Here is a 223,483-nt window from a genome sequence, read left to right on the forward strand (position 1 = left end):
GTGCACAGGGCGTCGGGTGCTCCCCGCAGCGAAATAAAGGAGGAGCGAAGCGGGGGACATTCGCGGAGGGGAGTACCCGGCGGCCTGTGCACGCGCCCCGAACAAGAGGCGCCCAAGCCCCCCCCCCCAAGAACAGCGTCAGGCCTTGCGAGGCTTCACGCGCGAGGCGGCTTCCTTGGCCAGCACGCGGGCCGTGTCGGTGTCGGCCGCGTGCACCAGCGCCACGCCCATGCGGCGCTTGGCGAAGCTCTCGGGCTTGCCGAACAGGCGCACGTCGCTGCCGGGCACCTGCAGGGCCTCGGCCACGCCGTCGAAGGCGATGCCGGTGGCGTCCACGCCGCCGTAGATCACGGCGCTGGCGCCCGGGCTCTTGAGCGAAGTGTCGACCGGCAGGCCGAGGATGGCGCGCGCATGCAGCTCGAACTCGTTCTGCCACTGGGTGGCCATGGTGACCATTCCGGTGTCGTGCGGACGGGGGCTGACCTCGCTGAACCAGACTTCGTCGCCTTTCACGAACAGCTCCACGCCGAACAGGCCCTGCCCGCCGAGGTCGGCCGTGACGGCCTGCGCGATCTGCTGCGCCTTCTGCAGCGCGGCGGGCGCCATGGGGTGCGGCTGCCAGCTTTCCACGTAGTCACCACTCACCTGCACGTGGCCGATGGGGTCGCAGAACTTGGTTTCCACGGCGCCTGCGGCATCTCTGGCGCGCACGGTCAGCAGCGTGATCTCGTAGTCGAAGTCGATGAAGCCCTCGACGATCACGCGGCCGTGGCTCACGCGGCCGCCGGCCATGGCGTAGTCCCAGGCCTTCTGCACGCCGGCGGGGCCGTCGATCTTGCTCTGGCCCTTGCCGGAGCTGCTCATCACGGGCTTGACGATGCACGGATACCCGATGCCCCCGTCGATGGCCGCCTGCAGCTCGGCCAGCGAGTCGCAGAACTTGTAGGGGCTGGTGGGCACGCCCAGCGTCTCGGCGGCCAGGCGGCGGATGCCTTCGCGGTCCATGGTCAGGCGGGCGGCGCGCGCGGTGGGAATCACGCGCACCACGCCCGCGTCTTCGAGCTGCTGGAGCATCGGCGTGGCGATGGCCTCGATCTCGGGCACCACCAGCGTGGGCTTCTCGGCCTCGATCAGCGCCTTGAGCTGCGCGGGGTCGCTCATGGTGATGGTGCGCGCGTGGTGGGCCACCTGCTGGCCGGGCGCGTTCTCATAGCGGTCGACCGCGATGGTCTCGACGCCGAGGCGCTGCAGGGCGATCAGCACCTCCTTGCCGAGTTCGCCGGAGCCGAGAAGCATCACGCGGGTTGCCGAGGGGGAAAGGGGAGTGCCGAGGGTGGTCATGGTCGGAGGTCGAAAGAGCGGGGGAAGAGCGAAAAAAGCAACCGCCGCACTGTAAGCCACCCACGAAGCCCGGGTGTCACACGCGGCAACGGCCCGGCCTGGGGGCTGATTCACAATCGATGGTTTCGCCGTGGCGCCCGCCCCGTGCATCCCCTTTTTTTGTTTCCTCAAGGAGTTCTCTCATGGCTATCCAGACTGTCGGCATCATCGGCGCCGGAACGATGGGCAACGGCATCGCGCAGGCCTGCGCGGTGGCCGGCGTGAACGTGGTGATGGTCGATATCGCCCAGGCGGCGGTCGACAAGGGCCTGGCCACGGTGTCGGGCAGCCTCGACCGCCTGATCAAGAAAGAGAAGCTCACCGCCGAGCAAAAGACCGCCGCGCTGGCGCTCATCAAGGGCTCGACCAACTACGACGACCTGAAGAGCGCGCAGCTGGTCATCGAGGCGGCCACCGAGAACCACGCGCTCAAGCTCAAGATCCTCAAGCAGGTCGACGACATGCTGGCACCCGAGGTGATCATCGCCTCGAACACCTCGTCGATCTCGATCACCCAGCTCGCGGCCGCCACCTCGCGCCCCGACCGCTTCATCGGCATGCACTTCTTCAACCCGGTGCCGATGATGGCGCTGGTGGAGCTGATCCGCGGCTACCTCACGAGCGACGCCACGCACGACGCGGTGAAGGCACTGGCCGAGCGCCTGGGCAAGTCGCCCATCACCGTGAAAAACGCGCCGGGCTTCGTGGTCAACCGCATCCTGGTGCCGATGATCAACGAGGCCTTCTTCGTGCTGGCCGAAGGCATCGCCACGGCGGAAGACATCGACGCCGGCATGAAGCTGGGGTGCAATCAGCCGATCGGGCCGCTGGCGCTGGCCGACATGATCGGCCTGGACGTGTGCCTGGCGGTGATGGAGGTGTACCTCGAGCAGTTCGGCGACTCCAAGTACCGCCCCTGCCCGCTGCTGAAGGAAATGGTCGCCGCGGGCCAGCTCGGCCGCAAGACCGGTCGCGGCGTGTACACCTACTGAGCTGCAGAGCCATAACAACAACACGGAGACAAGACCGATGACTGCGACCCCCACCACCCCGCCAGCCGAGGGCTGCATCGACACCGAGGTGCTCGGCCACGTGCTGCTGATCGGCATCAACCGCCCTGCCAAGCGCAACGGCTGGACGCCGCCGATGTTCAGGCAGCTCGCCGAGGCCTACACCCGGCTCGGCGACGACCCCAACCTGCGCGTGGGCGTGCTGCATGCCTTCGGCGACCACTTCACGGCAGGCCTCGACCTGCCGGCGGTGGCCGAGTACATGAAGCGTGGCGAGAAGGCGGTCCCGCAGGGCCTGGTCGAGCCGCACGACTTCGGGCTCGAAGGCTACCGCCGCCGCACCAAGCCGATGGTGGCTGCCGTGAAGGGCATCTGCTTCACGGTCGGCATCGAGCTGATGCTGGGCGCCGACATCGTGGTGGCGGCCGACGACTGCCGCTTCTCGCAGATGGAAGTGCAGCGCGGCATCATGGCCACGGGCGGCGCCACGCTGCGTATGGCCGAGCGCGCCGGCCTGGGCAACGCGATGCTGCACCTGCTCACGGCCGACGAGTTCGACAGCGCCGAGGCCTATCGCCTCAACTTCGTGCAGAAGGTGGTGCCGGCCGGCCAGGAGCTCGACGCGGCGCTAGCCATTGCGCAGCGCATCGCCGCCCAGGCGCCGCTGGCGGTGGTGGCCACGCGGCTCAACGTGCTGAAGGCCATCGAGCACGGGCCGCTGGCCGCGGTGTCGGAGTTCATCGAGACGCAGAAGCGCCTGTCGAACAGCGAGGACGCCGCCGAGGGCGTGCGCTCTTTCGTCGAACGCCGGCCGGCGCGCTTCAGCGGCCGTTGATCACCTTCACCGACCTCACCATGTCCCTTTTCATTCGCACGACGCTTGCCGCCGCCCTGCTCGCAGTGAACACCACCTCCGCCCAGACACCCGCGCCCGCCGCGCTGCCCGACCCCGCGGCCACCTCGGTCGACGCGCTGGGCTGGATGAAAGGCTTCCCGCCCGCGCCCGACAAGCTCATCACCTTCGACAACCCGGCCGGTGGCGTGTTTCCGCGCACGCGCTGGAGCTTCTCGCACGTGCGCGAGACCGTGCCCACGGCCAACGTGTGGCGCGGCAGCGGCGCGGCGAGCCCGCTGCCGGCGGCCACGCCGCGCTTCGACATCGAGGCGGTCACTTTCAAGCCCCTGGGCAGCGACCAGACGCTCAACTTCGCCCAGATGATCGCCGGCACCTACACCGACGGCATCCTCGTGATGCACCGCGGCAAGGTGGTCTACGAGAAGTACTTCGGCGCGCTCGCGCCCGAGCGCCCGCACATCGCGATGTCGGTCACCAAGTCCTTCGTGGGCACGCTGGCGGCCATCCTCGCGGACGAAGGCAAGCTCGACCCGGCCGCGCCCGTCACCAAGTACCTCCCCGAACTCAAGGACACGGCGTACGGCGACGCCACCGTGCGCCAGGTGATGGACATGACCGTCGGCGTGCACTACTCCGAGAACTACGCCGACCCGAAGGCCGAGATCTGGGACTACGCCCGTGCCGGCGGCATGCTCACGCAGGGCCAGAACTACGCCGGCCCCAAGTCGTTCTACGAATTCCTCGTCACGCTGAAGAAGGAAAGCGAGCACGGCGATGCCTTCGCCTACAAGACGGTCAACGCCGAGGTGCTCGCCTGGATCCTTCGCCGCGCCAGCAACCAGTCACTGGCCGACCTGCTGAGCGAGAAGATCTGGCGGCGCATCGGCGCCGAGCAGGACGCGTACTTCATGGTCGACCGCATCGGCACCGAGTCGGGCGGCGGCGGCCTCAACACCGTGCTGCGCGACCTGGCCCGCTTCGGCGAGACCATGCGCAACGGCGGGCGCGCCTCCAACGGGCAGCAGGCCATTCCGAAGGCGGTGGTGGAAGACATCCAGCGCGGCGGCGACCCGGCGAAGTTCGTGAAGGCCGGCTATCCGCTGCTCAAGGGCTGGTCGTACCGCGACATGTGGTGGGTGTCGCACAACCCGCACGGCGCGTACATGGCGCGCGGCATCCACGGCCAGAGCATCTACGTGGACCCGAAGGCCGAGATGGTGATCGTGCGCTACGCGGCGCACCCGGTGGCCGCCAACGGCGGGAACGATCCGCTGACCCTGCCCGCGTTCCAGGCGATGAGCGAAGCGCTGATGCGCCCCTGAGCCGGCTTCTTTCTTCCTATGCGGCGGCCCGCTCGCGGGCAATCACGAGCAGCCCGTCCATGATCAGGCTCTCGACCAGCTCGAAGTGCCCGTTCATCACGGGCGCCATCTTCCAGCCCGCGCCGCCGGTCATGTAGCAGGCCGGGTCGGCGCCGCAATGCGAGCGCACGTGCTGCACCATGCGCTCGACCGCGCCGGCGATGGCGTAGGTGCCGCCGCTGGTCAGCGCATCGCTGGTGTTGGTGGGGAATTCGCGCACCTCGCCGGTCGGCACGTGCAGCCCGGCCGTGCCCGACTCCAGCGCGCGCAGCATGATGCCGTGGCCCGGCAGGATCAGGCCGCCGAGGAACCTGCCGTCCGCGTCGATCGCCTCGACGGTCACTGCCGTGCCGATCATCACCACCACCATCGGCCGCGGCGGCTGCCCCGGCCTTGCGGCCAGCATGCGGTGGCGCGCGCCGATCATCGCCACGAAGCGGTCGGCGCCCAGGCGCGTCGGATGGTCGTAGCCGTTCACGATGCCGGCCTCGCCCGCGCTGGACATCACCCAGCGCGGCGCGCAGTCGAAACGCTCGACGATCTGTTCCTCGGCACGCCGGCGCACCGCGTCCCCGGCCACCACGCAGCCCAGCATGGAACCGGGCGCCGGCAGGTCGGCCCAGGGGCCGTCGGCCAGCCGTTCGATGTGGTCGAGGAATTCGGCGCCGTGCGCCTGCAACTCGGCGCCGGGGCGGGCCGAGTCGTAGAGCGCCCATTTGAGGCGGGTGTTGCCGATGTCGATGGCGAGGAAGGGGGATGGCATGCGCGGGATTATTGCGACTTTGCTGTTATTCCTGCTCGCGGGCCTCGCACACGCGGCATGGGACTACGCGGGCGAACCCCGCCGCGCCGCTAAATTGACGGGTCCATCCACCAACCACGGCACAAGGAGAACACCATGGGTTTGCTCAGTTTCATCAAGGAGGCGGGTGAAAAACTGTTCGGCGGCTCGTCGGCCAACGCCGCCACGCCCGACGCCAACCAGGCCGCCGCTGCGGCCATCAAGACCTACATCGAAACGCAGAACCTGGGCCTTACCGGGCTCGAGGTGACCTACGCGGCGAGCAGCGGCGTGGTCACCCTCGCGGGCCAGGCGCCTTCGCAGGAGGCCAGCGAAAAAGCCTCGCTGGCCGCGGGCAACGTGGCGAACGTGACGAGCGTCGAGAACAACCTCGTCGCCCCGGCCGCGCCACCCGCGCAGTACCACGACGTGGTCAGAGGCGACACGCTCTCGGCCATCTCGAAGAAATACTACGGCGATGCGAACAAGTACAACGCGATCTTCGAGGCGAACAAGCCGATGCTGAGCAATCCGGACAAGATTTATCCGGGGCAGAAGCTGCGCATTCCACCGCTCTGAAGCGACGCTCGAAGCGGACAGTCTCTAGGGGCCCGCCGAGAAATCGGTGGGCCTTTTTGCTTCTTTCGGGGGGCGTGCGAATGACACCGGGTACTCCCCTCCGCGAATGTCCCCCGCCTTCGGCTCCTCCTTTATTTCGCTGCGGGGAGCACCCGGTGCCATTCGCCTCACGCCGATGGGGTGCCTTGCGCAGCGAAATAAAGGAGGAGCCCGAAGGGCGGGGGACATTCGCGGAGCAAGGTACCCCGTCGGCGTGATCGTGCCCGGAACGACTCAGTTCTGCTTCCAAGGCAGCCCGTGCTTGCGCCAGCCGCCGATGAGCCCACGATGCCCCTGCTCGTCCGGATTCCCCTCGAAGCCTTCGAGGATGTTGTAAGCCTCCGCGCCCAGTTCGGTCGCGCGCTTGGCGGCCGCGATGGAGCGCACGCCGCTGCGGCATAGCAGCACCAGCTTCTTCCTGCCTTCGACGGCGGCGCGGATGCCGTCGTCGAAGGCGGGGTTCATCGCCATGCCCGGCCACTGCTTCCAGGCCAGCGGCACGGCGCCGGGCACGTAGCCGACCCATTCACGCTCGGCGTCGGTGCGCACGTCGACCAGCACGGCCTCGCCGCTGGCCATCCATTGCGCGGCCTGCTCGGGCGTCACGTCGCCGGCATAGCCCTTTTTCTCTATGGACTCGGTCATTTCCTTGCTTCCTTTTTTGCGATGCGGTTTTCAATCACCGGAATTCTTCACCAGTTCGTGAAAACCCTGTTTGTCGCGCTTTCTTGCGCGCCAAAGATGCGGCTTGGGCCTGCCGAACATAGCGACAAGACTGCGGGCAGGGTTTCTTCGTCATCAGAACTTGTTTGGAGAGAGACAACATGACAGACAGCAAATCACCCCGCCGCCGCAGCCTTCTCAAGGGTGCGGCCGTGGCCGCAGGCGCCATGTCGGCGCCGATGGTCAGCATGGCCCAGACCACTTCCCTGCGCTTCCAGAGCACCTGGCCGGCCAAGGACATCTTCCACGAGTACGCCAACGACTTCGCCAAGAAGGTCAATGACATGGCCGGCGGGCGCCTCAAGATCGAGGTGCTGCCCTCGGGCGCCGTGGTGCCCGCGTTCCAGCTGCTCGAAGCGGTGAACAAGGGCACGCTCGACGGCGGCCACGGCGTGGTGGCCTACCACTACGGCAAGAATTCGGCGCTCGCGCTGTGGGGATCGGGCCCGGGCTTCGGCATGGACGCCAACACCGTGCTGGCCTGGCACAACTACGGCGGCGGCAAGGCCCTGCTCGACGAGATCTACAAGAGCCTGAACATGGAAGTGGTGTCGTACCTCTACGGCCCGATGCCCACGCAGCCGCTGGGCTGGTTCAAGAAGCCGGTGGCCAAGGTGGAAGACATGAAGGGCCTGAAGTTCCGCACCGTCGGGCTGGCGGTCGACATGTTCACCGAGATGGGCACGGCGGTGAACCCGTTGCCCGGCAGCGAGATCGTGCCCGCGCTGGACCGCGGGCTGATCGATGCGGCCGAGTTCAACAACGCGTCGAGCGACCGCGTGCTCGGCTTCCCGGATGTGGTGAAGAACTGCATGCTGCAGAGCTTCCACCAGTCGGGCGAGCAGTTCGAGGTGCTGTTCAACAAGGGCAAGTACAGCGCACTGTCGCAGGAGCTGCGCTCGATCATCGACTACGCGGTGCAGGCCGCGAGCGCCGACATGAGCTGGAAGGCCGTGCAGCGCAACTCGCAGGACTATGCCGACATGAAGAAGGCCGGCATCAAGTTCTACAAGACGCCCGACGCGGTGCTGCGCGCGCAGCTTGCTGCGTGGGACAAGACGGTGGAGAAGAAGTCCGGAGAAAACCCGCTGTTCAAGAAGGTGCTGGAGTCGCAGCGCACATTCGCCGAGCGCGCGCTGCAGTGGCAGAACGACTACAGCGTCGATTTCAAGATGGCCTACAACCACTACTTCGGCAAGAAGAAGAGCTGACCCCCAGGCTTCGCGCACTTCGTGTCGCTTCTCCTTCCCCCTTCCAGGGGGCAACACCGGTGGCCCGGCAAAGCCGGTTCCACGGTGTTCCACGAATGGGCCTCTTTCATGCTCTTGCTGTCATGACCATCCAACGCTTCCTCCACGCCGTCGACCGGTTCAGCATGGTCGTGGGCAAGACCTTCTCGTGGCTCATCGTGGCGCTGATGCTGCTGGTGTGCGGCGAAGTGTTCAAGCGCTATGCGCTCAACGCGCCCACCGCCTGGATCTTCGACGCCAACAACATGCTCTACGGCACGCTCTTCATGATGGGCGGCGCCTACACGCTCTCGCAGGCGGGCCACGTGCGCGGCGACTTCCTCTACGGCAGCATGAAGCCGCGCACGCAGGCCGCGCTCGACCTCGTGCTGTTCGTGCTGTTCTTCCTGCCCGGCGTGGTGGCGCTCACCTGGTCGGGCTGGACCTATTTCGGCGAATCGCTGGCGATGCGCGAGCAGACTTTCAACGCCGACCCGATTCCGGTCTATCCGTTCAAGTTCGTGATCCCCGTGGCCGGCGCGGTGCTGCTGCTGCAGGGCATCGCGGAAATGGTGCGCTGCGTGCTGTGCCTGAAGACCGGCGCATGGACGCCGCGCCTGAAAGACGCGGAAGAGATGGACGTGGTCGGCCAGCAGCTCGCGGGCAGCACCTATGTCGACGAGGCCGCCAAGCGCGAGGTGATCGACAAGGCCAAGGCCATCGAACAGGCCGCGCAGCAGCGCAAGAGCGATTCGACGGGAGGCAGCGTATGAGCCCCCGCCCGGCCGCTCCAAAGAGGGCTCTCACCGCAGCGCGTCGCGCGGAGGTTACGGAATGAGCGAACCCGCACTCGGCCTTTCGATGCTCGGCCTGATCGTGGTCGTGATCATGCTGGGCTTCCCCACGGCATTCACGCTGATGGGGCTGGGCATGTTCTTCGGCTTCATCGCTTTCTACGATCCCGCCTCGCACTGGCTGGACAACAAGGTCTTCGACCTGATGGTGCAGCGCGCCTTCGGCGCCATGACCAACGAGACGCTGCTGTCTATTCCGCTGTTCGTGCTGATGGGCTACGTGATGGAGCGCGGCGCGCTGGTCGACAAGATGTTCCACAGCGTGCAGCTCGCGTTCCGCCGCGTGCCGGGCTCGCTGGCCGTGACCACGCTGATCGTCTGCACCTTCTGGGGCATCGCGAGCGGGCTGGTCGGCGCGGTGGTGGTGCTGATGGGCGTGATCGCGATGCGGCCGATGCTCAATGCGGGCTACGACACGCGGCTGGCGGCCGGCGTGATCACCGCGGGCGGCACGCTCGGCATTCTCATTCCGCCCTCGGTGATGATCATCGTGTACGCGGCTGTGGCCGGGCAGTCGGTGGTGAAGCTCTATGCGGCCGCGATGTTCCCGGGTTTCTTCCTCGCGTTTCTCTACCTGCTCTACGTGATCGGCTGGGCCATGCTGCAGCCGAAGGTAGCGCCGAAGCTGCCGCCCGACCGGCAGCGCGCACCGGTCACGCCGTGGGTCGCGCACATCGCGGCCAGTTATTCGCCGCGCATGCTGCCGGCGCTGTTCGCGGCCGTGGTATCGCCCGCGCGTGCCATGCACGGCGCGGCGCAGGGCGTGCGCATCACGTGGTGGCTGCTGCTGCGCAGCCTGCTGAATGCGCTGGTGCCGCTGGCGCTCGCGGCCGCAACGCTGGGCGCGGTCTGGTGGTACGTGACGATCTACTCGCAGAAGGACGACAACACGCCGGTCGCGCAGCAGCAGGCGACGCAGAAGACCGCGGCGGCGCACCCCGAGGCTGCGTCAGCGTCTTCCTCCGGCACCGGGCTCGCCGAGCCGCCGACGTCCGATGAACCGAAGGAGTCCGCATCGGAAGGCGGCCTGCAGGAGCCCCCTGGCGGTGTCGAGGAACCACCCGGCAGCGAAGCCGCTTCGGCCCCACCGGCTGCGGAGGGCGGCCTGCAGCAGCTCGGCGAGGCCGTCGATGCGCCAAAGATCGCCGCGGTGCCCGAGGCCTTCTACACAGGCTTCCTGCTCGCCAGCCTCTTCACGATCGCGCTGCTCGCGTGGTACTACTGGCGCATGGACGCGGAGCAGTTCGAGATCCTGCGCATGCTGGTGTCGTCGGTGATGCCGCTGGCCACGCTCACGCTGGTGGTGCTGGGCGTGATTTTGTTCGGCATCACGACCGCCACCGAGTCCGCGGCGGTCGGTGCGGCCGGCGCCTTCCTGATGGCGTGGCAAGCCGGCACGCTGGACTTCAAGAAGACCAAGGAGGCGGTGTTCCTCACGCTCAAGACCACGTCGATGGTCTGCTGGCTGTTCGTGGGCTCGGCGCTGTTCTCGGCGGTGTTCGCGCTGCTGGGCGGCCAGCGCATCATCGAGGAATGGGTGCTGGGCATGAACCTCAGCCCGCTGCAGTTCCTGCTGCTGTCGCAGGCGATCATCTTCGTGCTGGGCTGGCCGCTGGAATGGACCGAGATCATCGTGATCTTCGTGCCCATCTTCCTGCCGCTGCTCGCGCACTTCCAGATCGATCCGCTGCTGTTCGGCGTGCTGGTGTTCGTGAACCTGCAGGCGGCTTTCCTTTCGCCGCCGGTGGCGATGTCGGCCTTCTACCTGAAGGGAGTTTCGCCCTCGCACGTGACGCTCAACCAGATCTTCGCGGGGATGATGCCGTACATGCTGATCGTCATCCTGTGCATGGTGTTCATGTACATCTGGCCGGGGCTGACGCTGTGGCTGCCGCAGTATCTGTACGGCTGATGGCGCTCAGGCTGCGCCTGAAGCCGGGCGCAGCGCGCGGCGGAGCTCGATCAGTTCGAACAGGTCCATGCCCAGCAGCATGGCGCCCACGAAGACCACGGCCTTGAACTCGCCCGTGCCGAGCGAGACCAGCGCGGGGCCGGGACAGAAGCCCGCCACGCCCCAGCCAACGCCGAACAGCAGGCTGCCGCCGACGAGGCGGCGATCGATACGTCGCGCGGTGGGCAGCATGATCGGCGCGCCGAGCAGCGACAGCTTGCGCCGGCGCGCGAACAGGAAGGCGACGGCGCTCACCGCCACCGCCCCGCCCATCACGAATGCGAGCGAGGGGTCCCAGGCGCCGGCAAGGTCGAGAAAACCGAGCACCTTGGCCGGATTGGCCATGCCGGAGACGATGAGGCCGAGCCCGAAGACCAGGCCGACGAGCAGGGAGGCGATGACGGTCGGCATGAGGGCGAATCGCTCCTTCGTCACAGGTTCAACAGATGATGCGCCACGAACACCGTGGCGAATCCGGCGGCCATGAAAACCCCGGTGGCGGCCAGCGAACGCGGCGACAGCCGCGCCACGCCGCACACGCCGTGGCCGCTGGTGCAACCCGCGCCGTAGCGCGTGCCCACGCCCACCAGCAGGCCGGCCAGCACGAGCGCGCCGTGGCCGGCATCGATCCGCGCAGCAGGCAGCACGGCGAACAGCCCGTAGGCGGCGGGCGCAGCGACCAGCCCGAGCACGAAGGCCGCGCGCCAGGCCGCATCGCCTTTCACGGGTCGCAGCAAGCCGCCCAGCACGCCGCTGATGCCCGCGATGCGCCCGTTGAGCAGCACGAACATCGCCGCGGCGATGCCGATGAGAACGCCGCCGGCCAGCGCGGTCCATGGCGTGAAATGGAGCCAGTCGATGGCGGGCATCTTCAGCTTTCCTTCGGGCAGTAGAGGCGGTAGAGCACCGCGAGGATGTCGAGCAGGGCGGCGTCGGCCACGCTGTAGTGGATGTTCTTTCCCTCGCGGCGGGTGCTGACCACGCCTTCCGCGCGCAGCACCGAGAGTTGCTGTGACAAGGTGGGCTGGCGGATGCCCAGCGCGCTTTCGAGGTCGCTCACGCACATCTCGCCCTGCGAGAGCTGGCACAGCAGCAGCAGCCGGTCTTCGTTGGCCAGCAGCTTGAGCACCCCGACCGCCTGGCGGGCACCGCCGCGCAGCACTTCGGGATCGATGACGAGGGTGGAAGCCTTCATGGAGGGCAATTTCAGTTAGTTCGCCAATATTATATCAATTCATATAATATCAGCAGCTTGACTGAAGGAGTGCCCATGACGACGACCGCAGCGCCCCGCCGCACCACCACCCAGGCATTCTTCGATCCCGTGACGGGCACGGTGTCCTACGTGATCTGGGATCACGCCACGAAGCACGCCGCGATCATCGATCCGGTGCTGGCGTACGACTTCAAGTCCGGCCACACCAGCACCGCCCCCGCCGACCGCCTGCTGACCTATGTGCGCGCGCAGGCGCTGCAGGTCGACTGGATCCTTGAGACCCACGCGCATGCCGACCACCTCTCGGGCGCGCGCCATGTGCAGTCGCAGGCCGGCGGGCGCATCGCCATCGGCGAGCACATCCGCACGGTGCAGGCCACCTTTCGCACGCTCTACAACCTGGAGCGCGACTTCCTGCCCGACGGCAGCCAGTTCGACCATCTCTTCAAGGACGGCGAGTCCTTCCGCATCGGCGACGCCGAGGCGGTCGCGCTCCTGGTGCCCGGCCACACGCCAGCCGACATGGCGTACCTCGTGGACGGCACGGTCTTCGTCGGCGACACGCTCTTCATGCCCGACCTGGGCAGCGCGCGCGCCGATTTTCCGGGCGGCGATGCGCGCCAGCTCTACCGCTCGATGCACCGGCTGCTCGCCCTGCCGCCCGAGACGACCATCTATGTCTGCCACGACTATCCGCCCGCCACGCGCGAGCCCCGCTGGCAGAGCAGCGTCGCGGAACAGCGCGCCCACAACATCCACGTGCGCGACGGCATCGGCGAAGAAGAATTCGTGCGCATGCGCACCGCGCGCGACGCCACGCTCGACGTGCCGACGCTGATCCTGCCGTCGATGCAGGTCAACGTGCGCGCCGGGCGATTTCCGCCGCCCGACGACAACGGGGTGGCCTACCTGCGCATTCCGCTGAACGCCCTTCCGGTCCGTCGAGGCGCCGCCGCCCCGGAGTGAAGGCTCAGCGCCGCCGCTCCACGTACGGCCGCGCCTGCAGCAGCACGATGCGGTCGCCCATGGTGGCCCACTCGATGTCCTGGTCCGCCGCATTGAAGGTGCGCTTCACGGCTGCGCCCACGTTCGCCAGCCGCACCACCAGTTCATCGGTCAGCACGCTGCGCCCGGCTTCCACCGGCACTTCCTTCACCCCGCCGTCCTTGTCGAGCTGCAGCGACGTTTCTTCGGCCGAACGGCTCAACACCTGGATGGCCTTCGACCAGCTCGAATACATCACCTGCTCCGCCACCCGCTGCCCCTCGACCACGCGAATGCCGATGCCGCGCTTGGCCGAGATGTAGGTGACGTGCGGATGCCCCGCGTCGAACGGGTCGCGCGTGATCATCACGCCGGCGTTGGTCGAGTCGATGGCGGTCTGCACGAACACCCCCATCAGCACCGATTCGGCGCCGAAGCCTGCGGCGCTGCGTGCCTCCCAGGCCTCGGGGTTGAAGACCGAGGCCCAGACCTTCTTCACCGCGACCTCGAGCGCATCGCCGGTCTTGACGTTGGGCACCGTGGTGTAGAGCCCCGCGCCGCTGAAGCCGGGCAGGTCTTCGGAGTTGGACGAGCTGCGCACGAACACGCCGCCGCCGCCCAGTTGCGACTGCCACGCGGCGCGCCATGCGGCGGCGGTGGCGGCATCGACAGGCCATTGCACGATCTCTTCGCGCAGCTGCGCCAGCGCCTTCTGCCGGGCCTTCGGATCGCTCGCGAAGCCCGGCTGCTGCTGCATGCGCGCGATGCGTTCGGCCAGGCCGTTGGCGCGCATGAAGCGGTCGTAGTGCGCAAACGGAATGCAGAAGCCGTCGGGCACCGACGTGCCCGGAATGTGCGCGGCCAGCATGGCGCCGAGGTTCGCGGCCTTGGTGCCGCATTGCGCGTTGTTGCGCGCGCGCAGCGAGGCCAACGGCAACAGACGGGTTTCGTGCAGGTCGGGCCTGATGGCGCGCGCGCTACCGGGCGTCGCGCCGGTGGCGGCGGTGCGCACGGTGCGCGGCGGCAGGGCGGCGATCTCTTCGGGCGCGAGGCGGCGCACCTGGTAGCCCGAGGCCGCCACCTTCAGCGCCACCCACTGGCCCGCGTGCGCCTTCAGCACCGTGGCGGCATCGCGCACGTAGGCGTTCGGAATTCCCCAGCCCTTGGCCAGCAGGTTGACGTGCGACAGCGCGGTCGACGGCCGCTCGGTCAGCACGCCGGCCACCGGCGGCAGGCTGATCGGCACCTGCCGCAGCACGGCGATATCGTCGGGCAACAGCGCGTTGATGCCCGATTCGTCGTCCACGATGCGCACGCGGCCGGTGGCGGTGCCGAGGTTCATCGGCAGAAAAGGCTGCTCGCGGATCAGCGCCTCCTGGCTCACGAAGTCGATGCCGACTTCCTTCGCCACGCGCTCGTGCAGCGTGGAGTTGGTCTTGAACTTCACGGGCGCGAAGAAGCTGGCCTTGACCTGCGCATCGGCCTGCCGCAGCAGCGGCACAGTGAGCCGGTCGCCCTCCCAGAACTCGTAGGTGAAGGTGCCGATGTTCTGTTGCCAGCTCAGCGTGCCGAACAGGAAGCGGCGGTCGGGCACGAGGTAGTTGCGGTCGATCTCGCGCTTGATCGTGTTCGGCACGAGCCGGGTGTCGCGCAGGAAGCGCACGTGCAGCTGGTAGCGCGGCGTGTCGATGTAGTACGTGCGCGCCGGCTTCGCCTGCCGGTCGATGGCGAACAGCACGTGCGCGAGCTGCATCGGCGTGCCGGCGTCGTAGACGCGCGCCAGCTGGTCGAAGTCGCCCTGGCTGCGCAGCGCAGGCAAAGACGAGGGTACCGCCGGGCGTGGCGCGAGCTGCGCGGCCGGGCCTTCGGGCAGCGGCTGGTTCTGCTGCTGGTAGTAGGAGGGCTTGCGCGCCAGCTGGGCCGCGGCGGGCATGGCCGCCAGAACCATGGCGAGCGCTGCGCACAGCGCGATCAAGCTATCGGTTTCGGAGCGCATGGCGCCCGTGGGGCGTGCGCGATCCTGGTTTTTCATGGAGATTTCTTCCTTACAGCCGGTTTCCGAATGCACGCGCGCTTCACCAAGCAGCGGGTTGGCGATGACAGCGGCAGCGGATTCTCGCGCGTTACAAATTCAGCGCTTTCGCATCGTCCCAACGACTGGGGAGAACACGCCATGAACCCATCCGCCATTTCCATGCATTCCGCCACGCTGCGCCGCTGGCTGCTCGGCCTGGCCATGCTGTGCGTCGGCCTCGCGGCCAGCGCCCAGCAGGACCCGCCGGGCCGCGTGGCCCGTCTCAACTTCCACCAAGGCACCATCAGCTTCGCGCCGGCCGGCGACGACAGCTGGTACGACGCGCAGCCCAACCGCCCCATCACCACCGGCGACCGCCTCTGGACCGACCGCAACGCCCGCGCCGAGGTGTACATCGGCTCGGCAGCCCTGCGGCTCGACGGGCAGACGCACGTGGAGTTCTCCGAACTCGACGACGACACGGCGCGCATCACCTCGAACCAGGGCAACCTGCAGCTGCGCGTGCGCGACGAGCTGGCAGGCCAGCGCGTCGAGATCGACACCGGCAACCTCGCCGTGGTGATCGACGCGCCGGGCGAATACCGCATCGCCTCCGATCCGGCCGCCGGCACCACCTGGGTGGCCGTGGCCTCGGGCCGCGCCACGCTCTACGGCGAGAACGGCCAATCGCAGTCGCTGGGCGCGCGCCAGCAGCTCACCGTGTCGGGCCGCGACCTCTCCGCCGTGGGCGGTGCGCCGTCGCAGGCTGGCGGCTTCGACGCCTGGGTGGCCGAGCGCAACCGCCTCGAGGACCAGTCGGTCTCGGCGCGCTATGTGTCGCGCGAGGTGGTCGGCTACCAGCAACTCGACAACTACGGCGACTGGCAGAACGACGCCACGTACGGCGACGTCTGGTTCCCGCGCAACGTCGATGCCGACTGGGCGCCGTACCGCGACGGCCAGTGGGTCAACGTCGCGCCGTGGGGCCTGACCTGGGTCGATGCCGCGCCGTGGGGCTTCGCGCCCTTCCACTACGGCCGCTGGGCGCGCGTGGGTCCGCGCTGGGGCTGGGTGCCGGGGCGCACGAGCGGCCGGCCGGTGTATTCGCCGGCACTGGTCGGCTTCGTGGGCGGCGGCGGCGCAAACGCGGGCGTCCAGATCGGCAACGGCCGCAGCGGCGTGGGCTGGTTCCCGCTGGCCCCGGGCGAGCAATGGCGCCCCGGCTACCACGCGAGCCAGCGCTATGTGGACCAGGTGAACCGCATGGCCATCTACAACCGGACAGGCGGGCCGCGCAACGACTTCTATGCCAACCAGCAGATGCCGGGCGCCGTGACCGTGCTGCCCGCCGACCGCTTCGGCCGCGGCCCCTTCGGCCGGCGCGACCTCGTGCGGCTGCCGGACGACCGCTTTGCGCGCGTGCCGGTGGCCCCCACGCCGGGCGTCGCGATCAACGGCTTCGGCGGCGGCTTCGGCCGGCCCGCCGCAGTGGTCCCGCCGGCTGCGGCGCTGATGGCGCGGCAGCAGCAGATCCAGCTCCAGCAGGCGCAGCAACAGCAATTGATGCAGCAGCGCGCGGCACAGGCCACGCAGCAGCAACAACATCAGCAGCAGTCGGAATGGCAGCGCCAGCAGGACTGGCGTCAACAACAGGATGGGCGAGCGCAACAGGATTGGCGCCAGCGCGGCGAGCAGGAGCGTTGGCAACAACAACAGCAACAACAACAGGCGCTGCGCCAGCAGCAGGAAATGCAGCAGCGCGCGGCGCAGGCGCAAGCCCAGCAGCAGCAACAGCAACAGCAGCTTCAACAACAGCAGTTGCAGCAACAGCGCGCGGCCCAGCAACAGCAGCAGCAGCTTCGCCAGCAACAGGAAATGCAATTGCGTGCCGCGCAGGCGCAGCAGCAGGCGCAAGCCCAGCTGCAGGCCCAGCAGAACGCGATGCGCCAGGCACAGGAGGCCCAGTTGCGCGCGATCCAGCAGCAGCGCGGCATCGCGCCAGCACCGCAGCAGCCGCAGCCGCCAGGCCAGCAGCGCAGCGACGATCCGCGCAGGCTCTGGACCTCGCCCGACTCGCGCTGAACGCCAGCCGCCGCGCAAGTCCCGCCGGAAGCGCTTCCTTCGGCCCGCCGCTACAGTCGGCGGCCAAGGAGCCTTTCATGCCCACATTCGACTTCGATCTCTTCGTCATCGGCGGCGGCAGCGGCGGCGTTCGCGCCGCGCGCATGGCGGCGCAGACGGGCGCCCGCGTCGGGCTGGCCGAGGCCGCCGAACTCGGCGGCACCTGCGTCAACGTGGGCTGCATCCCGAAAAAGCTCTACAGCTATGCGGCCGGCTACGCCGAATCGTTCGAAGAAGCCGCGGGCTACGGATGGAAGCTGCCCCAGGCGCCGCAGTTCGACTGGGCGCACCTGAAGTCGCAACGCGCCAGGGAGATCACGCGGCTCAACGGCATCTATGCCTCGCTGCTGAAGAACTCGGGCGTCACGCTCATCGCCGGCTGGGCGCAGCTGGCCGACGCCCATACGGTGGAAGTCGACGGCAAGCGCCACACCGCGCGGCACCTGCTGGTGGCCACCGGCGGCACGCCCTACGTGCCCGACATTCCGGGCCGCGAACACGTCGTGAGCTCCGACGCGATGTTCGACCTCGACCCCTTCCCCAAGCGCCTGCTGGTGGTGGGCGGCGGCTACATCGCGTGCGAGTTCGCATCGATCTTCAACGGCCTCGGCGCTCAGGTCACGCAGTTGCACCGCCGCGCGCACCTGCTCACCGGCTTCGACGACGACGTGCGGCAGTTTCTTGCGAACGAGATGGGCAAGGCCGGCGTCGACGTGCGGCTGAACTGCGAAGCCGCATCGGTCACGCGCGGGCCGCACGGGCTTGCCGTCACGCTGGCGCGCGGCCAGCAGATCGAGGCCGACACGGTGCTCTTCGCCACCGGTCGCGTGCCCAACACGCAGGGGCTCGGTCTCGAGGCGGCGGGCGTGAAGCTCGACGAGCGCGGCGCCATCGCGGTCGATGCGCACTACCGCAGCTCGGTGCCGTCGATCCATGCGGTGGGCGATGTATCGACGCGCGTGCAACTCACGCCGGTGGCGCTGGCCGAGGCGATGGTGGTGGTCGACGAACTCTTCGGCAAGGGCAAGCGCCGGCTCGACTACGAGTTCATTCCCACGGCCGTGTTCACGCACCCGAACATCGGCACCTGCGGCTACACCGAACTCGAAGCGCGCGCGAAGTTCGGCGAGGTCGCGGTGTTCTCGAGCGAGTTCAAATCGCTGCGCCACACGCTGTCGGGCCGCAGCGAGCGCACGTTCATGAAGCTGGTGGTCGAGAAGGCCACCGACCGCGTCGTCGGCCTGCACATGGTGGGCGCGGACGCGGGCGAAGTCGTGCAGGGCTTCGCGGTGGCGATGCGCGCCGGCGCGACGAAGGCGCTGTTCGACAGCACCATCGGCATACACCCGACCGCGGCCGAAGAGTTCGTGACGATGCGCGAGCCCATGCCAGGCTAGCGCTGCTTGCCTTCGAGCAGCTTCACCATCACGAACAGCACGCGGTTCGCCGGCGTGGGCACGCCGAGCGCCTCGCCGCGACGCACGACCAGGCCGTTGAGGTGGTCGATCTCGCTGAGCTTGCCGCGCGCGAGATCCTGCGCGGTGGACGAGTACTGCGAGGGCATGGTCTGCGCGATGCCGCGCACGGCGGCGTCGGTGTCGCCGGGCACCACGACGCCCTCGGCTTTTGCGACAGCGAGGCATTCGGCCACCACGTCGCGGATCACCTCGGCCACGCCCGTGCCTTTCACGAGCACGCCGTACGGCAGCTGCGTGACGGCCGACAGCGCGTTGTAGGCACAGTTGAGGATCAGCTTGGCCCACAGCGAGCCGCGCACGTTGTCGGAGATCTGCGTGGGCACGCCTGCGGCGGCCAGATGCCGAGCAACCTGTTCGCTCATGCGCGAGGGCGCAATCACCAGCTCGCCGCGCCCGTGGTGCTTCACGTGGCCCGGCCCCGCCATCTCTGTCGCCACGTAGACCACGGCCGCCGCCACCTCGTTCGACGGCAGCACCGGGCGCACGCGCTCGTCGTTGTCGACGCCGTTCTGCAATGTGAGCACCAGCGCGCCGGGAGAGAGGTGCGGCTTGATCTGCGCGGCGGCCGATTCGCTGTCGGTGGACTTCACGCAGAACAGAACGAGGTCGGCGCCGTGCACCGCGCTGGCTTCGGTGCTGGCTGCCACCTTCACGAATTCGTCGAAGGCCTTGGTCTCCAGCCGAAGCCCGCTGGCGTTGACGGCCTCCACATGCGAAGGCCGCCCGATCAGCACCACCTCGTGTCCGGCGCGCGCCAGCATGGCGCCGTAGTAGCACCCGACTGCGCCGGCGCCCATGATTGCGACTTTCATTGCATCACCCTTCGCGGTTGTTCCTGTGAGCCGCCGAGGTTAATGGTTCGGTGCCGGGCGCGGCCGACCGGCCGGCCATGCCCGCGCTGAAGGCCGTACCTTGGACAGGAACGCCGCGGCACGTGTGCTGTCATCATCGGACAGATGCATGTCGACACATCTTTCCCCCGCTCCCCCTCGGCCGCCAGCGGCACCGCACAGGCCACGCCAGTGGAGAGCCTGCGCGTGTGCGTGGTGGGCACGGGCTACGTGGGCCTGGTGTCGGGCGCCTGCCTCGCGACCTTCGGCCACACGGTGTGCTGCGTCGACACCGACGCCGCGCGCCTCGCGCAACTCGCGGCCGGCCAGGCGCCGTTCCACGAACCCGGACTGCAGGCATTGCTCGCCCAGGGGCTGGAGCGCCTGCGCTTTTCGCCACACGCCGCCGAAGCCGCCGCCGACGCCGAGGTGGTGATCGTGGCGGTCGGCACGCCGCTCGCGCACGACGGCGTGGGCACCGACCTGTCGCAATTGCTCGCGGCCGTGCAGGCGGTGGCCCCCGCCCTGCCGGCCTCGGCGGTGCTGGTGCTCAAATCGACCTCCCCCGTGGGCACGGGCGATGCCGTGGCCACCCTGCTGCGCGAGCTGCGCCCGGAGGCGGACATCGCGGTCGCCTGCAACCCCGAGTTTCTGCGCGAGGGCCATGCCATCTCGGACTTCTGCCACCCCGACCGCATCGTCTTCGGCACCGACAGCGCGCATGCCGAGGCGGTGCTGCGCCGGCTTCACGCGGCGCAGTTGCAAGCCGGCGTGCCGGTGGTGGCCACCACGCGGCGCACAGCCGAACTCGTCAAGTACGCGGCGAATGCCTTCCTGGCGACCAAGCTGGCATTCATCAACGAGATCGCCGACCTCTGCGAGTGCCTGGACACCCAGGTGGAAGACGTGGCGCTCGGCATCGGGCTCGACCCGCGCATCGGCGCGCAGTACCTGCGGCCCGGCCCGGGCTACGGCGGCTCCTGCCTGCCCAAGGACCTCGTCGCGCTGGCGGGCACCGCACGCGCGCACGGCATGCCGCTGGCCATCGTGGAAGCCGTGGCCCAGCTCAACGAGGACCGCAAGGTGCGCATGCAGCGCAAAATCACCGAGGCCTGCGGCGGCGACGTGCGGAGCCGTGCGATCGCGTTGCTGGGCGCGGCCTTCAAGCCCGACACCGACGACGTTCGTGCCTCGCCGGCGCTCTCGCTGGCCGCCGCGCTGCTGGCCGCGGGCGCGACGGTGCGGCTGTCGGACCCGAAGGCGCTCGAACGCGCGCGCACCGTGCTGCCCGGCGCGGCGTTCTTCGCCGACCCCGTCGAATGCGCCGCGGGCTGCGACGCCGTGGTGATCGCGACCGAGTGGCCCGTCTACGCCCAGCTCGACCTGCACCGGCTGCGCGCCGGCATGCGCGGGGCGGTGCTGATCGACCTGCGCAACCTCCATGCGCCCGCCGCCGCCCGCGCCGCGGGCTTCACCTATGTCGGACTGGGCCGCGGCAAGGGCGGCCTCGGCGAAACGGCCACCTTGACGCGTACCCCATGAACCCCGCTGCCGAACAACCCCGCACCTGCGTCTACACCATCCTCGTGGGCGACTACGAACCCCTGAACGAGCAGCCGGTGGCGGCGCGCTCGTCGCTGCCCTTCCTGTGCCTGACGGACGACCCGGCACTGACCAGCGACACCTGGCAGGTGGTGCAGGTGCCCACCGTGTTCGGCATGGACCCGGTGCGCAGCCAGCGCATGCTGAAGATCTGCCCGCACGAGGTGGAGGCGCTGCGCGGCTTCGACCGTTCGCTCTACGTGGACAACTCGGTGATCCTGCGCGAGACGCCCGAAGAGGTGATCGCGCGCCACCCGCACGGCTCGGGCATGGGGTTGCCGCTGCACAGCTACCGCGACAGCGTGCTGGACGAGTTCATCGAGGTGGCGCGACTGGGCCTGGACGATTCCGGGCGCATCTTCGAGCAGCTCAACCACTACCTGGGCGAAGACGATCCCGCGCTGGCCGAGCCGCCGCACTGGACGGCCATTCTGCTGCGCGACCACCGCCATCCGAAGGTGCGCGACGCGATGTCGCGCTGGCTGGCGCACGTGCTGCGCTATTCGCGGCGCGACCAGCTCTCGTTCAATACGGCGGTGCGCGCGGCGGGGTTCGCGCCCGACGCCTGGCCGCTCGACAACCGGCAGTCGTGGTTTCACACCTGGCCGCACACTGCACAGCGCCGGCATCTGGGCGGCATGCGCCATCCGGTCAATTCGGCCATGCCCTGGCAGGCAAGGCTGCGCGAACTGCAGGGCCAGCTCGAGACGGCGCGCACGGAAACCGACAGGCTGCGTGCCGACCTGCAGGGCGCGGGCGCGCACGCGGCCGACCTGGCGCACCGCCTCCAGTCGGCCGAGGCGGCAGCCGTCGCCCGCGACACGCAGGAACGGCAGCAGGCCGAGGTACATGCCGCCGTGGCAGCCCGATGGCAGGAAGAGAGCAGCGCCCTGAAGGCCGAATTGGCCGGTGCGCGGCACCGCGCCGAGCAGTTGCAGCGCGAGGCCGAAACGGCGCACGGCGGCACCGCTGCCGTATTGGCCGCCGTACGCGCGAGCACCAGCTGGCGCGTGACGGCGCCACTGCGCCGCCTGAAGCGTTGGCTGAGGTGAAACCGGCGCGGCCGCATTGCACAATGCCGCCATGCCCTACATGCCCACCTTCGTCGCTCCCGCCCGCTTCACCGACGCCGCCGCCGCACTCGAACAGGTCAAGACCATCTACCAGGGCGGCCTGGCCCACCTGCGCGAATCGATGCTGCGCTTCGTTGCCGGCGAGGCGCTGCCGGGCCGGGCGCGGGCCTGCTATCCCTTCGTGCGGGTGCATACGCACACCGTCTCGCGCCACACGCCGCCAGCCAACGCCGGCCTGAGCTACGGCTTCGTCGCCGGGCCCGGCCGCTACGAGACGACGCTGACGCGGCCCGACCTGTTCTCGCGCTACTACCTCGACCAGTTCCGCCTGCTGCTGGAGAACCACCAGGTCGAGCTCGAGGTGGGCACCAGCACGCAGCCCATTCCGATCCACTTCTCCTTTGCCGAGAACGATCACATCGAAGGCACCATGAGCGCCGAGCGCCGCGCCCTGATGCGCGACGTGTTCGACCTGCCCGACCTGGGTGTGATGGACGACGGCATCGCCAACGGCACCTACGAGGCGCGCGACGGCGAGGCCCAGCCGCTGTCGTTGTTCACGGCCGCGCGCGTGGACTACTCGCTGCACCGGCTGCGCCACTACACGGGCACCGCGCCCGAGTGGTTCCAGAACTTCGTCCTGTTCACCAACTATCAGTTCTACATCGACGAGTTCGTGCGCCTGGGCCACGAGGCGATGGCCGACGAGAACAGCGAGTACGTCGCCTTCATCGAGCCCGGCAACGTGGTCACGCGCCGGCGCGGGCTGCCGGCCGGTTCGAGCACCACCTACGGCCACCTGCTCGACGGCAGCCAGGGCACCGCGCCGCCGCGGCTGCCGCAGATGCCGGCCTACCACCTGGTGCGCGAGGACTGCAGCGGCACCACCATGGTCAACATCGGCGTCGGCCCGGCCAATGCCAAGACCATTACCGACCACATCGCGGTGCTGCGCCCGCATGCCTGGATGATGCTGGGCCACTGCGCCGGCCTGCGCAACACACAGCAGCTCGGCGACTACGTGCTGGCCCACGCCTACGTGCGCGAAGACCACGTGCTCGACGAGGAGCTGCCGCAGTGGGTGCCGATTCCGGCGCTGTCGGAAATCCAGCTCGCGCTGGAAAAAGCCGTGGCCGACGTCACGCGCTACGAAGGCCCCGACCTCAAGAAGATCATGCGCACCGGCACCGTGGCCAGTACCGACAACCGCAACTGGGAGCTGCTGCCCGGCAACCAGCCGCAGCGCCGCTTCAGCCAGAGCCGCGCGGTGGCGCTCGACATGGAAAGCGCGACCATCGCGGCCAATGGCTTCCGCTTTCGCGTGCCCTACGGCACCCTGCTGTGCGTGAGCGACAAGCCGCTGCACGGCGAGATCAAGCTGCCCGGCATGGCCAACCACTTCTATCGCGAACGCGTGGAGCAGCACTTGCGCATCGGCATGCGGGCCATCGACATCCTGCGCGCGGAGGGATCGACACGGCTGCACAGCCGCAAGCTGCGCAGCTTCGACGAGGTGGCGTTCCAGTAAGCAAGTAAGAAGAACGGCTCCAGGAGGGCTGCCCCGAGCCTCGGGGCCTCAGGGTTTGTCCTGCCCGCTGCCGTACGGGATTGCCGAGTTTCGCGGACATCATCCGGTGTACCCCACAGACAACCGGAAAAAAGATGCCCCAGTCGCCTTCCGTTCCCCTCTCCCGCCGCAGCTTCTCGGCATGGATCGCGGCCTCGGCCGCAGCAGTCGGCGGGGGGCAGGCCGCCCTCTGGCCGCGCGCCGCGCACGCCGCCGACGCGCCCGTGAGCAGCAGGCTGCGCATCGTGATTCCCGCCAATGAAGGCGGTGGCTGGGACCAGACCGGCCGCGCGCTCGGCGCCGCGATGCTGGCGTCCGGCGCGGTCGGCAGCGTGGTGTACGAGAACATCGGCGGCAAGGGCGGCACCATCGGCCTGGCGAAGTACGCCGAGAAATACGATGCGGACCCCGACACGATCCTGATGAGCGGCATGGTCATGGTCGGTGCGGTGGCGCTGCAGAAGCCCGCCGTCACCATGGCCCACGTGGCGCCCATCGCCCGCCTCACCAGCGACTACGAGGTGGTGGCGGTGAAGGCCGATTCGCCCATCAAGACACCCAAGGACCTGATCGCGCAGCTGCGCGCCGATGCGGCCAACACCGTCATCGCAGGCGGCTCGGCCGGCGGCGTGGACCACATGTACGCCGGCATGCTGGCGCGCGTGGCCGACGCCTCGCAGACGCTGGTCTACCAGCCGCACCCCGGCGGCGCGGAGGTGGTCGAGGCGCTGGCCAGCGGCAAGGCCGCGGCGGGCATCTCGGGCTACAGCGAATTCAGCGAAGGGCTGGCCAGCGGCAAGCTGCGCGCCATCGGCGTGTCGTCGAAGCGGCCGTTCCAGGGCATCGCGTCGGTGCGCGAGCAAGGCGTGGACGCCGATCTCGCCAACTGGCGCGGCGTGCTCACCGGCCGCAAGGTGCCGCCCTATCGCAAGGCGGCTCTGCTCGCCGTGGTACGGCGCGCCACCGCCACCGATCTGTGGCAAAAAACCATCAAGCAGAACAACTGGGACCCCTTCTGGCTGGAGGGCAAGGATTTCGAGAATTTCCTCGAAACCGACACGGCGATGGCCGGCCCGCTGATCTATCTGCTCAAGCTGAAAGCCTGAAGGGCAACGGTTGCCGCTCAATTCCAAGGGTTTTCCCTAGATGTAAAACCTCAGAAGGCTGCTCGTTTTTCGGACATCATCCAGTTACTTCTACAGACAACTGGAAACAAAATGCCGCAACCCGTGCCAGCCGGCCTTTCTCGCCGCAGCCTCGCTGCATGGATGGCATCAGCCGCCGTTGCGGGCGTGGTGCCCGAAGCGTTCTGGCCCCGGTTGGCTGGCGCGGCCGAACCGCAGCTGATCCCCAAGCTGCGCATCGTCATTCCCGCCAACGAAGGCGGCGGCTGGGACCAGACCGGCCGTGCGCTCGGTGCCGCGATGCTGGCGTCCGGCGCGGTGGGCGACGTCATTTACGAGAACATCGGCGGCAAGGGCGGCACCATCGGCCTGGCGAAGTACGTCGAAAAATACGACGCCGATCCCGACACCCTGCTGGTGAGCGGCATGGTCATGGTCGGTGCGGTCGCACTGCAGAAGCCTGCCGTCACGATGGCGCAGGTCGCCCCCGTGGCACGGCTCACCAGCGACTACGAGGTGGTGGCGGTGAAGGCCGACTCGCCCATCAAGACACCCAAGGACCTGATCGCGCAACTGCGCGCCGATGCCGCCAAGACGGTCATCGCCGGCGGCTCGGCCGGCGGCGTGGACCACATGTACGCCGGCATGCTGGCGCGCGTGGCCGGCAACGCAGCCGCACTGGTCTACCAGCCTTACCCCGGCGGGGCACAGGTGGTCGAAGCGCTCGAATCGGGCAAGGCGGCCGCCGGCATCTCGGGCTACAGCGAGTTCAGCGACGGCTTGGCCAGCGGCAAGCTGCGCGCCATCGGCGTATCGGCCAAGCGTTCGTTCCTGGGCATTCCGGCGGTGCGCGAACAGGGCGTGGACGCCGACCTCGCCAACTGGCGCGGCGTGCTCACCGGCAAGAAGGTCCCGGCCGAACGCCGCGCCGTGCTGCTCGAAGCCGCGCGCCGCGCCACCCAGGCCGACCTCTGGCAAAAGACCATCAAGCGCAACAACTGGGACGCGTACTGGATGGCGGGCAAGGACTTCGAGAGCTTCCTCGACCTCGATACGGCGATGGCCGGCCCGCTGATCTATCTGCTCAAGCTCAAAGCCTGATCGCCCGGCGCTTCAAGAAAAAAGCTCCGGCATCTCCCGCTGCGCCTTCGGCGTCAGCGTGAGCGCCCGCCCGTCCAGCTCCTGCCGTACCCATCCCCGGCGCAGCGAGAGCTGCAGCCACGCGGCACCCAACGCGCCGCCCAGGTGCGGCCGGCGCTCGCTCCAGTCCAGGCAGGCGCAGGCAAAGCGCCGGCGCGAGCGGCGCACCACATCGACCTCGACGCCCAGGCTCTCCAGCGCGATCGCGCCTTCGGAGGTGAGCTCGTACGAGCCGCTCTGCAGGCCGCTGAGCCAGCCCTGGGCATGCAGCCGGTCGTGCAGCGCGACGCCCGCCGTGCCCGCCATGTGGTCGTAGCAGGTGCGCGCGCTGCGCAGACGGCTCGGCGTGCTCGGCTCGAACCCGGGCGTGCGCGGCGTGCCGGCCACCACCATCAGGCTTTCGAGCGCGGCGGCGACGTCGTCGCTGGCGAGGCGGAAGTAGCGGTGCTTGCCCTGCACCAGCAGATCGACGAGGCGTTCGTCCTTCAGGCGCGCGAGGTGCGCGCTGGCGGTCGACGCGGCCACCTCGGCGACGGTGGCGAGCTCGGTGGCGGTGCGCGCGTGGCCGTCCATCAGGCAGCTGAGCATGCGGGCGCGCGCCGGTTCGGCGATGGCGCCGGCCAGGCGGGCCAGCTGGAAGTCGGCGGAGGAGGAAAGGGTGTCCATGCGCGCATCGTAGAACGGCGCTGCATCCGACACTTCGTTCGTGGGCGAAGTGTGATGGCGGCTTCGATCGCACACTGCGGCCATGAACGAAAACAACCGCCCCGTCGATATCGACATGCCCGCCGATCCGGTCTCGGCCGCCACGCATGCCGATCCGTATCCCTGCTACGCCGCCCTGCGCGACGGCCCGCCGCTCGCGTGGAACGAGAAGCTGCGCCTCTGGGTCGCGAGCCGCGCGGATGTCGTCGAGCAGGTGCTGCTCGCGCATGGCGCGCTGCGCGTGCGGCCAGCCGCCGAGCCGGTGCCGCGTGCCATCGTGGGCAGCCCGGCCGGCGAAGTGTTCGGACATCTGGTGCGCATGAACGACGGCGTGGCGCACCAGGCGCACCGGCCTGCGCTGCAACGAGCGCTGGCCGGTCTCGACCTGAACGCCGTGCATGTGGCCGCCTTGCGGGTGGCACAGCGCGTGCCCGGGCAGCAGCCGCTGTCCGACACGCTGTTCTCGATGCCCGTGCAGGCCGTCGCGCACCTGCTGGGTTTTGCCGACGATGCACTGGCGCAGGTGGACCGGTGGATGCGCGACTTCGTGGCCTGCCTGTCGCCGCTGTCCACGCCCGAGCAGTTGGAGCGTGCTAGCGCCGCAGCGGGCGAATTGATGGCGCGCTTTGAAATGCTGGCAGCGGTCGCACCGCCGCGGCACGGCACGCTGCTCGCGGCCGTGCTCGCCGAGAGCGCGGGCGATGCGCGCGTGTCGCGCTCGCTGCTTGCGAACCTCGCCGGCCTGCTAACGCAGACCTGCGACGCCACGGCGGGCCTGGTCGGCAACAGCCTGATCGCGCTGATGCGCGAGCCTTCGCTGCTGCGCCCGCTGTCCGGCACGCGCAACGGCCTGCAGGCCATCGTCGAGGAGACCGCGCGCCACGACCCGTCGGTGCACAACACGCGGCGCTTTGCCGCCGAAGCCGTCACCATCGCCGGCACCCCGCTGGCAGCCGGCGATGCGGTGCTGGTGCTGCTGGCCTCGGCCAACCGCGACCCGGCGCTTAACCCCGACCCCGATCGCTTCATGCCCGTGCGCGCCCGCCGCCGCATGCTCGGCTTCGGCCACGGCATGCACGCGTGTCCGGGGCAGGCGCTGGCCTGCACGCTGGCGGCAGCCAGCCTCGAAGCCTTGTTGCCGCGCCATGCAGCCGACTTCGACGCGCAGCGCCTGCGCGGCTGGAGCTACCGGCCGTCGGTCAACGGGCGCATCCCCGTGTTCCACTGACCCGTGCCCGCCAGGTGGGGCGACAGTTGCGCATCGCCCCAGCGCAGCGGCAACGCCGCCGGGCGCCGCAGGGCGTGCGTGACCCGAAAGCGCATCAGCCGCTCCGCACCTTCGAACGCGGCCACCTCGGGCCCTTCCGACACGATCTCTGCCGTGGCTGCCACGTGCAGCAGGTCGCCGCTGTCGAAGTCGACGAACAACAGCCCCGCGCGCGGATGCGCCGCCAGGTTGCCGAGCGTGTTGAAGAAGCGGTTGCCGTTGAAGTCCGGCACGGTGAGCACGCTGTCGCCGTCGATGCGCACGAAGCCCGGACGGCCACCGCGGTGCGACACGTCGACGCCGTGCGAACTTGCATCGGCCTCGTCGCCCGCCGCCACCTCGTTCGGATAGGCGGTGGCAATGAACAGCGTATCGGCGCTGCCGATCAGGCGATGCGCCGCCAGATCGAGCTTGTCGAGCCACTGCCCCTGCGGCGCCGCATTGCCGCGCGGCGATGCGAACACCGGCTCGCGCGCCTGAATGTAGCGCGGGCAGTTGCCGAAGCTCTGCTGCACCGCGACCATGAAGCCCGCGCCATCGAGCGCCTCGACAGTGCCGTTCAGGCGGTTGCGCCGCCGCGTGTGCGGCTGGATGCCGAGCAGGCCCAGCGTGGCGCCCTGCTTCAGCTGCCCGGCGAGCGGATCGCCCGCCGCCGGCAGCGCATCGACGCGCAGGTGAGTGGCATCGGGCGAATGCACAAAACCGGCGGGCGCCGCGAGCACGCTGGCCCACGGCTGCAGTTCCGCGTCGAGACTGCCGACCACGAGGAACGGCAGCAGCCCGAAGAATTCGCGGTGCTGATCGGGCATGTGGTCGCGAATGACGCGCGGGCCCGCGGCCTCCATCTGCTCGCGCGAGCCTGCCAGGGCCTGCATCGCGCGCTCGCCCGCATGGAACGGCGCGGCGATCATGCAACCGCCCCGAGCCCGATGGGCGTGCGCACCATCGGCACGAAACCCGGCAAAGCTTCCACCCGTTCGAGCCAGCCGCGCACGTTCGGATAGGCGTCGAGCGACACGCTGCCTTCGGGCGCATGCGCCACGTAGGCGTAGTTCGCGATATCGGCGAGCGTCGCATCGGGGCCGGCGAGGAAGGGTTGCTGCTGCAAATGAATTTCCATCACCGAGAGCAGCGTATGCGAACGCGCGACGGTCTCCGCCGGGTCGGTGTCACGGCCGAACAGCGCAATGACCCGCGCCGCCGCCGGGCCGTAGGCCAGCGGGCCGGCCGCCACCGAGAACCAGCGCTGCACGCGCGCCGCACCGACGGGGTCGCGCGGCATCCAGCGCGCGGGGTCCGGCGCATAGCGTTCGTTGAGGTAGACGAGGATGGCGTTGGAATCGGCCAGCGCGAGTTCGCCGTCCTCGATCACCGGCACCTGGCCGAAAGGGTTGCGCGCCAGGAATTCGGGCGCGCGGTTCTCGCGCTTGCGCATGTCGAGCTCGATGTTCTCGAATGGAAGGCCGAGCATCGCGAGGAACAGGCGCACGCGGTGCACGTGGCCCGAGATGGCGGAACCGTAGAGCTTGATGGGCTGGGCGGGGCGGACGGCGGTCATGGGGGGACTCCTTGTTTGAGGATGGCGGGGCGTTGCCTGGATTGTTCTCTCTTGCATCAGACGAATGAATAGCCAATTCGGTATTTGACTGCTGCGTTTTCCGGTTTAATCGCGCCATGGATCGTTTCAAGGCCATGCAGACCTTCGTTCAGATTGCCGACCAGGGCAGCCTGACCCGCGCCGCCGAGGCGCTCGGCAGCTCACTGCCCGCGGTGGTGCGTTCGCTCGCCGCGCTGGAGGCTCACCTGGGCGTGCGCCTGTTCCACCGCACCACGCGCCGGCTGTCGCTCACCGAGGAGGGCCGCCACTACCTGTCGAGTACACGCGAAGTGCTGCTCGCGGCCGACGCCGCCGACCTCGCGCTGAAGGCCGAGGCGCGCGAGCCGGCTGGCCAGCTCACCATCACCGCGCCGGTGCTCTTCGGCCACATGTACGTGGCGCCCGCCATCGTGCGCTTCATGCAGCGCCACGAAAAGGTGCGCTGCAGCGTGCGCCTGTATGACCGCACCGTGAACCTGCTCGAGGAGGGTATCGACGTGGGCATCCGCATCAGCCCGCTGGAAGACTCGTCGCTGGTAGCGCAGACGCTCGGCACCATCCGCCGCGTGGTGGCCGCGAGCCCCGAGTACCTCGCGCAGCACGGCACGCCGCGGCATCCGCGCGACCTGAACGGTGCGCCCTGCGTGCGCGGCCGCGTCGACGCGCCGGCGCAGTGGCTGTTTCGCGACGGCGGCAAGACGATCAGCGTGACGCCGAACAATCGCCTGGAGTTCAACCACCTGGCACCGGCGATCGAGTCGTGCGCGGCGGGCATGGGCTTCGGCACCTTCTTCTCGTACCAGGTGATGCCGCATGTGGCGCAGGGCCGGCTGAAGCTGGTGCTCGAAGACTTCGAGCCGCCGCCGCGGCCGGTGAGCGTGATCTATCCGAACGCGCGGCTGCTGCCCACGCGCACGCGGGCATTCATCGAGTGGATGAAGATGGAGTTCAGCGGCCTCAGGCTCTGAGCCCGGGCGGTGTCAAGCGGCACGCCCCAGCCAGCCGTCGTCGAGCGACTCGCGGCTGTCGTGCAGGCAGAGCTCGCTGTCCTGCTTCAGCAGCGGCCAGCTTTCGCGTTCCAGCTGGCTTGCCAGTGCCGTCACCCGGGCCTTGAACCCGGCCAGCGGCTCGCGGCTGCGCAGCGTCACGAAGCGCATGCCGGTCTCGCCCATGAGGCTGTTGCGCGACAGCCGCGCGCCATGCGTCTCGCACAGATGCTGCAGCGCGGATGCGTCGTGCAGCTGCAGCTTGCCGCGCCACTCGAAATACTGGTCGGGCTGGCTCAGGCGCTCCCAGCCCTGGACCGGCGCCTCGATCTTCACGCGCCGCACCGCCATGCCCGCGCGCGCAAGCCACTGCCCCAGGGCCATGGCCTCGGCCTTCGCTTCTTCGAGCGTGCCGCGAAGCCAGCCGGTGGCGATGGGCTGCTGCTTCTGCTCCCCGCGGGCGAGGTCGATCAGCATCGGCTTGAGCCCGACCTGCTCGCACACCACGACGAAGGCCGCCATTTGCGCTTCTTGCAATGCGCCGCACGTCAGGTGCAGCTTCAGCATGCGCTTCATGGCACGGCCACCGGCTCGGGCAGCGGCCGGCCGTCGCAGAGCGCGGCGGCGTCGCTCGCCATGCCGCGCACCGCCTCTTCGAGGCCGAGGTTCAGCACCGACATGAACTCGCCGTTGGCGCTGGTCCAGTTGGTGCGCGTGCCCATGCCGTGGTACTGGCGCGCGACGGTCTCGCCGCCGGGCAGGCGGTAGCTCACCTTGAGCACGACGTGCGAAACCAGGTTCAGGCCCGCGGACCACGCATGGGCGAGGCGCAGCGCGACGTCGGCCGCGACCTGCCTGGCACCACCGCCGCTTGCGGGCGGCGCACCCGGCACCGCCTGGAATCCGTAGCGGCCCAGCGACTGCAGCGCGCCGCGCGTCCATGCCGTGGCGTCGCCGCTGCGCAGCGACTGCACGGACCGGGGCGTGGCGTGCACCGTCGGCATCATCACCGTGAGGTTGCCGGCGTTGGCCTTGTTGCTGCGCGCGTCCTCGATCGCGGGCAGGTACAGCGTGCAGTTGCGCGCGAGCCGCAGCGACGCGGCCGGCACGCCGTTGGGCCGCTCGGCCGGCTCAAGCGCCGGCTCGAAGACCATGGAGAGCGGCTCGCTCTCGGTGAGGGCGTGCGAGAGGGTGGGCAGGGCGCAGAGCGCGGCGAATGCAGCAGCGGCGAGTTGTTCGTGGCACAGCCTCATGGTGCGGCGCTCCTGACCGAATACATGGCGCCGCCCTGGTCGCGGAAGAGCACGCGCCCCGGCTGCTCGTCGAAGCCCTGGCCGGCCAGCGTCACCCATGAGCCGTTGACGTTGAAGCGCGCGGTCTTCACGCCGCCGGAGCGGGCGCCGGCAATGTCCAGCGCCACCGCATGCAGGGTCTGCGCCATCGACTCGCGCATCACGCCGCGCAGCAGCTGTCCGTCGTTCGCCGTGAGCCGGCGCAGCACGGCGGCGCGCGCCGTGCCGCCGATGGGCGTCTGGAAGATGGCCGCGGCGCGGTAGCTGGGCTCGCTGCGGCCGTCCTGCCACAGCAGGGCCGAGGTTCGCGTGGTGAAGGCGCCCAGGCCGGGCTCCAGCGCGTACTGCAGCAGAAGCACCATGTAGGCGGGACCGGTCTTCGTGGCGGCGATGCGAGCCTCCTGCTCGGCCTTGGGCGGCATGGCCGCGAGCACCTGCGACGAGCGGATCTTCAGCGGAAACGAACCCGGCTCGGCCAGCATCGTTCCGAGCGCCTTGCCGGCCTCCACGCGGTAGTCGTAGTCGAGCAGCGGGCCGACGATGGCCTGCACCTCGGCGCTCATGTCCTTCTGGCGGGATTGCTGCACCGACGAATCGATCAGCGCGCCGATCAGCCCGCCGCCCGTGGCCGCGCTCACGCCGGGGGCCTGCGCGGAGAACATGAAGCTCTCCTGCGCAACGACGACGCGCACGTCGACTTCCTGGACCTTGTGGCGGTCCGCGGCCGCCAGCGGCCGATGAAAAGGTGCGCAGGCGCTGAACAGCATCAGCATCGGCAACACCAGCCAGAAACGCAGCATCTTTGGGCCTCCCCCCCGCACAAACGCCATTCTTGCCGTCGATTGTGCCGCCACCGGCGCGCGGTCCGACCCGGGTTATCGAGGGTCCGCCGGAGGCCCCCGCCATGTACATGTAGTGGCCCCGAACACGGGCGGGTTGTCCATCGATCGAAGCGATGGGGCGGCCGCGGCACGGCTGCGTCAGAATGGCCGCGTGCCACCGACCACTTCCTCCGCCACCCCGCCCCTCTTTCGCGCCAGTCACCTGCACAAGCGCTATGGCGGCACCACCGTTGTCGACGACCTCTCGTTCGAGATCGCGCCCGGCGAATGCCTCGGCGTGATCGGCCCGAACGGCGCCGGCAAGACCACCACCATCCGCATGTGCCTGGGCCTCACCGCGCCGGATGGCGGCGACATCTCCGCGCTCGGGCTGCAGATGCCGCGCGACGCGCTGGCCATCAAGGCGCAGCTCGGCGTGGTCACGCAGTTCGACACGCTCGACCCCGACTTCAGCTGCGCCGAGAACCTCGTCGTGTACGGCCGCTACTTCGGCTTCGGCAAGGCGCAGGTGCGCGCACGCGTGCCGCAGCTGCTGGAGTTCGCGGCGCTGTCGCACAAGGCCGATGCGAAGCCGGGCGAACTGTCGGGCGGCATGCGGCGGCGGCTGTCGCTGGCGCGCGCGCTGGTCAACGACCCCCGGCTGCTGCTGCTCGACGAGCCGACCACCGGGCTCGATCCGCAGGCGCGGCACCTGATGTGGGAGCGGCTGCAGGTCTTGCTGCAGCAGGGCAAGTCGATCCTGCTGACCACGCACTTCATGGACGAGGCCGAGCGTTTGTGCTCGCGCCTGCTGGTGCTCGACCACGGCCGCAAGATCGCCGAAGGCCGGCCGCGCGACCTGATCGCCGAGCACCTGGAACCCGACGTGGTCGAGGTGTACGGCAACGGCGCGCTGTCGCTGGCCGACGCACCCGAGCTGAAGGCGATGGCTGCGCGCGTGGAGGTCAGCGGGGAGACGGTTTTCTTCTACACGCAGGACGCGCGGCGGCTGCTCGATGCGCTGACGCGGCACAGCGGGCTGCGCACTTTTCATCGGCCCGCGAACCTGGAGGACCTGTTCCTCAAACTCACCGGCCGGCAGATTCGAGAGGACGGCTGAGAATGCGGCACACCCCCAGGCTTGCCCACTTCGTGTGGCCTCCTACCCCCTCGCCGGGGGCAATACCAGCGGCCCGGCAAAGCCGGTTCCGCGGTATTCCTGAAATGGAGAGGAAATCATGAACAACACTACGACCGCTGCGCCGCCGCCTGCGCCTTCGGTGTGGCGCGCGCCCGAACTCTCGCTGCGCTGGTGGCCCGTGTTCCTGCGCAACCTGCTGGTGTGGCGCAAACTCGCCATTCCGAGCCTGATCGGCAACATCGCCGAGCCGCTGATCTGGCTCGTGGCCTTCGGCTACGGCATGGGCGCGCTGGTGGGGCAGGTGTCGGTCGACGGCGTGAAGGTGCCGTACATCCTGTTCCTGGCGAGCGGCTCGATCTGCATGAGCGCGATGAACGCGGCGAGCTTCGAGGCCCTGTACTCGGCGTTCTCGCGCATGCATGTGCAGAAGACCTGGGACGGCATCATGAACGCGCCGGTCGGTCTCGACGACATCGTGCTGGCGGAGATGCTGTGGGCGGCATTCAAGTCGATCTTCACGGTCACGGCGATCCTGTTCGTGATGCTCGGGCTGGGCATCAGCCACAGCCCGAAGCTCGTCGTCGCGTGGATGGTGCTGGTCGGCGCCGGCATCACCTTCTCGTCGATCGCGCTGATCTTCAATGCGCTGGCGAAGGGCTACGACTTCTTCACGTACTACTTCACGTTGTTCATGACGCCGATGATGTTCCTGAGCGGCGTGTTCTTTCCGCTGGAGCAGCTGCCTTCCGCCGTGAGGGCCGTGGCGGCGTGGCTGCCATTGACCAATGCGGTGGCGCTGGTACGGCCCCTCTTCATGGACCAGTGGCCGACCGGCTGGTGGGTACACGCGGCGGTGCTGGCCGTCTATGCGGTGGTGGCGTTCTGGATTGCGCTGGCGTTGACGCGCAAGCGGTTCAGGGGCTGAGCAGCCCTGTTGCAGCCAGGAACAGGTACCAACACTTCCGAATTACATTGCACACAATTCAATTGCTCGCTACAATTCGACCCATGCGCTCCACCCCGGCCTCCACCGACGAAATGCTCAAGCTGGACAACCAGCTGTGTTTTGCCGTGTATTCCGCTTCGCTGGCCATGACCCGGCTCTACAAGCCGGTGCTGGAAAAGCTGCAGCTCACCTACCCCCAGTACCTCGTGATGCTCGCCCTGTGGGAGCAGGACGGCCCCACGGTCTCCGCGCTCGGGGATCGCCTGTCTCTCGACTCCGGCACGCTCACGCCGCTGCTCAAACGCCTCGAGGCCAACGGCTACGTGGCCCGCGTGCGCGACGCGGCCGATGAGCGCCGCGTGCACATCACGCTGACATCCGCCGGCCGCAAGCTCAAGGGCCGCGCGGCCGGCGTGCCCGAGTGCCTGATGGCGGCGGCCCAGTGCTCGGTGCCCGAACTGGTTTCCCTCACCCAGCAGATCCAGACGCTGCGCGACCGCATCAAGAAGGCAGCCTGACGCAGCGCAACATTTCTCCCCGCTTCGATCGGTCTTCGGAAACGGACGAAGCTTTCTCGCCACTCTCCTCCACTCCATCATCAAAGGAATCACCATGACCACCAAGCTCGACAAAGTGCTCTACACCGCAGAAGCCCACACGGTCGGCGGCCGCGACGGCGCAGGCAAATCCAGCGACGGCGCCATCGACGTCAAGCTGAGCTCGCCCGGTTCCGGCAAGCCCGGCACCAACCCCGAGCAGCTGTTCGCGGTCGGCTACGCCGCCTGCTTCATCGGCGCGATGAAGGCCGTGGGCCCGAAGATCGGCGTGAAGGTGCCCGAGGACGTCGCCATCGACTCCAGCGTTTCGCTTGGCCCGACGAACGGCGGCGCCGCCTACGGCATCGCCGTGAAGCTCGCGATCACGCTGCCCGGCCTGGATGCAGACGCCAAGCAGAAGCTGGTTGACGCCGCTCACCAGGTGTGCCCGTATTCGAACGCCACGCGCGGCAACATCGACGTCGAATTGACGATCGCCTGACCGCTTGTTGCACACGCGAAAAAGCGACCTCGCCACGAGCCGGGTCGCTTTTTTCATGCCCGCCGATGTCTCACGGGTGACGCCGAAACGTGCCGCGCGGTAGCGCCTTTCATCGAGCTTGGCTAACGTCGGGAGCACCAACCAATTGCCGGAGCTTCGCCCATGAGCACCACCAGCCTTCTCATCCGCAAAGACCAGCTCGCCACCACGCGCCTGCACACCGCCAGCGACGAGCCGCTCGCCGACGGCCAGGTGCGCGTGCGCATCGACAGCTTTGCGCTCACTTCCAACAACATCACCTACGCCGCCTTCGGCGAAGCGATGAGCTACTGGCAGTTCTTTCCGTCCGAGGACGAAGGCTGGGGCAGTATTCCGGTGTGGGGCTTTGCGAGCGTGGTGCAGTCGCTGCACCCCGGCGTGGCGGTGGGCGAGCGGCTCTACGGCTACTGGCCGATGGCCTCGAGCGCGGTGCTGAGCCCCGACCGGCTGTCGGTCGCGCGCTTCACCGACGCCGCCCCGCACCGCGCCGAGCTGCCCGCGGTCTACAACCAGTATTTCCGCTGCAACGCCGACCCGCTCTACACCACCGACACCGAAGACCTGCAGGCGCTGCTGCGCCCGCTGTTCATCACCTCGTGGCTGATCGACGACTTCATGGCCGACAACGACTTCTTCGGCGCCAGCACCATGCTGCTGTCGAGCGCATCGAGCAAGACGGCCTACGGCACGGCCTTTCAGCTGCACCAGCGCAAAGGCATCGAGGTGATCGGCCTGACCTCGCCAGCCAACGTCGCTTTCTGCGAAAGCCTGGGCTGCTACCACCGCGTGGTGACCTACGACGCGCTCGACGGCATCGCGGCGGACACGCCTTGCGTGTACGTCGACTTCGCCGGCAACGGCGGGTTGCGCAACGCCATCCACGAGCGCTTCACGAATCTGAAGTACAGCTGCTCGATCGGCGGCACGCACGTGGAGCAACTCGCTTCCAAGGGCACGGGCAAGGACCTGCCGGGCCCGCGTGCCACGCTGTTCTTCGCGCCGGCGCAGATCAAGAAGCGCACCACCGAATGGGGCGCGGACGAATTCGGCCGGCGCATGGTGGCGGCCTGGCACAACTTCCTCGCCACGGTGACCGACGTCAACAACCCCTGGCTGCACGCCGAGCACCACCACGGCGGCGAGGCCGTGCAGGCCGCCTACGCGCAGGTGCTGACCGGCAAGGGCGACCCGCGCACCGGGCATATCCTTTCGCTTTACAAGCAACCGGGCGGGCTGTAACAGCCTCGGGGGTCCGTGTGGCGACAATCGCTGCATGACCCCTTCCCCCGCAGCGCCCGCCAACACCCATCCCTACGAGAGCCTCACGCCCGACGTGGTGCTCGACGCGCTCGCGACGCTCGGCCTGCACGGCGACGGCCGGCTCACCGGCCTGAACTCCTATGAAAACCGGGTCTACCAGGTCTACCTGGAAGATCGCTCGGCGGTCGTGGTCAAGTTCTACCGACCCGGTCGCTGGAGCGAGGCGGAGATCCTCGAAGAGCACGGCTTCTCGCTCGAACTGGCCGCGGCAGAAGTGCCCGCGGTGGCGCCGCTGGAATTCGACGGCCGCACCCTGCACCACCACGCCGGCTTCGCGTTCAGCGTGAGCCCCTACCGCGGCGGCCGCGCGCCCGAGCTCGACGACTTCGAAGTGCTCGAATGGGTCGGCCGCTTCCTCGCGCGCATCCACACGGTGGGCAGCGCCAAGCCTTTCGAGGCCCGCCCCGCGCTGGACCTGCAGACCTTTGGTCTCGATTCGCGCGACTGGCTGCTCGAGAACGACAAGATCCCGCTCGACGTGCAGCGCGACTGGGAAACGGCCTGCAACGCGGCGCTGGACATGGTCCGCGCAACCGCTCTCGCACTGCAGCCGCCGGCCTCCGATTTCACGCCCCGCAAGCTGCGCCTGCACGGCGACGTGCACCCCGGCAACATCCTTTGGACGCCCACCGACCGCCCCGGCGGCGGCCCGCACTTCGTCGACCTCGACGACGCGCGCACGGGCTTCGCGGTGCAGGACCTGTGGATGCTGCTGTCGGGCGACCGCGCACAGCGCACCTCGCAGCTGTCGGGCCTGCTCGACGGCTACGAGCAGTTCCGCGAATTCGACCGGCGCGAGCTGGCGCTGATCGAGCCGCTGCGCACGCTGCGGCTCATTCACTACAGCGCATGGCTGGCACGGCGCTGGGAAGACCCGATCTTTCCGATCAACTTCCCGTGGTTCGGCTCCAGCGACTACTGGAAGGGGCAGATCCTCGTGCTCGAAGACCAGTGCGAGCAGATGGCGGAAGAGCCGCTCTACGCCTGACTTTCCACGGCGGCGGCCGAAAGGCTGTCCGCCACGCCCTGCAGCAGCCGCTCGACCAGCACGTTGTTCGGCCCGGCGCGCCAGATGCCATAAGCCTCCGACTGCGCCACCACCCGGTCGAGCGGCCTGAACACCGCGCCGCGCAGGGCCGAATGCCGCATCGCCTGCGGTACCAGCGCCACGCCCATCCCTTGCGACACCAGCGAGACCACGGCCAGCCAGTGGCGCACCTCGTGCCGCACCTCGGGCAGGAAGCCCGCATCGGCACAGATCGACAGGATGCGCTCGTGGTAGTCGGGCGAGGCCTCGCGCGAGAACAGCACGAAGGGCTGCTCGCGCAGGTCCTCCGGCGCCAGCACGCGCTTGCGGGCCAGCGCATGCCCGGCCGGCAGGCAGGCCACGAAGGGCTCGGACAGCAGCAGCCGGTGCTGCAATTCGGGCGGCACGCGCCGCGTGTGGGCAAAGCCGAGGTCGAGCCGGTCGTTCAGTAGCTCGGTGATCTGCACGCCGGAGTTGAGTTCGCTCAGCGTGATGCGCACCGCCGGGTGCTTCGCCTGGAAGGCACGCAGCGCCTGCGGCAAGCCCCGGTACAGCATCGCGCCGACAAAGCCGATGCGCAGCCGACCCGCCGAGCCCAGCGCCACATCGCGCGCTTCGATGGCGGCCTCTTCCGCCTGCAGCAGCACGCGCCGCGCCGAGAGGCGCAGCGCTTCCCCCGCGGGCGTGAGCCGCACTTCCTTGCTGTTGCGCTCGAACAGCCGCGCGCCCACGTTGTCCTCCAGCTGCCGGATCGCCACCGACAGCGGCGGCTGCGAGATCGACAGGCGCCGCGCCGCGCGCCCGAAGTGCAGCTCTTCGGCGAGCACGGAGAAGTAGCGCAGGTGCCGCAGTTCCATGGATAGTCAGATCGAATCGAACAAGACCAAATCGATATTAGACACGGATCGTCGCGGCTTCAACAATGCGGCAAAACCAAGGAGACAAAGCGCATGTCCGCAGAGCACGCCCATCCGATTCCCGATCGCCACGGCCAGAACCTGTTCACCACCGACGCCGAGCTGCACGCCCTGCTCGCGCTCTACCTGCCCGACGACCTGCGGCGCCACATGCAGCCGCACTTCGAGCGCCTGGGCGGCCTCGCGGGCGGCCTGCTCGACGAGCTGGCCGGCACCGCCGACCGCAACCCGCCCACGCTGAAGCAGCGCACGCGCACCGGTCTCGACGAGCAGAAGGTCGTCAAGCACCCTGCCTACGTTGAGATGGAACGCCTCGCACTCGCCGAATTCGGCCTGGCCGCCATCTCGCACCGCGACGACACGCTGGGCTGGAAGGGCAAGATGCCGCCGCTCGTGAAATACGTCCTGACCTACCTGTTCGTGCAGGCCGAGTTCGGCCTGTGCTGCCCGGTGTCGATGACCGATTCGCTCACGCGCACGCTGAAGAAGTTCGGCAAGCCGGAGCTGGTCGCCAAGTACCTGCCGCGCCTGACCTCGCTCGACTTCGACGAACTGGCCCAGGGCGCGATGTTCATGACCGAACAGGCCGCCGGCTCCGACATCGCCGCCACCGCCACCATGGCGCACGCCGAGGCCGATGGCAGCTGGCGCCTTACCGGCGACAAGTGGTTCTGCTCCAACCCCGACGCCGGCTTCGCGATGGTGCTCGCACGCGCCGACGATGGCGCGGCGGGCATGAAGGGCGTGTCGCTGTTCCTGCTGCCGCGCCGGCTCGACGACGGCAGCCTCAACCACTACCGCATCATCCGCTTGAAGGACAAGCTGGGCACGCGCTCGATGGCCAGCGGCGAGATCCGCCTCGAAGGCGCGGTCGCGTACCTCGTGGGCGAAGCGGGCCGCGGCTTCGTGCAGATGGCCGACATGGTCAACAACTCGCGCCTGTCGAACGGCGTGCGGGCCGCCGGCCTGATGCGCCGCGCCGTGGCCGAAGCCGAGTTCATCGCCTCGGAGCGCCGCGCCTTCGGCCGCACGCTCGACCAGATGCCGCTGATGCAGCGCCAGCTCGACAAGCTGCGCCTGCCCGCCGAGCAGGCGCGCACGATGGTGTGCCAGACCGCGCTGGCGCTGGCCCGCTCCGATGCCGGCGAACCCGATGCCTATGCGCTGCTGCGCATCCTCACGCCGCTCATCAAGTTCCGCGCCTGCCGCGATGCGCGGAAGGTCACGGGCGACGCGATGGAAGTGCGCGGCGGCTGCGGCTACATCGAGGAGTGGAGCGACGCGCGCCTCGTGCGCGACGCGCACCTGGGCTCGATCTGGGAAGGCACGAGCAACATCGTGGCGCTCGACGTGATCCGCGCGGTGAAGCGCGAAGGCTCGCTGCCGGTGCTGCGCGCGCATTGCGAAATGCTGCTCGACGATGCGGCGCTGCCCCCCGCTTTCGCGAAGGCGCTGGGCGATGCGCTGGAGCGCGCCGCCGCGCTGTCCGAAACCGCCGCGCGCGAAGGCGGCGACGTGCTCGCGCGCCAGGCCGCCTCGGCGCTCTACCACTGCACCAGCGCCATCGCGATGGCCTGGGAGGCCTCGCGCAGCGGCTCCGCGCCGCGCCTGCGCTGGTCGCAGCTGGTGCTGCTGCACCGCGTGTTGCCGCGCGATCCGCTCTCGCCCGATGCCATGCCTGCGGACTGGAACGGCGCCGCGGTGCGCCCTGCGAAAGCGCTCGCTTGAGCCTCTTTGTCAATTTACAAAAAAATCGGAGACATCCCTTGAAACGCCTCACCTTCCTGCTGGTCGCCTGCGCCACGTTCATGACGGCAATGCCGGCCGTTCACGCGGCCGACGCCTTTCCCGCCAAGCCGCTGATGCTGGTCGTCCCCTTCCCGCCCGGCGGCCCTACCGACGCCATGGCGCGCACGCTCGCCGCCGAGATGAAGGACCGTCTCGGCCAGCCCATGATCGTGGAGAACCGTGCGGGCGCCGGCGGCAACATCGGCGCCGAGTACGTGGCGCGCGCCGAGGCCGACGGCCACACGCTGCTGTTCGGCACTTCGGGCCCGCTGGCCATCAACGCGAGCCTGTACCGCAAGATCAACTACGACCCGGTGAAGAGCTTTGCGCCGGTGATCCAGATCGGCTACCTGCCCAACATCCTCGTGGTGAACCCCGCGCTGCCGGTGAAGAACGTGCCCGAGCTCGTGGCCTACGCCAAGGCCAACCCCGGCAAGCTCAGCTATGCCTCGTCGGGCAACGGCGCGTCGTCGCACCTTGCGGGCGTGCTGTTCAACTCGGTGGCCGGCACCGACCTGCAGCACATTCCCTACAAGGGCACGGGCCCGGCGCTCAACGACCTGCTGGGCAACCAGGTCAGCATGACCTTCACCGACATCCTCACGGCGCTGCCCTACGTCAAGGCCGGCAAGCTGCGCGCGCTGGGCGTGGCCACCGTCGCACGGTCGCAGGCGCTGCCCGACGTGCCGACGATTTCGGAGCAGGGTTACAAGGGCTACGACGTGAGCGTGTTCTTCGGCATCGTCGCGCCGGCCGGTACGCCCGCCGATCGCGTGACCAAGCTCAACCACGCCTTCGCCGAGGTGCTGAACTCGCCCAAGGTGAAGCAGATGTTCGCTGCCCAGGGCCTCGAGGTGCCTGCCGATACCTCGCCGCAGAAGCTCGGGCAGTTCATCGGTGCCGAGTCGGTGAAGTGGAAGGACGTGGTGAAGAAGTCGGGGGCGCAGTTGGACTGAATTGATGGTTGTTGTTCAGGGGGGCGATCCCGCCGACGCGGTGACCTTTTTCGCGAATGCCCCCCGCTTCGCTCCTCCTTTATTTCGCGAAAAAGCCCCCCGCATCGGCGTGATCGTTCAGAGCACCGGTTGATCAGCGATACCACCAGCAGCGTGCCCCGTGCACAGGGCGTCGGGTGCTCCCCGCAGCGAAATAAAGGAGGAGCGAAGCGGGGGACATTCGCGCAGGGGAGTACCCGGCGGCCTGTGCCAAATGACGCAACCTCAAGGCGCCCTCGCAGGCATCCGAGTCCTCGACATCTCCCGCATCCTCGGCGGCCCCTATTGCGGCCAGATCCTCGGCGACCACGGCGCCGACGTGCTCAAGGTCGAGCCACCGCAGGGCGACGACACGCGCACCTGGGGCCCGCCGTTCAAGGAAGGCGTGGCTTCGTACTACCACGGCCTGAACCGCAACAAGCGCGTGCAGCACCTCGACTTCTCGACCGAGGAAGGCCGCGACGCACTGATCGCTTTGGTGGCCGAGGCCGACGTGCTGATCGAGAACTTCAAGACCGGCACCATGGAGCGCTGGGGCATCGGCTACGAAGAACTGTCGAAACGCTTCCCGCGCCTCGTGTGGTGCCGCGTGTCCGGCTTCGGCGCCGACGGCCCGCTCGGCGCGCTGCCCGGCTACGACGCCGCCGTGCAGGCCATGACCGGCATCATGAGCATCAACGGCGAGGCCGACGGCGGTCCGCTGCGCGTGGGCCTGCCCGTGGTCGACATGGTGACAGGACTCAACGCCGTCATCGGCGTGCTGCTCGCGCTGCAGGAGCGCAACCGCAGCGGACGCGGACAGTTCGTGGAGGCGGCGCTTTACGACAGCGGCCTCTCGCTGCTGCACCCGCATGCGGCCAACTGGTTCATGGACGGCACCGCGCCGCGCCGCACGGGCAACGCGCATCCCAACATCTATCCGTACGACGCACTGGCCACGGGCACCGACCCCGTGTTCGTCGCGGTCGGCAACGACCGGCAGTTCGCGATCCTGTGCCGCTGCATCGGCCTGCCCGGCCTGGCGGACGATCCGCTCTACCGCACGGCCGGCGCGCGCTCGGTGCATCGCGATGGGCTCAAGCAGCAGCTCGAAGCGGCGATGGCGGCGTTCGACGGCCGCGCGCTCGTCGAGCAGCTGATGGCCGCCGGCGTGCCCGCCGCGCCGGTGCTGCCGGTCGATGCCGCGCTCCAGCACCCGCACACGCTGCACCGCGAGATGGTGGTCGAGATGCCCGGCGGCTACCGCGGCATCGGCGCGCCGGTCAAGCTGAGCCGCACGCCGGCAAGCTACCGGCATGCGCCGCTCACGCCGGGCAATGCCTTCCTGCCCCTGGACGAATCAGCGCAACAGTGAAGATCGCCCGCGGCCCATGCCGCAGTACGCAATGCCCGCAACCTGGGCAGGCCCGCGGCACCCGGCACTGGTGGCGGGAGCAGTTGTGCGATAAAAGCGGGATGCAAGTCTTCAAGTCAATGTCCGGACAGGAAAATTCGATGATGCCCGATGAAGTTGCCGCGCGATGCGCGCTGGTCCTGGAGACCAACAACCTGCGCGGCGGACCCGATGCCGAAGCCAGGGCGGGCACCAGCCTGCAGCGCCTGGTCGCCCTGCTGGCGAAGCAGAAGCTGCCGCTCGGCGCGCTCGCTCAGGTGGTCATCACGCACGACGGGCTGAGCCCCGCCACCTGCGAGGCCGTGAGCGCGCTCGCGGGCCGCCGGGTCGACTTCGTGCGCATCGACGCGAGCACCGGTTACTACGACGCCAAGAACGCCGGCTTCGCGGCCACCGATGCGCAGCGCTGCACGCACGTGGTGTTCGCCGATGCCGACTGCCTGCCCGACGACGACTGGCTGCTGCAGGTGCTGCTGCCGTTCACCAAGGCCGATGCCCCCGCCGTGGTGGCCGGCCGCACCAGCTACGCCGCGAACGTGGTGGGCACCGCCCTCACGACCATCGACTTCATGTACTTTCCCAATGCCGGCCACGCAGGCGCCACGAGCAACTTCTACGCGAACAACGTGGCCTTCCGCCGCGACGTGTTCGAAGAGCACAGCTACCAGGCGCTCGACGGCGTATACCGCGCGCACTGCCAGGTGCTGGGCATGCGGCTGAAGGCGGCGGGCGTGCCCATCCACTACGCCGCGCAGGCCCATACCGAACACCGCCTGCCCGACACGCGCGCCGAGGCGCTCAAGCTGCGCTGGATGCGCGGGCAGGACACGTACTCGCTCACGCCGCACCTGCTGCGCAGCTATGTGTCGCCGCGCTGGCAGTGGCTCGCGAAGAGCGGGCCGATCGGTCCGCTGTGCGTGCTGTTCACGCGGCTGGGTTTCAGCATGAAGGCGTTGAACCATCAAGACCTGCCGCCGCTGCGCGGACTGCGCTGGCTGGCGGGCGTGGCACTCATCCTGGGCTTCTCGGCCGTCGACATGCTGGGCGCGTTCGCGCGCGGCATCGGCTGGCACACCACCGGCCGCACCAACGCCGACGCGCAGGCACTTTCGTATCACCGGCCCTGATCGCCGCTGCCCAGAAGAACAACAACCAAAGACCATGCACATCCTCTCTTCGCTTTCCGTTCGCCGCGCGACGCTGGGCCTCGCGCTCGCGGGCGCCTTCACCCTGGCCAGCGCCGCCGACTTCACCGGCCGCGGCGTCTTCAACTTCGGGTCCGAAGCCGGCTGCCCCTTCGCCGCGCTCGCGGGCGCCGGCAACGACTGCAACCGCCTCGCCCTCGACGACGCCGACACCCACGCCGCGCTCGACCTCGCGGCGCACACCATCCGCTTCGCCAGCACCCGCAGCTACCCCGAGAAGACCATCGTGGGCGACGTGCTGCTGCAGGGCTCGGGCCGCGCGCGCGACGGCCAGCGCGTGCCGCTGACCTTCCACGCGCTGCTGAGCCGATCGGGCAGCGAATGGTCGGTGAGCAGCCATGCCCACTCGCCGGTGAGTGGCGAGTTCGACGACATCCGCATCGACCCGTACAAGGTGACGGTGAACGAGCCCGGCACCGAGCGCGTGATGCTCACCGCCGAGCAGATCGTCGAGGCGCTCGCCAAGCCCTCGCTGACCGCGCGCCTGGCCAACGTGCTGGTGCAGGTCGATGACAACCGTGCCGATGGCGCAAAGGATGCCGACATCACCATCGGCCTCGGTCTGGGCAAGGCCTCGAAGTCGGTGGCGCGCGCACGCTTTCGCGCACCGGGCGCCAAGGGGCGCGAGCTGGCCGAGGCCATACAGCAGGGCAACTGGACACTGGAACTGCAGGCCCTGAGCGGCCAGATTCCGCGCCAGGTGGTGCAGCGCGACCTGTTCCTGTATGGGCTCGAATCGCAGTCGCTGCTGCAGCCGCTGCTGCAGCGCGGCTTCCACAAGAACGAGAAGCTGGTGCTCGGCGCCACCAACGGCAAGGGCTACGTGCGCTACGACGGCCAGCAGCGCGAGTTCGCGGGCGCCGACGCCGCCGCGCGCGCCTTCCTGCAGGACAGCTTCATCGGGCTGGTGCTGGGCTGGCAGCAACAGCAGCAGCCCGCGAAGGCCAGGGCCAATGGCCGCTGACCCGGTCGGCACCGCAGCCGGCTTCGACTGCCTCGCCCCGCCTTCGTTGCGCGGCTGGCCCGCCCTGCAGGCGCGCCTCGTGCACCACGTCAAGCGCGCCGCGCTGCGCCAGCTGCACGCGAGCAACGCGGGCGAGATGCTGCTGCTGCGCTTCTACCTCGTGGGCGAGGAATCGTCCGAGCAGGCGCTGCAGCGCGAACTGCGCATCGCCCCGCCCGACTGGCTGGTGCGCCAGCTCGACCAGCACCTGGCCGACGAGCAATTGCACGCGCGGCTGTTCGCCGAAGCCATCGTCGAGCGCGGCGGCAGCGCGCAGGCCGCCGCATCGCCCGAAGAGGCGCCGCAGCCCGACTGGTTCAGCCGCCGCAAGCTCGCGCGCTGGCAGGCGCTCATTCGCCGCCACGCGCCGCACTTCGCGCACGGCGGGCTGGTGCCGGCCTATGCCATCGGCCTCGCGGCCGAGCAGATGGCCTCGCGCATCCTGCAGCGCCATTGCGCGCTGATCGGCAAGCAGCATGCGCTGCACCCGCTGCTGTCGCGCGTGCTGGCCGATGAGGACCGCCACATCCGCCTGTGCAGCCACACGCTGCAGCGCTGCGTGGCGCCGCATGAGCAGGCGCGGCTCGTGCAGCTGATGCGCGAGGTGCGCGACACCGAGCGCGGCTTCGGCATCACCGGCGCGGCCGGCATGTGGCTCGCCGGCGTGGCGCTGCGGCTGCGCCCCGGCGCGCCGCGGCCCGTCCAGCACCACGCCTGAGCGATGCCGCCGCGCATCCTCTACCTCGCGACCGCGGACGCGCGCGGCCACCTGATGCGCGCGCAGCTGCTCACGCACGCGCTGCGCGCAGCCGGCGCGCAGGTGCAGGTGCTCACCACGTCCGACGAAGGCGTGCGCTTCCTCGCCGGCTTCGGCATCGACGCGATCGTGCTCTCGTACCACTACGCGGTGCAGTTCGACGCGCAGCAGAACATGCTGCGCCACGAGACCGACCGCAACGTGGCGCACTACATGTTCCGGCCCGAACGCATGCTGCGCGACGTGTGGCGGCTGCGCGCGCATTTCCGCGATGCCGACCTGGTGGTGAACGACTCGTTCCACCCCGCGCTGCTGCTGATGGGCTGGCTGCCGTTCTGGCGGCGCAAGGTGGTGCACGTGTACGGCGCCAGCCTGCGGCGCGCGCTCGAAACCAATTTCAAGGGCCGCATGCCGGGCGCCATCGCGAAGCTGTTCGGCGGCATCGTGGCGTGGCAGATCGACCGCAGCCTCGCGCGCATCGAGCACGACTTCGCGTACGGCGAGCCGCAGCACGACGGGCGTGGCCGCCACCGGCTGGCCACGCCGGTCGCGGTGGTGGACGCCGTGGACCGGAGCGATGCCGCGCAGCATGCCGCCGCCGTGTACCTCAACCCGCATTTCAGGGAGCCGGCATTGGCCGACGGCCTCGAACAGGGCCTCGCCGACGCGGGCCTGCCCGCGCACTTCGTCGGCGAAGGCTACGCCCATCGGCCGCACTGGCATGCGCGCGACGAGCGCTGGATCGAGGCGGCCGCGCACAGCGCCTTCATCGTCTCCGCACCGGGCATGGCGGCGCTGTCCATCGCGGCGGTCTACTGCAGGCCGATCCTGCTGCTGCTGACCGACCAACCCGAGCAGGCGATCAACGCGGGCCGCGCGGCGCAACTCGGCCTGGCGCACCGCGTGGTGGTGTGGCGCGGCGATGCGCCGAAGTTCGCGCGGGCCGTGGCTGCTGCGGCCGGCGAGCTGCGCGCCGCGTCGGAGGACGCCTCGCACGCGACCGCGGGCCGCCAGGCCGCCATCGACCGGCTGCAGCATTGGGTCGCGCTGCTGTCGCGCCTGTCGGCCGCGCCGGCTAGCCGGTGACCCCGCGCGCCGAATCGACCAGCGCGCGGAACGCACGCGTCATCGCGCGCACCGGGGACATCTCGGACCATCGTGCCGGCCTGGCCTGCGGCGGTGCCGAGATCACGCCCCGGCCCATGCGCAGCGACACCTGCAGCTTCCTGAGCGTGAAGGCCGGTCGCACTGTGCCCCGGCGCACGCTGCCGCCGGGCCCGGTGCCGGCGACGACGAATTGCAGCACCAGGCACTTGCGCCCCGCTGCCGCTTCGACCTCGAACACCAGGCTGCGCCGCCGTGCGCCCGTGACGCGCTGGCCGGGCAGCACCACGCCGTCGAGCATCGCGTGGACGCCGGTGGCCTTGGCGTTGCTGCGGTAGTCGATGCGCACCTCGACGCGGTGCGGCTGCGGGTGCGACAGCGCGGGCAGCGGCACGACGAGGCAGGCCAGTTCGCCCTCGCTGCGCGCGCCCTCGCCATCGAAGCCCGACCAGCCGTGGCTCAGCCAGCTCATCGCCGGGCTGCCGGGGTGGAACAGATAGGGGCGGCCCGGCTGCAGCTCGGCCACTTCGGGCAGGCCGTGGGCCTGGTCGTCGAGACCCCAGCGCAGCAGGAAGGCGCGGTCGATCGCCGCCGCCGGCCAGGCCGGGAAGAGCTTCGGCGCGGCGTCGCCGTTGACGCCGCTCACGCCGCAGGCCGCGGCCATGAAGTCCATCGACCCCAGCGCGGCGCCCACCGGCATCCAGTCCGAGCAGGCTGCGGGCAGCAATGCGGCCGCGTTGCGGTCGGCACAGATCAGTGCGTGGGCGGGCTTGCGGAAGTAGCGCGCCTCGGTCAGCACACTCGACGACAGGCTGGCGGCGAAGTGCACGTTGGCCGCCGACAGCAGCGCGTAGGTGTTCCCCTGCGTCCACGCCACGTTGGGAATGGCGCGCGCGATGGGCGCCAGGTCGTGCAGCGCAGGTTCGTAAGGGTGCGGCTTGATGACCAGCAGGTCCACGCCGTTCGCCAGCTCGCGCAGCGGCGCGATCACGCTGGCCGGATGCATGGTGCGCCCGCCGCTGACCAATGACAGGTCGACCAGGCTCTGGCCGAAGAACAGCCCCACGCGCAGGCATGGATCGAACAGCGAATCCGCGCCGTGGCGCGCGAAGCGGCCCTTGAGCGCGCTCGCGTGGTTCCAGAACAGCTCTTCGTCCACGCGGCGTGCCAGCAGCGCGGCTTCGATGGCCGGGTCGTTGGTGCGCGTGCAGAAGTGCAGGTGCTCGGTGAAGCGGCGCGGATCGATCTCGATGTCGAGGTAGCTGGCACCGCTGCCGTCGATGCAGTGCTGCAGCGCGGGCGTGAGGCCCCAGCCGATCACGAGGCAGCCGGGCTCGAGCATCGGCAGGCCTCCGCGCCCGGCCAGCGGCAGCAGGTCGGCGATGCAGGCGCGCGCCCAGCCGGACGGGGTGCAGGGCAGTTCCAGCCCCTCCATGAGGCGCGCGACGTCGATGCCGCCGCCCTCGGACAGCGGTGCGATCTCCCGCACCGGCAGGCCCAGCCGGCCCAGTGCGGTGTCGAAAAAGCCCCGCAGGAAGCGCCGGTTGGCCGCGTGGTGCTGAAGCCCATTGGCGGGAGAGCGGAAGAAGTCGTCCGCAAGAATGACTTGATGGAACCGGCGAGTGGTCATGGGCCTCGGGAGGAGCGGCCTGCCCTTTTGCAAGCCGTCTCGCCGACCTTTTCTGTGCGATGCGCCAATCTAGGCAGCGACTCTTAGCGCGGCGTGAGAAAGGCGCCGCGCCTGCGCAAAGCTGGCGTAAAGGGCAGGCCCTGCGGGCTTCAGTCCAGCGACAGGTTGAGATCGCGGATCAACGGATGCCAGCGCGCCGACTCTCCCTGCAGCAGCGCCGCGAACTGCGCGGGTGCGTCGCCCACGGGCTCGGCGCCGAACTCGGCGAGCTTGCGCTGCACGGCGGGGTTGTGAATGGCGCTGGCCACCGATCGCTGCAGCCGCGCCACGATCTCCTCCGGCGTGTTGGCGGGCACCACCAGCCCCATGAGCGCGGCCGCCTCCACCTGCGGCATGCCAAGCTCGGCGAAGGTCGGCACGCCGGGCAGCTGTGCGAGGCGCGCGGGGTGCGCCACCGCGAGCGCGCGCAGCCTGCCGCTCTGGATGAAGCGGCGTGACGCGGCCAGGTCGCACATCATCACCGGCAGCTGGCCGCCGGCCACGTCGGCCAGCGCAGGCGCGGCGCCGCGGTAGGGCACGTGCACCATCTGCAGCCCGGCCTGCCGCTCGAGCAGCGCCATCGCGAGGTGCTGCGGGCTGCCGGTGCCGGCCGAGGCGAAGCTGACCTTGCCGGGAAATGCCCGCGCATCGTCGATGAAGGCCCGTGCGTCCTTCACGCCGCTGGACGGGCCGACCAGCAGCACCATCGGCAGCCGCCCCAGCAGGGTGACGGGCGCGAAGTCGCGCGAGGGGTTGTAGCTGAGGTTGCGGTACAGCGCCGGGTTGAACACCAGCGTGCCGTTGTCGGCCGACAGCAGCGTGTAGCCGTCGGCCGGTGCGCGCGCAGCCTCGATGGCACCGAGCGCGGTGTTGCCGCCCGCGCGGTTCTCGATGGTCACCGGCTGGCCCGCGTCGATGGCGAGCTGGGTGCCGATGGTGCGCGCGACGATGTCGGCGCCGGCCCCGGCGGGGTAGGGAACGATCCAGCGGATGGGCCTGGCGGGGTAGGCGAACTGCGAGGACTGCGATCCGGCCGCGCGGGGCAGCGCCGCCGCCGCAAGGGCGGCCATGGCCAGGAGGTGCAGCAGCAGCGGTCGGCGGGTCATGGGCGGGCGTCTCCGCCCCGATGTTAGGCCGGGTTCGGGCGGCCCTGCTGGTCTCGAGGCCTTGCCGCGCCGCTCCTCAGGGCGCGACAGGATTGCCGGGCGTACCGGCTTCGCGCAGCGAGGCCGGGGCGGCGGCCGGCGTGCGGTAGGTGACGTTCATGGCAGGCGCCGCGGCGGGCGCCACGGCGCCCGTCGGCGCCGCCTTGGGGTCGTAGAGCACCGCGCCCTTGCCGACCCCTGCGCCCACCGGCCCCACCCCGACGCCCACGCCGGCCGAGCCTGACACCTGCCCGCCGTTGTTCACGGCCACGCCGGCACCGAGCGGGCCGAAGCCGGTGTTGAGCCCCACCGAGAAATTGCCGTCCTTGGTGGCGCCCAGCCCGAGCGAGAGCCCGGGCACCAGCGGAATGCCGATGTGATAGTGCGAACAGCCGCCCGTCAGAAGCAACAGCAGCGCGGCCGGAACGACCGCCGCTGCGCAAAGGACGCGCGGCCGGGCGTTCACACCAGCAGCGCGTTGACGCGCCTCACGTACGCGGCGGGATCGGCCGGCAGCCCGCCTTCGGCGAGCAGCGCCTGGTCGAACAGGATGTTCGCGAGGTCGTCGAAGTGCGCGGAGCCTTCGAGCTTCTTCACCAGCGGATGCTCGGCGTTCACCTCGAGCACCGGCTTCAGCTCGGGCGCGGGCTGGCCGGCCTGCTTGAGCATGCGCGCGAGCTGCGTGCTCATGCCGCCGTCCTGCACCACGAGGCAGGCGGGCGAGTCGACCAGGCGCGTGGTCACGCGCACGTCCTCGGCCTTGTCCTTGAGGGCTTCCTTGAGCTTCTCGAGCAGGGGCTTGAACGACTCGGCGGCTTCCTCGGCGGCCTTCTTCTCGGACTCGTCCTGCAGCTTGCCGAGGTCGACCGCGCCCTTGGCCACGCTCTGCATCGGCGTGCCGTCGAACTCGTTGAGGTAGTTCAGCGCCCACTCGTCGACGCGGTCGGTCATGAGCAGCACCTCGATGCCCTTCTTCTTGAAGACCTCGAGCTGCGGGCTGTTCTTCGCGGCGGCGAGCGTGTCGGCCGTGATGTAGTAGATCGCGTCCTGGCCTTCCTTCATGCGCGCCTTGTAGTCGGCGAAACTCACGCTCACCGCATCGGTAGTGGTGGAGGCGTAGCGCAGCAGCTTGGCGATGCGGTCGCGGTTGCCGAAGTCTTCGCCCAGGCCTTCCTTCAGCACGGCGCCGAACTCGGCGTAGAACTTGGCGTACTTGCCCGATTCGTCGGCGGCCGCAACGGCGGCTTCGGCGGCGGTCGGCGCATTCTTGTCGACCACGTCGGTCACTGCCTCGGTCGGTTCGGGCGCGGGCACCGATTCGCCCGAGCCCACGTCGATCTTGCCCTCGCCGCTCTCGGGCGCGGTCTTCTGCTTCTTCGCCAGGTCTTCCAGCATGCCGAGCACGCGCTTGGTGCTGCCTTCGCGGATCGCCTTCACGTCGCGGCTTTCCTGCAGCAGCTCGCGGCTCACGTTGAGCGGCAGGTCGGCCGAGTCGATCACGCCCTTCACGAAGCGCAGGTAGCTGGGCATCAGCGCCTCGGCGTCGTCCATGATGAAGACGCGCTTCACGTAGAGCTTCACGCCCGCGCTCTTCTCGCGGTTCCAGAGGTCGAACGGCGCCTTGGCCGGGATGTAGAGCAGCTGCGTGTACTCGGTGCTGCCTTCCACGCGGTTGTGGCTCCAGGCGAGCGGCGCCTCGAAGTCGTGGCTGATGCTCTTGTAGAACTCCTCGTACTGCTCGGTGGTGATGTCCTTCTTGGGGCGGCTCCACAGGGCGTTGGCCTTGTTGACGGTTTCCCATTCGCCGGTCTTCACCATGTCGCCGGGCTGGTCGTTCTCGCCCTCTTTCCACTCTTCCTTTTCCATCAGGATGGGCAGGGAGATGTGGTCGGAGTACTTGCCGACGATCTGCTTGATCTTCCAGGCGTTGAGGTATTCGTCGGCGTCATCGCGCAGGTGCAGCGTGATGCTCGTGCCGCGCGCGGCGCGCGTGATGTCGGCCACCTCGAAGTCGCCGGCGCCGCCGCTGGCCCAGCGCACGCCCTGCTCGGCCGGCAGGCCCGCGCGGCGCGATTCGACGGTGATCTTGTCGGCCACGATGAAGCCCGAGTAGAAGCCCACGCCGAACTGGCCGATCAACTGCGCGTCGGCCTTCTGGTCGCCGCTCAGGCGGCTCATGAAGTCCTTGGTGCCGCTCTTGGCGATCGTGCCGAGGTTGTCGATGGCCTCCTGGCGCGACAGGCCGATGCCCTTGTCGGTGATCGTGAGGGTGCGCGCGGCCTTGTCGAACGACAGGCGCACGTCGAGTTCGGGCTGGTCTTCGTACAGCTCGGGATGGTCGAGCGCCTCGAAGCGCAGCTTGTCGCATGCGTCCGACGCGTTCGAGATCAGCTCGCGCAGGAAGATTTCCTTGTTCGAGTAGAGCGCATGCGTGACGAGGTGCAGCAGTTGCGCGACTTCGGCCTGGAACGGGAGTTTGGTGTTGGAGGAGTCAGCCATGGGAAAAAAAGATATCGAACAAAAAATTCTAAGTCCAGCCGCCAGGATCGGGCCGGGCTCGCCAAATTCGTGATCTGGGGCCTGTGTCCGGGAAATCAACAGGCTCCTGCGAACGGCCTACCGCGGCTGCGACTCGACTTCGCGCGTCCAGCGGTCGATCAGCCGCTTGCGCTCGGCCGCCTTCCCGTACTTCTCGAAGTCGTACTTGATGAGCTTCACGTCGGCCATCGAGGGGATGCGGGGGTCCGGCTTGAAGGTCTTGTTGGCCGGCGACTGCAGGCTGCCGACGGTTCCACCGATGGCCTGGCCCGCCGGGCTCATGAGCCAGTCGTAGTAGCGCTTTGCGTTCTCCTTGTTGCGCGCGCCCTTCACGAGCGCGATGCCGCCGACCTCGTAGCCCGTGCCTTCGCAGGGCGCGGCGGTCTTCACGGGAAATTTGTCATAACGCCAGCGCTCGAAGCCGAAGATGAAGCTCACGCCGATGGCCACTTCTCCCTTGGCCACGTTGGGCGCCTGCGCCTGCCCGCTGCGGGTGTAGCTGGTGACGTTGCGGTGCAGCTTCTTCAGGTACTCGAAGGCCGCGTCCTCGCCCATCTGCTGCACCAGGCCCGCGATGATGGTGTAGGCCGTGCCGCTGGAGGCCGGGTGCGAGATCTCGATCTCGCCCTTGTACTCGGGCCTGACCAGATCGGCCCAGCACTTCGGCTCGCGCAGCTTCTTTTTCTTGAGCAAATCGGTGTTGAAGCCGAAGCCGATGGCGCTCGTGTAGAAGCCGCCCACCATGTTCTGTGACAGCGCGTATTGCCGCACCGCCCAGTCGTGCAGGTCGTTGATGTAGGCCGGGCGGTAGGGTTCGAGCAGGCCCTGCTCGGCGGCCTGCAGGAACGGGTCGCCGGTGCCGCCCCACCAGATGTCGGTCTTGGGATTGGCGGCTTCCGCGCGCAGCTGCGCGCCGATCTCGCCAGTGCCCTTGTGCGCCTGCTGCACCTTGATGCCGGTCTCCCGCGTGAACGCCGCGGCCGCCGCTTCGCACCAACCCGCGTCGGTGCTGCACAGCGCGTTGACGGTGCCCTGCGCGGCGGCGTTCGGTGCGCCCAGGAGGGCCGTTGCCGCAACGCATGCGGCAGCGGCAAGGTGTCGGATGGGGTGCATGCGCGGGTCTCCTCGTGGTTCTTCGAAGGCGCAGGATAGCGCCCGCACGCAGTTTCAGGGGCCCTGGCCGTTCTGGCAGGTCGTCGAGACACCCTGAAGACAAGACCTTCAAAGACGCAACGCGGTTGCGAAATTGCACAAAACCGACCCATCCGTGAATAGATTCCGTTAGTGCGAAAGACGTGCTCGACGCCCCCTTCGGCCGTTCCTAGAATCCGCCCGCGCACGGGCTCGTGCCCTGCGCGTTTTCGCAACTTAATGATGGGATTTTATGGAACACAGTACCTACAAAAAATGGTCCGCGGAGTTCATTGGTACTTTCTGGCTCACGCTCGGAGGCTGCGGAAGCGCAGTTCTGGCCGCGGCCTTCCCGGGTGTCGGCATCGGCCTGCTCGGAGTCTCGCTTGCCTTCGGCCTCACGGTGGTAACGGGGGCCTATGCACTGGGCCCGATCTCGGGCGGGCACTTCAACCCGGCAGTGTCGATCGGCCTCGCGGCTGCGGGCCGCTTCAAGGCTTCGCAGCTCGCGGGCTACATCATGGCGCAGGTGCTCGGCGCCATCGCGGCGGCCGGCGTGCTCTATCTCATCGCCACGGGCAAGCCGGGCGCGGACATCGGCGGCTTCGCCACCAACGGTTTTGGCGAACACTCGCCGGGCAAGTACGGCATGACGGCCGCGCTGCTGTGCGAAGTGGTGATGACGGCCGTGTTCCTGATCGTGATCCTCGGGTCCACCGCCCGGCGCGCGGCCGGCGGCTTCGCGGGCCTTGCCATCGGCCTGTGCCTCACACTGATCCACCTGATCTCGATCCCGGTGACCAACACCTCGGTCAATCCGGCGCGCAGCACGGGCCCGGCCCTGTTCGGTCCGTCTTATGCCGTGTCGGAACTGTGGCTGTTCTGGGCGGCGCCCATCGCAGGCGCCATCATCGGCGCAGTGATCTACCGCGCACTGCTCAGCAGCGGCAACGACGACTGATCGTTGTCAGTGGCGGCGGTGCAGCTTCTTCTTCAGCTGCCGCTGCCCGACTTCACCATCGGCAGTGAGGTCGATTGCCCGATCGGCTCGGTGCCGGTCGGATGCGACGCCGCATAGGCGCCGGCCTGGACGTCGGCCACCGGCAGCGTCGAGTTCATGGCGGGTGCGCTGGTCGACTGGCCCACCGGCTCCGTGCCGCTCGGACGGGCCGCGGCCATCGCGCCGGACTGGACTTCGGGATTCTCTGGCGAGTTCATCTGCAGCGGATGGAAGTCCGAGCCATCGGTGGTCTCGGCCGATGCGGTAACTGCGCCCATCGCTGCCAGCGCAGCGAACGAACCGACGGCGAGAAGCTTGAAAGAAATGCGCATGACGTGCTCTCCTGAGGACAGGTTGTCTCCGGTCACCCGGCACGCGCGAACTGCGCGTGGCAGGACCTGAGTGCACTCTAGGCAGCCAGACTGAGGCGAAGGTGAGCGATGTGTTAGCAGCGCGTGAGCGGCGCGCTGCCCGCTACGCCGCCGCCGAGGGCAGATGCACGCGCGCCATCAGCCCCGGCCCGTCGACACGGTTGCACAGCTCGATGCGCAGGCCGTGCCGCTCGGCCGCCGTGCGCGCGATCGCAAGCCCGAGCCCGCTGCCGCCGGCCGCCGCACCCGGCACGCGAAAGAAGCGGTCGAACACGCGGCCGATCGCGGCCTGCGGAATGCCGGGGCCGTTGTCCAGCACATCCACCACTGCGACGCCTTCGACCCGGTGCAGCTTCACGTCGACCACGCCGCCTTCGGGCGCATAGCGCAGCGCGTTGTCGATGAGGTTGTCGAACACGCTGCGCAGCTCGGCGGCTGGAGCAAACACCACCGCGGCGATACTGCCCTCGAAACCGACGTCCACGCGCCGTGCATCGGCCAGCACCATCAGCTGGCTCACGCTCTCGCGCAGCAGCACCTCGATGTCGACGCGCTCGCGCGCATCGGCGCCCTGCGGCGGCGCATCCTGCCGCGACAGGTGCAGCAGCTGTTCGATCAGGTGCTGCGCGCGCGTGACGCCCGCTTCGAGCTGGTTGAAGCGCTCGGTGGCTTCGCCGGCCGGCACGTGCGCGCGCAGGTTCTCGATCTGCAGGCCGATGGCGGCCATCGGCGTGCGCAGTTCGTGGGCCGCGTCCTGCACGAAGCGCCGCTGCGTGGCGAAGGCGCTGCGCACGCGCGACAGCAGGTTGTTGAAGGCTCCCACCAGCGGCGCGATCTCGTCCGGCACGCGCGCGAGCGACAGCTCGGTGGGACTGCGTTCGTCCTGCGAGGCCACGTCGCGCGCCACCACGCGCAGCGTGCGCGAGGCGGCCGACACGATGATCCACAGGATCAACAGCGCCAGCGGCAGCAGCAGCGTGATCGGCAGGCCTTCGAGCAGAGCGCGGCGCAGGGCGCGGCGGCGGCGATAGTCCTCGTTCTGCAGCACCTGCACGCGCGGCTGGTCGGCGCGCGTGCCGGGTGGCGCGGTGAACACGCGCCAGGCGGAACCCGCGTGCGTACCGGTGTTCACGTCGCCGAAGCCGGGCTCGGCCTGCAGGGGCACCGTGAGCACGGGCCACGAGGTGGCGCGCAGCGTACGGCCATCGGCGCTCCAGATCTGCACGATGAAGGCGCCGCGCGAGAAGGCCGCCTCGCCGTCCATCGGGCGCGGCAGCTTCGCCGGATCGCTGCCCGCGTACGACTCGGCCACGAGGCGCATCTGTTCGTCCAGCGCGTTGTGCACGAGGTTGCCGTAGGCGACGAACGAGAACCACGCCGTGAGCATCGCCGCGCCCAGGTGCAGCGTGACGAGCCACAGCAGCAGCTGCGTGCGCAGCGAACGCGGCCGCCACCAGCGGCCGGTGCCGCGCACGCCGGGGTTCATGCGGCGACGCGCCAGCCCAGGCCGCGTACGTTGCGGATGGAATCGGCGCCGAGCTTGCGGCGCATGCCGTGAATGAGCACGTCGATCGCGTTGCTCGTGACTTCCTCGCCCCAGCCGTAGATGCGGTTCTCGAGCTGCTCGCGCGAAAGGATGGCGCCGGGCCGCTCCAGCAGCGCATGCAGCAGCGCGAACTCGCGCGCGGTGAGCGCCTCGCGCTCGCCGTTGGCCACCACTTCGCGCGTGGTGAGGTCGAGCTGCAATGCACCGCTGCCGACCAGCGAATGCGCCGCGCCGTCGCGGCGGCGCACGACGGCGCGCATGCGCGCAAGCAGCTCGCGAAACTCGAAGGGCTTGAGCAGGTAGTCGTCGGCGCCGAGGTCGAGGCTGTGGATGCGGTCGTCGAGGCCGTCGCGCGCGGTGAGCACCAGCACCGGAGTGGCGTCGCCGCGTTCGCGGGCGCGGCGCAGCACCTCGGTGCCGTCCTGCTTCGGCAGGCCGAGGTCGAGCAGCACGCAGGTGTAGCCGCCATCACCGAGCGCGCTCTGCGCCAGTTCGCCGTCGCGCACCCAATCCGCGGACCAGCCCGCGCCCTCGAGCGCCTGCTTGAGGCTGCGCCCGATCATTTCATCGTCTTCCACCAACAGCACGCGCATCGCGGCAACTCCTTCGGCCGCAAGGTAGCACGCGATCGGAATGATCGGAAGTGCCTGCGCCGCGGCGCAGCGTAGTGGCGCAGAGTTACGCGGGACTTAAAGGCCCTGTCTTGCTCCCTCAGAACTTCTCGTGCGGCCCGAGGTAGCGCCATTGCCCCACCGGCAGGTTGCCGAGCATCACCTTGCCGATGCGCACGCGCTTCAGCCCCACCACCTTCAGGCCGACCAGCTCGCACATGCGGCGGATCTGCCGCTTCTTGCCTTCGGTGAGCACGAAGCGCAGCTGCTCGGGGTTCTGCCATTCGACCCGCGCCGGCTTCAGCGCCTGCCCGTCGAGGCTCAGGCCGTGGCGCAGCTTCGCCAGCATGGCCGGTGGAAAGACCGCCTGCACGTTGGTGGTAACGGGATCGTCGTCGTCCATGCGCACCAGCTGGCCCGTGGGCGCGGGCTGGCCCAGGCCGTGGTAGGCCACGCGCACGAGGTATTCCTTCTCCATCACCGAGTCTTCGCCGATCAACTGGCGCGCGACGCGGCCGTCCTGCGTCATGACGAGCAGGCCGATGGAGTCGATGTCGAGCCGGCCGCACGGCGCGAGGCCGCGCAGCTGCTGGGGGCTGAAGAAGAAGCGCGCGTTGTCGTCGGCCCAGCGGTTCTGCGGCGTGAACAGCGTGACCGCGGGCTCGTGGCCGTCCTCGGCCTGCCCGCTCACGTAGCCGATGGGCTTGTTGATGAGGATGGTGACCTGGTTGGCCTGCTGGCCCTTGGCCGCCTTGTCGATCTCGATGCGGTCGGACGGCACGACCTTCACGCCCATCTCGGCCGGCTTGCCGTTCACCTTCACCCAGCCGTTGGCGATCCACTCGTCGGCCTCGCGGCGCGAGCACATTTTCAGTTCGGCCATGCGCTTGTTGAGGCGTACGGCACCAGCGGGGGAAGTGGAGGGCTCGGTCATCGGAAGGCTTGATCAATGTGCGGCACCGATGCTATCCTGAACGCAAGCGCGAGTTGATCGCGCCCTTTTTGGGGGATTCCCAAGTGAGCACACGCAAGTACCAGTACGCCATCGTCATCGGGCGCTTCCAGCCCGTCCATTTCGGACACCAAAGACTCATCGAAGAAGGCCTGCGCGCCGCCGATCGGGTCATCGTGGTGGTCGGCTCCGACCGCAAGCCACGCAGCGTCAAGAACCCCTTCACCTTCGACGAACGCGAACGCATGGTGCGCGCCTGCCTGCGCGGCACCGAGCAGATGCGCGTGAGCGTGGTGGGCGTGGGCGATTCGCCCTACAACGACCAGCTCTGGATCGCATCGATCCAGTCGGCGGTCGAGCGGCTCATCGTGCAGGACGGCCATGCGCCCGCCAAGACCAGGGTCGCGCTGGTGGGCCACCTGAAGGACGCGTCGAGCTACTACCTCAAGCTCTTCCCGCACTGGGAATTCGCCGGCCAGAACAGCGTGGAGAGCCTCAACGCCACCGACGTGCGCGGCCTCTACTTCGACCCCGAGAACCGCGGCCAACTGGCAAGGGCCGACCTGCCCGACGGCACCGCCGCCTTTCTCGAGCAATTCACGAACACCGCCGACTACGCCGAACTCTGCGAAGAGCGCGCCTTCCTCGTCGACTACCGCGACAAGTACCGTTATGCGGGCAGCGACTTTCCGCCGATCTACACCACGGTCGACGCCATCGTGGTCGAGGCGGGGCACATCCTGCTCGTGCAGCGAAAGTTCCATCCCGGCAAGGGCACCTGGGCGCTGCCCGGCGGCTTCGTCGGCCAGCACGAGCGCCTGCAGGACGCGGCCATCCGCGAGCTGAAGGAAGAAACCCGGCTCAAGGTGCCCGTGCCCGTGCTCAACGGCAGCATGAAGGCCAGCCACGTGTTCGACGCGCCCGACCGCTCGCAGCGCGGGCGCACCATCACGCACGGCTTCTTCTTCGAGCTGGCGCACAACCAGTGGACGGGCCTGTCGGAGGTGCGCGCCGACGACGATGCGGCCGAAGTGCGCTGGGTGCCGATCGCAGAATTCCTCGACATGCAGGACCGCATCTACGAAGACCACTTCTTCATCGCGAATCATTTTTTGGGTGGCCTGGGCAAGAACTGAAGTACAGACCAGGCTTTGTCAGCAAGAACGGCCCCGGTTGACGGGCGCCACAGTGAAAGGAGCTTTCACACATGAACCGCAATCTCACCTCCACGCCCCTGGGCAACAACCTGCTGCTTCGCACCGACTCCTACAAGGTGTCGCACTGGATGCAGTACCCGCCCGGCACGCAGACGGTGTACAGCTACATCGAATCGCGCGGCGGCATCTTCAGCCACTCTCTCTTCTTCGGCCTGCAGGCCTACCTGCGCGAATACCTGCAGACGCCGGTGACGCTGGCCGACGTGGAGGAAGCCGCCGCACTCATGGCCGTGCACGGCGAGCCTTTCAACCGCGAAGGCTGGCTGCGCCTGATCGAGAAGCATGGCGGGCTGATGCCGGTGCGCATCCGCGCGGTGCCCGAGGGCAGCGTGCTGCCGGTGCACAACGTGCTCGCGACCATCGAGAACACCGACCCCGAGTTCTTCTGGGTCACGAGTTTTCTCGAGACCGAGTTGCTGCGCGCCATCTGGTATCCAACCACGGTGGCCACGCTCTCGGCCGCCGCGCGCACCACGCTGCTGCGGTACCTCGAAGCGACCTGCGACGACCCGCAAGGGCAGATCGCCTTCAGGCTGCACGACTTCGGCGCGCGCGGCGTGTCGAGCCTCGAATCGGCCGCGCTCGGCGGCATGGCCCACCTGGTGAACTTCATGGGCACCGACACGCTGGCCGCACTGGTGGCCGCGCGCCGGTATTACGACTGCGACGTGGCGGGCTTCTCGATTCCCGCGGCCGAGCACAGCACCATCACGGGCTGGGGCCGCGACCATGAAGCCGACGCCTACAGCAACATGGTCGACCAGTTCGGCAAGCCCGGCGCGACCTTCGCGGTGGTGAGCGACAGCTACGACATCTTCAACGCCTGCGCGCGCATCTGGGGCGGCGAGCTGAAGGCGAAGGTGATGGCCTCGGGCGCGACGCTGGTGGTGCGGCCCGATTCGGGCGACCCGGCCGAAACCACGCTGAAGGTGGCGCAGATCCTGGCCGAGCGCTTCGGCACGACGACCAATGCCAAGGGATTTCGCGTGCTGAACAATGTGCGCATCATCCAGGGCGACGGCGTGAACCTCGACTCGCTGCGGTTGTGCCTGTCGAACTTCTTCCACAACGGCTTCTCGACCGAGAACATCTCCTTCGGCATGGGTGGCGGGCTGTTGCAGCAGGTCAACCGCGACACGATGCAGTGGGCGATGAAGTGTTCGGCCATGCAGGTGAACGGCGAGTGGCGCGACGTGTACAAGTCTCCCGTGGGCGATGTGGGCAAGGCCTCGAAGAAGGGGCGGCTCGCGCTGGTGAAGAACCTGCGCGGCGAGGTGCAAACATTGCGTGAAGAGGCGCTCTCGGCGGGGCAGAGCGATCTGCTGCAGACGGTGTTCGAGAACGGGCGCATCGTCGAGAGCACTGCGTTCGAGGCTGTTCGGGAGCGGGCGGCTATCGGGGTGAATCAGTTCATTACTTCTCGGGCGCCGCTCTGAGGCTTCAGGGGCGCGTGCACAGGACACCGGGTACTCCCCTCCGCGAATGTCCCCCGCTGCGCTCCTCCTTTATTTCGCTGCGGGGAGCACCCGGTGTCCTGTGCACGAGGGCGCGCTGCTGGTGTACCGCTGATCAACCAGTGCTCTGGACGATCACGCCGAAGCGGGGGACATTCGCGAAAAAGGTCACCGCGTCGGCGTGATCGCGCCCCAGACCCAAGCCCCCTGCAGCAGCAAGCAGAAGTGCCACACGCCATAGCCATAATCCGCGCAACTTCCGGAATTCATGACCAAACTCCTGATCCTCAGCGTGAGCGCCGGCAACGGCCACGTGCGTGCAGCACAGGCGCTTGCCGCCACCGCCCAGTCCCTCGCCCCGCCCTGCACAGCGGTCCACATCGACGCGATGGCCCACGTGGCCGGCGGCTTCCGCAAGGTTTACACCGACTGGTACATCCAACTGGTGAACCGCGCACCCGAGCTGTGGTCGTACCTGCACCAGCGCACCGACAGCACGCCGCACCACGCGCCCTCGCAGCGCCTGCGCCGCGGCATCGAACGGCTGAGCACCGGCGCCCTCGTGAAGGAGATTCGCCGCGAGAAGCCCGATGCCGTGGTCTGCACGCACTTCCTGCCGGCCGAGCTGCTGATGCGCGAACGCAACCGCGGCCGCATCGACTACCCGGTGTGGCTGCAGATCACCGACTACGACCTGCACAACATGTGGCTGGTGCCCGGCATGGCCGGCTACCTGGCCGCGACGGAAGAGGTGGCGTTCCGCCTGCGCGCGCGCGGCATTCCTGCGGACCGCATCCACGTCACCGGCATTCCGGTGATGCCGGCGTTTTCCGAACCCGATGTGCCGGCGCTCGCTCGCAACGCCTGCGTGGCGGAACTCGGCCTCGATCCTTCGCGGCCCGTGCTGCTGATGGCATCTGGCGGCGCGGGGGTCGGCGACCTGGCGAGCATGGTCGAACGCGTGCTCGGTCTCGGCGGTGAGGGCAACTTCCAGGTCATCGCCGTGGCGGGCCGCAACGTGGAAGCGCACGGCAAGCTCGAAGCGCTGGCCCAACGCTACCCGGGCCGCGTGGTGGCCATCGGCTTCACCAACGAGATGCACAAGATGATGGCCGCGGCCGACCTCGTCGTGACCAAGCCCGGCGGCCTCACGGTGTCCGAATGCCTGGCACTCGGCAAGCCGATGCTGCTGATCTCGCCCATTCCGGGGCAGGAGGAGCACAACGCCGGCTTCCTGATGGAGGAAGGCGCGGCCTGGCTTGCCTACGACGCCATCGGGCTCGACTACAAGGTGGCGCGCCTGATGGCCGACCCCGCCAAGCTCGCGCACATGGCCTCGCGCAGCCGGGCGCTGGGCAAGCCGCAGGCCGCGCGCGCGGTGCTGCAGCACGTGCTGGCTGCGCCGGCGGGAACGGCGGCGTGAGCGGCGCCGCCGAAAAGACGGGCGTGGCCCGCACGCTCGGCTACCTTGCATGGGTGGTCGTCATGGGCTTCTTCTTCGCCAACGCCGAGATCCAGATCGAAGGCGGCGCGGGCTGGGCCACGTCGCTGCCGACCTGGCGCATCGAGAACAGCATCTGGCTCGACCTGTTCTGGGGCGGCCGCGCGATGACCGGCTACCACGCATGGGTGTTCACCTTCATGGCGCTGGTGTTCTTCTCGCCGCTGGCCTTCAACGGGCGCTGGACGTGGCGCGACGTCGGATTGGCGGTGGCGGGGCTCATCGTGTTCTGGGTCTGCGAAGACTTCCTGTGGTTCATCATCAACCCGGCCTTCGGCTGGGCGCGCTTCAACGCGGTGGATGCGTTCTGGCACAAGCACTGGGTTTGGGGCGCGCCGGTGGACTATTGGGGCGGGCTCGCGGTGGCGGCGCTGATCCTGGGGACGCGGCACTGGCGGCGCGAGAAGAAGAAGCAATGACGAAGAAGCACAAGACGGCAGCAGCAACAGCCGAAGAAGGCATCGCCGACCCGCGCCCCGGCCACTGGGCCGACCCGCTGGACGAACTGCAGGTCGAGAACCTGCACCGCATCACGCCCACGCTCTACCGCAGCGCGCAGCCGCGGCGCGCCAACATGGCGGCGCTGCAATCGCTGGGCATCCGCACCGTGGTGAGCCTGCGCTCCTTCAACGACGACAGGAAGGTGTTCGCGGGCACCGGCATCCGGCTGGTGCGCGTGCCGATCAACACCTGGTCCATCGACGACGCCAAGGTGCTGCGCGCGCTGGTGGCGATCCGCGAGGCCGGGAAGCACGGCCCGGTGCTCATCCACTGCATGCACGGCGCCGACCGCACCGGCGTGATCGCGGCGGTCTACCGCATGGCGGTGCAGGACTGGGACAAGGACAGCGCGCGCCACGAGATGCTGCGCGGCGGCTACGGCTATCACACGCTATGGCGCAACATTCCGCGCTACATCGAGCGGCTCGACCCGGTGAAGATGCGCCACGCGCTGGCCCATGCGCCGGTGGTTCCCGTGGTGTCCTGAAGGCGCCAGCAGCTTTCGCACCCCGCTCCTATACTGGCCGCCCCGTGGCCACAGGCCATCTGCGAACCGTCTGAAAAGGGGTCTTCCATGGCACTGCAAATCCGCTCCCTCGTTCGCGCGAACGGCGAACTCGAACTCTCGCTGCACGACGACCCGATCCCCGAACCGCAGGCCCACGAAGTGGTGATCCGCGTCGAGGCGTCGCCATTGAACCCGTCGGACCTCGGCCTGCTGTTCGGTGCGGCCGACATGAGCACCGCCAAGACCTCGGGCACGGCCGAGCGCCCCGTCGTCACCGCCACCGTGCCAGCGCGTGTGCTTTCCGCCATGGCGGCGCGGCTCGACGAATCGATGCCGGTCGGCAACGAAGGCGCGGGCGTGGTGGTCAAGGCCGGTTCGTCGCCGGCCGCGCAGGCGCTGCTCGGCAAGACCGTGGCGGCCATCGGCGGCGCGATGTATTCGCAGTACCGCTGCCTCGCCGCTGCCCAGTGCATGGAACTGCCCGAAGGCACCACGCCGGCCGAAGGCGCTTCTTGCTTCGTGAACCCGCTCACCTCGCTGAGCATGGTCGAGACCATGCGCATGGAAGGCCACAAGGCGCTGGTGCACACGGCCGCCGCTTCGAACCTGGGCCAGATGCTCAACAAGATCTGCCAGAAGGACGGCATCGCGCTCGTCAACATCGTGCGCAAGCAGGAGCAGGAAGACCTGCTGCGCGGCCTGGGCGCGAAGTACGTGTGCAACGCGACCTCGCCCACCTTCCTCGAAGACCTGACGCAGGCATTGGTCGAGACCGGCGCCACGCTGGCCTTCGACGCCACCGGCGGCGGCAAGCTCGCCGGGCAGATCCTCGGCTGCATGGAAGCCGCCATCAACCGCACTGCCAAGGAATACAGCCGCTACGGTTCGACCACGCACAAGCAGGTGTACATCTACGGCGGCCTCGACCGCAGCCCGACCGAGTTCGTGCGCAACTTCGGCATGGCGTGGGGCATGGGCGGGTGGCTGCTGTTCCCGTTCCTCGGGAAGCTCGGCGACGAAGGCACGAAGCGTTTGAAGGCGCGCGTCGTCGCGGAGCTGAAGACCACGTTCGCGAGCAAGTACACGCGCGAGGTGTCGCTGGTCGAGGCGCTGCAGCTCGATGCGATCGGGGTTTATGGAAAGCAGGCTACGGGGGAGAAGTTCTTGCTGAATCCGAACAAGGGGGTTGCTGTTTGAACGTTGCGTTCTTTGGCCCGTTGGCGCGCTCACGCCGACGGGGGACATTCGCGCAGGGGAGTACCCGGTGCCCTGTGCACGCGCCCTGAACGCAAGCACCCGAGAGCTAAGCAACCAGCCGATACCCCACAGCCGTCTCGGTCAGCAGATGCCGAGGCTGCGCTGGATCGACTTCGAGCTTCTGCCGCAGATGCCCCATGTAGATCCGCAGGTAATGGCTCTGGTCGGTATGCGACGGCCCCCACACCTCGCGCAATAGCTGGCGTTGCGTCAACACGCGGCCCGCATTGGCGACCAGCACCGACAGCAGCCTGTATTCGGTCGGCGTCAGATGCACCTCGGTGCCTGCACGGCGAACGAGGCGCGCGGCACGGTCCAGCTCGATCTCGCCGAAGCGGAACAGCGCCTCGGGCACCTCGTCCGCGCTACCGCCCGCCGCACGCGGACGACGCAGGTTGGCTCGCACGCGCGCCAGCAGTTCACCGGTGCCGAAGGGCTTGGTGAGGTAGTCGTCCGCGCCCGCGTCGAGCGCGGCGATCTTGTCGGCCTCGTCGCTGCGCGCGGACAGCACGATGATCGGCACGGCCGACCAGCCGCGCACGTCGCGGATCAGCGAAACGCCGTCGCCATCGGGCAGCCCCAGGTCGAGCACGAGCAGGTCGGGCTGGCGCGTGCCCGCCGCGGCGAGCCCGTCGCGCAAACTGCCGGCTTCATGCACCACCCAGCCCTCGGCCTCGAGCGCACCGCGCACGAAGCGGCGTATCTGCGGCTCGTCTTCGATCACGATGGCGGTGGGCGATGGCATGGGTTCAGAGTTGTGCTTCGGCCGTTTCCGGTGGCTCCCGGCGCGGCAAGGTGACCGTGAATTCTGCACCGCCGCCCTGCACATTGGCTGCGGCAATGTCGCCGCCATGCGCGCTCACCACGGCCCGGCAGATGGCCAGGCCCAAGCCCACACCCGGCGTCGCCGACTCGGTTTCGCCGCGGGTGAACTTGTCGAACAGCTTCTGCTCGCGGCCCAGCAGCGCGACGGGCAGGCCCGGGCCGTGGTCGCGCACCTTGAGCACCAGCGTGCCCGGCTCGGCCCGCGCGCCGACGACGATGGGCGGCGCGCCGTACTTGGTGGCGTTCTCCAGCAAGTTGACCAGCACGCGCTCGATCAGCACCGCGTCGAACTCGACCAGCGGCAGCTCCGGGTCGAGCGCCGTGTGCACGACGGTGTTGCCCAACGCCGTGCGCGCCGCGCGGATGGCCGAGCCGACCACCTCCTCCACCGATTGCCAGTCGCGCCGCAGATTGACCGCACCGCCCGCGATGCCGCTTTCGAGCCGCGCCATGTCGAGCAGGTTGTTGACCAGCGCGTGCAGCTCGTGCGCCTGCGCGACGATGGCGCGCGCCGCTTCGGCTTGCGCTTCGGGCGGCAGCGTCTGCAACGATTCGGCCAGCGCGATCAACGCGGTGAGCGGCGTGCGCACGTCGTGCGAAATTGCGCCGAGCAAGGCGTTGCGCAGGCGCTCCGACTCCATCTCGACCACGGCCTGCTGCGCCACCTCGACGTAGTGCACGCGCTCCAGCGCAATCGCGATCTGCCGGGCCAGCGTGTCGAGCTGCTGCGCCTGCTCGGGAATGAGCAGCCAGCGCGGCTGCGCGGGCGACAGCGCGAGCACGCCGCGCACGCGCATCGGTGCCTGCAACGGCACGTAATGCCATGTCTGCGCGGCGAGCGTGGCGGTCGCGAGGCCGGCCGGCTGGCCGTGGCGGAAGGCCCAATCGGCGACCTGCGGATCGAAGCCTTCGGGTGCGTCTGCGGGTGGCACGAGCTGGTCGGTGGCGCCGGTCACGAGCACCAGCGCATCGCCGCCGAAGTGGCCCCGCACCGCAGCGGCGCCGAGCGCGACCACCTGCGAGCTTTCCAGCGCGGCGGACAGTTCGCGCGTCAGCTCGAACAGCGAACGCGCGCGCCGCTCGCGGCTGGTCGATACGCCGGCTGCGAAACGCAGGCCCGCCGTGAGCTGGCCCACCAGCAGGCCGACGCCGAGCATGATCGCGAAGGTCAGCACGTACTGCACGTCGCTCACCGCGAACGACAGCCGCGGCGGCACGAAGAAATAGTCGAAGGCCGCGACGTTGAGCGAGGCCGCCAGCGCCGAAGGGCCGCGCCCGAAGCGCATCGCCACACCCACCACGCCGAGCAGGAACAGCATGACGATGTTCGACAGTTCCAGCACGCTGGCCAGCGGCATGCAGACCAGCGTGAGCGCGATGCTGGTGCCCGCCGCCCATGCGTAGGCAGCCCAGTGGATGGGCGCCTTCTCGTGGTCGCCGCTGTCGATGTGCGAACTCTCCAGCGGGGCGCGAGAGAGGCGGCGCGAACTTTCCGCGCGGGCCACTTCCACGATGTCGAGCGTGGGTGCATGCGTTGCGAGCGCGCTCGACAACGGCGGCGCCATGCCGGGCCACCAGCGGCGCCATCCAGCGGCCGGCCCCGAACGCCCCAGCACCAGCGTTGCGCAATTGAGCCGGCGCGCCTGTTCGGCCAGTTGCTCAGCCACATCGGCGCCGGTGAGCACGGCCGTGGCCGCGCCCAGTTCTTCCGCCAGCTTGAGCACCGCGAGGATGCGGTCGCGCTCGGCCGCGGCCAGCCGCTGCAGCCGGGGCGTCTCGACGTACACCGCATGCCAGCGCACGTTGAGCTGGCCTGCGAGCCGTGCCGCGGTGCGCACGGTCTGCGCCGCGCCTTCATGCGGGCCGACGCACGCGAGGATCGCGCCCGAGGTGTTCCAGGCTTGCAGGCTGCGCCCATTGCCTCCGTTACCCGACTGCTCGATGCGCCAGCCGCGCACGTCGTCTTCCACATGCTCGGCCGTGCGGCGCAATGCGATCTCGCGCAGCGCGATCAGGTTGCCCTTGCGGAAGAAATTCTGCGCGGCGCGTTCGGCCTGCTGGGGCAGGTAGACCTTGCCGGCCGCCAGCCGCGCCGTGAGCTCGTCGGGCGTGACGTCGACCAGCACCACCTCGTCGGCCTCGTCCAGCACGGTGTCGGGCACGGTCTCGTGCACGCGCACGCCGGTGATGGCGCCGACCGTGCCGTTGAGGCTTTCGAGGTGCTGCACGTTGAGCGCGGACCACACGTCGACGCCTGCGGCCAGCAGCTCCTGCACGTCCTGCCAGCGCTTGGCGTGGCGCGAGCCGGGCGCGTTGGTGTGGGCCAACTCGTCGACCAACAGCACGGCGGGCTTGCGGGCGAGCGCGGCATCGAGGTCGAATTCGGCGAGGGTGCGGCCGCGGTAGGCCAGCTCGCGCAGCGGCAGCGCCTCGAGCCCCGAGAGCAGCGCGGCGGTTTCGCTGCGGCCGTGGGTCTCGGCCACGCCGATCAGCACGTCGCGCCCGATGGCGCGCTCGCGCTGCGCGGCACTCAGCATGGCCCAGGTCTTGCCGACACCCGCGCTGGCGCCAAAGTAGATGCGCAGCTTGCCGCGCTGCGCGCGCGCCTCGTCGCTGCGCAGCTGCGCGAGCAGGGCATCGGGGTCGGGGCGGTCGTCGGGCATCGGTGGCGGCAGATTAGCGCATCAAACGAGGTCAGCGGCCATCGAGCGCGAGGTTCAACGCCAGCACATTGACGCGCGGCTCACCCAGAAAGCCCCACAAGGACCCCTGTGTGTTCTTCGCGATCAGTGCGTTGACCTGCTCGAGCGGCAGGCCGCGCACGCGCGCGACGCGCGCTGCCTGGTAGCGCGCCGCGGCCGGGCTGATGTCGGGATCGAGCCCGCTGGCCGAGGCCGTGACGAGGTCGACCGGCACCGCTGTCGCGTTGCCCGGGTCGGCCGCGCGCAGCGCCTCGACGCGTGCCTTCACCGCATCGGCCAGCGCCGGGTTGAGCGGGCCCAGGTTCGAGCCACCCGAGGCGCTCGCGTTGTACGGCTGCGGCGCGGTGGCCGACGGGCGGCCCCAGAAGTGCTTCGGATCGCCGAAGTTCTGGCCGATGAGCTTCGAGCCCACTGTCTTGCCGTCGAGCTCGACCAGGCCGCCGCCCGCTTGCGCGGGGAACACCGCTTTGGCCGCACCGGTAACGGCCATCGGATAGATCAAGCCGGTGAGCGCGCTCAGCAGCACGAAGAGCACGAGCGCGGGGCGGACGATGCCGCCGTTGTTGTTTTCCATGATGAAGAACTCCTCAGACCAGGTGGACTGCAACCAGCAGCCAGTCGATCAGCTTGATGCCGATGAAGGGAATCAGCAGGCCGCCCAGCCCGTAGATGGCAAGGTTGCGGCGCAGCAGCGCGGCGGCGCCCACGGGCCGGTAGCGCACGCCCTTCAGCGCCAGCGGAATCAGGAACACGATGACCAGCGCGTTGAAGACCACCGCCGACAGGATCGCCGACGACGGGCTCGCGAGCCGCATCACGTTGAGCGCACCGAGCTGTGGATACGTCGAGACGAAGATCGCCGGAATGATCGCGAAGTACTTCGCCACGTCGTTCGCGATCGAGAAGGTGGTGAGCGAGCCGCGCGTCATCAGCAGCGCCTTGCCGGTCTCCACCACTTCGAGCAGCTTGGTCGGATTGGAGTCGAGGTCGACCATGTTGCCGGCCTCCTTCGCGGCCTGCGTGCCGCTGCCCATGGCCACGGCCACGTCGGCCTGCGCGAGTGCGGGCGCATCGTTGGTGCCGTCGCCGGTCATCGCGACCAGGCGGCCTTCGGACTGGTACTTGCGGATGAGCGCGAGCTTGTCCTCGGGCGTGGCTTCGGCGAGGAAGTCGTCGACGCCCGCTTCGGCGGCGATGGCCGCCGCCGTGAGCTTGTTGTCGCCCGTGATCATCACGGTCTTGATGCCCATGCGACGCAGCTCCGCGAAGCGCTCCTTGATGCCGGTCTTGACGATGTCCTTGAGTTCGACCACGCCGAGCACGCGGCTGCCCTCGGCCACGGCCAGCGGCGTGCTGCCGCGGCGCGCCGCTTCCTCGGCCGCACGCAGCACCTCGGGTGCCATGCTGCCGCCAAGCGCTTCGACGTGGCGGCGCACCGCATCGACTGCGCCCTTGCGCAGCAGGATGGCTTCGGTGTCCAGGCTGTTGGGCGCGGCCGGCAGGTCGACGCCGCTCATGCGGGTCTGCGCAGTAAAGGGAACGAAGTGCGTGCCTTCGACTGCGGTGGCATCCAGCCCGTCGCGGCGGGCCAGCTCGACGATGCTGCGGCCTTCGGGCGTTTCGTCGGCGAGCGAGGCGAACATCGCAGCGCGCGCCAGGCGTGCCTTCGGAATGCCCGGCGCCGGCAGGAACGACGTGGCCTGGCGGTTGCCGTGCGTGATGGTGCCGGTCTTGTCGAGCAGCAGCACGTCGACGTCGCCGGCCGCTTCCACCGCGCGGCCCGAGGTGGCGATCACGTTGGCCTGCATCATGCGGCTCATGCCGGCCACGCCCACGGCCGACAGCAGGCCGCCGATGGTGGTCGGGATCAGGCACACCAGCAGCGCGACCAGCGCGGTGAGCGACACCACGGTGCCCGCACCGGTGGCCTCCACGCTGAACACCGAGAACGGCAGCAGCGTGACGGTGACCATCAGGAACACGAGGGTGAGCGCCACCAGCAGGATGGTCAGCGCGATCTCGTTGGGCGTCTTCTGGCGCTTGGCCGCTTCGACCATGCCGATCATGCGGTCGAGGAAGGACTCGCCCGGGTTCACCGACACGCGCACCACCAGCCAGTCGGACAGCACGCGGGTGCCGCCGGTCACGGCCGAGAAGTCGCCGCCCGACTCGCGCACCACCGGCGCCGATTCGCCGGTGATGGCGCTCTCGTCGACCGAGGCCACGCCTTCGATCACCTCGCCGTCCAGCGGGATCACGTCGCCGGTCTCGACCAGCACCACGTCGCCCTTGCGCAGGTTGGGCGCCTGCTCCGGTAGCCACTGTGCGCCGTGGTGCGGCTCATGCAGCTTCTTGGCCCAGGTGTCCTTGCGCAAGCCGCGCAACGAGGCGGCCTGCGCCTTGCTGCGGCCTTCGGCCAGTGCTTCGGCGAAGTTCGCAAACAGCACGGTGAACCACAGCCACACGGTGATGGCCAACACGAAGGCGGGCTTCATGCCGGTGTCGCCGGGGAAGCTCAGCGCATGGAGCCAGAGCAGCGTGGTCAGGATGCTCCCGATGTAGACGATGAACATCACCGGGTTGCGCCACTGGGTGCGCGGGTTGAGCTTGGCGAAGGCGCCCCACAAGGCGGGCTTGACCAGCGCTGCATCGAACAGCGAGAGAGAGTTTTTTGTGTTGGCAATCATGGTGCGCACCTTCTTATTTCCAGAGCACGAGGTGTTCGACGATCGGACCTAGAGCCAACGCCGGCACGTAGTTGAGCAGGCCGACCAGCAGCACGGTGCCGATCAGCAGCGAGACGAACAGCGGGCCGTGCGTGGGCAGCGTGCCGCTGGTGACGGGCAGGCGCTTCTTGGCCGCGAGCGCGCCGGCCACGGCGAGCACCGGCACGATCATCGCGAAGCGGCCGAGCCACATGGCGAGCGCGAGCAGGCCGTTGTAGAAGGGCGTGTTGGCCGACAGGCCCGCAAAGGCGCTGCCGTTGTTGTTGGCGGCCGAGCTCAGCGCGTACAGGATTTCCGAGAAGCCGTGCGCGCCCGGATTCGCGATGCCGGCCTTGCCGGCGGTCGCGATCACCGCTACCGCCGTACCGGCCAGCACCAGGATCGGCGTGACCAGGATGGCGATGGAGATCAGCTTCATCTCGCGCACCTCGATCTTCTTGCCGAGGTACTCGGGCGTGCGGCCGATCATCAGCCCGGCGATGAACACCGCGAGCATCGCGAAGATCAGCATGCCGTAAAGGCCGCTGCCAACGCCGCCGAACACCACCTCGCCGAGTTGCATGAGCACCATGGGCACCATGCCGCCGAGCGGGGTGAGCGAGTCGTGCATGCCATTGACCGCGCCGCATGAGGCGGCCGTGGTGATGGCTGCGAAGAGCGAGGAGGCATCGATGCCGAAGCGGACTTCCTTGCCTTCCATGTTGCCGCCGGCCTGCAGGGCGCCCGGCACCTGATCGACGCCGAGCGAAGCCAGCAGCGGATTGCCGGCCTGCTCGGCGTGCGTGATGGCCACCACGGCAATGACGAACATGACCGTCATCGCGGCGAGCACGGCCCAGCCCTGGCGCATGTCGCCGACCACATGGCCGAGGGTGAAGCACAGCGCGGCCGGGATCAGGAAGATCGCGATCATCTGCAGCAGGTTCGCCAGCGCGGTCGGGTTCTCGTACGGATGCGCCGAGTTCGCGTTGAAGAAGCCGCCGCCGTTGGTGCCGAGCATCTTGATGGCCTCCTGCGAAGCGACCGGGCCCATCGCGAGCGTCTGGGTGCTGGTGGTGGCGCCTTCCATCACCGGCTGGCCCTTGTCGTCCTTCAGCGGCTGGCCGTCGGCGCCGTTCTTCGGCTGCTGGAAGGCGGTGGCCTCGACCGTGTTCACGGTCTTGTAGACGTCGAAGTTCTGGATCACGCCCTGGCCCGCGAAGACCATGGCGATGACGAACGAGATCGGCACCAGCACCCACAGCGTGATGCGCGTGATGTCGGCCCAGAAGTTGCCCACGAGCCCCTTGCCATCCCCACGGCGCGCAAAGCCGCGCACCAGCGCGAAGGCCACCGCGATGCCGGTGGCGGCCGAGAAGAAGTTCTGCACCGTGAGCCCGAGCATCTGCGTCAGGTAGCTCATGGTCGACTCGCCCGCATAGCCCTGCCAGTTGGTGTTGGAGACGAAGCTCACCGCGGTGTTGAAGGCCGAGTCGGGCGACACGGCCGCCATGCCCGCGGGGTTGAGCGGCAGCCAGCCCTGCAGGCGCTGCAGCGCATAGAGAAAGATCGCGCCGATTGCATTGAAGGCCAGCAGCGCGAGCGCGTAGCGCAGCCAGTGCATCGACTGAGCGGGCTTGGTGCCCGCGAGCTTGTAGAGCGGCGCCTCGACGCGCAGCATCCAGCGCGGCAGGCGCTCGTTGCACAGCGCGGCGAGGAACTTGCCGACGGGCCAGGACAGCACGCCCACCAAGACAAGGAAAAGGGCCAGCAGGCCCCAGGCGGAGGAAGTCATTTCAGAATTCCTCCGCGCAGATCAGCGCGAACACGAGGTAGGCGAAGAGAACCACGGCGATCAACGCGCCGAAGCCATAGAGAACTTCGAGGCCGATCACGATGACGCTCCGTCGGTCTTGTTCGATGGCTTCGGTGCGTCGAGCCTGTCCAGCCCGACCACCATGGCCCCCACCACGGCCCACAGCGCCAGCAAGGCGCCCATCCAGACGATGTCCATTCAATTGCTCCTGGAACGAAACACAAGGCCTTCAGTCTCGGCAGCAGTGCGTAAAAACGGGGAACAGAGTCAGCGGCGGCGCATAAAGAAAGCGTAAAAGCACACTGCCCTGCGTGGCTTGGGGTCATTTGCTTCCAGCCTCGACAGCGGCGCCGTGCCACTTAATAATCAAAATGACCACTTTGATTAATCTCATGCCAGCCTCCGTCGCCGGGCCCGCACCCATGCCGCACCAGCCGGCAGACCGCATCCTCTCCACGCTCAAGACGCGTGGTGCGCTCGGCATTCCCGACATTGCCAAGGTCCTGAACGTCACGGTGGAGGCGGTGCGCCAGCAGATGGCCAAGCTGCAGGCCGAGGGATGGGTCGACGCCGAGAGCCGCTCCAGCGGCCGCGGCCGGCCCACGCAGATCTGGCGGCTCACGGGCGAGGGCCACAAGCGCTTTCCCGATACGCATGCCGAGATGACGGTGCAGATGATCAGCGCCGTCATCAGCGTGTTCGGTGAGAAAGGCATGGACCAGCTCATCGCAGCGCGCGAGGCAACCATGCGCGCCAACTACGCCGAAGCCATGCGCGGCGCGCGCAGCCTCGAGTCGCGGCTGGCGCGGCTCGCCGAAATTCGCAACCGCGAAGGCTACATGGCCGAGTTCCGGCCCGACGAACAGAGCCCGAGCGACGGCTTTCTGTTCATCGAGAACCACTGTCCCATCTGCACCGCGGCGCGGGCCTGCACGGGCTTTTGCCGCAGTGAACTGCAGTTGTTCAACGAAGTGCTGGGGCCCCATGTGGCCGTCAGCCGCGTCGAACATGTGCTGGCAGGCGCCAGAAGATGCGCCTACCGGGTCGAACCCAGGGCGAATGCCTGAATCTTTTTTCAACAGCCACAAGGAAACCACGATGGAACACAAGCTCCCACCCCTGCCCTACGCCCTCGACGCGCTGGCGCCCGAGTACTCGCAGGAAACCCTCGAGTACCACTACGGCAAGCACCACAACGCCTACGTGGTGAACCTCAACAACCTGCAGAAGGGCACCGAGTTCGAATCGATGACGCTCGAGGAGATCGTCAAGAAATCCAGCGGCGGCATCTACAACAACGCCGCCCAGATCTGGAACCACACCTTCTTCTGGAACTGCAGACGCTCGAGGAGATCGTCAAGAAATCCAGCGGCGGCATCTACAACAACGCCGCCCAGATCTGGAACCACACCTTCTTCTGGAACTGCATGAAGCCCCAGGGCGGCGGCGCTCCGACCGGCGCCCTGGCCAAGGCCATCGACGCCAAGTGGGGCAACTACGACGCGTTCAAGGAAGCCTTCGTGAAGTCGGCCGTGGGCAACTTCGGCTCGGGCTGGACCTGGCTGGTGAAGAAGGCCGACGGCTCGGTGGACATCGTGAACATGGGCGCGGCCGGCACGCCGTTGACGACCGCAGACACCCCGGTGCTGACCGTGGACGTCTGGGAACATGCCTACTACATCGACTATCGCAACCTGCGCCCGAAGTTCGTCGAGACCTTCCTGGCCAAGCTGGCGAACTGGGACTTCGCGGCGAAGAACTTCGGCTGAAAGTTCAGCCGTTGATGAGGTTCAGGATGTTCCCGTCCGGGTCCTTGAACCACGCGACCTTCATGCCGCCCATGACGTGAAGGTCGCCCTCGAGCGTCGTGCCGGGCATGTCGTAGTGCTCGAAGCGCACGCCCCGGTCCTTCAGCGCGGCGGCGATGCGCCCGATGTCGTCGCCGACCTGCCAGGTCACGGCCGTGGCCTGGTTGGTGCCCGCGAACTGGGAGCGGTACACGTTGATGCGCGTGCTGCCGCTGCGATAGACGATCACTTCGTCGCCCTCCGCATCGACCTGCGACAGGCCCAGCGTGTCTTCGTAGAAGCGGCGGGCCACGGCGAGGTCCTTGACCGCGAGGTTGGCCACGGCGTTGATGTGTCCGAGCATGCGAGTCTCCTTCGAAGCCAGGCGAACTGTCGAAGCGCGCCAGGCGAGCCAAAAATACTCAACCATGCGGTGCAGTATTCGCATCGGGCGAGGCCCTGTCAAGGCATCGGAAAATAGCTCACCGCAAGCCGATACGAGCCCCATCGCGAATGAAGAATTCCTTCTTATGCGGCTTCCGGCACACTGCACCCCCGGTGCAGTGACGACGACAAAGCCTGCAACCCCGAAACGACCTCGACAAAGAGACAACCCATGATCCGCAGACACTTCGGCACGCTGGCCATTGCGCTGGCCCTCCCGCTGGCTTTCACGGCCGCCGCACAAGCACAAAGCTATCCCGCCAAGCCCGTGCGCATGGTCGTGCCCTTCCCGCCCGGCGGCGGCACCGACATCCTGGCGCGCCTCGTCGCCCAGAAGCTCACCGAGGCGAACCACTGGACCGTGGTGCCCGACAACCGTGCGGGTGCCGGCGGCACCATCGGCATTGCCGAGGCCGCGCGCGCCGCGCCCACGGGCTACGACATCGTGATGGGCCAGAAGGACAACATGGTCGTCGCGCCCTGGCTCTACAAGAACCTGAGCTACAACCCGGTGAAGGACCTGACCGCGGTCGCCCACGTGGCCTACACGCCGGTGGTGATCGTCACGCAGGCCAACTCGAAGTTCAAGACGCTGAACGACGTGGTGACTGCCGCGCGCGCCGCGCCCGACACCATCACCTACGGCTCGCCCGGCAACGGCACCACCATCCACCTGGCCGGCGAGATCTTCAACGGCGCCGCCAAGATCAAGATGCGCCACGTGCCCTACAAGGGCTCCAACGCGGCCATGATGGACGTGCTCGCGGGCAACGTCGACCTGATGGTGTCGTCGGTGCCTTCTGCGCTGGCGCAGATCAAGGCGGGCAAGCTGCGCCCGCTGGCCGTGACCTCGGCCAGGCGCAGCACCTCGCTGCCCGACACGCCCACCGTGGCCGAGCTCGGCTACAAGGGCTTCGACGTGAGCACCTGGTATGGCCTGTTCGTGCCGGCGGGCACGCCGAAGGACATCGTCGCCACGCTCAACGCCCAGGTCAACAAGCTGCTGGCCACGCCTGAAATGAAGGCCGCCATCATCGCCCAGGGCGCTGAGCCCGAGAGCATGACGCCCGAGCAGTTCGGCGCGCTGCTGAAGACCGACTACGAGAAGTGGAAGGGCATCGTGCAAGCCTCGGGCGCGACAATCGAATAAGCCCACGAGTCGCAGAATGGTGTCTCCAGAACAAGCCGCATCGACGGCATGGAGACACCGATGGTTCCTTCGCTTCCCCTGAAGACGGCCGCCCTGGCAGCGGTCGCCGCCCTCGTCCAGGGCTGCGCACAGACACCCGCGCAGCAACCCTCCGACGCCACAGTCGCCGCCCACGTCGCGGCGGCCACCAGATCCGCGGGCAGCGACCTCGGCGCCCTGCTCATGCTGTGCAAGCCAGCTCCTGCCACGCGGCCGCAGCAGGCCGAACTGGACAGCGGCCTCAACGCACTCATCAACAAGCCGGCACCACCGCCGGGCAAAGCCTTCGACAACCTCTACTTCGTGGGCGCCGACTGGGTCAGCGCGTGGGCCATCAAGACCTCCGACGGCATCATCCTGATCGATGCGCTGAACAACCAGGTGGAGGCCTCCGCGCTGATCGAGGGCGGCATGCGCAAGCTCGGCCTCGACCCGACGCAGATCAAGTACGTGCTGGTCACGCACGGGCACGGCGACCACTACGGCGGCGCGCCGTATCTCGCGCAGAAATACCGCGCGCGCGTGGTCATGAGCGACACCGACTGGACGATGACCGAGACGAAGCTGGAGTTCGCCACGCCGATCTGGGGCGCGCCGCCCAAGCGGGACATTTCGGTGAAGGATGGCGACCGCCTCACCCTGGGCGACACCACCCTCACCTTGTACGTCACGCCCGGCCACACCATGGGCACCATCTCGCCGGTTTTCGACGTGGGCTCCGGTGGCCAGAAACATCGCGCCATGCTCTGGGGAGGCACGAGCTTCAACTTCGGCAAGGACGTGCCGCGCCTGGACAGCTATATCGACTCCACGCGGCGCATGGGCACGGTGGTGTCGGCCCAGAAGATCGACGTGATGCTGTCGAACCACTCGAACGTCGACGGCTCGCAAGCCAAGCTGGCGGCGCTGCGCCAGCAGCCGGCGGCGCAGGCCAATCCGTTCGTGATGGGGACGCCTGCGGTGGAACGGGCGTTGAGCGTGATGGGTGAATGCGCGCAGGCGCAGCGTGATCGGTTCGCGATGCAGTGAGTCTGTCTTGCTCCTTCCCCCGCTGGGGGAAGGTTGGGATGGGGGCGGCTCCCGCATTCGAGGCGGCGTGGACTTGACGGCCGCTTGCCCCCACCCCGGCCCTCCCCCGGAAGGGGAGGGAGAAATTCAAATACCCGCGCTCAGTCCGGCACGAACTTCGTGTTGAAGATGTCGACGTCCGTTTCCAGCTCGAACGTCGCCACCTGCCCCATCTTCCCGTCGCTCATCCTGCAGGCCGAGAACAGGCTGTAGCGGCCCTTGAAGTAGAACTCGTCCATCACGATCAGCGCGTACGGGTACGGCACGAAGACCTGGTGTTCGAAGATGATGCGGTGTACGTTCCGCGGCGACGGAAAGAGCTTGTAGTCGTTGGTGTCGATCGACTTGGCGGTGGCCATGGTGTGTTCGTCCTGTGGTTTCAGGCCGGGTCGCGCACGTCGGCCACGGGGTTCGTACCGAAGTCCGCTCGGGCCAGGTACTTCAGCACCTTGGCGGCCGCCGTGGCGGGGCTGTCGAGCATGCCTTCGTTCTTCATCTTCTCGAAGCGCGTGCGGTCGGGGAACTTCTCGGCCGAAGCGCCGCGCAGCTGCACCTGCATGTCGGTGTCGATCACGCCGGGCGCGAGCGAGACGATGCGCGCACCGTTCGGCGCATTCGCTTCTTCGAGCGCCACGGCGCGCGAGAAATGGTCCATGCCGGCCTTGGACGCGCAATAAGGCGCCTGGCTGCCCATGGCGTTGCGGCCCAGGCCCGACGAGATGTTCAGCACCTTGCGCGCGCCGCGCCACTCGCGGGTGGCGCCGAGGAAAGCGGCCGTGAGCAGCATCGGCGCTTCGAGGCCGATGCGCAGGGCCAGCGACAACTCGGACTCCACCGCACGCGACAGCGGCGCGGGGTTGCCGACGGTGCCGGCGTTGTTGATGAGCGTGACGCTGTCGAAGCGTTGGGCATCGACGGTCTTGAGCCAGGCCGATACGCGGGCTGCCGCGGCGACCGGGTCGGACAGGTCCTGCTCCCATTGCACAAGTTCGGCGCCGGCAGCCTTGGCGGCCTCGGCCAGTTGCGCGTCCTGCTTGCGCGAAATGCCGAGCACCACGTGGCCGGCCTGCAGCAGCTGTTCGGCCATGGCACGGCCCAGGCCGCGCGAAGCGCCGGTGATGAGGGTGAGGTGAGAAGCGGTCATCGGGAAACGTCTTTCTGAAGCGAAGGCAAGAAGATTAAAGGGACTTGGGTTTACCTGTTCACTTGAATTGCTTGCGCAGGAAGTTGCGGTGGCGGGCGATGTGCTGCAGCTGCGCGGGGGCGACGCTGCCACCGAGATCGACTTCGTCCGCGCCATTGAGCACCGCGTTGGCGTTGGTCATCGCCCGCGCGACGACTTCCTCCTCGCTCACGCCGAGCTGCGCAGCGAGGTCGAGCGCCACGCGCCGCATGGCGCGCTGCGAGAGCATCCACATCGCGCCGAAGCGGTCCCATGCAAGCGCGGCTTCGTCGGCTTTCTCGCGGTCGGCCAGGATCTCGTTGAGCGGCTTGGCCAGCACCGCGTTGAGCGCGTCGATCTTCTCGGTCAACTGCTCGTTGCGTTCGATGGCTTCTTCCAGCGTCGGGCCGGCCTCTGCGGACTTGGCCTTCGGCGCCTCGGGCGGTGGAACGAAGCCGGCCTGCGCGTTCGCGGGCACGATCTGGAGCTTGTCGGTCAGGGTCATGGGGTTTCCGTTGGCGTTGGCAGGTTCTTCTTGTTCGACATCGCGGTCGCGCGCAACCCGGGCAGGTCGAGCACGCGCAGGCCACCGTACTCCACGCGGATCAACCCCTGCGCCGACAGGCCGTTCAGCGCCTCGTTCACACGCTGGCGCGACAGGCCGACGAGGTAGGCCAACTCCTGCTGCGTGATGCGCAGGACTTCGCCCACGCCCGGGTACAGCACCGGGTTGAACAGCGAAACGAGGTTGCGCGCCACACGCGCGTCGGGGTTGTTGAGGCGGTCGATCTCCAGCGCCGCGATGAACTGGCCGAGCCGCTCGTTGAGCTGGTTCATCACGAAGCGGTTGAAGCCGATGGAGTGGTCGAGCAGCCAGTGGAAGCTCTCGATCGGCAGCCCCGCCACCAGGCTGCGCCGCAGCGCCTGGATGTTGTAGCGGTAGGGCTCGCGCTTCATCACCGTGCCTTCGCCGAACCAGCCGCCGGGCGGCACGCCGGTGTAGGTGACCGAGCCGCCATCGGCGTTGTCGTTGCTCATCTTGAGCAGGCCCTCGAGCACGCCGAACCAGTAGGTGGGCGAGCGCCCGACGCGGCACACGAGGTCGCCTGGCTCGGCCTCGCCGACCACCAGCGTGGTCTCGGCGCGGCGGCGCTCGGCGGGCGTGAGCGTGGGCAGCCACGGGATGCCGCCGAGTTCGGCGCCGCTGGGGGGGCGCACGCGGTCCTTGATCGAACCGACGAGCACGTTGTTGTGGTTGAGGTCGCCGCGAGGCATCGGGAAACTCCGGGGAGTAGTGTCCCTAGGATTGTCGTTGGAATGACAACCGGGCGTCAAAGTGAGACCTACGATCCGCCCACTGTGCAAACAACCGCCCCCACCTTCCCCCGTCTGCTGCTCGCGCATGCCGAGGCCCAACCCGAGGCGCCCGCCGTGCGCGAGAAGGACCTCGGCATCTGGCAAACCTGGACCTGGAACGCCGTGGCGCAGGAGGTGCGCGAAATGGCCTGCGGCCTCGCGAGCCTGGGCTTCAAGGCTTTCGACAACCTCGCCATCGTTGGCGCCAACCGGCCACACCTGTACATGGCGGTGATCGCCGCGCAAAGCCTGCGCGGCGTGCCGGTGCCGCTGTACCAGGACGCGGTGGCGAGCGAGATGGTCTTCATGCTGCAGGACGCGGCCGTGGAGTTCGTGATCGTCGAAGACCAGGAACAGGTCGACAAGCTGCTCGAGTGCCGCGAGCTGCAAAAAGACCAGCAGCACGGCATCCGCCACATCATCTACGACGACCCCAAGGGCCTGCGCCATTACGACCAGCCCGGGCTGATGAGCTACGAGCAGCTGCGCGCGCTGGGCCGCGAGTTCGACAAGGCCAACCTGGGCTACTACGACCGTGCGGTGGCCAGCGGCGAAGCCACCGACGTCGGCGTCATCCTCTACACCTCGGGCACCACCGGCCGTCCCAAGGGCGTGTGCCAGACGCATGCGAGCTTCATCGCGGCGGGGCGCGGCGGCGTGGAGACCGACAAGCTCGGCCCCGGCGACAACATCATGAGCTACCTGCCGATGGCGTGGGTGGGCGACCACCTGTTCTCCGTCGCGCAATGGCTGGTGGGCGGCTTCACGCTCAACTGCCCCGAGTCGGCCGAGACGGTGATGAACGACATGCGCGAGATCGGCCCGAGCTACTACTTCGGCCCGCCGCGCACCTTCGAAGGCCTGCTCACGGCCGTGTCGATCCGCATGGAAGACGCGGCGGCGCCCAAGCGCTGGCTGTATGCGAAGTTCATGGCACTGGCGCAGCGCGTGGGTGCCGACATCCTGAACGGCGCGCCCGTGGGCTCCGGCGACCGGCTGATGTACGGCCTGGGCAACCTGCTGATCTATGGCCCGCTGCGCAACGTGCTGGGCATGAGCCGCATCCGCGTGGCCTACACGGCCGGCGCGGCCATCGGGCCCGACCTGTTCCGTTTCTACCGCTCCATCGGCGTCAACCTCAAGCAGTTCTACGGCCAGACCGAGACCTGCGCCTACGTGTGCCTGCAGCAGGACGGCAAGGTCAAGCTGCAGACGGTGGGCACCGCCGCGCCGGGTATCGAGCTGAAGATCGCCGACGACGGCGAGGTACTGGTGCGCGGCGTGTCGGTGCTCAAGGAGTACTACAAGCGCCCCGACGCCACCGCCGAGGTGCTCGATGCCAACGGCTACTTCCACACCGGCGACGCGGGCGTGCTCGACAGCGAAGGCCACCTGCGTATCATCGACCGCGCAAAGGACGTGGGCCGGCTCGTGAGCGGCGCCATCTTTGCGCCCAACTACATCGAGAACAAGCTCAAGTTCTTCCCGCAGATCAAGGAAGCCGTGTGCTTCGGCAACGGCCGCGACGAGGTCTGCGCCTTCATCAACATCGACTTCGAGGCCGTGGGCAACTGGGCCGAACGCCGCGGCCTGGCCTATGGCGGCTATGTCGACCTGGCCGGCAAGCCCGAGGTGCTGACGCTGATTGCCGAATGCATCGCCAAGGTCAACGCCGACCTCGCGGCCGAGGACGGCATGGGCGAGACGCAGATCGCGCGCTTCCTCGTGCTGCACAAGGAACTCGACCCCGACGACGACGAACTGACCCGCACGCGCAAGGTGCGCCGCGGCTTCATCGCCGAGAAATACGCGGTGCTGGTCAGTGCGCTCTACGGCGGCAGAACCGAGCAGTTCATCGAGACGCAGGTCAAGTTCGAGGACGGGCGCACGGGCGCGGTGAGTGCCACGCTGAAGATCGTCGAGGCGAAGACGTTTCCCATCGTGAAGGCCGCCGCATGAGCCGCCGGACCGTCCCCAAGGCGAATACCGCAGCGCGCAGCGCGGAGGTCATCGAATGAGCAACCGGAAAACCGGCGACGTCATCCTCGACGTCCAGAACATCAGCTTGAGCTTCGGCGGCGTGAAGGCACTGACGGACATCAGCTTCAACGTGCGCGAGCATGAAGTGCGGGCCATCATCGGGCCGAACGGCGCGGGCAAGAGTTCGATGCTGAACTGCATCAACGGCGTGTACTGGCCGCAGCAGGGCTCCATCACCTTCCGCGGCCAGACCTTCAAGCACATGAACTCGCGCCAGGTGGCCGAGATGGGCGTGGCGCGCACCTTCCAGAACCTGGCGCTGTTCAAGGGCATGAGCGTGCTCGACAACATCATGACGGGGCGCAACCTCAAGATGAAGAGCGGCCTGCTCGCGCAGGCGCTGCGCTGGGGCCCGGCCGAACGCGAGGAGCTGCGGCATCGCGAGTTCGTCGAACACATCATCGACTTCCTCGAGATCCAGGCGCACCGCAAGACGCCCGTGGGCCGCCTGCCCTACGGCCTGCAGAAGCGCGTCGACCTGGGCCGCGCGCTCGCGATGGAACCGCAGGTGCTGCTGCTCGACGAGCCGATGGCCGGCATGAATGTGGAAGAGAAGCAGGACATGAGCCGCTTCATCCTCGACGTGAACGACGAGTTCGGCGCGACCATCGTGCTGATCGAGCACGACATGGGCGTGGTGATGGACATCTCCGACCGCGTCGTGGTGCTGGACTACGGCAAGAAGATCGGCGACGGGACGCCGGATGAAGTGCGGAACAACGAGGACGTTATTCGGGCGTATCTGGGTGTGGAGCACTGAGATGACGCCGCACAACTGCCTCCCGTCTTGCCCCCTCTCCCGCTTGCGGGAGAGGACTGGGGTGAGGGCCGACGGCCTCATTACCTCCAGCGGATTTTCCAACGCCGCTTGCCCTCACCCCAACCCTCTCCCGCAAGCGGGAGAGGAAGAAAGAAACTGACCATGGGCTTTTTCCTCGAAACCCTCTTCGGCGGCCTCATGGTCGGCATGCTCTATTCGCTGATCGCCATCGGCTTCGTGCTGATCTACAAGGCCTCGGGCGTCTTCAACTTTGCACAAGGCGCGATGGTGCTGTTCGCGGCGCTGGCCATGGCGCGCTTCTCGGAGTGGTTCCCGCAGTGGTTCGGCTTCGAGAACCAGATCCTCGCGAACATCCTGGCCTTTGTCGCCGCCATGGCGGTGATGGTGGTGGTGGCGTGGCTCATCGAGCGGCTCGCGCTCAGCAAGCTGGTGAACCAGGAAGGCATCACGCTGCTGATGGCCACGCTGGGCATCGCCTACTTTCTCGACGGCGTGGGCCAGACGATCTTCGGCAACGACATCTACAAGATCGACGTGGGCATGCCCAAGGAGCCGCTGATGGTGCTCGAAGGCACCTTCCAGGGCGGGCTGCTGCTGAGCCAGGAAGACCTGATCGCCGCGCTGGTGGCGGCCGGCCTCGTGGTGGTGCTCGCGATCTTTTTCCAGAAGACGGCCACGGGCCGCGCCCTGCGCGCGGTGGCCGACGATCACCAGGCGGCGCAGTCGATCGGCATTCCGCTCAAGCGCATCTGGGTGATCGTGTGGTCGGTGGCCGGATTCTCGGCACTGGTGGCTGGGATCATCTGGGGCTCCAAGCTGGGCGTGCAGTTCTCGCTGTCGCTGGTGGCGCTGAAGGCGCTGCCGGTGGTGATCCTCGGCGGGCTCACCTCAATCCCGGGCGCCATCATCGGCGGCCTGCTGATTGGCGTGGGCGAGAAGCTGTCCGAAATCTATCTCGGCCCGATGCTCGGCGGCGGTATCGAGATCTGGTTTGCCTACGTGCTGGCATTGGTTTTCTTGCTGGTTCGCCCGCAAGGCCTGTTCGGCGAAAAGATCATCGATCGGGTCTGAAAAAATGTTCTACAGAGAAAACGGCCAGTTCAAGTCGAGCTACCGCGCCGACCAGCAGATCTTTCCGATCGCGCAGGACCGCCTCGCGATCCTCGTTCTGCTCCTCGTGGCTTTCGTCGTGGTGCCGCTCGGCGTGTCCGACTACTGGATGCGCGCGATCCTCACGCCCTTCCTGATCCTGTCGCTCGCGGCGCTGGGCCTCAACATCCTCGTGGGCTACTGCGGCCAGATCTCGCTGGGCACCGGCGCCTTCATGGCGGTGGGCGCGTACGCGGCCTACAACTTCCAGGTGCGCATCGACGGCATGCCGCTCATTGCCTCGCTGCTGCTGGGCGGCCTGTGCGCGACGGTGATCGGCGTGCTGTTCGGCATTCCCAGCCTGCGCATCAAGGGCCTGTACCTTGCAGTGGCCACGCTGGCCGCGCAGTTCTTCACCGACTGGGCGTTCCTGCGCATCCAGTGGTTCACCAACAATTCTTCTTCGGGCTCGGTGAGCGTGGCGGGGCTCAACGTGTTCGGCGTGCCCATCGAGTCGCCGGTGCAGAAGTACCTGTTCTGCCTGATCTTCGTGGCGGTGTTCGCGCTGCTCGCAAAGAACCTGGTGCGCAGTGCCATCGGCCGCGAATGGATGGCGATGCGCGACATGGACGTGGCGGCCGCGGTGATCGGCATCCGCCCGGTGTACGCCAAGCTCACGGCCTTTGCGGTGAGCAGCTTCATCGTCGGCGTGGCCGGCGCACTGTGGGGCTTCGTGCACCTGGGCGCGTGGGAGCCGGCGGCGTTCAGCATCGACCGCTCGTTCCAGCTGCTGTTCATGGTGATCATCGGCGGGCTCGGCTCGATCATGGGCAGCTTCTTCGGCGCCGCCTTCATCGTGCTGCTGCCGCTCTTCCTGAACCAGTTGCCGGGGTGGCTGGGCTTCTCGATTTCCACCGCGCTGGCCTCGCACCTGGAGACCATGATCTTCGGCGCGCTGATCGTGTTCTTCCTGATCGTGGAGCCACACGGCCTCGCGCGGCTGTGGTCCACGGCCAAGGAGAAATTGCGGCTCTGGCCCTTCCCTCACTGAATTCCCGTTCGCACGTAAAAACCCGGCACCGAGGTGCCCACATAAGGAGACAGGCATGAAACTGAAATCGCTCGCTCTGACCGCCGCCCTGGTGGCCAGCACCCTCGGCGCCTTGCTCGCGCCATCGATCGCGCAGGCGCAGGCCAAGGAGCAGTTCTTCCCGCTGCTGGTGTACCGCACCGGCCCCTACGCGCCCAACGGCACGCCCTGGGCCAACGGCAAGCAGGACTACATCAAGTACATCAATGCCACCGGCGGCATCAACGGCGTGAAGATCGCGTACGAAGAGTGCGAGACCGGCTACGCCACCGACAAGGGCGTGGAGTGCTACGAGCGCCTGAAGAGCCACCCCGGCGTGGCGCTGTTCGACCCGCAGGCCACCGGAATCACCTTCGCGCTGACCGACAAGGTGCCGACCGACAAGATCCCGCTCATCACGCTGGGCTACGGCCTCTCGGCCTCGCAGGACGGCAGCGTGTTCAAGTGGAACTTCCCGCTGATGGGCTCCTACTGGACCGCGGCCGACATCCTGATCCAGCACATCGGGAAGAAGGAAGGCGGCATGGACAAGCTCAAGGGCAAGAAGATCACCCTCGTGTACCACGACTCGCCGTTCGGCAAGGAGCCTATTCCGCTGCTGCAGGAGCGCGCCAAGCAGAACGGCTTCGAGCTCTCGCTGATCCCGGTGACGGCGCCCGGCGTGGAGCAGAAGTCGGCCTGGCTGCAGGTGCGCCAGCAGCGGCCCGACTACGTGCTGCTGTGGGGCTGGGGCGTGATGAACTCCACCGCGCTGAAGGAAGCCGTGGCCACCGGCTACCCGCGCGAGAAGATGTACGGCGTGTGGTGGGCCGGCGCCGAGCCCGACGTGAAGGACGTGGGCGCCAACGCCAAGGGCTACAACGCGCTGGCGCTCAACACCTCGGGCACGCAACCCAAGGTGATCCAGGACATCCTGAAGCAGGTGCACGACAAGGGTCAGGGCACAGGGCCGAAGGAAGAAGTGGGCTCGGTGCTCTACACGCGCGGCGTGATCATCCAGATGCTCGGCGTCGAGGCCGTGAGGCGCGCGCAGGAGCGCTTCGGCAAAGGCAAGGTCATGACCGGCGAGCAGGTGCGCTGGGGCATGGAAAACCTCGCGCTCGACCAGAAGAAGCTCGACGCGCTGGGCTTCTCGGGCGTGATGCGCCCGGTGAGCACCTCGTGCCAGGACCACATGGGCTCGACCTGGGCGCGCGTCCATACCTGGGACGGTGCCAAGTGGGGCGGCATGTCCGACTGGTACCAGGCCGACGAGCAGATCATCAAGCCGATGGTGAAGGCTTCGGCCGAGAAGTACGCCGGAGAAAAGAAGCTGACGCGCCGCGATGCGGCGGACTGCAGCTCTTGATGCGCTGAGCCGTGGCGGCTCGCGAGAGCCGCCATTCGAAAGAACAGCGCTGTCGTTGTTCTTTCGAATGCTTCGGACCACACCATGAGCGAATCCAACATCCTTCTCAACGTCAACGGCATCGAGGTCATCTACAACCACGTGATCCTCGTGCTCAAGGGCGTGTCGCTGACCGTGCCCGACGGCGGCATCGTGGCGCTGCTCGGCGGCAACGGCGCGGGCAAGACGACCACGCTGCGCGCAGTCAGCAACCTGCTCGCGGGCGAACGCGGCGCCGTCACCAAGGGCACCATCGAGTTGCGCGGCGAGCGCATCGAGGCGCTGTCGCCGGCCGAGCTTGTGAGGCGAGGGCTGATCCAGGTGATGGAAGGCCGCCACTGCTTCGCGCACCTGACCATCGAAGAAAACCTGATGACCGGCGCCTACACGCGCACCGACGGCAAGGCCGCGGTGCAGCAGACGCTGGACAAGGTCTACGCGTATTTCCCGCGCCTGAAGACGCGGCGCACTTCGCAGGCGGCCTACACCTCCGGCGGCGAGCAGCAGATGTGCGCCATCGGCCGCGCGCTGATGGCCAATCCGAGCATGGTGCTGTTGGACGAACCCTCGATGGGCCTTGCGCCGCAGATCGTCGAGGAGGTGTTCGAGATCGTGAAGGACCTCAACGCCAAGGAGCGCGTGACCTTCCTGCTGGCCGAGCAGAACACCAACATGGCGCTGCGCTATGCCGACTACGGCTACATCCTGGAGAACGGCCGCATCGTGATGGACGGCGCGGCGCAGAGCCTGCGCGAGAACGAGGACGTGAAGGAGTTCTACCTTGGCGTCGGCGGTGCGGACCGCAAGAGCTTCCGCGACGTGAAGAGCTACAAGCGGCGCAAGAGGTGGCTGGCTTGAAGCTGCGATGTTTTGCGCGCCGCTGTTCGGGGGGCGATCACGCCGGCGGGGTGCCTTGCTCCGCGAATGTCCCCCGCTTCGCTCCTCCTTTATTTCGCTGCGCAAGGCACCCCGCCAGCGTGATCGTTCAGAGCACTTGTCGATCGCAGCGAAATAAAGGAGGAGCGAAGCGGGGGACATTCGCGCAGGGGAGTACCCGATGGCCTGAGCACGTACCCCGAACCCCGAACGCGCCCAATCCCAAGCCCCAGCGCAGTAAGAAGCCGAACTGAAAGAAGAAGGGGACGAACATGACCGACCACTACGACAAGCTTGAAATCCGCGACCCCGCCGAACGCGAGCGCGACCTGCTGGCCGCATTGCCGAAGCAGATCGCGCAAGCGCAGACCGCCGCACCGGCCTTCGCGAAGATCCTCGACGGCGTCAAGCCCGCCGACATCACCACGCGCGAGGCGCTTGCCAAACTGCCGGTCACGCGCAAATCCGAACTGCTCGACCTGCAGAAGGCACGCCGCGCGGACGACCCGTTCGGTGGCTTTGCGACCATCGTGCGCGGCCCGCGGATGCCGCGCATATTCGCGAGCCCTGGCACCATCTACGAACCCGAGGGCGAGGCGCGCGACTACTGGCGCACCGCACGGGCACTGCATGCGGCGGGCTTTCGCAGCGGCGAGTTGATCCACAACAGCTTCAGCTACCACATGACCCCGGCCGGCGCCATCATGGAGAACGGCGCGCATGCCATCGGCTGCACCGTGTTCGCGGGCGGCACCGGGCAGACCGAACAGCAGCTCGAAGCCATCGCCGACCTGAAGCCCGAAGGCTATGCAGGCACACCGAGCTTCCTGAAGATCCTGCTCGAGAAGGCCGAAGAAAAAGGCCAGAAGCTGCCCTCGCTTACCAAGGCGCTGGTGTCGGGCGAAGCCTTTCCGCCGAGCCTGCACGACTGGATTGCCGCGCATGGCGTGAAGGGCACGCAGTGCTATGCCACGGCCGACCTCGGGCTCATCGCCTACGAAACCAGCGCGCGCGAAGGCCTGGTGATCGACGAAGGCGTGCTGGTCGAGATCGTGCGCCCTGGCACCGGCGACCCGGTGCCCGACGGCGAGGTCGGCGAGATCGTCGTCACCACCTTCAACCCCGATTACCCGCTCGTGCGCTTCGGCACTGGCGACCTCTCGGCCGTGCTCGCGGGCACCTGCCCCACCGGCCGCACCAACAAGCGCATCAAGGGCTGGCTCGGCCGCGCCGACCAGACCACCAAGGTGCGCGGCATGTTCGTGCACCCCTCGCAGGTGGCCGACATCGTGCGGCGCTTTCCCGAGGCGCGGCGCGCGCGGCTCGTGGTATCGGGCGAGATGGGCGACGACAAAATGACGCTGACGCTCGAATGCGCGGGCGCCGTCCCCATAGGGTTTCAGGCCCGCGTGGGCGATGCGATCCGCGAAGTGACCAAGCTGCGCGGCGAAGTGGTCGTCGTCGGCGCAGGCGAATTGCCCAACGACGGCAAGGTGATCGACGACATGCGCAGCTACAAGTAGCGGCGGTACGGCCCGCGCACGGTGGGGGTGCGGATCACGATGCGAACCTAAGGGCTATTCGGTATAGGTCAGGTAACAGTCAGCCTTTAAGATCGCGGCGTTTTTATCCCCCTTCTCGGAGACGACATGAAAAAACTGTTCGCCCTCGCGGCGATTGCCGCCGCAGCCGTCGGTGCCCACGCCCAGGATTTCCCCGCGGGCAAGACCGTCACTCTGGTGGTGCCTTTCGCGGCCGGCGGTCCGACCGACCGTGTCGCGCGCGACCTTGCGGAAGCCATGCAGAAGACGCTCGGCACCACCATCGTCGTGGACAACACCGCGGGCGCGGGCAGTTCCATCGGCACCGCCAAGGTGGCGCGCGCCGCGCCCGATGGCTACACGCTGCTGCTGAACCACATCGGCATGTCCACCATGCCAGCGCTGTATCGCAAGCTGCCCTTCAACGTCGAGAACGATTTCGAGTACCTCGGCATGGTCAACGAAGTGCCGATGACGCTGATCGGCAAGCCCGGCCTGCCCGCCAACAACTACAAGGAACTGACGACCTGGATCGCCGCCAACAAGGGCAAGATCAACCTGGGCAACGCGGGCCTGGGCGCTGCCTCGCACCTCTGCGGCCTGCTGCTCCAGAGCGCACTGAAGGTCGAGATGACGCCCGTGCCATACAAGGGCACGGCTCCGGCCATCGCCGACCTGCTCGGCGGCCAGATCGACCTGCTGTGCGACCAGACGACCAACACCACCTCGCAGATCGAGGCCAAGAAGGTCAAGGCCTATGCCGTCACCACGAGCAAGCGCCTGACCACGCCGGCGCTGAAAGACCTGCCGACGCTCGACGAGTCGGGCCTGAAGGGCTTCGAGGTGTCGATCTGGCACGGCGTGTACGCCCCCAAGGGCACGCCGGCACCGGTGCTGAAGAAGCTCAACGAAGCCATCAAGGCCGCCTTGAAGGACCCCGGTTTCATCAAGCGCGAAGAAGCACTGGGCGCGGTGATCACCATCGACAAGCGCACCGAGCCGGCCGAGCACAAGAAGTTCGTCTCGGCCGAGATCGCCAAGTGGGGTCCGATCATCAAGGCCGCTGGGGTCTACGCAGACTAGCTGTTGCTCGCCCCCAGGCCGCACGGCAAAGCCGGTGCAGCGGTGTTTCTGGATTTGAATTCGCAGAAGCCGCCGTACTTTCGAGGACGGCGGCTTTTTGTCGCGGCTACTTCGGCCGGATCGCGTCCGCCGTCCCCTGGATGAAGGCCTTGATGCTTTCGATCTCCTCGCCCGAGAGCTTGCCCGTGAAGTCGGGCATGCCGCGCGCCATGGCCGGGCCCTTGAGGATGAACTTGTCGAGGTTCTCGATGTAGGCCGCGTCCATGTAGCCGAGGTTGGGAATGTTGCCGCCGCGGTCCACGCCGGGCACGCCGTGGCAGAACACGCAGTTGCTCACGTACAGCATGGTGCCGGCCTGGACCTTGGCGGGGTCGTACTTCACGCCCTGCACCAGCTTGTCCATGCGGTACTGAACGAAGTCCGGCATCTTCGCCGTGCCGCCCACCGCGAAGGTGTAGACCGTGCCGGGGCCCTGACGCTCGGTGGCACGCTGCGCGAGGCCGTACACGCCGCCCCAGCCCACCGCGACCGACACGTACTGCTTGCCGTCGACCATGTAGGTCGAGGGCGCCGCCACCACGCCTGTGCCGGTGGGCGTTTCCCACAGCTTCTCGCCCGTCTTCGCGTCGTAGGCCAGCAGGCGCCCGTCGGCCGTGCCCTGGAACACGAGGTTGCCCGCGGTGGTGAGGGTGCCGCCGTTCCATGGCGAGGCGTAGTCGACGCCCCATGCTTCCTTCTGCGCGACCGGGTCCCAGGCCACGAGGCGGCCGAAGGGCTTGCTCTTGGGCGGCTCGGCATTGGCGAACTTGGCGAGGTTCCAGCCCAGGCCGGAGTGCGGGCGGCCCGGCACGTCCTCGTTGAACTTCCAGTCCTTGTCGTCCATGAGGTTGATCGGCACGTTCTGCGCGGGCAGGTAGGCGAAGCCGGTCTGCGGGTTGAACGACATCGGGTGCCAGTTGTGCGCGCCGAACGGCCCCGGAACGGAGTCCCCGGGCTTGGTGGTGTCGCGCGCCGCGGCGATCTCGATGGGACGGCCGTTCTTGTCGTAGCCCGTGGCCCAGTTCACTTCGACGAAGTTCTTCGCCGAGATAAACCTTCCGTTGGTGCGGTCGATGACGAAGAAGAAGCCGTTCTTCGGCGCATGCAGCAGCACCTTGCGCGGCTTGCCGTCGAGCTTCATGTCGGCCAGGATCATCGACTGGGTGGAGGTGTAGTCCCAGTTGTCGCCTGGGGTCTCCTGGTAGTGCCACACATACTTGCCGGTGTCGGGGTTGAGCGCCACTACCGAGCCCAGGTAGAGGTTGTCGCCGCCCTTGGGACTGCGCGCCTTGTGCGACCAGGGCGAGCCGTTGCCGGTGCCCACGTACATCAGGTTGAGTTCGGGGTCGAAGGCGAAGCTGTCCCACGCGGTGCCGCCACCGCCGGCTTCCCAGTACTTGCCGCTCGGGTCCCAGGTCTTGGCGGCGCGCGCCATCGATTCGTCCTCGAAGGGCTTGCTGGGGTCGCCGGGCACCACGAACCAGCGCCACTTCTGGTCGCCGGTCTTCGCGTCGTAGGCGGTGACGTAGCCGCGCACGCCGTACTCGGCGCCGCCGTTGCCGATGATGACCTTGCCCTTGAACACGCGCGGCGCACCGGTGATGGTGTAGCTGCCCTTCTGGCCCTCGATGGTGTTCTTCTCCCAGACCTTCTGGCCGGTGGCCGCGTCGAGCGCGATCAGCCGGCCGTCGTAGGCCGCCACGTAGACCTTGCCTTCATAGATCGCCACGCCGCGGTTCACCACGTCGCAGCAGCCCCTGAAACCCTTGGACTTGTCGACCTGCGGATCGAAGGTCCACAGCTTCTGCCCGGTGCGCGTGTCGATGGCGTGCACCACGCTCCACGAGGCGGTGATGTACATGGTGCCGTCCACCACCAGCGGCGTGGCTTCCACGCCGCGCGTCGATTCGAGGTTGTACGACCAGACCAGCCCCAGCTGCTTGACGTTGCCGGCGTTCACCTGGTCGAGCCTGCTGAAGCGCGACTCCGAATAGTCGAGGCCGACGCTGGGCCAGTCGGGCGTCTTCTTCTGCGCTGCGTTGGCGCGGATGAAGCTGCCGTCGACGCGCTTCGTGGCGGCGGCCGCGCGGTCCTGTGCGTTCTGGGCCGTTGCCGCGGTCGGTGCGCCCAGGCACAGCAAGGCGCCGGCCAGCACGAGCAGCCCGGAGTGTGTTTTTTTCATCGCAGGTCTCCTTTGTCCCTCAAGGATCGTGCGCGCGGGCTCCTGATTCACCCCCGGGATTTCCCCAGTCCGGCGCTGTTCCATTGCGGAACACATTCAGCGTGGTCCCGATCCCCGACCCCACCCAGGGAGGCAGCGAACCCATGGCCCTCGACAGAATCGGCACGCCGGACGCGCCGCGCCAGATCTTTGCCAGCACGCCCGCGCAGCGCGTGGCGCTCGCGCGGCAGCAGTTTTTCGAGGAAGGCGTGCGCCCCTCGGGCCTCGTCGGCGAGGCCGTGCTCCAGTCGTGGATGCGCTGCAGCCGCACGCACACCGACCGCCAGCGCATCGTGACCTTCGACGCGGTCACGCCGAGCCGCCTGCACGCCACGCTCGCGCGCAGCCGCGAGCTGCTCGACGTGGCGCGCCAGGAACTGGCGCAGATGGAACACGCGCTCGCGGGCACCGACTGCCGCGTGATCCTCACCGATCGCGAGGGCGTGGTGGTGCACGTCACGCAGCAGCCCGCCGCCGCGCACCAGCCAGTGCTGCGCAAGACATCGCGCGTGGGCGTGAACATCTCCGAGCGCGTCGTCGGCACCACGGCGCCGGGCATCGTGGCGAGCACCGGGCAGGCCTGCGCGGTCGATGGCGCGGAGCACTACTTCGACGTGCTGGGCCACATGCAGTGTGCGGCGGCGCCGATTCGCGACGTGGCGGGGCAGCTCGCCGGCGTGCTCGACCTCACGGTGGAGGCGCGCCGCTTCGGCTTCGACGCGGCGTCGATGGTGGCGCTCCATGCCACGACCATCGAGAACCGGCTGCTGCAGGCGCAATCGCGCGACCACCTGATCCTGCGCTTCCAGGCCAGCCCCACGCTGCTGGGCACGCCGCTCGAAGCGCTGGCGGGCGTCTCACCCGACGGCACGATCGCCTGGCTCAACAACGCGGGCGCGCGGCTCTTGGGGCGGCTGCCCGAGGCGGCGGACGAGCGCGACGTCGAATGCCTGCTCGGGCACGACCTCGCGAGCCTGCTGCGGCTGAGGCGGCGCGAGGCGGCGCAGCCGCTGCGGCTGGCGAGCGGGCTGGGCGTGTGGGTGCAGGCGCGGCTGAAGGGCGCGGACGGTGCGGACTTCAGGCATGCGGTGGCGATGCCGGGCGAGGCGGCGTCGCTCGCAATCGAACAGCAGGACGACGCGCGGATGCACGCGCCCGAAGCCTGCGAGCGCACGGAGCCTGGCGAATCCGCGTCCCCTGCGCAGGCGACGCTGCGCGAGCACAGCCGCAAGCTGATCGAGGAAACGCTCGCCGCACATGGCGGCAATGTGTCCCAGGCGGCGCGGCAGCTGCGCGTGTCGCGCGGCACGCTCTATCGGCGGCTGCACGGCTGGCGCGACAACAACGGCGCGGAAGAAGGCGCGTCGCCGGCCTGATCGATCAGGCCGCGGCGCGCGCCAGCGCGCGCGCGCGGCGCGCCTTCGCATCGGGCTGCAGCGGCCGCAGGTATTCGTGCAGCGCCAGCGCGGCCGCGCCCACCGCGGGTGCCAGCGCGCCGTAGCGTGCGGTGCGCAGGTCGGGCGCGGGCATGCCGGCGCCATCGGCGTGGCGCTTCACGCTTTCGAACGCAGCCTGCGCAAAGCCAGGATGGTCGGCACAGGCCTTGCCGCCAAGCACGATCGCGCGCGGATTGAAGGTGACCCACAGGTTCTGCAGCAGCACGCCGAAGAAGGCCGCGGCGCGCTGCATGTCGGTGCCCTCGCGCTCCAGCACGCGCGAGCCGAAGAAGGCCTCGGCGCAGCCGCGGCGGCCGCACGAGCACAAGGGTCCGTCGAGTTCGAGGATGGTGTGGCCGATCTCGCCGGCCATGCCCTGCGCGCCGGTGAAAAGCCGGTCGTTCAGCACCACGCCGGCGCCCACGCCCACGTCGCAGTTGACAAAAATCAGCGGGTCTTCGCCGTCCTGGCCTTCACTCGCCGCGAACTCGTACTCGCCGAGCGCGGCCGCATCGGCATCGTTCTGCAGTTGCACGGTGACGCCGGGCAGGCCGACGGCGGCAAAGGCTTTCTCGAGCGCGGGCAGCAGGCTCACGTTGCGCCAGCCGAAATTGGGCGCGAAGCGGACCACGCCGGTGCAGTCGTCCACCGCGCCCGGCACGCAGACGCCAATGCTCGACAGGCGCAGGCCGAGCCGCTCGAGCACCACGTGCGCGGCGGCGGCCATGCGCGCGACCTGCGCGCACGCGCCGGCCGGCGAGCCGTCGGTCAGGGCCTGGGTGTCCGCGTACAGCACCTCGCCCTGCAGCGAGACGCACACGAGGCGCACGGTCTCGACCGCGATCTCCACGCCCATCAGCGCGCGCACGCCCACGTTGATCTGCAGCGGCGTCGAGGGCCGGCCCATGCCGTCGGCCACCGTCGCGCCGGCCTCGCTGAGCCAGCCTTCGTCGAGCAGCTCGCGCACCAGCAGGCTGACGGTCGACTTGGTGAGCCCGCTCTCGCTCGCCAGCCGCGCACGCGACAAGCCGGGCTGCGCGCGCAGCAGCCGCAGCAGCACGCTGCGGTTCATGCGCTTCAACAGTTGCTGGTCGCCGATGGTGGTCACATCAGGAGAGCGCTGCAGTCTCGGCGTGATGGGCCTGCTCTTTGCCCTCGGGCCGCTTGCCGGCAATGATCATCCCGAGCACCTCGTCCTCGGTCACGTCGGTGGTGCGGTAGGTGCCGACCAGCTTGCCGTTCTTCATCACCGCGAGGCGGTCGCTCAGCGAGAATACGTCGGGCATGTCGTGCGTGATCAGGAAGATGCCGACGCCGTCGGCCTTGAGCTGCTTCACGAGCCCGCCGACCATCGCGGTTTCTTCCGGGCCGAGCGCGGCACAGGGCTCGTCCATGATGAGGATGCGCGCGTTGAAATACAGCGCCCGCGAGATCGCCACCACCTGCCGCTGCCCGCCCGAGAGGCGGCGCACCGGCACGCGGATGTTGGTGAAGTTCCTGTTGAGGCGGTGGAACACCTTGCGCGCCTGCACTTCCATGAAGTGGTCGTCGAGCGTGCGCCACGGCGTCATCTTCTCGCGGCCGAGGAAGAGGTTCGACACGGAGTCGAGGTTGTCGGCGAGCGCGAGGGTCTGGTAGATGGTCTCGATGCCCTGGGCCTGCGCTTCGGCGGGCGTGCGGATGTGGACCTTCTCGCCGGCGATCAGCGTGTCGCCCGAGTCGATAGGGTAGGCGCCCGCGAGCATCTTCATCAGCGTGGACTTGCCGGCGCCGTTGTGGCCGAGCAGCGCGACCACTTCGCCGGGATAGAGGTTCACGCTCACGCCGTCCACGGCCTTGACGCCGCCGAAGGCCTTGCGGATTTCGCGCAGTTCTACTAGCGGCTTGGAGGGTTCTATGCCGACCATTGTTCAGTGCTCCAACTTGTTTTGATGCTCTTGTTCGGGGTGCGTGCACAGGCCACCGGGTGCTCCCCTCCGCGAATGTCCCCCGCTTCGCTCCTCCTTTATTTCGCTGCGGGGAGCACCCGATGCCCTGTGCACGTGGACACGTTGCTGGTTCGCGGCCGATCGACAAGTGCTCTGAACGATCACGCCGATGGGGTGCCTTGCGCAGCGAAATAAAGGAGGAGCGAAGCGGGGGACATTCGCGGAGCAAGGTACCCCGTCGGCGTGAGCGCACCCCGAACAACAGTGCTTCATCTCAGTTCTCCCCGAACTTGCGGCGGTACAGAACGTCGAACACGACAGCCACGATCAGCACCTGCCCGATGATGACCATGCGCTTGCCGATCGGCACGTCGAGCAGCAGCATGCCGCTGTCGAGCGACTGCATGATCAGCGCACCCAGCACCGAGCCGAAGATCGAGCCGCTGCCGCCCGCCAGCGCCGTGCCCCCGATCACGGCCGCCGCGATCACGTACAGCTCCATGCCCGTGCCCAGCGAATTGGTGCCCGCGTTGAGCCGCGCGATCGACACGATGGCCGCGACGGTGACGAGCACCGCCAGCAGCGCGAACAGCATCAGCGTGACGCGCTTGACCGGAATGCCCACCAGCGCCGCCGCATCCGGGTTGCCGCCCATCGCGAACACATAGCGCCCGAAGCGCGTGCGGTGCACGATGAACGACAGCACGATCGCCACCACCGCCCAGATCAGCACCGGGATCGGAATGCCCTGCGGCTCGCTCTTCGACGAGATCTGGTAGTTGTTCATGACCCATGCGAAGCCGAACACCACCGCCACCGGCACCGCGGTGATCAGCACGTCGAGCCACAGTGCCTCGGTCGGCATCTCGTAGCGCTGGCGCGCGCGGCGCTTCTGCAGCATGCGCCCGAACAGCACCAGCGCGACCAGCCCCGCGAGCACCCAGCTCGCCGTGACGCCGATGCCGCCGTCGTAGCCGCCGCCCAGCCGCTGGAAGAATTCGTCGTTCACCGGTTGCGTCTTGCCGTCGGCCACGAGGAAGGCCGCGCCGCGGAACGACATCAGCCCGCCGAGCGTGACCACGAACGAGGGCACGCCGAGCACCGCCGTGAGCCAGCCTTGATAGATCGACACGAGCAGTGCCACGGCAAGACCCGCGAGGCAGGCCGTGGGCCACGACCAGCCCGAGGTGTATTGGAGGTACGCGATCAGCACGCCGACGAAGCCCATCACCGAGCCGACCGACAGGTCGATGTGGCGCGCCACGATGACCAGCACCATCACGGTCGAGACGATGCCGACCACGGCCGTCTGCTGCGCGACGTTGTAGAGGTTTTCGGGCGACAGGAACACGCCGCCCGACATGACGCTGAACACCACCGCCATCACGGCCAGCAGCACGCACATCAGGATCAGCCGCAGGTCGATGCCCGTGCGGCGCCACCAGCCCGGAGTTTCATTGCTCATTTTTGAAGGTGCCCCTTGGAACGGCAGGTGCGCGACCGCGTACCGGCCAGCCCCAGGGGCCGGCCGGACGCCGCGTGGCGCGGATTGACAGCAGACTCGTTACTTGCAGGCGGCGGGCGCGCTAGCACCCGTGGCGCCCTTGCAGAGCTCGTCCTTCTTGATCCAGCCGGCCTTGACGACCACGTCGAGGTTGTCGCGCGTGATCGCCACCGGCGTCAGCAGGCGCGAGGACAGCGAGATCTTCTTGGCGCCGCCGGCCCAGGGTGCGGCCTTGTCGACCGGCTTGCCGGCGGCCAGCGCCATGGCGGCGGAGGCGGCTTCGCGGCCGAGTTCGCGCGAATCCTTCCAGACGGTGGCGGTCTGCGTGCCCAGCGCAATGCGGTTGAGCGCCGCGAAGTCGGCGTCCTGGCCCGACACCGGGATGCCGCGCAGGCCCTTGGCGGTGAGCGCCGCCACCGCGCCGCCGGCCGTGCCGTCGTTGGCCGCGACCACCGCGTCGACCTTGTTGCCGTTCTTGGTGAGCATCTGCTCCATGTTCTTCTGCGCGACCTCGGGCTTCCAGCCGTCGGTGTATTCGTCGCCGACGATCTTGATGTCGCCCTTCTTGATCGCGGCATCCAGCACTTCCTGCTGACCGGCGCGCAGGAAGTCGGCGTTCGGGTCGCTCGGCGATCCCTTGATGATCACGTAATTGCCCTTGGGCTTGACCTTGAAGACCTCGCGCGCCTCCATGCGGCCGACCTCGACGTTGTCGAAGGTGATGTAGAACACGCCCGGCGCCTCGATCAGGCGGTCATAGGCCACCACGGGCACCTTCTGGCGCGTGGCCTTGGTGATGGCGGGCAGGATGGCGTCCTTGTCCATCGCCAGCACGATGAGCGCCTTGGCGCCCTTCGACATCAGGCCCTCGATGTCGCCCAACTGCTTCTCGGGCGAACCGCCCGCATCGGCACTGATGTACTTGGCGCCGAGCTTCTCCAACTGGGCCTTGATGGCGGCCTCGTCGGTCTTCCAGCGTTCTTCCTGGAAGTTGGACCAGCTCACGCCGACCACGGTTTGCGCCAGGGCGCCCACGGCCGTGAAACCGAAGGCCATGGCGGCCAGGGTGTGTTTCAGTTGCATCGATGTCTCTCCAGTGTTGGTGCGCCCCGCAGGAACCGGCGGTAGGAAATTAGTTAGTTTGAAGGGCGAACTAACTATCCCATCGCAGCGGAACTCTGGGCATCCGGGAATTCCCGGAGCGCTATCCGGGCGAAGGCGCACGCGAAAAAGGCCGGGAGGTCCCGGCCTTCTCGTGAACTCGGGCCGCTTCAGGCGGCGAAACCACCATCGATGTTCAGGCTGGCGCCGGTCACGAACGCGGCTTCCGGGCTGGCCAGGTAGCCGACCATGCCGGCGATCTCTTCGGGGCGGGCATGGCGGGCGAGCGCCATCAGGCCGTGCATGGCGGCGGCGTTGGGGCCGTCGACCGGGTTCATGTCGGTGTTGACCGGGCCCGGCTGCACGTTGTTGACCGTGATGCCGCGCGGACCGAGGTCGCGCGACAGGCCCTGCACCAGACCGACCAGCGCCGACTTGCTCATGGCATAGGCGCTGCCGCCGGGCCAGGGCATGCGCTCGGCGTTGGTGCTGCCGATGTTGATGATGCGCCCGCCCTCCCCCATGTGGCGCGAGGCCGCCTTGGCCGCGACGAACACGGCGCGCACGTTGACGTCGAGCGTCTTGTCGAAGTCCTCGAGCGAGAAGTCGTCGAGGGTGCCGCCGAGGAACACGCCGGCGTTGTTCACAAGGATGTCGATCTTGCCGAGCGCGCGGGCCGCTTCGTCGATGCCGGCGGTGAGCGCGGCGGCATCGGCGCTGTCGATCTTCAGCGCAAGGGCGCGGCCGCCTTCGGACTGGATGCTGCGCACCAATTCATCGGCCGGGGCGCTGGAACTCGCGTAGCTGAAGGCCACGGCGGCGCCGTCGCGCACCAGCCGGCGCACGATGGCGGCGCCAATGCCGCGCGAACCGCCGGTGACGAAAGCGACCTTGCCGGCCAGGACGGGAGAAGAAGAAGCAGTGTTGGAGGCCATGATTTTTCCGATCAGGTGGAGGAGGAAGGCCTTCAGTGTCGGCAATTCATTCCTGGGGCGGTAGCCGTCAATCGGCGCAATCAAATTCAACCCGGAGTTGAAGATGGGAATGACAATGCGGCAATGGAACCGCTCAGTCACCTCGAATCCTTCGTGCAGAGCGCCGAGGGCGGCAGCTTCTCGGCGGCGGCCCGGCGCCTGGGGCTGACGCCGGCGGCCGTGAGCAAGAACGTCGCGCGGCTCGAAGCGCGGCTGGGCGTGCGGCTGTTCCAGCGCAGCACGCGCCGCCTGACGCTGACCGAGGGCGGCGAGCGCTTCCTGGCGCAGATCGGCGGCGCGCTCGCCACGCTGCAGGAGGCGGTGGCCGGCATCGACAAGGACGACGGCCAGCCCGCCGGCACGCTGAAGGTGAGCATGGGCCAGGCCTTCGGGCGTGAGCACGTGCTGCCGATGATGGGCGACTTTCTCGCGCGCTACCCGGCCATCCTGCCGGACTGGCATTTCGACAACCAGCAGGTCGACCTGGTGGGCGAGGGCTTCGACGCGGCCATCGGCGGCGGCATCGAACTCTCGGCCGGGCTGATAGCGCGGGAGCTGGCGCGCATCCACGTGGTGGCCGTGGCATCGCCGCGCTACATGGAGGGGCGCGGGCGGCCCCGGCATCCCTCGGAGCTGGCGGCGCTCGACACGCTGCTGCGCCGCTCCTCGCCCACGGGCCGGCTGCGCAGCTGGACGCTTCGGCATGCGCGCGGCGAAGAGGCCACGGTGGATCTGCCTCGGCCGCGCGCGATCTTCAACGACCCCGAGGCCATCGCGCATGCGGCGCTGATGGGTCTGGGCGTGGCGATGCTGCCGATGCCCTTCGTGGAGCGCGGCCTGCGCAGCGGCGAGCTGCTGCGGCTGCTGCCCGAATGGCACCAGGACGCGGGCGCCGTGTGGCTCTACTACCCAAGCAAGAAGCTGCTGCCGCCGAAGACGCGCGTGTTCATCGACTTCGTGCTCGAACGTTTTCGCGACGAACGGTTTGCGCAACGGATGCAGGTGGCCTGAGCGGCCTGCCGGCTCACGGGGTTTTCACCCGCGACGCCTGCGGCGCACCCCTGTACAAACGCGCGCATGATTTCTTTCTTCTGCTCCTCCTTCCGGACCCATCGCCGCACCGCGCTGGCCGCTTCCGTTGCCACCGCCCTCACCCTGATGGCCGCTCCTTCGTGGGCCCAAGGCACCTGGCCGACCAAGCCCGTGCGCATCGTCGTGCCCTTCGCGGCCGGCGGCACCACCGACATCCTGGCGCGCGCCGTCGCGCCCGAGCTGTCGAAGGCCTTCGGCCAGCAGTTCATCGTGGACAACCGCGCGGGCGCGGGCGGCAACGTGGGCGCCGAGCTTGTGGCGCGCGCCCCGAACGACGGCTACACGCTGCTGATGGGCACGGTGGGCACGCACGGCATCAACCGCGCGCTGTACCCCAAGCTGCCCTTCGACCCGATCAAGGACTTCGCGCCGATCACGCTGGTGGCCGCCGTGCCGAACGTGATGGAGATGAACGCCGACAAGGCGAAGACGCTGAACATCCACAACGTGCAGGACTTCATCAAGTACGCCAAGGCCAACCCCGGCAAGCTGAACATGGCGTCGAGCGGCAGCGGAACGTCGATCCACCTCGCCGGTGAATTGTTCAAGAGCATGACGGGCACGTTCATGGCGCACATCCCGTACAAGGGCTCGGGCCCGGCGCTGCTGGACATGGTGGGCGGCAACGCCGACGTCATGTTCGACAACCTGCCTTCGTCGATGGCGCAGATCAAGGCCGGCAAGCTCACCGCGCTGGCCGTGACGAGCGCGCAGCGTTCTCCCGCGCTGCCGGACATTCCCACGGTGGCTGAAGTGGGAGGCCCGTCGCTCAAGGGCTACGAGGCAAGCTCGTGGTTTGGGCTGCTGGCCCCGGCCGGCACCTCACCGGAGATCGTGAACCGCATCCAGCAGGAAGTTGCCAAGTCGCTGAGCACGCCGGCCATCAAGGAAAAGATGCTCGCGCAGGGCGCGATCCCGAGCGGGAATTCATCGGCCGACTTCGCGAAGCTCATTGCGAGCGAGCACGTGAAATGGGCGAAGGTAGTGAAGGACTCTGGCGCTAAAGTTGACTAACCCCCAGGCTTCGCGCACTTCGTGTCGCTAACGCCTACCCCCTTGCAGAGGGCAACGCCTGCGGCTCGGCAAAGCCGGTTCCGCGGCGTTTTCGCGACTGGAACCGTTCGATCTAATCGATCAGGTCTTCCAGGTCACGTCTTTCTTCTCCACCAGCGAATCCTTGAGCATGTGCAGCAACGGGATCGCACGCTGGTGCAGCCCGACATGCTGCTTCTCGGCCTCGCTGGCGTGGCCTTCGACGGCGTAGTCGTCGTTGTTGTGCGTGTTGGCGGCCTCGCGCGCCAGCGCGGCTTCGAGGGCCGCAATGGCGCCCGGAATCTGCTCGACCGTGATGATGCCTTGCGGCGCAACCGACTTGCCGACGATGTCGAACAACTGCCGGGCATGCACTTCGAGCATCACGAAGTCGGGAGAGGCTCGGGACTGGAATCGATAGAGCATGGTGTTCTCACTCACTTGTAGATGTAGTCACGGGCAAAAGGGTACACCGATTGCGCGCCGCGCAGAACGCCGTGTTCGACCTTGCCGTCGGGCCTGGTGGACAGCATCTGGTGCAGCGAGATCCAGCCCTGTTCGAAGCTCATGGCCGAGCCCGCGAGGTACAGGCGATAGGCGCGCAGCACGCGCTCGGCGTTCTCGCCCTGTCGGCCGCCGCCACGCTGCAGCACCTCGCGCGCCGCATCGAGCTGCGCCTCGAGCGCATCCGACCAGGCCCAGAGCGTGCGCGCATAGTGCGGGCGCAGGCTCTCGGTGTCGACCATCTCCAGGCCGGCCGCGGCCGTCTCGCGCAGCACGTGCGTCACGTGCAGCAGTTCGCCGCCGGGGAAGATGTATTTCTCGATGAAGTCGCCCATGCCGGCGCCGAGCTGGCGGTAGTTGAGTTCACCCGAGGTGATGCCGTGGTTCATCACCAGGCCGCCCGGCTTCAGCAGCGAATGGATCTTGCGGAAGTAGGTCGGCATGTTGGCCGCGCCCACGTGCTCGAACATGCCGACCGAGGAAATCTTGTCGAAAGGCTGGTCGACCGACAGTTCGCGGTAGTCGCGCAACTCGACGCGCACGCGGCCCTGCAGGCCCTTTTCCTCGATCAGCCGCTGCACGTAGGCGTGCTGGTTTTTCGACAGCGTGATGCCGGTGGCGTCCACGCCGTAATGCTCGGCCGCCCACAGCAGCAACGCGCCCCAGCCTGAGCCGACGTCGAGATAGCGCTCGCCCGGCCGGAGCATGAGCTTGCGGCAGATGTGGTCGAGCTTGGCTTCCTGCGCCTGCGCCAGCGTGAGATCGGGCGTACGGAAGTACGCACAGGAATAAACCCGGCGCGGGTCGAGCCACAGCGCGTAGAAGTCGTCGGACACGTCGTAGTGGAACTCGATCTGGGCCGCGTCCTTGCGCAGCGAATGCGAGCCGTGCGACTTGGCCATGTGCTGCAGGCGGCTCCACCAGCCGGTGTCGGTTTCGGCCGGGTTGCCGGGCAGCATGCCGACCGTGGCGTCGATCAGGTCGCGCATGGCCCCCTCGATCTGCACCTTGCCCTCGACATACGCCTCGCCGATGGCGCCCACCTGCCGCGCTGCCAGCTTGGCGAGCACCGCCCACTCCTTGAAGGCCAGCGTGACGCGGGCTCCCGCCTGGGCAACGCGCCGGCCATCGGGCAGTTCCAGCGCGATGGGGACAGGCAGCGAAGCCAGCTGCGACTCGATCTTGGGTATCAAGTTTTGCATGGAGCCCATGGTATTGATTTTTCAAAGTTTTTGCATGACTGCCCGTGTCGGCCGAAGCCGCGACCCGCGTGCCGGATGGTCGTTACGAATCGGCATTGACAGCAGATCGTTTATGTCTAAACTATTGAACCATGAACAGCCTCAGCCCGGTCAAACCCGCTCCCGCCTCGGACCTCCAACGCATCCTGTGCATCGGCGGCGGGCCGGCAGGCCTGTACTTCGCCCTGTTGATGAAGGCGCGCAACCCCGCGCTGCAGATCACGGTGGTGGAACGCAACCGCCCCTTCGACACCTTCGGCTGGGGCGTGGTGCTCAGCGACCAGACGCTGGGCAACCTGCGCGCGGCCGATGCGCCGACCGCGGCGCTGATCGGCAACGAGTTCCATCACTGGGACGACATTCAGGTGTTCTTCAAGGGCCGCCAGGTGCGCTCGGGCGGCCACGGCTTCTGCGGCATCGGCCGCAAGCGGCTGCTGAACATCCTGCAGGAGCGCTGCCTCGAACTCGGTGTGGAACTGGTCTTCGAGACCGATGCCACCGACGACCAGGCGATCGCCGCGCAGCACAACGCCGACCTCGTGATTGCCAGCGACGGCCTCAACAGCCGCATCCGCCAGCGCTACGCCGACGTGTTCAAGCCCGACGTCGACCTGCGCAACTGCCGCTTCGTGTGGCTGGGCACGCACCAGACCTTCGACGCCTTCACCTTCGCCTTCGAACAGACCGAGCACGGCTGGTTCCAGGCCCATGCCTACCAGTTCGATGACAAGACCTCGACCTTCATCGTGGAGACGCCCGAGGCCGTGTGGAAGGCCCACGGCCTCGACCAGATGGAACAGCCCGAGGCCGTCGCCTTCTGCGAGAAGCTCTTCGCCAAGTACCTGGGCGGCCACCCACTCATCAGCAACGCCACGCACCTGCGCGGCTCGGCCAACTGGATCCGCTTTCCGCGCGTGGTGTGCGAGCGCTGGACGCATCGCATCGACGTCGAGGGCCGCTCGGTGCCCGTGGTGCTGATGGGCGACGCCGCGCACACGGCGCACTTCTCGATCGGCTCGGGCACCAAGCTCGCACTGGAAGACGCGATCGACCTGGCCAACGAGTTCGCGCAGGGCGGCACGGTCGACCATGTGCTCGAGGGCTACGAGGCGCGCCGCAGCGTCGAGGTGCTGAAGATCCAGAACGCCGCGCGCAACTCCACCGAATGGTTCGAGAACGTGCCGCGCTACACGGGCATGCAGATCGAGCAGTTCGCCTACTCGCTGCTCACGCGTTCGCAGCGCATCAGCCACGAGAACCTGCGCGTGCGCGACACGCAATGGCTCGGCGGCTACGAGCAGTGGCTCGCGGGCGGCAAGGCGATGGCGCCGATGCTCATGCCGTACAAGGTGCGCGGGCTCACGCTGAAGAACCGCATCCTCGTGTCGCCGATGGCCACCTACAGCGCGGTCGACGGTGTGCCGCAAGACTTCCTGCTGGTGCACCTGGGCGCACGTGCGCTCGGCGGCGCGGCGATGGTGTTCGTCGAGATGACGAGCCCGACGCCCGAAGGCCGCATCACGCCGGCGTGCACCGGCCTGTACAACGACGCGCAGCAGGCAGCCTTCAAGCGCATCGTCGATTTCGTGCACACGCAGTCGAGTGCGAAGATCGCGATGCAGCTCGGCCACAGCGGTCCCAAGGGCTCGACCCGCGTGGGCTGGGAAGGCTCCGATGAACCGCTCGAAAGCGGCAACTGGCCGGTGCTCGGCGCGAGCGCGCTGCCCTACGGCGAACAGAACCAGTTGCCCGCGGCGATCACCCGCGCCGAGATGGACACGCTGCGCGACCAGTTCGTCGACTCGACGCGCCGCGCTGTCGAATGCGGCTTCGACTGGCTCGAGCTGCACTGCGCGCACGGCTACCTGCTGTCGGCCTTCATCAGCCCGCTCACCAACCTGCGCACCGACGAATACGGCGGCGACATCGAGGCGCGCTGCCGCTACCCGCTAGAAGTGTTCCGTGCCATGCGCGCCGTGTGGCCCGCCGACAAGCCGATGAGCGTGCGCATCTCCGCGCACGACTGGGCGCCCGGAGGCAACACCGATGCCGATGCGATCGTGGTCGCACGCCTCTTCAAGGAAGCCGGCGCCGACTTCATCGATGTGTCGTCGGGCCAGACCACGCGCGCCGCGAAGCCGGTGTACGGGCGCATGTACCAGACGCCGTTCTCCGATCGAATCCGCAACGAGGTCGGCATCTCGACCATCGCCGTGGGCGCCATCACAGACGCCGACCAGGCCAACAGCATCATTGCCGCCGGCCGCGCCGACCTCTGCGCCGTGGCCCGCCCGCACCTCGCCGACCCGGCGTGGACGCTGCACGAGGCCGCCAAGCTGCAGAGCCGCGACGTCGACTGGCCCAAGCAGTACCTGAGCGGGCGCGACCAGATGTACCGCGAGATCGCGAAGCAGCAGCAGATGGCCGCGGCTGCGATCGCCACGCAGAGCAGCGAGGAGACACACTGACATGGACCTCGAAGCACGCGCGCACAGCGAGCACCCCGAAGCGCTGCGGCTCTGGCTGCGGCTCCTGACCTGCACCCAGCTCATCGAGAAGCAGGTGCGCAACGAACTGCGCTCGCAGTTCGCCACCACGCTGCCACGCTTCGACCTGATGTCGCAACTCGAACGCTCGCCCGATGGGCTGAAGATGAACGAACTCTCGCGCCGCATGATGGTGACGGGCGGCAACGTGACCGGCATCACCGACCAGCTCGTGGCCGAAGGACTGGTCGAGCGAATCAACGTCGAGGGCGACCGGCGCGCGTGGCGCGTGCGGCTCACCGCGCGCGGGCGCAAGCTCTTCAACGAGATGGCGCAGCAGCATGAAGACTGGATCGTCGAGGCCTTCGCGGGCCTCAGCGGCAAGGAGATCGCGCAGCTTCACAAGCTGCTCGGCAAGGTCAAGCAACACTCACACAACCAACTATTGATGGCGGAGACCGAATGAAGCACTACATCGGCGCAGGCAACCCCATGCGCGCGCAATTCAAGGCGAAGGCGGCCTACAAGGCCGAGCACTTCGCGTGGAGTTTTGAAGCCGGTGTCGGCACCATCACGCTGAATCGGCCCGAGCGCAAGAACCCGCTGACCTTCGACTCGTACGCCGAACTGCGCGACCTGTTCCGCTCGCTGGCCTACGCCACCGACGTGAAGGTCATCGTCGTGACCGGCGCGGGCGGCAACTTCTGCTCAGGCGGCGACGTGCACGAGATCATCGGTCCGCTGACCGGCATGCGCATGCCCGAGCTGCTGGAGTTCACGCGCATGACAGGCGACCTGGTGAAGGCGATCCGCGCCTGCCCGCAACCGATCGTCGGCGCCATCGACGGCGTGTGCGCCGGTGCCGGCGCGATGATCGCGCTGGCCTGCGACCTGCGTTATGGCTCGCCGGCCACGCGCACCGCATTCCTCTTCACGCGAGTTGGACTTGCCGGTGCAGACATGGGTGCCTGTGCGCTACTGCCGCGTGTGATCGGCCAGGGCCGTGCCTCGGAGCTGCTGTTCACCGGCCGCGCAATGACCGCGCAGGAAGGCCATGCCTGGGGCTTCTTCAACGCGCTGCACGAAAGCGATGCGCTGCTCAAGGCCGCCACCAAGGTGGCGCGTGACCTGGCGGAAGGTCCTACCTTCGCGCACGGCATGACCAAGACCATGCTGGCGCAGGAATGGTCCATGACCATCGATCAGGCCATCGAGGCCGAAGCGCAGGCGCAAGCGATCTGCATGCAGACTGAAGACTTCAAGCGGGCGTACGAGGCCTTTGCGGCCAAGCGCAAGCCCGTATTTGGCGGGGACTGAAGCCATGATGACGAAGATTCCTGCACCGCCTTCGACGGCGCATCTGGCGCTGCCATTCTTCGATGACCCACATCGCGCACTGGCCGATGGCCTGCTGCCCTGGGCCGCCGCACAGGAAGTGGACGAGCGCGACGACCGCGCGGCGTGCCGGGACTGGGTGAAGCGGCTCGGCGACGGCGGCTGGCTGCGCTATGCCGTGCCCGGCAGCGCTGGCGGTGCGCTCGAGCGCCTCGATTCGCGTGCACTCGTGCTGCTGCGCGAGACGCTGGCCTTCCATTCGCCGCTCGCCGACTTTGCCTTCGCCATGCAGGGTCTCGGCAGCGGTGCGATCACGCTCGCTGGCACGCCGGAACAGCATGCAAGCTACCTGACGGCCGTGGCGAGGGGCAGCAAGATCGCGGCCTTCGCGCTCAGCGAACCCGAGGCAGGCTCCGACGTGGGTGCAATGGCCATGCGCGCCGAAGCGACCTCCGACGGCTGGCGCCTGAATGGCGAGAAGACCTGGATCAGCAACGGCGGCATCGCCGATTTCTACTGCGTGTTCGCGAAGACCGATCCCACGGGCGGCACGCGCGGCATCACGGCATTCATCGTCGACGCGACGACGCCCGGCCTCGACACCTCCGCGCACATCGACGTGATGGCACCGCATCCGCTCGCCACGCTGCGCTTCGAGAACTGCATCGTGCCGCGCACGGCGCAGCTCGGCGAACTCAACGGCGGCTTCAAGCTCGCGATGCGCACGCTCGACATCTTCCGCGCCTCGGTGGCGGCGGCAGCGCTCGGCATGGGTCGTCGCGCACTGGCCGAAGCCATCTCGCATTCGAAGAACCGGCGCATGTTCGGCCAGACGCTCGCCGACTTCCAGCTCACGCAGGCCAAGCTCGGCGAGATGGCCGCGCTGATCGACAGCGCGGCGCTGCTCACCTACCGCGCCGCATGGATGCGCGATGACGCCGAGCAGCGCGGCGCGCCTGCGGTCGGCGATGTGTCGGCCGCTGCCGCGATGGCCAAGATGTGCGCCACCGAGAACGCCAGCCGCGTGATCGACATGGCACTGCAGATGCACGGCGGCCTCGGCGTGAAGGTTGGCACGAAGATCGAGAGCCTCTACCGCGACATCCGCTCGCTGCGCATCTACGAAGGCGCGACGGAGGTTCAACAACTGATCATTGGCAAATCCGTTCTGCGGGGATAAATACCGTGTCTGCCCAAGTCGACCGCTTCGTTCACGACCGCCTGCCGCCCGCCGAGCAGTTGCCCGTCTTTCGCTACGACCTGCCCGAGCTGCAGCTGCCCGACCAGCTGAATCTGGTCGAGGAACTGCTCGACAAGGCCGCGTCGAAGGGCTTCGGCGACAAGCCGATGCTGCGTTCGCCGCAGGGCACGCTGACATATGCGCAGGCCGCCGTCGAGGTCAACCGCATCGCGCAAGTGCTGACCGAGGACCTCTGGCTCGTGCCGGGCAATCGCGTGCTGCTGCGCGGCGGCAACTCGGTGGCCATGGCGTTGTCGTGGCTCGCGGTGGTGAAGGCCGGACTGATCGCGGTGGCGACGATGCCGCTGCTGCGCGCAAAGGAGCTGGGCGACATCATCGAGAAGGCGCAGCCCGTTGCTGCGCTGTGCGATGGCCGCCTGCTCGACGAACTCGCGATCGCGCAGCGCGAGCACCCCGTGCTGGCCACGGTGATCGCATTCAACAAGCCCGATGCGCCGGACTCGCTCTCCGCGCGCGCGGCGAAGAAGAGCGGCGTGTTCACGGCCTGCCCCACGGCTTCCGACGACATCGCGCTGCTGGCCTTCACATCGGGCACCACGGGCAAGCCCAAGGCACCTGTCACCACGCACCGCGACGTGCTCGCGATGTGCGAGACCTGGCCGCGCCATGTGCTGCGCGCGCGCAGCGACGACATCGTGATCGGCTCGCCGCCGCTGGCTTTCACCTTCGGGCTCGGCGGGCTGCTCGTGTTCCCGATGTGGGCCGGCGCTTCGGTGTACTTTGCCGACGCGCCGTTCACGCCCGAAGGGCTGGTGAAGCTCATCAACGAGGTGGGCGCGACGATCTGCTACACGGCGCCGACCTTCTATCGCCAGATGGCGCCCTTCGTGAAGCAGCACGGCATGCCCAGCCTGCGCATCAGCGTGAGTGCCGGCGAGGCGCTGCCCGACGCCACACGCCAGCTGTGGAAGGAAGCCACCAGCATCGAGATGCTCGACGGCATCGGCGGCACCGAGGTGTTTCACATCTACATCTCCGCCGCGGGCGGCGACGTACGCCGCGGCGCGGTGGGCAAGGTGGTTCCCGGCTTCACCGCCAAGGTGGTGGACGACGAGGGCAACGAAGTGCCGCGCGGCACGGTCGGCAAGCTCGCTCTGCAAGGCCCGGTGGGCTGCCGCTATCTCGACGATCCGCGCCAGGCCGGCTACGTGAAGAACGGCTGGAACTACCCGGGCGATTCTTTCGTGCAGGACGACGACGGCTATTTCTTCTACCAGGCACGCGCCGACGACATGATCATCACAGCCGGCTACAACGTCGGCGGGCCGGAGGTCGAAGACGCGCTGCTCAAGCACCCGGCGGTCGCCGAGTGCGGCGTGATCGGCAAGCCCGACGCCGACCGCGGCATGATCGTGAAGGCATTCTGCGTGCTCAAGCCCGGGCATGAAGGCGACGCGGCCCTCGTGAAGGCGCTGCAGGACCATGTGAAAGCGACGATCGCACCGTTCAAATACCCGCGGGAGATCGAGTTCGTCGCGGTGCTGCCGCGCACCGAAACCGGCAAGCTCCAGCGATTCAAACTGAGACAACTCAACACCACACCATGATCAACAAACTCCTGCAGCCTGAAGGCTGGCTGCCTCCCAAGGGCTATGCAAACGGTGTCGCTGCGCGCGGCACGATGCTGTTCGTCGGCGGCCAGATCGGCTGGAATGCACAACAGCAGTTCGAGTCGGACGACTTCATCGAGCAATGCGGCCAGGCGCTACGCAACATCGCCGAGGTGCTGCGCGCAGGCGGCGCGGGCCCCGAGCACATGGTGCGCATGACCTGGTACGTGACGGACCGCGACGAATACAGCCGCCGGCTCTCCGAACTCGGCCCCGTCTATCGCGACGCAATGGGCCGCAACTTCCCGGCCATGACCTGCGTGCAAGTGGCGGCGCTGGTCGAGCACCGCGCGAAGGTGGAAATCGAAGTCACGGCGGTCGTTCCCGACTGATCGGGCGGCAGCGGCAGCGGCAGCGCCGCACGCACCGGCAAAGGCCGGCGGAAATAAAAATGCCCTCTTCGAGAGGGCATTTTTTCTTCAATTCACCGACAAAAGAAAAAGGCCCTTTGAATTTCAAAGGGCCTTTTAAATTGGTTGCGCGAGCAAGATTTGAACTTGCGACCTTTGGGTTATGAGCCCAACGAGCTACCAGGCTGCTCCATCGCGCGGCAAGATGGAATTATAACTTATTCTGCAGCGCTTTGCTCGGCTGCTTCTTCTTTAATTTCAGCACGGTCGACCAGTTCGACGAGCGCCATCGGGGCATTGTCGCCCACGCGGAAACCCATCTTCAGGATGCGGGTGTAGCCGCCCGGACGCGCTGCGAAACGCGGGCCGAGTTCGCCGAAGAGCTTGACGACGCTGTCGCGGCTGCGCAGGCGGTCGAAGGCCAGGCGCTTGTTGGCGAGCGTGGGCTTCTTGGCGAGCGTGATCATCGGTTCGATGACGCGGCGCAGTTCCTTGGCCTTGGGGACCGTGGTCTTGATGACTTCGTGCTCGATGAGCGAATTCATCATGTTCTGCAGCATCGCAAGGCGGTGCGAGCTGGTGCGGTTGAGTTTGCGGAGTCCGTGTCCGTGACGCATGGTGCTTTCCTTTACTTTATAAAAACAGGCAGCCGTATCAGGTACTGCCCGGTGCACTGGCCCTTTCAGGGGCCAAATTCAAAAATTCAAATCAACGCTTGTCGAGGCCGGCCGGCGGCCAGCTTTCGAGCTTCATGCCCAAGGTCAGGCCGCGCGAGGCGAGCACTTCCTTGATTTCGTTGAGCGACTTGCGACCCAGGTTCGGGGTCTTGAGCAGCTCGTTCTCGGTGCGCTGGATCAGGTCACCGATGTAGTAGATGTTTTCGGCCTTCAGGCAGTTGGCCGAACGCACCGTCAGTTCGAGTTCGTCGACAGGGCGCAGCAGGATCGGATCGAATTGCTGTGCGCTGCGCGGTGCGGGTGCATCGAATGCAGCGAGTTCGCCGCCTTCGAGCTGCGCAAACACGGCGAGCTGTTCAACCAGGATTTTAGCCGAAGCGCGCACGGCGTCTTCAGCAGTGATCGCACCGTTGGTTTCGATCTCGACCAGCAACTTGTCCAGGTCGGTACGCTGTTCGACACGGGCGCTTTCGACCGTGTAGCTCACGCGCTTGACGGGCGAGAACGAGGCGTCGAGGACGATGCGGCCGATCGACTTGGTCGGCTCGTCGGCGTAGCGGCGCATCGTGCCGGGCACGTAGCCGCGACCCTTTTCAACCTTGATCTGCATGTCGAGCTTGCCGCCTTGCGACAGGTGCGCGATCACGTGGTCGGGGTTGATGATCTCGACGTCGTGCGGGGTCTGGATGTCCGATGCGAGGACCGGGCCTTCGCCGTCCTTGCGCAGGCTCAGCGTGACTTCGTCGCGGTTGTGGAGCTTGAACACCACGCCCTTGAGGTTCAGCAGGATGTTGACGACATCTTCCTGCACGCCGTCGATCGACGAGTACTCATGCAGAACGCCGGCGATCGTGACTTCGGTGGCCGAGTAGCCCACCATGGACGACAGCAGAACGCGACGCAGCGCGTTGCCGAGCGTGTGGCCGTAGCCGCGCTCGAAAGGCTCGAGCGTCACCTTGGCCTTGTTGGCGGCAAGTTGCTCGACCTGGATGGTCTTGGGTTTCAGCAGGGTGGTTTGCATGCAGACTTCCTCTCAATACCCCCGGCTCGTTACACCGGTAAGGCTGGTGAAGCACCCGTCGGGATCGACTCCCGAGGGGAACAAAAATACAAGTTCGGGCCGCGAAAGCGGCACGTTATCGTCTGTTTAGCGCGAATACAGTTCGACGATCAGCGATTCGTTGATGTCGGCTGCGAATTCGTCGCGATCGGGCACCTTCTTGAACGTGCCTTCGGCCTTGTCGGCATTCACGTCGACCCAAGCCGGAATACCGACTTGCTGGGCGAGTTGCAGCGCTTCGACAATGCGGTTCTGCTTCTTCGACTTGTCGCGCACGGCGATCACGTCACCGGTCTTGACCAGGTACGACGGGATGTTGACCGACTGACCGTTCACCGTGATCGCCTTGTGCGACACGAGCTGGCGCGCTTCGGCGCGGGTCGAGCCGAAGCCCATGCGGTAGACGACGTTGTCCAGGCGCGATTCGAGGATGAACAGCAGGTTGGCGCCGGTGTTGCCACGGCGACGATCAGCTTCTTCGAAGTAGCGGCGGAATTGCTTTTCGAGCACGCCGTACATGCGCTTGACCTTCTGCTTTTCACGCAGTTGCAGGCCGTAGTCGGAAGTGCGCTGACCCGAGGTGCGACCGTGCTGGCCGGGCTTGGAGTCGAACTTGGCCTTGTCCTGGATCGAACGGCGGGCGCTCTTCAGGAACAGGTCGGTGCCTTCACGGCGGGAAAGTTTGGCCTTGGGGCCGAGGTAACGTGCCACGATTCTTCCTTTGTGTATCTGCCGCAGTTGCCTGCGGGAGCCACTTGCGAAACGCGAGTGGCGGTGGGCTTAGATAAAAAACAAATGCGCAGCCGCTATTCAAAGCCGGCTGCGCCTTGCGGACTGACGATCAGATGCGGCGACGCTTCTGGGGACGGCAGCCGTTGTGCGGAACGGGCGTCACGTCGGCAATGGAATTGATCCGGATGCCGAGCGCAGCCAGTGCGCGCACCGACGATTCGCGACCGGGGCCCGGGCCCTTGATCTCGACGTCGAGGTTCTTGATACCTTGTTCGACAGCAGCACGGCCGGCCACTTCGGAAGCGACCTGCGCAGCGAACGGGGTCGACTTGCGCGAGCCCTTGAAGCCCTGGCCACCCGACGAAGCCCACGACAGGGCGTTGCCCTGGCGATCGGTGATCGTGATGATGGTGTTGTTGAACGAGGCATGCACGTGGGCGATGCCGTCCGCAACGTTCTTGCGAACCTTCTTGCGAACGCGCTGTGCGGCGTTGTTTGCAGGTGCTTTAGCCATGCTTGTCTATCCTTATTTCTTCAGGGACTGCGCTGCCTTGCGCGGACCCTTGCGGGTGCGGGCATTGGTGCGCGTGCGCTGGCCGCGCATCGGCAGGCCGCGACGGTGACGGAAGCCGCGATAGCAGCCGATGTCCATCAAACGCTTGATGTTCATCGTCGTCTCGCGACGCAGATCGCCTTCGATGGTGAACAGAGCGATCTGGTCGCGGATCTTCTCGAGATCGGCGTCGGTCAGATCCTTGATCTTCTTCGAATATTCGATGCCGCTCGCTTCGCAGATCTGACGGGCGCGGGTGCGACCGATGCCGAAGATGGCGGTCAGGCCGATTTCAGCGTGCTTGTGCGGCGGAATGTTGATGCCAGCAATACGTGCCATGTGCGTCCTCTAATACTCTTCAATCAACCCTGGCGCTGCTTGTGGCGCGGGTCGGTGCAAATCACACGCACCACACCTTTACGGCGGATGACCTTGCAATTACGGCAGATGGTTTTGACCGAAGCCGAAACTCTCATTTCATTCTCCTAAAACTGTTTAACGTGGCGGTCTACCGCCCGGACTCAATACTGCAACACAGCCCTACGATGTCTTGAAGTTCGCCTTCTTCAGCAGCGATTCGTACTGCTGGGACATCATGTAGTTTTGCACCTGGGCCATGAAGTCCATCGTGACGACCACGATGATCAGCAGGGAGGTACCACCGAAGTAGAACGGCACGTTGTACTTCAGGATCAGGAACTCGGGCAGCAGGCAGACGAAGGTGATGTACACCGCGCCGGCCAACGTCAGGCGAACCAGAATCTTGTCGATATAGCGAGCGGTCTGGTCACCCGGGCGAATGCCAGGAATGAATGCACCACTCTTCTTCAGGTTGTCGGCCGTTTCCTTGCTGTTGAACACGAGTGCCGTGTAGAAGAAGCAGAAGAAAACGATCGCGGCAGCGTACAGCAGCACGTAGATCGGCTCGCCCGGACGCAGTGCGCCGGCAACGTCCTTGATCCAGCGGAAACCGCCTTCACCGGTGCTGAACCAGCCAACCACCGTTGCGGGCAGCAGGATGATCGACGAGGCGAAGATCGGCGGAATCACACCGGCCATGTTCAGCTTCAAGGGCAGGTGCGACGATTGGCCGCCATAGACCTTGTTGCCGACCTGGCGCCGCGCATAGTTCACTAGGATCTTGCGTTGGCCGCGTTCCACGAACACCACGAAGTAGGTGACCAGCACCACGACCGCGATGATGAAGAGCGCAATGATCGGGTTCATCGCACCGGTCGTCACCAGCGAAGCAAGGCCGCCGATGGCGTTGGGCAGGCCAGCCGCGATACCTGCAAAGATCAGGATCGAGATACCGTTGCCCAGACCGCGTTCGGTGATCTGCTCGCCGAGCCACATCAGGAACATCGAGCCTGCCGTCAGGCTCACCATGGCGGTCAGGCGGAAGCCGAAACCGGGAGCGATGACCAGACCGGCCGACGATTCGAGAGCCACTGCGATGCTGAACGACTGGAACAGAGCCAGACCCAGCGCGCCATAGCGCGTGTACTGCGTGATCTTGCGGCGGCCGGCCTCGCCTTCCTTCTTCAATTGCTCGAAGGTCGGAAGCACGTAGGTCATCAGCTGCATGATGATCGACGCCGAGATGTACGGCATGATCCCCAACGCGAACACGGTGAAGCGCGACAGCGCACCGCCCGAGAACATGTTGAACAGGCTCAGAATGCCGCCCTGCTGGCCCTGGAACAACGCTGCCAGCTGGTCCGGGTTGATACCCGGCACAGGAATGTGCGCGCCAATCCGATAGACCACGAGCGCGAGCAGCAAAAAGACGAGCCGACGACGGAGGTCGCCGAACTTGCCTGTTTTTGCGATCGTTGCCGCGTTAGTTGCCACGAAGAACTTCTTTCAGTCCGATGTTGATCAGGCGATGCTGCCGCCGGCTGCTTCGATAGCAGCCTTGGCGCCAGCCGTTGCGCCCACGCCCGTCAGCTTGACGGCCTTGGTGAGTTCACCGGTCTTGACGACCTTGACGACCTTGGCGAGCTGGCCCACGAGGCCGGCTTGCTTCAGCGCCAGGACATCCACTTCAGCCAGGCCGAGCTGCTCGAGGGCAGTCAGCGTGACTTCGGCGTTGAACTTCAGCAGGTGCGACTTGAAGCCACGCTTCGGCAGGCGACGCTGCAGCGGCATTTGACCGCCTTCGAAGCCGACCTTGTGGAAACCGCCTGCGCGCGACTTCTGACCCTTGTGACCGCGGCCTGCGGTCTTGCCGATGCCGGAGCCGATACCGCGGCCGACGCGACGCTTCGCGTGCTTGGCGCCGGCTGCCGGCTTGATGCCATTGAGTTCCATATCAGTCTCTCTTACAGAACCTTGACCAGATAACTGATCTTGTTGATCATGCCGCGCACCGCCGGGGTGTCTTGCAGCTCGCTCACGCTGTTGAGCTTGCGCAGGCCGAGGCCACGCACGGTCGCGCGATGCGATTCCTTGGTGCCAATCGGGCTCTTGACCAGTTGCACCTTGAGGGTTTGTTGTTGCGTCGTCATTTGAATGCTTCCTTCAGCCTTGCGAGAGCTTGCGCTCAGGCGAAGATTTCTTCGACGGTCAGGCCGCGCTTGGCAGCCACATCGGACGCGGTCGTCGAGTTCTTCAACCCGTCGAGCGTGGCGCGAACCATGTTGTAGGGGTTCGACGAACCATGGCTCTTGGCCACGATGTCGGTGATGCCCATGACTTCGAACACGGCGCGCATCGGGCCGCCGGCGATGATGCCGGTACCCTTCGGGGCGGGGATCATGACGACCGAAGCGGCGCCATGGTGACCCGTCACGCGGTGATGCAGCGTGCCGTTCTTGATCGGAGCCTTGAACAGGTTGCGACGGGCTTCTTCCATCGCCTTCTGCACTGCGGCAGGCACTTCCTTCGACTTGCCCTTGCCCATGCCAACGCGGCCGTCGCCGTCGCCCACGACGGTGAGTGCTGCGAAACCGAGGATACGACCACCCTTCACCACCTTGGTGACGCGGTTGATCGCGATCATCTTCTCGCGCAAACCGTCTTCAGGGCCTTCGTTCTGCGTTCTTGCTTGAATCTTTGCCATTTTGAATCTCGTGTCCGGTTAGAACTGCAGACCGGCTTCGCGAGCCGCCTCGGCCAGCGCCTTGACGCGGCCGTGGTACGCAAAACCTGCGCGGTCGAAGGCGACCTTCTCGACGCCGGCAGCCTTCGCCTTTTCAGCGATGCGCTTGCCGACGGCGGTGGCAGCAGCGGCATTGCCGCCCTTGCCCGAACCGCCGAGCGAGGTACGCACTTCGGCTTCGGCCGTCGATGCGGTTGCAATCACCTTGGTGCCGTCGTCGGAGATGACGGTGGCGTAGATGTGCAGGTTGGTGCGGTTCACCGTCAGACGGGCCACGCCCTGCGTCGCGATGCGGATGCGGGTCTGGCGCGAGCGGCGAAGACGCTGTGCTTTTTTGGTCAACATCATTTTGCTGCCCCTTACTTCTTCTTGGTCTCTTTGATCACGATCTTCTCGTCCGAATAACGGATGCCCTTGCCCTTGTAAGGCTCAGGCGGACGAACAGCGCGGATCTCAGCGGCGATTTGACCAACGCGCTGACGGTCAGCACCCTTGATCACGATTTCGGTCGGGGTCGCGGTGGCCACCGTGATGCCTTGCGGCATGTCGATGTTGACCGGGTGCGAATAACCGACTTGCAGGTTCAACTTGTTGTTGGACGCTGCAGCCTTGTAGCCGACGCCGACCAGGTTGAGCTTCTTCTCGAAGCCCTTGGTCACGCCAACCACCATGTTGTTCACCAGCTGGCGAATCGTGCCGCTCATCGCATTCGCTTCGCGCGATTCGTTGGCGGGTTCGAAATTCAGCTTGCCGTCATTGCTGACGATCTTGACCAGTGCATTGCGTGCGAGGTTGAGCGTGCCGCCCGTGCCCTTGACGCTGATCTGGTCTTCCTTGATCGACACATCCACGCCAGCGGGGATGGTGATCGGCATTTTTCCTACTCGGGACATTTCAGTGACTCCTCGATGTCTCGGTTAGGCGACGTAGCACAGAACTTCGCCGCCGACACCGGTGGCGCGTGCCTTGCGGTCGGTCATCACGCCCTGGGGGGTCGTGACGATCGCAACGCCGAGGCCGTTCTGGACTTGCGGAATGGCTGCGCTGGCCTTGTAGACGCGCAGGCCGGGGCGGCTCACGCGCTCGATGCGCTCGATGACCGGACGGCCAGCGTAGTACTTCAGCGTGATGACGAGTTCGGACTTGCCTGCATCGGTCTTCACTTCGAAGCCGTCGATGTAGCCTTCGTCTTTCAGGACTTGTGCAATCGCGGCCTTCACCTTGGAAGACGGGATCGACACAGTGGGCTTCGCCACCATCTGCGCGTTACGGATACGCGTCAGCAGGTCGGCAATGGGATCACTCATGCTCATGTTGTTTGCTCCTGCCTGGCTTACCAGCTGGCCTTGGTGACACCGGGGATGTCGCCAGCGAAGGCCAGTTCACGGATCTTGGCGCGAGCCAGACCGAATTGACGGAAGGTGCCGCGGGGGCGACCAGTGATTTCGCAACGGTTGCGCTGACGCGTGGGGTTCGCGTTGCGCGGGAGCTTCTGCAGGCCCAGGCGGGCAGCAGCGCGCTCTTCGTCGGTCTTCTTCACGTCGTTGGAAATTGCCTTCAGTTCCGCGTGCTTTGCAGCGAACTTGGCAACCAGCTTGTCGCGCTTGAGTTCGCGCTGGATCAGGGATTGTTTTGCCATGATTCGCCTCAGTTCTTGAACGGGAAACGGAAACCAGCGAGAAGCGCCTTGGCTTCTTCGTCGGTCTTGGCCGTCGTCGTGATGCTGATGTTGAGACCGCGCAGGGCGTCGACCTTGTCGTACTCGATCTCAGGGAAAATGATCTGTTCCTTGACGCCGATGTTGTAGTTGCCACGACCGTCGAAGGCACGACCCGAAATACCGCGGAAGTCACGAACGCGCGGCAGCGCGATGGTCACGAAACGGTCCAGGAATTCATACATCTGAACGCCGCGCAGCGTGACCATGCAGCCGATCGGTTGCATTTCGCGAATCTTGAAGCCGGCGATGGCCTTCTTCGACTTGGTCACCACAGGCTTCTGGCCAGCGATCTTGGTCAGGTCGGCGACAGCGTTGTCGAGAACCTTCTTGTCGGCGACTGCTTCACCCACACCCATGTTGAGCGTGATCTTGGTGAGGCGCGGAACCTGCATCGGCGACTTGTAGCCGAACTTTTCCGTCAGGTCTTTCGCGATCTTTTCGCGATAGTGTTGTTGGAGACGTGCCATGTGAGTACCTCTTAGGCGAACTTGATTTCGTCGCCGCTCGACTTGAAGACGCGAACAGCCACGCGCTTGCCGTCGGCACCCTGGGTGACCTTGATGCCCACGCGATCGGCCTTGCCGGTCGCGGCATTGAAGATCGCCACGTTGGATTGGTGAATGGGCATGGACTTCTCGACGATGCCACCGGTCGTACCCTTGAGGGGGTTCGGCTTGGTGTGCTTCTTGACGAGGTTCAGGCCTTCGATGACGACGTGCGAGTCGTCCTTGCGCAGCGAGATGACGCCTCGCTTGCCCTTGTCACGACCGGCCAACACGATGACCTGGTCGCCTTTGCGAATCTTGTTCATGGCGTTGTGTCCTTAGAGAACTTCGGGTGCCAGCGACACGATCTTCATGAACTTCTCGGTGCGCAGTTCGCGCGTGACCGGTCCGAAGATGCGGGTGCCGATGGGCTCCAGCTTGGCGTTGAGCAGCACGGCGGCGTTGCCGTCGAACTTGACGAGCGAACCGTCGGCGCGACGGATGCCCTTGGCGGTGCGGACCACCACTGCACTGTAGATCTCGCCCTTCTTGACGCGACCACGTGGAGCGGCTTCCTTGATGCTGACCTTGATGACGTCGCCCACGCTGGCGTAACGCCGCTTGGAGCCACCGAGCACCTTGATACACAGGACGGATTTCGCGCCCGTGTTGTCGGCCACTTCGAGCCGGGATTCAGTTTGGATCATTGCTAGTAGTTCCCAACTTGTACCGATGCGCCTCCAGGAGGGAAACGCCGCGGTCAGTCTTGGGCCCGTCGTCCATGCCTCGAACCACTCGAGGCACTTCCGCTTTGGGCTGAAAGCTTCGCCTTTTGAAAGCGAAGCCTGCGATTGTGGCACGCACTACTGCCGATGTCAACAACCCTATTGCACCACTGCGCTGGCACTAGACTCCGAGCGGTGCGCGACACCCTGAATTCCTACCTTCCGCAGCCGAGGCGTCGGCGCGTGCTGGCGGGCGCAGCCGGCCTGCTGGCGCTGGGCTTGGCCGGCTGCAGGAGTGCCGCGCCGAACCCGGACCCCGGCCGGCTGCGGCGCATCGCGGAGGCCCGCTGGCCGCACCGCTTCAATATAGAGGGCACCGCGGCCGGAGGCCTCTCGGGCATCGACTACGATCCGATCCGAGGTGAGTACCTGCTTATCAGCGATGACCGGTCGGACCTCGCGCCTGTGCGCTACTACATCGCCCGATGGCCCCAGCCACAGGCCGCGCGCCCCGAGCCCCTCGGCGTGGTGCAGCTGCAACGCCCCGGCGGCGGCCCCTGGCCCAACCGGCGCCGGGCGTTCGAGGGACTTCCAGTTCCCGACCCCGAGGCATTGCGGCTGCGGCCCGCAACCAACACCCTGTTGTGGACCAGCGAGGGCGACATCGCCCGCGGCTTCGGCCCGGCGCTGTACGAATCGGCCCGCGACGGCCGCTTCTTGCGCGAATTCTCCCTGCCGGCCATGTTCAAGCCGGACCCAGCCCAGCGCCGCGGCCCGCGGGACAACCTCACGCTCGAAGGACTGGCCCTCACGCCCGACGGCCGCTTCGCCTGGCTCGGCATGGAAAACGCCCTGATCCAGGACGGCCCCGAGCCCACCACCGGCGCCTCCGGCGGGCCTTGCCGCTTCACCCGGATCGACCTGGAAACCGGCCAGGCCGACCGCCAGATCGCCTACGTTCCCGACGCCATCCCCCTGCGCCCGCTGATTCCCGGCAGCTTCGCCGACAACGGCGTGAGCGAGATCCTGATGCTCGATGGGGACCGCATGCTGGTGCTGGAGCGCGCCTACGCCACCGGCGCCGGCAATTCGCTGCGCCTGTATGAAATCGACACCCGCGCCGCCAGCGACGTGCTCGCCATCGACGCACTGGCGCCAGGCAACCACCGGCCGGCGGCCAAGACCCTGGTGGCCGACTTCGCCGCGCTCGGCCTGTCCCGCCTCGACAACACCGAGGGCATGTGCTGGGGACCACCCCTGCCGGACGGCAAGCGCGTGCTGGTGGTCGTGAGCGACGACAATTTCAATCCGCTTCAAATCACCCAGTTCGCCGCCTTCGAATACGCCGACCGACCATGACCATCGCCGTGACCTTCCTGCCCCGCACCGGCCCCGCGCCGCTGCCCCCCGTCGCCTTCATCGGAGGCGGCAACATGGCCAGCGCCATCATCGGCGGCCTGATCCAGCAAGGCACCCCCGCGGATGCGTTCGAGGTGGTCGAGCCCTTCGAGGAGGCCCGCACGAAGCTGGCCCAGTCCTTCGGCATCGCCGCGAAGGCCGAAGCGGGCGAGGCGTTGTCGCGCTGCGGGGTGGTGGTGTGGGCGGTCAAGCCCCAGGCCTTTGCCGAAGCCGCCCGACCGGTGCGCGCCTTCACCGCAGACGCGCTTCACCTGAGCGTGGCCGCGGGCATCCCGTCCGACAGCATCGCCCGCTGGCTCGGCACGGAGCGCGTGGTGCGCGCCATGCCCAACACACCGGCACTCGTGGGCAAGGGCATGACGGGCCTGTACGCCCGGCCGGGCGTCGAGGGCGCCGACCGGTCGATGGTCGGGCAACTGCTGGCGCCGACCGGCGAGCTGATCTGGGTCGATGCCGAACCGGCGCTCGACGCCGTGACCGCCATGTCCGGCTCGGGCCCGGCGTACGTCTTCTATTTCATCGAGGCAATGACCGAAGCCGGCGTCGAGATGGGCCTGACGCCCGACCAGGCCCAGCGGCTGGCCATCGGCACCTTCACCGGCGCCTCGGCGCTGGCGCACAGCGCGACCGAACCGCCGTCGGTGCTGCGCGAGCGCGTGACCTCCAAGGGCGGCACGACCTACGCGGCCATCACCTCGCTGCAGCAGGCCGACGTGAAGGCGCAGTTCAAGACCGCGATCCGCGCGGCGCAGAAGCGCGCCGCCGAATTGGGCGAGGAATTCGGCCGCGGCTGATTTCAGGCCGGCGGCAGCGCGCCCGGCCCGAGGAAAAACAGCCACTCGGCGGCCAGCGTGACGGTGCCGTCTTCCAGCTCGAGCAGGACTTCCTCCTTCACCATGAAGCTGTCGCCAGGCTTAGGCGTCACGTCCATGATGCGTACGCGCGCCCGGAAGCGCGCGCCCACCGGCATCGGCCGCACGAAGCGCAGGCGGTCGAAGCCGTAGTTCAGCGCGTGGTTCGAATCGAAGGGCAGCAGCGTGCGCATGGCCTCGCCGGTCAGCCGGATCAGGTGCGAGACCTGGAAGAAGCCCTGCACGATGGTGCCGCCGTAGTGCGCCTCGCGCGCCGCGCGCTCGGGATCGAGATGGATCCACTCGCCTTCGCCGTCGCCCGACAGATCCGAATAGCGCTGGACCATTTCCTGCGTGATGCAGTGCCATCCGGAGAAGCCCTCCTGGCCGATCTTCTGCTTGAGCCGGTCCAGCATGCGGCGCGCCTTCAGCGAACGGCGTAGCCGGCCACGACGCCGGCGAACACCGTGAAGCCCAGCCAATGGTTCAGGCGGAAGGCCCTGAAGCAACCTTCGCGCGTGCGATCGCGAATCAGCCGCCAGTGCCACAGCGCCTGCGCCGCCGCTGCGGCGACACCCAGGTAGAACAGCACACCCAGCGAATGGCTTGCGCCAGCCCAGGTCCAGATCGCCAGGAAGACCGCGTAACTCGCCATCACCGCCGCCACGTCGAAGCGGCCGAAGGTGATGGCCGAGGTCTTCATGCCGATCTTGAGGTCGTCGTCGCGGTCGACCATCGCGTACTCGGTGTCGTAGGCCAGCACCCAGAACAGGTTGCCCGCCAGCAGCCACGCGGCGAAGACCGGCACGGTGGACTGCACCGCCGCGAAGGCCATCGGAATGCCAAAACTGAAGGCAATGCCCAGCACCGCCTGCGGGACCGAGACGAAGCGCTTGGCAAACGGGTAGATCAGCGTGATGGCCAATGCCGCGAACGACCACAGCACCGTCGTGCGGTTGGTCGTGAGCACCAGCCCGAAGGCCGCCAGCGCCAGCACCACGCCCAGCCCCAGCGCCTCCTTGACCGACATCGCGCCGCTGGTGACGGGCCGCTGCGCCGTGCGCTTCACATGGCGGTCGAAGTCGCGGTCGGCCACGTCGTTGACGCAGCAGCCCGCGCTGCGCATGAGGAAGGTGCCGAGCGTGAATACCACCAGCAGGTGCCAGCCGGGCCAGCCGCCGGCTGCAAACCAGAGCGCGCCCAGCGTGGGCCACAGCAGCAGCAGCCAACCCGCCGGACGGTTCCAGCGGATCAGATCGAGGTACAACGCAAAACGCCCGCGAGGAGGCGCGGGCGCGGTGGTTGGAGGAGCGGACTCAGTCTTCAAGGAGCGAACGCAGCATCCAGGCCGTCTGATCGTGCACCGTGCAGCGCGCGGTCAGCATGTCGGCCGTCGGGTCGTCGCCTGCTTCTTCGGCGACCGGAATGAATTCGCGCGCAATGCGCGACACGGTTTCGTGGCCCTTCACCAGGATGCGCACCATCTCCATCGCCTTGGGCGGGGTCTGCGGCACGTCGGGCACGGTGGCGATCTTGCTGAACTCGGCGTACGAGCCCGGCGCGTAGTGGCCCAGCGCGCGGATGCGCTCGGCCAGCACGTCGGTCGCGCCCCACAGCTCGGTGTACTGGCCCATGAACATCGCATGCAGCGAGTTGAAGTGCGGGCCGGTCACGTTCCAGTGGAAGTTGTGCGTGGTGAGGTAGAGCGTGTAGGTGTCGGCCAGCACGCGGCTCAGGCCTTCGGCGATGGCGGCGCGGTCCTGGCGCTCGATGCCGATGTTGATGATCGGCGCATTGCGGCTGCCCGACTCCTGCGCGACCACCGTGCCGCCCTTCTTGGGCACCTTGCCGGCGGAGGACGCGGACGACGATTTCTTCGAGGCTTTGGCCATGGCGGGAAGTCTTTCTTCAAATTGGGAGGGTGGACACCCGATTCTGAAAGCCGGCATGCGGCTTCGCAACAGCGCCACTCTATCTCAGCGATCAACGATTCAGAACGGCCGGCGCGTAGGCCGACCCCGCAAATGCTGCTACGAAAGGCGCCTCACGCCCGGCAGCTCGCAGGCATAGATCGCGTTGCGCAGCGCCGCGATCGCCTCGTAGCGCGTGAAGGTGCGCCGCCATGCGAGCACCACGCGGCGCGTGGGCGGGTCGCGGTCCTGCGCATCGCGCACCGGCAGGTAGCGCACCATCTGCTCAGGCTCCTTGCGGCCCTTGAGCTTGGGCTTGAGCGCATCGGCCGGCACCGACAGGCGCGGCACCAGCGTCACGCCCATGCCCGAGGCCACCATGTGCTTGATGGTCTCCAGCGATGAGCCTTCGAAGCTCTTGCGGATGCCCTCGGCGTTGCTGGAAAAGCGCGCGAACTCCGGGCACACCTCCAGCACGTGGTCGCGAAAGCAGTGGCCGGTGCCTAGCAGCAGCATGGTCTCGCTCTGCAGTTCTTCCGACGTGATCGATTCGCGGTCGGCCAACTTGTGCTTGTTGGGCAGCGCCGCCATGAAGGGCTCGTCATACAGCGGCGCCATCGCGAGGCCGGTGTCGGGAAAGGGCTCGGCCATGATGGCGCAGTCGATCTCGCCGGCGCGCAGCATCTCGAGCAGCTTGACGGTGAAGTTCTCCTGCAGCACCAGCGGCATCTGCGGCGTGCGCGCGATCACCTGACGCACGAGGTCGGGCAGCAGGTACGGCCCGATGGTGTAGATCACGCCCAAGTTCAGCGGGCCGGCCAGCGGGTCCTTGCCGCGCTTGGCGATCTCCTTGATGCTGGCCGCCTGGTCGAGCACGCTCTGCGCCTGCTGCACGATCTGCTCGCCCAGCGGAGTGACGGTCACTTCGCCGGCGCTGCGCTCGAAGAGCTTGACTTCAAGCTCGTCCTCGAGCTTCTTGATCGCGACCGACAGGGTCGGCTGGGAAACGTAGCAGGCCTCGGCCGCCTTGCCGAAGTGCCGTTCGCGGGCCACTGCGACGATGTATTTGAGTTCGGTGAGAGTCATAGCTTGCGTCAATTATGCGCAAGGGTTTGTGACCCGGCCGAGCGTGGGTGAGGACCTGCTAACAGAAAGTGGGATTTGCGAACAGAAAGTTGGCTTTGAAGCACTTTCGATTTGCCCTCTTTAACAGAAAGTTGGCGCGCAAAGGTGCAAGAGGAAGCAGTCGAGCGCCAAGCTCAATGGGCAAGACCCGTACACCTACCTCAAGGACGTCCTGACTCGCCTGCCCACCCACCAGGCCCGCGACATCTCGGAGCTACTGCACCACCGCTGGCTCCCAACAGCATCACTACTGGCGCAAGCGGCCGTTGCGGCGGCCTGAACGGGTGCCCGAGTTCGGCCACTTGTTGACGTTCACGGGGAGCCGTTTGCGGGCACCCCGCGGCTCGATGCCTCGGAGTTGCAAGTGAACTCCACGAGAGCTACCTCAAATCGTCGAGCGCTGGATCAACGTCCTCGGTGGGAAACGGAGCAGGGTTTGCCAAGTAGGCCTGGGACAGGCGCGCGAACTGCCCGCCATCTGTCGTGATGTCCGCCGACACACTGCTTCCCGGGCTGAACTCGATGGCGAAAACGCCGATCGCCGTGTACTGCGTCGGATGCGTGAGCATGTAGTGAACATGATTGTCCCGGTAGTGTCCCGGCGTGCCGCCGGGGGTGGCCGAGGGCACCCCCATCGGCGTTTGCCAAAACAGGATCGGCAGATTGCCGAGGATGCTGCGCACGGTGCTCCACTTGGCCAGCTCCTGGCTGTAGTTGGGCGTGGTGACGTTGTTCTCGTCCAAGTAGAAGGGCCCGTTACCGCGCCCCGCGCACTGGGCCACCGGCGATGCCATTTCGAAGCAGCCGGCGTCACGGTCGCTCGTCTGCGCCACGATGAAGTCGGCCTTGTCCGCACCGACCTTCGCCATGAAATTGGCCACGGTGGTGGCATCGCCTCCCCAGAAGGACGGCGGGAAGCCCAGCTTCGCCTTGGGCGCATACGTGCGGCCGAGGGTCAGCAGGCACCCAGCGATGCCTACGGCCGTATCCGGCTGGCCGGCGCACTCCGTGACCATGCTGACGCGCGCCGGCACCGTCGTCGGATCGCCGCCTGACTTGCCCTGCAGGAAGCCCCAGAAGTCAGGCTCGAGGTTGACCAGGGCGGGCTGGCCGGTGGCGCCGATCTTCTGGTACATCAGCTTTGTTTGCGCCCAGTAGGTCGTCATGAACGCCACGTCGTTGACCTCGATCATGTCGGCTTCGCCAGGCTGGGCCATCTGAAACAGCGTGAACATCGGCACGGCCCCCATCGCCTTGGCGGTGGCCGAGAAGTAAGTCACGTTGGCACCGTCCGGACTGTTCCAGGAGGGCCATGCGCCCGGGCCGACGCCTACGAGGTAGGTCTGGTAGATGTCTGGACGGATCTGCTGGCTCGTGATGTCCGAGACCTTGTTGGCGGCGCCGAGGCCAACGAGAAGCCGACTGGGCATGCCAAGAGCTGCGGTGATAGACGGAGACGGAGACGGAGACGGAGACGGCGCAGGCGCAGGCTCAGGTGCGGGCGCAGGTGCGGTTGTGCCTGCAACGAGCGCTGCTGTCGAAGTGCCTGACGACCCACCGCCACAAGCCGCGACCCATGTGCTCAGCAGGCTCATCGCGATGAGCCGCGCGCACTTCCAGTTGCGGGGGATCGTCGATGGAGCCGGCGACGATCGGTCGATGGACATCTCACTCATTATTTTTGTTATTTGTGACATTTTTGGTTAATTGCTTGTAATTGTGTAAATACAGCAAGAACCAAACCACTTAGATCGTCGCCGCACGACCGTGAAAAAGCGACAAGTTGCGTCGCCCTGATCGATGCGCCGGCAAGTTGAAACGCCGAGCGCCGACCGACGTGGTTCAACCAAGGGTTGCACGTCCAGGGGCCGAGGAGCTGGAAGGGCGGTGCCATGGCCGCGCCCGTCCATCGCGCATCGGGTTCACTACGGCTTGGAAACGAACAGCCCCAGTTCGGAAACAGCCGTGTAGGTGGGATCGCCGTTGTTGGCTGTGATGTTCAGCCGGTAGTAGCGATAGGAGCCCGGACTCGCGACCGCGTAGGTCTTCAGCTCGGCGCGCTTCTGGTCGCTTTGCGTGTCGAGCGTGGTCCAGGTGGCGCCGTCGTTGGAGGCCTGCAACTGCCAGTCCTTCGGATCGCGCGGGACCGGATTGGTGGTGCTGGTGACCGCATAACGCTGGACGCGCTCCGTATGGCCGAGGTCGTACTGCAGCCAGCCGGTCGTGCCGGAGTAGAACTATTGCGTCGCCGAGTTCTGGTCGAAGGCGCTTTCAGCGTTGCCGGAGTTGCTCGCGCTGTCGTTGGCGGTGCCACCGGTGGTGACATTCACCACCGAACGAGCCGGTGTGGCGCTGTCCGCAGGAGAACTACCGCTCGTTCCGGCGGAGTTGGTCGCCGTGATGGTGTAGTAGTAGGTCGTGCCATTGGTCACGGACGTGTCCGTGTAGCTGCTGCCGGTGACGCCTGATGCAATGGTCTCGTAGGGCCCGCCACTGAACTCGGAGCGGTTGACCGTGTAGCCGGTTGCCCCGAAGGACGCCTGCCATCGCAACGGGACGGCACCATCGCCCGGCGAGGCCAGCAGCATGGCGGGCGCCTCGGGGATGACGCTCAGCGCACCACCGTCGCCGCCGGTGATCTGCACGTTGCTGAAGGTGGAGCTGTTCAGGGTGCTGGCGACTGACGAGACCACCAGTCCGACATAGATCGTGTCGGGAACGGGAGCTACGATGCGGCCGACATTGGTGGCTGCCCAATTGGTGCCATCGGGAGAAACGTAGCCGGTGATGATGTTCCCGATGCGCTCGAGCTTCACCCAGTACGAGGGCGTGGAACTGGCGATGCCCATGGCTTTGTTTGCATAGTTCGAGCCACCATACACCGCGAGTCCCTGCATGTTCTGTTTGGCCTGGCCACTGCTGGCGATGGCCATCGAGGCGTGGGGAGCGTATGGCTCCAGGCTTGTTCGCATCATCACGCCCGCCACTGCGGCCGGACTGGTGTTCTGGACGGAATCGACTTTCGCGACGATGGCGCTGTTGCCGGTCAGGGCCTTGTAGACGAAGTGGGAAGCGTCTTGCGTGCCCCGGAAGATATCGTTGCCCGCTCCCTGAACCGTCCATTTGCCGTTGGCGTAGGTGGCCACGCCCGCCGGGGAGGCGCTCCCGATGTCCGCACTGCTGAACCCCGAGGTGATCGAGGCAGTGGAAGGAATGGGCAGCGCCGGCGGCGGCGTCGCCTTCGAGGTGTCGGTGTCCTTGAGGAACATGAAGCTGGTGCCATCCACCGGCATCCGGAGGCGCCTCTGCGCGATGAAGGGTGCCTGGAGACCCTTGCGGAGGACGTAGGCGCCGTAGATCTGCGTCAGCGCCACGCTTCCGCCATTGGCGCCGTCCCAGCCGCGATTGGTGACGTCGGTGAGGTAGTAGCGATCGGTGGTGCCGAAAGGAAGGGCTGTTGTTGGGACGAGCTCGTTCACCCTCGCGAAATACTCACCCGCGGCCAGCAGGCGATTGTCGAAATCGGAATAGATATCGATGCCCTGGCTCCAGAGCGCTTCGGCGAGCATGGTCAGTGACTTGAGCTGCCCATAGCCATGCCCTTGATCGCGCAGGTAGTCGCCAAGCATGCCGATGTCGTTGGAATTTCGCAGTCCGATGTGGGCGAGTGTGCGGGTCTGATAAACGACCCTGTCCAATGTCTCGATATCGTCGTTGTAGATCGCCATCAGTCCCAATGCGGTGAGGGCCAGGGCGCCCTTGTTGGCGGCGCCGAACTGGCTTTCGCCATAGGGGTTCGCCGCCGGCATCAGCACGTCCTTGAAGTACTTCTTGACGGTCGCGGTGTCGTCCTCCTTCCAGCCCGGCCATGTGGCGCGCAGGATTTCCGCGCCGCCCACGAACTGGAGCGCGTAGTCGCCCAGGTCGAGCATCGACTCGCGACCCGAGAACTCAGTCTGGGTGGTGGCCCACCCAAGCAGCAACTTGCTCGCATTCACCGCATATTGCTCGTTCCGGGTGAAGTACCACATCCGCGAGAGATTCGAGATCGCGACCATATCGGAGCGCCAAGCATTGAGATTCTCGTCGGGGGCGCGGCTCACCTTCGCGAATGGGCCACCACGCCCTGCGTAGCTGAGCCTGGACTCGGGACTGCCCGCCAGCTGGTTGTAGCCGGACTTCCATGGCTCCTTGCCCTGGTCGACGTAGGCCTTGAGCGTCGCGAGATCCGAGAGGGTGACCCCAACGCCTGGGTGCTTGATGACGCGGACCCCGGGGGTGTCTCCCGGCGCTGCGGGGATCTCGGGGGTGCCCCCCGTGGCGGCGGGAGTCTCCGGTGTGCCTCCCGCGACAGCGGGGACCTCTGGGGTGTCTCCCGTGGCAACGGGGGTCTCCGCAGCGCCTCCCGTCTGGGCACTTCCCGCATTGCCGCCACCGCAACCCGGGAGCGCGACCGAGTTCAAGACAAGCAACGCAACAGCAATAAGAGTTTTATCAAACATAGAAACTTTCTTAGTCAATGCGCGAAAAAGCCGCAGAACCCGGCGCGGGCCACCAGCTTTCCTCCAGGCGTTGATTTCATCGATAAGCCCGCAATCCGCCTTGAAGGCTTTTCGGCTCGCGAGGCAGGCAGATCCGGACATTCGTCCTAGAAGAGGAAGCGAGCACCGGAGTGTTGATTTCCCTCGATATGAATCCGCCTCTTTGCGAGCCAGATAGCTCAAGATATCGAAGGCTTTCGGCTTCTTTTGACGTTGGACTACCTGAACGAGGTTCGCCCTGTTGTGTTGGACCGGACGGTGTCGTTCAGGACCGGCCTTGAAGTTGAGGCGAAGAGGCTGGAGCAATCCTCTATTAAATTAACATTTTGACACAATGTTGAGGAAATAGCCGGCATCCGAATGCCTTTAAAAGTGATCGACTGAATCTCATTTTTGGAACAAAAGCCGCCCCCTCGGCGCTGGGGTGGTCCATATCAAATGAACTCGCCCTACGAGCAACTCAACGCCCAGCAGAAGGCGCTCTTCGAGGAGTCGGTGTACGCCGACATTTCTTTGCCCACTGTTTAGCGATGGTGGGATTCAAAATCTGGGAGGAAGGGGCGCTCGAACTCGGGCAGTTTCGAAAGCAGATGCGCAGCGCTCCTACGTACCAAGCTGATCGGCGCCCGCGTCAGCACCACTCAAAAATGCCAAGCCCTCTCCGGATTGACAAAGAAACTGCTTGGGTCCCGTTGCGATTCGGCATCTCCTGAAAAGGGGCAACCCTAGACTTATTCCCTCTCAACGCAGCGGGTGAACCCATGATATTCAAACCAAAATTTATCAGCTTCGATTGCTATGGAACGCTCATCAATTTCGAGATGGGCCCGACGGCAAAAGTCCTGTTCAAGGACCGCGTGCCGGTCGACCGGATGCCGGCGTTCCTGGACAGTTTTCGCGCCTATCGCCTTGACGAGGTACTGGGCGACTGGAAGCCGTTTTACGACGTGGTGGCGAATTCCATCCAGCGTGCCTGCAAAGCGCACGGTATCGAATATCTGGCATCGGATGCGGTCTCTCTGTACGACGCGGTGCCGACCTGGCAGCCTCATCCAAACGTGGTCGAGGTGCTGGAGGCGATCGCGCCGCACGTGCCGCTGGTGATCCTGTCGAACTCGATGGTCGACCTCATCCCTCGCAGCGTCGCGCACCTCAAGGCCCCTTTCCATGCGGTCTACACCGCCGAGGAAGCCCGCGCGTACAAGCCGCGCATGCAAGCCTTCGAATACATGTTCGACGAACTCGGCTGCGGGCCCGATCAGATGATGCATGTCTCGTCGAGCTTCCGGTATGACCTGATGACGGCGTCAGACCTGGGCTTCATGGCCAAGGCCTTCATCGACCGTGGTCACGAGCCCACGTCAAGCGAATATGGCGTGAGCCGCTTGACCGACGTTCGTCAGCTTCCTGCGCTGCTCGGACTCTGATGGCCAGCCTGCACCTCCACCCGGGGACCCGGGGGGTGCCCGAGGGGCGCCCGACCGAGGCCGCCGCGCTGAGCACCCCGGCGCCCGACCTGGCGCCGGCCGAGGTGCAGGCGCTGGTGGAACGCCTCTACGGCATCCATGGCGTGGTGAAGTCGCTGGCCGGCGAGCGCGACCAGAATTGCGCTGTGGAGTCCGCCGACGGCACGCGCTACGTGTTCAAGATCAGCAACCCCTCCGAGCCGGTATCGCTGGTCGACTTCCAGATCGCCGCCATCGAGCACGTCGCCCGCACATCGCCCGGCCAGCCTGTCCCCCGCGTCGTTCGGACTGTAGACGGCCGCGCACGTGAAACCGTGACGCTCGCCGACGGCGCCCGGACCACCGTGCGCATGCTCACTTACCTGGAGGGCATCCAGGTCCGGGAGACACAGCGCACCGCCGCACAGCGCGTGGCGATGGGCAAGGGTCTGGCCGAACTGAACCTTGCCCTGCAGGGCTTCACGCACCCTGCGGCCACGCACGACCTGCTGTGGAACGTGTCGGCCGCGCACCGACTGACCGTCCAACTCGACAGCCTGGTCGAAGGACCGCAACGTGCGCTGGCCCGATCGTTCATGACGCGCTTCATCAAGCATGTGCTGCCCCGCCTTGCGTCGGTGAGGGCGCAGGTGATCCACAACGACTATCACCTCTACAACGTGCTGGTCGCGCCGGACGATCAGGCGCGCATCACCGGCATCATCGATTTCGGCGACATGCTCCATGCGCCACTGGTCGGCGAGGTGGCGACGGCCGCCGCCTTCCACATGACCGGCAGCGCCGACCCGTTCGAAGGACCGGCGCAGTTCGTCGGCGCCTACCAGGCCGTCCTGCCATTGACCGAGCCGGAGCAGGACATCGTCGCCGACCTCATGGCGACACGCCACCTCATCACGGCATTGATCTCGGAGTGGCGCGCCCTGCGCTATCCCGAAAACCGCAGCTACATCATGCGCCACAACCCCGCGGCGTGGGAGGCACTGTCACAGATGGCAGACCTCTCGCGCCATGAAGCGCGCGACCGCTTATTGACGCCATCACGACGAAACGGAAGCTCCCCATGAAAGCCACTGCTGACCTCAACATGGTCAACGCCTACATCCCCGGCCGCGCCAACGTCGGCCCCGTCACCGAGGCAATGATCGAGCGGCGCAATGCGCTGCTTGGCCCGGCCTACCGGCTGATGTACGAACACCCGCTGCACATCGTGCGCGGTGACGGTGTGTGGTTGATGGACCCGGAAGGCCGCCGATACCTCGACGTCTACAACAATGTCACCTCGCTCGGTCACTGCCACCCCGCAGTGACCGAGGCGATCTGCCGCCAGGTGCAGACGCTTGCGACCAATACGCGATACCTCCACGACACCATCCTCGAGCTGGCGGAGCGCCTGCTCGCCAGCGTGCCCGGCACGGACCTCGCCCACCTGATGCTGACCTGCACCGGCAGCGAGGCCAACGACCTGGCCTATCGCATCGCCAAGGTACGCACCGGCGGCACGGGTGTGATCGTCACCGACACGGCCTACCACGGCATCACCGACGCGGTGTCGCAGTTCTCGCCATCGCTCGGCGTGAGCGTCGCCCTTGGTCCGCACGTTCGCCTGGTGTCGGCGCCGCGCCTGTACCACGCCGAAGGCACCGACCTTGGCGAGCGCTTCACGCGCGACGTCGAGGCGGCTATCGCCGATCTGCAGCGCCACGGCATCAAGCCGGCGGCCTTGATCGTCGATTCGCTTTTCACCAGCGACGGCATCCTGCCCGGGCCTGCGGGCTTCCTGAAGGGAGCGGTCGAGGCGATCAAGCGCGCTGGCGGCCTGTTCATCGCCGACGAAGTGCAGCCCGGCTTCGGCCGCACGGGCGAGCACATGTGGGGCTTCCAGCGCCACAGCCTCGTTCCTGACATCGTCACCATGGGCAAGCCGATGGGCAACGGCCAGCCGATCGCGGGCCTCCTCGCGACAGCCGATGCCCTGGCGGAATTCGGCAAGAACTCCCGCTACTTCAACACCTTCGCCGGCAACACGGTCTCATGCGCGGCTGCCTTGGCAGTGCTGGAGACCATCGAGCGGAGCCAGCTGGTGCCGCACGCAGCCAAGGTCGGCAAGGTGCTGCTCGACGGCATCGTCGGGCTCGGCGCGAAGCACGAGGCCATCGGCGACGTTCGGGGGGCAGGGCTTTTCGTCGGCGTCGAGCTCGTATCGGATCGGACGACGCGGGCGCCGGACCGCGGCCTTGCCAGCCAGGTGGTCAACCTGATGCGCGACAAGGGCGTGCTGCTCAGCGCCTGCGCCCAGGGGCACAACGTGCTGAAGATCCGCCCGCCGCTGGTGCTCTCGGCTGAGCAGGCCGGTATGGTTGTCGAGGCGCTCGACGAATCGCTCACCCAGGCGAAGCGCGGGTCGCCTGGCTCGAGTTGACGGTACGATCACTTCATGAGATCAGCAGTTTCGTTCGACCGGTTCGACCTCAAGATCCTGGTGCATCTCCAGCGCGAGGGGCGCTGCTCGAACGTCGATCTGGCCGAGTCCATAGGCCTCAGCCCCAGCCCGTGTCTCATGCGCACCAGGCGGCTGGAGGAGACTGGGCTGATCCGCGGCTACAGCGCCGACATCGCGCTGGAAAAGCTGGGGGACCACGTCATCGTGTTCTCGGAGGTCACCCTCGGCAGCCACCGACCGGATGATTTCCGCAGATTCGAGGAAGCCGCCGCGAAGTACGAGGAGATCGTCGAGTGCTACAACGTCAGCGGCGGCTATGACTACCTGCTGAAGATCGTGGCGCCCGGCGTCGGCTATTTTCAGGCTCTGATGGAAAAGATGCTGGAAGACGATATCGGCATCGAGCGCTTCGCCAGCCGCATCGTCCTGCGTCAGTCGCTGGGCCGGCGCGGGTATCCGCTGCGCATCATTGCGACCCAGAAACGGTGGGATTGACGGTTGCGGGCCAACCTATTCAGCGCGCCGATAGATCTCGGCGAGGTCGCACAGGTCCCAGTTTCCGCCGGTCAGAACCACACAGACTTTTTCGTCTGGCCGGACCTTCACTCCGCCGGCCAGCAGGGCGCCGATGCCGATGGAGGCCGCAGGTTCCGCGATCAGCTTCGCATCCTTGGCCAGCGCGCGCATGCCCGCAATGATGTGTTCGTCATCCACGAGAACGATCTCGTCCACATACTTCTCGATGATGGGGTAGGGGTTCTGCCCCGGAACACTGATTCGCAAACCATCCGCAATGGTGTTCTTCAGCGGGAGCGATGTGCGTTCCTGGTTGATCCGGCTGTGAGAGTACTTGGGTGTCAGGGCAGGTTCGGCGCCGACCACGCGCACCGAGGGCCTGGTTTCCTTGATGGCGGTGGCGATCCCGGAAATGAGGCCGCCGCCACCCATGGGAATGATGACCGTGTCGACATCGTCCAGGTCTTCCAGGATTTCGCAGCCAATGGTTCCCTGGCCGGCCATGACCAAAGGATCCTCAAAGGCGTGCACAACCGCGTAGTGGTTTTCTTCGGCGATTTCATACACCTTTTTCCATCGAGCGGCGGTATCGCCATCAAACAGAACCACTTCTGCACCGAGTGCCTTCGTATTCTCGATCTTGATTTTGGGCGTGGTCACCGGCACGACCAGGATCGCCTTCACACCCAGCATCCGGGCGGCATAGGCAAGCCCTTGCGCATGGTTGCCCGAAGAGGTGGCGATGATGCCCTTGGCGATCTCGTTCCTTGGAAGCGACAGCGATTTGTTCAGGGCGCCCCGAATCTTGAAGGCGCCGGTGATTTGCAGCATTTCCGGCTTCAGGTAGACATGGCATCCCAGGGCGCTCTCCATCTTTTCCGCGCGCAACAACGGCGTGTGCCTGATGTGCGGTTTCAGCCGTGCCCGGGCTTCGTGAATGTCCTCCAGGGTGGGATGTTCGAGCATGGCCGTCATTGAAAAAACCCAAAGGTAGTGCCAGTGTTGCTCGCGATGGCGTTCCGATAGATCCTGCTCGACGTGGTGTTGTCCTGTATGGCCATGCCCGTAGAGTCGAAGATGGTGATCTCTTCGTCGTTTTCTCTGCCTGGCTTATGGCCCAGCAGGATCTCACCAATTTCTGCGTGGATGTCTGCCTGGGTGATGATGTTGTGATGAAGCGGGTGCCAGGTTTCACCCTTTTCGATGCACTGCGCCATGGAGTCGTTGACGATCCTGGCATTCCTGAAAATCTCCGGCTCCAGCTCCTGCTTGCCTTGCGTGTCCGTGCCGATGGCGACGATGTGCGTGCCGGGTTTGACCCAATCGGCCTCCACCAGCGAGCCCTTTCCTCGAGTCGTGGTTACGAGGATGTCCGCCTGTTCGACCGCCTCCCTTTTGGAGTGGGCCATGATCACTGGAATGCCGAACTCGCTTTCGATGTCCGCCTTGTATCGGGACAGTGTCTCGGGGTGGTTGTCCCACGCGTGAATCTCCTCGATCTTCATCACCTCATGGATCGCACGGATCTGCATGCGGGCCTGATTGCCGGTGCCGATCGAGGTGACTTTTCTTGCGTTCTTTCTGGCCAGCACTTTCACTGAAACGGCTCCTGCCGCCCCGGTTCGCAGGCCGGTGATCAGGCTTCCGTCCATGACGCACACCAGGGCGCAGCTTCTGGCGTCGAACAGAAGAATGGTGCCCATGCCGCTGGGCACGCCGTGCTCCGTCGGGTTGTTCGGGAACCCACCGGATGAGGCTTTCATGGAGATCACCTCGTTGGTTTTGTAGTAACCCAGCTTGAAGTCGATTTCGCCGCGTGGCGCCGGAAGATGGATATCGATATAGCCAGGCTGCACCACCTGCTGGCTGCTGAAGGCTTTGTATGCCTCTTCCACCGTCTCTATGACTTCCTTCATGGAAATCAGTTGGCTGACTTCCTGTTTGTTCAACAGCAGTGTTTTCATGGCAAAAAGGTCGCCCGGAGGGGGGTGAGAAAGGATGACTGATGCTAGGCATTAAGGTCCAGCATTTGTGCCCATAAGCCCCCCCCAGACCGCAGCAAATTGCAAAACCAAGAGGCTCCGCAGACGATGCCTGCATGCCCACGCGGATGCCGCGTGCGAGAAGCTCCACACGCGCGGCCAGCCGTAGCCCCGCGTGTCCTCGGCATGGATCCTTGATGTGCACCGGCAGCGCCGCCCGCGTGTCGATCGCTTCGGGACGACTACCGAGCTCTGCAACCCACTTTCTGTTAGCAGCTCCTACCAGATCTATTGCGGCAGTGCGCCCGCCGGGCGCTCCAGCCATTTCATCGACAACCTGTCCAGTTCGCCGTTCTTCTTCGCCTCGTCGATGATGCCGTTCACCTTTAGCCGCAACGAATCTTCGCCCTTGGCCACGCCAATGTAGTTCGGGCTCTCTTTCAGCAGCAGCTTGTAGGTGATGCCAAGCGATGGATTGCTGGTCACGACGGAGTTCGCGACGGATGCCCCCGTGGCGATCAATTGGGCCTGTCCGGAAACGAAGGCCGCGACGGTTCTGGTGTTGTCGTCGAAGCGCCTGATGTCGGCACCCGCTGGCGCAACCTTGTTGAGTTCCTGGTCTTCGACCGAGCCGCGTGTGACAGCGATCGACTTCCCCGACAGGTCGGCGAAGCTCTTGATGTTCAAGGCCTTCGCTCCGAAGATGGCTTGATAGAAAGGCGAATACGCTGCGGCAAAGTCGATCTGCTTCTCGCGGTCCGGGTTCTTGCCCAAGGTGGCGATGACCAATGCAGCTTTTCTTTTCTGCAGATACGGAATGCGATTGGCACTGGTCACGGGTATCAGGTCGACCTCCACGCCGAGCTTGGCCCCGATGTAGTTGGCCATGTCGATGTCCAGGCCATGCATCTTGAAGTCCCGGTCCATGGATCCATAAGGCGGGAAATCAGGAGGTACCCCGATTGCGATCTTCTTGTTCTTCAGGATGGTGTCCAACGCGCTTTGCGCATGGACTGCGCCGGTTGCCATGAGACCGCTGAGCGCGAGTCCCAGAACGATTTGCAATCTGCTGAATTTCATGATTCCTGAACAAAGAAGAGTAGTTGTGGGTTTGATCTCGAGCGCACGCTTGGCCGCCAAAAGGCCGTGCCAGCCCCGAGCCGCATGAATCATGCCAGTGGTATACAAGGCTCATGCACCCATCTCGAAAACAAATGTGGTGCGCAAGATGCAAGTCGCCCCGATTCGGGGATGAGCGCCCCATATTGGGGGCATCCGAAGAGACTGCTTCGCGACGCTGGTGCGCAACAGCGTCCTGGTGCTTATTTGCCAGAAGCGGGTCGAGCATTCCAGCTTGTAGCCTGCGCAAGGCTCGAGGCCATCCGCCGCCCATCTCGCGCCGCTGGCTCGGCGTGTTCCTTGTTCTGCGCCAAGCCCTCGGCCGCTTCACCACCATCTGCAGCCGGCACCCGGAAACGCGACGCATACGCCCACGCAGCGCCGCGCCGATGCAGGGCGAACGCCCTCACGCCTTGATGGCGTCGCGGTCCTTGGCCGCGAGGGACCGCGGCCGCATGTCGGTCCAGTTCGCCTCGATGAAAGCGCTGCAGGCCGCCCGGTCGGTCGCGGCCAGCGCGATCTCCCAGCCGGCAGGCACTGCAATGAAGCTCGGCCACAGCGAGTGCTGTCCTTCTTCATTGACCAGCACGAGGAAGGTGGCGTTCTTGTCGTCAAACGGATTGCTCATCGTCGATTTCCTTGCGGGGGTTCAAGCCATTTCCACGGACGCGGGCGCAGCCTTGTGCAGCGCCGCGAGGGCCGCGGTGATTTCACCCAGCGCGTGGTGGCGCGCGAAGTCTTCGCGCAGCGCGCCGGCACGCTGGCGGTACGCCGGTTCGCTCAACAGCCTGCGCACCGCGTCGCCGATCTGGCGCGCAGCCGGCTGGCCGTTGCCGAGGTTGATGCCGGCGCCCGACCAGGCCACGCGCGCCGCGATCTCGGGCTTTTCCTCGGTGGCGCCGGCCACCGCCAGCGGCACGCCGAGGCTCAGCGCATGGTTGACCGAGCCGTAGCCGCCGTTGGTCACCATCGCATGCACCTTGGGCAGCAGGCGGTCGTAAGGCAGGAACGGCAGCACGCGGGCATTGGCCGGTATGGCCATGCCCAGCGCGGCCGGGAGCGGGCCGCCGGTGGTGGCGATGACCTGGATGCCCTTCGCGCCGGCCAGCGCTTGCAGCGTAGGGCCGATCAGCTGCGCCGGATTCTGGTTGGCCAGCGTGCCCTGCGTGACCAGCACGACCGAGCGGCCATCGTCCAGCTCATGCCACCAGTCGGGCGGCGTGAAGTCGCGGCTGGCGGGCGCGAGCAGCGGGCCGACGAAACGCACCGAGGCGGGCAGGTCGCTGCGCGGGTATTCGAAGGACGCGGCCGTCAGCTGCAGGTAGAGATCCGGCAGCCTGACCATGGCGTCGATGAAGAAATCCGGCAGCGCCGGCAAGCCCGCGCATGTCAGCAGCGCATCGAAGTAGCGCTGCACCTCGCCGAACATCGCCTGCTTGAGGTTGGCGTTCATCGTCCGGTTGCGCACGCGCCCTTCCGGCGTGGACGACGGCGGCAGCGCGGTGCCGAAAAAGGCCGTGTCGCAGCTGGACAGCGGCAGCGCCGAGATGCCGATGGCCACGACCGCCGGGCGCTGCTCGCGCGGCCCGAGCAGCATCGGGAAGGTGCCGCAGAACATCGTGTCGACCACGATGGCGTCGGCCTCGAAGTTCTCCAAAATCGCGCGCAGGCCGGCGCATTGCGCGGCCATGGCGTCGGCGAAGAAGTGCTTGAGGCCGAAGCACATTTGCGCATGAGCCGACGGCAGGCGCTGGCGCTGCGGGAAACGCTGGTCGAGCTCGCGATGATCGAAATCGATCGCGGCTTCGAAGGCCGTGAACGTCGCGCCGGTGGCCTCGGCCTGCGCCCTGAACCGGCTCGCGGTGTGCACCCGCACCTCGTGCCCGAGGCCCACCAAGTGCTGGGCGATGGCCAGCATCGGCAGCACGTGCCCCGGCAAGGCGGTTGCGGCGATGAGATAGCGTGCCATGTCGCTCCTCCTAGGACGTGCTGGTTTCCAGGGCCCGGCGCGCCTTCGTGTCGATGCCGAGGTCGACGAAGTAGCGCTGCAGCAGCTCGCGGTCGACCGGCCGGATTGCGGCGCCGATGGCTTCGAGCTGCGCATGCGTGGCCGCGCCGCTGACCTGCGGCGGCGTGGCCGAGGTGTCGTAGCGGTCGAGGATGGCCAGCACCGCCGCAAGGTCGCGGTCCTGCCCGATGGCGAGCCGAGCGTGCGCGCGTTCCAGCCAGGGCTCGAGCCCCACCGGTTCGAGCCGCATGCCGAGCCGCTCGAACACCGGCGGAATGTCGCGCACCCGCAGCGGCGCCTGGCTCATCAGGTGGAACACCTGGCCCCACGAAGCCTGCTGGGCCGCGAGGCCGAGGATGGCGCGCGCCACGTCGTCGACCGGCGTCAGGTTGAGCGGCAGGTCCATGTCGGGAATCGCTTCCAGGTCGGCATAGAGATGCGCCACGCGCCAGATCAGGTCGTCGGCGTTGCAGATCGCATGCGTGTGGTCGCCGGTGACGGCGCCCAGCCGGTAGATGGCCACCGGCATGCCGCGCGCCTGCGCCTCGCGGGCCAGCGCGTCGCCCACCCACTTGCTCTGGCTGTAGCCGTCGACGAGCCCGCGCCACGAGGCCAGCGCCGACTGTTCGGTGACGGTGCCGTCCTTGCCGTTGTCCTGGTCGATCACCGCCAGCGTCGAGACGTAGTGCAGGCTCTTGGAGCGGCCCTGCGAGGTCCATTCGAGCAGCGTGACCAAGCTGTCGACGTTGGCGGGCTTCAGGCTCGCGTAGGGATGCAGGAAGTCGACCTGCGCGGCGCAGTGGTAGATGGCGTCGCAGCCGTCGCGCACGAGTTGCACGGCGCTGTCATCGAGGCCGAGCCGCGGTTGGCCGAGGTCGCCGGTCACGACCTTGATGCGCGCGTCGTCCCAGATCGCGCCGAGCTGGCGCTGGGCCAGCGTGAGCTGCAGGCGGCGCCTGCCCGCCTCCTCGTCGGCGGCGCGCACGTGGCAGACCACGCAGGCCGATGTGTCGCGCAGCAGCGCGGCCAGCAGGTGGCCGCCGACGAAGCCGCTGGCGCCGGTCAGGAACACCCGCTTCGCATCCAGCGGCGGCGCAGCATCCTGCCTGCGGATGTGCGCGGGCAGGTCGAGCTCGCGCGACAGGTCGAGCGCCTCGGCCGCGCCGGCGGTGTTGTCGAGCCATGCGGCAAGTTCGGCGATCGACGGACGGTTGTAGACCTCGGCGTGCGGAAAATCCGCGCGCACCTGCTGGCGGATGCGCATGCCGAGCTGGATGGCCATCAGCGAATGCCCGCCGAGTTCGAAGAAGTTGTCGTGGATGCCGACGCGCTCCAGCTGCAGCGTTTCGGCCCAGAGCGCGGCCAGCTGCCGTTCGGTGGGCGTGCGGGGTTCGGCATACGGCGCGGACGCCTGCTGCTCGGGCACCGGCAGCGCCTTGCGGTCGAGCTTGCCGCTCTGCGTCAGCGGCAGGAATGGCAGGTGAACGAAGGCCGAGGGCACCATGTAGTCGGGCAGGGCCTGCGCCACGTGGGCGCGCAGCTCGGCCGGCTGCGGATCGGCCGCGGCGACCACGTAGGCCACGAGGCGCTTCTCGCCCACCACGTCCTCGCGGGCGACCACGGCCGCCTGCGTCACCTGCGGATGACGCAGCAGCACCGACTCGATCTCGCCCGGCTCGATGCGGAAGCCGCGGATCTTCACCTGCTGGTCGGCACGGCCCAGGAAATCGAGGCTGCCGTCATTGCGCCAGCGCACCAGGTCGCCGCTGCGGTACATGCGGCTGCCGGGTTCGCCGAAGGGGTTGGCGATGAAACGCTCGGCGCTGAGCAGCGGACGGTTCAGGTAGCCGCGCGCCAGCCCGCTGCCGGCGATGTAGAGCTCGCCCGCGACACCAGGCGGCACCGGCTGCAGGCTGTCGTCGAGCACGTACAGGCGCGTGTTCCAGACCGGCCGGCCGATGGACGGCGGCTCTTCGGCATTCATCGGCGCGCTCATGCTCGCGCAGATGGTGATCTCCGTCGGGCCATACGCGTTGATCATGCGGCGGCCTTGCGACCAGCGCGCCGCCAGCGCGGCGGGGCAGGCATCGCCGCCCACCACCAGCGTTTGCAGGTGCGGGAATTCGCCGTGCGGCAAGGTGGCCAGCGCGGCGGGCGGAATCAGCGCATGGCTCACGGCCTGCCTGTGGAGCAGGTCGGCCAGCTCCGGGCCCAGCAGCTGCTGCGCCCCCGGCAGCACCAGCGCGGCGCCAGCGTGGAACGCCATCAGCAGGTCCATCACCGAAGCGTCGAAGCCGCTGGAGGAGAACTGCAGCACGCGCGAGTCGGGGCCGATGGCGAAGCGCTGCGCCATCGACGCGCCGAGGCTGCCCAGGCCCGCATGCGGCACCACCACGCCCTTGGGCAGCCCGGTGGAGCCGGAGGTGTAGATGATGTACGCGGCATCCTGCGGATCGACCGCTCGCGCCTGCACCGGCGCGGCGTCTGGCTGGATCGCCAGCGCAGCGACCGTCCCGTCGCTGTCGAGCGCCAGGCCATACGGAATGCCGGCGAGTTCCGGCAGCAGCGCAGCGTGGGTCAGCACGCAGGCGGGTGCCGCCTCCTCGAACACGAAGGCGCTGCGCCCGGTCATGTGGTTCGGGTCGATGGGCAGGTAGGCCGCGCCGACCTTGACGATGGCCAGGTGCGCCACGACGAGGTCGAGCGAGCGCGGCAGCACCGTCGCGACGATGGCGCCGGCACCGATGCCCCGCCCGCGCAGCAGGTGCGCGAGCCGGTTGGCCCGTGCATCGAGCACGGCATAGCTGATCGTCGCGTCGTCGAGCATCACCGCCGCCGCATGCGGACGCTCGGCCGCGTGCGACGCCACCATGGCGGCCAGCGAAAGCGGCGCGATGTCTCGCGTGCTGCCGCTCCAGTCGGACAGCAGGCGCCGGTGTTCTTCGGCGCTCAGGATGTCCAGGCTGCCCAGCGCTGTGTCGGGCGCATCGCAGGCCTGCTCCAGCAGGCGCACCAGCCGCTGCGCGATGGCTTCGACGGTGCTGCGCTCGAACAGGTCGGTGCTGTACTGGATGCCGCCGGCAATGCCGCCCGGCAAGCCGTCGGCGCCGCGCTGCTCGTCGAGGATGAAGGACAGGTCGAACTTCGCCGTGTCGACCGCTACCGGCTGCGGCGTGATCGACAGGCCGGGCAGGCTGAAGGACAGCCGGTTGCTGCCCTGCTGGAATCCCAGCATGACCTGGAACAGCGGCAGGGTGGCGCCCGAGCGCTGCGGGCGCAGCAGCTCCACGATGCGGTCGTACGGGAACTCCTGGTTCGCGTACGCGGCGAGGTTGGTGGCGCGCACCCGCGCGATCAGCTCGCGCAGCCCCGGCTGCCCCGAGGCATCGGTGCGCAGCACCAGCGCATTGACGAAGCAGCCGATCAGGTCGTCCAGCGCGTGGTCGCTGCGGCCGGCGACCGGCGTGCCGATGACGATGTCGTCTCCCGCGCCCAGCCGGTTCAGCAGGCCCGCGAGCCCCGCCTGCAGCACCATGAAGACGCTGGCCTGGCCGTCGCGCGCCAGCTGCAGCATGCGCTCGTGCACATGCGGCGGGATCTGCATCGGCACCACATCGCCGTGGTAGCTGGGAACGGCCGGGTGCGGGCGGTCGACGGGCAGGCTCAGCCGCTCGGGCAGATCGCGCAAGGTCTCGCGCCAGAACTCGCGCTGGCGGCCGGCCATGCTGTCGGCGTCGTCCTCGCTGCCGAGCAGTTCCTGCTGCCACAGCGCGTAGTCGGCGTACTGCAGCGGCAGCGGCGTCCAGTCCGGCGCCTTGCCTTCGCTGCGCGCGGCGTAGGCAATGCTCAGGTCGCGCGCCAGCGGCAGCAGCGACGCGCCATCGCCAACGATGTGGTGCGTGAGCAGCAGCAGCACATGCTCGTCGGCGGCGAGCCTGAACAGGTGGGGGCGCAGGGGAGCGGTGCTGCCGAGGTCGAAGCCGCAATGGGCCGCGGCGTGCAGCTGGGCGGCGATCTCTTCTTCGCTGCTGTCGGCTTCGAACAGCACGGCGCGTGCCTGCGCTGCGTCGAGGATGTGCTGGTACGGCAGCCCGTCCTCGTTCGGATAGATGGTGCGCAGGCTTTCATGGCGCTGCACCAGGTCGTCGAGCGCCGCCTGCAGCGCGGCGCGGTCGAGCACGCCCGACAGCCGCAGGGCCAGCGGCATGTTGTAGGCCGGGTTCGCGTTCTCGAGCTGGTTCATCAGCCACAGGCGGCGCTGCGCGAAAGACAGCGGAATGCGCGCCGGGCGCGGCATCGGCACGAGGCTGGGCCGCGCGCCAGAGGCCTGGTCCAGCATCTCCGCGAGGCCGGCGATGGTGGAGACCTGGAACAGCGTGTCCAGCGGCAGGTCGATCATGAACTGCTGCCGGATCATCGAGACCAGCTGCACGATCATCAGCGAGTGCCCGCCGAGCTCGAAGAAGTTGTCGTGAATGCCGACGCGCGGCAGATGCAGGGTCTCGGCCCAGAGCCCCGCCAGGATTCTTTCGGTGGGCGTGCGCGGCGCGGCGTAGGGCGTGGCCGCCTGCAGCTCGGGCGCCGGCAGCGCCTTGCGGTCGAGCTTGCCGCTCGGGCCGAGCGGCAGGGCCGGCAGGCTGACGAAGGCCGAGGGCACCATGTACTCAGGCAGGGCCTGTGCGAGGTGGGTGCGCAGCTCCACTGCCTGCAGATCGGCCGCATCCGCCGCCACGACGTAGGCCACGAGGCGCTTCTCGCCCGGCACGTCCTCGCGCGCCACCACGGCCGCCTGCGCGACCTGCGGATGCTGCAGCAGCACCGATTCGATCTCGCCCGGCTCGATGCGCAGGCCGCGGATCTTCACCTGCTGGTCGGCGCGGCCGAGGAAATCGAGACTGCCGTCGCTGCGCCAGCGCGCGAGGTCGCCGCTGCGGTACATGCGGCTGCCGGGTTCGCCATAGGGGTTGGCAACGAAGCGCTCGGCGCTCAACAGCGGGCGGTTCAGGTAGCCGCGCGCCAGGCCAATGCCCGCGATGTACAGCTCGCCGGTGGTGCCGGGCGGCACCGGCTGCAGGCCGCTATCGAGCACGTGCATCTGCGTGTTCCAGATCGGCCGCCCGATGGGCACGCTCTTCGACGACGGCTCATCTTCGGGCCTGCGCGGGCATTCCCATGAAGTGACGTCGACGGCAGCCTCGGTCGGTCCGTAGAGGTTGTGCAGTTCGCACGACAGGCGCTGCTGGAACTGCGACTGGAGCGCGGGCGACAAGGCCTCGCCGCTGCAGATCACGCGTCGCAGCGTAGTGCAGGCCGAAGCGGCCGGCTCGAGCAGGAAGACCTCCAGCATCGACGGCACGAAGTGGATGGTGGTGATGGCCTCATCCGCGATCAGCGCCGCGAGATACGCCGCGTCCTTGTGGCCGCCCGGCTTCGCCAGCACCAGCGCGGCACCGTCGATCAGCGGCCAGAAGAATTCCCACACCGACACGTCGAAGCTCGACGGCGTCTTCTGCAGCACGCGGTCGTCGGCCTGCAGGCCGTAGCGGTCCTGCATCCAGCGCAGGCGGTTGACGATGGCGCGGTGCGACACGACCGCGCCCTTCGGCTTGCCGGTGGAGCCGGAGGTGTAGATCACATAGGCGGGATGCGAGGGATCGATGGCGATGCCGGGATCGGTGTCGGCACAAGTCCCCAGTTCCGCAAACGTTTGCGCTACATCGAGCAGCAATTTCGGGGCGTCGGCCGGCAGCGACTCCGCAAGTGCCGCGGTCGTCACCAGGCACACCGGCCGTGCGTCGCCGAGCATGAAGGCGATGCGGTCCTGCGGAAAGTCCGGGTCCACCGGCAGGTAGGCGGCGCCGGTCTTCAGCGTGGCCAGCAAGGCCACCATCAGCTCCATCGAACGCGCAATGGCCAGCGCCACGGTGCGCTCCGGGCCCGCGCCACGCACGCGCAGCAGATGCGCGAGCCGGTTGGCGCGTCGGTTCAGCTCGTCGTTGCGCATCGCCTCGCCCTCGAAGCGCAGCGCGATGCCTTGCGGGTTGGCGGCGAGCTGCGCCTCGATCAGCGCGGCGAGATTCGTGTCGGGCACCGCGCGGGCCGTGTCGTTCCACGTCACCAGCAGCTGCTCGCGCTCGCCGGCCTGCAGCAGGTCGATCTGGCCGATGGCCTGGTCGGGCTGATGGATCACGGCCGCCATGAAGGCCAGCAGCCGGCGCTGGTGATCGGCCAGCGCCTGCGCTGTGTGCACCGCCGGGTTGGCGTCGAAGTCGATCTGAAGGTCCTGCCCGTTGCCGCGCTCGTACAGGAAGATGCCCAGGTCCTCGGCCGTGCCGTTGGACAGGTTGCGCGGCTTGGCAGCATGCCCCGCAAAACGGAAGTCGTAGTCGAAGGGCTCGACGTTGACCACCGTGGTGAACAGCTGCCGGTTGTTCACGAGCATGTTCAGGTCGCTGCGCAGATGCTCGTAGCGGTAGGACTGGTGCCGCAGGATCTGCCGCATCTGCCGCCCGACCTCGTGGATCAGTTCCGGCACCGGCAGGTCCGGGCGCATCGCGAGCCGCAGCGGCAATGCGTTCGCCACCATCGCCGGCACGCGCCGCATGCGGTCGTTGTGGCGCGCCGTGACCGGAATGCCGATCACCATGTCCTCGATGCCGGTGGCGCGGTACAGATAGGCCGCGGTGGTGGCGATCAGGATCTGCGGCAGCGTGGTGCCCAGTTGCTGCGCGATGCCCTGCAAGGCCCGCACGCTCGCGGCCGGCAGGTACGCGGTCTGCCGCAGCAGGCCGCCGACGTTGACCGAGCGCTGCGAGGCGAGGCTCAGCGGATCGGGCGCATCGCCGAAGCGTTCCGTCCAGTACTGGCGGTCGCGCGGAAAGCGGCCGGACTCGCGATAGGCCTTTTCTTCCTCGGCCAGCTGCGAAATGGGCGCGAGGCGCGAAGCCTCGGGCACGTCGGTGCCGGCGATGCGTGCGCTGTAGATATCCGCGAAACGGCGCGCGATCAGCCCGCCGCCGAAACCGTCCAGCACGATGTGATGGCTGCGGTGGTACCAGATGTGGCGTTCGGGCGCGATGCGGATCAGCGCGGACAGCCACAGCGGCCCTTCCGCCAGGTCGATGTTGCGGCTGAAGTCGGACTGCATCCAGGCCTGCGCCGAAGCGGCCGGTTCTTCATCGCCGCTGAAGTCCAGGTAAGGAATCTCGTGCGTGAATACCGGCGCGACGACTTGGCGCGCTCCCTGCGCGGTGTCGATGAAGCGCAGGCGCGTGACCTCGGCTTCCTGCGTCACCTGCTGCATGGCCGCCATGAAGACGGCGGGGTCGATCCAGCCTTCGATGTCGATGGCTTCGGCGAGGTTGAAGTTGGTGTCGGGCGAGGCGAACTTCGCGCCGAGCCACATGGCCATCTGGCCGGAAGTGAGGGGAGATGCATCGCCCAGGGGATCGACCGTGCTCATGAACTTCTCCACGTCTTGAATGAATCGGCAGCGTTAACTCCGAATCAATGTACAAGCCGTTTCAACAATTTCTGAGACGGTTTTCCGGGTAAAAACATGTCGCACGAGGCATTGAGCGCGAAAGATTTCATCGGGAAGTAATCACCCGATTCGCGCTTTCTGGAATCCGAACCCTTTCGTCGTAGAGCAAGAAAAAAGCGCCACGAAAGCATGTTGCGATGCAACAACTGCGTCAGCGGCGAGTAGGGTTTTCATCTCTGCCCAAGCCGGCTCGCGGTGTCAGTCGATGGTTGCAATGGCGGCGCCAGCGGCCACGTAGCCGCCCGCAGCGACCGAGAAAGCGATGCGCCCCGCCCGGTGCGCAAGCACCTGCATTTCCATCTTCATCGCCTCCATCACGGCGATGACGCTGCCCGCCGCAACCTCGTCGCCATCGGCCACCTTCCAGCCCTGCACCGTGCCCGATACCGGCGCAGCCACGGCGGCGGCGTCTGCCACTGCTGGTTCTGCCATGGCGATGCCCGGGCCGCCGGCAACGGCTGACGACAGACCACTCAACAGCACGGCCGGCAGGCCCAGCGACAACCGGCGCCCATCCACTTCGATCGTCGTGCGCAGCAGCGCCGTGTCGGGCATCGGGTCGGGCCGCATCGCCGCAGCCTCGCCGTTCGCGAAGTCGGTCTCGATCCATCGCGTGTGCACCTTGAAGGCATCGCCCGACACGAAGTCGGGGTGCGCCATCACGGCGCGGTGGAACGGCAGCACCGTGGGCAGGCCCTCGATGCGGAACTCCTTCAGCGCGCGCCGCGCCCGCGCGATGGCCTGCTCGCGCGTGGCTCCGGTAACGATCAGCTTGGCCATCAGCGAATCGAAGGTGCCCGGCACCTGCGAGCCGGCATCGACGCCGGCATCCACGCGCACGCCCGGGCCCGAGGGCGCGTCGAAGACCTTGACCGGCCCCGGCGACGGCAGGAAGCCACGCCCCACGTCTTCGGCATTGATGCGGAACTCGAAGGCATGGCCGCGCGGCGCGGGCGTCTGCGTGATCGACAAGGGCAGCCCCTCGGCAATGCGCAACTGCTCGATCACAAGGTCGATGCCCGTGGTTTCCTCGGTCACCGGATGCTCGACCTGCAGCCGCGTGTTCACTTCGAGGAAAGAGATCGCACCGCTCGCGCTCAGCATGAACTCGACCGTGCCGGCGCCCGTGTAGCCGGCCTCCGCGCAGATGTCGCGCGCCGACTGGTGGATGCGTTCGCGCTGCGCGTCGCTGAGGAAAGGCGCGGGTGCCTCTTCCACCAGCTTCTGGTTGCGCCGCTGCAGCGAGCAGTCGCGCGTGCCGAGCACCACCACGTTGCCGTGCGTGTCGGCCAGCACCTGCGCCTCGACGTGGCGCGGCCGGTCGAGGAACTGCTCGACATAGCACTCGCCGCGGCCGAAGGCCGTCACCGCCTCGCGCACCGCCGATTCGTAGAGGCCTTCCACCTCGTCGAGCCGCCACGCCACCTTGATGCCGCGGCCGCCGCCGCCGAACGCGGCCTTGATCGCGACCGGCAGGCCGTGCTTTTCCGCGAACGCGAGCACCTCGCCCGCGTTGCCCACCGGATCGGCCGTGCCCGCGACCAGCGGCGCGCCGACCTTCATCGCAAGCTTGCGGGCCTGCACCTTGTCGCCCAGCATCGCGATGGCGGCCGGCGACGGGCCGATCCAGGTGAGGCCGGCGTCGATGACGGCCTGCGCGAACGCCGCGCTCTCGGAGAGAAAGCCGTAGCCCGGGTGCACCGCGTCGGCGCCGCTGCGCGCGGCCACCGCAAGCAGCTTGGCGATGTTCAGGTAGGTGTCGGCCGGGCGGTCGCCGCTCAGGCCGTAGGCCTCGTCGGCCATGCGCACGTGCAGCGCATTCAGGTCGGCATCGGCGTACACCGCGACCGACTGCACGCCGTGGTCGGCACAGGCGCGCGCGATGCGCACGGCGATTTCGCCGCGGTTGGCGATCAGGAGTTTTTTCATCGGAGAGCTTTCACGAGACGATGGGCGCGGCCATCGGGTTGAAGCGGACGCGGGCGTTGATGGGGATCTGCCCCGCGCGGTCCAGGTGATGGGTGGCGACGGAGGCGATCACGGGATAGCCGCCGGTCAGCGGATGGTCGGCCATGAACAGCACGGGCTGGCCGCTGGGCGGCACCTGGATCGCGCCGCGCGCCGTGCCCTCGCTGGGCAGCTCGGCGTGGTTGATGCGTGCCAGCGGCTCTTCGCCGGCGAGGCGGATGCCCACTCGGTTGGACTGCGGCGTGACAGCCCACGACTGGCTGCACAGAAGCGCGAGCGCATCGGCCGTGAACCAGTCGGCGCGCGGGCCAGGCACGATGTCGAGCACGACTTCTTCCTGCACGGTGGGCAAATCTGTCGGCGGTGTTTCAGGTGCGCCGACCACGGCACCCGCGGCCACCGCGCGCACGGGCAGCAGGTCGCCCGCGGCGATGGTGGCCGGGCCGATACGGGCCAGCGTGTCGGTCGAGAGGCTGCCGAGCACCGGCGCGATGTCGAAGCCGCCGCGCACGGCCAGGTAGCTGCGGATGCCGGCGCACGGCTCGCCCAGCGCCAGCATGTCGCCGTCGACCAGCGCGATGGGTTGGTAGCGCGGCAGCGGCCATTTCGCGCCGTCGGCACGGGTCAGCGTGACGGGCCCGTCGGCGCCCGTGATGGCCACCACCGCTTCGCCACGGCAGGCGAACCGGAAGCCGCCATGGGCGATCTCCACGCAGGCCGTGTCCGATGCGTTGCCGACCAGCCGGTTGGCGGCCTGCAATGCACGCTGGTCCATCGCACCGGAAGCGGACACGCCCTGCCGGGCCTGGCCAGGGCGGCCGCCGTCCTGCAGCAGCGCCTGGAGGCCCGCCGCGCGAATCTCCAAGGCGCAGCCGCCTTCCACTGCGGCAGGCTGCGAAGGCGCGGGCGCCGCGGCCACAGGCTCGTCCCTCGGTTGCGCCGCGGCATCCACGAAGCGCACCGTGTCGCCCGGCTGCAGCAGCGCGGGCGTCTCGCGCGACAGGTCCCACATCGGCGCATCGGTGACGCCGATGATCTGCCAGCCGCCGGGACTGGCCTGCGGATAGACGCCGCTGAAGCTGCCCGCAAGGCCGACCGCGCCCGCAGGAATGCGCGTGCGCGGCACCGGGCGACGCGGCACGTTCAGGCTCGGGTGGCCGCCCGACAGGTAGGCGAAGCCCGGCGCGAAACCGGTGAAGGCGACCGTGTAGTCGCTGCCCGTGTGGCGGCGCACGACTTCCTCGGGCGAGATGCCGAGCAGGCCGGCCACTTCGGCCAGGTCTTCGCCCTCGTAGCGCACGGGAATCTCGATGCGCTTGTCGATGCGTGTCTCGCGCGCGTCGAGACTGCGCTGCCCGACCCGCCGCACGAGTTCGTCAGCCGCAATCGCGGCCGGACGGAAAGTGATCAGCAGCGTGCGTGCGGCGGGCACCAGTTCTTCGACCCCGGCGACAGGCTCGGCGCGCAGCGAGGCCAGCAGCGCGAGGGTTTGCGGCAGGTCGTCGAGCTCGACCAGCACCGCATTCAGGTTGACGGGCAGGAAGCGCATCGTCATGCAGCGTCCACGAACGGGCGGATGGCCACGCCCGCCTGCTCCAGCCGCGCGCGCACCTGGCGCGCCATCTCGACCGCGCCCGGACTGTCGCCGTGCACGCAGACCGACTCGGCCTCGACGCGCACCGTGCTGCCGTCGATGGCCGTGACCACGCCCTCGGTGGCCAGCCGCAGCATGCGCTCGGCCACTTCATCCGCGTCGTGCAGCACCGCGCCGGGTTCGCGGCGCGACACCAGCGTGCCCTGCGGCGTGTAGGCGCGGTCGGCAAAGGCCTCCGCCACGGCACGCAGGCCTTCGCCGCGCGCCCAGCCCAGCAGCGGCGAACCCGCGAGCGCGACCAGGCACAGGCCGGAGTCGATCTCGCGGATGGCGGCGATCACGTCGCGCGCCTGGCGCTCATCGTGGGCGATGGTGTTGTAGAGCGCGCCGTGCGGCTTCACGTAGCGCACCGTGGTGCCGGCCGCGGCGGCCAGGCCTTTCAGCGCGCCGATCTGGTAGATGACGTCGGCGCGCAGGTCGGCGCTGTCCACGTCCATGTTGCGGCGCCCGAACCCCACGAGGTCGCGGTAGGCCACGTGGGCGCCAATCGCAACACTGCATTCCTTTGCCTGGCGCAGCGTGCGCAGGATGCCGGCCGGGTCGCCCGCATGGAAGCCGCAGGCCACGTTGGCGCTGCTCACGAGGCAAAGCATGGCGGCGTCGTCGCCCATGCGCCATGCGCCCAGGCTCTCGCCGAGGTCGCTGTTCAAGTCGATGTTCATGTTCGTCCCGGCGCGCGGTGATGCGCGCTCTCGGTTCAATGCAGGCGGCCGGCCTGCCGGGGGCAGGCGGTCACGCAAACGAAGAGGGAATGCGCCGGATCAGTTCTGGCGCAGATCGCGCCCGCGCGTCTCGGGCAGGCACAGGGCCACCACGACCACCATGGCGTAGGCGACCGCCGCGCACACACCGATGGCGGTGCCCAGCGGAAGATGCATGCGGTCGCTCAGCACGCCGACCAGCGCCGGAAAGGTGGCGCCGATGCCGCGCCCGAAGTTGTAGCAAAAGCCCTGCCCCGAACCGCGCAGCTCGTTGGGAAACAGCTCGGCCAGGAAGGCTCCGGCGCCGCTGAAGATGCCCGACATGAAGAAGCCCAGCGGAAAGCCCAGCAGCAGCATCAGGCCGTCCGTGATGGGCAGCAGCGTGTAGGCATAGACCAGCGAACCGGCGCCGATGGCGAACAGGATGAAGGCGCGGCGCCGGCCGAGGCGGTCCGACAGGTAGGCACCGCACAGGTAGCCGATGAAGGCCCCGACGATGAACATGAACTGGTAGCCGCCCGAGCCCAGCACGGTGAGATGGCGCTCGTTCTTCAGGAAGGTCGGCAGCCAGACGCCGATGGCGTAGTAGCCGCCCTGCATGCCGGTGAACAGCAGGCTCGCAAGCACCGTGGTGCCAAGCATGCCGGGCTTGAAGATCGCGAGGAAATTGCCGCTGCGTTCACCGCGCGCCACGGCGGCTCGGCTTTGCACGTAGATTTCCGGATCGCGGATCGAGCGGCGGATGAAGACGATCAGCAGCGCCGGCAGCAGGCCCAGCAGGAACATCGCGCGCCACGAGATCTCCGGCGGCAGGAACGAGAACAGCGCCATCGACACCAGCACCGCTGCTCCCCAGCCGATGGCCCAGCTGCTCTGCACCAGCCCCACGGCCTTGCCGCGGTAGGCCGGCCGGATCATCTCGGCGATGAGCACCGAGCCCACCGCCCATTCGCCGCCGAATCCCAGGCCCTGCAGCGTGCGGGCGATCAGCAGTTCCTCGGGCGTGCGCGACAGGCCGCAGGCGAAGGTAAAGATCGCGAACACCAGGATCGTCAGCTGCAGGATGCGCACGCGGCCATAGATGTCGGCCAGGATGCCCGCCGCCCAGCCGCCGATGGCCGAGGCAACGAGCGTGGCGGTGCCGATCAGCCCGACCTCGGTCTTGCTCATGCCCCACAGCGACAGCAGGATCGGCGTGACCAGCGGCAGCGTGTAGTAGTCGAACGCGTCGACCGCGTAGCCGCTGAAAGACGCGGCGAGCGTGCGCTTCTCGTTGGGATTGAGCGTGCGCAGCCAGTTCTCGCCGGCGGGCGCATCGCCGGCCGCGGGGGCGGCATCGAGAGTGCTCTTCATGGTTTTTGTCTCCTGGGTCTCGGATGAAAAAAAGGGCAGCCTAGAAGGCCGCAAGGCGGTGGTGCAGCAGGTCGGTGACGAGCATCGCGCCCGGTGCATGGGTGATCGCGAACGGCAGCCGCGCGGCCGCCAGCACGGCCTGGGGTGTCACGCCGCAGGCCCAGAACACGGGGAGCTCGTCGGGCATCACCTCCACGGCATCGCCGTAGTCCGGCACGCCGATGGCGCGGATGCCGATCAGCGCCGGATCGCCGATGTGCACCGGCGCGCCGTGCACCGCCGGAAAGCGCGAGGTGATCTGCACCGCGCGGATGGCGTCGGCCGCACGCAGCGGCCGCATCGACACCACCATCGGCCCGTGGAACGGGCCGGCCGGCACGGTCTCGATCGAGGTGCGGTACATCGCGACGTTGCGGCCCTGCGCAACGTGGCGCAGCGCGATGCCCTCGGCCATCAGCGCATGCTCGAAGGTGAAGGAACAGCCGATCACGAAGCTCACCAGGTCGTCGCGCCAGAGCGCCCGCACGTCGGTGGGCTCGTCGACCAGTTCGCCTTCGCGCCAGACGCGGTAGCGCGGCAGATCGGTGCGGATGTCGATGTCCTCGCCGAGCACCGGCAGCGCTGGGTCGCCCGCCTCGGACACGCCGAGCAGTGGACAGGGCTTGGGGTTGGCCTGGCAGAAGCGCAGGAAGTCGCCGGCATGCGACTTCGGCAGGATCACCAGGTTGCCCTGCACGTGGGCGCTGGCGAGTCCGCTGGTGTGCGTGTTCAGCGCGCCGCTGCGGGCGGCTTCGCGCACGGCCAGCGCGCTGCTCGACGGACCGGGCTGTTGTTCGAAGGAATGGCGGCTCGACATGGGGCGTTGCCGATGCGCAATGCATCGCTGTGTTGTGATGCGACGGATTGTGGGAATCCGCGCTCACGAACGCCAACGCAAATTTTCTTGCTCAAGCCATCGATTTTTTCGATGACCCCAAGCGGTGCGACGCGTGCACCACGGCGGAGCCCAGCGCGGCCTCCGGCAGCGGCGACGACGGATCGTCGCGGTAGCTCGCATAGATGGGAAGCGGCTCCAGCGTGTGGTCGCACGGCAGCACGCGCAGCGGCAGGCGCCGCGCCAGCGGCTCGACCACCGCGCGCGGCAGCGTGGCGACGCCGAAGCCCGCTTCGACCAGCTGGGCCATCGCCGAGATCGAAGAGATCGCATGCACGCGCGGCGGCGGACTGCCGGCCTCGCGGAACAGCTCGAGCAGCGCCACGTGCGGCTGCGAGCCGCGCTGGAAGGTCAGCAAGTCGAGCGACAGCAGGTCGGCCAGGCGGTAGCGCCGTTTCAGGTGCAGCTCGCGGTGGCCGACGAAGCACATGGGCATCGGCGGCACGGCGCGCGTGCGCACGCCGTCGCCGGCGGCGGGCAGCGCGGCGAACACCAGGTCCTGCTTGCCGCGCTGCAGCTGGTCGACCAGCACCGGCGTGGTTTCGACCGTGAGCTCGAGTTCGAAGTCCGGATGGGTGGCCTGCATGTGCTTGAGCCAGCCGGTGAGCCAGCTGTGCACCACCGACTCGATGGCGCCGACGCGCAGCACCGTCTCGCGCGCCGCGCCCGAGCCCATCTCGGCCTTGATGTGCATCTGCATCTCGAGCAGCTTCTGCGCGAAGGCATGGAAGCGCTGCCCCGCCACGGTCAGGCGAAACTGCTTGTCGCGCCGGTCGAGCAGCAGCACACCGAGTTCGCGCTCGAGCGCGGCGATGCGGCTGGACAGGGCCGACTGGGTCAGGTGCAGCTTCTCGGAGGCGCGCGTGATGCTCTTGAGCGCCACCGCCCAGTGGAAGGCTTCCACGAATCGAAGGTTCATTTGCTTTGCGGTCCCGGCGGGTCAGGCTTTCAGGTACTCGGCCTTGGTGCCGAGCCAGCGGTCGATGTGGCGCTGGGCCAGTTCGGGATGCTTCTGCAGCATCACCGGGGCCAGTTCGCGCGCCCAGTCGAGCAGCAGCGTATCGGTCGTCAGGTCGGCGAAGCGCAGCAACGGGGCGCCCGACTGGCGTGCGCCCAGAAATTCGCCGGGCCCACGAATCTCGAGGTCGCGCCGCGCAATCTCGAAGCCGTCGCCGGTCTCGGCCATCGCCTTGAGCCGCGCGCGCGCCGCTTCGCCGACACGGCCGCTGTCGCCCGGCGCATAGAGCAGCACGCAGGCCGAGGCCGCCGCGCCGCGCCCCACGCGGCCGCGCAGTTGGTGCAGCTGCGAGAGGCCGAAGCGCTCGGCATGCTCGATCACCATCAGCGAGGCGTTGGGCACGTCGACGCCCACCTCGATCACGGTCGTGCTCACCAGCACCTGGATCTCGTTGGCGGTGAACGCGGCCATCACCGCCTGCTTCTCGGCCGTGGGCATGCGCGAATGCAACAGGCCGACCTGGATCGGTTCGCCGAGCGTGCCGGCCAGCTCGTCGCGTGTTTCGGTCGCGTTGCGCAAGTCGACCGCCTCGCTCTCTTCGATCAGCGGGCAGACCCAGTACACCTGTCGGCCCTGGGCGATCTGCGCATGGATGCGGTCGATGACTTCGTCGCGCCGATGGTCGGCCACCAGCTTGGTGACGATGGGCGTGCGGCCCGGCGGCAGCTCGTCGAGCGTGGAGACGTCGAGGTCAGCGTAGTAGCTCATCGCCAGCGTGCGCGGGATGGGGGTAGCGCTCATCATCAGCAGATGCGGCTCCAGGTGTCCGACGGCCTTGCCGCGCAACGCAAGGCGCTGGGCCACGCCGAAGCGGTGCTGCTCGTCGATGATGGCCAGCGCGAGATTCTTGAAGCGCACCTTCTCGGAAATGACCGCGTGCGTTCCGATGACCAGAGCGGCCTGGCCGCTCTCCACCGCCGCCGACATCTCATCGCGCTCCTTCTTCTTCTGGCTGCCCGTGAGCCAGGCCACGCGCAGGCCACGCGCAGCGAGCAGCGGATCGAGCCAGCCGACCAGCTTGCCGAAATGCTGGGCCGCGAGGATCTCGGTGGGCGCCATCAGCGCGCATTGAAAGCCCGCATCGATACAGCGCGCAGCCGCGAGCGCGGCCACCACGGTCTTGCCCGATCCCACGTCGCCCTGCAGCAGCCGGTGCATCGGAATCTCGCGGCCCAGATCGCGCGTGATCTCTTCGCCGACACGCCGCTGCGCGCCGGTCAGGCCGAAGGGCAGCACCGCGAGCAACTGCGCGTGCAGCGAAGTGGCGACCGGCTCGGCCGGCGCCGGCAACATCGGCGCACGCTGCGCCGCGCGCTCCAGCCGGGCCTGCAATTGCGACAGCTGCTGCGCGAGCAGTTCCTCGGCTTTGATGCGCTGCCAGGCCGGATGGCTGTGGTCTTCGAGCGTGGCCATCGCCACGTCGGGCGTCGGGTAGTGCAGGAAGCTCAGCGCGGCACGCAGGTCCCACGCGCCGCGCAGGCCGATCTGCACCGGGATCGTCTCGTCGAGCACCGCGCGCGCCAGGCCCGAGCGCACCTCGCGCCGCAGCACTGGTTGCGCGAGCCCGGCCACGGTCGAGTAGACCGGCGTGAGCGCATTCGGCAAAGCGGTGCCGGCCGCCTTCACGGTCGGATGCATCATCTGCCGCCCCACGAAGCCGCCGCGCATCTCGCCGCGCACACGCACTCGCGCGCCGACCGCCAACTGCTTCTGCTGCGAGGGGTAGAAGTTGAAGAAGCGCAGCTGGCAGGTGTCGCTGCCGTCGTCGATGGTCGCCAGCAGCTGGCGGCGCGGTCGGTACACCACCTCGCATTCGGTGACCACGCCTTCGACCTGCGCCATGTCGCCGTCGCGCGTGTCGGCGAGCCGCACGATGCGCGTCTCGTCCTCGTAGCGCATCGGCAGGTAGAGCGCGAAGTCGATGTCGCGCACGAGGCCGAGCTTGCGCAGGGCGCGCTGCACCTGGCTCAGGCCCGAACCCGGCGCAGCGGGAGCGGCTGCGGTCTTTTCGGACGGTTCGGGCTGGGGCTTTGCGGGCATGGGACAATTCTGCCCGGCTCCCGCCGAGTTTTTTTCTTTCCCACGCCTCCTTGGCACGGGCCCGTCCGGCCCTCAAGCACCATGCGCGCCTTCACGCTTTCCGATTTCGATTTCGCCTTGCCACCCGAGCTGGTGGCGCAACACCCGGCCACCGAACGCACCGCCTCCCGCCTGCTCGACGGCACGGGGGCCGCGCCAGTCGACCGCATCTTCAAACACCTGCCTTCGCTGCTGCGCACGGGCGACCTGCTCGTCTTCAACGACACGCGCGTGGTCAAGGCGCGCCTGTTCGGCGAGAAGCCGACCGGCGGCAAGCTCGAACTGCTGGTCGAGCGCGTGCTGCAGGGCCACGAGGTGGTCGCCCACATGAAGGTCAGCAAGAAGCCGCCCGTGGGCACCACGCTCGAGATGGTCGGCGGCTTTCGCGCCACCCTGCTGGGTCGCTGGCCCGACGAAGACGGTGCACTGTTCCGCTTCGGCTTCGAGAGCGATGCGGGCGAAGACCCGTATGCGCTGATGGCCCGCTGCGGCCACGTGCCGCTGCCGCCCTACATCACACACACCGATTCGGCCGACGACGAGAGCCGCTACCAGACCGTGTTCGCACGCGTGCCCGGTGCGGTGGCCGCACCCACGGCCGCACTGCATTTCGACGAAGGCCTGCTGGCCGAGCTCGAAGCGCGCGGCGTGCAGCGCGCCAACGTCACTCTGCACGTGGGCGCCGGCACCTTCCAGCCGGTGAAGACAGAGAACATCGCCGAGCACACCATGCATGCCGAGCGCTATGAGGTGCCCGAGGCCACGCAGCGCGCGATTTCCGAATGCAAGGCACGCGGCGGCCGTGTCGTTGCGGTTGGCACGACCACGGTGCGCACGCTCGAATCGTGGGCCAAGAGCGGCGAGGCCACGGGCGACACGCGCATCTTCATCACGCCGGGCTTCGTGTTCGAACACGTCGATGTGTTGGTGACCAACTTCCACCTGCCCAAGAGCACGCTGATGATGCTGGTCTCGGCCTTCGCGGGCTACGAGCGCGTGATGGCGCTGTATGCCCATGCCATCGCCAACGGCTACCGCTTCTTCAGCTATGGCGACGCCATGCTGCTCGCGCGACAAACGGACTGAACGACATGCTGAACTTCGAACTCCTCAAGACCGACCCCGACAGCCACGCGCGCCGCGCCACGCTCACGCTCAACCACGGCAAGGTGCAGACGCCGATCTTCATGCCCGTGGGCACCTACGGCACCGTCAAGGGCGTGATGCCGCGCAGCCTCGAGGAGATGGGCGCGCAGATCATCCTGGGCAACACCTTCCACCTGTGGATGCGCCCGGGCCTGGACGTGATGGCGAACTTCGGCGGGCTGCACCAGTTCGAGAAATGGGACAAGCCCATCCTCACCGACTCGGGCGGCTTCCAGGTGTGGTCGCTGGGCGCGATGCGCAAGATCAGCGAGGAAGGCGTGAAGTTCGCCTCGCCCGTCAACGGCGACAAGCTGTTCCTCACGCCCGAGGTCTCGATGCAGATCCAGACCATCCTGAACAGCGACATCGTGATGCAGTTCGACGAGTGCACGCCTTACGACACCAAGGGCCACATCACGACCGAGGCCGAGGCGCGCATCTCGATGGAGCTGAGCCTGCGCTGGGCGAAGCGCTGCCAGAGCGAATTCGCGCGGCTTGAGAACCCGAATGCGCTGTTCGGCATCGTGCAGGGCGGCATGTTCGAGAACCTGCGCGAAGAGTCGCTCGCAGCGCTGGTCGACATGGACTTCCCGGGTTACGCCATCGGCGGCGTGAGCGTGGGCGAGCCCAAGGAAGAGATGCTGCACATCATGGGCCACACGCCGCACCGGCTGCCCGCGAACAAGCCGCGCTACCTGATGGGCGTGGGCACGCCCGAAGACCTCGTGCAGGGCGTGGCCGACGGCGTTGACATGTTCGACTGCGTGATGCCCACGCGCAACGCGCGCAACGGCACGCTGTTCACGCGCTTCGGCGACCTGAAGATGCGTAACGCGCGTCACAAGAGCGATCCGCAGCCGATCGACCCCAGCTGCACCTGCCATGCGTGCGCCGGCACCTCGGGCGTTTCGTGGAACGACGGCGGACGCGAGGGCTTCAGCCGCGCCTACCTGCATCACCTCGACCGTTGCGGCGAAATGCTCGGGCCGATGCTCACGACCATCCACAACCTGCATTACTACCTGAATCTGATGACCGAGATTCGCGCGTCGCTCGACGCGGGCTCGTTCACCGAGTTCCGCGCGCGCTTCAAGTCGGAGCGGGCGCGAGGCGTCTGAGGCTTCTTCTTACTTCGGGGCCTGGATGGGCAACGGCGTGGCGTAGGGTTCGATACGCAGCGCCTCGTTCTTGAAAACCACGATCTGCCTGAGCGGCGCCTGCACCAGCGCGCCGCCCGAGTCCTTGTGCGAAGCGTACTGCCACAGCGTGAGCTGGCCCTTGGCGGCCAGCTGCGCGGCCAGTCGCTCCACGGCGGGGCCGGAACCCGCGCCGAGCATCGCCGCGTCGGCGCCCACGATCACCTCGTCGCGCGACGAGACCACCTTGAAGAGCTGCACGGGCGCCGGCGCCTGTGCGCGCACGGAACGCACCGCCAGGGCAGCGGGAAGAAGCGCGAGCGCCAGGACGGCGCGGCGGGGAAAGGTGTTCGTCATGGGGCAGGAGCGTAGCCACGCCGGCCGGCGCTGCCCATTCGCCGGAAGCCATACGCCGACCGGCAACCCCGGGCTCGCCGGGGGCCCGCTCATCCGCTACGCTTGCCTTCCGTTTCCACTGCTGTTGCCGCATTCCATGACCAACGCATCTTCCCCCTACACCGCCCGCTATCCGTCGCTGGCCGGGCGCACCGTGTTCATTTCCGGCGGCGCCAGTGGCATCGGCGAATCGCTGGTGCGGGCCTTCCACGCGCAGGGCGCGAAGGTCGGCTTCTGCGACCTCGACACCGCCGCCGGCAACGCGCTCGCGGCGCAGCTGCAGGGCGAGCACCCGGCGCTGTTCCAGGCCTGCGACGTGACCGACACGGCCGCGCTCAGCGCCACCATCGACGCGGTGCGCCAACGCTTCGGCCCGATCGCCGTGCTGCTGAACAACGCAGCCAACGACCGCCGCCACGAGATGGCCGACGTGACCAGCGAAGACTTCGACCGCCTCGTGGCCGTCAACTTCAAGCACCAGTTCTTTGCCGCGCAGGCAGTGGCGGACGACATGCGCGCGCTGGGCGGCGGCTCGATCGTCAACTTCGGCTCGATCAGCTGGATGATCAAGGGCAAGGGCTACCCGGTGTACCAGGCCTGCAAGGCGGCCGCACGCGGCCTCACGCGTTCGCTGGCGCGCGACCTGGGCAAGCAGAACATCCGCGTGAATTCGATCGTGCCGGGCTGGGTGATGACCGAGCGGCAGATCAAGCTGTGGGTGAAGCCTGAATCGGGCGCGGAGATCGATGCGGCCCAGTGCCTGCCGGGCCGCGTGATGGCCGAGGACATCGCGGCGATGGCGCTCTTCCTGGCGGCCGACGATTCGCGCATGTGCACCGCGCAGGACTACGTGGTGGACGCGGGCTGGACCTGAAATAGGCTCGCCCCCAGGCTACGCGCACTTCGTGTCGCGTGCGCCTTCCCCCTACCGGGGGCAACACCTGCGGCCCGGCGAAGCCGGTCCGCGGTGTTTCTGGAAAAAGAAAATTCCCGGGTCCCGATCTTCTTAGTCGCGCAGTTCGGCTGGCAGCGTGCCGCCATTGGCGGCGATGCGGGTCATCACCTGCTTGTGCAGGCCGATGTTCCATTCGGCCGAACCCGGCTCGCCATTGCTGTAGAGAATTTCGCTGGCCAGTTCCTTGCGCGCGGCGAGGCTGCTGTCCAGGCCCAGCAACTTGAGCAGGTCGACGATCGAGGTGCGCCAGTTCAAGCCGGCGGCACCAGGCATCGCGTCCAGGACGGCGGGCACGTCGCCCAGCGGGATCGCAGGCGGCGGTGCGGCAGCGGCCGGCGCGCCCGGTGCAGCCGCCGGCGGTGCGGCGACGACTTCAGCGGCGTTGGCCGACGGAAAAATCTTGGAAAAAATCTTGCCGAAAATGCTCATGGGTGTACTCCGTCAATGTGAATGGGAAAACCCGCGGCACGGCGTTGCGTGCCGCAGCCTCGGGTTGTAGCACGCCCGTGCTGCGGTTCCGCTACGTGGCCGGCAGAACCGGGGCACCCGGCGTGACCGATTGCGCAGTGCCGGTCACAGGTGTGTGCGACGACTGCGCCTGCGCGCCCGCCGAGGTGCCGCAGGCATGGCAGAACTTGGAGAACGCGCTCTTGCGTGTGCTGCAGTGGCCGCAGTGGTCGAACAGGCCGATGCCGCAGTGCGGACAGAAGTCGATCTCGTTGTTCTTCAGGTCGACCGGCCGTTCGCAGCCGGGGCATACGCTCTTGCCCAGGCGCGCCAGGGCGACGTCGTAGCTCAGCTCCTCGCGGCGCACCTGATCGGGCTGCTGCTCGGCAAGTTTCTGGCGCGCCAGGTAGCGGTTGAGCGCGATGATCGCGTAGCGACCCACCAGCACGGTGAGCAGGATGCCCACCACATAGCGCACGTAGCCGCCGTAGCTCGGCAGGTAGGGCACCAGCTCGACGAAGAAGGCAAAGAGCGCAAAGAAGATGAAGCCCCACACGAACGGCCACCAGGTGCTCTTGCGCTTCTTCACGAAGAGCCAGCCGGCCACGACCAGCAGCGGCAGCGTGAGCGCCAGCCGGTAGGCGAATACGCGCAGTTCGATGCGGCGGTACTCGGCGTCGAGCTTGATCTGCGCGTCGCGCTCCAGCACCGACAGCGCTGCGGAGGCGCGCTGCTCGGCCTGGCGTGCGTCGAGCGCGATCTTCTGCTGCGCGTTGACCTTGCGCTGCAGTTCGTCTTCCTTCTGCTTGAAGGCGTCGAGCGCCTTGGTGCGCGCAATGAGCTCGGTGTCCTGATCGGGCTGCGCGGTGGCGCGCCGCGTGGAGATCCAGTTGCCGAAGGTCTCGCGCGCATTGGCGCTGGCCTGCTGCGCGGCATTGAGCTGCAGCCGGATCTGCTCGAGGTCGCGCGCGGCCTGCTGCTCCGCGGTTTCCGAGGCCTTGATGGTGGCGCGCAGCGGCTCGGCCGCGGGCATGTCGATGAAGTCATCGATCCCGCGCACGCGCTCGACCTGCGGCAGGTCGCTCACGACGGTGCTGCCGAGCCCGATGAGGAAGCTCGCGAACACCAGTGCCACCAGCCAGAGGCCGCGGCGGAACCATTTTTCGGAAAGGCGCAAGGATTTGCTCATGTTGTTTTCTCCACGTTTTTTTATTGAAGCTTCAGTGTCACCGGCGCCGCGCCGAGGCCGGCACGCGGCAACCATGCGAACACGGAATCGACCGTCACCGTCTCGATGCGGTCCGAGAACCGCTTGTCGTTCGGATGATCGTCGAAAGCCACGTTGGCCGAGCCCACGCGCCCGCCCAGCCGGGTGAGCGGGCCGAGCTTCAGCGTGGTCGGCTCGTAGCCCTTGAACTGCATCCATGCCTGCGCCTGCGCGCGGTTGCCGATGGTGGCGGGCTCCATGGCGGCGGCCAGCGTCTCGACCGCCCACTGGTTCGACTGCTGGTACTTCCGGCCCCAGGCATAGCTCACGATGCTGTAGGGCGCGGTGTGCAGCCGCACGATGCGCGCGGGCGGCGCGTTCAGCGCGGCGATCAGCTGCGCCTGCACGGCCGGCGTGGGCACGGCCCAGGCCGCCTCGTAGCGCCACAAGTCGTCGAGGAAGAACTCGCCGAGCCCCTGGCGGTAGACGGCGGCCACCGCGGTGCCGCACTGGTTGAGCTTGTGCACCACGCGCCACGGGCCGGCGTCGGTCTTGTAGGCGAAGCCCAGGTGCGAGTAGCGCAGGCCGTACTTGCTCAGGTCCTGCCCCGCGCGCGCCAGGATCACGACGCGTGCGCCGCTGGCGTCGAGCGCCTGCGAGGTGCGCTCTGCCAGCTGCATGCCCTTGACGATCACTTCAGGCGTTGGCTTGGCCTGCTCGCATGAGCGGCCGGCCTGCGCCTGCATCGGCAGCAAGACCGCAAGCCCGAGCAGCAGCGGCAGTGCCCGGTTCACGACAACCTCTCGTTGTGGAGCAACGCGCGGCCGATGGCATTGGGCACGAAGGCCAGAACCTCGCCGGCAGCCGACAGCACGACGCCGGTGCCGATCACGCTGACAAGGACGCTGGTGCCCACGGCTTTCGACACGCCTTCGGCCGCGCGCCCCGCGACCTTGATGCTGGCGCGCGCGCCGTCCGAGGCGCGTTCGAGCAGGTACACCGTGCCGTCGGCCGAGGCTTCGACCGCGATCACGGTGAGCGTCGAGCCGCCCACAGACAGCGCGGCGGGCAGCGCGACCGCGGTGGTGGCCGAGGCCCCCACCGCAGAGGCGGCGACCACCACCGACGCCACGGGCATCAGCGAGAGGGCGACCGAGGCTTCGCTCTGCGCCTGGGCATGCAGGGGAACCGAGATGCCCGCGAAGGCGGTGCAGGCAGCGACGAGAACGGCGGCAATCGACTTTTTCATGATGGGCTTTCGTTGATCGGACGCGGGTTATTCGGCAGCAGAAGCAGCAGCTTCGGCACGGGCCATGCGGCGGCCCTGCAGGCGGGCTTCGGCCATGTCGGCTTCGTGGCGGTCGCGCAGCGTCTTGGCCAGCGTGAAGGCCGAGCTGATCAGGAACAGCCAGCTCACGCCCAGGAAGGCCTTGTAGGCCTCGTTGATCTCCATGCGCACGAGGCCCCAGCCGGTCAGGCCCATCGCGGTGAAGAAGCTGCCCCAGACGACCAGCTTCCACATCGGCACGTCGCGCGCCGCACTCGCGCCGCGTTCGGCGGCCTGTTGGCTGTCGCGCACGAACTTGGCCAGCATGAAGGCGGTGCTCAGGCAGAACACGTAGCCCATCACCATGAACGCCCGGTCCAGCGCCTCGCCCGGCAGCCAGCTCAGGCCGGTGGCGCACAGGAAGACAGCGATCGCGAACGAAGCCCAGGCCTGGAACTGCCAGGCCCGCGTGTCGCGCTGGATGGAAACGGTCTTGGTGGATGAGAGGGGTTGCATGTGTGCCTCGCGGCGTAGTGAAGGTGAGCGAATGATGGTTCGCTCCCGCACCGAAAGGCTTGAATGCTTGCACCAGTCGCGGTTTTCAGCGCCGCCGGTATTCGCAATCGATACTTTCCGGCGCCTTGCGCGCCGGAAAGAGAGCCGCGCCTCAGGCGCCCAGCAGGGCGCTCACGCGCTGGCGCAGCGACTCGGGCTGCACGTCCACCGGCGGCACGGGGCCGCCGACGTTCAGGCCCACGCGGCTGAAGAAGCCGCGGCGGAAAGGCTTGGCCATGGCTACGCGCTCGCCGCCGCGCAGCTCGATGCGGCTGAAGTACGAGCCCCAGAGATTGGTCAGCGCCATCGGGATCACCGGCGGCTCGATGCCTTCGGCGCGCGCGCTTTCCAGGATCTTCATCACGCCGCCCTTGAACGGCTGCAGCTCGCCGTCGCGGGTGATCGCGCCCTCGGGGAAGATCGCGAGCAGGTCGCCCTCGCGCAGCACGCCGAGCGCCTTGGCAAAGGCCGCTTCGTAGGCCGCGGGGTCTTCCTTCTGCGGCGCGATCGGGATGGCCTTGGCCAGCTTGAACAGCCAGCCCAGCACCGGCACCTTGAAGATGCGGTGGTCCATGATGAAGCGGATCGGCCGCGGGCTCGCCGCCATCAGCAGCACCGCGTCGATGAAGCTCACGTGGTTGCACACCAGCACCGCCGCGCCCTCGGTGGGAATGTGCGACTCGCCCTTGATGTCGAAGCGGTAGACGAAGCGCGACAGCACCCAGGCCACGAAGCGCAGCAGATACTCGGGCACCAGCATGAAGATGTAGAACGCCACCACCGCGTTGGCGATGCCGGTGAACAGGAAGATCTGCGGAATGGTGAAGCCCGCGCCCAGCAGCGCACCCGCGATGACCGAGCTGCCGATCATGAACAGCGCATTGAGGATGTTGTTCGCCGCGATGATCCGCGCGCGGTGCGTGGGCTGGCTGCGCAGCTGGATCAGCGCGTACATCGGCACGCTGTAGAGGCCCGCGAACAGCGACAGCAGCGCCAGGTCGGCCATCACGCGCCAGTGGGCGCCCTGGTGAACGAAGGCGCCGATGCCCATCTCCGGCACGGCCGGCAGCCCGCGCGACGCAAAGTACAGGTCGATGGCGAACACGCTCATGCCGATCGCGCCCAGCGGCACCAGGCCGATTTCCACCTGCCGCCGGCTCAGGGTCTCGCACAGCAGCGAGCCCACGCCAATGCCCACCGAGAACACCACCAGCAGCAGCGAGGCCACCTGCTCGTCGCCATGCAGCACTTCCTTCGCGAAGCTCGGGAATTGGCTCAGGAACACCGCGCCGAAGAACCACATCCACGAGATGCCCAGCAGCGAACGGAACACCACCACGTTCTGGTTCGCCAGCTTGAGGTTGCGCCAGGTTTCGCTGATCGGGTTCCAGTTGATGACCAGCCCCGGGTCGGTGGCCGGTGCACGCGGAATGGCCTGCGCCACGCCCCGGCCGACCAGCGCCAGCAGCACGCAGCCCACGGCCACGCTCATGTGGCCGATTTGCGGCACCGCCACCAGCAGCCCGCCCGCCACCTGCCCGAGCAGGATGGCGACGAAGGTGCCCATCTCGACCATGCCGTTGCCGCCCGTGAGCTCGCGCGCATCGAGCACCTGCGGCAGGTAGGCGAACTTGACCGGCCCGAACAGCGTGGAGTGCAGGCCCATGAGGAACACGCAGCCCAGCAGCACCACCGCGTCGGCCCGCACGAAACCCCAGGCCGCGAGCACCATGATCGCGATCTCGAGGTTCTTGACGAAGCGGATCATCTTCGTCTTGTCGAACTTGTCGGTGAGCTGGCCGGCCGTGGCCGAGAACAGCAGGAATGGCAGGATGAACAGCGCCCCGATCACCAGGCCCGCCATGGCCGGCGGCATCCAGCTCAGCTGCAGCTGGTAGGTCACCATGACGGTGAAGGCGAACTTGAAGAGGTTGTCGTTCGCCGCGCCCGCGAACTGGGTCCAGAAGAAAGGCGCGAAGCGCCGCTGCTTGAGGAGGGCGAACTGGTTGGCGTGGGCGTTCGCTTCGTGGGCCACGGGAATAGCGGCAGCAGCGGCGGGGGTTGTCATTCGAAGAATTCTCCTCATGCCGCTACGGCGGCTGCGCCCGGATTGTGCCGCAGCGCTGCCTGCCAGCGCATCTCCAGCCTTTGGAGTGCGAACACCACCGGCAGGCCGGCCAGCGCGGCCATCAGGTGCTTCAGCGTGTGGCCCGAAACCACGCGCTGCGTGAACTCGTAGACCTGGTGGTCGGCCAGCTCGAACGCCTTGGCCAGCACGTAGAAGAAGATGACCCAGCCGAGCTTCAGGCCGAGCGACTTGCGCATCGGCGTGGCCAGCGCCAGCGTCACCACCAGCGCCATGCCGCCGAACTGCACCAGCGCCCAGGGCATGACGTTGCCGGTTTCCTGGAACACCTCGGCCGAGAGCAGGCCGGCGGTCAGCACGAACCAGGCGGCGGGCCAACCGGCGCGCTGGCTCACCCGTTCGCACACCGCCACGCCGATCAGGCCGGCAAAAGCCACCGCCATGCCGGCGCGGTCCGCGGCGAGCCGGGGGGCGTCGGGCACGAGGTGGAAGAAGGCCGAGCCCGCGGCGGTGGCGATCAAACCGGCGAAGAAGAGCCAGGCGCAGTCGAGCGTGTTGTCCGGCGGATCGCTGGCGGGCGGGGCCAGCGGGAACTGCGACAGCGCCTCCTGGTGCGAGCGGTCGATGCGGTTGAGCCGGTACAGGCCCCACAGGCCGATCACGACGAAGGGGATGTTGCTCAGCACGTCCATGGCGTTGGGCAGGCCGTGCCAGGCGCGGTCGTCGGCGAACACCGAGGCGATGGCGACCTCGGCGGCCGGCAGCCCGGGACCGAAGAAGGCGATCAGCGTGAGCAGCGCGAAGGTGAAAAGCAATCCGCGTTCGCGGCGGCTGAGTCGACTGGCAAGAGGCAGATGCATGGCGGTCCTCGGTGGGGGGGTCGGTACGAGTCGCGGAATTTAGTGGTGGGCCGTCCCACAGGCATCGAGAATCGATACGAGGCATTAATTCACACCTGGCGGTATCTCCAATTGATACTTACCGGCGCCCGTGTACGCTCCCGGGCCATGAGCACCACCGTCGATCTCGTCCAAGCCCTCAAGAACGAACTCAAGAGCGCCCGCATGACCTACGCCGACCTGGCGCGGTCGCTCGACATGGCCGAATCCAGCGTCAAGCGGATGCTGGCCAAGAGCGACATGCCGCTGTCGCGCGTGGACGCCATCTGCCGCGCGCTGAAGATCGATTTCGCCGAGCTGGCGCGCCGCGTGGCCGACGCCCAGCCGCTGCTGAAGGAGCTCACCCACGAGCAGGAAAAGGCCGTGGTCAAGGACAAGAAGCTGCTGCTGGTGGCCATCAGCGTGCTGAGCCAGTGGACGCTGGAGCAGATCGTGGCCGCCTACCGGATCAGCGAGGCCGAGTGCATCGGCTGCCTGGCGCAGCTGGACCGCATCGGCATCATCGAGCTGCGGCCACTCAACCGGTACCGCCTGAAGCTCGCCAAGACCTTCCGCTGGCGGCCGCACGGCCCGGTGATGGAGTTCTTCCGCGAGAACGTGGTGCTGGACTACTATCGCGGCGGCTTCGACGGCCCGGCCGAGGGGCTGCTGCTGGTGCACGGCTCGATCAGCCGCTCGCTGGCGCCGGCCTTCCTCGAGCGGCTGCAGCGCGTGGCGCAGGACTTCGCGCAGCAGCACCAGACCGACCAGAAGCTGTCGGCGAAGGACCGCGAGGGCTACACGCTGCTGCTGGGGATGCGCAACTGGGAATTCGAAGCCTTCACAAGACTCCGCAGGGCCTGAGGCTCAATCCAGGAACACCGAGGAACCGGCTTTGCCGGGCCTCAGGTGTTGCCCCCGGCAGGGGGTTGGCGAAGCGACACGAAGTGCGCGAAGCCTGGGGGCGAGCCTTATTTGGCGGCTTCGAGCGTGTCGCGCATCGTGCGCGCGGCGCTCTTCGCCGCATCGGCGAAGTCATCGCCCGACGACGCGTAGATGATGGCGCGCGACGAGTTCACGATGATCGGCGCATCGGCGCGCCAGCCCGCGCGCACCGTGGCGACCGCGTCGCCGCCCTGGGCGCCGACACCCGGAATCAGCAGCGGCACGGTCGGGGCGAGTTCGCGCACGCGCTCGATTTCCGCCGGGTAGGTCGCGCCCACCACCAGTCCGAGCTGGCCGTTGAGGTTCCACGGCCCCTGCGCCAGCCTGGCGACGTGCTCGTAGAGGAAGGGCTGCCCCTCGACACCCGCCAGCCGCTGGCCCTGCAGGTCGGAACCGCCGGGGTTGCTGGTGCGGCACAGCAGGAAGGCGCCCTTGCCCTCGTGCTTGAGGTACGGCGCGACCGAGTCGAAGCCCATGAAGGGCGACAGCGTCACCGCATCGGCGCCGTAGCGCTCGAAAGCCTCGAGGGCGTACTGCTCGGCGGTGGAGCCGATGTCGCCGCGCTTGGCGTCGAGGATCACGGGCACGTGCGGCGCGTTGCGGCGCATGTGCTCCATCAGCTGTTCGAGCTGGGCTTCGGCGCGGTGGGCCGCGAAGTAGGCGATCTGCGGCTTGAAGGCGATGACCAGGTCGGCCGTCGCGTCGACGATGCGCGCGCAGAAGTCATAGATGCGGCTGGCGTCGCCCTTGAGCTGCCCCGGGAATTTGGCCGGCTCCGGATCGAGCCCCACGCAGAGCAAGGAACCGTTTTTTTGCTGTGCGGCGGCCAGCTTGTCGAGGAAAGTCATGGGCCGAGATTTTAGGCGGCCCGCTCCGGACCCTCAGCTCGACGCGGGCGTGTGCTGTTCAGCGGCCAGGCAGAGGTCGGCCCAGGCGCGTGCCTTGTCGGCGGGGTTGCGCAGCAGATACGCGGGGTGATAGGTCGCCACCACCGATGCGCCACCGGCGGAAGCCAGCGGCACGGCGCGGCCGCGCAGCTTGCCCAGCGGGTCGCCGCTGCGCATCAGGCTTTGCGCGGCCAGCGGGCCCATCGCCAGCACGATGCGCGGTGCGAGCGCCGCGGCATGCTCGTCGAAGGCCTCGTGCATGGCGCGCGGGCTGCCCGGCTGGCCGGCGGCCACGCCGCGGTGGGTGCGCATGAGGTGCACGGGGGTCTTGCCGTCGTGCAGCTTCAGGGCGCGCAGCATGTTGTCGAGCAGGCGGCCGGCATCGCCTGCGAAGGGCTCGCCGTGGCGGCCGTCGGCCTCGGGCGGCATGTCGGCCACGACCAGCCAGCCGCCCTGCGTGGATTCGGTGCCGGCGTCGGCATAGAGACGGCAGGGCGCCTCGACCAGCACGGCGGCGCCTCCGGACAGTGGCGCAGCGGCCGGACGGACAGCCGGTGCGGGGGGCGGCACGGGCGCCGCGACGGGCCGGGCCACGGGCGGCGGCGGTGAGGCCACCGGCATTTCAGTCTCCACGCGCTCGCGGACGACCGCCATCTCTTCGGTGGCCGCAGCGGAAGCCGTTCCAGGCGCCGCCTCGGCGGCCTCGGGCACCGGCCACCAGACCTTCACCCCCATCTCGTCGAGCATCGCGCGCCGGCGGGCGTCTAGCTTCAATGTCTGCACCGCGCTCATCGCAAGGCTCCCCAGGCGCTGCCTGTTTCATTCAAGCGCAGGCTCATGACGACCGCGTCCTCGCGCTTGCCGTCGTGCGCCGGGTAGTAGCCCTTGCGTACGCCGACGCTGCGAAAGCCGTTGCGCAGGTAAACGTCGAGCGCGCGCTGGTTGCTCTGGCGCACTTCGAGCCAGAGCCACTGCGCGCCCTCGGCGCGCGACCAGCCGCCCAATGCCTCGAGCATGAGCGGCGCCCAGCCCTGGCGCTGGAAGGCCGGCGCCACGGTGATGTTCAGCAGGTGCACCTCGTCGACGCCCTTCATGGCGACGTAGTAGCCGATCAGCGTCTCGCCCAGTTGGGTGAGCGGCGAGCTCACCCCGGGCGCCATGCCGGGCGCCAGCAGGCACTGGCAGTGGTAGCCCACGGCCATGGAGTCGGTGAAGTTGGCGCGCGTCCACGGATGGCTGTAGGCCGTCTGCTCGACCGCGCAGACGGCATCGATCCGCTCGACGGTGAGCGGTTCGAGGCGGGCTTCGACGGGCTGGAGGACGGCGCTCATGCGGAGGGTCAGTTGGCGGCGGCTGCGGCGGCCGCCTTGATGGCGGCGCGCTCTTCGGTGGTTTGCGCCACTTTATCGCGAACGTAGAGCGGCCAGGCCTGTGCCGCGGGAACGGTGCGCTCGGCCGCGAGCAGCGCGGGGGCGAGCCGCAGCATCGCGGTGGCAGTCGGCAGCGCGTCGTGGCGGGCGGCGGCCGGGGCCAGGCGCGGACCGTAGGCGGCGAAGGCATTGCCGGCAAGCGCCCAGCCGGCGGGCACTTCGAGCGCCTCGGGCGACAGCAGCAGGGGCTCGTCGTTCCCGCCGAGTGGGCCGTTGGCCTCGAAGTCGTAGCGCGCGGCGTAGAGCTGGTCCATGCGCGCATCGAGCACGGCGACCACCTGCTTCGCGCCGAAGGCGTCGCGCGCTTCTTCGGCCACGGCGAGCAGCGTGTCGACCGGCAGCAGCGGCACGTTGGCGCCGAAGGCCAGCCCCTGCGCCACCGAGCAGGCGGTGCGCAGGCCGGTGAACGAACCGGGGCCGCGGCCGAAGACGATGGCATCGAGTTCGCCCAGCGCGAGCCCGGCTTCGCCCAGCAACTGCTGGATCAGCGGCAGCAGGGTGGTCGAGGCTTGTGCGCCGCCCACGCCGCTGTGCGCGTGCAGCGTGTCGCCGTGCAGCACGGCCACGGACAGGTGCTCGGTGCTGGTGTCGAAGGCGAGCAGCTTGGGCAAGGCGAGGGGCATCCGCCGATTATCGAGCGGCGGCCAATTCCCGGGGTCACGCGCCGTTATCGCTGCGCAGAATCGCCAGCCCCGCCTTGCGCAGCGGCGCCAGCGCCCGGGCCGGCACGTCCGGCGATACCAGCAGGCTGGTGGCGGACGCCACCGGGTTGACCACCCACGCCGAAGCCGCCCCGATCTTTTCGGACGAGGCCAGCACCACCGTCTCGGCCGCCGACGCCATCAGCGCGCGCTTGATCTCGGCCTCTTCCAGGTCGCCCGTCGTCAACCCCGCCTCGGCGTGCACACCGGTGACGCCCATGAAGTACGTGTCGGCATGGATGCGCGCAATGGCCGCCATCGCCGCCGAGCCGACCGCCACCACCGAGTGCTTGAAGAGGCGCCCGCCGATCAGCACCACCTCGATGCCGGCATGCGCCACCAGCTCGACCGCCACCGACGGGCTGTGCGTGACCACCGTGGCCTGCAGGTTCGCCGGCAGATGGCGCGCGAGCTGCACGGCGGTGGTGCCACCGTCGATGAACACCACCTGCCCCGGCTTCACGAGGCGCGCTGCAGCGCGGCCGATGGCCACCTTTTCGTCGGGCGCGAGCTGCTGGCGCCGCGCGAAGTCGGCTTCGGCCGCCGCGACCGGCAGCGCACCGCCGTGCACGCGCTGCAGCAAACCTTCGGCCGCCAGCTCGCGCAGGTCGCGGCGGATGGTGTCTTCCGACAGGCCGAGTTCGTCGCTGAGCGCCTTCGCGACGACGTTGCCGTCGCGCTTCAGGACCGAAAGGATGTGTTGCTTGCGCTGGCTGGTGAGCATTGCCCGATGGTACCGGCGCGGTCGGTGTATTGCACGTTTTTCATTGTTTTTGCACGAATATGCACATATGCTCGCAGCCATGACCATCCAAGACCGCGTCCGGGTGCACGAAGTCACCCTCCTTTCCGACAACTGGTACACGCTGCGCACCACCGCCTTCGACTGGCGGCGCAACGACGGCCAGTGGCAGCGCATGCACCGCGAGACCTACGACCGCGGCAACGGCGCCACGCTGCTGCCCTACAACCTCGCGCAGCGCACCGTGCTGCTGACGCGGCAGTTCCGCTACCCGGCCTTCGTCAACGGCCACGACGGCCTGCTGATCGAAGCCGCGGCCGGCCTGCTGGACAACGCCGCGCCCGAGGAGCGCATCCGCGCCGAGGTCGAGGAAGAGCTCGGCTACCGCCTCGGCGCCGTGCAGAAGGTCTTCGAGAGTTTCATGAGCCCGGGCTCGGTCACCGAGAAGCTGCATTTCTTCGTCGCGCCCTACGAGCCCGCGATGCGCATCGGCGCGGGCGGCGGGCTGGCGGAAGAGGGCGAGGACATCGAGGTGCTGGAGCTCGGCATCGACGAGGCGCTGGCGATGGTGGCGGACGGCCGCATCGCCGACGCCAAGACGGTGATGCTGCTGTATCACGCAAAGCTGCACGTGTTCCCGCCGGGATAATCGGCGCATGCCTTTTGCCTTTCGCCGCGCCGCCCTCGCACTGACCCTCGCAACGCTGGCCCCGGCCAGCGCATTCGCCCAGCAGGCCCTCCCGACCCAGGTCGATGCCGCCCTCGCCCGCGCGAAGGTGCCGCGCGAATCCGTGACCATGCTGGTGGCCGAAGCCGACGGCACGCGCCAGCCGCGGCTGGCCTGGCGCACTCAGGCGCCGGTGAACCCGGCGTCGATCATGAAGCTGGTCACGACCTACGCCGCGCTCGACCTGCTCGGCGCGGCCTACAGCTGGACCACGCCGGTCTACGTCGACGGCACGGTGAACAACGGCGTGCTCAACGGCAACCTGTACATCAAGGGCCAGGGCGACCCCAAGCTGGTGCTGGAACGCGTGTGGCTGCTGCTGCGCCGCGTGCAGGGGCTGGGCATCACCACGGTGAGCGGCGACATCGTGATCGACCGAAGCGCCTTCGAAACCACGGTCGAAGGCGACCCGTCGGCCTTCGACGGCGAGCCGCTGCGGCCTTACAACGCCTCGCCCGACGCGCTGCTCGTGAATTTCAAGTCGGTCAACATGAGCTTCGCACCCGACCGTGCCGGCCAGATCGCGCGGGTGAGCTACGAGCCCCCGCTCGCGAGCGTGGCGATGCCGCCGACCGTGGCGCTCGTGCCCGGCGAATGCGGCGACTGGCGCGCCGCATTGCGGCCCGACTTCAGCGATGTGAACCGCATCCGCTTCAACGGCGGCTTCCCGGCCGCCTGCGGCGAGAAGAGTTGGGCCGTGGCCTACGGCGACCCGCGCACCTACGCCATGCGCGCCATCGGCGGCATGTGGGCCGAAATGGGCGGGCGCGTAGGCGGGCAGATGCGAGAAGGGCGCGTGCCGGCGGGGCTGAAGCCGGCCTTCGAGTTCGAGTCGCCGCCGCTGGCCGAGGTGATCCGCGATATCAACAAGTACAGCAACAACGTGATGGCGCAGCAGCTGTTCCTCACGATCGGGCTTACGCAGAAGAACCGCGGCACCTTCGAGGCCTCGCGCGCGGCGCTGGGCCAGTGGTGGCGCGAGCGCATCGGCACGGGCGAGGCGCAGCCCGTGTTCGAGAACGGCTCGGGCCTGTCGCGCGACGAGCGCATCAGCGCGGCTGCGCTCGGCAAGATGCTGCAGGTGGCATGGCGCTCGCCGGTGATGCCGGAGCTGATGTCCTCGCTGCCGGCCATGGGCGTGGACGGCACGCTGAAGAAACGCACGCTGCGCTCGGGCGGCTCGGCCCACCTGAAGACGGGCACGCTGCGCGATGCCTCCGGCGTGGCCGGCTACGTGGACGGTGCGAGCGGCCGGCGCTACGTGCTGGTGGCCATCGCCAACGGCGAGAACGCGGGGGCCGCGCGCGCCGCGTTCGACGCGCTGGTCGACTGGGCCTCGCAGGACAACTGACGGCGGGTGCCGGCAGGCCGGCGCAGGCCAGCGAGGTACTGAAATCTTCTGATGGCAAATGCCGCTTGCGCGCGGCCATGCCACTGCACAGAATCGGACGGTCGTTCTATTCAGTACAAATCAACGCAGGAGACATGCCTTGACGAAGCCACGCCCCCACTCGTTCGTCCTGATGCGCAAGACAGCCGCCTTGACGGCGCTCGCAGGCGCAACCCTGTTGCTGCTCTCCGCCTGCGGCGGCGGGGATGGTGGCGGAGGAGGCATCGGAGTTGGCTTTCCGCCGCCCGCAGCCGACAACGGCCGGGGCTCGGTGGTCACCAACCCGCCCGAGCAGACGGCCAAGCTGACCGCCGAGCAGTTCAACGCCAACCTCCAGGCCAGCGACCAGGGCAAGGCGGTGCTGCAGGTGGCCGGCACGCCCAAGTGCGGCATCGACGTGCGCTACCTCGAATACCGCACCATCGGCGCGAAGAACGAGGCGACCAACGCCACCGCCGCGATCATGGTGCCCACGGGCGCCGACGCGGCCTGCGGCGGCCAGCGGCCCGTGGTGCTCTACGCCCACGGCACCACCGCCGCCAAGGCCTACAACCTCGCCAAGTGGACCGACAGCACGCAGCCGGCCGCAGGCGAGGGCCTGATGATCGCCGCCATGTTCGCGGCGCAGGGCTACATCGTGGTGGCGCCCAACTACGCGGGCTACGACAAGTCGACGCTGCCCTACCACCCGTACCTCGACGGAGACCAGCAGGGCAAGGACATGGTCGACGCGCTCACCGCCGCGCGCAAGACCTTCTCGGGCATCGATGCGAACGACGCCGGCTCGCTGTTCATCACCGGCTACTCGCAGGGCGGCTATGTCGCGATGGCGGCGCACCGCGAGATGCAGGCCACGGGCAAGACGGTGACGGCGTCGGCGCCGCTGTCGGCGCCCTCGGCCATCAGCCTGCTGTCTGACTACACCTACCTGGGCTGGCCGGCGCTGGGCTCCACGCTGTTCGTGCCGCTGCTGTCGACCAGCTGGCAGCAGCAGTTCGGCAACGTCTACAACGCCACCAGCGACATCTACGAAGCGCAGTACGCCACCGGCATCGATACCCTGCTGCCGAGCCTCACGCCCAACACGCTGTTCTCCAGCGGCAAGCTGCCGCAGCTGGCGCTGTTCCCGGCAAATGCCACGCCGGGGCCGGTGAGCCCCTCGCTGTCGATCTTCTACGGCGCCAACAACCTGATCAAGCAGAGCTTCCTGACGCAAGCGGCCGGCGACATCCTGGCCGCGCCCTGCCCCGGCAACGCACTGCCGGCCACGGCGGCGTCGCTGAGCACGACATCGCCGCTGGACTGCAAGCCGGCCACGGGTTTCCGCAAGGCGGCCGTCGCCAACGACCTGCGCAACTGGGTGCCGACCCGGCCGATGCTGATGTGCGGCGGCGCCAACGACCCGACGGTGAATTTCGTCAGCACCCGCGCCACCTCGGGCTACTTCCGCGCCAAGGGCGTGCCGGCCGCCGCGCTGGCGGTGGTGGACCTGGAGGATTCGGCCGCGATCGACGCCTACTCGACCGCGCGCGCCGGCTTCGCGCAGGCCAAGGACCTGCTGGCGCAGAACACGGCGGGCAGCGCGTCTGACAAGGCTCAGGCGGTCACGCTCGCGTACCACGGCACGCTGGCGCCGCCGTTCTGCCTGGCATCGGCGCGGGGCTTCTTCCAGGGCGTGCTGGCCGCGGGAGGCTGATCAGGCCGCAGATGCTCGCTGCAAACGATCTCGCACGCCTTCCCACTCGTGCGTATCGGGCGGCGTCTCGACCCAGATCAGCTTGACGCCCTGCGCATCGAACTCGCGCAGCACCGCGAACAGGAGCTGGGCGCTCGCCGCCGCGTCGTCGGGCATGCGCCGCAGCAGCACGCGCTGCGAACGGCTGCGCACCACGGCGCGCGACCAGACGGCGATGTGCGCAGCATTGGCGCCCAGCACGTCGAGGCCGGTCTGGATGGCCTTGGCGTCCATCAGCCGCACCTTGGCGTTCGGGGCGTAGTGCGCCTCCAGCGTGCCCGAGGCGCGCGGATCGGGCGTTTCGAGCACTTCGCGGTCGGCGAGCTTCTCGCCGCAGGCGGCCTCGATCTGCGCGCGCGTGATCAGGCCGGGCCGCAGCAGCACGGGGGCGCCACGGCTGCAATCGACGATGGTCGACTCGATGCCGACCTCGCACGCCCCGCCGTCGACAACCAGCAGCGCATCGCCGAACTCGTCGAACACATGCTGCGCGGTGGTCGGGCTGACGCGGCCGAAGCGGTTGGCGCTGGGCCCTGCGAGGCCGGGCACGCCCTGCTCCGCACAGGCTTCGAGCAGTGCCTGCGCCACGGGATGCGAAGGGCAGCGCAGGCCGATGGTGTCCTGCCCGCCGGCCGCCGCCGCGCCCACGCCGGGCTGGCGCGTGACGATCAGCGTGAGCGGGCCGGGCCAGAAGACCTGCACGAGCTTCTGCGCGAAAAGCGGCAGTGGCTGGGCGAAGCGCGACAGCGACTCGGTGCCCTTGATGCCGGCCGCCACGTGCACGATCAGCGGGTGGTCGGAGGGCCGCCCCTTGGCCTTGAAGATGCCGGCCACGGCCATGTCGCTGCTCGCGTCTGCGCCCAGGCCGTAGACGGTCTCGGTCGGGAACGCGACCAGCCCGCCCGCGCGCAGCACGCGCGTGGCTTCGGCGATGGCCTCGGGGGCGTGGCCGTCGAGGATCATGCGAGGTCGGCGGTGGTCACCGCCGGCAGGCCCAGCAGCTGCGCAGCCTGCGAGGCCGCGGTGCGCACGCCTTCGAGCGTGGCGCCGGTCAGCGTGAGGTGGCCCATCTTGCGGCCGCGCCGCGGGTCGATCTTTCCGTAGAGATGCAGGTGCACGCCCGGCAGCGCGAGCACTTCGCTCCAGCGCGGCGACACGGGCTTGCCGGCCTTGTCATCGCCCGCGGGGAACCACAGGTCGCCCAGCAGGTTCAGCATGATCGCGGGGCTGTGCTGGCGCGGCGCGACCAGCGGCAGGCCGGCCAGCGTGCGCACCTGCAGCTCGAACTGCGACACGTCGCAGGCTTCCATCGTGTAGTGGCCGCTGTTGTGCGGGCGCGGCGCCATTTCGTTGACGACCAGCGAGCCATCGGCCAGTGCGAAGAACTCGACGCAGAGCACGCCGACGTAGTCCAGGCCATTGGCGATGCTCTTGGCCGAATTGACCGCGCCCTGCGCCACCGTCTTCGGCATGTTCTGCGGATGCACCTCGGTGACGGCCAGGATGCCGTCGCGGTGCAGGTTGCGCTGCGGCGGGAAGTGCACGACCTGGCCGTCGCGGCTGCGCGCCAGGATGACCGAGCATTCGAATTCGAGCGGCAGCATCTTTTCGAGCACACAGGGCACGCAGCCTGTGGCCTGCCAGGCGTCGGCCAGCTCGGCGCGCGTCTTCACGCGCTGCTGGCCCTTGCCGTCGTAGCCCAGCCGAGCGGTCTTCAGGATGCCGGGCAGCAGGCCGTCGTCGGCCGCGGCGAGCTGCGCCGCCGTCTCGATGACGGCGTAGGGCGCGCAGGGCACGCCGCAGCGGGTGAAATGGGCCTTCTCGGCGATGCGGTCCTGCGCGATGGCGATGGCCGAGGCGCCGGGCGACACCGGCCGCGCGACGGCCAGGTGCTCCAGCGAGGGCGCCGGCACGTTCTCGAACTCGGTCGTCACCGCGTCGGCCAGGCCCGCGAGCCGGGCGAGGCCGTCGATGTCGTCGTAGTCGGTGTGGATGTGGTGGTGGCTCACGCGGCCGGCGGGGCTGTCGGTGTCGGGGTCGAGCACCGCCGTGAAGTAGCCCATGCGCTGGGCCGTGTGGGCGAACATGCGCCCCAACTGGCCGCCGCCGAGCACGCCGAGCGTGGCGCCCGGAAGAATGGGCAGGTCGCCGTGCTGGGTCACAGGGCACCTCCGCCTTGCGGCGAGAAAGGAGAAACGGGGGGCGCCTCCGCGGCGGGGGCCGGCGGCAGCGTCATGGCTTCGGCGGCGGCGGTCTGCGCGGTGCGGAAGGCGTCGAGCTTCGCGCGCAGCACGGGGTCGTTCACCGCCAGCATCGCCACCGCGAACAGCGCCGCGTTGGCCGCGCCGGCATTGCCGATGGCGAAGGTGGCCACCGGCACGCCCTTGGGCATCTGCACGATGCTGTAGAGCGAATCGACGCCCTGCAGGTGGCGGCTGGCCACCGGCACGCCGAGCACCGGCACCGTGGTTTTCGACGCCAGCATGCCCGGCAGGTGCGCCGCGCCGCCCGCGCCCGCGATGATCGCCGTGAGCCCGCGCCCGGCGGCGCTTTCGGCGTATGCGAAGAGCGCATCGGGCATCCGGTGGGCCGAGACCACCTTCGCCTCGTGCCCGATTCCGAATTGCTGGAGAATCTCGACCGCGTTGCGCATCGTCTCCCAATCGGAGTTCGAGCCCATCACTACACCGACCTGAATGGTTTCGTTCATGGTTTCAATTTTACGTTTCACCCCCAGCTGTTCCCGATGATCGACATCACTCTCGAAAATTTCCAGTCCGAGCTGATCGAAGGCTCCGTGGCCACGCCGGTGCTGCTGGACATCTGGGCCGAATGGTGCGGCCCCTGCAAACAGCTCGGCCCGGTGCTTGAAAAGCTCGAAACCGAATACGCCGGCCGCTTCACGCTGGCCAAGCTCGACGCCGACAAGGTGCCGCAGATCTCGTCGCAGCTCTCGGAGATGTTCGGCGTGCGCAGCATTCCGTTCTGCGTGATGTTCAAGGACGGCCAGCCGGTGGACGGCTTCGTCGGCGCCATCCCGGCCGACAAGATCCGCGAGTTCCTCGACAAGCACGTGCCGGGCGCCGACGAGGCCGAGGCCGTCTCGGAGGAAGCCGCCGCGCAGGAAGCGCTGGCCGAAGGCGACACCGAGGGCGCGCTCGAAAGACTGCAGCACGCCGTGGCCACCGACCCCGCCAACGACGACGCCCGCTTCGACTACATCAAGCTGCTGCTGCAGCAAGGCCGCCACGACGACGCCAAGGTGGCCTTTGCGCCGGTGATCGCCAAGACCACGCTGGTGCGCCGCTTCGATGCGCTGCAGCGCTGGATGGACGCTATCGATTTCGCAGCGCCACCTACAGGCACGGCGCCCGCGATGGCCGATTTCGAGGCGAAGATCGCCGCCAACAAGCGCGACTTCGACGCCCGCTTCGGCCGCGCCCGCCTGCTGATGGCGGCGCAGCGCTGGACCGACGCCATGGACGAGCTGCTTGACATCCTGATGCGCGACAAGGCCTGGAGCGAAGACCTCGCCCGCAAGACCTACATCGCTATCCTCGATGTGATCGAGCCGCCGAAGGTGAAGGTGGCCGACGGGCAGATTCCGCCGGACGATCCGGTGGTGGCAACCTACCGGCGCCGCCTCAGCAGCGTGGTGCTGAGCTGATCCGAAAGCGGCCTGCGGGCCGCTTTTTTCATGGCCCCGTCCCCAGCAAACGGCGCGGCATTGGCGCGCCGGGCGCCGTCGCATACGATCACGCCCGATTCAACTTGTTGCAAATCTGAAAAGGAAAGTTGGCCATGCGCTCCTTCGCCCGCCTCGCCCGCCGCATCGCGCTCCCCGTTCTCGCCGCGACGGCGCTGCTGGCCGTCCTGACCGGTTGCGGGAGCGGCATCAGCCTCGACGAGCCAATCGAAGGGCCGGCCTGGCAGCTGGTTCAGCTGGGCGACGAGCCCGTTGCGCCCGGCAACGGTGCGCAAGTGCAGTTCGACCGCAGCAGCGGACGGCTCAGCGGCTCGGGCGGCTGCAACCGCCTTTCGGGCACGTTCACGCGCAGCGGCATCTCCCTGAAGATCGGCCAACTGGCCTCGACCCGCATGGCCTGCGCAGACCCGGCACGCGGTGCCAACGAGGCGCAGTTCATTTCGGCCCTGCAGAGCACGGCGAGCTACAGCCTTGCAGGCCCCGAACGCCTTGCGCTGCTCAACTCCGGCGGGCGGACCGTGGCGACCCTGAGCACCAGCGGGCGCTGAAAGAAGAAAAAGACCGGAATCAGCCCGTCAGGCGCTCGAGCGCCTCGCGGTACTTGGCCGCCGTCTTCTCGATGACTTCGGCCGGCAGGCGCGGCGCGGGCGGCGTCTTGTCCCAGGGCTTGCCGTTGATCTTGGTGGCTTCGAGCCAGTCGCGCACGAACTGCTTGTCGTAGCTCGGCGGGTTGGCACCGGCGGCCAGCGCGGCCTGGTAGCCCTCGACCGGCCAGTAGCGCGAGCTGTCGGGCGTGAGCACTTCGTCCATCAGCACCAGCGTGCCGGCCTCGTCCAGGCCGAACTCGAACTTGGTGTCGGCAATGATCATTCCCTTGGTCAGGGCGATCTGCGCGGCGGCTTCGTAGATGGCAATGCTGGTCTCGCGGATCTGCTGCGCCAGCTTGGGGCCGACGATCTCGACCACGCGCTCGTAGCTGATGTTCTCGTCGTGCTCGCCGGCCGCGGCCTTGGCGGCGGGCGTGAAGATCGGGCGCGGCAGCTTGCTGGCGTTGGTCAGGCCCTCGGGCAGCGGCACGCCGCAGACCGAGCGCGATTCCTGGTATTCCTTCCAGCCGCTGCCGGCCAGGTAGCCGCGCACCACGGCCTCGACCGGGATCGGCTTCAGCCGCTTGACCAGCATCGAGCGGCCCGTGACCTGCGGCACCTCGTCGGGCGTGACCGCGCTTTCGGGTGCATCACCGGTCAGGTGGTTGGGGCACAGCTGGCCGAGCCGGTCGAACCACCACAGCGCCATCTGCGTGAGGATCTCGCCCTTGCCGGGAATGGGCTCGCCCATGATCACGTCGAAGGCGCTGAGCCGGTCGCTCGCGACCATCAGGATGCGGTCTTCGCCGACGGCGTAGTTGTCGCGCACCTTGCCGCGCGCAAGCAGGGGCAGGCTCTGGATGGAGGAGGTGTGGACGGTGGTCATGGAAGCAACAGCAAATACGGTGGGAAACGTGGGACGGTGAAAGCGGATTGTGCGCGCAGAAAAAAGCCACCGCGAACGGTGGCCTTCGAATCGCGGGGAAGTTTTTAAACGACTTCCTGGGCCAGTTCGCCCTTGGCGTACTTGGCGGCTACCACTTGCAGCGTGTCGCCCTTGATCTTCGCGCCCTGGCCTTCGCAGCCGAACTCGATGTAGCGCTGCTTGCAAATGAGCCTGGCGGCTTCGCGCGCCGGCTTGAGCCATTCGCGGGCGTCGAACTTCTCGGGGTTCTCGAACAGGAACTTGCGCACGGCGCCGGTCATGGCCAGGCGGATGTCGGTGTCGATGTTGATCTTGCGCACGCCGTACTTGATGGCTTCCTGGATTTCCTCAACCGGCACGCCGTAGGTTTCCTTCATGTTGCCGCCATGCTTGCGGATGATTTCCAGCAGGTCCTGCGGCACCGACGACGAGCCGTGCATCACCAGGTGGGTGTTGGGCAGGCGGGCGTGGATTTCCTTCACGCGGGAAATCGACAGGATGTCGCCCGTGGGCTTGCGCGTGAACTTGTAGGCGCCGTGGCTGGTGCCGATGGCGATGGCCAGCGCGTCGAGCTGCGTGGCCTTGACGAACTGGGCGGCTTCTTCCGGGTCGGTCAGCAGGGCCGAGTGGTCGAGCACGCCTTCGGCGCCAATACCGTCTTCTTCACCGGCCAGGCCGGTTTCGAGCGAGCCCAGGCAGCCCAGTTCGCCTTCGACGGTCACGCCGACCTTGTGCGCCAGCTGGACCACCTTGCGGGTCACGTCGACGTTGTAGTCGAACGAGGCCGGCGTCTTGCCGTCTTCGTGCAGCGAGCCGTCCATCATGACGGAGGAGAAGCCGAGGTCGATGGCACCCTGGCAGATGGCCGGGCTCTGGCCGTGGTCCTGGTGCATCACCAGCGGGATGTTCGGGTACTGCTCGATGGCCGCCTGGATCAGGTGCTTGATGAAGGCTTCACCGGCGTACTTGCGCGCGCCTGCGCTGGCTTGCAGGATGACGGGCGCGCCCGTTTCCTTGGCGGCCTCCATCACGGCCTGGACCTGTTCGAGGTTGTTGACGTTGAAGGCCGGAATGCCGTAGCCATTGGCTGCGGCATGGTCGAGCAGTTCGCGCATCGAGACGAGTGCCATGGGGAAATACCTCGCTGGAATTTGGGGGAAGAAGAAGGCGGAAAGACGAGAGAAAACTACCGCAATTCTACCGAGCCCCCTTGTGGGACGGCACTGACGCCGATTTGGCGCCCCTGTCCTCAGATCGGCAGCTGCGTGGTCGACAGCACCTGCTTGAGCACCACGAAGGTCCGGATCTGCCGCACGCCCGGCAAGTACAGCAGCTGCTCGGCATGCAGGCGGTTGAAGCTGTCGCTGTCGCGCGTGCGCACGAGTATGAAGTAGTCGAACTCGCCCGTGACCACGTGGCATTCGAGGCAGCCCGGCACCTTCTGCGCGGCCTTCTCGAAGTCGGCGAAGGAATCGGGCGTGGAGCGGTCGAGCACCACGCCGATCATCACGAGCATGCCGAGGTCGAGCGCGTCGGGATCGAGCAGCGCGACGATGCCCTTGATGAGCCCCGCTGCCTTGAGCCGCTCGACGCGGCGCAGGCAGGCGGCGGCGCTGAGGTTGACCTTGGCGGCCAGCGCCACGTTCGACAGCGAGGCGTCGCGCTGCAGGGCGCGAAGGATGGCGCGGTCGGTGCGATCCAGCTCCGGCGGAATACGCAATTTTGTTGTGCTCATGGCTTCTTCTGCGAATTGAAAACATTCAATCTGTTCATCGTGCATTCTTTTGTCGATGGAATCCAGGAAATTTCGCAAGCACGTTGCGAGCCGTTCTTCCTACGATCGAAGGCCTCAACGCACTGGAGCCTCCGCCATGAACCTCAAGAAGTTTCCCCGCCACGCCCTGACATTCGGCCCCTCGCCGATCCACCCGCTGAAGCGGCTGAGTGCCCATCTCGGCGGCAAGGTCGACCTTTATGCCAAGCGCGAGGACTGCAACAGCGGCCTGGCCTTCGGCGGCAACAAGACGCGCAAGCTCGAATACCTGATTCCCGAGGCACTCGAAGGCGGCTACGACACGCTGGTGTCCATCGGCGGCATCCAGTCGAACCAGACGCGGCAGGTCGCCGCCGTGGCCGCGCACCTCGGGATGAAATGCGTGCTGGTGCAGGAGAACTGGGTCAACTACTCCGACGCCGTGTACGACCGGGTAGGCAACATCGAGATGTCGCGCATCCTCGGTGCCGACGTGCGGCTCGATGCGGCGGGCTTCGACATCGGCATCCGCAAGAGCTGGGAAGAAGCCATGGCCGACGTGCGCAAGGCCGGCGGCAAGCCGTTCCCGATTCCCGCGGGCTGCTCGGAACACCCTCGCGGTGGCCTCGGCTTCGTGGCCTTCGCCGAGGAAGTACGCCAGCAGGAAGCCGAGCTGGGCTTCAAGTTCGACTACGTCGTGGTCTGCTCGGTCACCGGCAGCACGCAGGCCGGCATGGTGGTGGGCTTCGCGGCCGACGGGCGGGCCGACCGCGTGATCGGCATCGACGCCTCGGCCAAGCCGCAGCAGACCTTCGACCAGATCGTGCGCATTGCGAAGAACACGGCCGAGCTGGTCGAGCTGGGCCGCGACATCACCGAAAAGGACGTGGTGCTCGACCGCCGCTTCGGCGGCCCCGAGTACGGGCTGCCGAACGACGGCACGCTGGAAGCGATTCGCCTGTGCGCGCGCTTCGAAGGCATGCTGACCGACCCCGTGTACGAGGGCAAGTCGATGCACGGGATGATCGAGAAGGTGCGGCTGGGCGAATTCCCCGCCGGCTCGAAGGTGCTGTACGCGCACCTGGGCGGCGTGCCCGCCCTGAACGCCTACAGCTTCTTATTCCGTAACGGTTGATTCCAGGAACACCGCGGAACCGGCTTTGCCGGGCCGCTGGTGTTGCCCCCGGCGAGGGGGTTGGCGCAGCGACACGAAGTGCGCGAAGCCTGGGGGAGTGCCTAACTTACGCGGCAGATTTTCAGCATGTTGGTGCCGCCGGGGGCGCCCATCGGTTCGCCGCAGGTGATCGCGTAGACGTCGCCGCTCTGCACGATGCCGCGCTTCTTCAGATGGGCCTCGGCCTGTTCGAGCGCGGTGTCGCGGTCGGTCTGCGAGTCCATCAGCAGCGGGCGCACGTTGCGGTACAGCGCCAGCTTGCGCTGCGTGGCCAGCCGCGAGGTCAGCGCGTACATGGGAATGTGCGCGCGGTGGCGGCTCATCCACAGCAGGGTGGCGCCCGACTCGGTCAGCGCCACGATGGCCTTGGCGCCCAGGTGGTGGGCCGTGAACAGCGCACCCATGGCGATCGACTGGTCGATGCGGCTGTAGGTCTTGCCGCTGAAGTCGGCGTCGAGCGTCTTGTCCTCGGCCCCTTCGGCGGCTTCGCAGATGCGGCTCATCTCCTGCACGGTTTCGAGCGGATAGCGGCCCGAGGCGGTCTCGGCCGAGAGCATCACGGCGTCGGTGCCGTCGAGCACGGCGTTGGCCACGTCGCTCACCTCGGCGCGCGTGGGCACGGGGTTGGTGATCATCGACTCCATCATCTGGGTCGCGGTGATCACCACCTTGTCCATGTCGCGCGCCATGCGGATCATCTTTTTCTGCAGCGCCGGCACGGCGGCGTTGCCCACCTCGACCGCGAGATCGCCGCGCGCGACCATGATGCCGTCGCTGGCGCGCAGGATCTCTTCGAGCTTCGGAATGGCCTCGGCGCGCTCGATCTTGGCGATCATGCCGGGCTTGTGGCCGAACTCGGCCGCCGCCACGTTGCACAGCTGGCGCGCCATTTCCATGTCGGTGGCGTTCTTGGGAAAGCTCACGGCCACGTAGTCGGCCTGGAAGCTCATCGCGGTCTTGATGTCTTCCATGTCCTTGGCGGTCAGCGCGGGCGCCGTGAGGCCGCCACCCTGCTTGTTGATGCCCTTGTTGTTCGACAGCTCGCCGCCCAGCTTGACGGTGGTGTGCACGGCCTCGCCCTTGACGCCGTCGACCGTGAGCACGATCAGGCCGTCGTTCAGCAGCAGCTTGTCGCCGGGCTTCACGTCGCGCGGCAGGTCCTTGTAGTCGAGGCCCACGGCATCGGCGTCGCCGGGTTCGGTGCGCGAGGCATCGAGCACGAACTTGGCACCCGCCTCGAGCCAGACCTTGCCCTGCGCGAACTTGCCGACGCGGATCTTGGGGCCCTGCAGGTCGGCCATGATGGCCACTTCGCGGCCCGTCTTGCGGGCGGCTTCGCGCACCATGGCGGCGCGGTCGATGTGGTCCTGCGCCGTGCCGTGGCTGAAGTTCAGCCGCACCACGCTGACCTTGGCCAGAATCATCTTTTCCAGCAGTTCCGGCGTGTTGGACGCCGGACCGAGCGTGGCAACGATCTTGGTGGCGTGGCGGGGGATACGGTCCGTGCTCATGAGGATAGTCTCCGTTTTGTATTCGCTACTGTATACACTTTGTGTGTCTGACGGAAGTCACCCTCACGAGATTCCCCGCCGACGAGATCAACCCGCCGCGCGCCGGGCCAGGATTTCGAAGGCCGGCAGGGTCTTGCCTTCCAGCACTTCGAGGAAGGCGCCGCCGCCGGTCGAGATGTAGCCAACCTGCTTCTCGATGCCGTACTTGGCGATGGCCGCCAGCGTGTCGCCGCCGCCGGCGATCGAGAAAGCGCTGCTCTCGGCAATGGCCTGCGCGATGGCCTTGGTGCCGCCCTCGAACGCGTCGAACTCGAACACGCCCACCGGGCCGTTCCAGACGATGGTGCCGGCTTTGCGCAGTTGCGCGGCGAGGATCGCGGAGGTCTTGGGGCCGATGTCCAGGATCAGGTCGTCGTCGGCCACGTCGCTCGCGTCCTTGACGGTGGCCGCCGCATCGGCCGCGAAGGTCTTGGCCGTTACCACGTCCACCGGAATCGGCACGTCGGCGCCGCGCGCGCGCATGGCCTCGATCACCGCCTTGGCCTTGTCGACCAGGTCGGGCTCGGCCAGCGACTTGCCGATCTTCAGGCCGGCCGCCAGCATGAAGGTGTTGGCGATGCCGCCGCCCACGATCAGCTGGTCGACGTTGGCCGACAGACTCTCGAGGATGGTGAGCTTGGTGCTGACCTTGGAGCCCGCCACGATCGCAACCAGCGGGCGCTTGGGTTGCGCCAGCGCCTTGGTGATGGCGTCGATCTCGGCCGCCAGCAACGGGCCGGCCGCGGCGATCCTCGCGAACTGCGCGATGCCGTAGGTGGTGGCCTCGGCGCGGTGGGCGGTGCCGAAGGCGTCGTTCACGTAGATGTCGGTCAGTGCCGCGAGCTTACGCGCCAGCGCCTCGTCGTTCTTCTTCTCGCCCTTGTTGACGCGGCAGTTCTCGAGCAGCACGACCTGGCCGGGCTTGACGTCGACGCCGTCGACCCAGTTGGCCACCAGCGGCACTTCACGGCCCAGTAGCTCGCCGAGGCGCTTGGCCACGGGCGCCAGCGAGTCCTCGGGCTTGAACTCGCCTTCGGTCGGACGGCCCAGGTGCGAGGTGACCATCACGGCCGCGCCGGCGTCGAGCGCCAGCTTGATGCAGGGCACGGAAGCGCGCACGCGCGTGTCTTCGGTAATGTTGCCTGCGTCGTCCTGCGGAACGTTGAGGTCGGCACGGATGAAGACGCGCTGGCCGGCGGCCTTGCCCTGCGCGCAGAGGTCGGTGAATCGAATGACGTTCATGGAGGATCTGGATGAGGTGGAAGACGGTCGGCCTGCATTGTAGGTTTGGCCCCGCCGCCGCTCTATGCGCCTCTTGCCGCGCTCCGATGCTTTTCAGCCCTTTTGCTGCGCTCTGGCAAAGCTTTCGAGAATGCCGACGAAGCTCGCTGCCGCCGGCGACAGCGAGCGCCGCGCCGCGCTGTAGACGCACACCTCGCGGTGGAAGTCGGGCGATTCGAGCCGCACCATCTGCAGGCCGTGGGCGCGCACCAGCGGCGCGGAATAGGTCGGGCACACGGTGAGCCCGAGCCCCGATGCCACCATGCCCAGGGCCGTGGTCATGTACGACACCTCCTGCGTGCCAGGGCGCAGCATGTAGTCGCGCTCAGCCGGCGCCAGCTCGGGCAGCACACGCTGGCGGAAGTCGCGCGTGGGGGCGATGAAGGTGTAGGGCTCCAGCTCGTGCCAGCGCACCTTGCGGCGCTTGGCGAAGGCATGGCCCGGCGGGCAGATCAGCCAGTGGCGGTCGCGGAACAGGGTGCGGCGCTCGATGGCGCCGTCCACGGCCACGTCCTGCCCCACGGCCAGTTCCACGTCGCCGGCGGCCACCCCGTCGAGCAAGTGCTCTGGCAGCGTGTCGGACAGGCGCACATCGACATCAGGGTATTTCTCGCGGTAGAGCGCGATCACGCGCGGCATCAGCGTGCAGGCCATGAGCTGCGGCGCTGCAAGCCGCAACAAACCCTTCTTCTTGTCACGCAGATCGGTAACGCCGGCCACCGCGCTCGTCAGGTCGCCGAGCAGGCGGTGCACCGACGGCAGGAACTCGCGCCCGGCTTCGGACAACTGCACGCTGCGGGTGTTGCGGTGGAGCAGCTGCACGCCCATCTCGCGTTCGAGTTCGCGCACCAGCACGCTGAGCGCCGACTGCGTGAGGTGCAGCTGCTGCGCCGCGGCGGTGAAGCTGCCGCTTTCGGCGACGGCGGCGAAGGCGCGCAGCTGGCGCAGGGTGAGATTCATATATATGGTTATTTCATCAATCGATGAATTAATTTCGATTGCATCATAAGACGCGGCATCGCCCAATACCGGCTCACCGGAGACAAGCCATGCCGACCCCACCACCCGTGCGCGGGCTGCACCACTTCGCCTGGCGCTGTCGCGACAGCGAAGAAACCCGCCATTTCTACGAAGACCTGCTGGGCCTGCCGCTGGCCCACGTCATCAAGAGCGACCACGTGCCGAGCACGGGCGAGTACTGCCCCTACGTGCACATCTTTTTCCAGATGCGCGACGGCTCGTACATCGCCTTCTTCGATCTCGGCGACGACATTGCCGCGCTGCCCTCGCCCAATACGCCTTCGTGGGTGAACCACATCGCGCTGCGCGTGGACTCGGTGGCCGCCCTGCTGGCGGCCAAGGCACGGCTCGAAGGCGCGGGCGTCGAGGTGCTGGGCGTGACCGACCACCACATCATCGAGTCGATCTATTTCTTCGACCCCAACGGCATCCGCGTGGAGCTGACCACGCCGACCGTGCCGCAGGCCGAGATGGACGCGCATGCGCTGCGCGCCCATGCGGACCTCGATGCGTGGACCGCGCGCAAGGCCGAGCTGCGTGCCGCAAGGGGGGTATCGAGTGTCTGACCTGCAACTCGCCGTCATCGACGTCAAGCCCGGCGCATCGATGGAAAGCCAGTCGGGCCTGCAGATGCTGCGCCCGCGCATCTATGGCGCCTACCGCGCGCCGGCGGGGCCGAAAAAAATCGCGGCCATCGTGATGCACCCGACCAGCAACTTCATGGGCCACTACCTGATCGCCCCGCTGGCCGAGCGCGGCATCTGCTGCATGGGGCTGAACTCGCGCTACGTGGGCAACGACACGGTGCTGCTGATGGAGCGCGCCATTCAAGACCTGGGCGCCGGCGTGCAGTACCTGCGCGCAGCGGGCTACGAGAAGGTGTTCCTCGTCGGCAACTCAGGCGGCGCGGCGCTCGCGAGCTTCTACCAGGCGCAGGCCGAGAAGCTCACGGCCACTCATTTGCCCGACGGCGACCCCACGCACCTGCACCCGAGCGACCTGCCGCCCGTGGACGGCATCGCGCTGTGCGCCGCGCACCTGGGCCGCACGCGGCTGATGCGCGACTGGATCGACCCCTCGGTCACCGACGAGCACGACCCGCTTTCGGTGGACCCCGAACTCGACATGTACGACGCGCGCCACCGCACGCCCTACGACAGCGACTTTCTCGCGCGCTTCGGCGCAGCGCAGAAGGCGCGGCTGGACCGCATCGAGCACTGGGCCATCGAGCGCCTCGCGATGCTGCGCAGCACGCCGGGCGCACCGCGCGACCAGGCCTTCGTCGTCTACCGCACGCATGCCGACCCGCGTTGCGTGGACCTGTCGCTCGACGCGAACGACCGCTTGCCCGGCAGCGTGTGGGGCGATGCGCGGCAGGTGAACTACTCGGCCAATGCGATGGGGCGCACCACCTCCCTCACGGCGTTTCTCTCGCAATGGTCGTCGCGCTCGCAGGCCGACGGGCCGACCAACCTCGCGCGCACCACGGTGCCGAAGCTGCTGCTGACCTATACGGGCGACCAGTCGACCTTTCCGAGCACGCGCGATGCGTGGATGGCGGCGGGCGGATCGCGCATCCGCAACGTCGACATCGTGGGCGGCAACCACTATCTCGCCGGTCAACCCGAGCTGATTCCCAAGTCGGCGGACGCCATCGCCGAGTTCGCGCACGCGCTCTAGAACATCATGGAAACCTTTGCATTCGCGCCGGCCTACGAGTTGCCGAGCTGGCCTTTCACGCCTCCGCCCGAACTGAACGGCACGACGGTCGCGCGGCATCCCATCGTCATCGTCGGCGCGGGCCCCTCGGGGCTGACGCTGGCCTGCGATCTCGCGCAACGCGGCGTGCACGCCGTGTTGCTCGATGAAGACGACACCGTCGGCGTGCGCGGCGCTTCGTCGCGCGGCATCTGCTACGCGCAAAAGAGCCTGGAGATCTTCGAACGCCTGGGCATCTACGAGCGCATCGCGGCCAAGGGCATCACCTGGTCGTTCGGGCGCACCTTCTCAGGCGAGCAGGAGGTCTACAACTTCAACCTGCAGGTGAACAGCGTCTCGAAGCAGCCGCCGTTCATCAACCTGCAGCAGTTCTACATCGAGTGGTTCCTGGTCGAGCGCATCCTCGAGCTCGGGCTCACCGACGTGCGCTGGAAGAGCCGCATGACGCGCGTCGAGCAGCTGGCCGATGGCGTGCGCCTGGACATCGAGACGCCCGCCGGCAGCTACACGATCGAGGCGGACCGGCTGATCGATGCCACCGGCGCCAACAGCCCGATCCGCACGCAGCTCGGCATCGAGGCGCACGCCTCGCGCAGCACCGACCGCTGGTGCATCAGCGACGTGCGCTTCAGGAAGCCGCTGCCGACCGAGCGCTGGACCTGGGTCGATGCACCGTTCAACGAAGGCCGCGGCGTGTGGCAGCACCTGATGGCCGATGGCGTGTGGCGCATCGACTACCAGATGCCCGAAGACTGCGACACGGCCCACATCAGCCAGCCCGAGGTGGCGGGCGCGCGGCTGCGCGAGCAACTGGGGCCGGACGTGGAGTTCGAATTCGTGTGGATCGGGCCGTATGGCTACCGCGACCACCTGCTCGACAGTTTCCGGCACGGCAACGTGTTCTTCATCGGCGATGCGGCACATGTGGTGAGCCCGTTCGGTGCGCGCGGCGGGAACAGCGGGATTCAGGATGCGGCCAACCTCGGGTGGAAGCTCGCGCTGGTGGCCCAGGGCAAGGCAGGCGATGCGCTGCTCGACAGCTACGACGCCGAACGGCAGCCCGCAGCGAAGCAGAACCTGCAGGTCACGAGCCGCTCGGCGCGCTTTCTCGCGCCGCGCTCGCCGGCCGAGCACACGCTGCGCCGGGCCGTGGTGGCGCTGGCCGCGCGGCATTCGTTTGCGCGCGCGCTGGTGAACACCGGGCGCATGTCGGTCGCGAACGAGTACCCCGCCGCGCCGCAGTTGCCCGAGGGCGGACGATCCGTGCAGAACCTGCCGCTGCGCTGGGCCGATGGGCGCGAGACGACGCTGATGCAACTGCTGGCCGAGGACACGCAATGCATCGGCCTGTGGTTCGCGCCGACGCGCGACCAGGCCAGTGCGGCGCTCGAGGCCGCCGCGTCGCTGCCGCTGCACTTGCTGGCCGTGGGCGGCAACAGCGGCCTGCCCACGCTGCAGGCCGACGAGCAGCTCGCCAGCCATCTCGGCATCGGCGACGCGGGCGGCTTCGTCCTCGTGCGACCCGACGCCTACCGCGCGGCCGTACTGGCGAAACCGACCCCGGAAACCATCGCCACCGCCTTGCACATCGCGCTTGCCCACGACAACAGCAACCCATGATCACCGAGCCCCGCATCCCCGATCCCGACGGCTTCTACGCCGCATTGCTCGCGGCACACGAAGGCCTCAGCGAAGCGCAGAGCGCCAACCTCAATGCCCGCCTCGTGCTGCTGCTGGCCAACCAGTGCGCCGACCAGCGCGTGCTGCTTGCCTGCATCCAGGCGGCGGCCGAAGAAGACCTCACGACAACGAACACCCCATGACCATGACCGTTTCCTTCGCATCCGCCTCCGACACCCGCGAGCAGAAGCCCCGGCTGCAGGAGCTCGGGCCCGGCGCCTACGGCTACATCAGCGACTTCGATCCCAACTGCGGCTTCGTCGTCGGCGACGAGCACGTGGTGCTGATCGACACGCGCCCCACGCCGCGCATGGCGCGCGATTTCCTGGCCGCCATCCGCACGGTGACCGACAAGCCCATCCGCACCATCGTGCTCACCCACTACCACGCGGTGCGCGTGATGGGCGCGAGCGCCTTCGACGAGGTGCGCGAGATCGTCGCCAGCAGCGGCACGCTCTACTGGATCCACACGCGCGGCCAGGCCGACTTCGACTCGGAGGTCGGCCGCTTTCCGCGCCTGTTCGCGGGCGTCGAGGAAATACCTGGGCTGACCATCCCCACCACGGTCTTCGATCGCGAGACCACGCTGCCGCTGGGCGGCGGCCGCGAGTTGCGGCTGATGTCGCTGGGCCGCGGCCATTCGGGCGGCGACGCGGTCGCGTGGCTGCCCGACTGCGGCGTGCTCTTTTCGGGCGACGTGGTCGAGAACCGCTGCGGCGTGTATGCGGGCGACGCCTACATCGGCGACTGGGCCGGCACGCTCGACGCTGTGGCCGCTCTGAAGCCGCGCGTGCTGGTGCCCGGCCGTGGCGCAGTGCTGCAGGACGAGGCCGCGTGCGCCGAGGCCATCGGGCTCACCAAGGCATTCCTCTCGACGCTGCTCGAGAGCGTGAAGGCCGGCATCGCGGCGGGCGAGACGCTCAAGGGCTGCTTCGCCCGCGCCGAGGCGGCGATGACGCCGCGCTTCGGCGACTGGCCCGTGTTCCAGCACGTGCTGCCCTTCGACGTCTCGCGCGCCTACGACGAGCTGCGAGGCATCGAGCACCCGGTGGTGTGGACCGCCGAGCGCGACCGCGAGCTGTGGCAGGTCCTGCGCGGCGAATGATCTGAACCGACTTCCAAAACAAGCAACGGAGACAAGAGACGATGAAGCGATTTTTTCTTCCCCTGCTGGCCTCGGCCTTCGCGCTGGCCACCGGCCTCGCATCGGCGCAGCCGGCCGCCTATCCCAGCCAGCCGATCAAATGGATCGTGCCCTACGTGGCCGGCGGAGGCACCGACAACCTCGCGCGCACGCTGGCCGAGGCGATGCAGCCATCGCTGGGGCAGCCGCTCATCATCGACAACCGGCCGGGCGCCTCCACCAACATCGGCGTGGGCGTGATGATGCAGGCCAAGCCCGACGGCTACACCATCATGCAGGCCGAGAACGCGGCGCTGCTCTTCAACGAGCACATGTTCGCCAAGCTGCCCTACAAGCCCGCGAGCGACTTCACCTACATCGGCGCCATCGGGCGCTTTCCGGTGGCGCTGGTGGTGCATCCCGACTTCCCCGCGAAGAACGTGGCGGAGTTCGTGCGCTACGTGAAGGCCAACCCCGACAAGGTGAGCTACGCCTCGCCCGGCAACGGCTCGCCGCACCACATGGCGATGGAGCTCTTCAAGCAGAAGGCAGGCCTGACGATCACGCACGTGCCGTACAAGGGCGCGGCGCCGGCCATGACGGACGTGATGGGCGGCCAGGTGCCGACGATGATGCTGGACCTGGCCTCGGGCTTGCCGATCATCAAGGCGGGCAAGGTGCGCGTGCTGGCCATCGCGCTGCCGCAGCGCGCGGGCGCCATGCCCGAGGTGCCGACCTTCGTCGAGGCCGGCTTCCCCGACGTCAATGCCTATGCCTTCCACGGCCTGATCGGCCCGGCCGGCATGCCGCCAGAGGCCGTGGCGCGGCTCAACAGCGAGTTGCACAAGGCGATGAAGGCACCGAAAGTGGTGAAGCTGTTCGCGGACTTCGGCTTCGAGGCTCTGCCCGGAACGCCGCAGGATTTCTACAAGCTCTCGCGGACAGAGAGCGAGCGCTGGGGCAACATCATCAGGACGGCGGGCGTCAAGCTCGACTGACTGGTCACCAGCCCAGCCAAAGGTGCAGCGGCAGGTACACCGCCATGCCCGCGAGCATCGTGCCAAGCACGCCGCGCCGCCAGTAGAAGTACACCGCGCCGACCACCGCCGCATACAGGCGGGCGTCGTGCAGCGTGGTGATCAGGTGGCCCTGCGTCATGACGATCTCGGGCGCGATCACGCCCGCGAGCGCGGCGGCCGGCGCGTAGTGCAGCGCGCGGTGCGCCCAATCGGGCAGGCCCCAGGGCCGGTCGAGGATGAAGAAGAAGCAGCGCGTGAGCACGGTGACGAGCGCCAGCCCGACGATCACGCCCATGGTCCACCAGTCGGTGGTCGCGCTCACTTGTCGTCCTCCGCCGTGGGGTCGAGGCCGAATTGTTTTTCGAGCCAGAAGCACAGCAGCACCGCAACGCCGATGGCGGCCACGATGTTGAGTTTCAGCGGCAGCGCATAAGCCGCCACGGCCGTGGCACCGGCAATCAGCGCGGCCAGCACGCGCAACCGTGTCGTCGCCATCGAACAGACGATGGCCACCAGGCTCAGCACGCCCGCGAAGCCCAGCCCCCAGGTCTGCGGAATGAAGTTGGCCAGCGCGACGCCCAGCAGGCTCATGCCCATCCAGGCGCACCAGGTCACGAAGTAGTTGCCGGTGAGGTAGGCCTCCTGGGCTTCCTGCTCGGCGATGGTCAGCGGCGGCTGGGGGTACTTTTTGGTGAAGAACGCGTAGCTCAGGTCGGCCGTGAGGTAGCCGTGCAGCATGCGGCGCCAGCGCGGCATGTGCATGAGGTAAGGCCGCAGGTGCAGGCTGAACACCACGAAGCGCAGGTTCACGCAGAAGCCCGTGGCCAGGATCACCCAGGCCGGCGCGCCCGCGAACAGCAACGGAATGGCCGCGAGCTGCGAACTGCCCGCGTAGACCAGCAGGGTCATCGCCACGGCCTCGAGCACGCTCATGTTCGACTTGACCATGGCCACGCCGGTCATCAGCCCCCAGGCGCCGATGCCGAGCGCCACCGGGGACATGTCGCGGATGCCGATGCGGAATTCCGGGCGGCTGCGAATGCTTTGCGAGAGAAACATCAGCCGAACACTTGCCCGGGCTTCAGGTCGAAGCCGCGCAGGAAATCGGCCGCGGCGAGGCGCTTGCCGCCCGGCCGCTGGAGTTCAGTGACGGTGACAACCGAATCGGCAGCCGCCGCCACGGCCACGCCGGTATCGGTGACGGCGAGGATCGTGCCCGGCGCGGCCGATGCCGTGGGGGACGGCATCGCGTGGGCCGCCCACAGCTTGATGGTCTCGCCGTCGAGCGGGCTGTTGGCGCCCGGAAAAGGGTCGAAAGCACGGATGCGGCGCACGATGGCGTCGGCCGGATGGGCCCAGTCGATCAGCGCCTCGTGCTTCTCGACCTTGCTGGCGTAGGTGACGCCTTCGGCCGGCTGCGGCGTGCGGACGAGCGCGCCGATATCCGCAAGCGCCTCGACGATCATCTTTCCGCCCAGTTCGGCCAGCCGGTCGTGCAGGCGGGCGGTGTTGTCGTCGCCGATGTCGACGGCCTCGCGCAGCAGCATGTCGCCGGTGTCGAGCCCGGCGTCCATCTGCATGATGGTGATGCCGGTCTGCGCGTCGCCGGCCTCGATGGCGCGGTGGATCGGCGCAGCGCCGCGCCAGCGCGGCAGCAGGCTCGCATGGATGTTGAGGCAGCCGTGCACCGGCAGGTCGAGCACCCACTGAGGCAGGATCAGACCATAAGCCGCGACCACCATCACGTCGGGCTTCGCGGCCAGCAGGGCGTCGCGCGCGGCCGAGGCTTCGTCGGGGTACTTGCCATCGAGCCGCAGGCTGCGCGGCTGGGCCACGGGCCAGTTGTTGGCAACGGCGCATTGCTTGACGGGCGACGCCTGCAGCTTCATGCCGCGGCCGGCGGGCCGGTCGGGCTGGCTCATCACCAGCACCACGTCATGGCCGGCGGCGGCAATGGCCTCCAGCGCGACGCGCGCGAACTCGGGCGTGCCCGCAAAAACGACTCTGAGGCGGCTCAATCGCGGATCCGATCGAGCTCGAGATCGTCCCCCGTGTGGTAGCGCCGGACCACGCCGGTCGGATCGATGTAGATGTACAGCATGCGGCGCTCGTTCACGGCCTTGTAGCGCCAGGTCCAGACGGCACCGTCGAAGGAGCTGACGCGGGTGATTTCATAGGGACGGCCGTAGAAGGCCATCACGTCGTTCTGGCGCCACTGGTTGACCTTGATGTCCTGGCCGAAGCGCGCCTCGCTGAGCACCTGCGTCACCGAGACCACCTTGCCCGAGGCGTCGACATCGATGTCGGTCACCTCGAAGCCGGCCGGCATGCGCGAGTACTGCAGCCGCTCGCCGCCGCCCGTCAGCGGGTAGCGGCCAGTGGGCGCACCCAGGCGCTGCAGGGTGTCGGCGGCCGTGGCACCGGGCTGGATGCGCGTGGGTTCGTTGGCGCAGCCGGCAAGCCCCAGGGCGGCGACGGCGGCGACCGCCAGCGCTGCAAGGGAACCGAAACCACGTGCGCGCATGGGATCAGGCCCGTTCGCGCAGGTCTTCGCGCTGCTGCTTGAGCAGCTTGCTCTTGATGCGGTTGCGCTTCAGGGGGGAAAGGTACTCAACGAACACCTTGCCCAGCAGGTGGTCGAGTTCGTGCTGGATGCACACGGCCAGCAGGCCGTCGGCCTCGATGGTGCGCGACTCGCCGTTCTCGTCGAGCGCCTGCACCTTCACAGAGGTGGAACGCATCACGCCGTCGTAGATGCCGGGCACCGAGAGGCAGCCCTCTTCGTTCAGCACCTTCTCGTCGCTGGCCCAGGTGATCTCGGGGTTAATCAGCACGATCGGCTGGTTGCGCTCCTCGGAAATGTCGATGACGACGAGGCGCTCGTGCACGTCGACCTGGGTCGCCGCCAAGCCGATGCCGCTGGCGTCGTACATGGTTTCCAGCATGTCGGCAACCAGGGCCTTGACGCGCGCGTCGACGCCCTGCACCGGCTTGGCCACCGTGTGCAGGCGTTTGTCCGGGTAACTCAGAATGATTCGTTTGGCCATGAAATCGGGGAAAAGTTGTGGCTATTTTCGCCATTTCCGCGACTCAAGGCGCCGCAGGGGCCCGAAATCGTTGCCCTCGCAAGGGCTTCAGCGCAGAATTCGTAGCAAATTGTGAGATTCGTATGCGCCGCGCTACTGCGGGCGCTCACCCATCCAGAAATGAAAAAGCTCAGACTCACCGAACGCCAGCGCCCCTCCCTCCTTGCCACGCTGACTGCCCTGGCAGTCATCGGCAGCTGCGGCGCCACGACAGCCTGGGCCCAGAACTACCCCGTCACCCCGCAGCAGCGCGCCACGGCGCAGCAGACCGCCCAGGCCGGCGTGCCGCTGAGCGAACTGTCGCCCAAGGCGCCGGACGAATACACCGTCAAGCCCGGCGACACGCTCTGGGCCATCTCGCGCCTCTACCTGCTGCGCCCCTGGCGCTGGCCGGAGCTGTGGGGCATGAACATCAATGAAATCGCCAACCCGCACCGGATCTATCCGGGCCAGGTGCTCTACCTGGACAAGAGCGGCGGCCGCGCCCGCCTGACCACCCGCCGCGGCGGCTTCAGCGGCGACGGCGGAACCATCAAGCTGTCACCCCGCACCCGTTTCGACTCGCTGGCCGGCATGGCATTGCCCACGCTCAACCCGAGCATCATCGAGCCCTTCCTCAGCGAGCCCATCGTGGTGGACGCCGGCACGCTGGAAAGCGCGCCGCGCATCGTCGCGGGCAACGACAGCCGCGTGCTGTTGTCGCGCGGCGACCGGGCCTATGCCCGCGGCAGCGCCGAAGCGCCGCTGGTCGAGGTGCCGGGACCGGTGCAGAACTTTCGCATTTTCCGCAATGCCACGCCGCTGAAGGACCCGGGCACGGGCGAAATCCTCGGCTACGAGGCGCAGTACCTGGGCAAGGCCCGGCTGCAGCGCGGCGAGTCGACCACGGTCGAGACGGTGGAAGACAAGGACGTCATCACGGTGGTGCCCGCCAGCATCGACATCGTCGCGTCGCGCGAGGAAATGCGCGCCGGCGACCGCCTGCTGCCCGAGCCGCCGCGCCAGCTGCTGAGCTACGCGCCGCGCGCGCCCTCCACCCAGGTGGACGGCCGCATCGTGTCGGTCTATGGCAACGCGGTGCAGTTCGCGGCGCAGAACCAGGTGGTGGCCATCAACAAGGGCACGCGCGACGGTATCGACAGCGGCCACGTGCTGGCCATCCTGAAGAACGGCGAAACCATCCTCGACCGCACTGGCGCCCGCAAGGAAACCATCAAGCTGCCGAACGAACGCATCGGCCTGCTGATGGTGTTCCGCACCTTCGAGAAGGTTTCGTACGCACTGGTGCTCGAAATCAACGACACTCCGCGCGCCGGCGACTTCCTCGTCAACCCCTGACCAGCGACCCCGGCTTCATTCCTCGCACACTCGTTTGGAACGCGCAGAACTCGCAGGCTGGCTGCGGCTTTCATTGACGCCCGGCATCGGTGACGGTGCCGCACGCCGTTTGCTCGCGGCCTTCGGGCTGCCCGACGGCATCTTTGCGCAGCCCCATGCCGCGCTGCGCGAGGTCGTCTCCTCGGCGCAGGCCGAAGCGCTGCAGCAGCCGCCCCCCGGCCTGCAGGCGCAGATCGACCAGACCTGGCAATGGCTGCAGGCGGCCGATGGCGGCGTCTCGCGCCGCATCGTGACGCTGGGCGACAGCGGCTATCCGGCCTCGCTGCTCGAAATGGCCGACCCGCCGCTGATGCTCTACGTGCTGGGCGCCGCAGATTTCGACCTGACGCAACTGGGCAACAGCATCGCCGTCGTGGGCAGCCGCAATCCGACGCCGCAGGGCGCCACCAACGCGCGCAGCTTCGCGCGGGCGCTGGGCGAGGCGGGGCTGCCGGTCGTCTCGGGCCTCGCGCTGGGCGTCGATGGCGCGGCGCACCAGGGCGCGCTCGATGCGGCCGGCGATGCACCCCGGCTCGCAACGGTGGCCGTGGTGGGCACCGGGCTCGACCGCGTCTATCCCGCACGGCATCGCGACCTGGCGCACCGCATCACGCTGCAGGGGCTGATCGTGAGCGAGCTGCCGCTGGGCACACCGCCGCTCACGCAGAATTTTCCGAAGCGCAACCGGCTCATCGCCGGGCTGGCACGCGGCACGCTGGTGGTCGAGGCGGCGCTGCAGTCGGGCTCGCTGATCACAGCGCGGCTCACGTCGGAGCAGGGCAAGGAAGTGTTCGCGATTCCGGGCTCCATCCATTCCCCGCAATCGCGCGGCTGCCATGCGCTGATCCGCCAGGGCGCGAAGCTCGTGGAATCGGTCAACGACATTCTCGAAGAGCTGCCGCCCCTGCAGCCGCGCGCGGCGGCGGCGCCCGCGTCCGGCAACGGAAGCACGGCCGCTGTCGCCACCGACGAAGACCCGCTTCTGGAAGCCCTCGGCCACGACCCCGTGAGCCTCGATGCCCTCAGCGCGCGCACCGGCTGGAGCGCCGCGGCACTGCAGGCGAAGATGCTCGAGCTCGAGCTGGACGGCCATATCGCACGCCTGCCCGGCGGCCTCTTCCAGAGAACGGCCATCGGCTGATTCACGGGCCACGCCCTTTTGCAGGGGCCGCCGCGCACGGCCGCCCGAAGCGGCCGGCCCGCCCCCGGCAGGGGGAAGGAGAAGTGACACGAAGTGCACGAAGCCTGGGGGTGAGCCACGTTCCTCGGCTATATTGGGCTCATGTTCGAAGTGCTTGTTTTTGTGTACGAAAACTATTGGCGCGGCGATGCCTGTCCCGAACCCGATCAGCTGGGCCGCAAGCTCAGCGCGCACGGCTTCGAGGCAGAGGAAATCCGCGAGGCCCTTCACTGGCTCGACGGCCTGAGCCTTGCCACGCAAGGCATGCAGATCGAGCGCAGCGCCAACGACGAGGCCAGCGCCACGGTCGTTCTTCGGGGCACTCCCGAAGCGGCCATTCCGCAGTCCGCCGATGCGATGCGCATCTACTCGCAGGCCGAGCAGGAGCACCTCGGCGCCGAGTGCCTCGGCTTCATCCGCTTTCTCGAATCGTCGAACGTGCTGCCCTGCGGCCTGCGCGAGATCGTCGTCGAGCGCGCCATGGCGGCCCCCGGCGACCCGGTCGCGCTCGACGAGCTGAAGATCATCGTATTGATGGTGCACTGGAGCACGGGCATCGAACCCGATGCGCTGGTGCTCGATGAGCTCTGCGAAACCCGCGAAGGCCGCACGGCACACTAGCGCCGTCCTGGGGACTGGCTGCTAGTTCAGCAGCCGCTCGGGGTTGGCATCCAGCTTGGCCAGCGCTTCGCGCGTGGCGCGCACCGTGAGCGTTTCCTCTTCCGCCGGCACCAGCAAGCCGGCCTGCAGGTAGGTCGCCAGCCGCCCCGCCTGGATCAGGAAGCTGCGCCCATCCGACGAAGCGAACAGGTGCAGCTGCTTGCGCTCGCTGCGCCAGACGAACTGCACCTGGCTCACGCGGTCGTTGTGGTCCAGCATGAACCAGTTGCCCACCTGCAGCTCATGCGCCCAGGCGAGCATGTCCTCGGGCACCTTGGTGCCGGCGGCGTCGGGAATGACCTCGATCGAGGCGGCATCCACGCCCAGCAGCAGTTCGATGCTGTGGGCATCGAGCGGCAGGTCGGCGGTGCCGCCCACGTCGGTCACGAAATCTTCCAGGTGCGCCAGCCGCTCGGCCATCGCTTCGATCTTGGCCTGCGGGATCGCCTCGGTCTTCGACAGGAAGGCGTCGGACAGCGTGGCGCCGATGATCTTGATGTGCGCCTCCTGCGGCTCGTCCACGATGCCGAGCAGGGCCATGCCCTGGCGCAGTCGCTGCAGCAACTGCGGCAGGTCCTGGATCACGCGGGCGCGGTCGGTTCGGTTGGGCTTGGCGCTCGCAGCCCACACCAGCTCCGAAGCCACGCGCTTGAGCATCACGGTCTGTTCGCCCTGCGCGCCGTAGCGCAGCGCGGCGATGGCGAGCACCTCGGCCCAGACCTTGAAGAGGAACTCGCGGATCTCGTCGCGCACCGGCATGTCGTTGAGCATCTTGCGCAACTCGATGGTGTACTGGATCGCCATCGTCTCCTTCTGCTCGACCTGCTGCGCCACGCTCATCACGCGCTGCGTGGTGTCGCTCTGGGTCAGGTAGCGGTTGAGGAAGGCGACGAATTCGTCGAACACCAGCTTGAACACGCGCTGGCCGGTTTCGGGATACTGCTCGATCACCTGCACGACGCGGCGGATCTCGCCTTCGAGCGCGCTGCCGGTGATGGCGGCCGCGTCGAAGCCCATCACGCAGGAGCCCATGCGGTCGATCAGCATGCGCGCGGGGTGCTGCAGCGTGCCGAAGAACTCGGGCTCGGCGATGGCCACGCGCAGCACCGGCATCTGCAGGCGCGCGAACCACACGCGCGCCGAGAACGGAATGCGCTCTTCGGCCAGGATGGCCTGGAACATCAGCGCCACGATCTCGACCGTGGCCTTGTCGGCCGTGGTGGGCGCGCGCTTCTTGAGTTCGGTGGAGCGCCGGCGCAGGTCGACGGCGGTCTGCTGGATCAGCGTGGCCTGTTCGCCCGCACCGTCCATGTACTGCGTGGCAGCCATCCGGTAGGCGACCTCGGCGTCGGCGATGGCGCCGGCGAAGGTCCTGGAGAACACACGGGGCGCCGCGCCGCCGCCCTGGCCCGGTTGGCTGACTTGGCTGCCGCCACCCGTGGCGCGCCCTTCCGCGCCCCCGGCCTGGAACTGTGCGGCGGCACCGCCCGCGTCGCCGCCGATGCGTGCGGTCACGAAGCGCTTGAGGCTCAGCAGCGCGGTCTGCGCACGTTGCCGCGCCATCATCAGCGGCGAGCCGCCGGTGGTCGACGTGGGCGCCATGGTCGACGGCATGGACGCCTGCTGCTGTCCTTCGAATCCGTACCCAGGGCGCTGCGCAATGGGAGAACTGCCGGACATGCCGCTGTCGACCGGCGCGACGCCCGATCCGCCGCTGCCTGCATTGCCCGTGCGCCGGACAAAGCTCTTGAGATCGATCTCCTGCATCACGCCATTGGCGATCAGGTAGGCGTTGGCGCTCTCGTAGGCCTTGACGACCACCTCGACCAGCCCTTGCTGCACCGTGTCCTGCACGCGGGCCCACAACCCGCGGCTCAGGCCTGCCGCCAGCCACTGGTCGACCAGCAGCTTGGCCAGTGTCTCGGGCTTGAGCACGTCCCTGGCGTCGAGCTCGGTCGTGCCTTCGAGGTATTGGATGCGCAGGCGCAGGTCGCTGAGTTCGAAGCTGGCCTTGTCGTGGATCATCTGCGCGAGGCGCGAGGAGAGGATGTTGCTCTCCACCACTTCATTGCCGATCAGTTCGAGCCGCAGAGCCGCAGGCGCGGTCATGGCGCCGGACGTGGTACCCAGCGCCTTGCGCCAGCCCGCCTGCGCAAGCGTCACCCATTGCGTGGCCTGCCCCTGGAACGCGACGAAGTCGTCGCGGTTTTCCTGCATGGCGCGGGCGTTGCCGGCCTCGGAGGCCAGCGCCGTCAGCCGGTCCCGGATCGCGCCGGCCAGCGGCGCAATGGCGCCTTCCGTGGCCATGACGAAACGCTCACGCGTCTCGCGTGCGAGCTGCAGGGAAGAGGCGGACCGCGCAATGCTCATTGAAAAATCGGGAAGGCCAGGGTGGTTTGAACCCCGGAGTATCCGTCAGACCACGGCGCCGGCGTTCGGGTCGTCCTCGGATTCGCCGTCGCGCTTGGTCGGGCCGCCCTTGATGAGGTCTTCGCGCTTCACGCCGAGCCACATGGCGATCGCCGCCGCAACGAAGGCCGACGAGTAGATGCCGAAGCAGATGCCGATGGTCAGCGCCAGCGCGAAGTAGTGCAGGGTCGGGCCGCCGAAAAAGAACATCGACAGCACCACCAGCTGGGTGGAACCGTGGGTGATGATGGTCCGGCTGATGGTCGAGGTGATCGCGTTGTCGATGATCTCGGTGGTCGACATCTTCCGGTAACGGCGGAAGTTCTCGCGGATCCGGTCGAAGATCACGACCGACTCGTTCACCGAGTACCCGAGCACCGCCAGCACCGCCGCCAGCACCGCCAGCGAGAACTCCCACTGGAAGAAGGCGAAGAAGCCCAGGATGATCACCACGTCGTGCAGGTTCGCCAGCACGGTGGCCAGCGCAAACTTCCACTCGAAGCGGAACGCCAAGTAGATCATGATGCCCACGACCACCATGCCCAGGGCCTTCAGGCCGTTGGTCGTGAGTTCGTCGCCGACCTGCGGGCCGACGAATTCATTGCTGCGCAGCTCCACCGTCGGCTCGGCCACCTTCAGCGCGTCCATCACCTGGGCGCTCTGCTGGGCGGAGGTCACGCCCTTCTTGACCGGCAGGCGGATCTGCACCGACTTGCCGAAGCTCTGCACCTGCACTTCGGTGTAGCCCAGCTTGCCGACGATGTCGCGCACCTTGCCGACGTCGGCCGACTGCGTGTAGGCGACTTCCATCACCGTGCCGCCGGTGAACTCCACCGACAGGTGCAGCCCGCGGTGGAGCAGGAAGAACACCGCAAGCGCGAAGGTGACGAAGGAGATGATGTTCAGCACCAGCGCGTGGCGCATGAACGGGATGGTCTTGTGGATGCGGAAGAATTCCATGGCTGTCTCTTCTGCCTCTTACTTGGTTTCGGCCACGGCCGCGCCGTCGGTCTTCGGCCGCCAGACCGTGCCGATGGACACCGTCTTGAGCTTCTTCTTCTGGCCGTACCAGAAGTTCACGAGGCCGCGCGAGAAGAACACGGCCGAGAACATCGAGGTGACGATGCCGATGCAGTGCACCACCGCGAAGCCGCGCACCGGACCCGAGCCGAAGGCCAGCAGCGCGATGCCCGCGATCAGCGTGGTCACGTTGGAGTCGAGGATGGTGCCCCAGGCACGTTCGTAGCCCGCATGGATCGCCGCCTGCGGCGACGCCCCGTTGCGCAGCTCCTCGCGCACGCGCTCGTTGATCAGCACGTTGGAGTCGATGGCCACGCCGATAGCCAGCGCCATGGCCGCGATGCCCGGCAGCGTGAGCGTGGCCTGCAGGATCGAGAGGATGGCCACCAGCAGCATCAGGTTGACGGCCAGCGCGATCGACGAGAACAGGCCGAACAGCGCGTAGTAGATGCACATGAACACCATGATCGCGGCGAAGCCGTACATCACGCTGTCGAAGCCCTTCTTGATGTTCTCCGCGCCCTGCGTCGGGCCGATGGTGCGTTCCTGGATGATTTCCATCGGCGCGGCCAGCGAGCCGGCGCGCAGCAGCAGCGCGAGGTCGTTGGCTTCGGACACGGTCATCGAGCCCGACACCTGGAAGCGGTTGCCGAGTTCGCCGTTGATCGACGGGGCCGTGAGCACTTCGCCCTTGCCCTTCTCGAAGATCAGCATGGCCATGCGCTTCTTGTAGTTCTCGCGGCTCACGTCACGCATGATGTTGCCGCCCTTCGAGTCCATGGTCAGGTCGACCTTGGGCTGGTTGCTCTGCTGGTCGAAGCCGGGCTGCGCGTCGGTGAGGTTCTCGCCGGTGACGAGCACCTGCTTCTTCACGATCACCGGGCGGCCCTGGCGGTCGAGGAATTTCTCGGAGCCGAAAGGCACGGGGCCGCCGCTCAGTTCGGCCGAACGGCCTTCGGCGCTTTCGTCCACCATGCGCATTTCGAGCGTGGCGGTGCGTCCGATGATGGTCTTGGCCTGGGCCGGGTCCTGCATGCCGGGCAGCTGCACGACGATGCGGTCGATGCCCTGCTGCTGGATCACCGGCTCGGCCACGCCGAGTTCATTGATCCGGTTGTGCAGCGTCGTGACGTTCTGCTTGAGCGCCGCGTCCTGGATGCGACGCGCAGCCTCGGGCTTGATGCTGGCCACGATGCGCCATTCGGTGCCCTGCTGGCTCTCGACGGTGCTGAGGTCGGGCATCGTGTCCTGGATCAGGCGCCGGGCGGTTTCCACGCTGTCGGCGTCGCGCAGCGTGATCTCGACGGTCTGGCCGTTGCGGTTCACGGCACTGCCGCGCACCTTCTTTTCGCGCAGCCCCATGCGGATGTCGCCGGCGAAGGACTCGGCCTTCTTGTCGAGCACGCCACGCATGTCGACCTGCAGCAGGAAGTCGACGCCGCCGCGCAGGTCGAGGCCCAGGTACATCGGGAAGGCGTGCAGCGCGGTCAGCCACGCGGGCGAGCGCGACACGAGGTTCAGCGCCACCACGTAGGAGGCTTCGTCCGCATTCGGCACCAGGGCCTGCTGCAGCGTATCGCGCGCCTTGATCTGGTCGTCGGTGGTGGCGAACCGCGCCCGCACCGCGGTGGGTTCGAGGCTCAGCAGCTCGGGCGTGAGGCCGGCCGTCTTGAGCAGCTCCTGCACCCTGGCCTGGGTCGACGCGTCGATCTTGACGGTCGACTTCGCGGCCGACACCTGCACCGCAGGCGCCTCACCAAAGAAATTGGGCAGGGCGTAGACGAGCCCCACGAGCAACACGACCACGATGATCGCGTACTTCCAGACCGGGTAACGGTTCATGAGAAAGCGCTTTTCTGAAACGGAACACGGCGTGAATTGGGGCCCTGCGCCGCAAGGCGCAAGGTTCAGCTCACGCTTTTATTGCTTGACGGCGCCCTTGGGCAGGACCTGCACCACGGCGCTGCGCTGGATCTTGATCTCGATGCCATTGGCGATTTCGAGGCCGAGGTACTGGTCGCCGACCGAGGTGATCTTGCCGAGCACGCCGCCGGCGGTGGCGACTTCGTCGCCCTTGGCCAGGGCTTCGACCATCGCGCGGGCTTCCTTCTGGCGCTTCATCTGGGGCCGGATCATGACGAAATACAGCACCACGAACATCAGCACCAGCGGCAGCATGCTGCCGAGGGAGGACAACATGTCACCGCCGCCGGCTGCAGCGGGCGCGGTCTGGGCGAAAGCAGAGGAAATGAACAAGAGAGTCTCCAGCAGAGAGGGAAGAGAAAACGATGGGAGCGCAGGACGCGCCCGCGGTTCCTTGGGCTTCGCGGCCGCGAAGGAGGCGGACCGCAAGTCAAAGCGCGGCGGGGCTTGGCCGCGCACGGCACCGGGCATTGTATTCGGGGCGGATGACCGCTTCGAGCGCTTATCCGGCGCGGTGGGGAGGGCTTTCCACGCATCGGGATTGCGCGCCGTTTGCTACGTTTTAAATAGCAACGGGCGCCCATCGGGCGCCCGTTGCGTGGCCAACCGGTCCTGAAAATCAGGCCGCCGCGCGCTGCCCCTGCGGGTCGCGCCATTTGGCCATCAGTTCGCTCCAGCGCGTGCGGGCTGCCACCAGGTTGCGATCCTTCACATGGCCGTAGCCGCGGATCTGCTCGGGCAGGGCCGCGATTTCCAGCGCCAGCGCGTGGTTGTCCGCACGCAGGCCGCCGATCACTTCCTCGATGCTGGCGCGGTACTCGCCGATCAGCGCGCGCTCGGTCTTGCGCTCCTCGGTGCGGCCGAAGATGTCGAGCGCCGTGCCGCGCAGGCCCTTCAGCTTCGCGAGGAAACGGAAGCCCGTGAGCATCCAGGGACCGAACTTCTGCTTCTGGAGCTGCCCCTTGGCGTTCTTCTTCGCGATGAGCGGCGGCGCCAGGTGGTAGTTGAGCTTGTAGTCGCCCTCGAACATGCCTTCGACGCGGTCGAGGAAAGTGCGGTCGGTATGCAGGCGGGCGACTTCGTACTCGTCCTTGTATGCCATCAGCTTGAACAGGTAGCGCGCGACCGCTTCGGTCAGCGCCGTGCTCTTGCCGGCGGCCGACTCGGCCTGCTGCACCTTGCCGACGAACTGCTTGTATTCGTCGGCGTAGGCGGCGTTCTGGTAGCCGGTCAGGAACTCCACGCGGCGCGCCACGATGCGTTCGACCGTCTCGCGCTTCTTGAACTCGATGACCTGGCCGGGACGCACGCGCTTTTGCAGCTCTTCCGGACGCACCGCCGCCTGGCGGCCCCATTCGAACGCCGTCTTGTTGTTCTCGACGGCCACGGCGTTCAGCTCGATGGCGCGCATCAGCGACTCGTGCGCGAGCGGCACCCAGCCCTTTTGCCAGGCGTAGCCCAGGATCATCGGGTTGACATAGATGCTGTCGCCCATCAGCGTGGTGGCGGCGGCATCGGCGTCGAAGGTGCCCATGCCGTCGATGCCCACGGCGCGCGCGATCTCGGCGGCGCAGGCGTCTTCGGGGTTCTGCCAGTTGGCGTTGCGCACGAAGGCAGCGGTCGGCGCGCTGTGGCTGTTGAGCGCCACGTGCGTGCGCCCTTCACGCATGCGCGCCATGGTTTCGCCGTTGACCGTGACCAGCGGATCGCAGGCCAGGATCAGGTCGGCCGCCGCGGTGCCGACGCGCGTGGTGCGGATGTCGTCCTGCGTGTCGCCGATGAGCACGTGGCTCCAGGTGGCGCCGCCCTTTTGCGCCAGGCCCGCCGCGTCCTGCGTGACGATGCCCTTGGCCTCGATGTGCGCGGCCATGCCGAGCAGCTGGCCGATGGTGATCACGCCGGTGCCGCCGACGCCCGCCACCACCACGCCCCAGACCTTGCCGCCGACCAGCGACGGGATCGCGGGCTCGGGCAGCAGGCCGAATTCGGCCGGCGTGGCGCCCTTGCTCTTGCTCTTCTTCTTGAGCTGGCCGCCTTCGACAGTGACGAAGCTCGGGCAGAAGCCCTTCAGGCAGCTCATGTCCTTGTTGCAGCTGCTCTGGTTGATGGTGCGCTTGCGGCCGAACTCGGTCTCCAGCGGTTCGACCGACAGGCAGTTGCTCTGCACGCTGCAGTCGCCGCAGCCTTCGCAGACCAGCTCGTTGATGACCACGCGCTTGGCCGGATCGACGGCCGTGCCCCGCTTGCGGCGGCGGCGCTTCTCGGTCGCGCAGGTCTGGTCATAGATGATGGCCGTGGTGCCGGGGATCTTGCGGAACTCGCGCTGCACCTCGTCGAGCAGGTCGCGGTGCTTCACCTGCACGTGGTCGCCAGGGATGTTCACGCCCTCGTACTTCTCGGGCTCGTCGGTCACGATCACGACCTTCGCGGCGCCCTCGGCATGCAGGCTCTCGGCAATCTGCAGCACCGAGTGGCCTTCCGGACGCTCGCCGACCTGCTGGCCGCCCGTCATGGCGACAGCGTCGTTGTAGAGGATCTTGTAGGTGATGTTCACGCCCGCCGCGATGCTCTGGCGGATGGCGAGCAGTCCGCTGTGGAAGTAGGTGCCGTCGCCCAGGTTCGCGAATATGTGCTGGTCGGTCGTGAAGGGCTGCTGGCCCACCCACGGCACACCCTCGCCGCCCATCTGCGTGAAGCCGATGGTGGAGCGGTCCATCCAGGTCGCCATGAAGTGGCAGCCGATGCCGCCCATTGCGCGCGAGCCTTCGGGTACCACGGTGCTGGTGTTGTGCGGGCAGCCCGAGCAGAACCAGGGCTGGCGCGTGGCGTCGGCCACGCTGGTGGAGGCCTGCTGCACCACCATCGAGCGTTCCTTGGCTTCGAGGATGGCGAGTTGGGCATCGATGCGCGCGGCCATGTCGGCGCCCGCGGCGGCCAGCAGGCCGGTCTTCTTCAGGCGCGCGGCGATCGCCTTGGCGATCAGCGCCGGGTTCAGGTCGGCGTTGGCGCGCAGCAGCGTGTGGGCGGTCGGGTTGGGCATCGACCATTCGCCGCCGGAGTAGCCCTCGGCCGCGTGCACCTCGCCCTCGTCGAACTTGCCGACCACGTTGGGGCGCACGTCGGAGCGCCAGTTGTAGAGCTCTTCCTTGAGCTGGTATTCGATGACCTGGCGCTTCTCCTCGACCACCAGGATCTCCTGCAGGCCGGTGGCGAATTCGCGCGTGAGCTGCGCCTCGAGCGGCCACACCACGCCCACCTTGTGCAGGCGGATGCCCAGCTGGCGGCAGGCCGCGTCGTCCAGGCCCAGGTCGATCAGCGCCTGGCGCGTGTCGTTGAAGGCCTTGCCGCTGGCCATGATGCCGAAGCGGTCGTTCGGGCCCTCGATCACGTTGTGGTTAAGGCGGTTGGCGCGGATGTAGGCCAGCGCGGCGTACCACTTGTAGTGCATGAGCCGGGCTTCCTGCTCCAGCGCATGGTCGGGCCAGCGGATGTGCAGGCCGCCGGGCGGCATCTCGAAGTCGGTGGGGATGACGATGTCGACGCGCTCGGGGTCGATCATGGCCGTGGCGCTCGACTCGACGATCTCCTGGATCGTCTTCATGCCCGACCACACGCCCGAGAAGCGGCTCAGCGCGAAGGCGTGGATGCCCAGGTCCAGGATTTCCTGCACGCTCGTGGGGAAGAACACCGGCGTGCCGCAGGCCTTGAAGATGTGGTCGCTCTGGTGTGCGGCCGTGCTGCTCTTGGAGATGTGGTCGTCGCCCGCCACTGCGATCACGCCGCCGAATTCGGTGGTGCCGGCCATGTTGGCGTGCTTGAAGACGTCGGAGCAGCGGTCCACGCCCGGGCCCTTGCCGTACCAGATGCCGAAGACGCCGTCGAACTTGTTGGTGCCCTGCGGCGAGAAGCCCAGCTGCTGGGTGCCCCAGAGCGCGGTGGCCGCGAGTTCTTCGTTCACGCCCGGCTGGAAGACGATGTTCTGTTCCTTCAGGAACTTGCTGGCCTTCCACAGCGCCTGGTCGTAGCCGCCGAGCGGGGAGCCGCGGTAGCCGCTGATGAAGCCGGCGGTGTTCTTGCCGGCCTGCTTGTCGCGCAATTGCTGCAGCATGGGCAGCTTCACGAGGGCCTGGACACCGCTCATGAAGGCGCGGCCGTAGTCGAGGGAGTATTTGTCGTCGAGCGTGACGGTTTCTAGCGCCTTGCGGATGTGCTCGGGCAGCGGGGCGTTCATGGTGTCTGTCTCCGTATGGCAGGGCCTTGTGGGCCTGGCTGATTGCTTGGGTCTGTGCCCGGTAGGGCGCGAGCCCATGGTCACGCAAAGTGTATGCCGGGGTCGGCGACAGGTGTTTGCGTTCTTTGCCTCGAAAAAGCGGCTTCCAGAAAGAATCTTGCTTAAAATCTGCGCCAATGGAAAGCATCGACAAGTTCGACCTCGCAATCCTGCAAGAACTGCAGGCCAACGGTCGCCTCACCAACGCCGAGCTTGCGCAACGCGTAGGGCTCTCGGCCGCGCCCTGCTGGCGCCGGGTGCGGGCACTCGAGGAGGCAGGCGTCATCAAGGGCTACCACGCCGAGATCGACCGCCACAAGATCGGGCTCGGCGTGCTTGCCTTCGTGCGCGTGGACACCGAGCGCGTCACCCACGAGGCCACCCGCAAGCTGGAGGACGCGATCCGCAGGATGCCCGAGGTGGTGGCCTGCCACTACATCAGCGGCACCGGCACTTTCGAACTCCAGGTGGTGGCGCAGGACCTCGACAGCTTCTCGTCCTTTGCGCGCCAGCAATTGATGAACCTGCCGAACGTGAAGGACCTGCACACCAGTTTCTCGCTGGGCGAGGTGAAGGCGAGCAGCGCGCTGCCGCTGGGGCATCTGGCACGCTGAGTGCATGCGGCGATGCGGTCGCCGCGATAGCGGCAGCCTAAAATCCCCGCCCACCACCTCCCGCCGGACGGCGAAAAACAAGGACTCCGAATGAATACCCTCCGCCGCGCCCTGGCCCTCGGCCTCGCTGCCGCCACGCTCGCCTTCGGTGCCCAGGCACAGAACCGCGAACTCGTCGTGGCCTCCAGCGCCACCTACGCGCCCTTCGCCTTCGAGAACAAGGACAAGCAGATCGTCGGCTTCGACATCGACATCATCAACGCCATCGCCAAGCAGCAGGGCCTGAAGATCAAGATCGTCAACACGCCGTTCACCGGCATCTTCGGCGCGCTGAACAACGGCGACGTCGACCTCGTCATCTCGGGCGTCACCATCAACGAGAAGCGCAAGCAGAGCTACGACTTCACGCCGCCCTACTTCGCGGCCCGCCAGCTGATCGCGCTGCCGAAGAACAGCAAGGTCGCCTCGCTGAAGGACCTCGCGGGCAAGAAGATCGCCGTGGTCAGCGCCTCCACGGCCGACGACATTGCCTCGCGCGAGTTCGGCAAGACCAACCCCGACATCCGCCGCTTCGAGAGCACGCCGCTCATCATTTCCGAACTGGCCGGCGGCGGCGTCGATGCCGCCATGGGCGACAACGGCGTCATTGCCTACCGCGTGGCGCAGAACCCCGAGCTCAAGACGCTGGACGACAAGTCCTTCCCCGAAGAGGGCTTCGGCATCGTCGTGAAGAAGGGCGACAAGGCGCTGCTCGACAAGCTCACCGCCGGTCTCGCCGCGGTCCGCGCCGACGGCAGCTACGCGACGATCTACAAGAAGTGGTTCAACAAGGACCCGAACGTCCGATGAGCACGCGGCCTGGGGGCGAGCAATAGATGGAACAACCCATTCTTCTATTCGGATGGTTCCGCTGGGACATCCTCGTCGAATACAAGGACCTGTTCTGGCAAGGCGCGTGGATGACGCTGCGCATGACCGTGGTCTGCGTGCTGCTGGGTTCCAGCTGGGGCCTGTGCCTCGCGCTCGCGCGCCTTGCGCATCCGCGCCATGCGCCGTGGACCTGGGTCGCGCGCTTCTTCCTGCGCTGGCCGGCCACGGTGTACGTGAGCTTCTTCCGCGGCACGCCGCTGTTCGTGCAGATCCTCTTGATCCACTTCGCGGTGATGCCGGTGTTCATCCACCCGGCGACGGGCATCCTGATCGACGGCGAGCTCGCGCGCACGTTGAAGCAGGAGCACGGCGCGCTCATCTCGGGCGTGGTGGCGCTCACGCTCAACTCGGCGGCCTACATTTCCGAGGTGTTCCGCGCCGGCATCCAGTCGATCTCGCGCGGGCAGTTCGATGCGGGCCGCTCGATCGGCTTCTCGCCCGCGCAGGTGATGCGCTACGTGGTGCTGCCGCAGGCCTTTCGCCGCATGCTGCCCCCGCTGGGCAACAACGCGATCGCGCTGCTGAAGGACACCTCGCTGGTCTCGGCCATCGGACTGGCCGAGCTGGCCTACGCGGCGCGCACCGTGGCCGGCGCCTATGCGCGCTACTGGGAGCCGTACCTCGCGATTTCGGTGATGTACTGGGTGATGACGCTCGTGCTCACCACGATGCTGCGGCGGCTCGAACACCGTCTGGCGCGCAGCGACAGGGGGTAGGCACGAGCTCAGCGACCTGGTGCGCCACCGTCGCCGGACTTCGGGGCGCGCAGGGTTTCCCGGATGCCCCACACGCACGCCACCGCGGCGCCGGCCAAGATGATGATGCTCAATGCGTCAATTTTCAGAGCGCCGTTTAACTTTGTCTGGACAGCGAGACTGGCGCAACCGAACGCCAGAACATAAAACGCCTCGCCTGCAAGCAAGGCTGACCACCCGCGCCTTTTGGTTGTTGGACGTTTGATATGAAGCCACAAGACGGCGCCGAACGCCATGAGGCTTGCGATGATCCAAAGCCCAACAGACACTGCGGTAAATAGCGCGATTGGGCCTGTATAGACCGTCCCCTTGTTGATGGGATAGTGAACAACAGACCATACGATGGGAAACGCCGTTGCACTGACGCAGACCCCAGCGATTTGCGCAAGTCGCAAGGGGTTATCAACGGATACCGGCATTGAAGATCCTCTGCGCCAAGTCTTCCCATCGGGCTGGTGAATCCTGGACAACATGGGCGTAATAGAAGTGGCCTTCGCCCTTGCCCGCAAGAAACTGCTTTCCGAGCGCAGGGGAGGCGTTGATCATGTCGAGCTGGGTCATGCCAGCATGCAGCGGATCGCCTTTGTCCGTGAGGTCGATCACGACGACCTGTTTGATGTTTGGGTTGCCGCGCAAACTTTTTAGGAAGTCGGCGTCAATCGGCGAACCGATCAGGACCAAATTGTGGACGATGTGTCCCCGCTTCGCATAAAAGTTCGCCGTCTGGGCTGCGAGCAACGAACCATAGGAATAGCCGATGAGGTTGAACTGCCCTTGCGCTGCATCCATTCCCGTCGTGAGCACCCATTCGCCGCCGTCATCCTCGTAGCGAATGGCGATGCCAGCCCTGATCGCATCCACGAGGGTGCCGCCCAGCTTTAGAGCTTCTGGAAGGTCCGCGCCACCCGTATTGGTCAGCCCGACATACATGTTCTTGATGCCTACGTGCTGAAACGCTGCCACCTGCGGTTTGAGATAGTCGCCATCAAGCCCGGCGCCACCCCAATAGATCGTCCCCCGTGGCGTCTTGACGTAGACCTTGACCGGCTGGGTGTCACTCTTCAATGTCAGCGTTGCAGTGACAGCCACCACGGGCACAAGCAAAGGAAACGGCATGCTATGCGCCCTCCGGCAAGACTTCCAGTCTTGCGCCGATGGCGCTTTGAGCGCCGACCACCTTGGTCTTCCCGTCCCCGTCCGACACGCCCTCGAAGGTCTTGCTGTCGATGGTGATCCGATAGCGCCGATTCGCGAGGGGCTCACCGGACGCTTCGTCGAGCAGGTGGAAGCGCTGGTCGTAAGTTTCTGGCGCTGCGATCGGCATGGCAGCTACGGCAGCCAGAGAATCCATCGCCGATCGGAAGGCAATGCCTGAATCAGCGCGAGTGTCCACGGTAGCGGTCTGCTGCGTGGCAATCAGCGACGCGCCGCACGAAGTCAGCGCACCGTCGTAGGAGATGGGAACGCCATCGACCACACACAGCTCCGAACCTTCGATGATCGAGTGAATGCCGGGCAGGCAGATCGGGCACGTCACCTTGTGTCCTACGCCAGCCACCCGACGGTCGTGGATCGAGAAGTAGTTGGTGAATCCCTCGACGACGAAGCCGCCGTGCGAGGTCGGATCGCCAACGCGAATGATTGGGCGCTCGGCCATTGAAAGTCCTCCTGACGCCGTTTTCCGGCTTGTTCAGAAATCGTAACAGAGGGCAACGCGCGAGCGCACTCGGCTCCGGAACAGTTCGCCCGGCAGCATCGGCACAATCGGGCCACATGCCGCCCATATCCCCCGAAGAGACACCCATCCCGCCCGCGCGGCCGCAGACAGCGAAGCTCGCGGCCCTCGTGCCCCTCCAGCTCCCCGTGTTCCGCATGCTGTGGAGCACCTGGCTCGTCGCCAACATCTGCATGTGGATGAACGACGTGGCCGCCGCTTGGATGATGACCTCGCTGACCACCTCGCCGATCTGGGTGGCGCTGGTGCAGTCGGCCTCCACGCTGCCGGTGTTCCTGCTGGGCCTGCCCAGCGGCGCGCTGGCCGACATCCTGGACCGCCGGCGCTGGCTGGTGGCCACGCAGTTCTGGCTGGCCGGCACCGCCATCGTGCTGTGCGCCGCGCTGGCGCTCGACCTCATGACCGCGCCGCTGCTGCTGGCGCTGACCTTCGCCAACGGCATCGGCCTGGCGCTGCGCTGGCCGGTGTTCGCGGCCATCGTGCCGGAGCTCGTGCCGCGCCCGCAGCTGCCGGCCGCGCTGGGCCTGAACGGCATCGCGATGAACGCCTCGCGCATCGTCGGCCCGCTCACGGCCGGCATGCTGATCGCGAGCGCCGGCACCGTGTGGGTGTTCGCGCTCAACGCGGTGCTGTCGGTGGCTTCGGGCTTCGTGGTGCTGCGCTGGCGGCGCGAGCACACGCCCAACCCGCTGGGCCGCGAGAAGCTCATCAGCGCGATGCGCGTGGGCGTGCAGTTCGTGCGGCAGTCGCAGCGCATGCGCGCGGTGCTCACGCGCATCTCGATCTTCTTCTTCCACTCGACCGCGCTGCTGGCGCTGCTGCCGCTGCTGGCGCGCAATCTCGAGGGCGGCGGCGCCGGCACCTTCACACTGCTGTTGGCGGCCATGGGCGCGGGCGCGATCATCGCGGTGCTGTTCCTGCCGCGGCTGCGCCAGGCGCTGGGGCGCGACCAGCTGGTGCTGCGCGGCACGCTGCTGCAGTCGGGCGCCACCGCCGTCATGGCCTTCGCGCCGAATGCATGGGTCGCGGTGCCGGCGATGTTCTTCGGCGGCATGGCGTGGATCACGGTGGCCAATTCGCTCTCGGTGTCGGCCCAGCTCGCGCTGCCCGACTGGGTGCGCGCGCGCGGCATGTCGATGTACCAGATGGCGATCATGGGCGCGAGCGCGATCGGCGCAGCCATCTGGGGGCAGGTGGCCACGGTCACCTCGCTCGTCGCCAGCCTGTCCGTGGCCGCCGTCAGCGGCACGCTGCTGATGCTCGTGGCGCTGCGCTGGGTGACCGACGTGAGCGGCGAGGACGACACCAGCCCCGCGCAGGCCGGCTGGGCCGCCGGCCCGCCCGCCGAGGCGCCGCAGGAAGACGGCCGCGTGGTCATCACCGTCGAGTACCTCATCGAGCCGGCCCGCGCCCCCGCCTTCCACCTCGTGATGCAGCAAACCCGCCGCGCGCGCCTGAGCCAGGGCGCCATCGGCTGGGAGCTGCTGCACGACATCGCGCAACCGGAACGCTACGTGGAGCAGATCGTCGACGAATCGTGGACCGACCACCTGCGCCGCTTCAACCGCGCCACCGCGAGCGACATGGCGCTGCGCGAGCGCCGGCTGGCGTTCCACCTGGGCGAGTCGGCGCCGATGGTGACGCGCTACGTGGTGCGGCGCTGAGCGGAGCCGGGCTGCGCCCGCGCCGCCGTCAGTGGAAGAACGTCATCCGCGTCAGGAAGGTATGGCCGGCCTCCGCCGCCATCAACCAGACCAGCACCAGCAGGCACAACGGTGGCACCAGGATGGCATAGACCAGCGACAGCCGCTCCCAGGCCATGTGCATGAAGACCGAGACGATCAGCCCCGCCTTCAGCAGCATGAAGACGACGATCAGGGTCCAGCGCAGGTACCCGTGGAAATGGAAGTAGTCGACCAGGTACGACATCGTGCTGAGCACGAACAGCAGACCCCAGATCTTGAGATAGAGGCCGATCGGATGTTGTTGGCCGGTGTCGGGGTTCATGGTCGTCCTCACCAGAGATAGAACAGCGCAAAGATGAAGACCCACACCAGGTCCACGAAGTGCCAGTACAGGCCGGCGATCTCGACGATCTGGTAGTTGCCCTTCTTGTCGTAGTCGCCGCGCATCAGCTTGAAGGCCACGGTGAACAGGAAGATCACGCCGGCCGACACGTGCAGCCCGTGAAAGCCCGTGATCATGAAGAAGGCCGAGCCGAACTGCGCCGCGCCCATCGGGTTGCCCCAGGGCCGCACGCCCTCTTCGAGGATCAGCTTGGACCACTCGAAGGCCTGCATGCCGACGAAGAGTTCGCCGAAGGTCGCGGTCACGATCATCAGCGTGGCGGCATTCACGCGGTCGCGGCGGTAGGCGAAATTGACGGCCATCGCCATCGTGCCGCTGCTGCTGATGAGCACGAAGGTCATGATCGCGATCAGCAGCAGCGGAACGTCGGCGCCCGCCACGTGGAGCGCGAACACCTCGCTCGGGTTGGGCCACGGCACGGTGGTCGAGACGCGCACCGTCATGTAGCCGGTCAGGAAGCAGCTGAAGATGAAGGTGTCGCTGAGCAGGAAGATCCACATCATCGCCTTGCCCCACGAGACGTGGAACGCCTGGCGATCGGAAGACCAGTCGGCAATCAGCCCGCGCCAGCCGCTTGCGGCCATGGTCGGATTCAACGGCGCTGCTGCGATGGTTGCGGTGTTGTTCATGGATGCCTCCTCAGGATGTGCCGCAGACGAAGCGCGCCACTTCCGGCGTCACCCACCCCAGCAGCGCGAACAGCACCAGCCACACCGCCAGCATGAAGTGCCAGTAGCGCGCGCACAGCGCGATGCGCCATGCGGCCCTGGCCGGATCGGGCCATGCGGCGTGCGCCGTCCAGGCCCACCCGACCAGCCCACCCGCCAGGTGGAGCCCGTGCATCGCGGTCAGCAGATAGAAGAAGCTGCCCGCCGGATTGCCGGCCGGCATCACCTGCGCGCTCAGCAGCGCCTGCCAGGCCCACAGCTGCACGCCCAGGAAGCCCACCGCGCAGAGGCCGCCCGCCAGCAGCAGGCGACGCGTCCGCATCGGGTCAAGGCCGCGCGATGCGCCACTGGCCCCTTGCAGCGCCACGCTGCCCGCCACCAGCAGCGCCGAGCTGAGCCAGAGCTGCCACGGCAGCGCGATCGTCATCGAGTCGTCGCCGCTCATGCGCATCACGTAGGCCACGATGAAGAGCGAGAACAGCGCGGTGGCCACGCCCATGAAGACCCACAGGCCGATGCTGGCCGCGCTCGCGCGCGCATCGCGGGGCCGGCCGCGGTCGCTCCAGGCAGCAGCAACTGCGGTCGTCAAGAGACCTCCGTGCTGCGCACTGCGGTGCGAGCTTACTTGGGAACGGCCCGGCGCTGCGCTCATGCCGGCGCTCCCCGCACCTCGCTCTGGCCTTCCGGCTCGGGCTCCCCGGCCCCGGCTTGCGGCGGCGCGTTCTGCGCGATGAAATCCTCCGCCGCGCCCGGCTCCCCGTAGGCATAGGCCCACCGGTAGACCACCGGCAGCCGCGGGCCCCAGTTGCCGTGGCCCGGCGGCGTGGCAGGCGTCTGCCATTCGAGCGAGGCGGCGCGCCATGGGTTGGCGTCGGCCCGCCGGCCACGCCAAGCGCTCCAGGCGAGATTGACGATGAAAAGCAGCTGGCCCACACCGACGATCAGCGCAATCACGGTGATGAACGTGTTCAGGCCGAACGCCGACTGCGGGATGAACTTGTAGCCGTCGAAGTTGTAGTAGCGCCGCGGCATGCCCAGAACGCCGAGGTAGTGCATCGGGAAATAGATCGCGTAGGTGCCGAGGAAGGTGATCCAGAAATGCAGCCGGCCGAGCCGGTCGTCCAGCATGCGGCCCGTGACCTTGGGGAACCAGTGGTAGATGCCGCCGAACACCACCAGCAGCGGCGCCACGCCCATCACCATGTGGAAGTGCGCCACCACGAAGTAGGTGCCCGAGAGCGGGATGTCCACGCTCACGTTGCCGAGGAACAGGCCGGTCAGCCCGCCGATGAGGAAGGTGCACAGGAAGGCCAGCGCGAACAGCATCGGCACCGACATGTGGATGTCGCCGCGCCACAGCGTCAGGACCCAGTTGTAGACCTTGATCGCGGTAGGCACCGCGATGATCAGCGTGGTGGTCGCGAAGAAGAAACCGAAGTACGGGTTCATGCCGCTCACGAACATGTGGTGCGCCCAGACCACCACGCTGAGCCCGCCGATGGCCACGATGGCCCAAACCATCATGCGGTAGCCGAAGATGCTCTTGCGCGCGTGCACGCTGATCAGGTCGGAGACGATGCCGAAGGCCGGCAGCGCCACGATGTAGACCTCGGGATGGCCGAAGAACCAGAACAGGTGCTGGAACAGCAGCGGGCTGCCGCCCTTGTAGCCCGTCACCTGGCCCATCGACACCAGCGCCGGCATGAAGAAGCTGGTGCCCAGCGTCCGGTCGAGCAGCAGCATCACGCCGCTGACGAACAGCGCCGGAAAGCCGAGCAGCGCAAGGATGGTGGCGACGAAGATGCCCCACACCGTGAGCGGCATGCGCAGCAGCGTCATGCCTTCGCAGCGCGCCTGCAGCACGGTGGTCACATAGTTGAGGCCGCCCATCGTGGTCGCCACGATGAAGATGAGCAGCGACACCAGCATCAGCACGATGCCGCCCGCATGGCCCGGCGTGCCGGGCAGGATCGACTGCGGTGGATACAGCGTCCAGCCCGCGCCGGTGGGTCCGCCCGCAACGAAGAAGCTCGCCATCAGGACCACCACCGACAGCAGGTAGACCCAGAAGCTCAGCATGTTGAGGTAGGGAAAGACCATGTCCCGCGCCCCCACCATCAGCGGGATCAGGTAGTTGCCGAAGCCGCCGAGGAACAGCGCCGTGAGCAGGTAGATCACCATGATCATCCCGTGCATGGTCACGAACTGGTAGTAGCGCTCGGCGTTGATGAAGTCGAACTGGCCCGGAAAGCCGAGCTGCAGCCGCATCAGGTTGGACAGCACCACGCCCACCACGCCCACCGCGATGGCGGTGCAAGCGTACTGGACGGCGATCACCTTGTGGTCCTGGCTCCAGACGTAGCGGGTCAGGAAACTCTGCGGCGCGGGATGCCCGGCGTCGTCGGCGTGGGACATGGCGTGCCCCGTGGGCGAGGGGGAGTTCATCGTGGCGCCTTCTGTTCGGCGGCAGCCTGCGCCGGCGGGCTGCCCAGACTCTGGATATAGGCCACCAGCGCGGCCAGTTCTTCATCGGTCAATTCGATCTTGGGCATGACCGGCGGGAAGCCCTTCACCTGCCGGGCCTGCGGATCGCGGATGAAGCTGCGCAGATAGGCTTCGTCGACGAGCGCGGTGGAGCCGTCCGCCATGGTCTCGGTCTTGCCGTGCAGGCCCTTCCAGGTCGGCCCCACGCGCGGGCTGCCGTCGATCGTGTGGCAGGCCACGCAGCCCTTGGCGTCCGCCAGCGCGCGGCCCTGCTCGACGCGTGCGCCGCCCGCGGCCGGGGCCCCCGCGGCGGCAGGGGTCGCGGGCGCCTTGACCTGCGACTTGGCGAAGCTCGGCAGCGCCGCGTACCAGGCCTTGTAGGCCACCGGGTCCTCCACCACCACGTAGCCGCGCATGTTGGGATGGCCCACGCCGCACAGCTGCGCGCAAAGCGCCTCGTAGCGGCCCGCGACGGTCGGCGTGAACCAGAAGCGGCTGACCTGCCCCGGCACCATGTTCATGCGGGCGCGGAATGGCGGCACGAAGAAGTCGTGCAGCACGTCGTTCGAGCGCATCAGCACCAGCACCGGCTTGCCGAGCGGCAGGTGCACCTCGTCGCCGGGGATCAGGAGGTCGTCCTGCCCGGCGGGGTCGGCCGGGTCGATCCCGAACGGATTGGTGGCGCTGACGAAGCGCGCGTCGCTCGCGCCCAACTTGCCGTCCTGCCCCGGGAAGCGGAAGCGCCATTGCCATTGCTGGCCCAGCACCTCCAGCACGAGCGCGTCGTGGGGCTCCCTGACGTAGTTCGCGTACACCACGAGGCCGGGCGCCAGCAGCGCCATGATGCCGACGGTGGTGCCGCCGATCAGCCAGCGCTCGAGCTTCTTGTTCTCGGGCTCATGCGCCGCACGGTGCCCCTCGCGATGGCGAAAGCGCACCAGCATGTAGGCGACGAACACGTTGATGACGACGAAGAAGATCCCCGTGATCACCAGCGTGATGGTCAGGGTGTCGTCCATCGGCTGCCAGTTCGAAGCCAGGGGCGTCGTCCACCATGGATTGAAGACGTGGAACAGCACCGAGCCGAGCACGATGAGCAGCAGGGCGACGGCCATGATCATGTGCGGTCCCTCGGCTCGGCATCATGGGTTCAGGGCTCATTCGCGCTTCAGAGAAACGCCGGAATTCGCGGCTCTTCGCCCTCGAACCGGGCCTCGGGATGCGCGGACTGCAGCAGCGCCTCGATGTCCCGCACGCGCGAACGCGGCAAGTCCACCATCAGCAGGATCTGGCCCTGCGCGATGGCGCCCTCGAAACGCTGCAGCCTGGGACTCGGGATGGAAATGCCGATCATGCTGGCCGACCAGGTCCCGACCACGCCACCCACGACGGCCACCAGCACGGCCACTTCCCATTCGGGGTCGTCGCCGAAGATCGGAAACATCAGGGCGGCCATGAGGCCGACGACGATGCCGCAGGCACTGCCGACCGCCCACCCGGTCTTGGCTGCGTGGACCACGTCCGAGGTCTGCCACACGTTGGCCGCATGGAGCCCGGCCATGTCCATGCCTTCCGGTCCGGCGAAATGAATGCGCGCAACGTCGACGCGCGCCCGCACCAGATCGTCCATCACCCGCCCGGCGCTCGCCAGGTCCGGCATCAGCCAGTAGATGCGTCTCTTCATAGCGTCCCCTTTCCGTCTTGCGACAAGTCGAGGAAACATGAACGACTTATATGCCCAAGGAGAGCCGCCATCAAGGGGTGCCGATTCGGCGGCCGCGGCGTGGGTAACCCGCCAATCCAACTTTTTTTGACCGAATGGATGATTTAGATCATCATCTCCACTCCTACTGCCCGTCACCACGAGGTACGCCACGATGAACCCGGTCCCCTTGCGCAGCCGTTTCTGGTCCGACCTGACCAGCGAAGAGTTCTCCCGCCTCGACCGTGAACGGCTCATTGCCGTGCTGCCCGTGGGCGCGACCGAGCAGCACGGCCCGCACCTGCCGATGTCGACCGACACCGCCACCATCGACGGCATGGTGCGCGCCACCTTGCCGCACCTGCCCGACGACCTGCCGGTGCTGTTCTTGCCGACCGTTCCCTACGGCAAGAGCAACGAGCACTCGCGCTATCCGGGCACGCTCACCGTGTCCGCCAACACGCTGATCTCGCTGTGGAAAGACATCGGCGCCTGCGTCGCAAAGGCCGGCGTGCGCAAGCTGGTGCTCTACAACAGCCATGGCGGCCAGATGAGCGTGATGGACATCGTGGCGCGCGACCTGCGCGAGGAACACGACATGATGGTCGTGGCCTCCAACTGGTACACGCTGGGCCTGCCCGAAGGTTTGTTCACCGCGCACGAGGGCAGGCACGGCATCCATGCCGGCGACCTCGAAAGCTCGGTGATGCTGCACCTCGCCCCCGACCATGTGCGCCGCGACCAGTTCCAGAACTTCAGCTCCATGACGGAGCAACTGGCAGCAGAAAACAAGTTCCTCTCGATCACCCCCAGCGGCAAGCTCGGCTGGCAGATGCACGACATCAACCCCGCGGGCGCCGCCGGCGATGCCACGCGCGCCACGGCCGAAAAAGGCGCCGCCGTGCTCGACCACGTGGGCCGCCGCTTCGTCGAGCTGCTGCACGAGATCGACCGCTTCCCGCTCTCGCGCCTCGCCAACGAACCGGCCTGGAAATGAAGCACACCCCCAGTCTTCGCGCACTTCGTGTCGCTTCGCCAACCCCCTTGCAGGGGGCAACACCTGCGGCCCGGCAAAGCCGGTTCCGCGGTGTTTCTGGCTTTGCCTCGCGGCCCGCATGCAGCACAGTGAGTCACTGACGTTCGGACTCGAACTCCCATGGAAATTCACACGCCATCCACCCCGCCACTGGTCACCCTGCGCAACGTCAGCAAGCGTTTTGCGAACGGCACGCTCGCGCTGCAGGGCATGTCGCTCGACATCGGCGAGCACGACTTCATCAGCTTCCTCGGCCCCTCGGGCTGCGGCAAGAGCACCGCGCTGCGCCTCATCGCGGGGCTCACGCGGCTCAGCTCGGGCGACATGCACTGGTCGGGCGCCAACACCGGCAAGACACAAAGCGACCGCGACCTGGGCTTCGTGTTTCAGGAGCCCACGCTCATGCCCTGGGCCAAGGTGTTCGACAACGTGTGGCTGCCGCTCAAGCTCGCCGGCATGAGCCGCGACGCTGCGGCACCGGTGGTGCAGCAGGTGCTGGAGATGGTCGGCCTCTCGCGCTTTGCCGATGTGTACCCTCGCGAGCTCTCGGGCGGCATGAAGATGCGCGTGTCGATCGCGCGTGCGCTGGTCACGCACCCGCGCCTGCTGCTGATGGACGAGCCCTTTGCCGCGCTCGACGAGATGACGCGCATCAAGCTCAACAACGACCTGCTCGCCATCTGGCGCGAGCACCGCTTCTCGGTGGTGTTCGTCACGCACAGCGTGTACGAGTCGGTGTACCTGTCGAACCGCATCGTCGTGATGGCGGCGCGTCCGGGCCGGGTGATCGACGAGATCCGCATCGACGAGCCCTACCCGCGCGGCGAAGAGTTCCGCACATCGAGCCGCTACAACGCGCATTGCACGGCGGTGTCCCAATCCCTGCATGGAGCGCTGCATGGCCTCGACATCGATCATTGAAACTGCCTCCTTGCGTGACGTGCCTTGTTCAGGGCGCGCTCACGGCGACGGGGTACCTTGCTCCGCGAATGTCCCCCGCTTCGCTCCTCCTTTATTTCGCTGCGCAAGGTACCCCGCCGTCGTGATCGTTCAGAGCACTTGTGGATCAGCCGCGAACCAGCAGCGTGCCCTCGTGCACAGGGCGTCGGGTGCTCCCCGCAGCGAAATAAAGGAGGAGCGAAGCGGGGGACATTCGCGGAGGGGAGTGACAAGAGCACAGCAAACAACAAACCGCGGAAAACTGAAATGGCCACGCTGATCGCCAACGCCGACCCCGCAGCAGACGCCGCCCCCTCAGAGGCCACGCTCCGCGCACACGAAGACAAGCTACGCCGCCGCGAGTCGATGCTGCGCATCGTGGTGCCAGTGGTCATCATCGCGGCGCTGCTGCTGCTCTGGGAATGGACCGTGCGCGCCAACAACATCCCGCACTACATCCTGCCCGCGCCTTCGCTCATCCTGCGCACACTGTTCGACAACTGGGGCTCGCTCTCCAGCGCCCTGTGGTTCACGGTCAAGCTCACGCTGCTCGCGCTCGGCGCGGCCATCGTCGGTGGCGTGCTTCTGGCGATCGCGTTCGCGCTCTTCAAGTGGGTGGAAATCGGCCTGTTTCCCATCGCCGTGATCCTGCAGGTGACGCCGATCATCGCGATCGCGCCACTCATCCTCATCTACGTGTCGAACACCACCGCGGCACTGCTGCTGTGCGCGTGGATCGTGGCCTTCTTTCCGATCTTGTCGAACACCGTCATCGGCCTGAAAAGCGCCGATAGCAATCTTCGCGACCTGTTCCAGCTCTACAAGGCCTCGCCGTGGCAGACCTTCCGCTACCTGCTCGCGCCCAGCGCGCTGCCGTACTTCATGGCGGGCCTGAAGATCGCGGGCGGGCTGAGCCTGATCGGCGCGGTGGTGGCCGAGTTCACGGCCGGCACGGCGGGCAAGGAAACGGGGCTGGCCTCGCGCATCCTCGAGTCGAGCTTCCGCACCGAAATACCGATGATGTTCGCGGCGCTGCTCCTGGTGTCCCTGCTCGGCATCGTGATCTTCATCGTGTTCGCCGCCCTGTCGCGGTTGGTTCTCGGGCATTGGCACGAAAGCGAGATGCGCCGTGAACGCTAGAGCGATGCACGCCGTCATCGACTGGGAAGCCGTGCGCAATGACCTGCGCGGCCTCAACCTGATCACCGCGCCGGCGCAACGCAAGCAGCTGTCGAAAGACTTCTACTGGTACAGCCCCATCCTCACCGCGCAGCTCGCGGGCTGCGTGGCCGACCTCGTCGTCAAGGTCAGCACCGAGGACGACGTGCGCCAAGCCGCGGCGGTTGCCGCCAAGTGGAAGCTGCCGCTCACCGTGCGCGCCGGCGGCACCGGCAACTACGGCCAGTGCGTACCGCTCGAAGGCGGCATCGTGCTCGACGTGACGCAGCTGTGCCGCGTGCTCGACATCCAGCCCGGCCGCATCCGCGTGGAGGCCGGCGCGCGCATGCACGACATCGACCTCGCTGCGCGCGAGACCGGACAGGCGCTGCGCATGTGGCCCTCGACCTGGCACGTGGCCTCCATCGGCGGCTTCATCGCGGGCGGCTTCGGCGGCATCGGCTCGTTCCGCCACGGCATCCTGCGCGACCCCGGCAACCTGCTGCGCGCGCGCGTGATGACGGTGGAGCGCGAGCCGCACGTGATCGAGCTCGTCGGCGACGAGATCCAGCAGGTGCACCACGCCTACGGAACCAACGGCGTGATCCTCGACGTCGAGGTCGCGCTGAGCCCGGCCGTCGAATGGGTGCACTGCACGGTGCTGTTCGAGACGTATCGCGGCGCGCTAGCCTTCGCCGTCGCGGCACAGGCGCCCACGCTCGACATCTTCCTGCTGTCCACGGTCGAGGCGCGCTTCTCGCCCTACTACACGGCAATGCGCGACCGCTTTCCGCGCGACCGACATGCGGTGTTCGCCATGGTCTCGCCCGAATCGATCGCGGACTTCCGCGCACTCGCCGATGCACGGGGCGGCACGATCTCCGTTGCCGGCACCGAGGCCGAGCTGCTTGCCGACGGCCTGCCCCCGGCCTACGAGTGCGCGTTCAACCACACGACGTTGCAGGCACTGAAGGCCGACCGCGGCTGGACCTACCTGCAAGTCGCCTACGCCCAGCCCTTCGACCCGTCGGTGGTCGAGCGGCATCTGCAAATCTTCGGCGACGACGTGCTGCAGCACCAGGATTTCGCGCGCGCCAACGGCGAGTGCGGCACCTTCGGCATCCTGCTCGTGCGCTGGAAGGGCGAGGCCCACCAGTACGAGTTGATCCGCGAGATCGAGTCGCAGGGCGGCTGCAAGATCTTCAACCCGCACGTTGTCACCATCGAGGACGGCGGCATGAAGACCATTGACACGCAGCAGATCGAGTTCAAGAAGCGCAGCGATCCGATGGGGTTGATGAACCCCGGCAAGACACGCGGCTGGTCGCCAAACATGGCCGTCGAGCGCTGAAATGAAGGCTTGCTTCGATTCGTCGCGTTGTGCGTTGTTCAGGGCGCGATCCCGCCGATGCGGTGACCTTTTTCGCGAATGTCCCCCGCTTCGCTCCTCCTTTATTTCGCGAAAAAGGCCCCCGCATCGACGTGATCGTTCAGAGCACTGGTTGATCGGCCGCACACCAACGGCGTGCCCCGTGCACAGGGCGTCGGGTGCTCCCCGCAGCGAAATAAAGGAGGAGCGAAGCGGGGGACATTCGCGGAGGGGAGTACCCGGTGGCCTGTGCACGCGCCCCGAAAAAACAAAAGCGACAAGAACAAAACCCCTTGCGCAACAAACAACTGACATGAGAATCCCAAGTCGCATTCAACCCCAGGAGTCCACTGCCATGCGCGTCCCCGCCCTGACAATTCGTCCGCTTGCTCTCGGCCTCGCCCTCGCGGCCGCCGCTTTCGCCGCGCAAGCGCAAGAGAAAGTGGTATTCGCCACCAACTGGAAGGCACAGGCCGGCCACGGCGGCTTCTACCAGGCGCTGGTGGATGGCACCTACAAGAA

212 protein-coding genes, 1 tRNA gene and 3 pseudogenes (1 of these 216 cut by a window edge) are annotated in these 223,483 nt (G+C 67.5%); 93 read left to right on the forward strand and 123 right to left on the reverse strand.

Features of this window, described 5'->3' with window-relative positions; translation table 11 throughout:
• Positions 1–138: 138 nt before the first annotated feature.
• Positions 139–1,341 carry a formate-dependent phosphoribosylglycinamide formyltransferase gene (purT, locus tag ASC92_RS14090; protein WP_056516458.1) on the reverse strand — a complete coding sequence of 401 codons (1,203 nt, stop codon included), beginning with the start codon at positions 1,339–1,341 and terminating at the stop codon, positions 139–141.
• Positions 1,342–1,523: 182 nt separating this feature from the next.
• Between purT and ASC92_RS14095 the strand changes: the two genes are divergently transcribed.
• Genes ASC92_RS14095 through ASC92_RS14105 form a run of 3 tightly spaced genes read left to right on the forward strand, consistent with a single transcriptional unit; the run spans position 1,524 to position 4,568 of the window.
• The gene (locus tag ASC92_RS14095; RefSeq protein ID WP_056516461.1) at positions 1,524–2,372 is read left to right on the forward strand and encodes a 3-hydroxybutyryl-CoA dehydrogenase; all 849 of its coding nucleotides are present in this window, start codon (positions 1,524–1,526) and stop codon (positions 2,370–2,372) included.
• 37 nt (positions 2,373–2,409) lie between these two features.
• A complete protein-coding gene (locus ASC92_RS14100; protein ID WP_056516464.1) occupies positions 2,410–3,225 on the forward strand; it encodes a crotonase/enoyl-CoA hydratase family protein in 816 nt (271 codons plus the stop codon).
• A gap of 20 nt (positions 3,226–3,245) precedes the next feature.
• On the forward strand, positions 3,246–4,568 hold the full coding sequence (locus ASC92_RS14105) for a serine hydrolase domain-containing protein (protein WP_056517776.1): 1,323 nt from the start codon (positions 3,246–3,248) through the stop codon (positions 4,566–4,568).
• Positions 4,569–4,584: 16 nt separating this feature from the next.
• On the opposite strand, the gene ASC92_RS14110 is transcribed toward ASC92_RS14105, so the two are convergent.
• The gene (locus ASC92_RS14110; RefSeq protein ID WP_056516467.1) at positions 4,585–5,370 is read right to left on the reverse strand and encodes a type III pantothenate kinase; all 786 of its coding nucleotides are present in this window, start codon (positions 5,368–5,370) and stop codon (positions 4,585–4,587) included.
• Between the two features lie 135 nt (positions 5,371–5,505).
• On the opposite strand from ASC92_RS14110, the gene lysM reads away from it, so the two are divergent.
• Complete coding sequence (lysM, locus tag ASC92_RS14115) at positions 5,506–5,967, forward strand: peptidoglycan-binding protein LysM (protein ID WP_056516470.1); 462 nt, start codon at positions 5,506–5,508, stop codon at positions 5,965–5,967.
• Between the two features lie 273 nt (positions 5,968–6,240).
• Here the strand turns inward: lysM and ASC92_RS14120 are convergent, their stop codons facing one another.
• Complete coding sequence (locus ASC92_RS14120; protein ID WP_056516475.1) at positions 6,241–6,651, reverse strand: rhodanese-like domain-containing protein; 411 nt, start codon at positions 6,649–6,651, stop codon at positions 6,241–6,243.
• A gap of 179 nt (positions 6,652–6,830) precedes the next feature.
• Here ASC92_RS14120 and ASC92_RS14125 point away from each other — a divergent pair, with 179 nt between their 5' ends.
• The 3 genes from ASC92_RS14125 to ASC92_RS14135 all read left to right on the forward strand — a co-directional run bounded on the left by ASC92_RS14125 (position 6,831) and on the right by ASC92_RS14135 (position 10,724).
• Positions 6,831–7,940: a TRAP transporter substrate-binding protein gene (locus tag ASC92_RS14125; protein ID WP_056516478.1), complete on the forward strand. Its 1,110-nt coding sequence runs from the start codon at positions 6,831–6,833 to the stop codon at positions 7,938–7,940.
• 122 nt (positions 7,941–8,062) lie between these two features.
• On the forward strand, positions 8,063–8,731 hold the full coding sequence (locus tag ASC92_RS14130; RefSeq protein ID WP_056516481.1) for a TRAP transporter small permease subunit: 669 nt from the start codon (positions 8,063–8,065) through the stop codon (positions 8,729–8,731).
• Positions 8,732–8,792: 61 nt separating this feature from the next.
• On the forward strand, positions 8,793–10,724 hold the full coding sequence (locus ASC92_RS14135) for a TRAP transporter large permease (protein ID WP_056516483.1): 1,932 nt from the start codon (positions 8,793–8,795) through the stop codon (positions 10,722–10,724).
• 6 nt (positions 10,725–10,730) lie between these two features.
• Here ASC92_RS14135 and ASC92_RS14140 read toward each other — a convergent pair whose 3' ends face one another.
• Genes ASC92_RS14140 through ASC92_RS14150 form a run of 3 tightly spaced genes read right to left on the reverse strand, consistent with a single transcriptional unit; the run spans position 10,731 to position 11,958 of the window.
• Positions 10,731–11,174: a YeeE/YedE family protein gene (locus tag ASC92_RS14140; RefSeq protein ID WP_056516486.1), complete on the reverse strand. Its 444-nt coding sequence runs from the start codon at positions 11,172–11,174 to the stop codon at positions 10,731–10,733.
• 20 nt (positions 11,175–11,194) lie between these two features.
• The gene (locus tag ASC92_RS14145; protein ID WP_056516489.1) at positions 11,195–11,632 is read right to left on the reverse strand and encodes a YeeE/YedE family protein; all 438 of its coding nucleotides are present in this window, start codon (positions 11,630–11,632) and stop codon (positions 11,195–11,197) included.
• A 2-nt stretch (positions 11,633–11,634) separates the two neighbouring features.
• Positions 11,635–11,958 (reverse strand): ArsR/SmtB family transcription factor, encoded by a 324-nt coding sequence (locus ASC92_RS14150; protein ID WP_056516492.1) that lies wholly within the window; start codon positions 11,956–11,958, stop codon positions 11,635–11,637.
• Positions 11,959–12,033: 75 nt separating this feature from the next.
• Here ASC92_RS14150 and ASC92_RS14155 point away from each other — a divergent pair, with 75 nt between their 5' ends.
• Entirely contained in the window at positions 12,034–12,945 is a 912-nt protein-coding gene (locus tag ASC92_RS14155) for an MBL fold metallo-hydrolase (protein WP_056516494.1), read from the forward strand.
• Positions 12,946–12,949: 4 nt separating this feature from the next.
• Here ASC92_RS14155 and ASC92_RS14160 read toward each other — a convergent pair whose 3' ends face one another.
• Positions 12,950–14,995 carry a PEP/pyruvate-binding domain-containing protein gene (locus ASC92_RS14160; protein ID WP_056516497.1) on the reverse strand — a complete coding sequence of 682 codons (2,046 nt, stop codon included), beginning with the start codon at positions 14,993–14,995 and terminating at the stop codon, positions 12,950–12,952.
• 141 nt (positions 14,996–15,136) lie between these two features.
• On the opposite strand from ASC92_RS14160, the gene ASC92_RS14165 reads away from it, so the two are divergent.
• Together ASC92_RS14165 and gorA are read left to right on the forward strand one after the other, a co-directional pair.
• Positions 15,137–17,059, forward strand: a complete 1,923-nt coding sequence (locus ASC92_RS14165) for a DUF6600 domain-containing protein (protein WP_056517779.1) — start codon at positions 15,137–15,139, stop codon at positions 17,057–17,059.
• A gap of 77 nt (positions 17,060–17,136) precedes the next feature.
• Positions 17,137–18,495: a glutathione-disulfide reductase gene (gene gorA, locus ASC92_RS14170; protein WP_056516500.1), complete on the forward strand. Its 1,359-nt coding sequence runs from the start codon at positions 17,137–17,139 to the stop codon at positions 18,493–18,495.
• On the opposite strand, the gene ASC92_RS14175 is transcribed toward gorA, so the two are convergent.
• Positions 18,492–19,388, reverse strand: coding sequence for a ketopantoate reductase family protein (locus ASC92_RS14175; protein ID WP_056516503.1), 897 nt, complete (start codon positions 19,386–19,388; stop codon positions 18,492–18,494). The two genes, gorA and ASC92_RS14175, sit on opposite strands and share 4 nt — an antisense overlap.
• Positions 19,389–19,532: 144 nt before the next feature.
• On the opposite strand from ASC92_RS14175, the gene ASC92_RS14180 reads away from it, so the two are divergent.
• The 5 genes from ASC92_RS14180 to ASC92_RS14200 all read left to right on the forward strand — a co-directional run bounded on the left by ASC92_RS14180 (position 19,533) and on the right by ASC92_RS14200 (position 25,873).
• The gene (locus ASC92_RS14180) at positions 19,533–20,948 is read left to right on the forward strand and encodes a UDP-glucose dehydrogenase family protein (RefSeq protein ID WP_200935986.1); all 1,416 of its coding nucleotides are present in this window, start codon (positions 19,533–19,535) and stop codon (positions 20,946–20,948) included.
• Positions 20,945–22,060, forward strand: coding sequence for a hypothetical protein (locus ASC92_RS14185; protein WP_056516506.1), 1,116 nt, complete (start codon positions 20,945–20,947; stop codon positions 22,058–22,060). The genes ASC92_RS14180 and ASC92_RS14185 overlap by 4 nt, the downstream gene beginning before the upstream one ends.
• A gap of 31 nt (positions 22,061–22,091) precedes the next feature.
• Positions 22,092–23,609 carry an AMP nucleosidase gene (locus ASC92_RS14190; RefSeq protein ID WP_056517784.1) on the forward strand — a complete coding sequence of 506 codons (1,518 nt, stop codon included), beginning with the start codon at positions 22,092–22,094 and terminating at the stop codon, positions 23,607–23,609.
• A gap of 134 nt (positions 23,610–23,743) precedes the next feature.
• Positions 23,744–24,754 (forward strand): Bug family tripartite tricarboxylate transporter substrate binding protein, encoded by a 1,011-nt coding sequence (locus tag ASC92_RS14195; protein WP_200935987.1) that lies wholly within the window; start codon positions 23,744–23,746, stop codon positions 24,752–24,754.
• 111 nt (positions 24,755–24,865) lie between these two features.
• Positions 24,866–25,873 carry a tripartite tricarboxylate transporter substrate-binding protein gene (locus tag ASC92_RS14200; protein WP_200935988.1) on the forward strand — a complete coding sequence of 336 codons (1,008 nt, stop codon included), beginning with the start codon at positions 24,866–24,868 and terminating at the stop codon, positions 25,871–25,873.
• Positions 25,874–25,885: 12 nt separating this feature from the next.
• Here the strand turns inward: ASC92_RS14200 and ASC92_RS14205 are convergent, their stop codons facing one another.
• A complete protein-coding gene (locus ASC92_RS14205; protein ID WP_056517793.1) occupies positions 25,886–26,578 on the reverse strand; it encodes an ArsR/SmtB family transcription factor in 693 nt (230 codons plus the stop codon).
• 82 nt (positions 26,579–26,660) lie between these two features.
• On the opposite strand from ASC92_RS14205, the gene ASC92_RS14210 reads away from it, so the two are divergent.
• Complete coding sequence (locus tag ASC92_RS14210) at positions 26,661–27,845, forward strand: cytochrome P450 (RefSeq protein WP_235505835.1); 1,185 nt, start codon at positions 26,661–26,663, stop codon at positions 27,843–27,845.
• Here the strand turns inward: ASC92_RS14210 and ASC92_RS14215 are convergent.
• Together ASC92_RS14215 and ASC92_RS14220 are read right to left on the reverse strand one after the other, a co-directional pair.
• Positions 27,803–28,795, reverse strand: a complete 993-nt coding sequence (locus tag ASC92_RS14215; protein WP_056516509.1) for a pyridoxamine 5'-phosphate oxidase family protein — start codon at positions 28,793–28,795, stop codon at positions 27,803–27,805. The two genes, ASC92_RS14210 and ASC92_RS14215, sit on opposite strands and share 43 nt — an antisense overlap.
• A complete protein-coding gene (locus ASC92_RS14220) occupies positions 28,792–29,442 on the reverse strand; it encodes a glutathione S-transferase family protein (RefSeq protein ID WP_056516512.1) in 651 nt (216 codons plus the stop codon). The genes ASC92_RS14215 and ASC92_RS14220 overlap by 4 nt, the downstream gene beginning before the upstream one ends.
• A 116-nt stretch (positions 29,443–29,558) precedes the next feature.
• Here ASC92_RS14220 and ASC92_RS14225 point away from each other — a divergent pair, with 116 nt between their 5' ends.
• On the forward strand, positions 29,559–30,449 hold the full coding sequence (locus ASC92_RS14225; protein WP_056516514.1) for a LysR family transcriptional regulator: 891 nt from the start codon (positions 29,559–29,561) through the stop codon (positions 30,447–30,449).
• Between the two features lie 12 nt (positions 30,450–30,461).
• On the opposite strand, the gene ASC92_RS14230 is transcribed toward ASC92_RS14225, so the two are convergent.
• From ASC92_RS14230 to ASC92_RS14240, 3 genes are read right to left on the reverse strand one after another with little or no spacing between them, the layout of a single operon-like run.
• Entirely contained in the window at positions 30,462–31,043 is a 582-nt protein-coding gene (locus ASC92_RS14230) for a hypothetical protein (RefSeq protein ID WP_235505836.1), read from the reverse strand.
• Positions 31,040–31,720, reverse strand: a complete 681-nt coding sequence (locus tag ASC92_RS14235) for a hypothetical protein (RefSeq protein ID WP_056516517.1) — start codon at positions 31,718–31,720, stop codon at positions 31,040–31,042. Before ASC92_RS14235 ends, ASC92_RS14230 begins: the two co-directional genes overlap by 4 nt.
• On the reverse strand, positions 31,717–32,559 hold the full coding sequence (locus ASC92_RS14240) for a hypothetical protein (RefSeq protein WP_056516520.1): 843 nt from the start codon (positions 32,557–32,559) through the stop codon (positions 31,717–31,719). The genes ASC92_RS14235 and ASC92_RS14240 overlap by 4 nt, the downstream gene beginning before the upstream one ends.
• A gap of 193 nt (positions 32,560–32,752) precedes the next feature.
• Between ASC92_RS14240 and ASC92_RS14245 the strand changes: the two genes are divergently transcribed.
• From ASC92_RS14245 to ASC92_RS14270, 6 genes are all read left to right on the forward strand, one after another.
• Positions 32,753–33,700 carry an ATP-binding cassette domain-containing protein gene (locus ASC92_RS14245; protein ID WP_056517804.1) on the forward strand — a complete coding sequence of 316 codons (948 nt, stop codon included), beginning with the start codon at positions 32,753–32,755 and terminating at the stop codon, positions 33,698–33,700.
• A 118-nt stretch (positions 33,701–33,818) separates the two neighbouring features.
• Positions 33,819–34,646 (forward strand): ABC transporter permease, encoded by an 828-nt coding sequence (locus tag ASC92_RS14250; protein WP_056516523.1) that lies wholly within the window; start codon positions 33,819–33,821, stop codon positions 34,644–34,646.
• An 83-nt stretch (positions 34,647–34,729) separates the two neighbouring features.
• Positions 34,730–35,185: a MarR family winged helix-turn-helix transcriptional regulator gene (locus tag ASC92_RS14255; RefSeq protein WP_056516528.1), complete on the forward strand. Its 456-nt coding sequence runs from the start codon at positions 34,730–34,732 to the stop codon at positions 35,183–35,185.
• A gap of 94 nt (positions 35,186–35,279) precedes the next feature.
• Complete coding sequence (locus ASC92_RS14260) at positions 35,280–35,705, forward strand: organic hydroperoxide resistance protein (RefSeq protein WP_056516531.1); 426 nt, start codon at positions 35,280–35,282, stop codon at positions 35,703–35,705.
• 162 nt (positions 35,706–35,867) lie between these two features.
• Complete coding sequence (locus ASC92_RS14265) at positions 35,868–36,983, forward strand: DUF2855 family protein (RefSeq protein WP_157609061.1); 1,116 nt, start codon at positions 35,868–35,870, stop codon at positions 36,981–36,983.
• Between the two features lie 34 nt (positions 36,984–37,017).
• Complete coding sequence (locus tag ASC92_RS14270; RefSeq protein WP_056516536.1) at positions 37,018–38,052, forward strand: serine/threonine protein kinase; 1,035 nt, start codon at positions 37,018–37,020, stop codon at positions 38,050–38,052.
• Here the strand turns inward: ASC92_RS14270 and ASC92_RS14275 are convergent.
• Positions 38,043–38,948 carry a LysR family transcriptional regulator gene (locus ASC92_RS14275; RefSeq protein ID WP_056516538.1) on the reverse strand — a complete coding sequence of 302 codons (906 nt, stop codon included), beginning with the start codon at positions 38,946–38,948 and terminating at the stop codon, positions 38,043–38,045. The genes ASC92_RS14270 and ASC92_RS14275 overlap by 10 nt on opposite strands.
• A gap of 93 nt (positions 38,949–39,041) precedes the next feature.
• Here ASC92_RS14275 and ASC92_RS14280 point away from each other — a divergent pair, with 93 nt between their 5' ends.
• The 7 genes from ASC92_RS14280 (at position 39,042) to ASC92_RS14310 (ending at position 47,235) form a co-directional block, all read left to right on the forward strand.
• A complete protein-coding gene (locus ASC92_RS14280) occupies positions 39,042–40,736 on the forward strand; it encodes an acyl-CoA dehydrogenase family protein (protein ID WP_056516541.1) in 1,695 nt (564 codons plus the stop codon).
• A 38-nt stretch (positions 40,737–40,774) separates the two neighbouring features.
• The gene (locus tag ASC92_RS14285) at positions 40,775–41,752 is read left to right on the forward strand and encodes a Bug family tripartite tricarboxylate transporter substrate binding protein (protein ID WP_056516543.1); all 978 of its coding nucleotides are present in this window, start codon (positions 40,775–40,777) and stop codon (positions 41,750–41,752) included.
• A 253-nt stretch (positions 41,753–42,005) separates the two neighbouring features.
• Positions 42,006–43,145 carry a CaiB/BaiF CoA transferase family protein gene (locus tag ASC92_RS14290; protein WP_056516546.1) on the forward strand — a complete coding sequence of 380 codons (1,140 nt, stop codon included), beginning with the start codon at positions 42,006–42,008 and terminating at the stop codon, positions 43,143–43,145.
• Positions 43,146–43,285: 140 nt separating this feature from the next.
• Entirely contained in the window at positions 43,286–44,311 is a 1,026-nt protein-coding gene (locus ASC92_RS14295) for a glycosyltransferase (protein ID WP_082519596.1), read from the forward strand.
• 34 nt (positions 44,312–44,345) lie between these two features.
• Positions 44,346–45,353, forward strand: coding sequence for a hypothetical protein (locus ASC92_RS14300; RefSeq protein ID WP_056516549.1), 1,008 nt, complete (start codon positions 44,346–44,348; stop codon positions 45,351–45,353).
• A complete protein-coding gene (locus ASC92_RS14305; protein WP_056516552.1) occupies positions 45,343–46,110 on the forward strand; it encodes a diiron oxygenase in 768 nt (255 codons plus the stop codon). Before ASC92_RS14300 ends, ASC92_RS14305 begins: the two co-directional genes overlap by 11 nt.
• A 3-nt stretch (positions 46,111–46,113) precedes the next feature.
• Complete coding sequence (locus ASC92_RS14310) at positions 46,114–47,235, forward strand: hypothetical protein (RefSeq protein WP_056516554.1); 1,122 nt, start codon at positions 46,114–46,116, stop codon at positions 47,233–47,235.
• Here the strand turns inward: ASC92_RS14310 and ASC92_RS14315 are convergent.
• The 5 genes from ASC92_RS14315 to ASC92_RS14335 all read right to left on the reverse strand — a co-directional run bounded on the left by ASC92_RS14315 (position 47,225) and on the right by ASC92_RS14335 (position 53,718).
• On the reverse strand, positions 47,225–48,883 hold the full coding sequence (locus tag ASC92_RS14315) for a hypothetical protein (protein WP_056516557.1): 1,659 nt from the start codon (positions 48,881–48,883) through the stop codon (positions 47,225–47,227). The genes ASC92_RS14310 and ASC92_RS14315 overlap by 11 nt on opposite strands.
• Positions 48,884–49,032: 149 nt before the next feature.
• Positions 49,033–50,028, reverse strand: coding sequence for a Bug family tripartite tricarboxylate transporter substrate binding protein (locus ASC92_RS14320; protein WP_056516560.1), 996 nt, complete (start codon positions 50,026–50,028; stop codon positions 49,033–49,035).
• A 76-nt stretch (positions 50,029–50,104) separates the two neighbouring features.
• Positions 50,105–50,533: a hypothetical protein gene (locus ASC92_RS14325; RefSeq protein WP_056516563.1), complete on the reverse strand. Its 429-nt coding sequence runs from the start codon at positions 50,531–50,533 to the stop codon at positions 50,105–50,107.
• Positions 50,530–52,566: a molecular chaperone HtpG gene (gene htpG, locus ASC92_RS14330; protein WP_056516567.1), complete on the reverse strand. Its 2,037-nt coding sequence runs from the start codon at positions 52,564–52,566 to the stop codon at positions 50,530–50,532. Before htpG ends, ASC92_RS14325 begins: the two co-directional genes overlap by 4 nt.
• Before the next feature lie 117 nt (positions 52,567–52,683).
• Positions 52,684–53,718 carry an ABC transporter substrate-binding protein gene (locus tag ASC92_RS14335; protein WP_056516570.1) on the reverse strand — a complete coding sequence of 345 codons (1,035 nt, stop codon included), beginning with the start codon at positions 53,716–53,718 and terminating at the stop codon, positions 52,684–52,686.
• Between the two features lie 271 nt (positions 53,719–53,989).
• On the opposite strand from ASC92_RS14335, the gene aqpZ reads away from it, so the two are divergent.
• Positions 53,990–54,697 carry an aquaporin Z gene (aqpZ, locus tag ASC92_RS14340; RefSeq protein WP_056516573.1) on the forward strand — a complete coding sequence of 236 codons (708 nt, stop codon included), beginning with the start codon at positions 53,990–53,992 and terminating at the stop codon, positions 54,695–54,697.
• Between the two features lie 32 nt (positions 54,698–54,729).
• Here aqpZ and ASC92_RS14345 read toward each other — a convergent pair whose 3' ends face one another.
• The 4 genes from ASC92_RS14345 to ASC92_RS14360 all read right to left on the reverse strand — a co-directional run bounded on the left by ASC92_RS14345 (position 54,730) and on the right by ASC92_RS14360 (position 58,198).
• Positions 54,730–55,068, reverse strand: coding sequence for a hypothetical protein (locus tag ASC92_RS14345; RefSeq protein WP_056516578.1), 339 nt, complete (start codon positions 55,066–55,068; stop codon positions 54,730–54,732).
• A gap of 142 nt (positions 55,069–55,210) precedes the next feature.
• The gene (locus tag ASC92_RS14350; protein WP_056516580.1) at positions 55,211–56,593 is read right to left on the reverse strand and encodes a sensor histidine kinase; all 1,383 of its coding nucleotides are present in this window, start codon (positions 56,591–56,593) and stop codon (positions 55,211–55,213) included.
• Positions 56,590–57,246 carry a response regulator transcription factor gene (locus tag ASC92_RS14355; RefSeq protein ID WP_056516584.1) on the reverse strand — a complete coding sequence of 219 codons (657 nt, stop codon included), beginning with the start codon at positions 57,244–57,246 and terminating at the stop codon, positions 56,590–56,592. Before ASC92_RS14355 ends, ASC92_RS14350 begins: the two co-directional genes overlap by 4 nt.
• Positions 57,247–57,364: 118 nt before the next feature.
• On the reverse strand, positions 57,365–58,198 hold the full coding sequence (locus tag ASC92_RS14360; protein WP_056516587.1) for a pseudouridine synthase: 834 nt from the start codon (positions 58,196–58,198) through the stop codon (positions 57,365–57,367).
• 83 nt (positions 58,199–58,281) lie between these two features.
• Between ASC92_RS14360 and ASC92_RS14365 the strand changes: the two genes are divergently transcribed.
• From ASC92_RS14365 to ASC92_RS14390, 6 genes are all read left to right on the forward strand, one after another.
• Positions 58,282–59,352, forward strand: coding sequence for a bifunctional nicotinamide-nucleotide adenylyltransferase/Nudix hydroxylase (locus tag ASC92_RS14365; RefSeq protein WP_056517810.1), 1,071 nt, complete (start codon positions 58,282–58,284; stop codon positions 59,350–59,352).
• Positions 59,353–59,423: 71 nt separating this feature from the next.
• Positions 59,424–60,869: a nicotinate phosphoribosyltransferase gene (locus ASC92_RS14370; RefSeq protein ID WP_056516590.1), complete on the forward strand. Its 1,446-nt coding sequence runs from the start codon at positions 59,424–59,426 to the stop codon at positions 60,867–60,869.
• 286 nt (positions 60,870–61,155) lie between these two features.
• Positions 61,156–62,310 carry an MGDG synthase family glycosyltransferase gene (locus tag ASC92_RS14375; RefSeq protein WP_056516592.1) on the forward strand — a complete coding sequence of 385 codons (1,155 nt, stop codon included), beginning with the start codon at positions 61,156–61,158 and terminating at the stop codon, positions 62,308–62,310.
• Positions 62,307–62,807 (forward strand): hypothetical protein, encoded by a 501-nt coding sequence (locus ASC92_RS14380; protein WP_056516596.1) that lies wholly within the window; start codon positions 62,307–62,309, stop codon positions 62,805–62,807. Before ASC92_RS14375 ends, ASC92_RS14380 begins: the two co-directional genes overlap by 4 nt.
• Complete coding sequence (locus ASC92_RS14385) at positions 62,804–63,376, forward strand: dual specificity protein phosphatase family protein (RefSeq protein WP_056516599.1); 573 nt, start codon at positions 62,804–62,806, stop codon at positions 63,374–63,376. Before ASC92_RS14380 ends, ASC92_RS14385 begins: the two co-directional genes overlap by 4 nt.
• Before the next feature lie 87 nt (positions 63,377–63,463).
• A complete protein-coding gene (locus ASC92_RS14390; protein ID WP_056516603.1) occupies positions 63,464–64,594 on the forward strand; it encodes a zinc-binding dehydrogenase in 1,131 nt (376 codons plus the stop codon).
• Positions 64,595–64,700: 106 nt separating this feature from the next.
• On the opposite strand, the gene kdpE is transcribed toward ASC92_RS14390, so the two are convergent.
• The 7 genes from kdpE to ASC92_RS29555 are packed head-to-tail and all read right to left on the reverse strand — an operon-like array spanning position 64,701 to position 72,900.
• Positions 64,701–65,399: a two-component system response regulator KdpE gene (gene kdpE, locus ASC92_RS14395; protein ID WP_056516605.1), complete on the reverse strand. Its 699-nt coding sequence runs from the start codon at positions 65,397–65,399 to the stop codon at positions 64,701–64,703.
• 4 nt (positions 65,400–65,403) lie between these two features.
• A complete protein-coding gene (locus ASC92_RS14400) occupies positions 65,404–68,142 on the reverse strand; it encodes a DUF4118 domain-containing protein (protein ID WP_056516609.1) in 2,739 nt (912 codons plus the stop codon).
• A gap of 31 nt (positions 68,143–68,173) precedes the next feature.
• Positions 68,174–68,755 carry a potassium-transporting ATPase subunit KdpC gene (kdpC, locus tag ASC92_RS14405; protein WP_056516611.1) on the reverse strand — a complete coding sequence of 194 codons (582 nt, stop codon included), beginning with the start codon at positions 68,753–68,755 and terminating at the stop codon, positions 68,174–68,176.
• 13 nt (positions 68,756–68,768) lie between these two features.
• Positions 68,769–70,868: a potassium-transporting ATPase subunit KdpB gene (gene kdpB, locus ASC92_RS14410; RefSeq protein ID WP_056516614.1), complete on the reverse strand. Its 2,100-nt coding sequence runs from the start codon at positions 70,866–70,868 to the stop codon at positions 68,769–68,771.
• Positions 70,869–70,881: 13 nt separating this feature from the next.
• Positions 70,882–72,681: a potassium-transporting ATPase subunit KdpA gene (kdpA, locus tag ASC92_RS14415; protein WP_056516617.1), complete on the reverse strand. Its 1,800-nt coding sequence runs from the start codon at positions 72,679–72,681 to the stop codon at positions 70,882–70,884.
• A 1-nt stretch (position 72,682) separates the two neighbouring features.
• Positions 72,683–72,781: a K(+)-transporting ATPase subunit F gene (kdpF, locus tag ASC92_RS14420; protein WP_056516619.1), complete on the reverse strand. Its 99-nt coding sequence runs from the start codon at positions 72,779–72,781 to the stop codon at positions 72,683–72,685.
• Positions 72,778–72,900 (reverse strand): hypothetical protein, encoded by a 123-nt coding sequence (locus tag ASC92_RS29555; protein ID WP_268810467.1) that lies wholly within the window; start codon positions 72,898–72,900, stop codon positions 72,778–72,780. The genes kdpF and ASC92_RS29555 overlap by 4 nt, the downstream gene beginning before the upstream one ends.
• 194 nt (positions 72,901–73,094) lie before the next feature.
• On the opposite strand from ASC92_RS29555, the gene ASC92_RS14425 reads away from it, so the two are divergent.
• Both ASC92_RS14425 and ASC92_RS14430 read left to right on the forward strand, forming a co-directional pair.
• The gene (locus ASC92_RS14425) at positions 73,095–73,769 is read left to right on the forward strand and encodes a helix-turn-helix transcriptional regulator (protein ID WP_157609062.1); all 675 of its coding nucleotides are present in this window, start codon (positions 73,095–73,097) and stop codon (positions 73,767–73,769) included.
• 31 nt (positions 73,770–73,800) lie between these two features.
• A pseudogene (locus tag ASC92_RS14430) lies at positions 73,801–74,471 on the forward strand (superoxide dismutase).
• A 4-nt stretch (positions 74,472–74,475) separates the two neighbouring features.
• Here the strand turns inward: ASC92_RS14430 and ASC92_RS14435 are convergent.
• The gene (locus tag ASC92_RS14435) at positions 74,476–74,853 is read right to left on the reverse strand and encodes a VOC family protein (RefSeq protein WP_056516627.1); all 378 of its coding nucleotides are present in this window, start codon (positions 74,851–74,853) and stop codon (positions 74,476–74,478) included.
• Between the two features lie 252 nt (positions 74,854–75,105).
• On the opposite strand from ASC92_RS14435, the gene ASC92_RS14440 reads away from it, so the two are divergent.
• Together ASC92_RS14440 and ASC92_RS14445 are read left to right on the forward strand one after the other, a co-directional pair.
• Positions 75,106–76,083, forward strand: a complete 978-nt coding sequence (locus ASC92_RS14440; RefSeq protein ID WP_056516629.1) for a Bug family tripartite tricarboxylate transporter substrate binding protein — start codon at positions 75,106–75,108, stop codon at positions 76,081–76,083.
• 60 nt (positions 76,084–76,143) lie between these two features.
• Positions 76,144–77,151 carry an MBL fold metallo-hydrolase gene (locus tag ASC92_RS14445; RefSeq protein WP_056516630.1) on the forward strand — a complete coding sequence of 336 codons (1,008 nt, stop codon included), beginning with the start codon at positions 76,144–76,146 and terminating at the stop codon, positions 77,149–77,151.
• A 140-nt stretch (positions 77,152–77,291) separates the two neighbouring features.
• Here ASC92_RS14445 and ASC92_RS14450 read toward each other — a convergent pair whose 3' ends face one another.
• Genes ASC92_RS14450 through ASC92_RS14465 form a run of 4 tightly spaced genes read right to left on the reverse strand, consistent with a single transcriptional unit; the run spans position 77,292 to position 79,627 of the window.
• On the reverse strand, positions 77,292–77,549 hold the full coding sequence (locus tag ASC92_RS14450) for a hypothetical protein (protein ID WP_056516634.1): 258 nt from the start codon (positions 77,547–77,549) through the stop codon (positions 77,292–77,294).
• Positions 77,550–77,569: 20 nt separating this feature from the next.
• Positions 77,570–78,334: an SDR family NAD(P)-dependent oxidoreductase gene (locus ASC92_RS14455; protein ID WP_056516637.1), complete on the reverse strand. Its 765-nt coding sequence runs from the start codon at positions 78,332–78,334 to the stop codon at positions 77,570–77,572.
• A gap of 58 nt (positions 78,335–78,392) precedes the next feature.
• Positions 78,393–78,857, reverse strand: coding sequence for a hypothetical protein (locus ASC92_RS14460; RefSeq protein WP_056516640.1), 465 nt, complete (start codon positions 78,855–78,857; stop codon positions 78,393–78,395).
• On the reverse strand, positions 78,854–79,627 hold the full coding sequence (locus tag ASC92_RS14465; protein ID WP_056516644.1) for a Crp/Fnr family transcriptional regulator: 774 nt from the start codon (positions 79,625–79,627) through the stop codon (positions 78,854–78,856). Before ASC92_RS14465 ends, ASC92_RS14460 begins: the two co-directional genes overlap by 4 nt.
• Before the next feature lie 42 nt (positions 79,628–79,669).
• On the opposite strand from ASC92_RS14465, the gene ASC92_RS14470 reads away from it, so the two are divergent.
• The 8 genes from ASC92_RS14470 (at position 79,670) to ASC92_RS14505 (ending at position 89,595) form a co-directional block, all read left to right on the forward strand.
• Positions 79,670–81,667 (forward strand): AMP-binding protein, encoded by a 1,998-nt coding sequence (locus ASC92_RS14470; RefSeq protein WP_200935989.1) that lies wholly within the window; start codon positions 79,670–79,672, stop codon positions 81,665–81,667.
• 55 nt (positions 81,668–81,722) lie between these two features.
• The gene (locus tag ASC92_RS14475) at positions 81,723–82,508 is read left to right on the forward strand and encodes an ABC transporter ATP-binding protein (RefSeq protein ID WP_056516649.1); all 786 of its coding nucleotides are present in this window, start codon (positions 81,723–81,725) and stop codon (positions 82,506–82,508) included.
• A gap of 162 nt (positions 82,509–82,670) precedes the next feature.
• Entirely contained in the window at positions 82,671–83,600 is a 930-nt protein-coding gene (locus tag ASC92_RS14480) for a branched-chain amino acid ABC transporter permease (RefSeq protein ID WP_007830559.1), read from the forward strand.
• A gap of 4 nt (positions 83,601–83,604) precedes the next feature.
• A complete protein-coding gene (locus ASC92_RS14485; RefSeq protein WP_007830558.1) occupies positions 83,605–84,669 on the forward strand; it encodes a branched-chain amino acid ABC transporter permease in 1,065 nt (354 codons plus the stop codon).
• Between the two features lie 55 nt (positions 84,670–84,724).
• Positions 84,725–86,056 carry an ABC transporter substrate-binding protein gene (locus ASC92_RS14490; protein ID WP_056516650.1) on the forward strand — a complete coding sequence of 444 codons (1,332 nt, stop codon included), beginning with the start codon at positions 84,725–84,727 and terminating at the stop codon, positions 86,054–86,056.
• An 84-nt stretch (positions 86,057–86,140) separates the two neighbouring features.
• Positions 86,141–86,953, forward strand: coding sequence for an ABC transporter ATP-binding protein (locus tag ASC92_RS14495; protein ID WP_056516654.1), 813 nt, complete (start codon positions 86,141–86,143; stop codon positions 86,951–86,953).
• A 290-nt stretch (positions 86,954–87,243) separates the two neighbouring features.
• A complete protein-coding gene (locus ASC92_RS14500) occupies positions 87,244–88,494 on the forward strand; it encodes a phenylacetate--CoA ligase family protein (protein ID WP_056516657.1) in 1,251 nt (416 codons plus the stop codon).
• A gap of 126 nt (positions 88,495–88,620) precedes the next feature.
• The gene (locus tag ASC92_RS14505; RefSeq protein WP_056516661.1) at positions 88,621–89,595 is read left to right on the forward strand and encodes a tripartite tricarboxylate transporter substrate-binding protein; all 975 of its coding nucleotides are present in this window, start codon (positions 88,621–88,623) and stop codon (positions 89,593–89,595) included.
• 106 nt (positions 89,596–89,701) lie between these two features.
• Here ASC92_RS14505 and ASC92_RS14510 read toward each other — a convergent pair whose 3' ends face one another.
• Positions 89,702–91,816, reverse strand: coding sequence for a PQQ-dependent dehydrogenase, methanol/ethanol family (locus ASC92_RS14510; RefSeq protein ID WP_056516665.1), 2,115 nt, complete (start codon positions 91,814–91,816; stop codon positions 89,702–89,704).
• Between the two features lie 143 nt (positions 91,817–91,959).
• On the opposite strand from ASC92_RS14510, the gene ASC92_RS14515 reads away from it, so the two are divergent.
• Positions 91,960–93,231 carry a helix-turn-helix domain-containing protein gene (locus ASC92_RS14515; protein WP_056516670.1) on the forward strand — a complete coding sequence of 424 codons (1,272 nt, stop codon included), beginning with the start codon at positions 91,960–91,962 and terminating at the stop codon, positions 93,229–93,231.
• A gap of 4 nt (positions 93,232–93,235) precedes the next feature.
• Here ASC92_RS14515 and ASC92_RS14520 read toward each other — a convergent pair whose 3' ends face one another.
• From ASC92_RS14520 to ASC92_RS14540, 5 genes are all read right to left on the reverse strand, one after another.
• On the reverse strand, positions 93,236–94,399 hold the full coding sequence (locus ASC92_RS14520) for an ROK family transcriptional regulator (protein ID WP_056516673.1): 1,164 nt from the start codon (positions 94,397–94,399) through the stop codon (positions 93,236–93,238).
• Between the two features lies 1 nt (position 94,400).
• Entirely contained in the window at positions 94,401–95,198 is a 798-nt protein-coding gene (locus ASC92_RS14525) for an ATP-binding cassette domain-containing protein (RefSeq protein ID WP_056516676.1), read from the reverse strand.
• 295 nt (positions 95,199–95,493) lie between these two features.
• Positions 95,494–96,684 (reverse strand): sugar ABC transporter permease, encoded by a 1,191-nt coding sequence (locus ASC92_RS14530; protein WP_007830539.1) that lies wholly within the window; start codon positions 96,682–96,684, stop codon positions 95,494–95,496.
• A 99-nt stretch (positions 96,685–96,783) separates the two neighbouring features.
• Complete coding sequence (xylF, locus tag ASC92_RS14535) at positions 96,784–97,806, reverse strand: D-xylose ABC transporter substrate-binding protein (RefSeq protein WP_056516678.1); 1,023 nt, start codon at positions 97,804–97,806, stop codon at positions 96,784–96,786.
• Positions 97,807–97,994: 188 nt separating this feature from the next.
• On the reverse strand, positions 97,995–98,759 hold the full coding sequence (locus tag ASC92_RS14540; RefSeq protein ID WP_056517812.1) for an SDR family oxidoreductase: 765 nt from the start codon (positions 98,757–98,759) through the stop codon (positions 97,995–97,997).
• Positions 98,760–98,882: 123 nt separating this feature from the next.
• Here ASC92_RS14540 and ASC92_RS14545 point away from each other — a divergent pair, with 123 nt between their 5' ends.
• Positions 98,883–99,809, forward strand: coding sequence for a LysR family transcriptional regulator (locus tag ASC92_RS14545; protein WP_056516681.1), 927 nt, complete (start codon positions 98,883–98,885; stop codon positions 99,807–99,809).
• A 66-nt stretch (positions 99,810–99,875) separates the two neighbouring features.
• On the forward strand, positions 99,876–100,904 hold the full coding sequence (locus tag ASC92_RS14550; protein ID WP_056516684.1) for a Bug family tripartite tricarboxylate transporter substrate binding protein: 1,029 nt from the start codon (positions 99,876–99,878) through the stop codon (positions 100,902–100,904).
• 120 nt (positions 100,905–101,024) lie between these two features.
• Here the strand turns inward: ASC92_RS14550 and ASC92_RS14555 are convergent, their stop codons facing one another.
• Both ASC92_RS14555 and ASC92_RS14560 read right to left on the reverse strand, forming a co-directional pair.
• Positions 101,025–101,348, reverse strand: coding sequence for a DUF1840 domain-containing protein (locus ASC92_RS14555; protein WP_056516687.1), 324 nt, complete (start codon positions 101,346–101,348; stop codon positions 101,025–101,027).
• An 11-nt stretch (positions 101,349–101,359) separates the two neighbouring features.
• The gene (locus ASC92_RS14560) at positions 101,360–102,628 is read right to left on the reverse strand and encodes a class I SAM-dependent methyltransferase (RefSeq protein ID WP_056517814.1); all 1,269 of its coding nucleotides are present in this window, start codon (positions 102,626–102,628) and stop codon (positions 101,360–101,362) included.
• A 131-nt stretch (positions 102,629–102,759) separates the two neighbouring features.
• On the opposite strand from ASC92_RS14560, the gene ASC92_RS14565 reads away from it, so the two are divergent.
• The 6 genes from ASC92_RS14565 to ASC92_RS14590 are packed head-to-tail and all read left to right on the forward strand — an operon-like array spanning position 102,760 to position 109,691.
• Entirely contained in the window at positions 102,760–105,135 is a 2,376-nt protein-coding gene (locus tag ASC92_RS14565; RefSeq protein WP_056516689.1) for a bifunctional salicylyl-CoA 5-hydroxylase/oxidoreductase, read from the forward strand.
• A 1-nt stretch (position 105,136) separates the two neighbouring features.
• Entirely contained in the window at positions 105,137–105,619 is a 483-nt protein-coding gene (locus tag ASC92_RS14570; protein ID WP_009124835.1) for a MarR family winged helix-turn-helix transcriptional regulator, read from the forward strand.
• Positions 105,616–106,470: an enoyl-CoA hydratase family protein gene (locus ASC92_RS14575; RefSeq protein ID WP_056516692.1), complete on the forward strand. Its 855-nt coding sequence runs from the start codon at positions 105,616–105,618 to the stop codon at positions 106,468–106,470. Before ASC92_RS14570 ends, ASC92_RS14575 begins: the two co-directional genes overlap by 4 nt.
• Before the next feature lie 4 nt (positions 106,471–106,474).
• On the forward strand, positions 106,475–107,668 hold the full coding sequence (locus tag ASC92_RS14580) for an acyl-CoA dehydrogenase family protein (RefSeq protein WP_056516697.1): 1,194 nt from the start codon (positions 106,475–106,477) through the stop codon (positions 107,666–107,668).
• A 5-nt stretch (positions 107,669–107,673) separates the two neighbouring features.
• Positions 107,674–109,296: an AMP-binding protein gene (locus ASC92_RS14585; RefSeq protein WP_056516699.1), complete on the forward strand. Its 1,623-nt coding sequence runs from the start codon at positions 107,674–107,676 to the stop codon at positions 109,294–109,296.
• A complete protein-coding gene (locus tag ASC92_RS14590) occupies positions 109,293–109,691 on the forward strand; it encodes a RidA family protein (protein ID WP_056516702.1) in 399 nt (132 codons plus the stop codon). Before ASC92_RS14585 ends, ASC92_RS14590 begins: the two co-directional genes overlap by 4 nt.
• 141 nt (positions 109,692–109,832) lie before the next feature.
• On the opposite strand, the gene ASC92_RS14595 is transcribed toward ASC92_RS14590, so the two are convergent.
• The 18 genes from ASC92_RS14595 to rplN all read right to left on the reverse strand — a co-directional run bounded on the left by ASC92_RS14595 (position 109,833) and on the right by rplN (position 118,746).
• A tRNA-Met gene (locus ASC92_RS14595) sits at positions 109,833–109,909 on the reverse strand.
• A gap of 18 nt (positions 109,910–109,927) precedes the next feature.
• Positions 109,928–110,326, reverse strand: coding sequence for a 50S ribosomal protein L17 (gene rplQ, locus ASC92_RS14600; RefSeq protein ID WP_009124828.1), 399 nt, complete (start codon positions 110,324–110,326; stop codon positions 109,928–109,930).
• A 91-nt stretch (positions 110,327–110,417) separates the two neighbouring features.
• A complete protein-coding gene (locus tag ASC92_RS14605; protein ID WP_009124827.1) occupies positions 110,418–111,407 on the reverse strand; it encodes a DNA-directed RNA polymerase subunit alpha in 990 nt (329 codons plus the stop codon).
• 126 nt (positions 111,408–111,533) lie between these two features.
• Positions 111,534–112,157: a 30S ribosomal protein S4 gene (gene rpsD / locus ASC92_RS14610; RefSeq protein ID WP_009124826.1), complete on the reverse strand. Its 624-nt coding sequence runs from the start codon at positions 112,155–112,157 to the stop codon at positions 111,534–111,536.
• A gap of 130 nt (positions 112,158–112,287) precedes the next feature.
• Positions 112,288–112,692, reverse strand: a complete 405-nt coding sequence (gene rpsK / locus ASC92_RS14615; RefSeq protein WP_009124825.1) for a 30S ribosomal protein S11 — start codon at positions 112,690–112,692, stop codon at positions 112,288–112,290.
• A gap of 12 nt (positions 112,693–112,704) precedes the next feature.
• Positions 112,705–113,070 (reverse strand): 30S ribosomal protein S13, encoded by a 366-nt coding sequence (gene rpsM / locus ASC92_RS14620; protein ID WP_013544105.1) that lies wholly within the window; start codon positions 113,068–113,070, stop codon positions 112,705–112,707.
• Positions 113,071–113,093: 23 nt separating this feature from the next.
• Complete coding sequence (rpmJ, locus tag ASC92_RS28065; RefSeq protein ID WP_013544106.1) at positions 113,094–113,207, reverse strand: 50S ribosomal protein L36; 114 nt, start codon at positions 113,205–113,207, stop codon at positions 113,094–113,096.
• 64 nt (positions 113,208–113,271) lie between these two features.
• Positions 113,272–114,585 carry a preprotein translocase subunit SecY gene (secY, locus tag ASC92_RS14625; protein WP_009124822.1) on the reverse strand — a complete coding sequence of 438 codons (1,314 nt, stop codon included), beginning with the start codon at positions 114,583–114,585 and terminating at the stop codon, positions 113,272–113,274.
• A 27-nt stretch (positions 114,586–114,612) separates the two neighbouring features.
• A complete protein-coding gene (gene rplO / locus ASC92_RS14630; protein WP_009124820.1) occupies positions 114,613–115,044 on the reverse strand; it encodes a 50S ribosomal protein L15 in 432 nt (143 codons plus the stop codon).
• 11 nt (positions 115,045–115,055) lie between these two features.
• Positions 115,056–115,241, reverse strand: coding sequence for a 50S ribosomal protein L30 (gene rpmD, locus ASC92_RS14635; RefSeq protein ID WP_009124818.1), 186 nt, complete (start codon positions 115,239–115,241; stop codon positions 115,056–115,058).
• Positions 115,242–115,276: 35 nt separating this feature from the next.
• Positions 115,277–115,795 (reverse strand): 30S ribosomal protein S5, encoded by a 519-nt coding sequence (rpsE, locus tag ASC92_RS14640; protein WP_009124813.1) that lies wholly within the window; start codon positions 115,793–115,795, stop codon positions 115,277–115,279.
• An 18-nt stretch (positions 115,796–115,813) separates the two neighbouring features.
• The gene (rplR, locus tag ASC92_RS14645; protein WP_042672913.1) at positions 115,814–116,179 is read right to left on the reverse strand and encodes a 50S ribosomal protein L18; all 366 of its coding nucleotides are present in this window, start codon (positions 116,177–116,179) and stop codon (positions 115,814–115,816) included.
• Between the two features lie 14 nt (positions 116,180–116,193).
• Positions 116,194–116,727 carry a 50S ribosomal protein L6 gene (gene rplF, locus ASC92_RS14650; RefSeq protein WP_009124809.1) on the reverse strand — a complete coding sequence of 178 codons (534 nt, stop codon included), beginning with the start codon at positions 116,725–116,727 and terminating at the stop codon, positions 116,194–116,196.
• A gap of 24 nt (positions 116,728–116,751) precedes the next feature.
• Entirely contained in the window at positions 116,752–117,147 is a 396-nt protein-coding gene (gene rpsH / locus ASC92_RS14655; protein ID WP_056516708.1) for a 30S ribosomal protein S8, read from the reverse strand.
• Positions 117,148–117,167: 20 nt separating this feature from the next.
• Entirely contained in the window at positions 117,168–117,473 is a 306-nt protein-coding gene (rpsN, locus tag ASC92_RS14660) for a 30S ribosomal protein S14 (protein WP_009124806.1), read from the reverse strand.
• Between the two features lie 8 nt (positions 117,474–117,481).
• On the reverse strand, positions 117,482–118,021 hold the full coding sequence (gene rplE / locus ASC92_RS14665) for a 50S ribosomal protein L5 (protein ID WP_009124804.1): 540 nt from the start codon (positions 118,019–118,021) through the stop codon (positions 117,482–117,484).
• An 11-nt stretch (positions 118,022–118,032) separates the two neighbouring features.
• Entirely contained in the window at positions 118,033–118,365 is a 333-nt protein-coding gene (rplX, locus tag ASC92_RS14670) for a 50S ribosomal protein L24 (RefSeq protein ID WP_056516710.1), read from the reverse strand.
• A gap of 12 nt (positions 118,366–118,377) precedes the next feature.
• A complete protein-coding gene (rplN, locus tag ASC92_RS14675; RefSeq protein ID WP_009124801.1) occupies positions 118,378–118,746 on the reverse strand; it encodes a 50S ribosomal protein L14 in 369 nt (122 codons plus the stop codon).
• A 213-nt stretch (positions 118,747–118,959) separates the two neighbouring features.
• Here rplN and ASC92_RS14680 point away from each other — a divergent pair, with 213 nt between their 5' ends.
• Together ASC92_RS14680 and proC are read left to right on the forward strand one after the other, a co-directional pair.
• Positions 118,960–120,123 carry an esterase-like activity of phytase family protein gene (locus tag ASC92_RS14680; protein ID WP_414820411.1) on the forward strand — a complete coding sequence of 388 codons (1,164 nt, stop codon included), beginning with the start codon at positions 118,960–118,962 and terminating at the stop codon, positions 120,121–120,123.
• Positions 120,120–120,977 (forward strand): pyrroline-5-carboxylate reductase, encoded by an 858-nt coding sequence (gene proC / locus ASC92_RS14685; protein WP_056516713.1) that lies wholly within the window; start codon positions 120,120–120,122, stop codon positions 120,975–120,977. Before ASC92_RS14680 ends, proC begins: the two co-directional genes overlap by 4 nt.
• A 2-nt stretch (positions 120,978–120,979) precedes the next feature.
• On the opposite strand, the gene ASC92_RS14690 is transcribed toward proC, so the two are convergent.
• The 4 genes from ASC92_RS14690 to ASC92_RS14705 all read right to left on the reverse strand — a co-directional run bounded on the left by ASC92_RS14690 (position 120,980) and on the right by ASC92_RS14705 (position 124,030).
• Positions 120,980–121,450 (reverse strand): MaoC/PaaZ C-terminal domain-containing protein, encoded by a 471-nt coding sequence (locus tag ASC92_RS14690; protein WP_056516714.1) that lies wholly within the window; start codon positions 121,448–121,450, stop codon positions 120,980–120,982.
• An 11-nt stretch (positions 121,451–121,461) separates the two neighbouring features.
• Entirely contained in the window at positions 121,462–122,301 is an 840-nt protein-coding gene (gene ubiA, locus ASC92_RS14695; protein ID WP_235505837.1) for a 4-hydroxybenzoate octaprenyltransferase, read from the reverse strand.
• Positions 122,302–122,350: 49 nt separating this feature from the next.
• Positions 122,351–122,926, reverse strand: a complete 576-nt coding sequence (locus ASC92_RS14700) for a Dps family protein (protein WP_009124795.1) — start codon at positions 122,924–122,926, stop codon at positions 122,351–122,353.
• A gap of 138 nt (positions 122,927–123,064) precedes the next feature.
• Positions 123,065–124,030, reverse strand: coding sequence for a LysR substrate-binding domain-containing protein (locus tag ASC92_RS14705; RefSeq protein WP_056516720.1), 966 nt, complete (start codon positions 124,028–124,030; stop codon positions 123,065–123,067).
• A gap of 163 nt (positions 124,031–124,193) precedes the next feature.
• Here ASC92_RS14705 and ASC92_RS28070 point away from each other — a divergent pair.
• Positions 124,194–124,349, forward strand: a pseudogene (locus ASC92_RS28070) (transposase domain-containing protein); the annotation flags it as partial.
• A gap of 100 nt (positions 124,350–124,449) precedes the next feature.
• On the opposite strand, the gene ASC92_RS14710 reads toward ASC92_RS28070, so the two are convergent.
• From ASC92_RS14710 to ASC92_RS14715, 3 genes and pseudogenes are all read right to left on the reverse strand, one after another.
• Positions 124,450–125,499 (reverse strand): hypothetical protein, encoded by a 1,050-nt coding sequence (locus ASC92_RS14710; RefSeq protein WP_056516722.1) that lies wholly within the window; start codon positions 125,497–125,499, stop codon positions 124,450–124,452.
• A 495-nt stretch (positions 125,500–125,994) separates the two neighbouring features.
• Positions 125,995–126,285 (reverse strand): annotated as a pseudogene (locus tag ASC92_RS29315) (discoidin domain-containing protein); the annotation flags it as partial.
• Positions 126,286–126,306: 21 nt separating this feature from the next.
• Positions 126,307–128,712, reverse strand: a complete 2,406-nt coding sequence (locus ASC92_RS14715; protein WP_235505838.1) for an alginate lyase family protein — start codon at positions 128,710–128,712, stop codon at positions 126,307–126,309.
• A 659-nt stretch (positions 128,713–129,371) separates the two neighbouring features.
• On the opposite strand from ASC92_RS14715, the gene ASC92_RS14720 reads away from it, so the two are divergent.
• The 4 genes from ASC92_RS14720 to ASC92_RS14735 are packed head-to-tail and all read left to right on the forward strand — an operon-like array spanning position 129,372 to position 133,011.
• Positions 129,372–130,037 (forward strand): haloacid dehalogenase type II, encoded by a 666-nt coding sequence (locus ASC92_RS14720; RefSeq protein ID WP_056516725.1) that lies wholly within the window; start codon positions 129,372–129,374, stop codon positions 130,035–130,037.
• Positions 130,037–131,140, forward strand: coding sequence for a phosphotransferase (locus ASC92_RS14725; protein ID WP_200935990.1), 1,104 nt, complete (start codon positions 130,037–130,039; stop codon positions 131,138–131,140). The genes ASC92_RS14720 and ASC92_RS14725 overlap by 1 nt, the downstream gene beginning before the upstream one ends.
• Positions 131,137–132,495, forward strand: a complete 1,359-nt coding sequence (locus ASC92_RS14730) for an aspartate aminotransferase family protein (protein WP_056516732.1) — start codon at positions 131,137–131,139, stop codon at positions 132,493–132,495. The genes ASC92_RS14725 and ASC92_RS14730 overlap by 4 nt, the downstream gene beginning before the upstream one ends.
• Positions 132,496–132,510: 15 nt before the next feature.
• Positions 132,511–133,011: an Lrp/AsnC family transcriptional regulator gene (locus ASC92_RS14735; protein ID WP_056516735.1), complete on the forward strand. Its 501-nt coding sequence runs from the start codon at positions 132,511–132,513 to the stop codon at positions 133,009–133,011.
• 15 nt (positions 133,012–133,026) lie between these two features.
• Here the strand turns inward: ASC92_RS14735 and ASC92_RS14740 are convergent, their stop codons facing one another.
• The 13 genes from ASC92_RS14740 to recG all read right to left on the reverse strand — a co-directional run bounded on the left by ASC92_RS14740 (position 133,027) and on the right by recG (position 155,352).
• Positions 133,027–133,998 (reverse strand): threonine/serine dehydratase, encoded by a 972-nt coding sequence (locus ASC92_RS14740; RefSeq protein ID WP_056517818.1) that lies wholly within the window; start codon positions 133,996–133,998, stop codon positions 133,027–133,029.
• A 5-nt stretch (positions 133,999–134,003) separates the two neighbouring features.
• Positions 134,004–134,996 (reverse strand): ornithine cyclodeaminase family protein, encoded by a 993-nt coding sequence (locus tag ASC92_RS14745; RefSeq protein WP_056516738.1) that lies wholly within the window; start codon positions 134,994–134,996, stop codon positions 134,004–134,006.
• A gap of 306 nt (positions 134,997–135,302) precedes the next feature.
• A complete protein-coding gene (locus ASC92_RS14750; RefSeq protein WP_056516740.1) occupies positions 135,303–136,094 on the reverse strand; it encodes a transporter substrate-binding domain-containing protein in 792 nt (263 codons plus the stop codon).
• A gap of 445 nt (positions 136,095–136,539) precedes the next feature.
• Positions 136,540–136,761: an MbtH family protein gene (locus tag ASC92_RS14755; RefSeq protein WP_056516743.1), complete on the reverse strand. Its 222-nt coding sequence runs from the start codon at positions 136,759–136,761 to the stop codon at positions 136,540–136,542.
• 21 nt (positions 136,762–136,782) lie between these two features.
• A complete protein-coding gene (locus ASC92_RS14760) occupies positions 136,783–138,102 on the reverse strand; it encodes a glycosyltransferase (RefSeq protein WP_056516745.1) in 1,320 nt (439 codons plus the stop codon).
• Between the two features lie 10 nt (positions 138,103–138,112).
• On the reverse strand, positions 138,113–145,603 hold the full coding sequence (locus tag ASC92_RS14765; protein ID WP_056517820.1) for a non-ribosomal peptide synthetase: 7,491 nt from the start codon (positions 145,601–145,603) through the stop codon (positions 138,113–138,115).
• Positions 145,604–145,882: 279 nt separating this feature from the next.
• Complete coding sequence (locus ASC92_RS14770; protein WP_056516748.1) at positions 145,883–147,613, reverse strand: acetyl/propionyl/methylcrotonyl-CoA carboxylase subunit alpha; 1,731 nt, start codon at positions 147,611–147,613, stop codon at positions 145,883–145,885.
• Positions 147,614–147,623: 10 nt separating this feature from the next.
• Positions 147,624–149,201 (reverse strand): 5-oxoprolinase subunit PxpB, encoded by a 1,578-nt coding sequence (pxpB, locus tag ASC92_RS14775; RefSeq protein WP_056517822.1) that lies wholly within the window; start codon positions 149,199–149,201, stop codon positions 147,624–147,626.
• A gap of 2 nt (positions 149,202–149,203) precedes the next feature.
• Positions 149,204–149,968 (reverse strand): LamB/YcsF family protein, encoded by a 765-nt coding sequence (locus ASC92_RS14780; RefSeq protein ID WP_056516750.1) that lies wholly within the window; start codon positions 149,966–149,968, stop codon positions 149,204–149,206.
• 99 nt (positions 149,969–150,067) lie between these two features.
• Positions 150,068–151,360: an MFS transporter gene (locus ASC92_RS14785; RefSeq protein ID WP_056516752.1), complete on the reverse strand. Its 1,293-nt coding sequence runs from the start codon at positions 151,358–151,360 to the stop codon at positions 150,068–150,070.
• Between the two features lie 40 nt (positions 151,361–151,400).
• On the reverse strand, positions 151,401–152,216 hold the full coding sequence (locus ASC92_RS14790) for a putative hydro-lyase (protein WP_056516754.1): 816 nt from the start codon (positions 152,214–152,216) through the stop codon (positions 151,401–151,403).
• A 91-nt stretch (positions 152,217–152,307) separates the two neighbouring features.
• Positions 152,308–153,213: a LysR family transcriptional regulator gene (locus ASC92_RS14795; protein WP_056516756.1), complete on the reverse strand. Its 906-nt coding sequence runs from the start codon at positions 153,211–153,213 to the stop codon at positions 152,308–152,310.
• 21 nt (positions 153,214–153,234) lie between these two features.
• Positions 153,235–155,352: an ATP-dependent DNA helicase RecG gene (gene recG / locus ASC92_RS14800; RefSeq protein ID WP_056516759.1), complete on the reverse strand. Its 2,118-nt coding sequence runs from the start codon at positions 155,350–155,352 to the stop codon at positions 153,235–153,237.
• A gap of 81 nt (positions 155,353–155,433) precedes the next feature.
• Between recG and queA the strand changes: the two genes are divergently transcribed.
• Both queA and tgt read left to right on the forward strand, forming a co-directional pair.
• A complete protein-coding gene (gene queA, locus ASC92_RS14805) occupies positions 155,434–156,477 on the forward strand; it encodes a tRNA preQ1(34) S-adenosylmethionine ribosyltransferase-isomerase QueA (RefSeq protein WP_056516766.1) in 1,044 nt (347 codons plus the stop codon).
• Between the two features lie 5 nt (positions 156,478–156,482).
• On the forward strand, positions 156,483–157,655 hold the full coding sequence (gene tgt, locus ASC92_RS14810) for a tRNA guanosine(34) transglycosylase Tgt (protein ID WP_056516769.1): 1,173 nt from the start codon (positions 156,483–156,485) through the stop codon (positions 157,653–157,655).
• 9 nt (positions 157,656–157,664) lie between these two features.
• Here the strand turns inward: tgt and ASC92_RS14815 are convergent, their stop codons facing one another.
• On the reverse strand, positions 157,665–158,030 hold the full coding sequence (locus ASC92_RS14815) for a hypothetical protein (RefSeq protein ID WP_082519597.1): 366 nt from the start codon (positions 158,028–158,030) through the stop codon (positions 157,665–157,667).
• Positions 158,031–158,166: 136 nt separating this feature from the next.
• Here ASC92_RS14815 and ASC92_RS14820 point away from each other — a divergent pair, with 136 nt between their 5' ends.
• Entirely contained in the window at positions 158,167–158,943 is a 777-nt protein-coding gene (locus ASC92_RS14820; protein ID WP_056516776.1) for an SDR family NAD(P)-dependent oxidoreductase, read from the forward strand.
• A 132-nt stretch (positions 158,944–159,075) separates the two neighbouring features.
• On the opposite strand, the gene ASC92_RS14825 is transcribed toward ASC92_RS14820, so the two are convergent.
• The 7 genes from ASC92_RS14825 to ASC92_RS14855 form a co-directional block, all read right to left on the reverse strand.
• Entirely contained in the window at positions 159,076–159,453 is a 378-nt protein-coding gene (locus ASC92_RS14825) for a DUF3597 domain-containing protein (RefSeq protein ID WP_056516779.1), read from the reverse strand.
• Positions 159,454–159,544: 91 nt separating this feature from the next.
• Positions 159,545–160,660: a zinc ribbon domain-containing protein gene (locus tag ASC92_RS14830; protein WP_056516782.1), complete on the reverse strand. Its 1,116-nt coding sequence runs from the start codon at positions 160,658–160,660 to the stop codon at positions 159,545–159,547.
• A 20-nt stretch (positions 160,661–160,680) separates the two neighbouring features.
• Positions 160,681–161,472, reverse strand: coding sequence for a DUF2145 domain-containing protein (locus ASC92_RS14835; protein WP_082519598.1), 792 nt, complete (start codon positions 161,470–161,472; stop codon positions 160,681–160,683).
• A complete protein-coding gene (locus ASC92_RS14840; RefSeq protein ID WP_056516785.1) occupies positions 161,469–161,927 on the reverse strand; it encodes a hypothetical protein in 459 nt (152 codons plus the stop codon). Before ASC92_RS14840 ends, ASC92_RS14835 begins: the two co-directional genes overlap by 4 nt.
• Before the next feature lie 27 nt (positions 161,928–161,954).
• On the reverse strand, positions 161,955–162,461 hold the full coding sequence (locus ASC92_RS14845; RefSeq protein ID WP_056516787.1) for a YiaA/YiaB family inner membrane protein: 507 nt from the start codon (positions 162,459–162,461) through the stop codon (positions 161,955–161,957).
• Positions 162,462–162,612: 151 nt separating this feature from the next.
• A complete protein-coding gene (locus ASC92_RS14850) occupies positions 162,613–164,568 on the reverse strand; it encodes an MFS transporter (protein WP_056516790.1) in 1,956 nt (651 codons plus the stop codon).
• A 14-nt stretch (positions 164,569–164,582) separates the two neighbouring features.
• Entirely contained in the window at positions 164,583–165,446 is an 864-nt protein-coding gene (locus tag ASC92_RS14855) for a hypothetical protein (RefSeq protein WP_200935991.1), read from the reverse strand.
• Positions 165,447–165,593: 147 nt separating this feature from the next.
• Here ASC92_RS14855 and ASC92_RS14860 point away from each other — a divergent pair, with 147 nt between their 5' ends.
• On the forward strand, positions 165,594–166,328 hold the full coding sequence (locus tag ASC92_RS14860) for a helix-turn-helix domain-containing protein (RefSeq protein WP_056516793.1): 735 nt from the start codon (positions 165,594–165,596) through the stop codon (positions 166,326–166,328).
• A gap of 107 nt (positions 166,329–166,435) precedes the next feature.
• Here ASC92_RS14860 and pyrF read toward each other — a convergent pair whose 3' ends face one another.
• Genes pyrF through ASC92_RS14885 form a run of 5 tightly spaced genes read right to left on the reverse strand, consistent with a single transcriptional unit; the run spans position 166,436 to position 170,151 of the window.
• A complete protein-coding gene (gene pyrF / locus ASC92_RS14865) occupies positions 166,436–167,257 on the reverse strand; it encodes an orotidine-5'-phosphate decarboxylase (protein ID WP_056516796.1) in 822 nt (273 codons plus the stop codon).
• Positions 167,258–167,290: 33 nt separating this feature from the next.
• Positions 167,291–168,088 carry a uracil-DNA glycosylase gene (locus ASC92_RS14870; protein ID WP_056516799.1) on the reverse strand — a complete coding sequence of 266 codons (798 nt, stop codon included), beginning with the start codon at positions 168,086–168,088 and terminating at the stop codon, positions 167,291–167,293.
• Positions 168,085–168,627, reverse strand: coding sequence for a ribosomal protein S18-alanine N-acetyltransferase (rimI, locus tag ASC92_RS14875; protein ID WP_056516802.1), 543 nt, complete (start codon positions 168,625–168,627; stop codon positions 168,085–168,087). The genes ASC92_RS14870 and rimI overlap by 4 nt, the downstream gene beginning before the upstream one ends.
• 8 nt (positions 168,628–168,635) lie before the next feature.
• Entirely contained in the window at positions 168,636–169,349 is a 714-nt protein-coding gene (gene tsaB, locus ASC92_RS14880) for a tRNA (adenosine(37)-N6)-threonylcarbamoyltransferase complex dimerization subunit type 1 TsaB (protein ID WP_056516805.1), read from the reverse strand.
• Positions 169,350–169,383: 34 nt separating this feature from the next.
• Positions 169,384–170,151 carry a DeoR/GlpR family DNA-binding transcription regulator gene (locus ASC92_RS14885; RefSeq protein WP_056516807.1) on the reverse strand — a complete coding sequence of 256 codons (768 nt, stop codon included), beginning with the start codon at positions 170,149–170,151 and terminating at the stop codon, positions 169,384–169,386.
• Between the two features lie 79 nt (positions 170,152–170,230).
• On the opposite strand from ASC92_RS14885, the gene ASC92_RS14890 reads away from it, so the two are divergent.
• From ASC92_RS14890 to ASC92_RS14900, 3 genes are all read left to right on the forward strand, one after another.
• Positions 170,231–170,818: a GDP-mannose pyrophosphatase gene (locus tag ASC92_RS14890; RefSeq protein ID WP_056517859.1), complete on the forward strand. Its 588-nt coding sequence runs from the start codon at positions 170,231–170,233 to the stop codon at positions 170,816–170,818.
• 7 nt (positions 170,819–170,825) lie between these two features.
• A complete protein-coding gene (gene dacB, locus ASC92_RS14895) occupies positions 170,826–172,247 on the forward strand; it encodes a D-alanyl-D-alanine carboxypeptidase/D-alanyl-D-alanine-endopeptidase (RefSeq protein WP_056516810.1) in 1,422 nt (473 codons plus the stop codon).
• A gap of 172 nt (positions 172,248–172,419) precedes the next feature.
• Complete coding sequence (locus ASC92_RS14900; RefSeq protein ID WP_056517861.1) at positions 172,420–173,982, forward strand: alpha/beta hydrolase family protein; 1,563 nt, start codon at positions 172,420–172,422, stop codon at positions 173,980–173,982.
• Here ASC92_RS14900 and ASC92_RS14905 read toward each other — a convergent pair whose 3' ends face one another.
• Genes ASC92_RS14905 through purE form a run of 3 tightly spaced genes read right to left on the reverse strand, consistent with a single transcriptional unit; the run spans position 173,983 to position 176,731 of the window.
• The gene (locus ASC92_RS14905) at positions 173,983–174,984 is read right to left on the reverse strand and encodes an L-threonylcarbamoyladenylate synthase (RefSeq protein WP_056516813.1); all 1,002 of its coding nucleotides are present in this window, start codon (positions 174,982–174,984) and stop codon (positions 173,983–173,985) included. It abuts the gene before it with no gap.
• Entirely contained in the window at positions 174,981–176,183 is a 1,203-nt protein-coding gene (locus ASC92_RS14910) for a 5-(carboxyamino)imidazole ribonucleotide synthase (RefSeq protein WP_056516816.1), read from the reverse strand. The genes ASC92_RS14905 and ASC92_RS14910 overlap by 4 nt, the downstream gene beginning before the upstream one ends.
• The gene (gene purE / locus ASC92_RS14915) at positions 176,180–176,731 is read right to left on the reverse strand and encodes a 5-(carboxyamino)imidazole ribonucleotide mutase (RefSeq protein WP_056516821.1); all 552 of its coding nucleotides are present in this window, start codon (positions 176,729–176,731) and stop codon (positions 176,180–176,182) included. The genes ASC92_RS14910 and purE overlap by 4 nt, the downstream gene beginning before the upstream one ends.
• Positions 176,732–176,767: 36 nt before the next feature.
• On the opposite strand from purE, the gene ASC92_RS14920 reads away from it, so the two are divergent.
• A complete protein-coding gene (locus ASC92_RS14920; RefSeq protein ID WP_056516825.1) occupies positions 176,768–177,688 on the forward strand; it encodes a tetratricopeptide repeat protein in 921 nt (306 codons plus the stop codon).
• Between the two features lie 134 nt (positions 177,689–177,822).
• Positions 177,823–178,275: an META domain-containing protein gene (locus tag ASC92_RS14925; RefSeq protein WP_056516827.1), complete on the forward strand. Its 453-nt coding sequence runs from the start codon at positions 177,823–177,825 to the stop codon at positions 178,273–178,275.
• A 19-nt stretch (positions 178,276–178,294) separates the two neighbouring features.
• On the opposite strand, the gene ASC92_RS14930 is transcribed toward ASC92_RS14925, so the two are convergent.
• The 3 genes from ASC92_RS14930 to ASC92_RS14940 form a co-directional block, all read right to left on the reverse strand.
• Entirely contained in the window at positions 178,295–179,200 is a 906-nt protein-coding gene (locus tag ASC92_RS14930) for a phosphoribosylaminoimidazolesuccinocarboxamide synthase (RefSeq protein ID WP_056516830.1), read from the reverse strand.
• Between the two features lie 104 nt (positions 179,201–179,304).
• Entirely contained in the window at positions 179,305–180,369 is a 1,065-nt protein-coding gene (gene fba / locus ASC92_RS14935; RefSeq protein WP_056516833.1) for a class II fructose-bisphosphate aldolase, read from the reverse strand.
• 119 nt (positions 180,370–180,488) lie between these two features.
• The gene (locus ASC92_RS14940; RefSeq protein ID WP_056517863.1) at positions 180,489–180,974 is read right to left on the reverse strand and encodes an Lrp/AsnC family transcriptional regulator; all 486 of its coding nucleotides are present in this window, start codon (positions 180,972–180,974) and stop codon (positions 180,489–180,491) included.
• Between the two features lie 136 nt (positions 180,975–181,110).
• Here ASC92_RS14940 and ASC92_RS14945 point away from each other — a divergent pair, with 136 nt between their 5' ends.
• The gene (locus ASC92_RS14945) at positions 181,111–182,127 is read left to right on the forward strand and encodes a 1-aminocyclopropane-1-carboxylate deaminase (protein WP_056516836.1); all 1,017 of its coding nucleotides are present in this window, start codon (positions 181,111–181,113) and stop codon (positions 182,125–182,127) included.
• 101 nt (positions 182,128–182,228) lie between these two features.
• Here the strand turns inward: ASC92_RS14945 and pyk are convergent, their stop codons facing one another.
• From pyk to ASC92_RS14960, 3 genes are all read right to left on the reverse strand, one after another.
• Complete coding sequence (gene pyk / locus ASC92_RS14950; protein WP_056516838.1) at positions 182,229–183,677, reverse strand: pyruvate kinase; 1,449 nt, start codon at positions 183,675–183,677, stop codon at positions 182,229–182,231.
• 87 nt (positions 183,678–183,764) lie between these two features.
• A complete protein-coding gene (locus ASC92_RS14955) occupies positions 183,765–184,958 on the reverse strand; it encodes a phosphoglycerate kinase (RefSeq protein WP_056516841.1) in 1,194 nt (397 codons plus the stop codon).
• Positions 184,959–185,051: 93 nt separating this feature from the next.
• The gene (locus ASC92_RS14960; protein WP_056516843.1) at positions 185,052–185,957 is read right to left on the reverse strand and encodes a LysR family transcriptional regulator; all 906 of its coding nucleotides are present in this window, start codon (positions 185,955–185,957) and stop codon (positions 185,052–185,054) included.
• A gap of 89 nt (positions 185,958–186,046) precedes the next feature.
• Between ASC92_RS14960 and ASC92_RS14965 the strand changes: the two genes are divergently transcribed.
• The 6 genes from ASC92_RS14965 to ASC92_RS14990 are packed head-to-tail and all read left to right on the forward strand — an operon-like array spanning position 186,047 to position 191,537.
• Positions 186,047–186,583, forward strand: coding sequence for a VOC family protein (locus ASC92_RS14965; protein WP_056516849.1), 537 nt, complete (start codon positions 186,047–186,049; stop codon positions 186,581–186,583).
• Complete coding sequence (locus tag ASC92_RS14970; RefSeq protein WP_056516852.1) at positions 186,576–187,697, forward strand: alpha/beta hydrolase family protein; 1,122 nt, start codon at positions 186,576–186,578, stop codon at positions 187,695–187,697. The genes ASC92_RS14965 and ASC92_RS14970 overlap by 8 nt, the downstream gene beginning before the upstream one ends.
• A 6-nt stretch (positions 187,698–187,703) precedes the next feature.
• Positions 187,704–189,356, forward strand: a complete 1,653-nt coding sequence (locus tag ASC92_RS14975) for an FAD-dependent monooxygenase (protein WP_056516857.1) — start codon at positions 187,704–187,706, stop codon at positions 189,354–189,356.
• Positions 189,353–189,559 carry a DUF2783 domain-containing protein gene (locus tag ASC92_RS14980; RefSeq protein WP_056516860.1) on the forward strand — a complete coding sequence of 69 codons (207 nt, stop codon included), beginning with the start codon at positions 189,353–189,355 and terminating at the stop codon, positions 189,557–189,559. The genes ASC92_RS14975 and ASC92_RS14980 overlap by 4 nt, the downstream gene beginning before the upstream one ends.
• Entirely contained in the window at positions 189,556–190,521 is a 966-nt protein-coding gene (locus ASC92_RS14985) for an MBL fold metallo-hydrolase (protein WP_082519599.1), read from the forward strand. Before ASC92_RS14980 ends, ASC92_RS14985 begins: the two co-directional genes overlap by 4 nt.
• Positions 190,522–190,562: 41 nt before the next feature.
• On the forward strand, positions 190,563–191,537 hold the full coding sequence (locus ASC92_RS14990) for a Bug family tripartite tricarboxylate transporter substrate binding protein (protein WP_056516863.1): 975 nt from the start codon (positions 190,563–190,565) through the stop codon (positions 191,535–191,537).
• 4 nt (positions 191,538–191,541) lie between these two features.
• On the opposite strand, the gene ASC92_RS14995 is transcribed toward ASC92_RS14990, so the two are convergent.
• The 5 genes from ASC92_RS14995 to def are packed head-to-tail and all read right to left on the reverse strand — an operon-like array spanning position 191,542 to position 194,605.
• Entirely contained in the window at positions 191,542–191,853 is a 312-nt protein-coding gene (locus ASC92_RS14995; RefSeq protein ID WP_056517867.1) for an AzlD domain-containing protein, read from the reverse strand.
• 23 nt (positions 191,854–191,876) lie between these two features.
• Positions 191,877–192,617, reverse strand: a complete 741-nt coding sequence (locus ASC92_RS15000) for an AzlC family ABC transporter permease (RefSeq protein WP_056516868.1) — start codon at positions 192,615–192,617, stop codon at positions 191,877–191,879.
• The gene (gene fmt, locus ASC92_RS15005) at positions 192,617–193,576 is read right to left on the reverse strand and encodes a methionyl-tRNA formyltransferase (RefSeq protein ID WP_056516872.1); all 960 of its coding nucleotides are present in this window, start codon (positions 193,574–193,576) and stop codon (positions 192,617–192,619) included. The genes ASC92_RS15000 and fmt overlap by 1 nt, the downstream gene beginning before the upstream one ends.
• A complete protein-coding gene (locus ASC92_RS15010; RefSeq protein ID WP_056516875.1) occupies positions 193,573–194,082 on the reverse strand; it encodes a hypothetical protein in 510 nt (169 codons plus the stop codon). Before ASC92_RS15010 ends, fmt begins: the two co-directional genes overlap by 4 nt.
• A 4-nt stretch (positions 194,083–194,086) precedes the next feature.
• Entirely contained in the window at positions 194,087–194,605 is a 519-nt protein-coding gene (def, locus tag ASC92_RS15015; RefSeq protein ID WP_056516878.1) for a peptide deformylase, read from the reverse strand.
• 159 nt (positions 194,606–194,764) lie between these two features.
• On the opposite strand from def, the gene ASC92_RS15020 reads away from it, so the two are divergent.
• The 3 genes from ASC92_RS15020 to ASC92_RS15030 all read left to right on the forward strand — a co-directional run bounded on the left by ASC92_RS15020 (position 194,765) and on the right by ASC92_RS15030 (position 197,822).
• Entirely contained in the window at positions 194,765–195,982 is a 1,218-nt protein-coding gene (locus ASC92_RS15020) for a LysM peptidoglycan-binding domain-containing protein (protein WP_056516880.1), read from the forward strand.
• A gap of 34 nt (positions 195,983–196,016) precedes the next feature.
• Positions 196,017–197,162, forward strand: coding sequence for a DNA-processing protein DprA (gene dprA, locus ASC92_RS15025; protein ID WP_056516883.1), 1,146 nt, complete (start codon positions 196,017–196,019; stop codon positions 197,160–197,162).
• Positions 197,163–197,303: 141 nt separating this feature from the next.
• Positions 197,304–197,822: a DUF494 family protein gene (locus ASC92_RS15030; protein ID WP_056516886.1), complete on the forward strand. Its 519-nt coding sequence runs from the start codon at positions 197,304–197,306 to the stop codon at positions 197,820–197,822.
• A 21-nt stretch (positions 197,823–197,843) separates the two neighbouring features.
• Here the strand turns inward: ASC92_RS15030 and ASC92_RS15035 are convergent, their stop codons facing one another.
• From ASC92_RS15035 to ASC92_RS15055, 5 genes are all read right to left on the reverse strand, one after another.
• Positions 197,844–200,231, reverse strand: coding sequence for a DUF1631 family protein (locus tag ASC92_RS15035; protein ID WP_056516889.1), 2,388 nt, complete (start codon positions 200,229–200,231; stop codon positions 197,844–197,846).
• Positions 200,232–200,276: 45 nt separating this feature from the next.
• On the reverse strand, positions 200,277–201,230 hold the full coding sequence (secF, locus tag ASC92_RS15040; protein WP_056516892.1) for a protein translocase subunit SecF: 954 nt from the start codon (positions 201,228–201,230) through the stop codon (positions 200,277–200,279).
• 18 nt (positions 201,231–201,248) lie between these two features.
• Positions 201,249–203,132: a protein translocase subunit SecD gene (gene secD / locus ASC92_RS15045; RefSeq protein ID WP_056516895.1), complete on the reverse strand. Its 1,884-nt coding sequence runs from the start codon at positions 203,130–203,132 to the stop codon at positions 201,249–201,251.
• Between the two features lie 78 nt (positions 203,133–203,210).
• Complete coding sequence (yajC, locus tag ASC92_RS15050) at positions 203,211–203,546, reverse strand: preprotein translocase subunit YajC (RefSeq protein ID WP_056516897.1); 336 nt, start codon at positions 203,544–203,546, stop codon at positions 203,211–203,213.
• Between the two features lie 286 nt (positions 203,547–203,832).
• Positions 203,833–207,444: an indolepyruvate ferredoxin oxidoreductase family protein gene (locus ASC92_RS15055; RefSeq protein ID WP_056516900.1), complete on the reverse strand. Its 3,612-nt coding sequence runs from the start codon at positions 207,442–207,444 to the stop codon at positions 203,833–203,835.
• A gap of 176 nt (positions 207,445–207,620) precedes the next feature.
• Between ASC92_RS15055 and ASC92_RS15060 the strand changes: the two genes are divergently transcribed.
• The 3 genes from ASC92_RS15060 to ASC92_RS15070 all read left to right on the forward strand — a co-directional run bounded on the left by ASC92_RS15060 (position 207,621) and on the right by ASC92_RS15070 (position 209,743).
• Entirely contained in the window at positions 207,621–208,097 is a 477-nt protein-coding gene (locus tag ASC92_RS15060) for an Lrp/AsnC family transcriptional regulator (protein WP_056516903.1), read from the forward strand.
• 90 nt (positions 208,098–208,187) lie between these two features.
• Positions 208,188–208,946 carry a basic amino acid ABC transporter substrate-binding protein gene (locus ASC92_RS15065; RefSeq protein ID WP_056516906.1) on the forward strand — a complete coding sequence of 253 codons (759 nt, stop codon included), beginning with the start codon at positions 208,188–208,190 and terminating at the stop codon, positions 208,944–208,946.
• Between the two features lie 26 nt (positions 208,947–208,972).
• The gene (locus ASC92_RS15070; RefSeq protein ID WP_056516908.1) at positions 208,973–209,743 is read left to right on the forward strand and encodes an amino acid ABC transporter permease; all 771 of its coding nucleotides are present in this window, start codon (positions 208,973–208,975) and stop codon (positions 209,741–209,743) included.
• 8 nt (positions 209,744–209,751) lie between these two features.
• Here ASC92_RS15070 and ASC92_RS28625 read toward each other — a convergent pair whose 3' ends face one another.
• The 3 genes from ASC92_RS28625 to ASC92_RS28075 are packed head-to-tail and all read right to left on the reverse strand — an operon-like array spanning position 209,752 to position 211,439.
• The gene (locus tag ASC92_RS28625; RefSeq protein WP_157609063.1) at positions 209,752–210,201 is read right to left on the reverse strand and encodes a hypothetical protein; all 450 of its coding nucleotides are present in this window, start codon (positions 210,199–210,201) and stop codon (positions 209,752–209,754) included.
• Positions 210,185–210,898, reverse strand: a complete 714-nt coding sequence (locus tag ASC92_RS15075) for a thioesterase domain-containing protein (protein ID WP_056516910.1) — start codon at positions 210,896–210,898, stop codon at positions 210,185–210,187. The genes ASC92_RS28625 and ASC92_RS15075 overlap by 17 nt, the downstream gene beginning before the upstream one ends.
• 1 nt (position 210,899) lies before the next feature.
• A complete protein-coding gene (locus ASC92_RS28075; protein WP_082519600.1) occupies positions 210,900–211,439 on the reverse strand; it encodes a PAAR domain-containing protein in 540 nt (179 codons plus the stop codon).
• Between the two features lie 116 nt (positions 211,440–211,555).
• Here ASC92_RS28075 and ASC92_RS15085 point away from each other — a divergent pair, with 116 nt between their 5' ends.
• Positions 211,556–213,181 carry an MFS transporter gene (locus ASC92_RS15085; protein ID WP_056516912.1) on the forward strand — a complete coding sequence of 542 codons (1,626 nt, stop codon included), beginning with the start codon at positions 211,556–211,558 and terminating at the stop codon, positions 213,179–213,181.
• A 28-nt stretch (positions 213,182–213,209) separates the two neighbouring features.
• Here ASC92_RS15085 and ASC92_RS15090 read toward each other — a convergent pair whose 3' ends face one another.
• The 6 genes from ASC92_RS15090 to ASC92_RS15115 are packed head-to-tail and all read right to left on the reverse strand — an operon-like array spanning position 213,210 to position 218,441.
• On the reverse strand, positions 213,210–213,524 hold the full coding sequence (locus ASC92_RS15090) for a cytochrome C oxidase subunit IV family protein (RefSeq protein WP_056516915.1): 315 nt from the start codon (positions 213,522–213,524) through the stop codon (positions 213,210–213,212).
• Between the two features lie 8 nt (positions 213,525–213,532).
• Entirely contained in the window at positions 213,533–214,234 is a 702-nt protein-coding gene (locus ASC92_RS15095) for a heme-copper oxidase subunit III family protein (protein ID WP_056516918.1), read from the reverse strand.
• A gap of 10 nt (positions 214,235–214,244) precedes the next feature.
• Complete coding sequence (locus ASC92_RS15100) at positions 214,245–214,862, reverse strand: bb3-type cytochrome oxidase subunit III (RefSeq protein WP_056516921.1); 618 nt, start codon at positions 214,860–214,862, stop codon at positions 214,245–214,247.
• 59 nt (positions 214,863–214,921) lie between these two features.
• Complete coding sequence (gene ctaD / locus ASC92_RS15105) at positions 214,922–216,688, reverse strand: cytochrome c oxidase subunit I (RefSeq protein WP_056517869.1); 1,767 nt, start codon at positions 216,686–216,688, stop codon at positions 214,922–214,924.
• A 26-nt stretch (positions 216,689–216,714) separates the two neighbouring features.
• Positions 216,715–217,878 (reverse strand): c-type cytochrome, encoded by a 1,164-nt coding sequence (locus ASC92_RS15110; RefSeq protein ID WP_056516925.1) that lies wholly within the window; start codon positions 217,876–217,878, stop codon positions 216,715–216,717.
• A gap of 47 nt (positions 217,879–217,925) precedes the next feature.
• The gene (locus ASC92_RS15115; RefSeq protein WP_056516928.1) at positions 217,926–218,441 is read right to left on the reverse strand and encodes a hypothetical protein; all 516 of its coding nucleotides are present in this window, start codon (positions 218,439–218,441) and stop codon (positions 217,926–217,928) included.
• A gap of 193 nt (positions 218,442–218,634) precedes the next feature.
• On the opposite strand from ASC92_RS15115, the gene ASC92_RS15120 reads away from it, so the two are divergent.
• The 5 genes from ASC92_RS15120 to ASC92_RS15140 form a co-directional block, all read left to right on the forward strand.
• Positions 218,635–219,456, forward strand: coding sequence for a creatininase family protein (locus ASC92_RS15120; RefSeq protein ID WP_056516931.1), 822 nt, complete (start codon positions 218,635–218,637; stop codon positions 219,454–219,456).
• Positions 219,457–219,615: 159 nt separating this feature from the next.
• Positions 219,616–220,416: an ABC transporter ATP-binding protein gene (locus ASC92_RS15125; RefSeq protein ID WP_056516935.1), complete on the forward strand. Its 801-nt coding sequence runs from the start codon at positions 219,616–219,618 to the stop codon at positions 220,414–220,416.
• Between the two features lie 285 nt (positions 220,417–220,701).
• Positions 220,702–221,574 (forward strand): ABC transporter permease, encoded by an 873-nt coding sequence (locus tag ASC92_RS15130; RefSeq protein WP_056516938.1) that lies wholly within the window; start codon positions 220,702–220,704, stop codon positions 221,572–221,574.
• 4 nt (positions 221,575–221,578) lie between these two features.
• Positions 221,579–222,943, forward strand: coding sequence for an FAD-binding oxidoreductase (locus ASC92_RS15135; protein WP_082519601.1), 1,365 nt, complete (start codon positions 221,579–221,581; stop codon positions 222,941–222,943).
• Positions 222,944–223,316: 373 nt separating this feature from the next.
• Positions 223,317–223,483, forward strand: the 5' portion of a protein-coding gene (locus ASC92_RS15140; RefSeq protein WP_056516944.1) for an ABC transporter substrate-binding protein. 862 nt of this gene lie beyond the right edge of the window; the window shows 167 of its 1,029 coding nt (coding positions 1–167); its start codon is at positions 223,317–223,319; the stop codon falls past the right edge of the window.

Origin of the sequence: Variovorax sp. Root411 (assembly GCF_001425205.1) — a bacterium.
In the GTDB taxonomy this organism is placed as follows: domain Bacteria; phylum Pseudomonadota; class Gammaproteobacteria; order Burkholderiales; family Burkholderiaceae_C; genus Variovorax.

Excerpts from the sequence above, each read along its gene's own strand:
- purT (WP_056516458.1), bottom strand. The coding sequence starts at position 1,341 with ATGACCACCCTCGGCACTCCCCTTTCCCCCTCGGCAACCCGCGTGATG.
- ASC92_RS14095 (WP_056516461.1), top strand. The coding sequence starts at position 1,524 with ATGGCTATCCAGACTGTCGGCATCATCGGCGCCGGAACGATGGGCAAC.
- ASC92_RS14100 (WP_056516464.1), top strand. The coding sequence starts at position 2,410 with ATGACTGCGACCCCCACCACCCCGCCAGCCGAGGGCTGCATCGACACC.
- ASC92_RS14105 (WP_056517776.1), top strand. The coding sequence starts at position 3,246 with ATGTCCCTTTTCATTCGCACGACGCTTGCCGCCGCCCTGCTCGCAGTG.
- ASC92_RS14110 (WP_056516467.1), bottom strand. The coding sequence starts at position 5,370 with ATGCCATCCCCCTTCCTCGCCATCGACATCGGCAACACCCGCCTCAAA.
- lysM (WP_056516470.1), top strand. The coding sequence starts at position 5,506 with ATGGGTTTGCTCAGTTTCATCAAGGAGGCGGGTGAAAAACTGTTCGGC.
- ASC92_RS14120 (WP_056516475.1), bottom strand. The coding sequence starts at position 6,651 with ATGACCGAGTCCATAGAGAAAAAGGGCTATGCCGGCGACGTGACGCCC.
- ASC92_RS14125 (WP_056516478.1), top strand. The coding sequence starts at position 6,831 with ATGACAGACAGCAAATCACCCCGCCGCCGCAGCCTTCTCAAGGGTGCG.
- ASC92_RS14130 (WP_056516481.1), top strand. The coding sequence starts at position 8,063 with ATGACCATCCAACGCTTCCTCCACGCCGTCGACCGGTTCAGCATGGTC.
- ASC92_RS14135 (WP_056516483.1), top strand. The coding sequence starts at position 8,793 with ATGAGCGAACCCGCACTCGGCCTTTCGATGCTCGGCCTGATCGTGGTC.
- ASC92_RS14140 (WP_056516486.1), bottom strand. The coding sequence starts at position 11,174 with ATGCCGACCGTCATCGCCTCCCTGCTCGTCGGCCTGGTCTTCGGGCTC.
- ASC92_RS14145 (WP_056516489.1), bottom strand. The coding sequence starts at position 11,632 with ATGCCCGCCATCGACTGGCTCCATTTCACGCCATGGACCGCGCTGGCC.
- ASC92_RS14150 (WP_056516492.1), bottom strand. The coding sequence starts at position 11,958 with ATGAAGGCTTCCACCCTCGTCATCGATCCCGAAGTGCTGCGCGGCGGT.
- ASC92_RS14155 (WP_056516494.1), top strand. The coding sequence starts at position 12,034 with ATGACGACGACCGCAGCGCCCCGCCGCACCACCACCCAGGCATTCTTC.
- ASC92_RS14160 (WP_056516497.1), bottom strand. The coding sequence starts at position 14,995 with ATGAAAAACCAGGATCGCGCACGCCCCACGGGCGCCATGCGCTCCGAA.
- ASC92_RS14165 (WP_056517779.1), top strand. The coding sequence starts at position 15,137 with ATGAACCCATCCGCCATTTCCATGCATTCCGCCACGCTGCGCCGCTGG.
- gorA (WP_056516500.1), top strand. The coding sequence starts at position 17,137 with ATGCCCACATTCGACTTCGATCTCTTCGTCATCGGCGGCGGCAGCGGC.
- ASC92_RS14175 (WP_056516503.1), bottom strand. The coding sequence starts at position 19,388 with ATGAAAGTCGCAATCATGGGCGCCGGCGCAGTCGGGTGCTACTACGGC.
- ASC92_RS14180 (WP_200935986.1), top strand. The coding sequence starts at position 19,533 with ATGCATGTCGACACATCTTTCCCCCGCTCCCCCTCGGCCGCCAGCGGC.
- ASC92_RS14185 (WP_056516506.1), top strand. The coding sequence starts at position 20,945 with ATGAACCCCGCTGCCGAACAACCCCGCACCTGCGTCTACACCATCCTC.
- ASC92_RS14190 (WP_056517784.1), top strand. The coding sequence starts at position 22,092 with ATGCCCTACATGCCCACCTTCGTCGCTCCCGCCCGCTTCACCGACGCC.
- ASC92_RS14195 (WP_200935987.1), top strand. The coding sequence starts at position 23,744 with ATGCCCCAGTCGCCTTCCGTTCCCCTCTCCCGCCGCAGCTTCTCGGCA.
- ASC92_RS14200 (WP_200935988.1), top strand. The coding sequence starts at position 24,866 with ATGCCGCAACCCGTGCCAGCCGGCCTTTCTCGCCGCAGCCTCGCTGCA.
- ASC92_RS14205 (WP_056517793.1), bottom strand. The coding sequence starts at position 26,578 with ATGGACACCCTTTCCTCCTCCGCCGACTTCCAGCTGGCCCGCCTGGCC.
- ASC92_RS14210 (WP_235505835.1), top strand. The coding sequence starts at position 26,661 with ATGAACGAAAACAACCGCCCCGTCGATATCGACATGCCCGCCGATCCG.
- ASC92_RS14215 (WP_056516509.1), bottom strand. The coding sequence starts at position 28,795 with ATGATCGCCGCGCCGTTCCATGCGGGCGAGCGCGCGATGCAGGCCCTG.
- ASC92_RS14220 (WP_056516512.1), bottom strand. The coding sequence starts at position 29,442 with ATGACCGCCGTCCGCCCCGCCCAGCCCATCAAGCTCTACGGTTCCGCC.
- ASC92_RS14225 (WP_056516514.1), top strand. The coding sequence starts at position 29,559 with ATGGATCGTTTCAAGGCCATGCAGACCTTCGTTCAGATTGCCGACCAG.
- ASC92_RS14230 (WP_235505836.1), bottom strand. The coding sequence starts at position 31,043 with ATGAAGCGCATGCTGAAGCTGCACCTGACGTGCGGCGCATTGCAAGAA.
- ASC92_RS14235 (WP_056516517.1), bottom strand. The coding sequence starts at position 31,720 with ATGAGGCTGTGCCACGAACAACTCGCCGCTGCTGCATTCGCCGCGCTC.
- ASC92_RS14240 (WP_056516520.1), bottom strand. The coding sequence starts at position 32,559 with ATGCTGCGTTTCTGGCTGGTGTTGCCGATGCTGATGCTGTTCAGCGCC.
- ASC92_RS14250 (WP_056516523.1), top strand. The coding sequence starts at position 33,819 with ATGAACAACACTACGACCGCTGCGCCGCCGCCTGCGCCTTCGGTGTGG.
- ASC92_RS14255 (WP_056516528.1), top strand. The coding sequence starts at position 34,730 with ATGCGCTCCACCCCGGCCTCCACCGACGAAATGCTCAAGCTGGACAAC.
- ASC92_RS14260 (WP_056516531.1), top strand. The coding sequence starts at position 35,280 with ATGACCACCAAGCTCGACAAAGTGCTCTACACCGCAGAAGCCCACACG.
- ASC92_RS14265 (WP_157609061.1), top strand. The coding sequence starts at position 35,868 with ATGAGCACCACCAGCCTTCTCATCCGCAAAGACCAGCTCGCCACCACG.
- ASC92_RS14270 (WP_056516536.1), top strand. The coding sequence starts at position 37,018 with ATGACCCCTTCCCCCGCAGCGCCCGCCAACACCCATCCCTACGAGAGC.
- ASC92_RS14275 (WP_056516538.1), bottom strand. The coding sequence starts at position 38,948 with ATGGAACTGCGGCACCTGCGCTACTTCTCCGTGCTCGCCGAAGAGCTG.
- ASC92_RS14280 (WP_056516541.1), top strand. The coding sequence starts at position 39,042 with ATGTCCGCAGAGCACGCCCATCCGATTCCCGATCGCCACGGCCAGAAC.
- ASC92_RS14290 (WP_056516546.1), top strand. The coding sequence starts at position 42,006 with ATGACGCAACCTCAAGGCGCCCTCGCAGGCATCCGAGTCCTCGACATC.
- ASC92_RS14295 (WP_082519596.1), top strand. The coding sequence starts at position 43,286 with ATGATGCCCGATGAAGTTGCCGCGCGATGCGCGCTGGTCCTGGAGACC.
- ASC92_RS14300 (WP_056516549.1), top strand. The coding sequence starts at position 44,346 with ATGCACATCCTCTCTTCGCTTTCCGTTCGCCGCGCGACGCTGGGCCTC.
- ASC92_RS14305 (WP_056516552.1), top strand. The coding sequence starts at position 45,343 with ATGGCCGCTGACCCGGTCGGCACCGCAGCCGGCTTCGACTGCCTCGCC.
- ASC92_RS14310 (WP_056516554.1), top strand. The coding sequence starts at position 46,114 with ATGCCGCCGCGCATCCTCTACCTCGCGACCGCGGACGCGCGCGGCCAC.
- ASC92_RS14315 (WP_056516557.1), bottom strand. The coding sequence starts at position 48,883 with ATGACCACTCGCCGGTTCCATCAAGTCATTCTTGCGGACGACTTCTTC.
- ASC92_RS14320 (WP_056516560.1), bottom strand. The coding sequence starts at position 50,028 with ATGACCCGCCGACCGCTGCTGCTGCACCTCCTGGCCATGGCCGCCCTT.
- htpG (WP_056516567.1), bottom strand. The coding sequence starts at position 52,566 with ATGGCTGACTCCTCCAACACCAAACTCCCGTTCCAGGCCGAAGTCGCG.
- ASC92_RS14335 (WP_056516570.1), bottom strand. The coding sequence starts at position 53,718 with ATGCACCCCATCCGACACCTTGCCGCTGCCGCATGCGTTGCGGCAACG.
- aqpZ (WP_056516573.1), top strand. The coding sequence starts at position 53,990 with ATGGAACACAGTACCTACAAAAAATGGTCCGCGGAGTTCATTGGTACT.
- ASC92_RS14345 (WP_056516578.1), bottom strand. The coding sequence starts at position 55,068 with ATGCGCATTTCTTTCAAGCTTCTCGCCGTCGGTTCGTTCGCTGCGCTG.
- ASC92_RS14350 (WP_056516580.1), bottom strand. The coding sequence starts at position 56,593 with ATGAACCCCGGCGTGCGCGGCACCGGCCGCTGGTGGCGGCCGCGTTCG.
- ASC92_RS14355 (WP_056516584.1), bottom strand. The coding sequence starts at position 57,246 with ATGCGCGTGCTGTTGGTGGAAGACGATGAAATGATCGGGCGCAGCCTC.
- ASC92_RS14360 (WP_056516587.1), bottom strand. The coding sequence starts at position 58,198 with ATGACCGAGCCCTCCACTTCCCCCGCTGGTGCCGTACGCCTCAACAAG.
- ASC92_RS14370 (WP_056516590.1), top strand. The coding sequence starts at position 59,424 with ATGAACCGCAATCTCACCTCCACGCCCCTGGGCAACAACCTGCTGCTT.
- ASC92_RS14375 (WP_056516592.1), top strand. The coding sequence starts at position 61,156 with ATGACCAAACTCCTGATCCTCAGCGTGAGCGCCGGCAACGGCCACGTG.
- ASC92_RS14385 (WP_056516599.1), top strand. The coding sequence starts at position 62,804 with ATGACGAAGAAGCACAAGACGGCAGCAGCAACAGCCGAAGAAGGCATC.
- ASC92_RS14390 (WP_056516603.1), top strand. The coding sequence starts at position 63,464 with ATGGCACTGCAAATCCGCTCCCTCGTTCGCGCGAACGGCGAACTCGAA.
- kdpE (WP_056516605.1), bottom strand. The coding sequence starts at position 65,399 with ATGCCATCGCCCACCGCCATCGTGATCGAAGACGAGCCGCAGATACGC.
- ASC92_RS14400 (WP_056516609.1), bottom strand. The coding sequence starts at position 68,142 with ATGCCCGACGACCGCCCCGACCCCGATGCCCTGCTCGCGCAGCTGCGC.
- kdpC (WP_056516611.1), bottom strand. The coding sequence starts at position 68,755 with ATGGAAAACAACAACGGCGGCATCGTCCGCCCCGCGCTCGTGCTCTTC.
- kdpB (WP_056516614.1), bottom strand. The coding sequence starts at position 70,868 with ATGATTGCCAACACAAAAAACTCTCTCTCGCTGTTCGATGCAGCGCTG.
- kdpA (WP_056516617.1), bottom strand. The coding sequence starts at position 72,681 with ATGACTTCCTCCGCCTGGGGCCTGCTGGCCCTTTTCCTTGTCTTGGTG.
- ASC92_RS29555 (WP_268810467.1), bottom strand. The coding sequence starts at position 72,900 with ATGGACATCGTCTGGATGGGCGCCTTGCTGGCGCTGTGGGCCGTGGTG.
- ASC92_RS14425 (WP_157609062.1), top strand. The coding sequence starts at position 73,095 with ATGCCAGCCTCCGTCGCCGGGCCCGCACCCATGCCGCACCAGCCGGCA.
- ASC92_RS14435 (WP_056516627.1), bottom strand. The coding sequence starts at position 74,853 with ATGCTCGGACACATCAACGCCGTGGCCAACCTCGCGGTCAAGGACCTC.
- ASC92_RS14440 (WP_056516629.1), top strand. The coding sequence starts at position 75,106 with ATGATCCGCAGACACTTCGGCACGCTGGCCATTGCGCTGGCCCTCCCG.
- ASC92_RS14445 (WP_056516630.1), top strand. The coding sequence starts at position 76,144 with ATGGTTCCTTCGCTTCCCCTGAAGACGGCCGCCCTGGCAGCGGTCGCC.
- ASC92_RS14450 (WP_056516634.1), bottom strand. The coding sequence starts at position 77,549 with ATGGCCACCGCCAAGTCGATCGACACCAACGACTACAAGCTCTTTCCG.
- ASC92_RS14455 (WP_056516637.1), bottom strand. The coding sequence starts at position 78,334 with ATGACCGCTTCTCACCTCACCCTCATCACCGGCGCTTCGCGCGGCCTG.
- ASC92_RS14460 (WP_056516640.1), bottom strand. The coding sequence starts at position 78,857 with ATGACCCTGACCGACAAGCTCCAGATCGTGCCCGCGAACGCGCAGGCC.
- ASC92_RS14465 (WP_056516644.1), bottom strand. The coding sequence starts at position 79,627 with ATGCCTCGCGGCGACCTCAACCACAACAACGTGCTCGTCGGTTCGATC.
- ASC92_RS14470 (WP_200935989.1), top strand. The coding sequence starts at position 79,670 with ATGACAACCGGGCGTCAAAGTGAGACCTACGATCCGCCCACTGTGCAA.
- ASC92_RS14475 (WP_056516649.1), top strand. The coding sequence starts at position 81,723 with ATGAGCAACCGGAAAACCGGCGACGTCATCCTCGACGTCCAGAACATC.
- ASC92_RS14480 (WP_007830559.1), top strand. The coding sequence starts at position 82,671 with ATGGGCTTTTTCCTCGAAACCCTCTTCGGCGGCCTCATGGTCGGCATG.
- ASC92_RS14485 (WP_007830558.1), top strand. The coding sequence starts at position 83,605 with ATGTTCTACAGAGAAAACGGCCAGTTCAAGTCGAGCTACCGCGCCGAC.
- ASC92_RS14490 (WP_056516650.1), top strand. The coding sequence starts at position 84,725 with ATGAAACTGAAATCGCTCGCTCTGACCGCCGCCCTGGTGGCCAGCACC.
- ASC92_RS14495 (WP_056516654.1), top strand. The coding sequence starts at position 86,141 with ATGAGCGAATCCAACATCCTTCTCAACGTCAACGGCATCGAGGTCATC.
- ASC92_RS14500 (WP_056516657.1), top strand. The coding sequence starts at position 87,244 with ATGACCGACCACTACGACAAGCTTGAAATCCGCGACCCCGCCGAACGC.
- ASC92_RS14505 (WP_056516661.1), top strand. The coding sequence starts at position 88,621 with ATGAAAAAACTGTTCGCCCTCGCGGCGATTGCCGCCGCAGCCGTCGGT.
- ASC92_RS14510 (WP_056516665.1), bottom strand. The coding sequence starts at position 91,816 with ATGAAAAAAACACACTCCGGGCTGCTCGTGCTGGCCGGCGCCTTGCTG.
- ASC92_RS14515 (WP_056516670.1), top strand. The coding sequence starts at position 91,960 with ATGGCCCTCGACAGAATCGGCACGCCGGACGCGCCGCGCCAGATCTTT.
- ASC92_RS14525 (WP_056516676.1), bottom strand. The coding sequence starts at position 95,198 with ATGGTCGGCATAGAACCCTCCAAGCCGCTAGTAGAACTGCGCGAAATC.
- ASC92_RS14530 (WP_007830539.1), bottom strand. The coding sequence starts at position 96,684 with ATGAGCAATGAAACTCCGGGCTGGTGGCGCCGCACGGGCATCGACCTG.
- xylF (WP_056516678.1), bottom strand. The coding sequence starts at position 97,806 with ATGCAACTGAAACACACCCTGGCCGCCATGGCCTTCGGTTTCACGGCC.
- ASC92_RS14540 (WP_056517812.1), bottom strand. The coding sequence starts at position 98,759 with ATGGCCTCCAACACTGCTTCTTCTTCTCCCGTCCTGGCCGGCAAGGTC.
- ASC92_RS14545 (WP_056516681.1), top strand. The coding sequence starts at position 98,883 with ATGGAACCGCTCAGTCACCTCGAATCCTTCGTGCAGAGCGCCGAGGGC.
- ASC92_RS14550 (WP_056516684.1), top strand. The coding sequence starts at position 99,876 with ATGATTTCTTTCTTCTGCTCCTCCTTCCGGACCCATCGCCGCACCGCG.
- ASC92_RS14555 (WP_056516687.1), bottom strand. The coding sequence starts at position 101,348 with ATGCTCTATCGATTCCAGTCCCGAGCCTCTCCCGACTTCGTGATGCTC.
- ASC92_RS14560 (WP_056517814.1), bottom strand. The coding sequence starts at position 102,628 with ATGCAAAACTTGATACCCAAGATCGAGTCGCAGCTGGCTTCGCTGCCT.
- ASC92_RS14565 (WP_056516689.1), top strand. The coding sequence starts at position 102,760 with ATGAACAGCCTCAGCCCGGTCAAACCCGCTCCCGCCTCGGACCTCCAA.
- ASC92_RS14570 (WP_009124835.1), top strand. The coding sequence starts at position 105,137 with ATGGACCTCGAAGCACGCGCGCACAGCGAGCACCCCGAAGCGCTGCGG.
- ASC92_RS14575 (WP_056516692.1), top strand. The coding sequence starts at position 105,616 with ATGAAGCACTACATCGGCGCAGGCAACCCCATGCGCGCGCAATTCAAG.
- ASC92_RS14580 (WP_056516697.1), top strand. The coding sequence starts at position 106,475 with ATGATGACGAAGATTCCTGCACCGCCTTCGACGGCGCATCTGGCGCTG.
- ASC92_RS14590 (WP_056516702.1), top strand. The coding sequence starts at position 109,293 with ATGATCAACAAACTCCTGCAGCCTGAAGGCTGGCTGCCTCCCAAGGGC.
- rplQ (WP_009124828.1), bottom strand. The coding sequence starts at position 110,326 with ATGCGTCACGGACACGGACTCCGCAAACTCAACCGCACCAGCTCGCAC.
- ASC92_RS14605 (WP_009124827.1), bottom strand. The coding sequence starts at position 111,407 with ATGCAAACCACCCTGCTGAAACCCAAGACCATCCAGGTCGAGCAACTT.
- rpsK (WP_009124825.1), bottom strand. The coding sequence starts at position 112,692 with ATGGCTAAAGCACCTGCAAACAACGCCGCACAGCGCGTTCGCAAGAAG.
- rpsM (WP_013544105.1), bottom strand. The coding sequence starts at position 113,070 with ATGGCACGTATTGCTGGCATCAACATTCCGCCGCACAAGCACGCTGAA.
- rpmJ (WP_013544106.1), bottom strand. The coding sequence starts at position 113,207 with ATGAGAGTTTCGGCTTCGGTCAAAACCATCTGCCGTAATTGCAAGGTC.
- rplO (WP_009124820.1), bottom strand. The coding sequence starts at position 115,044 with ATGGAACTCAATGGCATCAAGCCGGCAGCCGGCGCCAAGCACGCGAAG.
- rpmD (WP_009124818.1), bottom strand. The coding sequence starts at position 115,241 with ATGACGACGCAACAACAAACCCTCAAGGTGCAACTGGTCAAGAGCCCG.
- rpsE (WP_009124813.1), bottom strand. The coding sequence starts at position 115,795 with ATGGCAAAGATTCAAGCAAGAACGCAGAACGAAGGCCCTGAAGACGGT.
- rplR (WP_042672913.1), bottom strand. The coding sequence starts at position 116,179 with ATGTTGACCAAAAAAGCACAGCGTCTTCGCCGCTCGCGCCAGACCCGC.
- rplF (WP_009124809.1), bottom strand. The coding sequence starts at position 116,727 with ATGTCCCGAGTAGGAAAAATGCCGATCACCATCCCCGCTGGCGTGGAT.
- rpsH (WP_056516708.1), bottom strand. The coding sequence starts at position 117,147 with ATGAGCATGAGTGATCCCATTGCCGACCTGCTGACGCGTATCCGTAAC.
- rpsN (WP_009124806.1), bottom strand. The coding sequence starts at position 117,473 with ATGGCAAAACAATCCCTGATCCAGCGCGAACTCAAGCGCGACAAGCTG.
- rplE (WP_009124804.1), bottom strand. The coding sequence starts at position 118,021 with ATGGCACGTCTCCAACAACACTATCGCGAAAAGATCGCGAAAGACCTG.
- rplX (WP_056516710.1), bottom strand. The coding sequence starts at position 118,365 with ATGAACAAGATTCGCAAAGGCGACCAGGTCATCGTGTTGGCCGGTCGT.
- rplN (WP_009124801.1), bottom strand. The coding sequence starts at position 118,746 with ATGATCCAAACTGAATCCCGGCTCGAAGTGGCCGACAACACGGGCGCG.
- proC (WP_056516713.1), top strand. The coding sequence starts at position 120,120 with ATGACCATCGCCGTGACCTTCCTGCCCCGCACCGGCCCCGCGCCGCTG.
- ASC92_RS14690 (WP_056516714.1), bottom strand. The coding sequence starts at position 121,450 with ATGCTGGACCGGCTCAAGCAGAAGATCGGCCAGGAGGGCTTCTCCGGA.
- ASC92_RS14700 (WP_009124795.1), bottom strand. The coding sequence starts at position 122,926 with ATGGCCAAAGCCTCGAAGAAATCGTCGTCCGCGTCCTCCGCCGGCAAG.
- ASC92_RS14705 (WP_056516720.1), bottom strand. The coding sequence starts at position 124,030 with ATGACTCTCACCGAACTCAAATACATCGTCGCAGTGGCCCGCGAACGG.
- ASC92_RS14710 (WP_056516722.1), bottom strand. The coding sequence starts at position 125,499 with ATGCCCAGTCGGCTTCTCGTTGGCCTCGGCGCCGCCAACAAGGTCTCG.
- ASC92_RS14715 (WP_235505838.1), bottom strand. The coding sequence starts at position 128,712 with ATGTCCGGATCTGCCTGCCTCGCGAGCCGAAAAGCCTTCAAGGCGGAT.
- ASC92_RS14720 (WP_056516725.1), top strand. The coding sequence starts at position 129,372 with ATGATATTCAAACCAAAATTTATCAGCTTCGATTGCTATGGAACGCTC.
- ASC92_RS14725 (WP_200935990.1), top strand. The coding sequence starts at position 130,037 with ATGGCCAGCCTGCACCTCCACCCGGGGACCCGGGGGGTGCCCGAGGGG.
- ASC92_RS14730 (WP_056516732.1), top strand. The coding sequence starts at position 131,137 with ATGAAAGCCACTGCTGACCTCAACATGGTCAACGCCTACATCCCCGGC.
- ASC92_RS14735 (WP_056516735.1), top strand. The coding sequence starts at position 132,511 with ATGAGATCAGCAGTTTCGTTCGACCGGTTCGACCTCAAGATCCTGGTG.
- ASC92_RS14740 (WP_056517818.1), bottom strand. The coding sequence starts at position 133,998 with ATGCTCGAACATCCCACCCTGGAGGACATTCACGAAGCCCGGGCACGG.
- ASC92_RS14745 (WP_056516738.1), bottom strand. The coding sequence starts at position 134,996 with ATGAAAACACTGCTGTTGAACAAACAGGAAGTCAGCCAACTGATTTCC.
- ASC92_RS14750 (WP_056516740.1), bottom strand. The coding sequence starts at position 136,094 with ATGAAATTCAGCAGATTGCAAATCGTTCTGGGACTCGCGCTCAGCGGT.
- ASC92_RS14755 (WP_056516743.1), bottom strand. The coding sequence starts at position 136,761 with ATGAGCAATCCGTTTGACGACAAGAACGCCACCTTCCTCGTGCTGGTC.
- ASC92_RS14760 (WP_056516745.1), bottom strand. The coding sequence starts at position 138,102 with ATGGCACGCTATCTCATCGCCGCAACCGCCTTGCCGGGGCACGTGCTG.
- ASC92_RS14765 (WP_056517820.1), bottom strand. The coding sequence starts at position 145,603 with ATGAGCACGGTCGATCCCCTGGGCGATGCATCTCCCCTCACTTCCGGC.
- ASC92_RS14770 (WP_056516748.1), bottom strand. The coding sequence starts at position 147,613 with ATGAAAAAACTCCTGATCGCCAACCGCGGCGAAATCGCCGTGCGCATC.
- pxpB (WP_056517822.1), bottom strand. The coding sequence starts at position 149,201 with ATGCGCTTCCTGCCCGTCAACCTGAATGCGGTGCTGGTCGAGCTCGAC.
- ASC92_RS14780 (WP_056516750.1), bottom strand. The coding sequence starts at position 149,968 with ATGAACATCGACTTGAACAGCGACCTCGGCGAGAGCCTGGGCGCATGG.
- ASC92_RS14785 (WP_056516752.1), bottom strand. The coding sequence starts at position 151,360 with ATGAAGAGCACTCTCGATGCCGCCCCCGCGGCCGGCGATGCGCCCGCC.
- ASC92_RS14790 (WP_056516754.1), bottom strand. The coding sequence starts at position 152,216 with ATGTCGAGCCGCCATTCCTTCGAACAACAGCCCGGTCCGTCGAGCAGC.
- ASC92_RS14795 (WP_056516756.1), bottom strand. The coding sequence starts at position 153,213 with ATGAACCTTCGATTCGTGGAAGCCTTCCACTGGGCGGTGGCGCTCAAG.
- recG (WP_056516759.1), bottom strand. The coding sequence starts at position 155,352 with ATGCCCGCAAAGCCCCAGCCCGAACCGTCCGAAAAGACCGCAGCCGCT.
- queA (WP_056516766.1), top strand. The coding sequence starts at position 155,434 with ATGCGCGCCTTCACGCTTTCCGATTTCGATTTCGCCTTGCCACCCGAG.
- tgt (WP_056516769.1), top strand. The coding sequence starts at position 156,483 with ATGCTGAACTTCGAACTCCTCAAGACCGACCCCGACAGCCACGCGCGC.
- ASC92_RS14815 (WP_082519597.1), bottom strand. The coding sequence starts at position 158,030 with ATGACGAACACCTTTCCCCGCCGCGCCGTCCTGGCGCTCGCGCTTCTT.
- ASC92_RS14820 (WP_056516776.1), top strand. The coding sequence starts at position 158,167 with ATGACCAACGCATCTTCCCCCTACACCGCCCGCTATCCGTCGCTGGCC.
- ASC92_RS14825 (WP_056516779.1), bottom strand. The coding sequence starts at position 159,453 with ATGAGCATTTTCGGCAAGATTTTTTCCAAGATTTTTCCGTCGGCCAAC.
- ASC92_RS14830 (WP_056516782.1), bottom strand. The coding sequence starts at position 160,660 with ATGAGCAAATCCTTGCGCCTTTCCGAAAAATGGTTCCGCCGCGGCCTC.
- ASC92_RS14840 (WP_056516785.1), bottom strand. The coding sequence starts at position 161,927 with ATGAAAAAGTCGATTGCCGCCGTTCTCGTCGCTGCCTGCACCGCCTTC.
- ASC92_RS14845 (WP_056516787.1), bottom strand. The coding sequence starts at position 162,461 with ATGCAACCCCTCTCATCCACCAAGACCGTTTCCATCCAGCGCGACACG.
- ASC92_RS14850 (WP_056516790.1), bottom strand. The coding sequence starts at position 164,568 with ATGACAACCCCCGCCGCTGCTGCCGCTATTCCCGTGGCCCACGAAGCG.
- ASC92_RS14855 (WP_200935991.1), bottom strand. The coding sequence starts at position 165,446 with ATGCATCTGCCTCTTGCCAGTCGACTCAGCCGCCGCGAACGCGGATTG.
- ASC92_RS14860 (WP_056516793.1), top strand. The coding sequence starts at position 165,594 with ATGAGCACCACCGTCGATCTCGTCCAAGCCCTCAAGAACGAACTCAAG.
- pyrF (WP_056516796.1), bottom strand. The coding sequence starts at position 167,257 with ATGACTTTCCTCGACAAGCTGGCCGCCGCACAGCAAAAAAACGGTTCC.
- ASC92_RS14870 (WP_056516799.1), bottom strand. The coding sequence starts at position 168,088 with ATGAGCGCGGTGCAGACATTGAAGCTAGACGCCCGCCGGCGCGCGATG.
- rimI (WP_056516802.1), bottom strand. The coding sequence starts at position 168,627 with ATGAGCGCCGTCCTCCAGCCCGTCGAAGCCCGCCTCGAACCGCTCACC.
- tsaB (WP_056516805.1), bottom strand. The coding sequence starts at position 169,349 with ATGCCCCTCGCCTTGCCCAAGCTGCTCGCCTTCGACACCAGCACCGAG.
- ASC92_RS14885 (WP_056516807.1), bottom strand. The coding sequence starts at position 170,151 with ATGCTCACCAGCCAGCGCAAGCAACACATCCTTTCGGTCCTGAAGCGC.
- ASC92_RS14890 (WP_056517859.1), top strand. The coding sequence starts at position 170,231 with ATGACCATCCAAGACCGCGTCCGGGTGCACGAAGTCACCCTCCTTTCC.
- dacB (WP_056516810.1), top strand. The coding sequence starts at position 170,826 with ATGCCTTTTGCCTTTCGCCGCGCCGCCCTCGCACTGACCCTCGCAACG.
- ASC92_RS14900 (WP_056517861.1), top strand. The coding sequence starts at position 172,420 with ATGCGCAAGACAGCCGCCTTGACGGCGCTCGCAGGCGCAACCCTGTTG.
- ASC92_RS14905 (WP_056516813.1), bottom strand. The coding sequence starts at position 174,984 with ATGATCCTCGACGGCCACGCCCCCGAGGCCATCGCCGAAGCCACGCGC.
- purE (WP_056516821.1), bottom strand. The coding sequence starts at position 176,731 with ATGAACGAAACCATTCAGGTCGGTGTAGTGATGGGCTCGAACTCCGAT.
- ASC92_RS14920 (WP_056516825.1), top strand. The coding sequence starts at position 176,768 with ATGATCGACATCACTCTCGAAAATTTCCAGTCCGAGCTGATCGAAGGC.
- ASC92_RS14925 (WP_056516827.1), top strand. The coding sequence starts at position 177,823 with ATGCGCTCCTTCGCCCGCCTCGCCCGCCGCATCGCGCTCCCCGTTCTC.
- ASC92_RS14930 (WP_056516830.1), bottom strand. The coding sequence starts at position 179,200 with ATGACCACCGTCCACACCTCCTCCATCCAGAGCCTGCCCCTGCTTGCG.
- fba (WP_056516833.1), bottom strand. The coding sequence starts at position 180,369 with ATGGCACTCGTCTCGATGCGCGAACTGCTCGACCATGCCGCAGCCAAT.
- ASC92_RS14940 (WP_056517863.1), bottom strand. The coding sequence starts at position 180,974 with ATGAGCACAACAAAATTGCGTATTCCGCCGGAGCTGGATCGCACCGAC.
- ASC92_RS14945 (WP_056516836.1), top strand. The coding sequence starts at position 181,111 with ATGAACCTCAAGAAGTTTCCCCGCCACGCCCTGACATTCGGCCCCTCG.
- pyk (WP_056516838.1), bottom strand. The coding sequence starts at position 183,677 with ATGAGCACGGACCGTATCCCCCGCCACGCCACCAAGATCGTTGCCACG.
- ASC92_RS14955 (WP_056516841.1), bottom strand. The coding sequence starts at position 184,958 with ATGAACGTCATTCGATTCACCGACCTCTGCGCGCAGGGCAAGGCCGCC.
- ASC92_RS14960 (WP_056516843.1), bottom strand. The coding sequence starts at position 185,957 with ATGAATCTCACCCTGCGCCAGCTGCGCGCCTTCGCCGCCGTCGCCGAA.
- ASC92_RS14965 (WP_056516849.1), top strand. The coding sequence starts at position 186,047 with ATGCCGACCCCACCACCCGTGCGCGGGCTGCACCACTTCGCCTGGCGC.
- ASC92_RS14975 (WP_056516857.1), top strand. The coding sequence starts at position 187,704 with ATGGAAACCTTTGCATTCGCGCCGGCCTACGAGTTGCCGAGCTGGCCT.
- ASC92_RS14980 (WP_056516860.1), top strand. The coding sequence starts at position 189,353 with ATGATCACCGAGCCCCGCATCCCCGATCCCGACGGCTTCTACGCCGCA.
- ASC92_RS14985 (WP_082519599.1), top strand. The coding sequence starts at position 189,556 with ATGACCATGACCGTTTCCTTCGCATCCGCCTCCGACACCCGCGAGCAG.
- ASC92_RS14990 (WP_056516863.1), top strand. The coding sequence starts at position 190,563 with ATGAAGCGATTTTTTCTTCCCCTGCTGGCCTCGGCCTTCGCGCTGGCC.
- ASC92_RS14995 (WP_056517867.1), bottom strand. The coding sequence starts at position 191,853 with ATGGGCGTGATCGTCGGGCTGGCGCTCGTCACCGTGCTCACGCGCTGC.
- ASC92_RS15000 (WP_056516868.1), bottom strand. The coding sequence starts at position 192,617 with ATGTTTCTCTCGCAAAGCATTCGCAGCCGCCCGGAATTCCGCATCGGC.
- ASC92_RS15010 (WP_056516875.1), bottom strand. The coding sequence starts at position 194,082 with ATGCGCGCACGTGGTTTCGGTTCCCTTGCAGCGCTGGCGGTCGCCGCC.
- def (WP_056516878.1), bottom strand. The coding sequence starts at position 194,605 with ATGGCCAAACGAATCATTCTGAGTTACCCGGACAAACGCCTGCACACG.
- ASC92_RS15020 (WP_056516880.1), top strand. The coding sequence starts at position 194,765 with ATGAAAAAGCTCAGACTCACCGAACGCCAGCGCCCCTCCCTCCTTGCC.
- ASC92_RS15030 (WP_056516886.1), top strand. The coding sequence starts at position 197,304 with ATGTTCGAAGTGCTTGTTTTTGTGTACGAAAACTATTGGCGCGGCGAT.
- ASC92_RS15035 (WP_056516889.1), bottom strand. The coding sequence starts at position 200,231 with ATGAGCATTGCGCGGTCCGCCTCTTCCCTGCAGCTCGCACGCGAGACG.
- secF (WP_056516892.1), bottom strand. The coding sequence starts at position 201,230 with ATGGAATTCTTCCGCATCCACAAGACCATCCCGTTCATGCGCCACGCG.
- secD (WP_056516895.1), bottom strand. The coding sequence starts at position 203,132 with ATGAACCGTTACCCGGTCTGGAAGTACGCGATCATCGTGGTCGTGTTG.
- ASC92_RS15055 (WP_056516900.1), bottom strand. The coding sequence starts at position 207,444 with ATGAACGCCCCGCTGCCCGAGCACATCCGCAAGGCGCTAGAAACCGTC.
- ASC92_RS15060 (WP_056516903.1), top strand. The coding sequence starts at position 207,621 with ATGGAAAGCATCGACAAGTTCGACCTCGCAATCCTGCAAGAACTGCAG.
- ASC92_RS15065 (WP_056516906.1), top strand. The coding sequence starts at position 208,188 with ATGAATACCCTCCGCCGCGCCCTGGCCCTCGGCCTCGCTGCCGCCACG.
- ASC92_RS15070 (WP_056516908.1), top strand. The coding sequence starts at position 208,973 with ATGGAACAACCCATTCTTCTATTCGGATGGTTCCGCTGGGACATCCTC.
- ASC92_RS28625 (WP_157609063.1), bottom strand. The coding sequence starts at position 210,201 with ATGCCGGTATCCGTTGATAACCCCTTGCGACTTGCGCAAATCGCTGGG.
- ASC92_RS15075 (WP_056516910.1), bottom strand. The coding sequence starts at position 210,898 with ATGCCGTTTCCTTTGCTTGTGCCCGTGGTGGCTGTCACTGCAACGCTG.
- ASC92_RS28075 (WP_082519600.1), bottom strand. The coding sequence starts at position 211,439 with ATGGCCGAGCGCCCAATCATTCGCGTTGGCGATCCGACCTCGCACGGC.
- ASC92_RS15085 (WP_056516912.1), top strand. The coding sequence starts at position 211,556 with ATGCCGCCCATATCCCCCGAAGAGACACCCATCCCGCCCGCGCGGCCG.
- ASC92_RS15090 (WP_056516915.1), bottom strand. The coding sequence starts at position 213,524 with ATGAACCCCGACACCGGCCAACAACATCCGATCGGCCTCTATCTCAAG.
- ASC92_RS15095 (WP_056516918.1), bottom strand. The coding sequence starts at position 214,234 with ATGAACAACACCGCAACCATCGCAGCAGCGCCGTTGAATCCGACCATG.
- ctaD (WP_056517869.1), bottom strand. The coding sequence starts at position 216,688 with ATGTCCCACGCCGACGACGCCGGGCATCCCGCGCCGCAGAGTTTCCTG.
- ASC92_RS15110 (WP_056516925.1), bottom strand. The coding sequence starts at position 217,878 with ATGATCATGGCCGTCGCCCTGCTGCTCATCGTGCTCGGCTCGGTGCTG.
- ASC92_RS15115 (WP_056516928.1), bottom strand. The coding sequence starts at position 218,441 with ATGAAGAGACGCATCTACTGGCTGATGCCGGACCTGGCGAGCGCCGGG.
- ASC92_RS15120 (WP_056516931.1), top strand. The coding sequence starts at position 218,635 with ATGAACCCGGTCCCCTTGCGCAGCCGTTTCTGGTCCGACCTGACCAGC.
- ASC92_RS15125 (WP_056516935.1), top strand. The coding sequence starts at position 219,616 with ATGGAAATTCACACGCCATCCACCCCGCCACTGGTCACCCTGCGCAAC.
- ASC92_RS15130 (WP_056516938.1), top strand. The coding sequence starts at position 220,702 with ATGGCCACGCTGATCGCCAACGCCGACCCCGCAGCAGACGCCGCCCCC.
- ASC92_RS15135 (WP_082519601.1), top strand. The coding sequence starts at position 221,579 with ATGCACGCCGTCATCGACTGGGAAGCCGTGCGCAATGACCTGCGCGGC.